This window comes from Cytobacillus mangrovibacter, assembly GCF_042865275.1.
Lineage (GTDB): Bacteria > Bacillota > Bacilli > Bacillales > Cytobacillaceae > Cytobacillus > Cytobacillus mangrovibacter.
This window is the reverse complement of sequence record NZ_JBIACJ010000001.1, coordinates 1-230686: the sequence shown is the minus strand read 5'-3', so window position 1 is coordinate 230686 and position 230686 is coordinate 1. Positions and strand designations below refer to the sequence as shown.

General features: G+C 36.9%; 230 protein-coding genes, 3 pseudogenes and 5 riboswitches (1 of these 238 cut by a window edge). Of the genes and pseudogenes, 89 read left to right on the top strand and 144 right to left on the bottom strand.

All coding sequences use genetic code 11. The features are described from left to right. The 5 genes from ACFYKT_RS01165 to plsY all read right to left on the bottom strand — a co-directional run. On the bottom strand, nucleotides 1–387 hold the 5' end (the start) of the coding sequence (locus ACFYKT_RS01165) for a CPBP family intramembrane glutamic endopeptidase (protein WP_389214241.1). It extends 426 nt beyond the left edge of the window; 387 of the gene's 813 nt are visible here — the first part of the coding sequence; it begins with the start codon at nucleotides 385–387; the stop codon falls past the left edge of the window. Nucleotides 388–537: 150 nt separating this feature from the next. Beyond that, entirely contained in the window at nucleotides 538–2637 is a 2100-nt protein-coding gene (locus tag ACFYKT_RS01160; RefSeq protein ID WP_389214238.1) for a methyl-accepting chemotaxis protein, read from the bottom strand. Between the two features lie 113 nt (nucleotides 2638–2750). Further along, nucleotides 2751–3914, bottom strand: a complete 1164-nt coding sequence (locus ACFYKT_RS01155) for a CapA family protein (protein ID WP_389214235.1) — start codon at nucleotides 3912–3914, stop codon at nucleotides 2751–2753. A gap of 133 nt (nucleotides 3915–4047) precedes the next feature. Beyond that, nucleotides 4048–4812, bottom strand: coding sequence for an ATP-binding protein (locus ACFYKT_RS01150; RefSeq protein ID WP_389214232.1), 765 nt, complete (start codon nucleotides 4810–4812; stop codon nucleotides 4048–4050). A gap of 466 nt (nucleotides 4813–5278) precedes the next feature. After that, a complete protein-coding gene (gene plsY / locus ACFYKT_RS01145) occupies nucleotides 5279–5863 on the bottom strand; it encodes a glycerol-3-phosphate 1-O-acyltransferase PlsY (protein ID WP_389214228.1) in 585 nt (194 codons plus the stop codon). A 252-nt stretch (nucleotides 5864–6115) separates the two neighbouring features. On the opposite strand from plsY, the gene ACFYKT_RS01140 reads away from it, so the two are divergent. Further along, nucleotides 6116–7834: a glycosyl hydrolase family 18 protein gene (locus ACFYKT_RS01140; protein ID WP_389214225.1), complete on the top strand. Its 1719-nt coding sequence runs from the start codon at nucleotides 6116–6118 to the stop codon at nucleotides 7832–7834. An 87-nt stretch (nucleotides 7835–7921) separates the two neighbouring features. Here the strand turns inward: ACFYKT_RS01140 and ade (ACFYKT_RS01135) are convergent, their stop codons facing one another. From ade (ACFYKT_RS01135) to ACFYKT_RS01105, 7 genes are read right to left on the bottom strand one after another with little or no spacing between them, the layout of a single operon-like run. Then, nucleotides 7922–9649: an adenine deaminase gene (gene ade / locus ACFYKT_RS01135; RefSeq protein WP_389215363.1), complete on the bottom strand. Its 1728-nt coding sequence runs from the start codon at nucleotides 9647–9649 to the stop codon at nucleotides 7922–7924. Nucleotides 9650–9675: 26 nt separating this feature from the next. Beyond that, complete coding sequence (locus tag ACFYKT_RS01130) at nucleotides 9676–9993, bottom strand: XdhC family protein (protein WP_389214222.1); 318 nt, start codon at nucleotides 9991–9993, stop codon at nucleotides 9676–9678. Continuing rightward, nucleotides 9975–10826: an XdhC family protein gene (locus tag ACFYKT_RS01125; protein WP_389214220.1), complete on the bottom strand. Its 852-nt coding sequence runs from the start codon at nucleotides 10824–10826 to the stop codon at nucleotides 9975–9977. Before ACFYKT_RS01125 ends, ACFYKT_RS01130 begins: the two co-directional genes overlap by 19 nt. After that, a complete protein-coding gene (locus tag ACFYKT_RS01120; RefSeq protein ID WP_389214217.1) occupies nucleotides 10810–13095 on the bottom strand; it encodes a xanthine dehydrogenase family protein molybdopterin-binding subunit in 2286 nt (761 codons plus the stop codon). The genes ACFYKT_RS01125 and ACFYKT_RS01120 overlap by 17 nt, the downstream gene beginning before the upstream one ends. Continuing rightward, nucleotides 13092–13967 (bottom strand): FAD binding domain-containing protein, encoded by an 876-nt coding sequence (locus tag ACFYKT_RS01115; RefSeq protein WP_389214215.1) that lies wholly within the window; start codon nucleotides 13965–13967, stop codon nucleotides 13092–13094. Before ACFYKT_RS01115 ends, ACFYKT_RS01120 begins: the two co-directional genes overlap by 4 nt. Nucleotides 13968–13983: 16 nt before the next feature. Continuing rightward, nucleotides 13984–14580, bottom strand: coding sequence for a nucleotidyltransferase family protein (locus tag ACFYKT_RS01110; protein WP_389214212.1), 597 nt, complete (start codon nucleotides 14578–14580; stop codon nucleotides 13984–13986). Beyond that, nucleotides 14580–15071 (bottom strand): (2Fe-2S)-binding protein, encoded by a 492-nt coding sequence (locus ACFYKT_RS01105; RefSeq protein ID WP_389214209.1) that lies wholly within the window; start codon nucleotides 15069–15071, stop codon nucleotides 14580–14582. The genes ACFYKT_RS01110 and ACFYKT_RS01105 overlap by 1 nt, the downstream gene beginning before the upstream one ends. A gap of 228 nt (nucleotides 15072–15299) precedes the next feature. Here ACFYKT_RS01105 and ACFYKT_RS01100 point away from each other — a divergent pair, with 228 nt between their 5' ends. From ACFYKT_RS01100 to arsC, 36 genes are all read left to right on the top strand, one after another. After that, nucleotides 15300–15671, top strand: a complete 372-nt coding sequence (locus ACFYKT_RS01100) for a Na-translocating system protein MpsC family protein (protein WP_389214206.1) — start codon at nucleotides 15300–15302, stop codon at nucleotides 15669–15671. Nucleotides 15672–16024: 353 nt separating this feature from the next. Continuing rightward, nucleotides 16025–17353, top strand: coding sequence for a nucleobase:cation symporter-2 family protein (locus ACFYKT_RS01095; protein WP_389214203.1), 1329 nt, complete (start codon nucleotides 16025–16027; stop codon nucleotides 17351–17353). Between the two features lie 43 nt (nucleotides 17354–17396). After that, nucleotides 17397–18857: a dihydroorotase gene (locus tag ACFYKT_RS01090; protein WP_389214200.1), complete on the top strand. Its 1461-nt coding sequence runs from the start codon at nucleotides 17397–17399 to the stop codon at nucleotides 18855–18857. 22 nt (nucleotides 18858–18879) lie between these two features. Next, nucleotides 18880–19470: a cysteine hydrolase family protein gene (locus tag ACFYKT_RS01085; RefSeq protein WP_389214198.1), complete on the top strand. Its 591-nt coding sequence runs from the start codon at nucleotides 18880–18882 to the stop codon at nucleotides 19468–19470. Continuing rightward, on the top strand, nucleotides 19463–20053 hold the full coding sequence (locus ACFYKT_RS01080; protein WP_389214195.1) for a UbiX family flavin prenyltransferase: 591 nt from the start codon (nucleotides 19463–19465) through the stop codon (nucleotides 20051–20053). Before ACFYKT_RS01085 ends, ACFYKT_RS01080 begins: the two co-directional genes overlap by 8 nt. Next, on the top strand, nucleotides 20050–21387 hold the full coding sequence (locus tag ACFYKT_RS01075) for a UbiD family decarboxylase (protein ID WP_389214192.1): 1338 nt from the start codon (nucleotides 20050–20052) through the stop codon (nucleotides 21385–21387). Before ACFYKT_RS01080 ends, ACFYKT_RS01075 begins: the two co-directional genes overlap by 4 nt. A 92-nt stretch (nucleotides 21388–21479) precedes the next feature. Then, entirely contained in the window at nucleotides 21480–21743 is a 264-nt protein-coding gene (locus ACFYKT_RS01070; RefSeq protein WP_389214189.1) for a BMC domain-containing protein, read from the top strand. Nucleotides 21744–21759: 16 nt separating this feature from the next. Continuing rightward, nucleotides 21760–22737, top strand: coding sequence for a hypothetical protein (locus tag ACFYKT_RS01065; RefSeq protein ID WP_389214186.1), 978 nt, complete (start codon nucleotides 21760–21762; stop codon nucleotides 22735–22737). A gap of 70 nt (nucleotides 22738–22807) precedes the next feature. Then, entirely contained in the window at nucleotides 22808–23134 is a 327-nt protein-coding gene (locus ACFYKT_RS01060; protein WP_389214183.1) for a BMC domain-containing protein, read from the top strand. A 46-nt stretch (nucleotides 23135–23180) separates the two neighbouring features. Beyond that, nucleotides 23181–23462 carry a BMC domain-containing protein gene (locus ACFYKT_RS01055; RefSeq protein WP_389214180.1) on the top strand — a complete coding sequence of 94 codons (282 nt, stop codon included), beginning with the start codon at nucleotides 23181–23183 and terminating at the stop codon, nucleotides 23460–23462. A gap of 2 nt (nucleotides 23463–23464) precedes the next feature. Beyond that, nucleotides 23465–24199 (top strand): hypothetical protein, encoded by a 735-nt coding sequence (locus ACFYKT_RS01050; protein WP_389214178.1) that lies wholly within the window; start codon nucleotides 23465–23467, stop codon nucleotides 24197–24199. A 13-nt stretch (nucleotides 24200–24212) separates the two neighbouring features. Continuing rightward, nucleotides 24213–24491, top strand: coding sequence for a EutN/CcmL family microcompartment protein (locus tag ACFYKT_RS01045; RefSeq protein ID WP_389214175.1), 279 nt, complete (start codon nucleotides 24213–24215; stop codon nucleotides 24489–24491). Between the two features lie 4 nt (nucleotides 24492–24495). Beyond that, nucleotides 24496–26304: an adenine deaminase gene (ade, locus tag ACFYKT_RS01040; RefSeq protein WP_389214173.1), complete on the top strand. Its 1809-nt coding sequence runs from the start codon at nucleotides 24496–24498 to the stop codon at nucleotides 26302–26304. A 135-nt stretch (nucleotides 26305–26439) separates the two neighbouring features. Then, nucleotides 26440–27123, top strand: a complete 684-nt coding sequence (locus ACFYKT_RS01035) for a cyclase family protein (RefSeq protein WP_389214170.1) — start codon at nucleotides 26440–26442, stop codon at nucleotides 27121–27123. Between the two features lie 139 nt (nucleotides 27124–27262). Next, the gene (locus ACFYKT_RS01030) at nucleotides 27263–27877 is read left to right on the top strand and encodes a DUF1989 domain-containing protein (RefSeq protein ID WP_389214168.1); all 615 of its coding nucleotides are present in this window, start codon (nucleotides 27263–27265) and stop codon (nucleotides 27875–27877) included. A 66-nt stretch (nucleotides 27878–27943) separates the two neighbouring features. Next, on the top strand, nucleotides 27944–29281 hold the full coding sequence (locus tag ACFYKT_RS01025; protein ID WP_389214165.1) for a 5'-deoxyadenosine deaminase: 1338 nt from the start codon (nucleotides 27944–27946) through the stop codon (nucleotides 29279–29281). A gap of 106 nt (nucleotides 29282–29387) precedes the next feature. Next, nucleotides 29388–29801 (top strand): CoA-binding protein, encoded by a 414-nt coding sequence (locus ACFYKT_RS01020; RefSeq protein WP_389214162.1) that lies wholly within the window; start codon nucleotides 29388–29390, stop codon nucleotides 29799–29801. 376 nt (nucleotides 29802–30177) lie between these two features. Further along, complete coding sequence (gene parE / locus ACFYKT_RS01015) at nucleotides 30178–32154, top strand: DNA topoisomerase IV subunit B (protein ID WP_389214160.1); 1977 nt, start codon at nucleotides 30178–30180, stop codon at nucleotides 32152–32154. Next, on the top strand, nucleotides 32154–34601 hold the full coding sequence (gene parC / locus ACFYKT_RS01010; RefSeq protein ID WP_389214157.1) for a DNA topoisomerase IV subunit A: 2448 nt from the start codon (nucleotides 32154–32156) through the stop codon (nucleotides 34599–34601). The genes parE and parC overlap by 1 nt, the downstream gene beginning before the upstream one ends. 152 nt (nucleotides 34602–34753) lie before the next feature. Next, nucleotides 34754–36181 carry an alanine/glycine:cation symporter family protein gene (locus tag ACFYKT_RS01005; RefSeq protein WP_389214154.1) on the top strand — a complete coding sequence of 476 codons (1428 nt, stop codon included), beginning with the start codon at nucleotides 34754–34756 and terminating at the stop codon, nucleotides 36179–36181. Between the two features lie 126 nt (nucleotides 36182–36307). Then, a complete protein-coding gene (locus tag ACFYKT_RS01000; protein ID WP_389214152.1) occupies nucleotides 36308–37075 on the top strand; it encodes a hypothetical protein in 768 nt (255 codons plus the stop codon). A gap of 65 nt (nucleotides 37076–37140) precedes the next feature. Then, on the top strand, nucleotides 37141–37620 hold the full coding sequence (locus tag ACFYKT_RS00995; RefSeq protein ID WP_389214149.1) for a staygreen family protein: 480 nt from the start codon (nucleotides 37141–37143) through the stop codon (nucleotides 37618–37620). A gap of 110 nt (nucleotides 37621–37730) precedes the next feature. After that, on the top strand, nucleotides 37731–37865 hold the full coding sequence (locus ACFYKT_RS00990; protein WP_389214146.1) for a hypothetical protein: 135 nt from the start codon (nucleotides 37731–37733) through the stop codon (nucleotides 37863–37865). 244 nt (nucleotides 37866–38109) lie between these two features. Next, a complete protein-coding gene (locus ACFYKT_RS00985) occupies nucleotides 38110–39312 on the top strand; it encodes a macrolide family glycosyltransferase (RefSeq protein ID WP_389214143.1) in 1203 nt (400 codons plus the stop codon). Between the two features lie 89 nt (nucleotides 39313–39401). Continuing rightward, nucleotides 39402–40151, top strand: coding sequence for an SAM-dependent methyltransferase (locus tag ACFYKT_RS00980; RefSeq protein ID WP_389214140.1), 750 nt, complete (start codon nucleotides 39402–39404; stop codon nucleotides 40149–40151). Between the two features lie 248 nt (nucleotides 40152–40399). Continuing rightward, nucleotides 40400–40894 (top strand): CBO0543 family protein, encoded by a 495-nt coding sequence (locus ACFYKT_RS00975; RefSeq protein ID WP_389214137.1) that lies wholly within the window; start codon nucleotides 40400–40402, stop codon nucleotides 40892–40894. Further along, the gene (locus ACFYKT_RS00970) at nucleotides 40891–41358 is read left to right on the top strand and encodes a CBO0543 family protein (protein WP_389214134.1); all 468 of its coding nucleotides are present in this window, start codon (nucleotides 40891–40893) and stop codon (nucleotides 41356–41358) included. The genes ACFYKT_RS00975 and ACFYKT_RS00970 overlap by 4 nt, the downstream gene beginning before the upstream one ends. A gap of 194 nt (nucleotides 41359–41552) precedes the next feature. Beyond that, nucleotides 41553–42044: an arsinothricin resistance N-acetyltransferase ArsN1 family A gene (locus tag ACFYKT_RS00965; protein WP_389214132.1), complete on the top strand. Its 492-nt coding sequence runs from the start codon at nucleotides 41553–41555 to the stop codon at nucleotides 42042–42044. 106 nt (nucleotides 42045–42150) lie between these two features. Beyond that, nucleotides 42151–42957 carry an arsenite methyltransferase gene (locus tag ACFYKT_RS00960; protein ID WP_389214129.1) on the top strand — a complete coding sequence of 269 codons (807 nt, stop codon included), beginning with the start codon at nucleotides 42151–42153 and terminating at the stop codon, nucleotides 42955–42957. A gap of 131 nt (nucleotides 42958–43088) precedes the next feature. Continuing rightward, nucleotides 43089–43538 (top strand): MarR family winged helix-turn-helix transcriptional regulator, encoded by a 450-nt coding sequence (locus ACFYKT_RS00955; protein WP_389214126.1) that lies wholly within the window; start codon nucleotides 43089–43091, stop codon nucleotides 43536–43538. A 52-nt stretch (nucleotides 43539–43590) separates the two neighbouring features. Continuing rightward, a complete protein-coding gene (locus ACFYKT_RS00950; RefSeq protein WP_389214123.1) occupies nucleotides 43591–43719 on the top strand; it encodes an FAD-dependent oxidoreductase in 129 nt (42 codons plus the stop codon). A gap of 447 nt (nucleotides 43720–44166) precedes the next feature. Continuing rightward, nucleotides 44167–45552 (top strand): NAD(P)/FAD-dependent oxidoreductase, encoded by a 1386-nt coding sequence (locus ACFYKT_RS00945; RefSeq protein ID WP_389214120.1) that lies wholly within the window; start codon nucleotides 44167–44169, stop codon nucleotides 45550–45552. Between the two features lie 72 nt (nucleotides 45553–45624). Further along, nucleotides 45625–45831, top strand: coding sequence for a hypothetical protein (locus ACFYKT_RS00940; RefSeq protein WP_389214117.1), 207 nt, complete (start codon nucleotides 45625–45627; stop codon nucleotides 45829–45831). A gap of 127 nt (nucleotides 45832–45958) precedes the next feature. After that, nucleotides 45959–46303: an ArsR/SmtB family transcription factor gene (locus tag ACFYKT_RS00935; protein ID WP_389214115.1), complete on the top strand. Its 345-nt coding sequence runs from the start codon at nucleotides 45959–45961 to the stop codon at nucleotides 46301–46303. 15 nt (nucleotides 46304–46318) lie between these two features. Then, a complete protein-coding gene (locus tag ACFYKT_RS00930) occupies nucleotides 46319–47617 on the top strand; it encodes an arsenic transporter (protein ID WP_389214112.1) in 1299 nt (432 codons plus the stop codon). 21 nt (nucleotides 47618–47638) lie between these two features. Then, complete coding sequence (arsC, locus tag ACFYKT_RS00925) at nucleotides 47639–48058, top strand: arsenate reductase (thioredoxin) (RefSeq protein WP_389214109.1); 420 nt, start codon at nucleotides 47639–47641, stop codon at nucleotides 48056–48058. Between the two features lie 301 nt (nucleotides 48059–48359). Here arsC and ACFYKT_RS00920 read toward each other — a convergent pair whose 3' ends face one another. The 12 genes and pseudogenes from ACFYKT_RS00920 to ACFYKT_RS00865 form a co-directional block, all read right to left on the bottom strand. Continuing rightward, the gene (locus ACFYKT_RS00920) at nucleotides 48360–48734 is read right to left on the bottom strand and encodes an rRNA methyltransferase (protein ID WP_389214106.1); all 375 of its coding nucleotides are present in this window, start codon (nucleotides 48732–48734) and stop codon (nucleotides 48360–48362) included. Between the two features lie 411 nt (nucleotides 48735–49145). Continuing rightward, nucleotides 49146–49549, bottom strand: a pseudogene (locus ACFYKT_RS00915) (MFS transporter); the annotation flags it as partial. 252 nt (nucleotides 49550–49801) lie between these two features. Further along, complete coding sequence (locus ACFYKT_RS00910) at nucleotides 49802–50779, bottom strand: ring-cleaving dioxygenase (protein WP_389214103.1); 978 nt, start codon at nucleotides 50777–50779, stop codon at nucleotides 49802–49804. A gap of 66 nt (nucleotides 50780–50845) precedes the next feature. Continuing rightward, nucleotides 50846–51787, bottom strand: coding sequence for a ring-cleaving dioxygenase (locus ACFYKT_RS00905; RefSeq protein ID WP_389214100.1), 942 nt, complete (start codon nucleotides 51785–51787; stop codon nucleotides 50846–50848). A 58-nt stretch (nucleotides 51788–51845) separates the two neighbouring features. After that, nucleotides 51846–52283 (bottom strand): MarR family winged helix-turn-helix transcriptional regulator, encoded by a 438-nt coding sequence (locus ACFYKT_RS00900; RefSeq protein WP_389214098.1) that lies wholly within the window; start codon nucleotides 52281–52283, stop codon nucleotides 51846–51848. Nucleotides 52284–52601: 318 nt separating this feature from the next. Continuing rightward, nucleotides 52602–53195, bottom strand: a complete 594-nt coding sequence (locus tag ACFYKT_RS00895) for an NADPH-dependent FMN reductase (protein ID WP_389214095.1) — start codon at nucleotides 53193–53195, stop codon at nucleotides 52602–52604. Between the two features lie 125 nt (nucleotides 53196–53320). Continuing rightward, entirely contained in the window at nucleotides 53321–53755 is a 435-nt protein-coding gene (locus ACFYKT_RS00890; RefSeq protein ID WP_389214092.1) for a MarR family winged helix-turn-helix transcriptional regulator, read from the bottom strand. A gap of 382 nt (nucleotides 53756–54137) precedes the next feature. Continuing rightward, the gene (locus ACFYKT_RS00885; RefSeq protein WP_389214089.1) at nucleotides 54138–55070 is read right to left on the bottom strand and encodes a D-2-hydroxyacid dehydrogenase; all 933 of its coding nucleotides are present in this window, start codon (nucleotides 55068–55070) and stop codon (nucleotides 54138–54140) included. A gap of 104 nt (nucleotides 55071–55174) precedes the next feature. Beyond that, complete coding sequence (locus tag ACFYKT_RS00880; protein WP_389214086.1) at nucleotides 55175–55525, bottom strand: hypothetical protein; 351 nt, start codon at nucleotides 55523–55525, stop codon at nucleotides 55175–55177. A 165-nt stretch (nucleotides 55526–55690) separates the two neighbouring features. After that, the gene (locus tag ACFYKT_RS00875; protein WP_389214083.1) at nucleotides 55691–56833 is read right to left on the bottom strand and encodes an acyl-CoA dehydrogenase family protein; all 1143 of its coding nucleotides are present in this window, start codon (nucleotides 56831–56833) and stop codon (nucleotides 55691–55693) included. 109 nt (nucleotides 56834–56942) lie between these two features. Then, nucleotides 56943–59222 carry an ATP-dependent DNA helicase gene (locus ACFYKT_RS00870; protein ID WP_389214080.1) on the bottom strand — a complete coding sequence of 760 codons (2280 nt, stop codon included), beginning with the start codon at nucleotides 59220–59222 and terminating at the stop codon, nucleotides 56943–56945. A gap of 180 nt (nucleotides 59223–59402) precedes the next feature. Continuing rightward, a pseudogene (locus tag ACFYKT_RS00865) lies at nucleotides 59403–60587 on the bottom strand (DHA2 family efflux MFS transporter permease subunit); the annotation flags it as partial. 56 nt (nucleotides 60588–60643) lie between these two features. Between ACFYKT_RS00865 and ACFYKT_RS00860 the strand changes: the two are divergent. Continuing rightward, a complete protein-coding gene (locus tag ACFYKT_RS00860; protein WP_389214077.1) occupies nucleotides 60644–61516 on the top strand; it encodes a TetR/AcrR family transcriptional regulator in 873 nt (290 codons plus the stop codon). Nucleotides 61517–61614: 98 nt separating this feature from the next. On the opposite strand, the gene ACFYKT_RS00855 is transcribed toward ACFYKT_RS00860, so the two are convergent. From ACFYKT_RS00855 to rbsK, 12 genes are all read right to left on the bottom strand, one after another. Then, nucleotides 61615–62757: a phosphomevalonate kinase gene (locus ACFYKT_RS00855; RefSeq protein ID WP_389214074.1), complete on the bottom strand. Its 1143-nt coding sequence runs from the start codon at nucleotides 62755–62757 to the stop codon at nucleotides 61615–61617. 30 nt (nucleotides 62758–62787) lie between these two features. Next, nucleotides 62788–63777 carry a diphosphomevalonate decarboxylase gene (gene mvaD, locus ACFYKT_RS00850; protein ID WP_389214071.1) on the bottom strand — a complete coding sequence of 330 codons (990 nt, stop codon included), beginning with the start codon at nucleotides 63775–63777 and terminating at the stop codon, nucleotides 62788–62790. Between the two features lie 13 nt (nucleotides 63778–63790). Beyond that, nucleotides 63791–64756: a mevalonate kinase gene (mvk, locus tag ACFYKT_RS00845; RefSeq protein ID WP_389214068.1), complete on the bottom strand. Its 966-nt coding sequence runs from the start codon at nucleotides 64754–64756 to the stop codon at nucleotides 63791–63793. 36 nt (nucleotides 64757–64792) lie between these two features. Then, complete coding sequence (locus ACFYKT_RS00840; protein ID WP_389214065.1) at nucleotides 64793–66148, bottom strand: tripartite tricarboxylate transporter permease; 1356 nt, start codon at nucleotides 66146–66148, stop codon at nucleotides 64793–64795. A gap of 3 nt (nucleotides 66149–66151) precedes the next feature. Continuing rightward, nucleotides 66152–66424 (bottom strand): hypothetical protein, encoded by a 273-nt coding sequence (locus tag ACFYKT_RS00835; protein WP_389214062.1) that lies wholly within the window; start codon nucleotides 66422–66424, stop codon nucleotides 66152–66154. A gap of 232 nt (nucleotides 66425–66656) precedes the next feature. Beyond that, on the bottom strand, nucleotides 66657–67256 hold the full coding sequence (locus ACFYKT_RS00830; protein WP_389214059.1) for an FHA domain-containing protein: 600 nt from the start codon (nucleotides 67254–67256) through the stop codon (nucleotides 66657–66659). Nucleotides 67257–67259: 3 nt separating this feature from the next. Next, a complete protein-coding gene (locus tag ACFYKT_RS00825) occupies nucleotides 67260–69722 on the bottom strand; it encodes a protein kinase domain-containing protein (protein WP_389214056.1) in 2463 nt (820 codons plus the stop codon). Between the two features lie 4 nt (nucleotides 69723–69726). Continuing rightward, on the bottom strand, nucleotides 69727–70473 hold the full coding sequence (locus ACFYKT_RS00820) for a PP2C family protein-serine/threonine phosphatase (protein WP_389214053.1): 747 nt from the start codon (nucleotides 70471–70473) through the stop codon (nucleotides 69727–69729). A gap of 4 nt (nucleotides 70474–70477) precedes the next feature. Further along, nucleotides 70478–71686 (bottom strand): trypsin-like peptidase domain-containing protein, encoded by a 1209-nt coding sequence (locus ACFYKT_RS00815; RefSeq protein WP_389214050.1) that lies wholly within the window; start codon nucleotides 71684–71686, stop codon nucleotides 70478–70480. An 18-nt stretch (nucleotides 71687–71704) separates the two neighbouring features. Beyond that, nucleotides 71705–72679, bottom strand: a complete 975-nt coding sequence (locus ACFYKT_RS00810) for a PP2C family protein-serine/threonine phosphatase (protein ID WP_389214048.1) — start codon at nucleotides 72677–72679, stop codon at nucleotides 71705–71707. Between the two features lie 301 nt (nucleotides 72680–72980). Next, entirely contained in the window at nucleotides 72981–73376 is a 396-nt protein-coding gene (gene rbsD, locus ACFYKT_RS00805; RefSeq protein ID WP_389214045.1) for a D-ribose pyranase, read from the bottom strand. Next, nucleotides 73373–74281 carry a ribokinase gene (rbsK, locus tag ACFYKT_RS00800; protein ID WP_389214042.1) on the bottom strand — a complete coding sequence of 303 codons (909 nt, stop codon included), beginning with the start codon at nucleotides 74279–74281 and terminating at the stop codon, nucleotides 73373–73375. The genes rbsD and rbsK overlap by 4 nt, the downstream gene beginning before the upstream one ends. A gap of 119 nt (nucleotides 74282–74400) precedes the next feature. On the opposite strand from rbsK, the gene ACFYKT_RS00795 reads away from it, so the two are divergent. Together ACFYKT_RS00795 and ACFYKT_RS00790 are read left to right on the top strand one after the other, a co-directional pair. Continuing rightward, a complete protein-coding gene (locus ACFYKT_RS00795) occupies nucleotides 74401–75021 on the top strand; it encodes a DUF3298 and DUF4163 domain-containing protein (RefSeq protein ID WP_389214040.1) in 621 nt (206 codons plus the stop codon). 578 nt (nucleotides 75022–75599) lie between these two features. Then, nucleotides 75600–76715 carry a tyrosine-type recombinase/integrase gene (locus ACFYKT_RS00790; RefSeq protein ID WP_389214037.1) on the top strand — a complete coding sequence of 372 codons (1116 nt, stop codon included), beginning with the start codon at nucleotides 75600–75602 and terminating at the stop codon, nucleotides 76713–76715. A 55-nt stretch (nucleotides 76716–76770) separates the two neighbouring features. Here ACFYKT_RS00790 and ACFYKT_RS00785 read toward each other — a convergent pair whose 3' ends face one another. Together ACFYKT_RS00785 and ACFYKT_RS00780 are read right to left on the bottom strand one after the other, a co-directional pair. Further along, complete coding sequence (locus ACFYKT_RS00785; RefSeq protein ID WP_389214035.1) at nucleotides 76771–77772, bottom strand: glycosyltransferase; 1002 nt, start codon at nucleotides 77770–77772, stop codon at nucleotides 76771–76773. A gap of 238 nt (nucleotides 77773–78010) precedes the next feature. Next, a pseudogene (locus ACFYKT_RS00780) lies at nucleotides 78011–78118 on the bottom strand (SDR family oxidoreductase); the annotation flags it as partial. A gap of 221 nt (nucleotides 78119–78339) precedes the next feature. Between ACFYKT_RS00780 and ACFYKT_RS00775 the strand changes: the two are divergent. Then, nucleotides 78340–78504, top strand: coding sequence for a hypothetical protein (locus ACFYKT_RS00775; RefSeq protein ID WP_389214031.1), 165 nt, complete (start codon nucleotides 78340–78342; stop codon nucleotides 78502–78504). 81 nt (nucleotides 78505–78585) lie between these two features. Here the strand turns inward: ACFYKT_RS00775 and ACFYKT_RS00770 are convergent, their stop codons facing one another. The 4 genes from ACFYKT_RS00770 to ACFYKT_RS00755 form a co-directional block, all read right to left on the bottom strand. After that, complete coding sequence (locus tag ACFYKT_RS00770; RefSeq protein ID WP_389214028.1) at nucleotides 78586–78840, bottom strand: spore coat protein; 255 nt, start codon at nucleotides 78838–78840, stop codon at nucleotides 78586–78588. Between the two features lie 12 nt (nucleotides 78841–78852). Next, a complete protein-coding gene (locus ACFYKT_RS00765) occupies nucleotides 78853–79041 on the bottom strand; it encodes a hypothetical protein (protein ID WP_389214025.1) in 189 nt (62 codons plus the stop codon). Between the two features lie 147 nt (nucleotides 79042–79188). Next, nucleotides 79189–80433: an aminopeptidase P family protein gene (locus tag ACFYKT_RS00760; protein WP_389214022.1), complete on the bottom strand. Its 1245-nt coding sequence runs from the start codon at nucleotides 80431–80433 to the stop codon at nucleotides 79189–79191. A gap of 144 nt (nucleotides 80434–80577) precedes the next feature. After that, complete coding sequence (locus ACFYKT_RS00755; RefSeq protein WP_389214020.1) at nucleotides 80578–81363, bottom strand: class I SAM-dependent methyltransferase; 786 nt, start codon at nucleotides 81361–81363, stop codon at nucleotides 80578–80580. 319 nt (nucleotides 81364–81682) lie between these two features. Here ACFYKT_RS00755 and ACFYKT_RS00750 point away from each other — a divergent pair, with 319 nt between their 5' ends. Continuing rightward, nucleotides 81683–82402, top strand: coding sequence for a hypothetical protein (locus tag ACFYKT_RS00750; RefSeq protein WP_389214017.1), 720 nt, complete (start codon nucleotides 81683–81685; stop codon nucleotides 82400–82402). 275 nt (nucleotides 82403–82677) lie between these two features. Continuing rightward, nucleotides 82678–83268, top strand: coding sequence for a guanylate kinase (locus ACFYKT_RS00745; RefSeq protein WP_389214015.1), 591 nt, complete (start codon nucleotides 82678–82680; stop codon nucleotides 83266–83268). Between the two features lie 88 nt (nucleotides 83269–83356). Here the strand turns inward: ACFYKT_RS00745 and ACFYKT_RS00740 are convergent, their stop codons facing one another. The 3 genes from ACFYKT_RS00740 to ACFYKT_RS00730 all read right to left on the bottom strand — a co-directional run bounded on the left by ACFYKT_RS00740 (nucleotide 83357) and on the right by ACFYKT_RS00730 (nucleotide 88144). Then, nucleotides 83357–84613, bottom strand: a complete 1257-nt coding sequence (locus ACFYKT_RS00740) for a M20 family metallo-hydrolase (protein WP_389214013.1) — start codon at nucleotides 84611–84613, stop codon at nucleotides 83357–83359. Between the two features lie 179 nt (nucleotides 84614–84792). After that, nucleotides 84793–86025, bottom strand: coding sequence for a DUF438 domain-containing protein (locus tag ACFYKT_RS00735; RefSeq protein ID WP_389214010.1), 1233 nt, complete (start codon nucleotides 86023–86025; stop codon nucleotides 84793–84795). A 166-nt stretch (nucleotides 86026–86191) separates the two neighbouring features. Further along, nucleotides 86192–88144 (bottom strand): GTP-binding protein, encoded by a 1953-nt coding sequence (locus tag ACFYKT_RS00730; RefSeq protein WP_389214008.1) that lies wholly within the window; start codon nucleotides 88142–88144, stop codon nucleotides 86192–86194. 735 nt (nucleotides 88145–88879) lie between these two features. Between ACFYKT_RS00730 and ACFYKT_RS00725 the strand changes: the two genes are divergently transcribed. From ACFYKT_RS00725 to ACFYKT_RS00700, 6 genes are all read left to right on the top strand, one after another. Then, nucleotides 88880–90406 (top strand): spore germination protein, encoded by a 1527-nt coding sequence (locus tag ACFYKT_RS00725; protein WP_389214005.1) that lies wholly within the window; start codon nucleotides 88880–88882, stop codon nucleotides 90404–90406. Between the two features lie 23 nt (nucleotides 90407–90429). Beyond that, a complete protein-coding gene (locus ACFYKT_RS00720) occupies nucleotides 90430–91518 on the top strand; it encodes a Ger(x)C family spore germination protein (RefSeq protein WP_389214003.1) in 1089 nt (362 codons plus the stop codon). An 18-nt stretch (nucleotides 91519–91536) separates the two neighbouring features. Continuing rightward, nucleotides 91537–92628 (top strand): GerAB/ArcD/ProY family transporter, encoded by a 1092-nt coding sequence (locus ACFYKT_RS00715; protein ID WP_389214000.1) that lies wholly within the window; start codon nucleotides 91537–91539, stop codon nucleotides 92626–92628. A 140-nt stretch (nucleotides 92629–92768) separates the two neighbouring features. Next, on the top strand, nucleotides 92769–93272 hold the full coding sequence (locus ACFYKT_RS00710; protein WP_389213997.1) for a DinB family protein: 504 nt from the start codon (nucleotides 92769–92771) through the stop codon (nucleotides 93270–93272). Between the two features lie 124 nt (nucleotides 93273–93396). Continuing rightward, on the top strand, nucleotides 93397–94164 hold the full coding sequence (locus tag ACFYKT_RS00705; protein ID WP_389213994.1) for a hypothetical protein: 768 nt from the start codon (nucleotides 93397–93399) through the stop codon (nucleotides 94162–94164). Nucleotides 94165–94278: 114 nt separating this feature from the next. Beyond that, nucleotides 94279–95400, top strand: coding sequence for a glycosyl hydrolase family 18 protein (locus ACFYKT_RS00700; protein ID WP_389213991.1), 1122 nt, complete (start codon nucleotides 94279–94281; stop codon nucleotides 95398–95400). Nucleotides 95401–95491: 91 nt separating this feature from the next. On the opposite strand, the gene ACFYKT_RS00695 is transcribed toward ACFYKT_RS00700, so the two are convergent. Continuing rightward, nucleotides 95492–96292, bottom strand: coding sequence for an RDD family protein (locus tag ACFYKT_RS00695; RefSeq protein WP_389213989.1), 801 nt, complete (start codon nucleotides 96290–96292; stop codon nucleotides 95492–95494). 126 nt (nucleotides 96293–96418) lie between these two features. On the opposite strand from ACFYKT_RS00695, the gene ACFYKT_RS00690 reads away from it, so the two are divergent. Then, nucleotides 96419–97399, top strand: a complete 981-nt coding sequence (locus ACFYKT_RS00690; RefSeq protein ID WP_389213986.1) for a stage II sporulation protein M — start codon at nucleotides 96419–96421, stop codon at nucleotides 97397–97399. Here ACFYKT_RS00690 and ACFYKT_RS00685 read toward each other — a convergent pair. The 6 genes from ACFYKT_RS00685 to shc form a co-directional block, all read right to left on the bottom strand. Beyond that, nucleotides 97377–98735 carry a DUF58 domain-containing protein gene (locus ACFYKT_RS00685; protein ID WP_389213983.1) on the bottom strand — a complete coding sequence of 453 codons (1359 nt, stop codon included), beginning with the start codon at nucleotides 98733–98735 and terminating at the stop codon, nucleotides 97377–97379. The two genes, ACFYKT_RS00690 and ACFYKT_RS00685, sit on opposite strands and share 23 nt — an antisense overlap. Next, the gene (locus ACFYKT_RS00680; RefSeq protein WP_389213981.1) at nucleotides 98686–99615 is read right to left on the bottom strand and encodes an AAA family ATPase; all 930 of its coding nucleotides are present in this window, start codon (nucleotides 99613–99615) and stop codon (nucleotides 98686–98688) included. The genes ACFYKT_RS00685 and ACFYKT_RS00680 overlap by 50 nt, the downstream gene beginning before the upstream one ends. Next, nucleotides 99612–100751 (bottom strand): DUF4350 domain-containing protein, encoded by a 1140-nt coding sequence (locus ACFYKT_RS00675; protein ID WP_389213978.1) that lies wholly within the window; start codon nucleotides 100749–100751, stop codon nucleotides 99612–99614. The genes ACFYKT_RS00680 and ACFYKT_RS00675 overlap by 4 nt, the downstream gene beginning before the upstream one ends. An 8-nt stretch (nucleotides 100752–100759) precedes the next feature. Next, the gene (locus ACFYKT_RS00670) at nucleotides 100760–101416 is read right to left on the bottom strand and encodes a DUF4129 domain-containing protein (RefSeq protein WP_389213975.1); all 657 of its coding nucleotides are present in this window, start codon (nucleotides 101414–101416) and stop codon (nucleotides 100760–100762) included. A 16-nt stretch (nucleotides 101417–101432) separates the two neighbouring features. Beyond that, entirely contained in the window at nucleotides 101433–102341 is a 909-nt protein-coding gene (locus ACFYKT_RS00665; RefSeq protein WP_389213972.1) for a hypothetical protein, read from the bottom strand. Nucleotides 102342–102429: 88 nt separating this feature from the next. Continuing rightward, nucleotides 102430–104370, bottom strand: a complete 1941-nt coding sequence (gene shc / locus ACFYKT_RS00660; protein WP_389215360.1) for a squalene--hopene cyclase — start codon at nucleotides 104368–104370, stop codon at nucleotides 102430–102432. A 27-nt stretch (nucleotides 104371–104397) separates the two neighbouring features. On the opposite strand from shc, the gene ACFYKT_RS00655 reads away from it, so the two are divergent. Together ACFYKT_RS00655 and ACFYKT_RS00650 are read left to right on the top strand one after the other, a co-directional pair. Beyond that, nucleotides 104398–105558, top strand: a complete 1161-nt coding sequence (locus ACFYKT_RS00655) for a DUF2515 domain-containing protein (protein ID WP_389213969.1) — start codon at nucleotides 104398–104400, stop codon at nucleotides 105556–105558. Further along, nucleotides 105470–105946 (top strand): CBO0543 family protein, encoded by a 477-nt coding sequence (locus ACFYKT_RS00650; RefSeq protein ID WP_389213966.1) that lies wholly within the window; start codon nucleotides 105470–105472, stop codon nucleotides 105944–105946. The genes ACFYKT_RS00655 and ACFYKT_RS00650 overlap by 89 nt, the downstream gene beginning before the upstream one ends. 18 nt (nucleotides 105947–105964) lie before the next feature. Here the strand turns inward: ACFYKT_RS00650 and ACFYKT_RS00645 are convergent, their stop codons facing one another. From ACFYKT_RS00645 to ACFYKT_RS00575, 15 genes are all read right to left on the bottom strand, one after another. Next, nucleotides 105965–106294 (bottom strand): rhodanese-like domain-containing protein, encoded by a 330-nt coding sequence (locus tag ACFYKT_RS00645; protein ID WP_389213963.1) that lies wholly within the window; start codon nucleotides 106292–106294, stop codon nucleotides 105965–105967. Nucleotides 106295–106372: 78 nt separating this feature from the next. Beyond that, nucleotides 106373–107623 carry an ATP-binding protein gene (locus ACFYKT_RS00640; protein WP_389213960.1) on the bottom strand — a complete coding sequence of 417 codons (1251 nt, stop codon included), beginning with the start codon at nucleotides 107621–107623 and terminating at the stop codon, nucleotides 106373–106375. A gap of 106 nt (nucleotides 107624–107729) precedes the next feature. Further along, on the bottom strand, nucleotides 107730–108605 hold the full coding sequence (locus ACFYKT_RS00635; RefSeq protein ID WP_389213957.1) for a 2OG-Fe(II) oxygenase: 876 nt from the start codon (nucleotides 108603–108605) through the stop codon (nucleotides 107730–107732). A 168-nt stretch (nucleotides 108606–108773) separates the two neighbouring features. Continuing rightward, nucleotides 108774–109397: a thiamine phosphate synthase gene (gene thiE, locus ACFYKT_RS00630; protein WP_389213954.1), complete on the bottom strand. Its 624-nt coding sequence runs from the start codon at nucleotides 109395–109397 to the stop codon at nucleotides 108774–108776. Further along, nucleotides 109394–110197: a hydroxyethylthiazole kinase gene (gene thiM, locus ACFYKT_RS00625; protein WP_389213951.1), complete on the bottom strand. Its 804-nt coding sequence runs from the start codon at nucleotides 110195–110197 to the stop codon at nucleotides 109394–109396. Before thiM ends, thiE begins: the two co-directional genes overlap by 4 nt. A 20-nt stretch (nucleotides 110198–110217) precedes the next feature. Continuing rightward, entirely contained in the window at nucleotides 110218–111024 is an 807-nt protein-coding gene (gene thiD, locus ACFYKT_RS00620) for a bifunctional hydroxymethylpyrimidine kinase/phosphomethylpyrimidine kinase (RefSeq protein WP_389213948.1), read from the bottom strand. Next, nucleotides 110993–111514 (bottom strand): energy coupling factor transporter S component ThiW, encoded by a 522-nt coding sequence (thiW, locus tag ACFYKT_RS00615; RefSeq protein WP_389213945.1) that lies wholly within the window; start codon nucleotides 111512–111514, stop codon nucleotides 110993–110995. Before thiW ends, thiD begins: the two co-directional genes overlap by 32 nt. A gap of 30 nt (nucleotides 111515–111544) precedes the next feature. Continuing rightward, nucleotides 111545–112540 (bottom strand): ABC transporter substrate-binding protein, encoded by a 996-nt coding sequence (locus ACFYKT_RS00610; protein WP_389213942.1) that lies wholly within the window; start codon nucleotides 112538–112540, stop codon nucleotides 111545–111547. Between the two features lie 24 nt (nucleotides 112541–112564). After that, nucleotides 112565–113332: an ABC transporter permease gene (locus ACFYKT_RS00605; RefSeq protein ID WP_389213939.1), complete on the bottom strand. Its 768-nt coding sequence runs from the start codon at nucleotides 113330–113332 to the stop codon at nucleotides 112565–112567. After that, nucleotides 113319–114065: an ABC transporter ATP-binding protein gene (locus tag ACFYKT_RS00600; RefSeq protein WP_389213936.1), complete on the bottom strand. Its 747-nt coding sequence runs from the start codon at nucleotides 114063–114065 to the stop codon at nucleotides 113319–113321. Before ACFYKT_RS00600 ends, ACFYKT_RS00605 begins: the two co-directional genes overlap by 14 nt. A 17-nt stretch (nucleotides 114066–114082) precedes the next feature. Continuing rightward, nucleotides 114083–114772, bottom strand: coding sequence for a thiaminase II (gene tenA / locus ACFYKT_RS00595; protein WP_389213933.1), 690 nt, complete (start codon nucleotides 114770–114772; stop codon nucleotides 114083–114085). A gap of 89 nt (nucleotides 114773–114861) precedes the next feature. Then, a riboswitch (TPP riboswitch) is annotated at nucleotides 114862–114951 on the bottom strand. 74 nt (nucleotides 114952–115025) lie between these two features. Next, nucleotides 115026–115132: riboswitch (TPP riboswitch) on the bottom strand. A 54-nt stretch (nucleotides 115133–115186) separates the two neighbouring features. Then, the gene (locus ACFYKT_RS00590; RefSeq protein WP_389213930.1) at nucleotides 115187–116278 is read right to left on the bottom strand and encodes a branched-chain amino acid aminotransferase; all 1092 of its coding nucleotides are present in this window, start codon (nucleotides 116276–116278) and stop codon (nucleotides 115187–115189) included. A gap of 407 nt (nucleotides 116279–116685) precedes the next feature. After that, entirely contained in the window at nucleotides 116686–117285 is a 600-nt protein-coding gene (locus ACFYKT_RS00585; RefSeq protein ID WP_389213927.1) for a response regulator, read from the bottom strand. Nucleotides 117286–117297: 12 nt separating this feature from the next. Beyond that, nucleotides 117298–118419: a sensor histidine kinase gene (locus ACFYKT_RS00580; RefSeq protein WP_389213924.1), complete on the bottom strand. Its 1122-nt coding sequence runs from the start codon at nucleotides 118417–118419 to the stop codon at nucleotides 117298–117300. A gap of 170 nt (nucleotides 118420–118589) precedes the next feature. Beyond that, the gene (locus ACFYKT_RS00575; protein ID WP_389213921.1) at nucleotides 118590–119624 is read right to left on the bottom strand and encodes a fatty acid desaturase; all 1035 of its coding nucleotides are present in this window, start codon (nucleotides 119622–119624) and stop codon (nucleotides 118590–118592) included. 145 nt (nucleotides 119625–119769) lie between these two features. Between ACFYKT_RS00575 and ACFYKT_RS00570 the strand changes: the two genes are divergently transcribed. Further along, nucleotides 119770–120129, top strand: a complete 360-nt coding sequence (locus ACFYKT_RS00570; RefSeq protein WP_389213918.1) for a hypothetical protein — start codon at nucleotides 119770–119772, stop codon at nucleotides 120127–120129. Between the two features lie 20 nt (nucleotides 120130–120149). Here ACFYKT_RS00570 and ACFYKT_RS00565 read toward each other — a convergent pair whose 3' ends face one another. The 3 genes from ACFYKT_RS00565 to ACFYKT_RS00555 all read right to left on the bottom strand — a co-directional run bounded on the left by ACFYKT_RS00565 (nucleotide 120150) and on the right by ACFYKT_RS00555 (nucleotide 122497). Beyond that, nucleotides 120150–121067, bottom strand: coding sequence for a DUF1002 domain-containing protein (locus ACFYKT_RS00565; protein WP_389213916.1), 918 nt, complete (start codon nucleotides 121065–121067; stop codon nucleotides 120150–120152). A gap of 43 nt (nucleotides 121068–121110) precedes the next feature. Then, on the bottom strand, nucleotides 121111–121686 hold the full coding sequence (locus tag ACFYKT_RS00560; RefSeq protein WP_389213913.1) for a branched-chain amino acid aminotransferase: 576 nt from the start codon (nucleotides 121684–121686) through the stop codon (nucleotides 121111–121113). A gap of 160 nt (nucleotides 121687–121846) precedes the next feature. Then, complete coding sequence (locus ACFYKT_RS00555) at nucleotides 121847–122497, bottom strand: spore coat protein (RefSeq protein WP_389213911.1); 651 nt, start codon at nucleotides 122495–122497, stop codon at nucleotides 121847–121849. A 157-nt stretch (nucleotides 122498–122654) separates the two neighbouring features. On the opposite strand from ACFYKT_RS00555, the gene ACFYKT_RS00550 reads away from it, so the two are divergent. Beyond that, a complete protein-coding gene (locus ACFYKT_RS00550) occupies nucleotides 122655–123788 on the top strand; it encodes a zinc-dependent alcohol dehydrogenase (protein ID WP_389213908.1) in 1134 nt (377 codons plus the stop codon). Between the two features lie 267 nt (nucleotides 123789–124055). Here the strand turns inward: ACFYKT_RS00550 and ACFYKT_RS00545 are convergent, their stop codons facing one another. Then, nucleotides 124056–126623 carry a helicase-related protein gene (locus tag ACFYKT_RS00545; protein ID WP_389213905.1) on the bottom strand — a complete coding sequence of 856 codons (2568 nt, stop codon included), beginning with the start codon at nucleotides 126621–126623 and terminating at the stop codon, nucleotides 124056–124058. Nucleotides 126624–127024: 401 nt separating this feature from the next. On the opposite strand from ACFYKT_RS00545, the gene ACFYKT_RS00540 reads away from it, so the two are divergent. Continuing rightward, nucleotides 127025–127555 (top strand): YceI family protein, encoded by a 531-nt coding sequence (locus ACFYKT_RS00540; RefSeq protein ID WP_389213902.1) that lies wholly within the window; start codon nucleotides 127025–127027, stop codon nucleotides 127553–127555. Nucleotides 127556–127802: 247 nt separating this feature from the next. Here ACFYKT_RS00540 and dacB read toward each other — a convergent pair whose 3' ends face one another. Beyond that, nucleotides 127803–129299, bottom strand: coding sequence for a D-alanyl-D-alanine carboxypeptidase/D-alanyl-D-alanine endopeptidase (gene dacB, locus ACFYKT_RS00535; RefSeq protein ID WP_389213899.1), 1497 nt, complete (start codon nucleotides 129297–129299; stop codon nucleotides 127803–127805). Between the two features lie 138 nt (nucleotides 129300–129437). Here dacB and ACFYKT_RS00530 point away from each other — a divergent pair, with 138 nt between their 5' ends. Further along, nucleotides 129438–129695, top strand: a complete 258-nt coding sequence (locus tag ACFYKT_RS00530; RefSeq protein ID WP_389213896.1) for a YpbS family protein — start codon at nucleotides 129438–129440, stop codon at nucleotides 129693–129695. Between the two features lie 58 nt (nucleotides 129696–129753). Here the strand turns inward: ACFYKT_RS00530 and ACFYKT_RS00525 are convergent, their stop codons facing one another. The 5 genes from ACFYKT_RS00525 to ACFYKT_RS00505 all read right to left on the bottom strand — a co-directional run bounded on the left by ACFYKT_RS00525 (nucleotide 129754) and on the right by ACFYKT_RS00505 (nucleotide 133947). After that, a complete protein-coding gene (locus tag ACFYKT_RS00525; RefSeq protein WP_389213893.1) occupies nucleotides 129754–130071 on the bottom strand; it encodes an MGMT family protein in 318 nt (105 codons plus the stop codon). A gap of 26 nt (nucleotides 130072–130097) precedes the next feature. Then, nucleotides 130098–130622 (bottom strand): mismatch-specific DNA-glycosylase, encoded by a 525-nt coding sequence (locus tag ACFYKT_RS00520; protein ID WP_389213891.1) that lies wholly within the window; start codon nucleotides 130620–130622, stop codon nucleotides 130098–130100. A 116-nt stretch (nucleotides 130623–130738) separates the two neighbouring features. After that, nucleotides 130739–130930, bottom strand: a complete 192-nt coding sequence (locus ACFYKT_RS00515; RefSeq protein ID WP_389213888.1) for a YbxH family protein — start codon at nucleotides 130928–130930, stop codon at nucleotides 130739–130741. Between the two features lie 92 nt (nucleotides 130931–131022). Continuing rightward, nucleotides 131023–131460, bottom strand: coding sequence for a peptidylprolyl isomerase (locus ACFYKT_RS00510; protein ID WP_389213885.1), 438 nt, complete (start codon nucleotides 131458–131460; stop codon nucleotides 131023–131025). Between the two features lie 417 nt (nucleotides 131461–131877). Further along, a complete protein-coding gene (locus ACFYKT_RS00505) occupies nucleotides 131878–133947 on the bottom strand; it encodes a transglycosylase domain-containing protein (protein ID WP_389213883.1) in 2070 nt (689 codons plus the stop codon). Nucleotides 133948–134269: 322 nt separating this feature from the next. Between ACFYKT_RS00505 and ACFYKT_RS00500 the strand changes: the two genes are divergently transcribed. After that, nucleotides 134270–134443 carry a hypothetical protein gene (locus ACFYKT_RS00500; RefSeq protein WP_389213880.1) on the top strand — a complete coding sequence of 58 codons (174 nt, stop codon included), beginning with the start codon at nucleotides 134270–134272 and terminating at the stop codon, nucleotides 134441–134443. Between the two features lie 14 nt (nucleotides 134444–134457). Here the strand turns inward: ACFYKT_RS00500 and ACFYKT_RS00495 are convergent, their stop codons facing one another. The 4 genes from ACFYKT_RS00495 to ACFYKT_RS00480 all read right to left on the bottom strand — a co-directional run bounded on the left by ACFYKT_RS00495 (nucleotide 134458) and on the right by ACFYKT_RS00480 (nucleotide 140647). Then, complete coding sequence (locus ACFYKT_RS00495; protein WP_389213878.1) at nucleotides 134458–135720, bottom strand: glycosyl hydrolase family 18 protein; 1263 nt, start codon at nucleotides 135718–135720, stop codon at nucleotides 134458–134460. A 187-nt stretch (nucleotides 135721–135907) separates the two neighbouring features. Further along, on the bottom strand, nucleotides 135908–139078 hold the full coding sequence (locus ACFYKT_RS00490; RefSeq protein WP_389213875.1) for an ATP-binding cassette domain-containing protein: 3171 nt from the start codon (nucleotides 139076–139078) through the stop codon (nucleotides 135908–135910). A 311-nt stretch (nucleotides 139079–139389) separates the two neighbouring features. Beyond that, complete coding sequence (locus tag ACFYKT_RS00485) at nucleotides 139390–139968, bottom strand: TerD family protein (RefSeq protein ID WP_389213872.1); 579 nt, start codon at nucleotides 139966–139968, stop codon at nucleotides 139390–139392. A gap of 97 nt (nucleotides 139969–140065) precedes the next feature. Continuing rightward, nucleotides 140066–140647, bottom strand: coding sequence for a TerD family protein (locus tag ACFYKT_RS00480; protein WP_389213868.1), 582 nt, complete (start codon nucleotides 140645–140647; stop codon nucleotides 140066–140068). A gap of 371 nt (nucleotides 140648–141018) precedes the next feature. Between ACFYKT_RS00480 and ACFYKT_RS00475 the strand changes: the two genes are divergently transcribed. After that, on the top strand, nucleotides 141019–141801 hold the full coding sequence (locus tag ACFYKT_RS00475; protein WP_389213865.1) for a hypothetical protein: 783 nt from the start codon (nucleotides 141019–141021) through the stop codon (nucleotides 141799–141801). A 37-nt stretch (nucleotides 141802–141838) separates the two neighbouring features. Here ACFYKT_RS00475 and ACFYKT_RS00470 read toward each other — a convergent pair whose 3' ends face one another. Then, the gene (locus ACFYKT_RS00470) at nucleotides 141839–143998 is read right to left on the bottom strand and encodes a PAS domain S-box protein (protein ID WP_389213862.1); all 2160 of its coding nucleotides are present in this window, start codon (nucleotides 143996–143998) and stop codon (nucleotides 141839–141841) included. Nucleotides 143999–144245: 247 nt separating this feature from the next. Between ACFYKT_RS00470 and yhfH the strand changes: the two genes are divergently transcribed. Then, complete coding sequence (yhfH, locus tag ACFYKT_RS00465) at nucleotides 144246–144380, top strand: protein YhfH (protein ID WP_389213859.1); 135 nt, start codon at nucleotides 144246–144248, stop codon at nucleotides 144378–144380. Between the two features lie 215 nt (nucleotides 144381–144595). Continuing rightward, nucleotides 144596–146368, top strand: coding sequence for an oligoendopeptidase F (gene pepF, locus ACFYKT_RS00460; RefSeq protein WP_389215357.1), 1773 nt, complete (start codon nucleotides 144596–144598; stop codon nucleotides 146366–146368). A gap of 132 nt (nucleotides 146369–146500) precedes the next feature. Here pepF and ACFYKT_RS00455 read toward each other — a convergent pair whose 3' ends face one another. Further along, on the bottom strand, nucleotides 146501–146689 hold the full coding sequence (locus ACFYKT_RS00455; protein ID WP_389215354.1) for a cold-inducible protein YdjO-related protein: 189 nt from the start codon (nucleotides 146687–146689) through the stop codon (nucleotides 146501–146503). A 124-nt stretch (nucleotides 146690–146813) separates the two neighbouring features. Between ACFYKT_RS00455 and ACFYKT_RS00450 the strand changes: the two genes are divergently transcribed. Continuing rightward, nucleotides 146814–146960 (top strand): hypothetical protein, encoded by a 147-nt coding sequence (locus ACFYKT_RS00450; RefSeq protein WP_389213856.1) that lies wholly within the window; start codon nucleotides 146814–146816, stop codon nucleotides 146958–146960. A gap of 51 nt (nucleotides 146961–147011) precedes the next feature. On the opposite strand, the gene ACFYKT_RS00445 is transcribed toward ACFYKT_RS00450, so the two are convergent. The 8 genes from ACFYKT_RS00445 to ACFYKT_RS00410 form a co-directional block, all read right to left on the bottom strand. After that, nucleotides 147012–148193, bottom strand: coding sequence for an MFS transporter (locus ACFYKT_RS00445; RefSeq protein ID WP_389213853.1), 1182 nt, complete (start codon nucleotides 148191–148193; stop codon nucleotides 147012–147014). 208 nt (nucleotides 148194–148401) lie between these two features. Further along, on the bottom strand, nucleotides 148402–149289 hold the full coding sequence (locus tag ACFYKT_RS00440; protein ID WP_389213849.1) for a NapH/MauN family ferredoxin-type protein: 888 nt from the start codon (nucleotides 149287–149289) through the stop codon (nucleotides 148402–148404). A gap of 51 nt (nucleotides 149290–149340) precedes the next feature. Beyond that, nucleotides 149341–149559, bottom strand: coding sequence for a twin-arginine translocase TatA/TatE family subunit (gene tatA, locus ACFYKT_RS00435; protein WP_389213846.1), 219 nt, complete (start codon nucleotides 149557–149559; stop codon nucleotides 149341–149343). 23 nt (nucleotides 149560–149582) lie between these two features. After that, complete coding sequence (locus tag ACFYKT_RS00430; protein ID WP_389213843.1) at nucleotides 149583–150137, bottom strand: 4Fe-4S dicluster domain-containing protein; 555 nt, start codon at nucleotides 150135–150137, stop codon at nucleotides 149583–149585. Further along, nucleotides 150134–150397 carry a chaperone NapD gene (locus ACFYKT_RS00425; RefSeq protein WP_389213840.1) on the bottom strand — a complete coding sequence of 88 codons (264 nt, stop codon included), beginning with the start codon at nucleotides 150395–150397 and terminating at the stop codon, nucleotides 150134–150136. The genes ACFYKT_RS00430 and ACFYKT_RS00425 overlap by 4 nt, the downstream gene beginning before the upstream one ends. 55 nt (nucleotides 150398–150452) lie before the next feature. Beyond that, on the bottom strand, nucleotides 150453–150863 hold the full coding sequence (locus ACFYKT_RS00420; RefSeq protein ID WP_389213837.1) for a nitrate reductase cytochrome c-type subunit: 411 nt from the start codon (nucleotides 150861–150863) through the stop codon (nucleotides 150453–150455). 16 nt (nucleotides 150864–150879) lie between these two features. Beyond that, nucleotides 150880–153420, bottom strand: coding sequence for a nitrate reductase catalytic subunit NapA (gene napA / locus ACFYKT_RS00415; RefSeq protein ID WP_389213834.1), 2541 nt, complete (start codon nucleotides 153418–153420; stop codon nucleotides 150880–150882). A gap of 116 nt (nucleotides 153421–153536) precedes the next feature. Beyond that, entirely contained in the window at nucleotides 153537–154133 is a 597-nt protein-coding gene (locus tag ACFYKT_RS00410; protein ID WP_389213832.1) for a 4Fe-4S dicluster domain-containing protein, read from the bottom strand. Between the two features lie 409 nt (nucleotides 154134–154542). Here ACFYKT_RS00410 and ACFYKT_RS00405 point away from each other — a divergent pair, with 409 nt between their 5' ends. Continuing rightward, a complete protein-coding gene (locus ACFYKT_RS00405; RefSeq protein ID WP_389213829.1) occupies nucleotides 154543–156027 on the top strand; it encodes an aldehyde dehydrogenase family protein in 1485 nt (494 codons plus the stop codon). A 204-nt stretch (nucleotides 156028–156231) separates the two neighbouring features. After that, nucleotides 156232–156831 carry an SCO family protein gene (locus tag ACFYKT_RS00400; protein WP_389213826.1) on the top strand — a complete coding sequence of 200 codons (600 nt, stop codon included), beginning with the start codon at nucleotides 156232–156234 and terminating at the stop codon, nucleotides 156829–156831. A 166-nt stretch (nucleotides 156832–156997) separates the two neighbouring features. Here ACFYKT_RS00400 and ACFYKT_RS00395 read toward each other — a convergent pair whose 3' ends face one another. Both ACFYKT_RS00395 and ACFYKT_RS00390 read right to left on the bottom strand, forming a co-directional pair. Next, complete coding sequence (locus ACFYKT_RS00395; protein WP_389213824.1) at nucleotides 156998–157132, bottom strand: hypothetical protein; 135 nt, start codon at nucleotides 157130–157132, stop codon at nucleotides 156998–157000. 143 nt (nucleotides 157133–157275) lie between these two features. Beyond that, entirely contained in the window at nucleotides 157276–159642 is a 2367-nt protein-coding gene (locus ACFYKT_RS00390; RefSeq protein WP_389213821.1) for a penicillin acylase family protein, read from the bottom strand. Nucleotides 159643–159875: 233 nt separating this feature from the next. On the opposite strand from ACFYKT_RS00390, the gene ACFYKT_RS00385 reads away from it, so the two are divergent. Further along, nucleotides 159876–161495 carry an ABC-F family ATP-binding cassette domain-containing protein gene (locus tag ACFYKT_RS00385; RefSeq protein ID WP_389213818.1) on the top strand — a complete coding sequence of 540 codons (1620 nt, stop codon included), beginning with the start codon at nucleotides 159876–159878 and terminating at the stop codon, nucleotides 161493–161495. A 51-nt stretch (nucleotides 161496–161546) separates the two neighbouring features. Here ACFYKT_RS00385 and ACFYKT_RS00380 read toward each other — a convergent pair whose 3' ends face one another. After that, complete coding sequence (locus ACFYKT_RS00380) at nucleotides 161547–161675, bottom strand: YuzL family protein (RefSeq protein ID WP_389213815.1); 129 nt, start codon at nucleotides 161673–161675, stop codon at nucleotides 161547–161549. A gap of 162 nt (nucleotides 161676–161837) precedes the next feature. On the opposite strand from ACFYKT_RS00380, the gene ACFYKT_RS00375 reads away from it, so the two are divergent. The 5 genes from ACFYKT_RS00375 (at nucleotide 161838) to ACFYKT_RS00355 (ending at nucleotide 167288) form a co-directional block, all read left to right on the top strand. Beyond that, nucleotides 161838–162080, top strand: a complete 243-nt coding sequence (locus ACFYKT_RS00375) for a YkuS family protein (protein ID WP_389213812.1) — start codon at nucleotides 161838–161840, stop codon at nucleotides 162078–162080. 146 nt (nucleotides 162081–162226) lie between these two features. Continuing rightward, a complete protein-coding gene (locus ACFYKT_RS00370) occupies nucleotides 162227–162679 on the top strand; it encodes a cupredoxin domain-containing protein (protein ID WP_389213809.1) in 453 nt (150 codons plus the stop codon). 247 nt (nucleotides 162680–162926) lie between these two features. Further along, nucleotides 162927–165152, top strand: coding sequence for a formate C-acetyltransferase (gene pflB / locus ACFYKT_RS00365; RefSeq protein WP_389213807.1), 2226 nt, complete (start codon nucleotides 162927–162929; stop codon nucleotides 165150–165152). A gap of 246 nt (nucleotides 165153–165398) precedes the next feature. Next, complete coding sequence (gene pflA / locus ACFYKT_RS00360) at nucleotides 165399–166130, top strand: pyruvate formate-lyase-activating protein (RefSeq protein WP_389213804.1); 732 nt, start codon at nucleotides 165399–165401, stop codon at nucleotides 166128–166130. 426 nt (nucleotides 166131–166556) lie between these two features. Continuing rightward, nucleotides 166557–167288: an urease accessory protein UreH domain-containing protein gene (locus tag ACFYKT_RS00355; RefSeq protein WP_389213801.1), complete on the top strand. Its 732-nt coding sequence runs from the start codon at nucleotides 166557–166559 to the stop codon at nucleotides 167286–167288. 270 nt (nucleotides 167289–167558) lie between these two features. On the opposite strand, the gene nadE is transcribed toward ACFYKT_RS00355, so the two are convergent. Next, entirely contained in the window at nucleotides 167559–168383 is an 825-nt protein-coding gene (nadE, locus tag ACFYKT_RS00350) for an ammonia-dependent NAD(+) synthetase (RefSeq protein ID WP_389213798.1), read from the bottom strand. 25 nt (nucleotides 168384–168408) lie between these two features. Beyond that, entirely contained in the window at nucleotides 168409–169869 is a 1461-nt protein-coding gene (locus ACFYKT_RS00345) for a nicotinate phosphoribosyltransferase (protein WP_389213795.1), read from the bottom strand. Nucleotides 169870–170059: 190 nt separating this feature from the next. On the opposite strand from ACFYKT_RS00345, the gene ACFYKT_RS00340 reads away from it, so the two are divergent. Continuing rightward, nucleotides 170060–170641 carry a biotin transporter BioY gene (locus ACFYKT_RS00340; protein WP_389213792.1) on the top strand — a complete coding sequence of 194 codons (582 nt, stop codon included), beginning with the start codon at nucleotides 170060–170062 and terminating at the stop codon, nucleotides 170639–170641. A gap of 81 nt (nucleotides 170642–170722) precedes the next feature. Here the strand turns inward: ACFYKT_RS00340 and ACFYKT_RS00335 are convergent, their stop codons facing one another. After that, nucleotides 170723–171640 (bottom strand): lysylphosphatidylglycerol synthase domain-containing protein, encoded by a 918-nt coding sequence (locus ACFYKT_RS00335; RefSeq protein ID WP_389213789.1) that lies wholly within the window; start codon nucleotides 171638–171640, stop codon nucleotides 170723–170725. 171 nt (nucleotides 171641–171811) lie between these two features. Here ACFYKT_RS00335 and ACFYKT_RS00330 point away from each other — a divergent pair, with 171 nt between their 5' ends. Next, nucleotides 171812–172099: a hypothetical protein gene (locus tag ACFYKT_RS00330; protein ID WP_389213786.1), complete on the top strand. Its 288-nt coding sequence runs from the start codon at nucleotides 171812–171814 to the stop codon at nucleotides 172097–172099. Between the two features lie 36 nt (nucleotides 172100–172135). Beyond that, the gene (gene yidC, locus ACFYKT_RS00325; RefSeq protein ID WP_389213783.1) at nucleotides 172136–172918 is read left to right on the top strand and encodes a membrane protein insertase YidC; all 783 of its coding nucleotides are present in this window, start codon (nucleotides 172136–172138) and stop codon (nucleotides 172916–172918) included. Nucleotides 172919–172969: 51 nt separating this feature from the next. Here the strand turns inward: yidC and crcB (ACFYKT_RS00320) are convergent, their stop codons facing one another. Next, nucleotides 172970–173329: a fluoride efflux transporter CrcB gene (crcB, locus tag ACFYKT_RS00320; RefSeq protein WP_389213781.1), complete on the bottom strand. Its 360-nt coding sequence runs from the start codon at nucleotides 173327–173329 to the stop codon at nucleotides 172970–172972. Further along, complete coding sequence (crcB, locus tag ACFYKT_RS00315; RefSeq protein ID WP_389213778.1) at nucleotides 173329–173715, bottom strand: fluoride efflux transporter CrcB; 387 nt, start codon at nucleotides 173713–173715, stop codon at nucleotides 173329–173331. Before crcB (ACFYKT_RS00315) ends, crcB (ACFYKT_RS00320) begins: the two co-directional genes overlap by 1 nt. Before the next feature lie 146 nt (nucleotides 173716–173861). Here crcB (ACFYKT_RS00315) and ACFYKT_RS00310 point away from each other — a divergent pair, with 146 nt between their 5' ends. Next, nucleotides 173862–174425: a YhcN/YlaJ family sporulation lipoprotein gene (locus ACFYKT_RS00310; protein WP_389213775.1), complete on the top strand. Its 564-nt coding sequence runs from the start codon at nucleotides 173862–173864 to the stop codon at nucleotides 174423–174425. Between the two features lie 52 nt (nucleotides 174426–174477). Here ACFYKT_RS00310 and ACFYKT_RS00305 read toward each other — a convergent pair whose 3' ends face one another. The 5 genes from ACFYKT_RS00305 to ACFYKT_RS00285 all read right to left on the bottom strand — a co-directional run bounded on the left by ACFYKT_RS00305 (nucleotide 174478) and on the right by ACFYKT_RS00285 (nucleotide 178332). Continuing rightward, entirely contained in the window at nucleotides 174478–175068 is a 591-nt protein-coding gene (locus ACFYKT_RS00305; RefSeq protein ID WP_389213772.1) for a GNAT family N-acetyltransferase, read from the bottom strand. Nucleotides 175069–175136: 68 nt separating this feature from the next. Next, nucleotides 175137–175340, bottom strand: coding sequence for a DUF6501 family protein (locus ACFYKT_RS00300; protein ID WP_389213769.1), 204 nt, complete (start codon nucleotides 175338–175340; stop codon nucleotides 175137–175139). Between the two features lie 26 nt (nucleotides 175341–175366). Continuing rightward, nucleotides 175367–175624 (bottom strand): hypothetical protein, encoded by a 258-nt coding sequence (locus tag ACFYKT_RS00295; RefSeq protein ID WP_389213767.1) that lies wholly within the window; start codon nucleotides 175622–175624, stop codon nucleotides 175367–175369. A gap of 90 nt (nucleotides 175625–175714) precedes the next feature. Next, the gene (locus ACFYKT_RS00290) at nucleotides 175715–177367 is read right to left on the bottom strand and encodes an AMP-binding protein (protein WP_389213764.1); all 1653 of its coding nucleotides are present in this window, start codon (nucleotides 177365–177367) and stop codon (nucleotides 175715–175717) included. A 167-nt stretch (nucleotides 177368–177534) separates the two neighbouring features. Further along, entirely contained in the window at nucleotides 177535–178332 is a 798-nt protein-coding gene (locus tag ACFYKT_RS00285; RefSeq protein WP_389213762.1) for a VOC family protein, read from the bottom strand. Between the two features lie 258 nt (nucleotides 178333–178590). Between ACFYKT_RS00285 and sda the strand changes: the two genes are divergently transcribed. Further along, a complete protein-coding gene (gene sda, locus ACFYKT_RS00280) occupies nucleotides 178591–178722 on the top strand; it encodes a sporulation histidine kinase inhibitor Sda (protein ID WP_389213760.1) in 132 nt (43 codons plus the stop codon). A gap of 95 nt (nucleotides 178723–178817) precedes the next feature. Here the strand turns inward: sda and odhB are convergent, their stop codons facing one another. Together odhB and ACFYKT_RS00270 are read right to left on the bottom strand one after the other, a co-directional pair. Next, complete coding sequence (gene odhB / locus ACFYKT_RS00275) at nucleotides 178818–180074, bottom strand: 2-oxoglutarate dehydrogenase complex dihydrolipoyllysine-residue succinyltransferase (RefSeq protein ID WP_389213757.1); 1257 nt, start codon at nucleotides 180072–180074, stop codon at nucleotides 178818–178820. Between the two features lies 1 nt (nucleotide 180075). Then, nucleotides 180076–182916, bottom strand: coding sequence for a 2-oxoglutarate dehydrogenase E1 component (locus ACFYKT_RS00270; protein ID WP_389213754.1), 2841 nt, complete (start codon nucleotides 182914–182916; stop codon nucleotides 180076–180078). 591 nt (nucleotides 182917–183507) lie between these two features. After that, nucleotides 183508–183619: riboswitch (SAM riboswitch) on the top strand. 80 nt (nucleotides 183620–183699) lie between these two features. Between ACFYKT_RS00270 and ACFYKT_RS00265 the strand changes: the two genes are divergently transcribed. Beyond that, nucleotides 183700–184821 (top strand): methionine biosynthesis PLP-dependent protein, encoded by a 1122-nt coding sequence (locus ACFYKT_RS00265; RefSeq protein WP_389213751.1) that lies wholly within the window; start codon nucleotides 183700–183702, stop codon nucleotides 184819–184821. Beyond that, nucleotides 184809–185984: a cystathionine beta-lyase gene (gene metC / locus ACFYKT_RS00260; RefSeq protein ID WP_389213748.1), complete on the top strand. Its 1176-nt coding sequence runs from the start codon at nucleotides 184809–184811 to the stop codon at nucleotides 185982–185984. Before ACFYKT_RS00265 ends, metC begins: the two co-directional genes overlap by 13 nt. Before the next feature lie 48 nt (nucleotides 185985–186032). Here metC and ACFYKT_RS00255 read toward each other — a convergent pair whose 3' ends face one another. Beyond that, the gene (locus tag ACFYKT_RS00255) at nucleotides 186033–186353 is read right to left on the bottom strand and encodes a DUF3889 domain-containing protein (protein ID WP_389213746.1); all 321 of its coding nucleotides are present in this window, start codon (nucleotides 186351–186353) and stop codon (nucleotides 186033–186035) included. Then, nucleotides 186350–186505 (bottom strand): hypothetical protein, encoded by a 156-nt coding sequence (locus ACFYKT_RS00250; RefSeq protein WP_389213743.1) that lies wholly within the window; start codon nucleotides 186503–186505, stop codon nucleotides 186350–186352. Before ACFYKT_RS00250 ends, ACFYKT_RS00255 begins: the two co-directional genes overlap by 4 nt. A 120-nt stretch (nucleotides 186506–186625) precedes the next feature. On the opposite strand from ACFYKT_RS00250, the gene ACFYKT_RS00245 reads away from it, so the two are divergent. After that, entirely contained in the window at nucleotides 186626–186793 is a 168-nt protein-coding gene (locus tag ACFYKT_RS00245; protein ID WP_389213740.1) for a hypothetical protein, read from the top strand. A gap of 37 nt (nucleotides 186794–186830) precedes the next feature. Here ACFYKT_RS00245 and ACFYKT_RS00240 read toward each other — a convergent pair whose 3' ends face one another. Further along, a complete protein-coding gene (locus ACFYKT_RS00240) occupies nucleotides 186831–187034 on the bottom strand; it encodes a zinc ribbon domain-containing protein (protein WP_389213737.1) in 204 nt (67 codons plus the stop codon). Nucleotides 187035–187219: 185 nt separating this feature from the next. On the opposite strand from ACFYKT_RS00240, the gene ACFYKT_RS00235 reads away from it, so the two are divergent. After that, nucleotides 187220–187612 carry a globin domain-containing protein gene (locus ACFYKT_RS00235; protein WP_389213734.1) on the top strand — a complete coding sequence of 131 codons (393 nt, stop codon included), beginning with the start codon at nucleotides 187220–187222 and terminating at the stop codon, nucleotides 187610–187612. Between the two features lie 30 nt (nucleotides 187613–187642). On the opposite strand, the gene ACFYKT_RS00230 is transcribed toward ACFYKT_RS00235, so the two are convergent. The 3 genes from ACFYKT_RS00230 to ACFYKT_RS00220 form a co-directional block, all read right to left on the bottom strand. Continuing rightward, nucleotides 187643–188206, bottom strand: coding sequence for a glycerol-3-phosphate acyltransferase (locus ACFYKT_RS00230; protein ID WP_389213731.1), 564 nt, complete (start codon nucleotides 188204–188206; stop codon nucleotides 187643–187645). 110 nt (nucleotides 188207–188316) lie between these two features. Beyond that, nucleotides 188317–190479: a beta-propeller domain-containing protein gene (locus ACFYKT_RS00225; protein WP_389213729.1), complete on the bottom strand. Its 2163-nt coding sequence runs from the start codon at nucleotides 190477–190479 to the stop codon at nucleotides 188317–188319. A gap of 132 nt (nucleotides 190480–190611) precedes the next feature. Further along, nucleotides 190612–190740 (bottom strand): hypothetical protein, encoded by a 129-nt coding sequence (locus ACFYKT_RS00220; protein WP_389213726.1) that lies wholly within the window; start codon nucleotides 190738–190740, stop codon nucleotides 190612–190614. A gap of 225 nt (nucleotides 190741–190965) precedes the next feature. Here ACFYKT_RS00220 and ACFYKT_RS00215 point away from each other — a divergent pair, with 225 nt between their 5' ends. Next, on the top strand, nucleotides 190966–191106 hold the full coding sequence (locus tag ACFYKT_RS00215) for a hypothetical protein (RefSeq protein ID WP_389213723.1): 141 nt from the start codon (nucleotides 190966–190968) through the stop codon (nucleotides 191104–191106). A gap of 589 nt (nucleotides 191107–191695) precedes the next feature. After that, a complete protein-coding gene (locus tag ACFYKT_RS00210) occupies nucleotides 191696–191923 on the top strand; it encodes a hypothetical protein (protein ID WP_389213720.1) in 228 nt (75 codons plus the stop codon). 22 nt (nucleotides 191924–191945) lie between these two features. Here the strand turns inward: ACFYKT_RS00210 and qoxD are convergent, their stop codons facing one another. From qoxD to thiT, 5 genes are all read right to left on the bottom strand, one after another. Next, a complete protein-coding gene (gene qoxD / locus ACFYKT_RS00205) occupies nucleotides 191946–192227 on the bottom strand; it encodes a cytochrome aa3 quinol oxidase subunit IV (RefSeq protein ID WP_389213717.1) in 282 nt (93 codons plus the stop codon). Nucleotide 192228: 1 nt separating this feature from the next. Continuing rightward, complete coding sequence (gene qoxC / locus ACFYKT_RS00200) at nucleotides 192229–192825, bottom strand: cytochrome aa3 quinol oxidase subunit III (RefSeq protein ID WP_389213714.1); 597 nt, start codon at nucleotides 192823–192825, stop codon at nucleotides 192229–192231. Further along, nucleotides 192822–194771, bottom strand: a complete 1950-nt coding sequence (gene qoxB, locus ACFYKT_RS00195) for a cytochrome aa3 quinol oxidase subunit I (RefSeq protein WP_389213711.1) — start codon at nucleotides 194769–194771, stop codon at nucleotides 192822–192824. Before qoxB ends, qoxC begins: the two co-directional genes overlap by 4 nt. Nucleotides 194772–194856: 85 nt before the next feature. After that, nucleotides 194857–195789, bottom strand: a complete 933-nt coding sequence (gene qoxA, locus ACFYKT_RS00190) for a cytochrome aa3 quinol oxidase subunit II (protein WP_389213708.1) — start codon at nucleotides 195787–195789, stop codon at nucleotides 194857–194859. Between the two features lie 358 nt (nucleotides 195790–196147). Further along, nucleotides 196148–196747: an energy-coupled thiamine transporter ThiT gene (thiT, locus tag ACFYKT_RS00185; RefSeq protein WP_389213705.1), complete on the bottom strand. Its 600-nt coding sequence runs from the start codon at nucleotides 196745–196747 to the stop codon at nucleotides 196148–196150. Nucleotides 196748–196810: 63 nt separating this feature from the next. Then, a riboswitch (TPP riboswitch) is annotated at nucleotides 196811–196913 on the bottom strand. A 177-nt stretch (nucleotides 196914–197090) separates the two neighbouring features. Here thiT and ACFYKT_RS00180 point away from each other — a divergent pair. Next, nucleotides 197091–198833 carry an AAA family ATPase gene (locus tag ACFYKT_RS00180; RefSeq protein ID WP_389213702.1) on the top strand — a complete coding sequence of 581 codons (1743 nt, stop codon included), beginning with the start codon at nucleotides 197091–197093 and terminating at the stop codon, nucleotides 198831–198833. A 165-nt stretch (nucleotides 198834–198998) separates the two neighbouring features. Beyond that, a complete protein-coding gene (locus ACFYKT_RS00175) occupies nucleotides 198999–200231 on the top strand; it encodes an ATP-binding protein (protein ID WP_389213699.1) in 1233 nt (410 codons plus the stop codon). A 173-nt stretch (nucleotides 200232–200404) separates the two neighbouring features. On the opposite strand, the gene menC is transcribed toward ACFYKT_RS00175, so the two are convergent. The 7 genes from menC to ACFYKT_RS00140 all read right to left on the bottom strand — a co-directional run bounded on the left by menC (nucleotide 200405) and on the right by ACFYKT_RS00140 (nucleotide 207478). Then, a complete protein-coding gene (gene menC / locus ACFYKT_RS00170; protein WP_389213696.1) occupies nucleotides 200405–201511 on the bottom strand; it encodes an o-succinylbenzoate synthase in 1107 nt (368 codons plus the stop codon). 468 nt (nucleotides 201512–201979) lie between these two features. After that, nucleotides 201980–202750, bottom strand: a complete 771-nt coding sequence (locus ACFYKT_RS00165) for a divergent polysaccharide deacetylase family protein (protein ID WP_389213693.1) — start codon at nucleotides 202748–202750, stop codon at nucleotides 201980–201982. Between the two features lie 102 nt (nucleotides 202751–202852). Then, nucleotides 202853–203926 carry an ABC transporter substrate-binding protein gene (locus ACFYKT_RS00160; RefSeq protein WP_389213690.1) on the bottom strand — a complete coding sequence of 358 codons (1074 nt, stop codon included), beginning with the start codon at nucleotides 203924–203926 and terminating at the stop codon, nucleotides 202853–202855. Then, nucleotides 203923–204726 (bottom strand): ABC transporter permease, encoded by an 804-nt coding sequence (locus ACFYKT_RS00155; RefSeq protein WP_389213687.1) that lies wholly within the window; start codon nucleotides 204724–204726, stop codon nucleotides 203923–203925. The genes ACFYKT_RS00160 and ACFYKT_RS00155 overlap by 4 nt, the downstream gene beginning before the upstream one ends. Next, on the bottom strand, nucleotides 204723–205526 hold the full coding sequence (locus ACFYKT_RS00150; RefSeq protein WP_389213685.1) for an ABC transporter permease: 804 nt from the start codon (nucleotides 205524–205526) through the stop codon (nucleotides 204723–204725). The genes ACFYKT_RS00155 and ACFYKT_RS00150 overlap by 4 nt, the downstream gene beginning before the upstream one ends. Continuing rightward, on the bottom strand, nucleotides 205516–206622 hold the full coding sequence (locus ACFYKT_RS00145; protein WP_389213682.1) for an ABC transporter ATP-binding protein: 1107 nt from the start codon (nucleotides 206620–206622) through the stop codon (nucleotides 205516–205518). Before ACFYKT_RS00145 ends, ACFYKT_RS00150 begins: the two co-directional genes overlap by 11 nt. A 172-nt stretch (nucleotides 206623–206794) precedes the next feature. Continuing rightward, nucleotides 206795–207478 carry a M50 family metallopeptidase gene (locus ACFYKT_RS00140; protein ID WP_389213679.1) on the bottom strand — a complete coding sequence of 228 codons (684 nt, stop codon included), beginning with the start codon at nucleotides 207476–207478 and terminating at the stop codon, nucleotides 206795–206797. Nucleotides 207479–207698: 220 nt separating this feature from the next. Here ACFYKT_RS00140 and ACFYKT_RS00135 point away from each other — a divergent pair, with 220 nt between their 5' ends. Further along, the gene (locus tag ACFYKT_RS00135) at nucleotides 207699–208709 is read left to right on the top strand and encodes an AI-2E family transporter (protein ID WP_389213676.1); all 1011 of its coding nucleotides are present in this window, start codon (nucleotides 207699–207701) and stop codon (nucleotides 208707–208709) included. 91 nt (nucleotides 208710–208800) lie between these two features. On the opposite strand, the gene ACFYKT_RS00130 is transcribed toward ACFYKT_RS00135, so the two are convergent. The 5 genes from ACFYKT_RS00130 to ACFYKT_RS00110 form a co-directional block, all read right to left on the bottom strand. Then, nucleotides 208801–209421, bottom strand: a complete 621-nt coding sequence (locus tag ACFYKT_RS00130) for a hypothetical protein (protein WP_389213673.1) — start codon at nucleotides 209419–209421, stop codon at nucleotides 208801–208803. Nucleotides 209422–209719: 298 nt separating this feature from the next. Further along, nucleotides 209720–211177, bottom strand: coding sequence for a DUF4153 domain-containing protein (locus ACFYKT_RS00125; RefSeq protein ID WP_389213670.1), 1458 nt, complete (start codon nucleotides 211175–211177; stop codon nucleotides 209720–209722). A gap of 71 nt (nucleotides 211178–211248) precedes the next feature. After that, nucleotides 211249–211887: an HAAS signaling domain-containing protein gene (locus ACFYKT_RS00120; RefSeq protein ID WP_389213668.1), complete on the bottom strand. Its 639-nt coding sequence runs from the start codon at nucleotides 211885–211887 to the stop codon at nucleotides 211249–211251. Further along, nucleotides 211868–212215: a PadR family transcriptional regulator gene (locus ACFYKT_RS00115; RefSeq protein WP_389213666.1), complete on the bottom strand. Its 348-nt coding sequence runs from the start codon at nucleotides 212213–212215 to the stop codon at nucleotides 211868–211870. Before ACFYKT_RS00115 ends, ACFYKT_RS00120 begins: the two co-directional genes overlap by 20 nt. Before the next feature lie 53 nt (nucleotides 212216–212268). Further along, nucleotides 212269–212847 carry a GNAT family N-acetyltransferase gene (locus ACFYKT_RS00110; RefSeq protein WP_389213663.1) on the bottom strand — a complete coding sequence of 193 codons (579 nt, stop codon included), beginning with the start codon at nucleotides 212845–212847 and terminating at the stop codon, nucleotides 212269–212271. A gap of 264 nt (nucleotides 212848–213111) precedes the next feature. Between ACFYKT_RS00110 and ACFYKT_RS00105 the strand changes: the two genes are divergently transcribed. After that, entirely contained in the window at nucleotides 213112–213306 is a 195-nt protein-coding gene (locus tag ACFYKT_RS00105; protein ID WP_389213660.1) for a hypothetical protein, read from the top strand. Next, nucleotides 213306–213503, top strand: a complete 198-nt coding sequence (locus tag ACFYKT_RS00100; protein ID WP_389213657.1) for a YwbE family protein — start codon at nucleotides 213306–213308, stop codon at nucleotides 213501–213503. Before ACFYKT_RS00105 ends, ACFYKT_RS00100 begins: the two co-directional genes overlap by 1 nt. Nucleotides 213504–213577: 74 nt before the next feature. On the opposite strand, the gene ACFYKT_RS00095 is transcribed toward ACFYKT_RS00100, so the two are convergent. From ACFYKT_RS00095 to ACFYKT_RS00060, 8 genes are all read right to left on the bottom strand, one after another. After that, on the bottom strand, nucleotides 213578–214153 hold the full coding sequence (locus tag ACFYKT_RS00095; protein WP_389213654.1) for a nitroreductase family protein: 576 nt from the start codon (nucleotides 214151–214153) through the stop codon (nucleotides 213578–213580). 283 nt (nucleotides 214154–214436) lie between these two features. Next, nucleotides 214437–214658 (bottom strand): hypothetical protein, encoded by a 222-nt coding sequence (locus ACFYKT_RS00090; RefSeq protein ID WP_389213651.1) that lies wholly within the window; start codon nucleotides 214656–214658, stop codon nucleotides 214437–214439. Nucleotides 214659–214759: 101 nt separating this feature from the next. After that, nucleotides 214760–215395 (bottom strand): hypothetical protein, encoded by a 636-nt coding sequence (locus ACFYKT_RS00085; protein WP_389213648.1) that lies wholly within the window; start codon nucleotides 215393–215395, stop codon nucleotides 214760–214762. After that, nucleotides 215383–215901, bottom strand: a complete 519-nt coding sequence (locus ACFYKT_RS00080) for a sigma-70 family RNA polymerase sigma factor (RefSeq protein WP_389213646.1) — start codon at nucleotides 215899–215901, stop codon at nucleotides 215383–215385. The genes ACFYKT_RS00085 and ACFYKT_RS00080 overlap by 13 nt, the downstream gene beginning before the upstream one ends. Before the next feature lie 104 nt (nucleotides 215902–216005). Then, entirely contained in the window at nucleotides 216006–217172 is a 1167-nt protein-coding gene (locus tag ACFYKT_RS00075; RefSeq protein ID WP_389215351.1) for a TraB/GumN family protein, read from the bottom strand. A 263-nt stretch (nucleotides 217173–217435) separates the two neighbouring features. Then, complete coding sequence (locus tag ACFYKT_RS00070) at nucleotides 217436–217750, bottom strand: DMT family transporter (RefSeq protein ID WP_389213643.1); 315 nt, start codon at nucleotides 217748–217750, stop codon at nucleotides 217436–217438. Then, nucleotides 217747–218085, bottom strand: a complete 339-nt coding sequence (locus ACFYKT_RS00065) for a DMT family transporter (protein ID WP_389213640.1) — start codon at nucleotides 218083–218085, stop codon at nucleotides 217747–217749. The genes ACFYKT_RS00070 and ACFYKT_RS00065 overlap by 4 nt, the downstream gene beginning before the upstream one ends. Nucleotides 218086–218147: 62 nt before the next feature. Next, a riboswitch (guanidine-I (ykkC/yxkD leader) is annotated at nucleotides 218148–218246 on the bottom strand. 101 nt (nucleotides 218247–218347) lie between these two features. Continuing rightward, a complete protein-coding gene (locus ACFYKT_RS00060; RefSeq protein WP_389213637.1) occupies nucleotides 218348–219925 on the bottom strand; it encodes a putative polysaccharide biosynthesis protein in 1578 nt (525 codons plus the stop codon). Nucleotides 219926–220355: 430 nt separating this feature from the next. On the opposite strand from ACFYKT_RS00060, the gene ACFYKT_RS00055 reads away from it, so the two are divergent. After that, nucleotides 220356–221939 carry a GNAT family N-acetyltransferase gene (locus ACFYKT_RS00055; RefSeq protein WP_389213634.1) on the top strand — a complete coding sequence of 528 codons (1584 nt, stop codon included), beginning with the start codon at nucleotides 220356–220358 and terminating at the stop codon, nucleotides 221937–221939. A gap of 42 nt (nucleotides 221940–221981) precedes the next feature. Here the strand turns inward: ACFYKT_RS00055 and ACFYKT_RS00050 are convergent, their stop codons facing one another. From ACFYKT_RS00050 to ACFYKT_RS00040, 3 genes are all read right to left on the bottom strand, one after another. After that, complete coding sequence (locus tag ACFYKT_RS00050) at nucleotides 221982–222392, bottom strand: VWA-like domain-containing protein (protein WP_389213631.1); 411 nt, start codon at nucleotides 222390–222392, stop codon at nucleotides 221982–221984. 138 nt (nucleotides 222393–222530) lie between these two features. Further along, the gene (locus ACFYKT_RS00045) at nucleotides 222531–222758 is read right to left on the bottom strand and encodes a hypothetical protein (RefSeq protein WP_389213629.1); all 228 of its coding nucleotides are present in this window, start codon (nucleotides 222756–222758) and stop codon (nucleotides 222531–222533) included. A gap of 332 nt (nucleotides 222759–223090) precedes the next feature. Then, on the bottom strand, nucleotides 223091–223168 hold the full coding sequence (locus tag ACFYKT_RS00040) for a putative holin-like toxin (protein WP_389215348.1): 78 nt from the start codon (nucleotides 223166–223168) through the stop codon (nucleotides 223091–223093). Between the two features lie 318 nt (nucleotides 223169–223486). Here ACFYKT_RS00040 and guaC point away from each other — a divergent pair, with 318 nt between their 5' ends. Then, nucleotides 223487–224470 (top strand): GMP reductase, encoded by a 984-nt coding sequence (gene guaC, locus ACFYKT_RS00035; protein ID WP_389213626.1) that lies wholly within the window; start codon nucleotides 223487–223489, stop codon nucleotides 224468–224470. A 79-nt stretch (nucleotides 224471–224549) separates the two neighbouring features. Here guaC and ACFYKT_RS00030 read toward each other — a convergent pair whose 3' ends face one another. Together ACFYKT_RS00030 and ACFYKT_RS00025 are read right to left on the bottom strand one after the other, a co-directional pair. Continuing rightward, nucleotides 224550–224867: an AzlD domain-containing protein gene (locus tag ACFYKT_RS00030; protein ID WP_389213623.1), complete on the bottom strand. Its 318-nt coding sequence runs from the start codon at nucleotides 224865–224867 to the stop codon at nucleotides 224550–224552. Next, complete coding sequence (locus tag ACFYKT_RS00025) at nucleotides 224860–225552, bottom strand: AzlC family ABC transporter permease (RefSeq protein WP_389213621.1); 693 nt, start codon at nucleotides 225550–225552, stop codon at nucleotides 224860–224862. Before ACFYKT_RS00025 ends, ACFYKT_RS00030 begins: the two co-directional genes overlap by 8 nt. A gap of 178 nt (nucleotides 225553–225730) precedes the next feature. On the opposite strand from ACFYKT_RS00025, the gene ACFYKT_RS00020 reads away from it, so the two are divergent. Beyond that, entirely contained in the window at nucleotides 225731–226303 is a 573-nt protein-coding gene (locus ACFYKT_RS00020) for a helix-turn-helix domain-containing protein (RefSeq protein ID WP_389213618.1), read from the top strand. A gap of 163 nt (nucleotides 226304–226466) precedes the next feature. Here the strand turns inward: ACFYKT_RS00020 and ACFYKT_RS00015 are convergent, their stop codons facing one another. Beyond that, nucleotides 226467–227570, bottom strand: a complete 1104-nt coding sequence (locus tag ACFYKT_RS00015) for a DUF1835 domain-containing protein (protein ID WP_389213615.1) — start codon at nucleotides 227568–227570, stop codon at nucleotides 226467–226469. Between the two features lie 103 nt (nucleotides 227571–227673). Then, a complete protein-coding gene (locus ACFYKT_RS00010; RefSeq protein WP_389213612.1) occupies nucleotides 227674–228687 on the bottom strand; it encodes a S66 family peptidase in 1014 nt (337 codons plus the stop codon). A 221-nt stretch (nucleotides 228688–228908) separates the two neighbouring features. Between ACFYKT_RS00010 and ACFYKT_RS00005 the strand changes: the two genes are divergently transcribed. Next, complete coding sequence (locus tag ACFYKT_RS00005; protein ID WP_389213609.1) at nucleotides 228909–230459, top strand: sensor domain-containing diguanylate cyclase; 1551 nt, start codon at nucleotides 228909–228911, stop codon at nucleotides 230457–230459. Nucleotides 230460–230686: the final 227 nt, after the last annotated feature.

Sequence of the window (230686 nt, the reverse complement as noted above, 5' to 3'; positions counted from 1 at the left end):
AATAAAAGGAAATGCTATTTTTGCATGCCAATGTGGAAATGCCCAATACAGCATTGGCTTCTCACTAAATTTTCTCGAAACATAAAACATGAATGTAATAGGAAATAACAATAAACAGCGGCTAAGAATCATCAATATATTTACATGGTAAGGGAGGGTGTCAATGAGACGATCCCCAATAAGGTAACATATGTAGCCGATGATATAGGCTGCTAAACTCCATTGAAACACTCGTTTTTGTTTCGCAAAGATCGCTAAATAAAGGATAAATCCAAAAAGAAGGATAAAAGCAGCAGTGAACAGTTTGTATTGAACAATGACAATAATGATAATAAATAATAAAAGCTGTAAATAGGATAGAATCTTGTTTTGCTTTACTGAAGTCACGATTATGTTCACTCCTTCAAATAGCTATCAAGTTATTTTACCACTTTTACCCTGCTTTTTCTCCCTTCAACACTTTCATTCTATTAGGAATATATGCGGAAAGAAAAATAGCCTAATTTCTCGTTAGTGAGAAATTAGGCTACTTCATTCCTATTCAGCTGTTTTAAAATGCTTAATTAATTCTCTCAGTTCAAAGGTTAGCTTATGCAGGTTCTCGGAAATGACCTTAACCTCATGAACAGAGTGCTGTTGTTCTTCGGTCATACTTGTTACTTCCTCTACACCCGCAGATGTTTGTTCGGAAATAGCAATAACACTATCTACTGAGGTAGAAATAGATTGGCTGCTAGTTGAAAGAGTGTCGCTTGCTCCTGCAATTTCTTCAATATCCTTAGCTAAGCTTTCAATAAAACCAAACATATTAGTATAACTGCTAGCTGTACCTTTCACCATCTCAGCCCCTTGTACGGCTGAGAGTCTTCCTAGGTCAATATTGTTTAAGGCCTTTGAAGAATCCTCTTGTATTTCAGAAATTAGTCTGGAGATTTTGCCGACAGAGTCACTGCTTTGTTCAGCAAGCTTTTTTACTTCCTGTGCAACAACTGCAAATCCTCGCCCTTGCTCACCAGCTCTTGCAGCTTCAATCGAAGCGTTAAGTGAGAGGAGGTTTGTTTGTTCAGCAATATCCTGAATTAAAGTTGTAATATTATTAATGGCTTGAAGCTTGTGATCAAGCTCTTTCATAATGGAAGTAGAATCAACTGATTGGGAAACGATGCTATTCATTTTATTGCTCATATTTTCCATTGCTGTTTGACCTTCAGCTGTCACTGATTTTGTTTCATGAGCCTGTTTGACAATTTTGCTGATTCTTTCTGACATTGCTTGTACAGCACGATCATTATTTTCGACATGACTTGATATATTAATCATGTCTTCAGCAAGCTGTTCAGAGCCACTAGCTACTTCATCCATTGCAGAGCTTACGGTATTGGCCACATGTGTTGTTACACTTGCTTGGTCCTTTAGAACCTCCGAATCCTTTTCCACCTCTTGTATCAATTGGTTCATTTTATTAGCCATATTTCTTAAACTGTCAACCATATGATTCACAGAAATAAATAAAGTGCTAATTTCATCTTTTGACTTTACATCCATTTTCTGTGTTAAGTTTCCATCAGCAACTTCCTTTAAGAAGTCTGATAACTTCTTAATTGGACCGATAAAATACTTAGCAAAAAAGAGGCTAATAATAACCGAGATAATAAGTAAAATAATGATAACTACAACCTGAATCGATAATAACTTTGTGAAAATAGATTGTAAATTTTCATCTGCCTCTTCAATTCGATGGCTCATATTTTGAGAGATTTGATTTGAGAAGGACTTAATTTCCTCCTGAGTAATGACAGAAAAGATCTCCCAGCCAGTTTCTTCATCTTTATCACTAACATATGTCACTTGGTCAATATCTAAATAAGTGTTCCCATTATTTTTCTCTTTAAAAATAGGCAAGGAAGAAATATTTTCATTTTTAATGACAAGTTCTTTATCCTTGTAGGCAAGAAGAGAGCCATCTTTATCAGTTAAAATAACGTAGCCCGTGCTACCGACCTTTGCACCAGCAATGTATGTGGTTAGTTTCTCAAGGGAAAGATCGATCCCAAGTACGCCATAGAATTGACCGTTTCTATACAGAGGCATGCTAACGGTTACTAAGTAATTATCCGTTCCTGCATCAAGATAAGCATCTGTAATATAGAATGGCTCCTTATCCTTTTCACCCTCTTTAGCAAGGGTGTACCATGGTCTAGTTGTGGGATCATAATCGGCCGGTAACGGGTAATCCGTAGGGTAAATGGTAAAATCCTTTTCTTCTGTTCCAAGGTATATACTCGTATTTAATTCATTTTGACCTGCAATTTTTTCAAATAATAAGGCTAGATCATCAGGTTGTTCGGAATACACCTCATTAAATCTTGAAATAGTTGCTAAATCACTTTTTGCTCGAGAAATAACTTCATTGATCGAGCTTTTTACATTTTTAGTCTCATGGTAGGTCAAAGTACCCGCATAATGATCTGCAAACCCACTTACATCCTGCATGGCATCAGCTGATAGCCCAGTTGTTAATTCCTTCCCATTTTTGGAGAAGAGTGAAACAGAAATATAGGTAAAGCCTGAGCTAACTGCCAAAATAAGCACCATTGTCGATAAAACTCCGACAATTAACTTCGTTTTTAGTGACATTGAACATCCCCCCTAAAACACCTATCAAACTTTTCTATCATACTTTTATTATAATATATAGGAAAGATAGACTATTAGGAAATTTCGAAAGTTATATAACTTTTTCTAAAATGTTACTTGTATAACTGTCCTAACATATGCTGTTGAATTTCTTCATATTTCTTTTGTGCATTTTCCAATTCAAACTTGCTAGCATCTTGTAAAGGAACGACACGATAATTACGTATTCGATTTATTTTATATACATAGGTTGGATGGAAATCTGGGTTAGCTAAACTAATTTTGATTCCGTCCTTGTCAATCGTTTTTGTAACCTGAATGGTTGCCATTCCACCGATGTCTTTGTAATTTTTATTTTGACCTGAAATGAAGTTCCCTAAAGAATAGACGACAAGAGATTGGCTCCCATCTGCCGCATTCCGCCATTCCATCGGCTGCAGTACGTGAGGGTGATGTCCGAAAATGATATCCACTCCTTCGTCAACAAGGAACTGTGCTATTTCTTTCTGTTCAGCGGTAGGGAAACGCTGATATTCATTTCCCCAATGAATGCTCATGACAATAACATCTGCTTGTTTCTTTGCACGAGAAATTTCCTCTTTCATTGCTTCCTTATCTATCAAATTAACAAGATATTCTTTCCCTTTAGGGACTGGAATTCCATTCGTTCCATATGTGTAAGATAAATAAGCAATTTTAATCCCATTTTTATTCAATACTTGCAATTGTTGCTTATCAGTTATATTTCGATAGGTCCCAACATTTGGGAGGCCAATTTTATCCATATATTTAAGGGAAGCAATCAATCCTTTTTCGCCTTTATCAAGGGAATGGTTATTTGCGGTGGAGACGATGTCGACTCCAGCATCTATTAAAGCATCACCAACCTCTTGGGGACTATTGAATGTTGGGTAACTAGAAATTCCAATCTCATTACCACCAAGAATTGTTTCCTGATTGGCAAGTAAGAGGTCGGGCTTTTGAAGAGTTGGCTTTATGTGCTGGAACATGGGGATAAAGTTATAGCCGGTTTCTGTTTTCGCATCATTATATACCCAATCATGAATGAGAATATCACCAATTGCACCAAGTGTGATTGTTTCACTGAAGGATTTTGCTTCAACAAGTGTTTGCTTTGATTTATGTGCTTGAAAAGGCAATAGGACAAACTCTTTTACTTTCATTTCTTTATACATATGAATCATAAGATAGGAAGATAGGAAGACTAATGCTGTACATAGAAATAAAGAGAATAGGAGTGATTTCTTTCGTTTCATAGCTTGCTCCTTATTAGTTGGTTTTAATTTACTATAATATAAAAATAGGAATTTATCTCTATGATTTTCAAATTCCAATATTTTCTCATAGAAAAAGCGGCCACCCTTGGGCGCCGCTAAACGTATATTCTTGTTAATCAGCAATGTGTAGGGGGAGAAGAATCTTAAATGTGGACCCTTTTCCTTGGATACTGCTGATTAATATTTGACCCGAATGTTCTTCAATGATTTTCTTGCAAATGGGTAGTCCAATACCTGTACCAGTCTTTTTGGTTGTATAAAATGGCATAAACAAGTTTTTTAATGTTTCTTCTGTCATTCCACAGCCATTATCATTCATGATTATACATACAGAATGATCTTCTTCTTTTACGAGGAGATTAATTTGACCAGAAATTGGATCGCTGTTTGCTATAATTGCATCAATAGAATTTTTCAAGATATTGATGAATACTTGTTTCAATTGCAATCCTCCTGCTAAAACGGCAGGATTGCTGTCTGCTAGTGTAATATTTAAGACAATATTATGAAGCAAGGCTTCGCTTTCATATAATCGACCAATATCTTTGATCAATTTGTTTATAGAAACGATTTCCTTTTTATTCATTTGGGGTTTCGTTGCATTTAAGAATTCGAAGATGAGATCATTTGCCCTGTTTAATTCGTCTATGGCAATATCTGCATATTGTTCTTTTCCAATTTCGTATAAATGAGGTCTTAATAGTTGAAGAAATCCCTTTACGGTTGTTAATGGGTTTCTAATCTCATGGGCAATTCCAGCAGCAAGTGTGTTGATATGTTCTAAATATTGAAGGCTGTTAGCCTCTTTCCCCATTTCGATTGACTCTTTTTCAACTTCCATTCCCTTTTCCATTAATTGTGGATTTGGCTGGCTCATAATTAATCATCCTTACTATCCTAATTTCTTAAAAAGTGAAGTGAACAAGTGACAAGAAAAATTTCTTTTCTGTCTAATCTATGACGAAAAAAATCATTTAATGTTCAGTTATGTAATATTTTCACTGTAAGGAATAGAAAAAGGAAAAAATAAGACTTTCTTACTATAAGTATACAAGATTATTAATTGGTTATCAATAACGAACAATAATAACTTTAATTCGAACGTGAGAAAAGTCATATTTTAGTGAAATGAGGAGAACCCCTAAAAGCATTCATTTGCATCTGCTCACAACCGAGTATGTAAATGTCGGTCTGCTTCATTTCACTGCGCTGGTTATTACTTCGTACATAAAGGCTTATTCAATAAATCAGACCGACCATTTATTTTTCACATAGAGAAGACAAAAAAAAGCACAGCAGTAATGTCCGCTGTGCTTATATGTAATAATCTAACTAAAATTGAATTACAGCCATTTAATTTTTGGTTCATTTTTATTAATGATCCGCTGAATATTGGCTCGATGCCGGTAAATAACAAAAAAGGCTAGGATGGCACAGACAATGATGAGTGGAATATCCCAGACAATGAGTGAATAAATAACTGAAACTACTGCTGCAAGCATAGATGCAAGGGATACATATTTCGTAATGTATAAGCAAACAAAAAAGACAAGAACCATAATGAGAAACATAGGAAAGGCATAACCCAAAAGAATGCCTCCAGATGTAGCTACAGCTTTTCCACCTTTAAATCCTGCAAAAATGGGGTACATATGACCGATAACAGCAAAAACACCTGCAATGAGCGGATGCATATCAGGGCAGAAAATGATTGGAAGTAAAACTGCAATGGTTCCCTTTAAAATATCAGCAATTGTTACAGCCATCCCTGACTTTATACCTAAAGTTCGAAATGAATTTGTTCCACCTAAATTTCCGCTTCCATGTTCACGAATATCAATTCCATGGAAAACCTTCCCGACAATTAACCCAGATGGAATAGAGCCAATTAAATATGCTAGTACAATGATTATCCCGTATGTTACCATAAAAACTCTCCTTCTAACTTTGAATACCGTTATTATATTGTACCATGATGAAAACGAAAAACACCATGTCCAATCGTAATTAGTTGCCCAGAATGTGCAAATGCCGAATGGAATTATCTTGCTTTAAATTGAAACAATGAAACTTTCTATGCCCTATTTTCGTTTGTTAAGGGGGAAGCGGAAAATAGATTGCTAAATTACTTTTCATTTATCGCTTTTTTCGCTACGATAGTTTTAAGGAGGGAATGAAGAATGGCTCGTGTTGAATATCATAAATCAAATTCCCTTGCAAAAGGTTGGATCATTGCTGGACTTTTGATTGCTTGTTTATTAATTATTTCAAGTGTTTTTCTATTATTATATCCATTTGCATCTTCTGAGAAAGAATCTTATTTTAAAGGAGATAACCCCATTTTAATCGAAGGCAAACAGGCAGGAAATGCAATGATTGAAGGGGAGAGCATTTATATGCCCTACACCTTCTTGAAGGAGTATATAGATGATGCGATTACTTTTGACGAAAAATCCAATTCCATTATCATAACCACGAAAAATAAGGTTGTGCAAATGCCGTCAGAGTCTCTCACCTATTATGTGAATGAAGAGCCTGTTCAATTACATTTTTCTGTTTTTAAGGTGAAAGAAGGGGAAAAGTATGTAGCCATCGAACCAATATTGGCTTATTATCCAATTGAATATACGATTTTACCAGAAACAAATGCGATATCTATAAAAAAAGATGCTCAGGAAATCGTTCATGGAGTAGTGACGAATAAAAAAGTACACGAGGAAAAGCTTCGCTTACGAACGGACGCTGATTTACAATCTCCTTATACAGATCAAGCTTTGCAAGAAGAGAAATTGACGATCGAAGGGGAAAAGGGAGATTACTATTTTGTTAGAAAAGAAAATGGGAATGCTGGCTATTTAAAAAAGGATTTTGTTTCTGAGAACAGGAAGGAAACAATTACTATTACTCATAAAAAAGAAGAGGTTCATGTACCAAAAATCGAAGGTCCCATTCAACTGACTTGGGAGGCTGTTTACTCTAAAAATCCAGATACGGCCAAAATTCCTCAAATGCCTGGTGTTAATGTCATATCACCAACATGGTTTGAATTAGGGGATGAGACAGGAGCGATAAAGAATCTTGGTTCCCTAGATTTTGTAACTTGGGCGCAAAAGCAGGGCTATCAGGTTTGGGGATTGTTCTCTAATGCCTTTGATCCAGGGTTAACACATGAAGCTTTCAAAAACTTTGAAACTAGGCAGAAGATGATTCGTCAGCTCCTGCATTTTAGTCAAATATATCAATTGAATGGAATTAATCTTGATATTGAAAACGTGAATCAAGACGACGGTCCACTAATTACTCAATTTGTCCGCGAAGCAGTTCCTTATTTCCATGAGGCTGGTCTAACTGTTTCCATGGACATCACATTTATTGCTGGAGGCAATTGGTCTGCCTTTTATGAAAGAGATAAGCTTGCAAGTTTGGTAGATTATCTGATTGTTATGGCTTATGACGAGCATTGGGGATCGTCTCCGAATGCTGGAAGTGTCGCAAGCTTGCCATGGGTAGAAACAAACTTACAAAAGCTATTGGAAATTGTCCCGAATGACCATCTAATTTTAGGCGTTCCTTTATATGCTAGGCTATGGGAAGTGAAGGACACTGGTGAGGTTTCATCCCAAGCGCTATCGATGAGTAAAGTCCAGGAATGGCTGCAGAAAAATGGGTTAACACCTGTTTATGATGAAACAAGTGGACAAAATTATGCAGAGCTTTATTCAGCAGAAGAACAAGCAACATATAAAATCTGGCTAGAAGATGAATTGTCTCTAAGCAAACGGGCAGATATGGCCGTGAAATATGACTTAGCGGGTGTTGCTAGCTGGTCAAGATATTTTGCTAATGAATCTGCTTGGACGGCACTTTCTTTAGGTGAAGGACAGATAACAAAGAAGTAAGCTGGAATGTGATTAAATATATGAAATGAAAAAAGTGGTTTCCTATTAATGAGGAACCACTTTTTTTCATTTCATTCGTTCACTTTCTTACAGTCCAACCTCGATATGTTTAAACTCTTTTACATCAAATAGGCCAATATCAGTTAGCTTAAGTTCTGGAATAACAGGAAGGGCTAAGAATGATAAGGTAACAAAGGGATTAAATTCCATTGAGCAGCCAATTTTAATTAACGCTTGATTTAATTCTTTTAAGCGTTCATGTATGTTAGTTGCTGACTGATCTGACATTAGACCGGCAATTGGCAGTGGAAGGGAGGCAACTAGTTCACCATTTTGAACAACGACTAAACCGCCTTTCATTTCATTCGTTAAAGTAATGGCGTACACAATGTCTTCGTCAGATGTCCCAGCAGCAACAATATTATGAGAATCATGGGCAACGGTCGAAGCGATTGCTCCATTATTAATTCCAAGCCCCTTAATAATACCAAGTCCTATATTACCAGTCATTTTGTGTCGCTCAAGCACTGCAATTTTCAATAAATCCTTCTCTAGATTATATTGGAATCGCCCATTTAATGAATCAACTTTTTCAATTAGATGCTTCGTCACGATCATATTGGGGATGATTTTGATAATATTTGCTTTGCTTTCATTTGCTATTTTTATTTGTAATTGCTCCATTGAAATCGGGCGTAATTTAACACTGTCAGTGATGGCAGGGGATGGTGTTAATTTTGAAATAGAAGTGTTTGTGACCTTGCCGTTTTCAGCGACTAGCTTTCCGGATTTAAATACTTGGTCAATCTTGATTGTATGGAGATCATCTATGATTAAGAAATCCGCTTCATAGCCAGGAGCAATCGCCCCTTTTGTTCGTAAGCCGAAGCATTCTGCTGCATTCAATGTGGCGATTTGTATTGCTAGAAGTGGATCAAGTCCATCATTAATTGCTAGTTTAATATTATAGTCAATACTACCATCCTCAATTAACTCATCCAAATGCTTGTCATCTGTAACGAATAAACATCTTCTTGCATTATTTTCATTCACAGCTTGCAATAGAGCGAGTAAATCTTTTGCGGCTGAACCCTCGCGCAGCATGACATACATCCCTTTGCGCAGGCGTTCCAAAGCCTCATCAGCAGTTACACATTCATGATCTGTTCGGATCCCGGCAGCCATATAGACATTAATCCCATCAGCATCCACCCCAGCGGCATGTCCATCAATATGTTTTTCCTTGAAAAGTGCAGTAGTAAGTTTATGCAGCATCTTGTCGTCATTACGAAGGACAGAAGGGTAATCCATCACCTCGCCAAGCCCGATAACTCTTGGATGATTATACAGTGGCTCTAGCTGTGTATGATCAAGTATAGCTCCTGCATTTTCAAATGGAGTAGCCGGGACACAGGATGGCAGCATCATTAGGACATCAAGGGGAATTCCTTCTGAAGCATTCAGCATAAATTCAATGCCTTCCACTCCATTTACATTAGCAATCTCATGAGGGTCGGCAATGACAGTTGTTACGCCATGTGGCAGGACTACATTCGCAAACTCGGAAGGAGTCACCATTGCTGATTCAATATGGACATGGCCATCAATAAAGCCTGGTACAATATATTTCCTATTCGCATCAATCGTTTCGAAACCTTCGAAATCACCGATTCCTGCGAAAAAGCCATCGACAATGGCTATATCATCTACTAAAATCTCTCTAGTAAAAACATTGACAATTTGGGCATTTTTGATAACCAGATCAGCGGGCGTTCTTTTAGCTGCCACATCAATCCTTTTCTTTAATATTTCCATGGTTTGCTCCAATGAATATCCCTCTTTCATATAATTGGTTCTATAAAGATTTCCATTATCCCGCCGCAAATTCCTCCATCTTCATAAAAAAGACCTTTAGTTAGATCGACCAATTGTTTGGCAGGCTTGTTTGTTTGAATCACTTCAAAGGCTTTTTCAATGACTTCTGCCTCGCCGCAGCCTCCACCGATTGTCCCCTCAATTTCTCCAGTTGAGAAAATAATCATTTTGCTGCCCGTTTTTCGAGGTGTTGAACCTTTTGTGCGTATAATGGTTGCTATTGCGGCTTGACTACACCCGTTTTTTATTTCCATGGTCCGTTTCATCAAGAATAGCTGTTCCATTTGTTTGTCCCTTCACGAAACCCCATTTTCGCATATTTTCGAACTCCATTACTTAACGAGGCACCGGATTTTTGATTTTTTACTTTTAAAATTTCTGCCATAATACTTACAGCAATTTCGGCAGGAGTCTGTGCACCAATATCCAGTCCGACAGGGGTATACAGGTGATCAAAGCTTTCATTAGGAAAATCCCGTTTTAACTCCTCAAAAACGCCAGATATGCGTCTTCTGCTCCCAATCATGCCAATATAAGCTGCTTTTTCTTTCCGCATTAAAAGTGCTTGTAAACTGATAACGTCATATTTATGTCCTCTTGTTAGAAGAAGAATATATGTGTGATCTGTTAGTTCAGCTGTTTTAAAAAAATGCAGATAGGATTCACAGATGACTTCATCAACTTCAGGGAATCGGCTTCTATTGGCAAATTCCTTTCGATCGTCAATAACAGTGACATGAAATCCTAGCATTTTTCCCATTGAAGCAACTGGCTCACAAACATGACCAGCACCTGCTATGATAAGATGAATAGGGGCTGGAAAATATTCAGCGAAGCATTCCAATTCGTATTCGCTCCATGAAAATGTAAAGGTACCTGATCGTTTTCTTCTTCTTAATTTTTCACTGTTATTAATCAATTCTTGCTGTAAGGAAGAAGGGATGGGAGAATCGGAATAAAAATCTCCCTTAGGTGACAGTAGTGCTTTTTGTCCGATCCATTCAAGGTTGACACAGTCTGTAATGGTAAGCAGGAAGATTTCTTTCCGCTGGTTAGTTGCTTCCGTTAGTTTCAGAAATAAGCTGTGATTGATCATTTTATCACCTTGACGGCTCATTTTTTAAGTCTTTTAAGGCATTGAAGATTCTTTCTGGTGTTGCTGGGAGTTGGAAGATTCTGGCGCTAGTTGCGTCATAAATAGCGGACATGATCGCTGGAATAATCGGGATCATTACCACTTCACCAATTCCTTTTGCACCAAAAGGTCCTGATTGCTCCTCATCCTCGACTGGAAAAGTTTCGATGAAAGGTGTTTCGCGGATAGTAGGAATAATATAGTCAGTAAAATTTCTTGTTTTATGATAACCATCTTCAATGACTACGTCTTCATAAAGGGTATAGCCAATTCCCATGACAGCCCCGCCCTCAGCTTGACCTTCGAGCCCTTGAGGATTAATGACCTTTCCGGCATCAGGGATGGAGACAACTCGAAGGACATCGGTTTCCCCAGTTAATGTATCAACCTCTACCATGACAACATGTGTTAAATAGCCGTATAAATGATGCGGGGCACCACCAGAACCTTTAATTTCGCCCTTTTCCTTTGGTAAAAGGAAATGACCTTCCACTCGAGTTTTTTTATGGTGAAGGTAAAGATGATCATATATAGCTTGATAGGTTACAATTTTTTCATTTGCAGATAAGTAGCCTTGCTGTATTTTTACTTCTGCTAAAGGAACTTTCAAAATGTCGGCAGCCGCATTAGTAAGCAATTTGATCATGTGGGGAGCAGCAGTTGCCACGGCTCGGCCCCCTGTATAGGTTGAGCGGGATGCAGTTACAGTACCACTATCAAGTGTTTTGGCGGTATCTCCCTGAACGACTCTAATATTACTAATATCACAACAAAGCATTTCCGCTGCGACCTGTGCATAAGCAGTGCTGTTGCCCCCGCCAATTTCTTCACATCCGACAGCTACGAGAAATTGACCATTCGCCAAAAGCTCAATAGAGGCTGCTCCATAATCAGGCAAACCAATTCCCATTCCAATTCCATGGAAAGAGGTTGCTAAGGCAACACCTCTTTTTTTCCAAGGTTCACTAACTTCAGCTTTGTATTGCTCACGATTTTTCCAAAGATCGCAGTTTTCTGCGGTTTCAAGTGTTTTGTAAGTGCCCACACTTGTTTTAACGACATGGCCAATACTTGATATTTCTCCTTGGTGATAAACGTTTTTCTTGCGAATCTCAATGGGATCCATTCCAAGCTTCTCAGCAATCATATCGAGATGGGTTTCGATTCCAATACAGACTTGGTTGACACCAAAGCCTCGGAAAGCACCAGAAATGCCATTGTTTGTGTACACGCAAAATCCTTCAAGGTTTACGTTGGGGATTTTGTACGGACCACAGGAATGTTCAATGGCAAGGGCAATGACCGCTCCTCCAAGGGAGGCATAGGCACCAGTATCAGCAACAGCTCTTACTTCATTCGCGAGCAAGGTGCCGTCTTTATTTGCGGCAGTTCTCATTTGTACTTTGAAAGGATGTCTTTTTATTCCAGCAATTACTGATTCTTCACGGCTAAGATGAATTTTCACTGGACGTCCGTTCGTGTGCATGGCAAGGAGAGCAAGGTATATCTGAACAGTAATTTCATCTTTGCCCCCAAATGCACCTCCAATTGGGCTGGAGATCACTCTTATTCGTTCAGGATTGTAGGCGAGGGCACGAGCAATTTGCATTCGGTCACGATGGGCATATTGACCAGGGCAGCGGATTGTAATAAATTCATCCTTATCCATTATTCCCCAACCACCTTCTGTTTCAATGAAGGCATGCATTTGTCGTGGAGAATAAAAAGTGTTTTCAACTATAATTTCTGCTTCTTTAAATGCTTTCTCGGTATCGCCATTGATAATTTTCACATGGCTGTGAATATTGCCATTAGGGTGGAGTTTTGGTGCTGACGGGTTCATTGCTTGTTCCGCATCTGTGACAACCTCAAGTGGCTCATAATCAACTTCGATTAAATGAAGTGCTTGCTCGGCCACTTCCTGTGTTTCTGCTGCAACTAATGCAACAGCATCTCCTGTGCAGCGAACGATATCAGCGGCTAAAACAGGCTGATCGGGAATTTCGATCCCAAAGCCATTAAAGCCAGGGATATCTTCATGAGTAAGAACACAAATGACACCTGGCAGCAGCTTTGCTTTTTCGGTATTAATTCTGTTGATTTTTGCATAAGGGTACTTTGCACGAAGGACCTTCCCCCAAACCATATTATCAAAATGGTAGTCAGTCATGTATTTTAACTCACCGGTTACTTTCTCTGGTCCGTCAATTCGTTTGACTCTTTTGCCAACCCAGTTAAAGGCTTGTTTCATTTGCTTTCCCACCTCCTCATTAGTCGATAAAGACCACGCTCCAGTAGAGCACTAGACATATCGCGGCGATATCTCGCTGTTGCTCTCACATCGGTGATCGGCATGACTTCCTTCCATGCGACTTTAGCAATATTTTCGATGATGTCATCTGTTAATGGCTGTATTGTTAAGAGTGCTTCACATTTCTTGGCACGGATAATGGTAGGAGCAACAGATCCAAAGGCAATTTTCCCTTCTAGGCATTGGCGGTCCTTACCCATCTTCAATGAAATAGCTACATTAACAATTGAAATAGATTGGGCTTTTCGCGGACCAAGCTTTTGGAAGATTCCGATTTCATTATCAGCTTGTGGCTGAATAATAATATTTGTAATCATCTCATTCTGTTTAAGGATGGTTCTGCCTGGTCCAGTGAAGAACTGATTAATAGGGATAATTCTTGTTCCATTAACTGACTGGAGTTCAACAGCTGCATTAAGAACATATAAGGCTGGAATCGTGTCTCCAGCAGGGGAGGCCGTTCCAATATTTCCGCCAATGGTGCCCATATTTTGCATTTGAACTGCTCCAACCTCACGGGCTGCTTCAACGAGTACATCCGCTTTTTTTTGCAGTAGGGTAGAGCGACAAATATCAGAATGGGTGGTTAGTGGCCCAATATGGATTGCACCATCCTTTTCTGTTATATGGCGCAATTCTTTTATCCGATTAATATTAATCCAAGCCTCTGGAAGCCATTTTCCTTCCTTCATGCGAACAACTGCATCGGTTCCGCCTGCGATTAACCGAAGTTCGGTTCCTTCTGTTGAAAGAATTAAAAGGCACTCTTCTAAAGTGGAGGGGGAGATCATTTCAATCTCTGAAATTAGCATAATTAAACTCCTTTTATCATTTATATTGGTAGTGTTTCAATGCTTTTTGATAGTCTTCTGGTGTATTGATATTTAGATGGATGAGGGAATTGCTGATAGGAACCTCGATCACTTGGTTATCGTATTTTTGAAACAAATGACGTAGCCCTTTTGTCTCTTCTTTAATAGCAAGTAAATCATCCATTATTGTTGTAGATAATAGAAGGGGATGTCCTCTTTTTCCATCATATAAAGGAACAGCAATGACAGCAGTTCCCTTCTGAAGAGCTTCAATTAGTTGGAGAATGATTCTTGCATCAGTTGGCTGATCAACAGCAACAATTAGGACCATTTCTGTTTGTTTATCAACCGATAGAAGTCCTGCAACAATTGAAGAACATTTTCCTTCAAGATAATTATGATTATAAATGGATATAATTGGAAAGTGTTTAGCCATTCTAGAATAGATAATGGCGTCATGTCCAGTTACTACAATGATTTCCGATAGATTCGCATTTTTTAATTCTTGTATTTGGTGCTCGAATAATGTTTTTCCATGCCATGGGAGAAGTCCCTTTTGGCATCCCATTCGGGAGGATCTTCCGGCTGCAAGGAGAATAGCAGATACTCTCATTAAACTGAAAAAGTCTCCTTTTCACTTTGTTCTTTTTTTGCAGCGGTTTGAATCGCTTGAATAATTTTTGTATAGCCAGTGCAACGGCAGAGGTTTCCGCCGAGAGCTGTTTTTATCTCATTTACAGATGGGACATCATCCACTTCATTTAGAAATGCTTTAGCTGCTACGATAATTCCTGGTGTACAATAGCCGCATTGTGCCGCACCTTCAGCAACAAAAGATTCCTGAATAGCATCCATGCTAGCTGTCAGGCCGACACCTTCGCACGTAGTAATTTGCTGATTTTCTACCTGTCCAATGAGAATAAGACATGAGCATACGGCCTTTCCGTTTAGCAGAATTGTGCATGAACCACACTCACCTTTCCCACAGCACTCTTTACTGCCAGTCAATTTCAAGTCTTCTCTTAATACTTGAAGTAAAGTTTTCGTAGGGGGGCATGAAACAGAATATTGAGTGCCATTTACCTTAAGTTGAAGTTCTTTCATTTTTATTCCTCCTAAATCTGGAATGATGGATTCGGAAATTGTAAGAACGAGTCGAATAGAATAAAGATGCCATTGACATCTTTTGACGTTTTTCACGTAAATCATTGTTTAAAATAGATTTAAGATCGTTAGGAACAAAGGAGTTGATTTTTGAAGACATTCATTTTTTCTCTATTTAGTAGGTTTGATACTTGTTTTATTTAATATAGTGATAAGCAGGAGGCAAATATGTCTACTATTTCAACTCAATCCCATCATTCATTAAAAAAAGATCTAGCCAACTTATATAATCGTGTGAATCAAGATATTTATGGTGTCGGTGTGAAGAAGCAGCGGATTGAAACGTTGGATGATCGAGTCATTATCTTTGCACAGCATAAACGTGTACAGGCATTGAGAATGCTTAGTAAGAATTTTCAACACTTGACCATTTCAGTAGATTCGGCTTTAATAACGGAATTTAAATCATTATTTAAAGGTCAAATTGAAAGTACATTACAATTAAAAGTAAAAACGATTTTAAAAGATTATGATCCTTTTACAGAAGAAGCGTGTACTATTATTTATTTTGGTGAATATCTTAATAAAAAACATTCATGATCTCATAACTAAGTATGTAAATGTCGGTCTGCTTCATTTCAACTGCACGGGTTTTACTTCGTACATAAAGGCTTGTTCAATAAATCAGACCGACCATTTATTTTTTCACAAAAGAGTAATTTAGAGACGGATGTGCAGTGCGCATTTATCTTTAATCCAATATTGAAAGCGGTTGCGCTAGCTTTTGTTCATCGAAAGTTACTTGAAACTGCAGTAATAGACCATTCTAATGACTGGATGTTCTATTACTGCGGTTTTTTTATATATAAATTTATACAACGATTGGGGGTGAGTGGAAATTATAGCTGTATTCTTTGAAGAGCATAACCAAGAAAAAACCAGGGGGGTTGTCTTTGGAAAAGCTAAATTCTTGGAAAATAGGCACATTGGGGTTTCAGCATGTATTAGCGATGTATGCAGGTGCTGTAATCGTACCGTTAATTGTTGGACCTGCAATCGGGTTAAACGCACAGCAGCTTGCCTATTTAATATCTATTGACTTATTTACTTGTGGGATTGCAACCTTATTGCAAGTTATTGGTGGAAAGCACTTCGGTATTAAGTTGCCAGTCATACTAGGCTGCACCTTTACCGCAGTTGGCCCAATGATTGCGATTGGAAACATGCAAGGGATCACGGCTATTTACGGGGCAATTATTGCTTCTGGAATCATCGTTATGATTTTATCACAGTTTATGAGTAAGATAATGCGGTTCTTTCCTCCTATTGTAACAGGTTCGGTTGTAGCGATTATCGGAGTATCCTTAATCCCTGTTGCCATGAATAATGCGGCCGGTGGTCAAGGAGACCCTAGCTTTGGAAGTTTGGAAAATCTCTTTTTGGCCGTATTTACACTTGTATTAATTATTCTCATGAACCGCTTTTTCAAGGGATATATGAGGGCGATTTCTGTATTGCTCTCATTAATAATAGGGACGATCGTTGCCTATTTTATGGGCCTCGTCAGTTTTGCGGATGTATTCGATGCTTCGTGGTTCCATATGATTCAGCCTTTCTACTTCGGGTTTCCAACTTTTAATCTTTCTGCCATTTTAACAATGACCCTTGTAGCAATCGTTAGCATGATTGAATCAACGGGAGTGTTTCTAGCATTGGGAGATGTATGTGAGAGAAAGATAGATTCTAAGGATATTAAAAAGGGATTAAGAGCAGAGGGATTAGCAGTCGTGATTGGAGGAATATTCAATTCATTTCCATACACTTCTTTCTCACAGAATGTAGGGCTTGTTGCTCTAACAAAGGTGAAAACTAGAAATGTGGTCATTGCTGCTGGAGTGATTCTAATTATCCTAGGCTTATTGCCTAAAGTAGCGGCATTAACAACTATTATACCGATGGCTGTATTGGGTGGAGCGATGATTCCGATGTTCGGAATGGTTATCTCTTCAGGAATAAGAATGCTGTCAGCCGTAGATTTCTCTAAAAATGAAAATCTACTAATTGTTGCTTGCTCGATTGGAATTGGGCTTGGATCAGCAGTGGTGCCAGCTATTTTTGGAAGTCTACCAGATAGTATTCGTTTACTTGTTGAAAATGGGATTGTTATAGGAAGTTTAACAGCAATTTTATTAAATTTGGTATTTAATTATAAAGAAATTAATAGTAGTAATAGTGAGCAGCTTGAACAACTAAAAAGTGATCACTCTGTTGATGTGATCTGATAAATGTAGAAGCAAAACTAAATTAGTAGATGGAGGTTTTTATATGGATTTAATTTTGAAAAATGCAAATATCCCACAAGGGGATCGTCAGGTGTTAACAAACATTCTTGTCAATGATGGGAAGATCGTGGGCTATTCCAATGACATTAGCTTTTTAAACCCGGCAAAGGTGATTGATATAGGAGGAAAACTGGTTGTCCCAGGTTGTATTGATCCTCATACTCATTTCATGGATCCAGGATTTACTCATCGGGAAACATTTGCTACTGGAAGCCGTTCAGCCATTGCTGGTGGTTTAACAACAATTATTGATATGCCTTGCTGCAGTAAGCCTTCTGTTCGGGATGGCGATAGTTTTCAGAAGAAAATTGGTCCTATCCGCGACCAGGCTTATGTTGATTATTGCTTCTGGGGTGGGATGACTGGAGAAGATGCCAGAGAAGGCTGGCTTGACAACATTTATCCGCAGATTGATGAGGGTGTTGTCGCATTTAAAGTATATATGACACCTTCAGTTCCTACATTCCCACGTGTTTCTGATGCAGAAATGCTGGAAATTTTCAAAAATGTGGCAAAAACTGGCTTGCCAATTGGGGTTCATGCTGAAAACTATGATATTTGTACGTTTAACTCTAAGAAGCTAGAAAAAGAGGGACGCTTTGATGGACCTGCGTGGGCAGAAGCACGTTCTACTCTAGCAGAAAAAGTCGCCATTGAACTCATCATTAGTTTTGCCGAAGCAACAGATGCTCGTGTGCATGTTGTGCATATGACGACTAAGGAAGGTGCCGAACTTGTTAAGGCAGCGAAAAAACGCGGGGTTAAAGTAACTGCTGAGACTTGCCCGCACTATCTAGTACTTAATGCGAAGGATTCTATGTCTGAAAGAGGCTCTTTTGCCAAAATTGCACCGCCTTTACGTGGAAAAGAAGATAATGAGGCGCATTGGCAAGCTTTAGCAGATGGAACGATTGACTTTGTAGGCACTGATCACGCTCCATACGAAATTGCAACAGAAAAGGATTTTCCAGGGGCAACGATTTGGAATACGTTCCCAGGTATTCCTGGTGTAGAAACAATGGTACCGATTCTTGTTAGTGAAGGGCTGAATAAAGGACGTTTATCTCTTTCCCGTTTTGTAGAGGTGACAAGTCGAAATGCAGCAATCCATTATGGAATCTATCCGAAAAAAGGTTCGATGGAAATTGGCAGTGATGCTGACTTTACTGTAATTGACCTTCATAAGGAATATGTTGTTGACGAGCAGAAGACCGAGTCCATGGCCAAATATAATCCACTCCATGGAATGAAGTTAAAAGGAAAGCCAGTTCAAACAATTATTCGTGGAAATGTTGTTTATGAAGATGAAAAAGGGGTTGTCGGAACAGCGGGTTATGGACAATATGTACCTCGCCAAAGCATTCAGCGACTTGATAGGTCGTTTAAATATGAAAAATATGAAGCTGTAAAGGTAGAAACGAAAGAGACTGTTAAGCAAAATTAATTCCAGAAAGGATGATTCATTAGTGGAACTAAGAGGAAATAAGCATTGTATTGTGATTATTGATATGCTGAATGATTTTATCGATGAAAAAGGGGCGTTATGCTGTAAAAATGGGGTGAAAATTGTCCCGAAAATTAAAGAGCTAATTGATTTTGCACATGACAATCAAATTCAAGTCGTTCATGTCCAAGAGGCTCATCGGAAAAATGACCGTGATTTCCGGGTAAGACCAGTACATGCAATCAAGGGTACTTGGGGCTCTGAATTTATCCCGGAATTACAGCCTAATGAGGAAAAAGGAGATTATGTCGTTCAAAAAAGAAGACATAGTGCATTCAGCTTTACGGATTTTGATTTGTTTTTACGAGAAGAAGAGATTGATACAGTTGTATTAACTGGGGTTTGGACAAATGTTTGTGTGCGAAGCACGGCATCAGATGCCCTCTATCATGGCTATAATGTCATCTGTATTTCTGATGGAACAGCTTCTCAGGATGAGGATATGCATGTGTCTGGTCTTAGGGATATTAATATCTTCGGAGACATTTTCTCTACAGAAGAATATAAAGAAGCGGTCAAAAATAAATTCTCCCAAGATGAGAAGGTTGGCTGATTTCACGCAAGCAAGTGAAAGAAGGAAACGGATATTAGTGGGAATTACTGGAGCAAGCGGATCATTGTATGGGTATACATTGATCCGCGCTCTTCATCAATTAGGTGTTGAGACGCATGTAATTGCAACTGAGATGGGAGAAAAGGTGATGCAATTTGAATGCGGCGTAAAGATGGAGGAGCTTAAGGAGTTTGCCACGATTCACAGCAACGAAAACTTGTTTGCTTCAGTCGCAAGTGGTTCCTATTTAACAGACGGAATGGTGATTGTTCCTTGTTCAATGAATACGCTTGGAGCGATTGCGAATGGGGTTGGAGACACCCTATTAAGCAGGTCAGCAAGCGTTATTTTAAAAGAAAAGCGAAATTTCATCATTGTACCGAGAGAGGCACCCTTCAACTTAATCCATTTACGGAATATGACGAGTCTAGCAGAAACAGGTGCATGTATTATGCCAGCTTCCCCAGGCTTCTATCACAAACCAACAGAGATTTGGGAGCTTGCGAATTTCATGGTGGCTCGTATTCTCGATATGCTCGGTATCGATCACCGGCTGCTTGAAAGATGGGGTGAAAAAGCTTGAATCCAGTAACAATGAGAGCTTTATTAGATGATTGGGAAAATCGAGGATTATTATATCGCATTAAGAAGGAAGTAGACCCTTGCTTTGAGCTCGGAGCGGTTATTAACACGAAAAATGGGCAACAGCCCTTTCTATTTGAAAAAATAAAAGGGTATCAATCATCATTGGCCGCAGGGCTTGGTGGAGATAGGGAGCTGCTTGCAGACAGTATCGGTATTCCTTCTTCAGAACTGATTCCAAAAATTATCGAATCGATCGTTAATCCGATTCCGACTACTTTACGAGAAACGGGTCCTGTACAAGAAAATCTAGTAACTGGAGATTTTGATTTAGCTGATCTTTTTCCGATCCCAACTTATCATACTGAGGATTCTGGTGCCTATTATGTATCAGGAATTCTCGTTGTTAAGGATTTAACGGGAACGAAACGGTATACATCGATTAGAAGAATGCAATATTTAGGCGGGAATCGGACAAATATATTAATTACTTCACCAGAATTAATGGAGCAATATGCTCATTTTGAAAAAAAGGGAGAGTCAATGGAAATCGCTGTTATGTTTGGTGTTGTTCCAGCTGTAGTGCTAAGTTCACAAATAAGCACACATCTCTACCATACTGACAAACTGAATGTAGCAGGTGCTTTACTCGGACAATCCCTAGATGTTGTTCGTTGTAAAACGGTTGATCTAGATGTCCTTGCTGAAGCTGAAATTGTGTTCGAGGGTCATATGCTTCCTTTTGAAAGAGAAATGGAAGGTCCATTCGGTGAATTAGCAGGCTACTATGGTACACGTACTCCTCAGCCAATCGTAGAAATTTCAGCCGTTACTTACCGGAATCAAGCGATTAACCAGACGATTTTCCCCTCAAGCTATGAGGAGAGGCTTCCGATGGCACTCGTTCGTGAGGCAACGCTATTAAGTACTGTTCGGCAGGTTGTTCCGAATATTACTGGTGTACATATCCCTATGGGAGGTGTTGCCCGTTATCATGCAGTCATCCAAATAAACAAGAAAACAGAGGGGGATGGCAAGCAAGCTGCCCTTGCTGCCTTCGCCAGTGACAAAGACCTGAAGCATGTTGTTGTAGTAAATGATGATGTTGATATTTTCAATTCGGATGATGTTGAATGGGCAATTGCAACGAGAGTACAAGCATCAGAAGACATCTTCATTGTCCCCGGTGCAAAAGGATCACCACTTGAATCCTCGCATCATCTAAGAGGTGTCACCGATAAAATGGGGATTGACGCTACTTACCCGCTAGGCAAGGAAGAATTATTCAAAAGAACTTCCATCCCGATAGATATCAATCTAGAAGACTACTTATAGTGTCCACAAATAGTGTCAGGCACCGTTCGTGGACAAAATGCTTGATTTTGCACGTTCTTGGCGGACACTAATGGAGGGAGTTGGCAAAAAAAGTGAAAGCAATCGGTATGATTGAAACACGAGGATTGATTGCAGCGATTGAAGCACTGGATTCAATGGCAAAGGCTGCAAATGTTAATTTAGTAGATTTAAAAAGAGTTGGATCCGGACTAGTAACTGTCATTGTAGAAGGGGATGTAGCTGCAGTAACTTCAGCAGTTGAAGTTGGAAAAACTGCTCATATTAAAACGGGTGGGGAGCTTGTATCATCCAATGTTATTCCTCGGCCACATTCCGAATTGAGTAAGATTCTATAAAGGAGGTGAATAGCCAATGTCTGATTTTATGAAAAGTATTGTCCAGGAAGTAATGAAGCCTAGCCAGAAATCGAAAGTGAATCCTCTTTTTGGTAGGGAAACTAATTCTATTTATTCGAGATCAACAGTTCATACAACGAATGATAGTAAAGATATACAGACTATTCCAGGTGTTGACCGGCCCAATTATCAGCAGAAAAACAGGAAGAAGAGACTTGCAGTCATCGAAGAACAATCTCCTGCTCCAAAGCAAATAGAAAAAGCAATTCACCCAGCAAAAAATGTGTATTCACCGCCATCAAAAGGCTTCGACAAAAGCCCGCTAGCAAAGCTTCAAACCATGTCACTTGTTCAGGGGAATCATTCTAATAGCAATCAACAAGTCCATTCAGCAATTGGACAGGGTAAATTCAATCAAGAGAGTCAATGTATTGGCCAAACAAAGGATGGGGTCAAGGCATGGTTGTTTTCATACCTCCATCCTCATCTTCAATCCGCCTTTTCACGTTCACTAAAATCAAATGCGATCGGTGTGATTACTGCAGAAAAATGTACGGCTGGACAACTCTTTTTATTAAATGAAATGTTAAGAGAGTTTTCCACATTGAAATATTTCCTGACATGGGATAAGGAAAATACCCAAGGCTTCGTTCTAGAATTATATGAAGATAATCCAGACAGACTCACGAAATCGTTGAAAGCACTCTTCCAAAAATTATCCCAGAATGTATATAAACAAATACAAGTATTTAAGACTCAAGCGCCAAGTCCATGGCTGACTAAACAATTAGATTTAAAGACACATGTTGATGGTGTTGCAGTAATTGAGGGTATTGACTACTACTCAGCTATCTTATATTTAGATCGTTTCTTAAAAAAGTCCAATGAAGCAAACTTTAGCTATGTCTTGGAAAAAAACTATTTGCTTCTACATGGAAATTACGACATCGTTTCAAAAGTCTCTGAAGAATTACAGAGACAAGTGAAGAAGTAAATTTTCCGTTCGTAAAAGCCTAACTGTCGATAAAATTTGTGAAAAGTTTTAGTGAAAGGTGGGAAACGGATTGTATGCACTAGGATTAATTGAAACGGTTGGCTATTTAACAGCTGTTTCAGCTGCAGATGCCGCAGTAAAAGCGGCAGATGTGGAAATTGTCGGGATTGAAAAGGTGATCGGTGTGAATGGCTCACTCGGTGTAACCATCCATTTCAGCGGGGATGTTGCTGCTGTTAAATCAGCTGTCGACTCCGGAAAAGAAGCGGCTGAACGAGTGGGAAAAGTCATTTCCGCTCATGTTATTCCAAGAGCGCATAGTGAGGTAGCTGGAAAACTTCTGCCTATTTTTAAGCTAGAAAAGAAGCCTGCTGCACAAGAAGAAATAAATGAATAATTGACTAAGAATCATATATAGATGACCACTACAAGGAGGAAGAAAAATGGGTGAAGCATTAGGATTGATTGAAACAAAAGGGTTAGTCGGTGCTGTTGAGGCGGCAGATGCAATGGTTAAAGCAGCTAACGTGGAAATTTGCGGATATGAGAAGGTAGGCTTCGGTCTTGTGACAGTAATGGTACGGGGAGATGTCGGTGCGGTAAAGGCCGCAACAGATGCAGGAGCAGAAGCGGCAAGCCGAGTAGGTGAGCTTATTTCTGTACACGTTATTCCTAGACCCCATAGTGAAGTGGAAAGAGCTTTATTATCGAAAAAAGGTGAATAATAATGGCTATAGGAAAGCAGAGTGCAATGATGGATCACACTCTGCTGGAGCTTAGTCGCCGCAATGGCCACAGGAGCCAGCAAAAGCCTACTGTTCTCGCTCTAATTACTACTCATTTACTTGGATTGGAGTCAGGACTTTCTTATTTAAGAAGACTGAATGATGAAGAGGTAATCATTCGATTCTCTGCAGAGGAAGAGGTCCTAACCCAGTTCCCAATTTCAAACCTGATAAAGACCATTGGAAATGATGATTGGATTCCCCATCATTCGTTATCTGAGAGAATCCTTAATCAAGTGGATATTATTTTTATTCCTATTTTATCTTTTTCAATCGTATCAGATATTCTCTCATTTAATGAACAGAGGCCATTTGTACGGCTTATATTAAAGGCCTTATTAACAGGAAAGAAAGTGCTTGCTTTAAAAGCTGGAGCTGACCCTTATCATCCGCTTTGGCGGATAAATGGGTTAGATAAAAGCACAACTGAACTGAAAAGAAGTTTAAATAAACAAATGCTCCAGCTTAAATCCTTTGGGATCATTTTAATCGAAGAATCAGAACAGGTTCCTGTTCATCTAGATAATAAGAGAAAGAACACCATTATTACCGAAGCTACTATTCAATCAATCTATCAACTCAATCAATCCCAATTTATAATTTCGAATGAAACGATTATTACACCTCTTGCCAGGGATAAAGCGAAGGAACTGAATATCGAATTGATTTTTGAATAAGGGGACGATTTTTATGCAAATGGGTGTAGTCATTGGCCGGGTGACAGCAACGAAAAAAGATGAGAATCTAGTAGGATCCAAATTATTAATCACCCAACCAATCGGAATAGATGGAAATGTAATATCGAACCCGATCATTACCGTTGATACAGTAGGTGCTGGAATGGGAGAGAAAGTAATATTTGTTTCAGGGAGTATGGCTTCTAGAGCGATCAGAAACAAAGAGGCGCCCATAGATGCAGCAATTATTGGAATTATCGATAGTTTAGAAGGAACGACGTTAGGAGGGTAAACTTGTGGACGCACTGAAAGTAAAAGAAGCATTGCAGCATCGAAAATTAATTGATGTTTTATTGAATCCCAATCTACATGCAGACCTCGTACTAAAAGGAGGCTACTTCATCAATGTTGTGACTCGTGAAATTTATGAAGCGGATGTGGCCATTAAAGGAGAATATATTCTAATGGTCGGGGATGTCAAAGATTTGATTGGACCGCGAACAACGGTTGAGGATATACGCGGGAAATTCATCAGTCCTGGGTTTATTGATTCACATATGCATTTTGAAAGCGCGATGCTCACATGCACGGAGTTTTCGAAATTATCGATTCCAACTGGAACAACTACACTAATTGGGGATCCGCATGAAATTGGAAATGTGCTAGGTGTAGCTGGTATGAAGGCAATGATTGAGGAAGCAAAAACACTGCCGAACCGGATTCTTTTTACCGTTCCTTGTGCTGTGCCAGATGCACCTGGTCTTGAAACATCAGGGTTTGATGTGACTGCTAAAGATATGAAGGATTTACTCGCTGATCCTTATGTTCAAGGAATTGGAGAAATTCAGAGTTTTAGTAATATCAAACCTGTTTATGAACATGCACCTGAGCTCATCGATGATCTTGTTGCTGCAGTTTCTTATGCTAAAGCAATCGGAAAAACAGTCGAAGGAAATGCACCTGGCCTGTTTGGCAGTGAGCTGGCAGCACATATCATTAGTGGAGGAACACATGTATCTTGCCATGAAACGACTACGAAAGAAGAAACAGTGGAAAAACTCCGCTATGGTGTGAGTGTATTTATGAGAGAAGGGTCTTCACAGCGTAATATGGCGGAATGTATTCGCGCGATTACAGAAGAGGGATTGGATTCAAGACGGGCCATTGTTGTATCAGATGATATGGTGCCAGCGGATCTTCTGAAATACGGCCATATGAATGACATTATTCGTCGGACAATTGCAGAAGGCATTGATCCCGTTGAAGCGATCCAGATGGCAACGATAAATCCTGCCACTCACTTTGGATTTAAAGATGTCGGTTTGCTCGCCCCTGGAAAAAGAGCGGATATTGCTGTAATCAGTGATCTAATGAAGATGACGATTGACCAAGTATATCTAGCAGGAAAAAAGGCGGCAGATAAAGGTGAATTAACACTGGAAATTGCCTCTTATATTTATCCGGAAAGTGTAAAAAAATCGGTGAAGCGAAAGCCAGTAACGAAGGATGATCTTACGCTAAAAGCAGTAGGAAGCCGTGCAAGAGTTCGTGCGATAGAAGCTATCCCATTTCAAAACCTTACTGGAGGCAGCGAATTCACTTTGAATGTAAAGGATGGCTTCATCCAACCTTGCCTGAAGCAGGATGTATTGCCGTTACTTGTTATTGAACGTCATGGCAGAACAGGGAAAATCGGCAAGACATTTCTCCATGGATTTGACTTAAAGAGCGGAGCGATTGCCGAAAGTGTGGCCCATGATACACATAATATTATTGTCACAGGGACGAATTACGAGGATATGGTGACTGCTGTCAATCGTGTCATTGCTATGGACGGCGGCATCGCAATGATTAAAGATAGCAAGGTTGTAGGCGACTTGCCACTACGTATTGGCGGATTAATGACAGATGAATTAACAGGTAAAGAAATGAGCGAGAAAGTGGAAGAATTATCAAGGCTTGCGAAAGTGGAGCTTGGCTGTGGAATGGAAGTACCCTTCATGCATCTTTCGTTCTGGTCGCTTGTCACTAGTCCGAAGTGGAAAATTACTGATATGGGATTGATTGATGTCGATAAATTTGAGGTCATTTCAACAATTGTGTAAACGGAACGATGACTATTTGCCGTTATCAAGCAATATCATTGAGTGATCGAGCACTCTTTACTACTTATCGAGCAACTTTCTGTTTATATCGAGCACTTTTTGTCTTTCAAAAAAAGTGAATGAGAGGAGAATTTCATGGGATTCAAACTAGTAGACTTAACACAGGAAATCTATCATGGGATGCCTGTATTTCCCCTTCATCCAACAACAATGATTTTCCCCAACATTACCCATGAGGAAACAGAGAAAAAAATTGGTTTTCCCTTTGCAACAAATAATCTAATCATCAATGAACATGGTCCAACCCATAGTGATGCTACATATGAATATGACCCAAATGGGAAATACATCGATGAAATGCCGCTTGAGTATTTTTATGGGCCAGCTGTTTGCTTGGATCTTTCACATGTCTCTCCAGATCGGTCAATCACGATCCAAGATCTTGAAGCAGCTTTAGATCACTCGAGACAATTTTTAGAAAAGGGAGATATTGTTCTTCTTTATACAGGACACTATAACCGCTCATATGGCACGGATGAATGGCTAACAACCTACACTGGCCTAGATTATTTAGCCGCAAAATGGCTAGCAAATAAAGGGGTAGTTAATATCGGGATTGACGCACCGGCGATTGATCACCCGGATGACCCAAATTATTCAGGACATCTTGTGTGCAGAGAATACGGGATCACTAACACAGAGAATCTATGTAATCTTGATCAGGTTGCAGGCATGCGTTTTCTTTATTTTGGTCTGCCCCTACGGATCCGTAAAGGAACAGGCTCACCTATTAGAGCTGTTGCTGTATTTATTGAATAGGTTTAACGATATGTATAGAATATGGCGATTTGCAAATAAAATGGGATTTTTGCAAAAAAACAGAACTTATTGCAAATATAACGTTATTTTCGCATAAATATTTAGTTTTTCACAAATTAAATAAAAATCAGGTGATTAAATGTTCAATAGAGATCTAATTCGAGAAGAAATCATTATTCCGCCATATGAAGGTAGAAGTACTTTTTTACGAAAAGGCGAAGAACTTCTTATCATTGATATGGAAGGAAAACAGGTGGGTGACTTTGTCTGCTTTAATCATTCTGATCCTAGTGAATATGTCTCTCCTGTGCATATGAGGGCATCGTTAAGCAGCATCCGGCTAAAAATTGGTGATTTTCTTTATAGCAACAGAAGGCGGCCGCTTATGAAGCTTGTTGAAGATACAGTAGGAAAGCATGATTTCTTCTTTCCAGCCTGTGATTATTATCGCTATAAAATAGATTTTGATCAAGAGGATCATCCGAATTGCCATGATAATCTGCAAGCTGCTTTGAAGAAATACCATATTAATCCCCCTGTCATGCCGGATCCTATTAACCTATTTATGAATAATGTTGTAGATGATCTTGGTGATTATGTAATAACAGAACCCCTCTCAAAACCTGGTGATTATGTCAGACTGAAGGCGTTGGACGATGTTGTGATTGCGTGTTCAACCTGTTCACAAGATCTTGCTCCTGTAAATGGATGGAAGGTCACTTCATTAAAAATGCAAATTGTCGAGTCAACATAAATCAATAGTATGCTTATCTGTTAAATAATCTGTAATCAAAAGCGGTCCAATGCTAGGAGGGGGCTAATGAACAGCATCTTAATTAAAAATGCAGAGATCATTACGATGAATGATCAGGAAGAGATTCTTAATGGGGATATTTATATTGTTGATGACCGGATCGTCGAAATTGGAAAAAATCTTCCCCATACCGCATCAAAAATAATTGATGCAACTGGCCGTACAGTGATCCCAGGTTTCATCCAGACACATATCCATCTTTGTCAAACGTTATTCCGCGGACAAGCAGATGATCTTGAACTCATGGATTGGCTGAAGAAAAAAATATGGCCCCTTGAAGCCTCACATGACGAAGAGTCGATTTATTATTCAGCTATGCTTGGAATTGGCGAGCTATTGCAAAGCGGAACGACAACAGTTGTAGATATGGAAACGGTCCATCACACAGATTTTGCATTTAAAGCTCTTTCAGAAAGTGGAATTCGTGCACTAGCTGGGAAGGTGATGATGGATAAAGGTGATGAGGTTCCTTTCCTTTTAAGAGAAAAAACAAAAGATTCACTTCAAGAAAGTGTTGATTTGCTAGAGAAATGGCATAATCATGATAGTGGCCGTATCCATTATGCCTTTTGTCCCCGATTTGTCGTTTCGTGTACGGAGGAGCTATTAACAAATGTAAGGGATCTTTCTGCTAAATATCATGTAAGAGTCCATACGCATGCATCAGAAAATGCTAGTGAGATTTTGCTTGTTGAAAAAGAACATGGTATGCGCAATGTTGTCTATTTAGATAGCATAGGTTTAGCAAACGAACGCTTGATTCTTGCCCATTGTGTATGGCTTGATGAAGAAGAGAAGAGAATTATTAAGGAGCGGGGTGTGAAGGTGAGCCACTGCCCTGGCTCCAATCTAAAGCTTGCTTCAGGTGTTGCTGAAGTTCCATCTCTTTTAGATCAGCATGCACATGTAAGTCTTGGGGCGGATGGTGCCCCATGCAATAATAATTTGGATATGTTTAATGAGATGAGGCTTGCTGCTATTATCCAGAAGCCAGTCCATGGACCGACAGCGATGAATGCGCGAACCATCTTCCGAATGGCAACGATTGGCGGAGCTAAGGCGGTTGGACTGGAGAGTGAGATTGGCAGTATTGAACCAGGCAAAAAAGCAGATCTCGCCATTTTAAATTTAAATGATTTCCATGTATACCCTTCGTATGACATCGATCCGATTTCCCGAATTGTTTATTCTGCCACCCGAGCCGATGTGGAAACAACGATCGTAAATGGCAAGATTTTGATGGAAAATAGAAGCATGAAGACGATGGATAAATCCATCATTCTAAAAGAATCCAATCATGCCATTAAACGTCTAGTGAAAAGACTTGAAAAGTTGGTTTATTAATCATTTCAAAACCTCTTCTTAAATTTTTTGCCTAAAGATTAGAAAGTATGCCATTCTTTCGGTAAAATATAGTTAGGGTTGAAAAATATGAGGAGGTTTTGTATAAATGACTATTGAAATTCCAAGCCGTGAAGAGCTCGGTGTCATCTTAAAAAAGGCAAAACGTATCGCAGTCGTTGGACTTAGCGGCAATCCTGAAAGAACATCGTATATGGTTTCAAAAGCAATGCAGGATGCGGGCTATGAGATTATCCCTGTGAATCCAACCATTGATGAAGTGCTGGGTGTTAAAGCTGTGAAGTCTTTAAAAGACATTGAGGGGAAAATTGACATTGTCAATGTATTCCGCCGTTCAGAACATCTGTACGCAGTGGCTGAAGAGTTTGCAGAAATAGACGCTGAGATCTTTTGGGCACAATTAGGATGCATTGATGAAGAAGCGTATCATTTCTTAAAAGAAAAAGGTTATACAGTCGTCATGGATCGCTGCATAAAGGTAGAACACGCATTAACAAAATAATAAAAAAGTGCATGAGATCCGCAGGCGATCTCATGTTTTTTTATTATCTTTCAAAAACGTTGTGGGCAAAGGCCTTGGCAGCTCCATTCATTTTGCCAAATGATCAATAAAAAGGGGAACTCATTTGCCAAAAACGAATAAATAGATACAATAAAGCATAGACGACTTTATGAAGTATGATAAAATAATCGAAGGAACATCTGTTCTAGTGTTTGTTTTTCCTTCTAAAAATAAAGGATATTATTCTTTTTTAGACGAATAGATTAATCAAATGGTTAATTATAAACATGGAATGAAATTTGTGTTTCTTACAAAACTATTTTCAAATACTAAATAGGTGTTATATGCTTGTGCAATAGTTGAAAGGGGTATGTTTGTGGCAAGAAATCAAGAAGTTTTTGATTATAATGATGATGCCATACAGGTACTTGAAGGGCTTGAGGCAGTTAGAAAACGTCCGGGAATGTACATTGGAAGCACAGATGCAAGAGGTCTTCACCATCTTGTTTATGAAATTGTCGACAATGCGGTTGATGAAGCATTGGCGGGTTTCGGGGATCATATCATTGTCAAAATACATAAAGATAATTCAATAAGTGTAGTAGATAAGGGCAGAGGAATGCCAACTGGAATGCATCGAATGGGTAAACCAACTCCCGAAGTTATCTTAACCGTGCTTCATGCTGGTGGAAAATTCGGTCAAGGCGGGTATAAAACAAGTGGAGGTCTTCATGGAGTAGGTGCCTCTGTTGTAAATGCCCTTTCAGAATGGCTAGTCGTTAAGATTAAGCGGGATGGATATATATATGAGCAGCGGTTTGAAAATGGAGGAAAGCCGGTTACAACACTTGAGAAGATCGGAAAGACCAATCAATCAGGAACAACAGTCCATTTCAAACCAGACTCTTCTATTTTTTCCACAACTATATATAACTATGAAACATTATGTGAACGTTTGCGTGAATCAGCGTTTCTCTTAAAAGGAATGAAAATTGAAATCTTGGATGACCGAAATGGGAGCCAAGAGATTTTTCATTATGAAAATGGAATTGAAGCATTTGTTGAATATTTAAATGAAGAAAAAGATGTCCTTCACCCTGTAGTTAGTTTCGAAGGTCAGCATAATGAAATTGAAGTGGACTTTGCTTTCCAATTCAATGATGGCTATTCAGAAAATGTCCTATCCTTTGTGAATAATGTCCGAACAAAAGATGGCGGTACTCATGAAGCAGGCTCGAAAACGGCAATGACACGTATTTTTAATGAGTATGCCAGAAAGATTAATCTTTTGAAGGAAAAAGATAAAAACCTTGATGGATCCGATATTCGTGAAGGATTTACTGCTATTGTTTCAGTAAGGGTTCCGGAAGATCAGCTTCAATTTGAAGGGCAGACAAAAGGAAAGCTTGGAACGAGTGAAGCCCGCTCAGCAGTGGATTCGGTTGTTTCTGAGCACTTATCCTATTTCCTTGAAGAAAACCCTAATACGGGTGCCTTATTGATCAAAAAGGCTATCAAAGCATATCAAGCAAGGGAAGCAGCTCGTAAAGCACGCGAGGATGCTAGAAGTGGGAAAAAGAGAAAGCGTTCAGATGCGGTCCTTTCTGGTAAATTAACACCTGCTCAGTCTCGTAATCCTCAGAAAAATGAACTGTATTTAGTAGAGGGAGACTCTGCTGGCGGGTCAGCCAAACAAGGTAGAGATCGCCGATTCCAAGCTGTTCTTCCACTGCGAGGAAAAGTAATTAATACGGAGAAGGCAAAGCTTGCTGATATTTTCAAGAATGAAGAGATCAATACGATTATCCATGCTGTCGGGGGTGGAGTCGGAACAGATTTTAATCTTGAAGATATTAATTATGATAAGGTCATCATCATGACAGATGCTGATACAGACGGAGCACATATACAAGTTCTCCTTCTGACCTTCTTCTATCGTTATATGAAGCCTCTGCTTGATGCGGGAAAAGTTTTCATTGCACTTCCTCCTCTATATAAAGTAAGCAGAGGAACTGGAAAAAAAGAAGTGATCGAATATGCCTGGAGTGATGATGATCTTCAGGATACAATCAAAAAAGTCGGCAAAGGCTATATTTTGCAGCGTTATAAAGGTCTTGGTGAAATGAATGCAGACCAACTCTGGGATACAACGATGGATCCGGATACAAGAACCCTAATTAGAGTGCGCATTGATGATGCTGCAAGAGCAGAACGCCGTGTGACAACCCTTATGGGTGATAAGGTAGAGCCGCGTCGAAAGTGGATTGAAAGCAATGTAGCATTTGGACTTGAAGAAGCTGGAAGCATTCTTGAAAATGAAAATATTTCCGTGTTAGAGGAGGAGATTGAATAATGAGTGCAACAGAAAAATTTCGTGATCTCCCTCTTGAAGACGTACTAGGCGATAGATTTGGCCGATATAGCAAATACATTATACAAGAACGAGCATTACCAGATGCTCGTGATGGATTAAAACCCGTGCAGCGCCGAATTCTTTATGCGATGCATGTTGAAGGAAATACGCATGATAAAGGATTTAGGAAATCAGCAAAAACAGTCGGAAATGTAATAGGTAACTATCATCCACATGGAGATACTTCTGTCTACGATGCGATGGTGCGTATGAGCCAGGACTGGAAGGTTCGGAACCTCCTTGTTCAAATGCATGGTAATAACGGAAGCATCGACGGGGATCCGCCCGCTGCGATGCGTTATACAGAAGCAAGACTTTCTGCCATTTCTTCTGAATTGCTGAAGGATATCGAGAAAAGAACAGTTGATTTGGTTCCTAACTTTGATGATACTTCTGAAGAGCCAACTGTCCTGCCAGCCATGTATCCGAACCTTTTAGTTAACGGTTCAACGGGTATATCTGCGGGATATGCTACGGAAATCCCTCCCCATCATTTGACTGAAGTAATAGATGGGGCTATTTATCGAATGGACAATCCGAATTGTTCGGTAGATGATCTGATGCAGTATGTGAAAGGACCTGACTTTCCAACTGGTGGGATTATTCAAGGTGTAGAGGGGATAAAGAAGGCATATGAAACGGGCAAAGGAAAGATTATTGTCCGCGGAAAAGCAGAGTTCGAAGATATTCGTGGTGGAAAAAAGCAAATTGCTATTACAGAAATTCCATATGAAGTGAATAAAGCTAATCTTGTGAAGAAAATAGATGAATTCCGCTTTGACCGGAAAGTGGAAGGGATTGCTGAAGTTCGTGATGAAACAGATCGCACGGGCTTACGCATTGTTATTGAATTGAAAAAAGATGCAGATCCAGAAGGCATTCTACATTATCTTTATAAAAATAGTGATTTACAAGTTACTTATAATTTTAATATGGTTGCTATTTATAATAGACATCCGAAACTAATGGGGCTAAGGGAACTGCTGGATGCTTATATTGGGCATCGGAAAGAAGTTGTGACAAGAAGATCTGAATTTGAACTTGAAAAGGCAAAGGCAAGGCAGCATATCGTTGAAGGCTTAATGAAGGCCCTCTCTATTCTTGATGAAGTAATTGCTACCATTCGAGCATCCAAGGATAAGCGGGATGCTAAGGACAATTTAATTGCCAAATTTGCTTTCACAGAACCACAGGCAGAGGCTATTGTGTCATTGCAGCTTTACCGTTTAACGAATACGGATATTACCGCTTTACGTGCGGAAGCAGAAGAATTAGCTAAAAAAATTGCCGAACTGATGGCAATTCTAGAAAGTGAAAAGAAGCTTCATTCTGTTATCCAAAAAGAACTGAAAGATGTGAAGAAGCGGTATGTGGATGAGCGTAGAACAAGGATTGAAGAAGAGATTGAAGAAATAAAAATCAATCTAGAAGTGCTTGTTGCTAGTGAGGACGTAATTGTAACTGTGACAAAGGAAGGCTATGTGAAACGGACAAGTCCCCGCTCATATGCTGCTTCAAATGGTCAGGATTTCGGTATGAAGGATTCAGATCGTTTGCTTGCACAGTTAGAAATGAATACGACAGATGTTCTACTCGTATTCACGAACAAAGGAAATTATTTATATTGTCCTGTTCACACTCTTCCAGATATTCGCTGGAAGGATCTTGGCCAGCACATTGCCAATATTATTCCTATCGATCAGGAAGAGACAATCATCAAGGCAATTCCAATTAAAGAATTTAATTCAGAGTCATTTCTCGTATTTATCACAAAGTACGGAATGGTTAAGAAAACAGAGCTGCAATTTTATCAAGCTCAACGATATTCTAAACCGTTAGTTGCCATCAATGTAAAAGGCGATGACGAAGTAGTCGATGTTCATGTGACAGACGGATCTAAGGAACTGTTTTTATCGACATATAATGGTTATGCCCTTTGGTTCCATGAAGAAGAGGTAAATATCGTTGGTACAAGAGCGGCTGGGGTTAAGGGAATTAATTTAAAAGATGGCGACTTTGTTGTAGGGGGTCAACTGATCGATCAATCACAACAGCAATCTGTTGTTATCATTACCCAACGTGGTTCAATTAAAAAAATGAAATTGACTGAGTTTGAACGAACCTCAAGAGCAAAGCGCGGTGTTGTGATGCTGAGGGAATTGAAATCCAATCCTCATCGTGTCATTGGATCAGTTATTGTATCGGGTAAGGATAATGTTTTTATTGAAACGGATAAAGGCCATATTGAATCAACGAAAGCAGCTGCTATTAGATTTAACGATCGGTATTCAAATGGTTCATTCATTATTGATGAATCAGAATATGGTCAAGTGGCAGATGTTTGGAAAGTTAATGTATTAGACGAAGAGAATTCTTCAGATGAATAAATGTAATCCCCTACTTCATGGTGGGGGATTTTATTTTTTATATAAAAAAAATTCAACTTGTCTATTAATTATTATTTTGATAGATTAGACAAAGTAATATTATTTTGAAATAGAAAAATACCTATCTAGATTAACACCAAGGGAGGAAAAGCATGGAATTGTTAGAAACAGTTATTGGCTTTTTGAATGACATGATCTGGACTTATATTTTAATTGCTGGATTAATTATTTTTGGTCTTTACTTTAGTTTTAGAAGTAAGTTTGTTCAATTGCGCTATTTTGGGGAAATGTTCCGTATATTGGGTGACAAGTCAATGGTCTCCGCTGATGGAAAAAGAGGAATATCCTCTTTCCAGGCTTTTTGTATAAGTGCAGCCTCAAGAGTAGGAACAGGAAATATTGCTGGGGTTGCAACAGCGATCGCAACGGGTGGCCCAGGGGCTGTATTTTGGATGTGGCTAATTGCCTTTTTAGGCGCTGCATCAAGCTTTGTTGAAAGCACCCTTGCACAAATTTATAAAGTAAAGGATAAGGATGGTTTCCGCGGCGGTCCTGCTTATTATATGGAAAAAGGGCTAAAAAAGCGTTGGATGGGGATTGTTTTTGCAATTATTATTACATTCTGTTTTGGTCTTGTGTTTAACTCGGTCCAATCAAATACAATTTCTTTAGCCTTTAATGAAGCATTTGGGACAAGTCGTTTAACGATGGGAATCATTCTTGCTGTATTAACGGCAATTATCATTTTTGGCGGCGTTAAACGTATTGCCAATGTCTCACAAGTGGTTGTGCCAATCATGGCTGTTATTTACTTATTTGTAGCTATCGCAGTAGTTATCATGAATATCTCTGAAATTCCAGATCTAATTGTTATGATTGTTAAAGGTGCATTTGGATTGGACGAGGTTTTAGGCGGTACGATTGGTGCTGCAATTATGATGGGTGTTAAACGTGGCCTGTTCTCGAATGAAGCCGGAATGGGGAGTGCACCGAATGCAGCTGCAACTGCTGCTGTTAGTCACCCGGTCAAACAAGGTTTAATTCAAACACTTGGTGTATTCGTTGATACGATTCTTATTTGTTCAGCAACAGCCTTTATTATTCTTCTATATGGAGACTTTTCAACGTCAGATTTAACAGGAATTCAATTAACACAAGCTGCGTTGAGTTCTCATATTGGTTCATGGGCACCAATTTTTGTTGCTGTAGCTATTTTCTTATTCGCATTTACGTCAGTAATAGGGAACTATTATTATGGGGAAACGAATATTGAATTTATAAAAAACAGCCCTACAGCACTATTTTTATATCGTATTGCTGTAGTTGGAATGGTAATTTTCGGTGCGGTTGTTGATTTAGCAATTGTTTGGAATCTTGCCGATTTATTTATGGGAATTATGGCATTAATCAATCTAGTTGCCATTGTTATGCTGGGAAAAGTCGCCTTTGCTGCATTAAAAGATTACAAAGCTCAGCGTAAAGAAGGAAAGGATCCTGTTTTCTATGCTGACTCCATACCTGGATTAGATGGAATTGAATGCTGGAAAAAAAAGGAAGAAGCCTTGAAAGATAAAGCATAATAGTTAATGAAAAGCCTCCTGGTTCTTGAGAAGCAGGGGGCTTTTTCCGTTTAATGCCCTTATATTCCTACATTATTTTTCCAAAAGTGGACATAATAAAATAAGAATGCAAGGGAGGTATATTGATTGAAAAAAGAAATGATTTTTGCATTAGCAGCGCTGTTCTTTATGTCACTTTCAATTACTGGTGTTTATGCAGGAGAAGATAAAACGAAATGGATAACCGTTTCTAAGGAAAATTGGGATATAACCGGGGATGGGAAAGACGATGTTATCGAAATTAAAGGTATTCCATACGAGGAAGGACAGCAATTTTTAAAAGAAATTAAACTTCATATTGCTGCCTCTAATGGAAAAGCATATGAAACTGAATTTGAAGGCGGTTTAAATCCACATGTTCAATTTGTAGATTTAAACCATGATGGTGTGAAGGACGTGTATGTAAGCGTAGAAACAGGCGGCAGTGGTGGAATTACGAATCATTATTTGTATACTTTAAAGGGTTTTCAGTTTACAGATTTAACCGTTCCTGATCCGCTTGTTATTAATGGGCAATTTCATAATGGTTATAAAGCTTCGATCACGATACAGGAAACAGGGAGATCAGTTACCTTTGATTTAAGGAATAGAGGCGAGGACTATGAAAAAAGTGGGCTTTTTATAAATGGGAAACTAAGCGAACCTACAGAGCTAATGGTAGATGCCTATTCCGTTTTAAAGCCTGTAATTCTAGATGGAAAAAAGAATGGATTAGTGGGGATTCAAGCAATTAGTGGTGCTTTTCATGCTGATTGGATTGCAAATGTGGAATCAACATGGATCTATGAAAACGGGAAATGGATCTTAAAGGATACAAAAATTATGGATGGAAAAAGAAAGAAAAATAGGCATTAATCACGTTTTTGATGTGATCTTCATAAACTATTGAAAATGAAGTTAGAAAAAGGGGGTCACATTGAATGAGTAATTGGGATCCGATGAGAATCACTGTCCTGTATTTGCCTCCAGCAACTGAATTTCGACCAGTAGATCGAAGAAAATATACTTGGACTCAATCGAAAACAACAGGCGAATCATTTTTATCCATTGGTTATGATTATGACTTCAATGCCATACAAGTGGAATACCGTGATGAGGTACTTGCTGAATGGATACCGCAAATGGGCCAATACGTACTTAGTGGAAAAATCTTTATTAGTGATGAATCATTTGACGAGAAATATGCTAAAATTCGCTTCATGATATTCCAACGTGAGGCAAGACAGGCTTTAGCAGCAATGATCTATGGCGATCGAACATTTTTCTCTAATTATCCTTGGCTTTTAGACTCACCGATTTATATTCATTTTCAATCGAATTATCATGAATTTAATAAAATTATTTATTATGAAACCCCTCGGCAATACTTGAATGAGGCCATTCAGCCCATTGTATTATAAGTCCTTAAGTTAAACACAGGAATAAACACCTGTGTTTTTTTGAAGGAGAAAAATAATAGTATAAAGTAAGTAATTAAAAACAAGCTAATAACAAAGGGAGTGATTAACTATTGCATAAGAAAAATAATAAAACATTTAAACTGAGCTATGAGTCTGATGGGAAAATGGGTAAGAGTAAGAAAGAAACAAATTTGAAAAAGGCTTCTGAAGAAATCTTTTTCAATAACACACAAAATAGCGAATGAAGCAGGCACAATCTGTGTCTGTTTTTTTGTAAGGAAATATTTTAATGTTGAGTTGGCTTTACTTATTTACGATAATAATATTATGTAAACAAAATGCATACTGTTTCTTGCAACTAATTGATGTATGTTTATTAATTTGTATATAATTGCACTATGAATTAAGTAGTTGAAATTACTATTGAATATATTACCTTATATATATTTGGAGTTAAGGTGATTATTATAGCTTGGGAGTGTAATGAAAATGGCGCGTGTTTTATTTATTAATCCTGGATCAGAAGGACATATCAATCCAACGATTGGAGTTGTGCAAGAGCTTATATCACGTGGTGAAGAGGTAGTGTACTTTACGATTGAAGCTTTTCGAGAGCGAATAGAGGAGACCGGAGCTACTGTACGAACAGTGGACAGCCAAAAGTTTATAAAAGCCTTTATCTCAGGTGGAAGAAATTATTTACTTGAAAGAATTAACGGTCTTTTACTTACAACAGATATTGTCATACCTAGCGTGCTTGAACAGATTGAAGGAGAAGATTTCGATTACATCATCCATGATTCTATGTTTGGTTGCGGACATTTACTTGCTCAAATCCTTAAGCTTCCGGCAATCAATTCTTGTACTACCTTTGCAGAGACAAAGGAATCATTTGATAATATGCTAGAACAGCTTTCTAAAAACATTCCTACAGAAGTAGTTAAAGAATTAAATGATGAATATCAAAGGCTGACTGCAATGGTGAAGGAAAAGTATAATGTTGAGATCTATTCCCCTTACGAAATTTTTTGCAACCCTGCACCACTGACAATCATTTATACGACTAGGGAATTTCAGCCGCATGGAGAAGAATTTGACGCAGCTTATAAATTTGTAGGTCCATCTATCACTTCACGATTTACGGATGAAAGCTTCGATCTTACAGCAATCAAGGGAAAAAGTCTAATTTACATTTCACTAGGAACAGTCGTGAATCAAGCACTTGATTTTTATAAGCTTTGTATTAAGGCATTTGGGAACACTGATCATACTGTTGTCATGTCGATTGGGGGAAAAACGCAAATATCTGATTTGGGGGAGATTCCTAAAAACTTTATAGTGAAAAATTATGTTCCACAAACCGAAGTGCTGAAGTACACGAAATTATTTATTACACATGGAGGAATGAACAGTACGAATGAAGGTCTCTATTACGGGGTCCCACTCATTGTAATCCCACAAAGCGCGGATCAGCCGGTCATAGCTGAACAAGTTGCTAACATTGGGGCAGGTATTAAATTACATATGCAAAACTTAACAGCCGATCAACTACTTGAAACTGCTGAACAAGTGTTAAATCGCCCAGTTTTCCATACCGCTGTTAATAATATTAAGGAATCCTTTCGGGAATCGGGAGGATATCACAAAGCTGTTGATGAGATATTTAACTTTAAAAGTAAACGTGATTTTTAAATAAAAAATTTTTCAGCTGCTGTTTTTTGGGGAAAACCAAGAGGGTTCATAGATTAATAGCTGAAAAAAACGATTGAGGAGATGTTTAATTGGATAGAAATAAATTTTCGGCGATTGCCCATCGTAATCATGCTTTTAGTAACCCGATTAGTGAGTCAAAAATGATGAAAATGATTGAAATGGTGTCATTGAATTCACAAGATAAGGTTATTGATATTGGTTCTGGAACATGTGAATTAATCATTCGTCTTATAGAAAAATATCATGTATCTGCAACAGGAATAGAGTTGTATGAAGGAGCAATTAAAGAAGCAAAGAGAAATGCTGACTGCCGAATTCCTAATGACAATATAGAATTTATCGTAGATGATGCTAGTACCGCAGTCGGTAAATGTAAAAAAGAAGAATATGAACTTGGTATGTGTATTGGTTCAACACATGCATTAGGTGGGTTGGAATCAACATTACAGACTCTGAAACGGTTAGTTAAGAAAAATGGATATATTCTCATTGGTGAAGGTTATTGGAAACAGCCACCTAGTAAGGAGTATTTAATGGCTCTTGGAGGAGCCAATGAGTCGGATTTAAAAACCCATGCTGAGAATGTAAAGATTGGCGAGGACTTGGGGTTAATTCCTCTGTGGTCGTATGTTTCCAGTGATGATGACTGGGATGATTATGAATGGCTTTATTCCTCTTCAATTGAAAATTATTGTCATGACAATCCTAATGATCCAGATCGGGAGGCAATGCTTAAACGAATTCGGTCATGGAGAACAACTTACTTGAAGTGGGGGAGAGATACATTAGGGTTTGGATTGTATTTGTTTAGGGCTTAAAATACATATTCAGATAGTCCAATTAAGTAATAAGAATAGTACAAAAAAGCGCTATAGGTTTTTTAATCCTATTGCGTTTTTTTTGTGTGAATTAATGTTCAAAATGGACATCAATTATTAAAATAAAAATGTTCTAAACAACTGTTAAGTTTATTTAGTGTGGGGGAATATTAATTATGAAAACGGAAAATACTTTTATTGCTAATAAATAGTAATAACAGATTATATTGGAGGGGGAAATCTAAAATATGCGGGAGCATTTGATCCTAATTGCCATGTGGCTATTCGGTTTTATTGGCTTAATTCTGTTTATTCCACGTAAAGATCGCCGCAAGGGGCTCTTAGCATTTTTGATGTTTCAAGCAATCGTTTGGCTATGCGATATGCCTTCTTTTCGATATGGTTTGTTAAGCGCACCAGTACGGCTAATGCCTAATGCTACAGAGCTTCCCCTTACAATTAATTATTTTTTCTATCCAGTATTATTTTCCATATTTTACGTCAACAAGAGAGTAAAGGACAGTCTATGGTCTAAAATTATATACTTTTTTGTTTGGGTCTCTGTCATCACATTGTATGATATTGTTATCGAGAGATATACAGATTTATTAGAATATGGATCCCTGACGTGGTGGGGGATGTGGGTTTACATTGTTTTTCTCTTTTACGTAAGTCAAGTCTGCTGTAATTGGTTTTTTAAGGACAAAGCCGTGTTTCAAGCAGAGCTATGGAGGACAAAATGAGAATTGAATGGTGGATCTTGTTATGGGTGTATGCAGTAGCAACAGGAATTCTTTTCTTCATACCAAAAAATAAACTTCGACTTGCTGTATTCGCATTTTTGTGCCAACAGATGATTACTTTTCTGATAGGTTTGGTAGTTGTAGAGTTAGGGCTGCTTGAATATCCAATTCGTTTATTTGCATCTATCAATCGGACTAGCTTCACGTTTGAGTATTATGCTTTCCCAGTCATATGTGCGGCATTTAATGTATGGTATCCCAATGGCAGAAGTACACTTATTCAATTGGGGTATTATGCTGGATTTAGTACTGTGTTGACTATAGTGGAAGTCATTATCGAAAAATATACCGATCTCATCGAATATATACACTGGGAGTGGTATATTTCTTGGATTACAATATGTCTTGCGTTAGTAATTGCACGTTTCTTTTGTGTCTGGTTTTTTGCGAAGGGGAAAGTTTAAAACTGTGAAATTGGATGGAAATACTAACTTAACATTAGGAAATAGTTTTTTTCATATACATTTAACATTTAAACTATAAAAATTTCCACATTTACAGATTTTTCAAAAAAGCGTAAACTAATAGTTGCATATTGCAAATTTCAATTGTATATTTTATGTAAGCAATAGAAATTGATATTAGTTAGGGGGATTGGATGGCTATAATCAGGGAGGCTCTTGCAAAGGATATAGGTTCTATTCTAAGCATTTATAACGAAGGTATTGAAGACAGAGTAGCTACTTTAGAAACGGAAACAAAAGGATTACCCTACATGCAAGAATGGTTTGACAACCATAAAGGTCGATTTAAAGTAATTGTAGCAGAGCACGAGGGGAATATTGTCGGTTGGTCATCGCTAAACCCATATAATAACAGATGTGCCTATGCAGGAGTGGCAGATTTATCCGTCTATATTTCTAGAAAGTACAGAGGAAAAGGCATTGGAAATTTACTACTTACAGCAATTGAGGACTATGCTAAAGAAAATGATTTTCATAAAATAGTACTCTTTACATTCCCATTTAACCATCTGGGGCAAAGTTTGTATCGTAAAAAAGGGTATCGTGAAGTAGGTATATTTAAAAACCAAGGAATACTTGATGGGGACTATGTAGATGTAATGGCCATGGAAAAGTTAGTGCTTTAATCAATAGTTGCAATTTACAATTATTGAATATAAAAAGTAGAAGTCCTTACTTAAATAAAAGCGATTAATATAATTTAGATAAAATTTATTAAAGGGTGGGTTTATTATGAGTGAAGTGCAAAACGATCAGATTCGTAATAATGTTCGTCAAAATTATAAAGAGATAGCGTTAAGAGTAGTTAGTAGTGATAACTGTTGTGCACCCCCGAGTTGCTGCACAACAATAGACAATCAGAACATTTCTATTGAAGAAATTTCTAAAAAAATGGGCTACACAGCAGAAGAATTAAAAAATATTCCAGATGGTGCTAACATGGGATTAGGTTGTGGTAACCCTCAAGCGATTGCAGATTTAAAAGAAGGAGAAACTGTTTTAGACCTTGGTAGTGGTGGAGGATTTGACTGCTTCCTGGCTTCACCAAAAGTTGGGAGTAAAGGGAAGGTTATTGGTGTCGATATGACTCCAGAAATGATTACTAAGGCTAGAAACAATGCGGAGAAAAATCAATTTAGTAATGTGGAATTTCGTTTAGGTGAAATAGAAAACTTACCAGTTGCTGACTCCTCCGTTGATGTGATTATTTCTAACTGTGTTATAAATTTATCACCGAACAAAAGAAGAGTTTTTACTGAAGCATATCGTGTATTAAAGGAAGGCGGCCGATTAGCAATTTCTGATGTTGTTATGACCACTGACTTACCTGAAGAATTACAAGATGATATTCAATTGTATTCAGGGTGCATCTCAGGAGCATCTACCATTGATAATCTGACTGAATTAATGAAACTTGCTGGCTTCAAAAATATATCAATTACACCAAAAGATGAATCAAAAGAGCTCATTAAAGTATGGGCACCAGAACATAATGTGGAAGAGTATGTTGTGTCTGCAATAATAACCGCAGTTAAATAAGAATAGATGATTAGTATTAGTTTACCCTGACACGAGTGGAGATGGGGTAACTTACCTGAATTTACTCGTGTTTTTCTTTTCAGTAGAAATTGAAATCCTAAATGGTTAAAAACAGTAGAGGTGAAGCAATAGTGGAAAATCTCCGAGAAATGTTTCAAATCATGACACGACGGTTTGGATTGTTAGATAAAAATTGTTGCAGCGTTGGGGGCTTTGATATTTCGATCATTCATAGCCATATTCTTTATGAGATCGATAATCAGCATAATCCGTCAATGCAGCAAATTGCAGAAGTCTTAGGGACTGATATTACGACGTTCAGTCGCCAAGTCCAATCGTTAGTTAAAATGAATTTGGTAAAAAAGACACCACTCCCAGAAGATAAAAGAGTATATATCTTATCACTTACAACTGAAGGGAAATTTGTCGTGACAACGATAGACCAGCAAATGAAGACGTACTTGAATGATGTTTTTTCTCAAATGAATGAGTTTGAGAAAGAGACAGTCATTCGTTCCATTAAGTTATTAAATGATGCAATGGCAAAAACAAGCAATTGTTGCACCATTCCTTTGAGGTGAAAACCTCAAAATGAATACTTGCAATTTGCAAATAAATTAAAAGGAGAACCAAATGAATAAAATTTGGGATGCTATAGTAATTGGTGGAGGTCAGGCTGGTCTTGCTACGGGGTATCATTTACAAAAAAGTGGATTAAAATTTTTGATTTTAGAATCAGGGGAAAGGGCTGCTGGTTCATGACCAAAGTATTATGACAGTCTCCAATTGTTTTCTCCAGCACGTTTTTCATCTTTACCTGGTATGAAAATTCCCGGAAATCCCGATCGTTACCCGACTAAGTTAGAAGTTATTAGTTATCTTGAAGATTATCAAAAATATTTTAATTTACCAATAGTAATGAATTCGAAAGTTATATCTGTAGTAAAAGATAATCAGGTATTTACGATTTAGTAATTTTCCATATTTATTTGAAGTGGATGCTTTTGATGCTGAAGGAAACCTAAGGCATGCAGGAGGTGTAAGTACCTCTACTCCTGGCCTTTATTTTGTGGGTATAGAAGGTCAACGATCGTTTGCTTCTGCAACATTAAGAGGAGTCGATTCCGATTCACGCTATGTTGTTAGAAAACTTTTAGCCTATATAGAAACTCATAAATAAAAATCACTTTGGAAAAGAGGAGAAGGAAAATGACAAATACAAATAATCTATTAGTAAATGCAAAAGGATGTTGTGCTCCGCAAGAAAGAACCCTTAACACTAAGTCAGTAAGTAATAACTTGCAAGGTCAACTACCAGTAGCTATTATTGGTGCCGGTCCAATTGGTTTGGCTGCTGCTGCTCATTTAGCAAGCCGGGGACAGAAGTTTATTTTAATAGATTGTGGTAGTGGGGTAGGTGCAAACGTATTAACTTGGGGCCATATCCGTTTATTTTCACCATGGCGTTATAACGTTGATAAAGTTGCAAGGAGTCTACTGGAACAGAGTAACTGGACACATCCTGATTTTGAAAGATTACCAACAGGAAAAGAACTTGTAGAACAATACTTAGAACCACTTTCAAATCTTAGTAAAATTCGGCCTTATATTCAATTAAATACTAAGGTAGTATCTATTGGTAAAAAAGATACGGATAAAATGAAAACGCTGAATCGAGAGAGTCTCCCTTTTATTATTCATACAGAATCTAATGGATCATATAAAACCCTTGAGGCAAGATCTGTCATTGATGCAACAGGTACCTGGGGGAATCCTAACCCAGCTACTTCAAGTGGAATATGGCTTAAAGAGGAGAAATCACTCCATGAACAAGTATTTTACGGAATTCCTAATATATTAGAAAAGGAAAAGGAACGTTATGCTAATAATCGCGTTGCAGTTGTTGGAGGAGGACATTCAGCAATTAATACGTTGTTAGATTTAGCAAAACTTAAGGAGACGTATAATAAGACAGAAATTATATGGATAATGAGAAGGCAACGCGTTGAAGATGCGTATGGTGGAGAAGAAAAGGATGCACTAGTAGCACGAGGTAAGTTAGGAAGTCGTATCCACAGCTTAATAGATGAACAGAAGATAAAGGTAGTTACTCCTTTTAGAATCCTAGAGGTGAGAAAAACTCAAGAAGGAATAATGATTAAAGGCAATAAGAACAATGAGGAAAGCACTCTTAATGGGATTGATGAAGTAATTGTCAATACAGGAAGCCGGCCAGATTTAACCATTTTAAGTGAAGTTAGAATAGAAATTGACTCAACAACAGAAAGTGTTAAAGCATTAGCTCCACTTATCGACCCGAATATCCACAGTTGCGGAACGGTTCGTCCACATGGAGAAAGGGAGTTGCGTCAGCCCGAAAAAGATCTTTATATAGTTGGAGCGAAAAGCTATGGACGTGCTCCAACATTTTTAATGGCGACAGGATACGAACAGGTAAGATCAATTGTAGCTTATCTTAGTGGGGATGTTGAATCCTCGGAAAAAGTGGAATTGGATTTACCTGAAACTGGTGTGTGTAGCGTCAACTATAATACGAAAAAATCTGGTTGTGACGATTCAACTTCGTGTAACTAAATAACAGTAGGGAAACTCTATGTTTCCCTATTAAAATAAAGTGGAAAATTATCGAGTGATGGGGGAAATAAAATGACTATTAATCATGCTGGTACTCTTGGTAAAGAATATTTTATTTCATATATAAAATTAATTATGAATGCTTGTGGTTGTTCTGTGGATGAAGCGAAAGAGCAAAAATTTAAGCGATTGTTTAATAATCAAGAAGAAAGTATGGGACGAGAAACGTACAAACAATTTTTGATTGCCTATAGGGAATTACATGGGTGGCAGTCATAAAAATCCCAATGTCGCTTCCAAGGAACATTGCATTATGAAATAAATAATTGCAAGATATATATATAAGTGGTTTATTATATAAGCAAATTATTATGTGTTTATAAAATAAGAATAGGAGGTGCCTTTTATGCATCAAACACTTATCGATATTACTAATGCTTCGACAATCCTAAAACTTTTGGGCGATAAAACTCGGCTAACAATGGTAAAAATTTTAGACTCTCATGATTGTTGTGTTTGTGAATTTGTTGAAATATTTAAAACGAGTCAGCCGGCAATTAGCCAACATTTACGAAAGTTAAAAGACTTAGGAATCGTGAAAGAAACGAGAAGAGGACAATGGATTATATATTCTTTAAATAAAGAAAGTGAGTATTATCCATTGGTGCAAAATATTCTTCAACATCTTCCTAATCAAGATTTTAAATTAATAGAACTAGAGGAACAGGGTTTACGTATCTCGTGTGAGTAATAGGGGGTTTACACAATGACATCAGTCATTTTAGCATCAGTGATTTTTTTGATAACACTTATTTTAGTGATATGGCAACCAAGAGGTTTATCCATTGGTTGGTCCGCTTGTGGGGGAGCGATCCTCGCTTTAATTATCGGGGTTGTTGACTTAAAAGATGTAATAGATGTGACATCCATTGTATGGAATGCAACTTTAGCATTTATAGCTATCATCATTATTTCATTAATTCTTGATGAAATTGGTTTCTTTGAGTGGGCAGCTCTTCACATGGCAAGGGCAGCTAAAGGTAATGGAAAACGAATGTTTGTTTATGTTTCCATTCTAGGAGCATTGGTGGCAGCATTATTTGCAAATGATGGGGCAGCACTAATTTTGACTCCTATAGTTTTAGCAATGGTAAGAAATCTAAAGTTTAATGAAAAAATGGTTTTTCCATTTATTATAGCGAGTGGATTTATTGCTGATACAACATCTTTGCCATTAGTAGTAAGTAACTTAGTTAATATTGTGTCAGCTGACTTCTTTGGCATTGGATTTGCAGAGTTTGCTTCAAGGATGATAATCCCGAACTTCTTTTCATTAGCAGCAAGTATCTTGGTCTTATATCTATTTTTCCGAAAAAGTATTCCGAGGAATTATGATCTTTCTGAATTAAAGAAGCCAGTTGAAGCGATTCGAGACGAAAAAATGTTTCGATTATCTTGGATTGTGTTAGGAATCTTGCTAATCGGTTATTTCGCTAGTGAATTTACAGGTATTCCAGTATCGATTATTGCAAGCATCATCGCAATCTTTTTCCTTATAATGGCAAGAAAGAGCTCTGCGGTTAATACGCGTTCAGTTATAAAAGGTGCACCTTGGGCGATCGTCTTTTTCTCAATAGGTATGTATGTTGTTGTGTATGGCTTAAGAAACGTAGGGTTAACTAACATCTTAGCCGACCTGATTCAAGTAACTGCTGACCAAGGCTTATTTGCTGCAACAGTAGGAATGGGATTTATTGCGGCAATTCTTTCTTCGATTATGAACAATATGCCAACTGTAATGATTGATGCGTTGGCTATTGCTGATACAAGTACAACCGGAGTCATTCGTGAAGCACTTATTTATGCGAATGTGATTGGTTCTGATTTAGGTCCTAAAATTACACCGATTGGCTCACTAGCAACCTTATTATGGCTACATGTTTTATCCCAAAAAGGGGTTAAGATATCCTGGGGAACGTACTTTAAAACAGGTATTATTCTAACTATTCCAACACTGTTTATTACTTTAGTTGGCCTATATATATGGCTGTTAATTATTCACTAAATAACAAAGGAGAAATACTATATGTCTAATAAAACAATCTACTTTTTGTGTACAGGAAACTCCTGCAGAAGCCAAATGGCAGAAGGCTGGGCGAAGAAATATTTAGGTGAGGATTGGAATGTATACAGTGCAGGTATTGAAGCACACGGTTTAAATCCGAATGCAGTTAAAGCAATGAAAGAAGCAGGTATTGATATTTCCAACCAAACGTCTGATATCATTGATCCTGAAATTCTTAATAGTGCAGATCTAGTGGTTACCTTATGTGGAGATGCAGCTGATAAATGTCCTGTTACACCATCTCATGTTAAACGTGAACACTGGGGCTTTGATGACCCAGCAAAAGCAGAAGGCACAGAAGAGGGTAAATGGGCATTTTTCCAACGTGTCCGTGATGAAGTTGGCGAAAGAATTAAGCATTTTGCTGAAACAGGAAAATGAGGCTGGGACAAAAGGTTTTTAGCAACTAAAAAAGCCGAACTATTATTAGAAATGCTAACACAGCATTTTGCGATAGTTCGGTTTTCTGTATTAAAAATACAAGAATTTATTAAAAAATGACTAATGTATACACTTTGGATTCCCATATGAATAAAACTTTGGTTCAATATACAAAAGTTTTATTCCGTCTCATTATCTTAAGTATACTTATTGAATGAGACGGAATTCTCACTTCAAAAATTAACTTCCTATAATATATATTATGTTCGGGGCGTTCTTATAATAATAGAAAATTTAAGTGCTACTGCTCTATTCTGTTTTTATGGCTGCTATTTTTAATAATATCGAAATTTATATATTGGACACTATACTCAATGACATCGTTGATAAATAATTGATGATTTTTTGCAAACTCTTTGACTTGCTCTAATAATTCTTTGTCATATGTAGTTTTGTATTGAATTCTATCTTTCGGTCTAGTTTCTTTGTTAAAATGAATAACGCCTTGAAATAATACTGTTTGTAAGCCGCTTTCAATAAGATAATTTACATGAGTATCGTATTCTAAGGCCAAATTATTTAAATTCTCTAATGTAGCTTTACTTATATTTGTTCTAAATTTTACTCTAGACATATCAGTAGTTTGAATTAAATGTCCATTTACTAATTTCCACATTATCACAAACACTCCATTTCAATAAAAACAATTATTCAATATTTAAATGTTTTTCCATACGGTCTTTTTTATTTGATAAATATACATTATTTAAAATATCAGCAAACTATTGCTATCCATTATTAAATTATACGAACAATCGTTCTTAATTTCAAGGATTGATTTTCTTATATGTGTTTAATATTATGTAAACTAGATAAAAAAGCAAAAAGTCAGACTAATTTACTCCACTTCCTCTTAATAACGAGTGACACAAAAGTACTAATAAGTTTAAGTGCTTTTGTGTCATTAATTTAAGAAACGAAAATAGATCCTTTTTACTTTACTAATTGTATAACTTATTCCAGATTTATAGGTCGATTAACTTTTCATTTACTTTATAGCTCCCAAATAAAATCACCCTTAAATACTCTATTCCCTTTTATCTCTACGAGACCAAATTACAACAGGTATGAGAGCTAAGGATAATAGCCCCCCCCCAAAGATAATGTAGCATAACTTGAATTAGCTACTATCATTCCTGAAAGAGCACCGCCAGAAGCTCCTGCTAATGCAATAAAGACATCAAGTGTTCCTTGAGTTTTTGCTCGTGTTGAAGGCTCTGTAGAATCAACTATTTGAGCCGTCCCACTAATTAAGCCAAAGTTCCATCCTAATCCCAGTAAAGTAAGAGCAAAGACTAATAGAATCATTGAATCACTAGGTGCGAATGCTGCTAATAAACCAGCAAATAATAATGTAATGCCCGACGCTATGCTCATAGTTGTCCTCCCAACTTTATCTACAAGTATGCCTGTGATAAGTGAGGGAAGATACCCTAATATTGCCCTAGTTGTGACATCGTCAATTGAAAATTACTCTTAAACGAAACCAACTTAGAGTATGAATATTATTTACTCACCAGCAAACAACAAAATTGGCAACACGAACATCTACCCTTGCCCATGTTGCCGAATATATTGGATTCAAGAATGTTTATTAGCAAATTGTTTTTAAAGCTATTGTCCAGTTAATGACTTAAGAATACATTTGGTTTACTGATTCAGATTGTAATAATAAAATTGATTCTATTCTTTGATGAATTCCTCTGTGCTTCTCACTGTATCAATTGGGCGTACTAACTTTTCTATTTGTGCACGTTTAGGCTCTAGGAATGGTGGTAAAGATAATTTTTCCCCTAGGGTTTCGTAAGGTTCATCTCCCATAAAGCCAGGACCATCTGTAGCAAACTCAAATAAAATTTGTGGAGCAACTCTTGCGTATAAAGACTCAAAAAAGTGACGGTTGACATAACCGGATGTCGAGAATCCAAAACTACTCAATCTCTCAGTCCATTCATCTAACACTGAGCGATCCTCTACACGGAATGCTGCATGGTGTACCGTGCCAAAACCTTGTCGAGCTTGAGGAAGAGTCGTATTGTATTCTACAATAACTGAAGCACCATTTCCGCCTTCCCCTACTTCAAATAAATGGAATGCTCCATCAGCTGCCGTTTCTTTAAATAATAGCACCTTTTCCAGTACTTCTTTAAAGTAATCAAAGTTCGCCATACGGACAAAAACAGGACCTAGACCAGTAATGGCATATTCCAATGGGATAGGACCCTTTTGCCATGGTGTACCTGATTTCACGCCTTTATTGAATTCATCTGAAATTAGTTGATAGTGTTGATCATCAAAATCAACGAAAGAGAGAGTTTTCTTGCCAAATTGTTCTTTAATTCCAGTATGCTTGACTTCTAAACGATCAAAACGTTTTACCCAATACGCTAATGCTGCATCACTTGGTACACGGAAAGAAGTCTTAGATATCTCGTTTGTACCATGTATACCTTTCGTAATGCCTGGGAAGTCGAAGAATGTCATATCTGTGCCTGCGCTCCCTTTATCATCAGCAAAGAATAAATGATAGGTTTGAATATCATCTTGATTGACTGTTTTTTTAACTAAACGCATCCCTAAAACAAAGGTGAAAAATTCATAATTCTTTTCTGCACTGCTTGTAATAGCTGTTACGTGGTGAATTCCTTTTAGTTGGTTCATTTTATTTTCCTCCTGGAAAGTTCAGATTTAATAGTAAGTTTAGTTTGATTGATATGATTCGTTTTGTTATTCTTCAATCGGTTTTAGATTTTCTTCAATTTCAATTCTACGGTCTTCTAAAAATGGTGGTAAATCTAATTTTTCACCCAATGTTTCGATGTCTCCATCGATGGTAAAGCCTGGCCCGTCGGTTGCAATTTCAAATAAAATTCCGTTTGATTCACGGAAATATAGACTCTTAAAGTAGAAGCGATCAACGACCCCAGATGATTGAAAGCCACGTGTTCGTACTTTTTCTTCCCAAAAGGCTAGCTCTGCATCGTTTTTTACACGAATGGCTAAATGATGAATACTGCCACGGCCTGGTTTTTCAGACGGACCGTCCAAATATTTCACGACGATTTCTCCAAAGACCTCTTCTTTAATCGATTGAAAAATCGCTTCGTCTTCTGTACGGCTTATTTCTGTATAGCCAAACATGTCTGTAAGTGTACTTGCTAGTTTATCAAGTCTTCTCACCGTCATTTCTACAGAGCCCATTCCTTGAATTTGATGTTCAACAGGCACCTCGGATTTCTCCCATGTTTCCCAGTGCTTAACCTTTTCTCCGTCTGAAACAAGCAGTACCAAACGAAGGCCTTCAGGGTCTTCAAATTTTAAGGCAGGGTGATTAGCATATGAGGTGATCTCACCATGATGTACACCATACTCCCCAAATCGTGATTTCCAATAATGCAGACTTTCCACTGAGGGAACCAGTAATCCGATTCTAGTAATAGCGTTTGTACCACGATAAGTCTTTCCTGCTGGTGGAATTTCAAAAAAGGATAGTTCAGTTCCTGGGCTTCCTGTTTTATCTCCGTAAAATAAGTGATACATCGATGGATCATCTTGGTTCACAGTTACCTTCACACGACGTAAACCGAGCACATTTCGGTAGAAGTGATTATTTTGACTTGCATTTTTTGTAATCATTGAAATATGATGATGTCCTGGAATTTTATACATAAATGAATCCTCCATTTTCAATTTACTAGTCAAGTGATAGTTAAAAAAATAATAAAACTTAATTTCCTAATTTATTTTCAGTGTTTTTCTGTAATTTAGACATAAGTATATATAGTGTTTTTTGCTCTTCCTCTGTCAAGCAATCATTAACTATGGACGTTTGAAAAGTAAGTTGGTGTTCAAAAACTTCAAGCATTTTATCTTTACCTTTTGAAGTTAGGCTAATCCATTTTGTTTTCCAGTCCTGCTTACGCTGTATATATCCCTCTTGCTCCAGTCGGGTGAGCATGCGTGAAATTCCACCCTCCGACACCGTTACCTTTACAGCAAGCTGACTTTGCGTGATTGGCTGATAAGTCGCAACCTGATTTAATACATCAAACTGTGCAGCCGTAATACCAAACTGACTTAAGAATTCATTCGATAGCAAATTACTTTGATGTGTAAAGCGAGCAATACGCAACCAAATTAGTGAAGCAAGAGTATTTTTTCTCAATATGACCTACTTCCCTTCGTGACTAGCACTTTATACCACAAGGCGATATTTAATAAATTTCTCTAAACGATCGTAACAAATTCACTTAAGGGTTTGCGATATCCTCTTGGTTTTCTGCTTTCAACTTTTTCTTTTGCTGAAAGCAGGAACAACATGGATGATTATGACCTATTTAGCATAAGTACTGAGCACATCTATCAATTTTGCTTAATCATGATCTGCTCAACCTTCATACACCTTTAAATTGTTGTAAATATGTACATGGGCATAAAAAATACTCATGTACATATTTAAACTTAAGTTTGGTTTCGCAGTAAATTATCGGATTGTGAATAATGCTTTTGACCAAGGAATTAATTGATCTAACATTTGATTAACAGAATCCTCTTGAACTGCCTTTGGTTTAAAGTCAGTTCCATTTTCAAAATCAGTGAATAATGACAGTGCTGGATGTACTCGAACGTCAGCCACTAATAATTCACCTAAAATGCCTCGTAAATGTTCAGCTGCACGAGCCCCACCTACTGAACCATAAGATACGATACCCGCTGCCTTGTTGTTCCATTCATCACGTAAATAATCTAAGGCATTTTTAAGTGCTCCTGTAATTGAATGGTTATATTCTTGAACAATAAATACAAATCCATCTTGAGCAGCTACAATTTCTGACCAAGCAGCAGCTCCTGAAGCGTCAGTACCTGCTTCACCAAGTAATGGTAATTTATAATCTGCAATATCAATGATTGTATAGTTAGCATCACCACGTTTGTCAGCTATTTCTTTTACCCATGCAGCTACTTGTGGACTTACGCGTCCTTCACGTGTAGAACCTAAAATAATCCCAATGTTTAATTTTGTCATTGTTTCTTCCTCCTCTTGTTTGATTCCAAATAATTTATTGAAAAATCCCATTTTCTACTCTCACCTCCTTACAAGTTCTGAAATAATTGCAGTAATTTGATGTTGTCCTTGTAATGAGTATATGAATTATCTCTCTATTTCAGTTATCTCGAATTCGAGGTTTATGTGTAAAAAAATCAACTGCTTTTTGCTCTATAACCGACTCGTTTTAATAATGCGATTGTTTGATTTAGCTCATCAGCATTTAAATCTTCAAATACTTGTCTTATTTGCATGACATGCTGCGGGAAAATGTCATCCATTAATGCTTTGCCTTCACTTGTTAAAACTGCATATACAACTCGTCGATCTTCTGGACATCCTTGACGTCTTACATACTTTTTTTGCTCTAGTTTATCAATTACATAGGTGATACTGCCGCTTGAAATAAGAACCTTCTTACCAATCATTTGAATAGGTTGGTCACCTTTATGATATAGCAGTTCTAGACATGCCAATTCTGTAGGATTTAACCCATAGTTGGCTGCATCTTTCCGAATGACTTCTTGTACGGCTTGGGAGGCACGAAGTATGACAATTACCGCTTTTAATTCATCACTAGCTTGTTTCATTCGTATCACTCCTTAAAACGGGTAGATAGTGATGGACTTTTATTATATAAATTCAGCAACATCCCTCAAGCTTTGTCATTTTATTTCCTCCAATTTTTTTGTTTTTATCTTGAATTCGAGACATATAATCAAAAAAATAAAAGTTATTATTTTCGTTTGAATTAAAGTATCTTTAACTCGAGATAAATTTATCACATAATCTTATTTCCTGTCAACTATTTATTAGTAATTATTTTTTTATATCCAAATTAAACATGATATTTTAGCTTTACTAAGCAGATTCGTGCGAATCTGCTTAAAAATTCCCTTTTCTAATGATTCATAAATAGATCATACCATTTCAGAAATATTGCACTCACTTAACATATCAGCTTCGTTATTTTTAATACCCCTTAACAAAATCAACTTTATTAGACAATTCCTCGTTATTCTCAATTTTCTTTAATGTGTCAATAAAACATGATATAGCTTCATTCAGATCTGTCACTGCTGAAATATGAGGTGTGATAACAATATCATCTCTTTCCCAAAGTGGTGAATTCTTTGGGAGCGGTTCAGTTGAAACCACATCTAACACTGCGTATCTTATTTTTTCTGTATTTAATCCTTCGATGAGAGCTGTTTCATCTACTGTCGATCCTCTGCCAACATTAATAAAAGCAGTACTCTTAAAATGGCTAAATAATTCGTAGTTAAAAAGTTGATCTGTTTCTTTTGTTAATGGCAATGTGCTTATTACCCAATCTGCACGTTCGATTAAAGGACTAGCAGCAGTCGTTTTTGTGACTTCTTTGAAATATGCTTTTTGCTTTCCACTCTGAGATACACCATAAACAGTTGCTCCCAATTGATCAAATGCTTCTGCAACTGCTTGTCCAATTTCACCCGTCCCAAATATAACAATTGTTTGGTTCTTCACCATTTTAGGTGTTATTTGTGCCCATTTTTTTTCTCTTTGATTGGCTTCAAAGTATGTATGATATTGAAGATCTTTTAAAACATAGCTTAAGCAATACTCACTTATTCTTTCACCAAAAGAACAAATCGTACGAGTGAGAAGGACATCATTTTCCTCCCAGCCATCTAATTCAAGATAGTTGTTTACGCCCGCATTGAAGGAGTGTACCCATTTAATATCGGTCAGATTAAAGCCAGGACAAGGCTTAGATCCAACGTATACATCTGCCCATGTTAAATCCTCAGCAGAGATTTCATCAATAGGTATAAAGCGGAAATTATGAAAATCATCTATTGGTAAATGTTTTTGAAAAAGTTCTTCATTAATTCCTGCTACAAGTATATTTTTTAAGTTCATTAGAATGCCTCCAGATTAATCGATTCCGCAATGGACGATCTCTTCTACTATGTTAATACAATAACATTTAACACGAATCAAAATGAAGGATTTCGCCTTTATTTTCAAATGTTTGTAAATGAACGACTCAACTGCTGTAAAGTATAAAGTCTTGGGGTGAAGATAAATAAATCATTATAGTTATTTTCTACATATTCACCAATAATGTGGAGTGCCTTCCTGATCCGCTCAACTAATATAGAGGTGGTCTTCTCGTCATAAAAGAACCGGTTAATTCTAAGTAATTCTTCTGCAAGGATTTGAAATTGAAATTCCTCAACAAGAAGTTTTAATCGATATAGTTTTTCCTGGTTTGATAGATAAATATTATAAGCTTCATGACTTTTTTGAACATAGTTTTTAAATCCCTTTAAGTTTTCTGCCAGCATATTTGCTTTTTCTCTCTCAAAATTCAATTTTTACTCACCTCTTTAAGATATAATTATGCATCATTAAAGAAGTGTATGATGTAACTCCCCGCTATCTTTTCTGAAAAAAATAGAATGCTAACCTCAGAGAAATAATGGAAATAAAAAAGAAGCCAGATTCAAATATTGAATCAAGCTCCTTATCTTTGCAAGTTATACCCCTAAAACGACTGAACTCAAAACCGAACGCATCACGTCATTATTTCCAAAATGGATAGTTAACGCGCGAGCATCTCGGTAAAGTCTTTCCAATGTAAATTCTTTTGAATACCCATACATCCCATGTAATTGCATGGCTGTATCAATAATTTTCAATGCTTTTTCTGTTGTATTAATCTTCGCTTGGAAAACGGCAGGAATTGGACCTGGTTTGCTATTTTCCCGATCGTAGGCAGCTTTATAAAGAAGGCTGCGTGCTGCTTCTAGCTCAATTAGCATATCAGCAAATCGAAGCTGAACAGCTCCAATTTCGCTTAACTTTTTGTCAGCTACCGTTCTTTCTCTCAGGTAACTACGAGTTTCATCTAAAGCAGATTGTGCTAGTCCGAGGGCGATTGCTCCAGCTCCAAGTGCAGCCAATCCACCAACGGCTCCCATCACCAGTTGGCCGCCGCCAATTGGTCCAAGTAGAGCATCAGCAGGAATTTGGCAATTATCAAATATCAAATCTCCTGTCGGAAGTGCACGCAACCCCAACTTATCCTCGAGTTTTCCAAAAGTAAATCCTGGCGTATCTTTTTCCACTAAAAACATACTTAAACCAGCTTGCCCTGATTCATTTTCTGTTTTAGCCAATACCAAGTATAGATTGGCAAACCCTGCCCCGCTGATAAATGTTTTTGTTCCATTTAGTAAGTATGAATCTCCATTAAGTTTTGCAGTCGTTTGAATTGCTAAAGGATTACTGCCCCCTCCGGACTCTGTTCCTGCCAAGCCAATAATTGACTCGCCTTTTGCCAACGTCTTCAAGTATTTTTCTTTTTGTGAAGGGCTGCCGAAAGCTAGAATGGCTAGAGAAGCAGCCAGATGGGTATTGTATAGAAAAGATGTGGACGGACATGCTCTTCCAACTGACTCCATTGTGATTAGGAAGCTATATGTATCAGCTCCAGCACCTTCAAATACAGGGGGAAGCATCAAACCCATTAAACCTTGTTGAGATAATAAGTTGAAAACCTCTTTTTGAATAGCGCCATCTTGATCTAGGCTCGAAGAAATTGGCGCAATTTTTTCTACAGAAAGATCTTGCACCATTTTCCGCAGTTGTTCGTGTTCATCGGAAAAAAATAAAGTCATATAATAAGCCTCCCATCATTTTAAAAACAAAGAAAATTCAGTATAACATTATCAAACATTAATCATTTGTTCCGTGATATTTGTCATCTCATCCGTTTTTCTCTATTTTTTAAATAATCTTAAAATCTCGCCATTCAACAGGGAAAAGTCCTTGATATTTCTGTGTTAGAAACCGATCATCTACCAGTACAATTGTCCCAGAATCTGTTTCCGTTCTTATTAATCTTCCTCCTGCTTGAATGACCTTGTTAATTCCAGGGAAGGTATAGGCGTAATCATATCCATTATTTTTTGTTGTTTGAAAATAATCTTTTATTATATTGCGTTCTAAACAAAGCTGAGGCAAGCCGACTCCAACCACAATGACCCCATTAAGCCTATTTCCTTTTAAATCGACACCTTCAGAAAAAATCCCTCCTAATACAGCAAAGCCAATTAGTGGTTCTGAGCTCTCTACTTTAAACTCTTCTAAGAAAAGGTCCCGTTCCTCTTCTGTCATCCTTTTCATTTGGATGATTGTACGAATGTTGGGATACGTCGTTGAGAATTCTTCATATCCATTTTTCATATATTGATAGGAAGGAAAGAATATCAAGTAGTTTCCACTTCGCACTTCAACTAGTTTTGAAAGCATTTCTGTTATTTGTTTTTTCGTATGGTCTCTATCATGATATCGAGTAGATAATGGTTGAATGAATACGTCAGATTGTTCCTTTGCAAATGGTGAAGGGATTTTTATAAAATAATCCTCTGGTAAGCCACCAAGCATATCCATAAAATATGGAAGTGGCAATAGTGTGGCAGAAAAATAGATTGTCGATCGAAATTTTTTGCGAATCTGTTGCAACAAATGAGAAGGATCCAAACAGAACATTTTTAAATGGACGTCATTTTTCTCCGCTTGTACATAGGTCACATATCGTTCATCATATAGTTTTGAAATTCGTACAAATCCTATTGCTTCAAAATATGTATCCATCAGCAATGGCCCGTCTGATTTTGCTTGTTGAAACAATTCAATCTCCGCGTGATGAACAAATTCTTCAAGCAATTCAATCAGGTCCACTTGTAAATCCTTTAACACAAGATGGCCTTTCTCTGAACATTTTTTCTTTATTTCAATAAAATATTTGTTCAGTTTTGTGACAGAATTGTACAAGTCGGTATCTTTATATTCACGTTTCAGTGTAAGGAAGTTTGACTTCAATACTTCTGCTGAAAACATCTCACGAGCACGATCCACTAGATTATGTGCTTCGTCTATTAACAAGGCAGATTGTCGTTTATGCTTATCAAAAAAACGCTTTAATGATACTTTCGGGTCAAAAATATAGTTATAATCGCAAATAATCGCATCCGCCACAAATGCTAGGTCCAAAGAAAACTCAAATGGACAAAGCGTATGTTTTCTCGCATATTTCTCAATGGTCTCTCGATTAATAAATGTTTCATGAGAAAATATATCTAAAATGGCTTCATTAACTCGATCATAATATCCATTCGCAAATTCACAGTATTCCTTTTGACAAATGGTTTCTTCTTTAAAACAGACTTTATCTTTTGCCGTAATCGTTACAGCACTAAAAACGAGCCCTTTATTTTTCAAATGGGAAAAAGCATCCTCTGCGCTCTGTCTTGTGATCGTTTTGGCAGTTAAATAAAACAGTCGATCAAGTTTACCTTCTCCAATCGTCTTCACGGTTGGAAAAATGGTAGAAATCGTTTTACCGATTCCTGTTGGTGCATTTGCAAAAATATTTTTTTCCTCAGATATTGTTTTATAAACAGCACCTGCCAGCTTCCGTTGCCCCTCTCTGTATTTTTCAAAGGGAAAAGGTAATTCCGTTATGCTTTGATTTCTACGTAATCGATGCTCGTTCATAAGTGAGGCATAAGGCGAATAGTGCTGTACGAGTTCATTTGCGAATTTTTCCAGTTCCTGAAGGGTAAATCGTTTTTGGAATTTCTTCTGCTCGTCTGTCACGATATGTATGTAAGTTAATTGAACATTCATTTCTTGGAGTTCATGATCTTTTGCATAAATATAGGCATACACCTTCGCTTGAGCCCAGTGTACTGGATAAGATTCCTCTTCTATCGTGCTCAAGTCTTTTGACGTTGATTTAATTTCGTCAATCATGATTTCATTATTGCGGAAAATCAGCCCGTCACAGCGGCCCTCAATCAAAAAAATCATTGTTTCATGTTCAATCTCAGTCTTAAGATAAACTTCTTTTTGATCCGTTTCAAGATACGTATTTTGAATTGCCTTATGCGCTTTTGTCCCATCTGACATGGTGTTTGCGGTTCGAAATCTATTGTCAATACTTCCACTAAGATAAACATATTCAACTAATGTGCGTACAGAGAGATTTATTTTGGGTTGCATCCGATCACCTAATTAGTCCTTTACATACTCATATTTGAGTTCATCTTCTTTTTTATCATACATGATTGATAATTTTAAGTAAAAACGTATTGGAGGGGGTGCAATGAGAACCAACAAAAAAAGGTTCGATCACATCCATGACTGAAATTCACGAATGTGATCAAACCGTTGAAAAAAATTTTAGTTTGTTAATGGTTTTGTCGAAGCATTGTTTTGTTTTTCTAATGTGCTAACTGCTTCCGTACTTGTATCAACACGCTTTACAAAGAAAGATAATACGAGAACAGCAATATTAATTGCTAGAGCTACATAGAATGAATATTGAATTCCAGCTAGTAATGCTTGTTGTGTTAATGAGGCTGTTGAAGCTTCAGTTAATGTTGTTGGATCAACGCCAGTCATTAAGCTTTCCGCTTCTGATTTCGTAACTGAGTTCATAATCGTTACGAGAATAGCTGTACCAATTGAACCAGATACTTGCTGGGCTGTATTGTTAATTGCAGTACCATGCGGATTTAAACGAGTTGGTAACTGGTTTAAGCCATTTGTCATAATCGGCATCATAACCATGGACATCCCGAACATACGCAATGTGTAAATGATGATAATGTAGGTGACACTAGAATCTATTTGCAAGTTTGCTAGCATGTAAGTAGAAATAGCAGTGATGACAAGCCCGACTACTCCTAATAAACGTGGACCGAATTTATCGAATAGCTTTCCTGTAATTGGTGACATTATTCCCATAATAATCGCACCAGGTAATATCATTAATCCTGAATCAAGTGGTGAAATCCCGCGTACATCCTGCACATATGCTGGAGTTAAAATCATTCCAGAGAACATTGCTACTGCATTTACAACTGCAATCACTAATGCAAGTGTAAACATAGGATACTTGAAAACTCGTAAATCTAATAACGGTTCATCCATTTTTAATTGGCGGACAATGAAAGTAACTAATGCAATCACACCAACAATTATTGTAGTTAATACGATTGAATCAGACCACCCTCTTGAGCTTGCGGAACTGACTCCATATAATACCCCACCAAAACCGATACAAGATACGACAACTGAGATATAATCTAGCTTTGCCTTTTTGTTTTGATCCATTACATTTTCAAGCTTCCAAATAGCAAGTAATAAACTAATGATAGCTAATGGCAGGATCATTTTGAAAAGAACGCTCCAATCGTAGTACTCTACGATATAACCTGATAATGTAGGACCAATTGCAGGAGCAGTAATCATAACTAAACCCAACACACCCATTGCTGCACCACGTTTTTCACGAGGAAAGCTTACTAACATAACATTCATTAATAAAGGTCCCATTACCGAAGAACCCGCTGCTTGAACCATTGTGTTTCTAGAGTAAGAAAATTATACTATTTGTATAGAGAAGACTGGAGGATGGCATGAACAATCGAAAAAGGAAAGTTGCAGATATTGCATTTCAGTTGTTTGTTGAAAAAGGCATTCAGCAAACTTCTATTCAGGAAATTATTGAAAAAGCGAATATATCTAAAGGCACCTTCTACAATTATTTCTCCTCAAAAAATGATTGTATTGCAGAAATATTAGAATCACTCCGTTATGATGCAACCCAACAGCGTGCGGCGATGCAAATCGGTAAAGACCCACAAGATCGCAAAGTTTTTATTGAACAAATTACAATATTAATTCGGTTGAATGAGGAAAAAAATTTACATGCACTTTTTGAGGCGATTTTGCATTCTAATGAAACAGAACTGAAGAAATTAGTGCTGCAGCATCGAGTTTTCGAAATGGAATGGCTCTCCAATCGGTTTATCGAGGTCATGGGAGAAGAAATTCGAGAATTTGCTTTTGAGGGAACTATATTGTTTTATGGGATGCTGCAGCATATGTTATTTACAATACGAATCACGAATAGCCCGTATTCATTAAATCATTTAGTAGAGGTAATTTTGTCGTATATCGAAATCATTATGCCAACCATGATGAAGAATGGTAGCTTTATGCAAAATTATTCCGCCATTGATTTATTACGCACAAATGTTGATAAAAATGTAGTAACGAAAAAAGAATTAATGGAATTAGCCGATCGACTTTTGGAGCAATATGACTTTAATGAGGAACAACAAGATTTATATGATGTGATAATAAGCGAATTACAACGTGAACGCATAAGAAAGATCGTACTTCAAAAATTATTAAAACCGTTTAAACAATTATTTGATGAAACAACAATTGAACCGCAAGTAAATAGATTTACAAATATGGTTTGGTATTATTTGAAGGCCATATAAGGTTTTATTTGCATATTTAAAAAGTTTCGGGAGCCATGATCCATTCATGGCTCCCGTTTTAATATCGATTTTTCTCCTTACAGTTTTCAATTTTAGTATTAAAAAATAGCTAGATATTCTTCTAAAGACGGTTCACAGTTATATTCAGTAACTGACACACCCTTTTCTGAAGTTTTTAATTTTAATGGTTCTATATCTGCATTTCTCCAAGCCTTATAGAGTGCTTCTCTATGTTTATCTCCTTTCATGAAGACAATTCCGCAATCTCCGCCTCCAGCACCTGATGATTTACAACTGCCATATTTTTCAGCAGCAGACAATAAATCTTTAAGCTTTATGGTTTCAATTTTGATGCCTGCCTGTTCACCTAATGCCTTAAGGGCAAGGTGGTTTTCTGAGAGACTTGAGAGAGCTCCTATACAATCATTTTCTATAAAACTCTTCCGCAGCTTTTCAACAGCGTGTGAGCTTTCTATTAGAAATCGCTCATAATCCTCCGGGCGCTTACTTTGAAAGCTGATAATCTTCTTAAGAAGTGATCCGGTAGATGCTTCTTCTTTCGTCCAGCCGACACATAATGTAAGACATGAGGGTGCAATCAATGGGGAAATAGTTAAATTTGGCCAAGGCTTTTCAATTAGGTCGGTAAGTTTTGTCCTCTTCTTCAATTCATTTAATACCCATTTCGGTTGAAAAGAAGAATACATCAGCCATCCGCCATATGTGGAGGCTGCAATATCAATCCCCGATCCGCTCTTTTGTCCTTTTAAATGGGCAATCGCTGAGAGTTTAAAGACTTGTTCAAGAGGAGGGTTCTTATGACAATGCAGTTTTAATATGGCTGATACAACGGCTACAACAACTGCTGCACTTGAGCCAAGCCCATACTTCCTCCCGCTTATAGGATCATTAAGTTCACTAGTAATCGTTAAATGAAAAGGCTGCAGGTCAATAGAACGTTCCTGCAAAAATTGCTTTGTGACTTCAATCGAATGTTGAATAAACTTTAATCGCGGATCCGATAGGTTAAATTGAATCGTATTTCCTCTATTTTCCCATGTTAAACGATCGTAACCTAACATTGGAAGTAAAAGCATGTTTTCACTTCTTGGCTCGATCGTAGCTGTAATATAACGGTTAACTGCAATAACTACTGCTTTCTGCTTTGGTTCGAGAACAGCGTATTCACCGGCAATAAGAAGTTTCCCCGGGACTTTTACACGATAACCTGAATAGGTCATAAATGATCCCTCCACAAGTTGGTTGTTGTGTTAGTATTTAGAATTTGAAAGATAGGTGACACCAGGCCCTGGATGGCAAAGATGCACATCCTGAACAAATGGCAAATCCAACATTTCCTTACGTATATACTGCTCATCCTCTGGCTGACAGAGAATCTTTACATTCGGGCCAGCATCAATTGTAAAATAGGCTTGAATACCCGATTGCCGCAGTTCTTGAACTTTTTGCATGACATGATAAGTTGTACCCTGCCAATACATAAACGGCGGATCAGCTCCAAGTGTAGTAGCATGCATTTTTAATGCATTAGCTTCCACAACCTTTCCAAGCATCTCGAAGTCACGCTTACTAATAGCATTTTTTGCTGTTTGAAGGTCTTTTTCCGCCTCAGCAACCCAGTTCGAGTAAAATGGTGAAGACTCTACAGTCCGTTTCATACCATCTCTGCTTGATACTTTTTTAGGTTCAGAAGATAAAATTACTGAAAGAATGCTAAGATTCCAGTCTTGTCCGTCCATAATCGGTGAAGCATATGAATCCGTTCCGTCCTCCATTTCCCCTCTTTGCCACTCAACATATCCACCATAAATAGATCGGCAGGCTGATCCAGAACCTTGACGTGCAAGCTGTGATAATCCTTTTTTATCTAAATTAAGATTCATTGCTTTTGCAGCAGCGGCAGCTAACGCGGCAAAGCCAGAGGCAGATGAAGCAAGTCCAGCTGAGATTGGCACTTTATTCATTGTATTAACAATGGCATTTACTCTTTTTCCTGAGATTTCTCTCAATCGATCAAGAAAGCTAGTAATCTTTCTTGTCTCTTTTTCATCCATAAGTGAATGGTTAAGAAAAACTACATCTTTCGTAAGACATTCGCAAAACTGAACACTTGTTGTGGTGTAAAACTTATCTAGAGTTATAGATAAACTACTGTTCATTGGCAAAAAAAGCGATTCATTCCGTTTTCCCCAATACTTAATCAATGCGATATTTGTAAATGCTCTTGCGGTTGCTTTCATCACGATCCCTCTTTCATCTTGTAAAAAAATTCTTATCTCTTTTCAATTTAAAATACCAAGCATTTCGTGCCCCTTCTTTCATTAGGGCATTCGCCATCTCCTTGGCCTGAGAGAGATTTTGAGCTAGTGCGATCATGCAGCCCCCCTTGCCTCCACCAGTCAATTTGGCACCAAGTGCTCCTTCTTTTCGTGCTACATCCACAAGTTTATCAATCCCCTTGTCACTAACACCGAGCTGTGACAATTCGGTATGAGCTAAATCTATTAAACTTCCAAGTACATCCACATTACCTGTTATTAAAGCCTTTTTGGCTTCAAGAGAAATGGAGCCAAGCTGTCTTATCGATTTTTTTGTCATTACAGGTTTCAATTGATAATTTTCTTTTACAATGGATACTGCCCGACGGGTATCTCCTATCCTGCCAGTATCTGCGACAACTATAAAAAGCGTTCTGCCAATTTGTAATGGTTTAACTCTTTCCCCTTTTTGAAACCATATTGGAAAATGGCTTGAAGCTGCCTCCATATCAATTCCACTAGGGTTGCCGTGAGCAAAGGTTTCTGCTATATGAACAAGTGACATTAATACTTTATGACTCAGTGTTTGTCTATAAAAAGAAAACAAGCTTTTTACTACAGCTATTGCAATTGCGGCACTTGAGCCCAATCCTCTTCCGATTGGAATAGATGTATTCAGTCGAATCCATAAACCCTTTTGGGGCTTGTTTAAGACTTTTAAAGTTTCATATATACAAGCTCTGATTCCTTTTAATTTATCTGGAACCTGATCAAGAGATCCATCATAATACTCACAGGAAATCATCAATTCATCAGGGATTTTCTCAACGGTTGATACAGCCTTGACCAATGGAAAAGGAATGGCAATTGCAGGCATACCGTACACAGCCGCATGCTCTCCTGTTAAAATTAATTTCCCATGTGCACTGCCAATGGCTATCTTTTGCGGAAGTTGAATCATCTTACACTCACCTGCCTTTACTTGTTTGAAAATTGTTTAACCAACGATTTTTGATAGAATCCAAGGGGCTGAATAGAGCACCATAAACTGAACACCATAATTAATCCCCCAGCGGTGAAGAATCCCAGCAACTAATCCTATTAATAAAACACCACCAACATTAATCCAGCCAGCGTCCATAAATGATAGCAATATCACTAGGCTGAAAAACAATCCTAGCATCGCTTCATGTGGAATTCTTCTAAAGACAAAAGCACAAATTTGCTGGGAAAATCTTATTGTAATAAAGAATGTGATTCCGATAGCGATAGCCGCTCCAATGATTGTTGCCCAGACAAAATCCCCTTTAGATAAAATATGGTGCATATTATGTTCTAAGGAAAAAACAGGAGGTGCATTAAATAATGCACTAGCTGGTCCGAGCGCCATAGGTGATAATGGTACCCCTAATGCGATTAATGGAATTAATGTTCCAGCGATATAAGTTGCATTTGTTAGTGCTTCCATACATGCAATTGCAAGAGCTGCTTTTTTCTTCGGATCTTTTGTACGACTAGAAAATATTTCTCCTAAAAAAATCGTAATTCCAACAGGACTCATAATAAAAGTAATGGATCCTATCAATGAGGCTAATGCTCCCATACCAAGCTCTTTTTTCGTTAAAATTTTGAATGGGTTCGGAAATCCTTTTGATTGCTTTGTTTTATTTATAAAGATAGTCTTTTTATCAAATCGTTCGAGACTGTCCCTTTTTTCTTTATTTAACAGCTCAAATAAAGTTAGAATTACTGGACCAATTGTTATTCCTAAGAAGAATGAGACAAAAACATTTGTCCCCTCCGGAACGGCACCCACTCCCCAATATAAATAGCGCAGACCTTGAATCAATAATGCAAATGGAATGATCGAAGCAAGGGCAAGCCATCTATTTTTACACATGAGTGCTAAAAAGACCGCACCAATAAAAAATAATGGGTTGGCATATTCCTTAATCACATCTGCAATAGGGATTAATGCGTTAGCCAGCAGTAAACTGACAGGAACGGCTACAAGTGTACCAATCACTGAGCCTGAAGCCATTTTTCGAATGCTGACATCAGACAAGCCAAACTTTTTAAGAATGACAGCGTGTTCGACCATTGGGGTTGCCATCACACCTCCGGGAATTCCTGCGACGGCAACCGGAATCGAATCTGTTAATTTACAAGCAACAATGGCAGAAATAAAGAAGGTTAGTACAATGATAGGCTCTAAGCCAGAAAGCACTAATACTAAAATGACAGGTGCTATGGTTGCTGTTTCATCGGTACCTGGTGCAACACCTACAACGGTGTAAATAGCTGCAGCCAAAACTGCTGCTGCGATCATTTGAAAAATTAAAACATAATCCAATCCTTACTCCCCACTTTCCGACTCATGGAAAATCCTTTTTGGTTTAATTAAAATACTGCAAATAATAAAACCTATCACTGCCCCTAGTAATCCAAAAAATAATGGCTTGGGAGGTTCATTGGGTGCAATAAAATATCCTCCTAGTGTCATAAAGCTGCATATTATTAATGAAAGAACCAAGCTTTTTATGTTTACAAGATCCTCCCATACTTCAACATTCTCTTTTAGAGGTTCCTCATTTATAGGCGTGGTTCCATTGAGTTCGAATTTTTCCATCAAATAGACTCCTTTCATTAGCGCGGAATAGCCCAATGATAAATAGATTTTCTCATTATTCCGCTCAAGGCAATTATACTGAAAATGATTATCATTAATAATTGATCCAGGTCAAATTTTTGAAGTTTTTTCTAACAGCTGAATAAATTCAATCCCAGCAAAACTATTCAGCAACTAAAATAAAAAAGGCCAAGGAATAAACATCCCTTGACCAATATTACTTATACGCTTATTAAGCATCCCAATCAAACTGTTCGCTGCAAAATGGAACAAACATTAATTTGGTTTTCCCTAGTTCAATTACGTCATATAGCTTTAACTCGTCTACTGTGATGACTTCTTCATCATTTAAGTAGACTAAACCTCTTGAATCGCCTGGATAAATGCGGAAGAGTCTTTTCTTCGGACTGTAGCTAACAATGGCATGGTTCTCCCTAGATATAGCTTCATCCCCTGAAATGCAGATGTCCATTTTATCAGATCGCCCAATGAAATTTCGTTCATTCCGGATTCTGAAGTCTTTTCCTTTATCAGGACCTTCAATACAAACGAACCAACCAACAACGGGATCGATTCCCATTTGCTTACGGATCATTGCGACCGTTTTTCCATCACTTTGATGGCTTCTTTTCTCTTCTGGTCTTTTTGCAATAGTTTTCCCTAGTTCTGAATTGGGATTGGGATATATCCCTTGTGTTTTGACAGGGTCATCCCCTTGAGTTGATCGTTTTGGCATTGTCACATCAAGGTTTAAATCTATATTCACACCACAATGTGGGCAAAGGCTATGTTTTGTTTCGTCATAGTAGTGTCCGTTTGTACAGCGCTTCATAGCCTAACTCCCTTCTGTTTCAGTTGTAGAAATTAACCATTTGTAAGTTCCTTCACCTTGAACAAGATTGTGGATCATTATTGATTTAGCCTGATAACTTTGTGAACCATCTGAATAGGTTAGCACTTGAGAAACCTTTGCTCTTGCTGTATTTGCATTTACCTCAAGAATCTCAATACTCTCAATGACTAATTTAAAATTGTTGTATGCATAAAATAAATCTTTGATTGCTTTTTCTGTGACTGGATAACTACCTGATTTAGGATCAATTGTACTCATATAACCAGCAACATCCTCTTGCTCAATCGCAATTCCGTTGTCATAGATTGTCTTTTGAATCTCTTCTTCATCAGAGTATACTTCATCCGTATTTGCATAAATGGTTTCAATTTTCTCCATATCTGGGTGAGTAATGTTGAACTTTCTAAAATAATTGAAGTCTCCCAGCACAAATTCTTTAAATGATTGTTGTTCATTCACTTTTTCATCAATATTCTTTGTATATACATCAACAGCTGCATCGAATTGATCTGAGAATAAATAGGCATGGGCAAGATTTACTTTATAAATAAGGGTGTTTGGATTCAGCTCAATTGCCTTTTCAGCTGATGTAACGGCTTCCTCTGGCATTTGATTTAAAAATTGAATAAAAGATAAATCTGCGTATGAATTGGCTAATTCAACATGATCCTTTTGAAAAAGTGGGTCCTTGGTAAGCAGATCCTCGAGAATATCCACGCTACTCTCAATATCGATTAAAGCAAATTCAAAATAGCCTAAAGATCGCTTGGCAAGTGTGATATTCCTATCAAGCACACCCATGGAATATTGAGCATCAAAGTTTCCGTCTGCTTTATATATGATCTCTGCCATATCTCTAGCTTGTAGATAGTACTTTAATGCATTGAAATAATCCTTTTGCTTGTTTAATTCATACCCTTTATCCCAATATTCATAAACGAGTTTAAGATGCTGTGACTTTATTGCTTCTTCATCAAGCGGGAGTTCGATTCCTTTACTTACCTCCAGATTAATGACATCATTTTCAGTGGCTTGTTGATCTGCCGCCATTGATTGGGTTGTCACAATACCTTTTTTTACATATAGACTTTCCACATATGTGATCTCGCCAAGCTTTAATCCTTCATTTTGTAATAATGTTTTTGCATGATCTTCATAATGATTGACTAAATTGGGGACCGTGAGTTGTTTAATTGTCTCCTCAGCAATCTCTTCTTTTTCTTCACTATTCTGTTCGGTTTCGACTCGTGTTGTATTTTCTACAGGTTTTTCAGATTTATTTTCTGTGAGTGACTTAAACAGAAATAAAGAGCCAACGATGCCGAAAATTAATAGAAGGACGATTGTAGCACCTCCACCAATCCAAACCCATTTGGAAACTGTCTTTTTCTTTTGGGGGGTGGCTTGATCCTTTTTCTGAATCTCTTTTTTTCTCTCATGATTCATTACATTTGAGATTGGCTGGTCACTTAAATTCTGATCATCGAATAAATCTTGTTGGAAATCTGCAATGGATTGATATCTGTCGGTGGCTTTAACAGATAACGCCTTCATTAGAGCGGCCTCGGCCTTTTCTGGAATGTCAATACCTAATGAAGAGGGGGATTTAATTGTATCTTCCTCTAATCGATCAAGGGATTCAGGCGGCACATGCCCGACAATTGCTCGATAAAAAGTGGCAGCTGTTGAATATACATCAGTCCATGGCCCTTGTTTTCCTTTGCTTCGATATTGTTCTTCCGGTGCAAACCCAGGCTTTAAGATTACTGAAATACTTTTGCTAAACGCTGTCATTGCGTAGCGAGCTGCGCCGAAATCCAATATCTTTACTTGCCCTTCAGCTGTTATATAAATGTTATCTGGACTAATGTCGCGATGTAGTGTTCCCGTTCGGTGAACCTCCCTTAAGGCATCCATTACAGGAATCATGATCATGAGGGTGGTTTGAAATGGAATTTTCCCACCTTGGGATTCTAAATATTGTTTAAAATCAATCCCTTTAAGATAATACATCACTAAATATGCGGTTTCATTTTCTCTAAAAAAGTCTCGAACGCCAACAATACCCGGATGATTATTAAATTGTGCCAATGTTTTTGCTTCATCTAAAAAGTTGATTAATCCATTTTCAAAATGGGTTGTTAATTCTCCTGAAAAGACAGAAACCATTGTTTGTTCGGGGGCTCTTGTTGCAAAGTCACGTGGCATATATTCCTTTATAGCAAGCTTTGTATCTAAATTCACATCATAGGCCAAATACGTAATTCCGAAACCGCCATGACCAAGCACCCTACCAAGAAGGTACTTTTCTTGTAATATTGTGCCAGGCGGCAAATGCTGTGGTGATTCGATGGGGGAATTGACTTCCCAGCCGCAGTGGGGACAAACAGGTTCTGATCCTTTATCTTCCATACAACCAAAACAAAGATGGTCATAATCCGCCATTATTTCACCTCATTGCTATATGTTTATTCTTGTTGATTAGTATGGTAATCGCACTATAATTGTCATGTTTTTTTGTCATACGCTTAATTACTACCGCTTCCATCATTTGCAGCCATTCCTGAGCAGAAGAGGCTAGTAATCTTGTACTCTGCATTTCTTCTTCCGAGACTACTTCCCAAAAACCATCCGAGCATAACAAGAAAGCATCTCCATGTTGAAGTGGCAATCCTTCTTTGTTAACAGTTGGCTTTGCCGCTCCCTCAGCACCTAATACACGATAAAGCCGATTCCGGTCTTCATGACTGCGAATTTGATCTGCGGTGATTTCGCCTGCGTTCACAAGTGCCTGGCATACACTATGATCCTTTGTTTGTACAAGCAGTTGTCCATCTCTAAAGTGATACAAGCGTGAATCTCCGACATGAGCCCAATACGCACAATCATTCAAACAAGTTAATACAACAATCGTTGTTCTCATCGACTTTCTTGCAGCAGAGAGTCTTTGCTGCTCATGAATAGCCTTTTGTGCATTTTCAATACCTTGTTCTATTGATGGATGATCGTCATGATGGTTATATACTTTTATAATGCTTTCTGCAGCTATCTTTGCAGCAATCTCTCCAGCATTGTGTCCGCCTAATCCATCGGCAACAACCCAGCAGCCGCTATTGTTTAATTCAGAATATGCAGCGTAATCTTGATTGACTGCCCTTCCCGCTTTTTTAGATAGAATTGCTGTTTGAAATTGCATATACTCAACGCTCCCAACAGACTTCAAACATATTTTCCCTTGAGCTTAAATAGAAACGATCACCTGGACGTAATTGCGTCACCTTTCCTTCTGGGATTCTTTCGCCAGATTGCAAGTACGTTCCATTTGTAGAATGATCTTCAATAACAAAGGACTGGCTATGCTTGTCGAAGTAAATCGTACAATGCTGTCTGCTGATTTCTTCCATTGAGAGTGGATAAACAAGCTGACACTGCTTTGCGTCACGGCCAATTTTTAAATCACTCTGATTTAATTCAATCACCTGTCCTGCGAAATATCCTGACAGGCCCTTTATGATTGGTTTTTGTGAAAGCGCAGCTGAATGATCTGGTTTCTTTCTTTTATTTCTGAGTAATAAAACAAAAAGCATAACAGCTGCTGCTAAAATAAGAATGCCAAAACAAGCAATACCTAGAATTAACCAAAGTAAATTTGAATTCGTTTTTTTCTCTCCTTCATTTGCTTTCAAGTATTCAATTCCACGTGATTCCAATATCGGAATTAACTCCTCAATCTTAACTGCTCCATTAATTCCGGAAGCAGTAGTGACGACGAATGTATTAATTCCGATTACTTGGCCATGCTCATTCAATAAAGGGCCACCGGAGTTTCCAGAATTTATGCTAACATCTACCTGAAAAATCCCTCTTCCACCTTGCGTAGAAATTTTGCTGATGATTCCCCTCGTGATTGTGACGTCATCAGGATCACCCGAAGGAGTATCATCAATTAAATCAGCATCTCCAGGGAATCCAAGTGCATACACATCTTGACTCGCTATTGTCTCTTCGCTGTTCCCAAGCTCCATTGGCGGTCTTTTATATAAATCCTGTGCTAATTCAAGTACAGCAATATCCTTGACTTTGTCATATGCAATGACAACGGCATTTATTTGGTCTTCCTTTGAGAGAAGGATGGTAACGCCCTTGAGATTTGGCTCGACAACATGGTAATTCGTTACAATATGACGGACGGGCTCATTTGATCCAACGGCAAATCCGCTACCGGTATACATCCCGCCATCTAATCCGTAGCAAATAATTCGAACAACACTATGACGAAGCTCATCTATTGATCTTGTTTCTGCCATTGCTGGTTTTGTAAAGAAGAAAACAAGGATAACTGAAAATAATATAAGTGTCGATTTTAAGAAAGGGCTGCCTTTTTTCTTAACTGAATGAACGATTCCCATCACCCTCTTCCATCTCGTTTATTTAATTGACAAAAGTGCTATGGTTGCATTATCCTGATTAGAAATTTCTTTTGAAATAACCAAGTTAATCAAGTTTTCAGCTATATCCTGGGGAGAATTGGTACAGAAACCTTCAATCATTTCCATTTGAGTTAATGAACCATAAAGACCGTCACTGCAGAGGATAATAGCATCTCCTTTACCGAGAGGAACGGACTCTTTAGCTATGTCTATTTGCTCCAACCTTTCCAATCCTAGAAAACTAGTTAAACTCGCCCTTTGAGGATCATTCGCTGCTTCCTCAAAAGTAATTTCCTGATTTGCTGCCTTTTCATCCAATTCTTTAGCATAGATATGATCCGAGGTTAATTGTGTTAACTTTTCCCCTTGTTTTAAATAAATTCGACTATCTCCAACAGATAACCAGTACAATTGATCTTTTAATACAACTGTGGCAATAAGCGTGGTTCCAACATTCCCCATCATGCCATTTTGACGTGCAAACTGTACAACAGAATCATTGGCCTCCTTTAAAGCAGATAGAAGCTTATCAGAAATATGATGTGTTTCAGAAGAACTCAAGTAGTGATGCAAAAAAGTCTGGACTGCTAATTGACTTGCTTCTTTCCCACCAAGCATGCCACCCATCCCATCCGCCAAAATGGCTAATACCCCATATTCACTTGTAAATGATTCATCATTTAAATCGGAAAAAGCGAAGGAATCTTGTTGTTCTGCACGTTTGCCAATTGCTTGTGCATTTCCAGGAATAACGTTAAAGGGAGGGTTTTGAATAGTGATTGGATCTTGTGGATGATTTCCATTGTTAGAACTTCGCAGTTTTCCTTTCTTATTGTTTATATTTTTGCGCAGCAGATAAACAAAAATAAATAATAAGAATGCAATGATTAGATATCCCCACCAAGGAATAAGAAACGCCATTCCGAAATTAGAATCCTGGAGAGATGGGCTTGCAATGAACCGTAATTGCACCTCAGTCGTACCCCTTCCATTAACAAAATTCAAAATGCTTGGAAGTATAGATATTCCTCCATGGCTGAAAAGTGGCGGACAATTGAGATTATTTTACAAAAAAACGTTAATTACATATGTATGTTGTTTTTTATCATAAATTGCTTATCCATATACAAAGTAATCAGACTAAAATGTTTTCATGGTAAAATAGCCAATTCTTATATACCGAATGATTTCAATGTATAAGCTTAGAATTATGTTTAAAATGAAAACTGCCGCTCAGATGAACGGCAGTTTTCATAATAGTTGATTTACATTATCAGAAAATAACTCCTGCATGTAAGATAATGTTTGCATATGGAGTTACTTCACCAGTTCGAATGACTGCTTTTGCTTTTTTCGTTTGTGCTTTAAATTCTTCATGAGAGATGTAATCGATTGGGATGTCATTAAGAATTGTAGAGACTTCCTCATTGATCCGTTTGTTCTGATCCTTTATTTCAGTTGCTAGCGTTACTTTTTCAACTTCCATATCTTCCAGCAACGTTTCTAACGTTTCAATAAAGCTTGGGTCCCCTTGTTTTAGAGCCAAATCAATTCGAATCGTTTCATCTGGAATTGGAAGTCCGCAATCTGCAATAACAATCGTATCGGTATGACCAAGTCGGGAAAGCACCTCAGATATATGACTATTTAATATCCCTAATTTTTTCATCGTATTTCTTCCCCTTTTTGCTTTAGGAAATCCTCAACCTCGAGGAGGGTTGGCATACCGCCTTGGGCACCAAATTTTGTTACTGATAGAGCAGCGGTTGCGTTAGCGAATCGGCAGGCTTCTTCAAGCTCATAACCGATACTTAGGCAATAGGCAAGAGCGCCATTAAAAGTATCTCCAGCCCCTGTCGTGTCTACAACATCGACGTTAAAACTAGGAATTTGCAGTGCATCCCCGTGTAAAATAGAAACCCCTTTTGAACCTTGAGTGACGATGCATTTTTTTGTGATTTCGTTTCTTTCTTCATCTGTCCAATCAAAAGAAGTTAATAGCATTTCTTGTTCATGCTCATTTGGTGTTATATAGTCAATTTTTGAAAGAAGCTCTTTTGATAATGGCTGAATGGGCGCAGGATTTAAAATGATTGTTGCTTTATGCTTGCTAGCAACTTCGACTGCCTTCTCAACAGCTTCAATAGGAATTTCAAGTTGAAGTAATACAACATCGCTCTCAGCAATCATATCTTCAAATTTTTCGATATACTCGGGTGTGATATGATAGTTTGCACCTGGAACGACAATGATACTATTATCACCATCAAAAAGTGTAATTGAAGCGGTGCCGGTTGACGTTTCGGTAACCGGTTCCACATTTTCTATATTTATACCTTGTTTTGCCAAATGCTGTTTTAACTCCTGACCAAATGTGTCAGCTCCAACACATCCGATTAAGTTGACATCTGCTCCTAATCTTGCAGCAGCAACAGCTTGGTTTGCCCCTTTTCCGCCAGGGATGGTGTGAAACGCTTTTCCTAAAACCGTTTCTCCTATTTTTGGAAGGATATTTGTATTTGTCACAATATCCATATTAATACTGCCGATGACCGTGATTTTCTTTTTTGTCATCCTTTTCACCTCAAAACCTTAGTAGATTGACCTATTTTTAAAGACACTTTCCCTTCAATCATATCACCTCTTCCTTCCTTTAGGAATAAGATGGGTAAAAAAGAAAAAGGATGGGGAAAATGCCTGTTTCATTGCCAGTAAGTATTAAAACACAGAAGATTAGTAGTGGGAAGGATAAAAATGTATTTTATCCTCAAGTTTTTGATATGAAAAATAAAAGTTTAGAACAATATATCAATCATAAGATTGTTCATCAAACCCAGCAGCTTATTAACGAGCTAGTTGGTGGGGTACCATCATCAGTTGTTGAAATGATCGGATCTTATAAAATCAAAAACAACCAACGTGAAGTTCTTAGCCTGTCACTCTCAAATTATACGTACCATTATCATGCTGCACATGGGATGACTATTATCAAATCATTGACATTTGATTTAAAAAAAGGAAAGCTTTGTGAGCTAAAGGATTTATTTAAACCAGGAAGTAATTATGTGAAAAAGCTCTCTGCCTTGATACAAAAGCAAATTAAACAGAGAGATATTCAGCTTCTTGCTCCATTTACTGAAATTAAGCCAGATCAAGATTTTTATATTGCAGATAAAGCACTTGTCATCTACTTTCAACTTTACGAAATAACACCTTATGTAGTTGGTTTTCCGATGTTCCCGATTTCAGTCTATGATCTGCAGGATATTATTGATGAAAATGGTCCCCTTGGTAGAATGGCAGAAAATAATTAAATTGTATAGATGATCGTTATTGTCCCCTTTCTTTGCTTCAATTTCATTGATCTTACTGCGATCAATGTGAATATTAATATCTCAATATAGCTAAATAAATGTAAAATGCCAAAAAATACGGGTTTAGACTAAAAATATATTATTTTAATATAATGTAAATGGTTATTTGTATGAGGTTTATGAAATGTTAAATTGCTTAAGTATCAATAGAGTATCTATACCTTTCTGCAGTATTCTTAAAGCTAATGCTATCTTCAAACTTCCTAACAAATATGCTAATAAAACTAATAACCTCTATTACTCTTACTTACAAATTTATAGAAAAACTTCTAGCTAACCCCAGTTTTTTGTGGTGTTTAAGAAAAGCCCTGTGTCGAAACGAATGTCCAACGGTATTAGAAACAAAAACTAATTTCGTCTGAGGGTAAATCTCCGACATTGAATAGATTGCAAGTTTTTGTGAAAAAATCTCATAGGTAGAATGAATATTCTATGATAAACTATAAGTAAAGATAATTAAGTATTATCTTTACTATACATAATAAAGTTATAGTAAATTAAATATAGGAGAATTCATCATGAAAGATTTGCCTATTCTTAATCAATTGACAAGTGAGCAATATTTAGTGCAATTACGAAATAATTTAGAACATCGACAGCTGCTTGATGAAAATCGAAATCTTTCCCTTTCTGACAGTTCTGAGCAAGACTTTTTAGAAATGTTCTTTTTAGAGAAAATATTTATACCAGATAAGCAACGCTCTCCTCACACAATAAAAGCATACCGTTCGGATGCCAAAACATTGCTTATCTTTTTAACTGAGTATTCTTTGAGTTTTCGGGACATAGGCTTTCCAGAAGTAAAAGCCTATAATAAATATATTAAAGAAAAGTATGCTCCTAAGTCGGCTATAAGGAAATTGGAGTTTTTTCGAAGATTATTAGACTTTGGGTATGAAACGCAATTTTACCAGGCCCACCTTTCCACTTGGATAACAAAACCATCATCAAAAAAAGGACACTATATAATAGAAGAAACTCAACCAGAAATGCAAACCCGTGTCCAAGTTAGAGAATTAAATCAGAAGGATGCAGAGTATTTGCTTTCCTTCTTTCCAAGAATTGTGAAGACAAATCAGAATCGTGAGCAACTAGAAAAACGTAATTTATTAATTGGTTATCTTCTCTATACAACAGGCCTTCGTGCAGGTGAATTATTAAGTTTAAATTGGGGAAGTTTTCGTTATAATCGCCAAGGTTATCTATATGCAGATGTGATCGGTAAAGGGAATAAGCCGAGAACCATTCCTATTAAGGAAGAGTCTGAAAAACTACTATTTGAGTATAGAAAAAGTCTTGGGGAGTCAGTTGAAATAAATCCAGAAGATACGAGTCCGCTTTTCTTTGCTTTATATAATAAGAAAGAACCATGTGAACATAAAAAACGGCTAACCTATCCGAGTCTATATAAAATCGTAAAAGAGGCCGTTCATTTGGCCGGTAAACACCAGAAAGTTTCTCCACACTGGTTTCGACATACCTTTGTAACTATGCTGCTTGAAAATGATGTTCCGCTTGCTGTTGTAAAGGACTGGGCTGGCCATTCAGATATCTCGACAACAAACATCTACTTGGAACGTGTGAATCAAGATAACGCTCATGTTCATATGCAAAAAGTAAATCTATTTAGATAAAATGTGAAAAAGTCCAATTAGTGTCGTTCCACTAATTGGACTTTTTTCGGCTATATTAATTTGTGATCCATTCATTAAAGAAGTTGCGGTACCCCTCTTTCATAACTGTATTGGAAAAGGCATCAAATGCATAATCACGATTTTCTTTCGATGCTTTTATTGGAACGGAGGCAGCCATATTGACCAGCTCAAACCAATTTTTTTCATTGCCAGAAAATGAATGTTTGGCACTTATATGATCGTAACAAGGATGTTCAGGTTTAACAACAATTTTTCCCATTGCCAATGCTTCTGTAAGAGGCATGGCAAAAGTGTCGAATTTTGAACAGCTCCAGTACACTTTGGAAGAATTCATTAAAGTGAAAATTTCATCCTGAGAGAGAGCGAATTGTAGTTTTACATTGCTTGGAATTTGATATTTTTTCATGCTTTCTCTGTAACGCTCACCACCAAATACCATGAACACTTCTTTATCGGGATTTCTTCGAGCATATTCAATAACTAAATCCGGCCGGCGATTTTCCTCATCCCTTCCGATCCAAAGAATCCGATTATCTATCACTTCAGCTGGATTATAATACTTTTTTGCAAGAGTTTCGTTAAAACCGATGGGGATCACTGTTACATCATTAACACCAAAATGACGAGCCATTTCCTTTTTCAGAAATTCTGTCTGAACGATGGCCTTGTCTACAATTTGGTAAAACGGCTTCATCATATCATACCCTGTTAAGGCAGGATCAGGAAAGCTGTGTGGAAACAGTACACTATTTTTTAGAAACATTTTTAAATAAGTAAAACCAGAAACGGTGTAGATTACATGCTCTATTTTTTTGGAATAGATCTGATCTAAGACAATGTCATAATTGACAAGATCTCCTTTTTCATGCTCATATCCTGGAATCCAATCATAACCGCTTACATGCCGTTCTGGAGAGATAAATACGATATCAATCCCTAATTCTTTCCCAATTGCTTGTAGGCGTTCTGCAAAAATACGCGGGCCTTGGGCTTCTGCAAATTGAATTTTCCTCATTACTAATCCTACTTTGGTCATTTATATTCTCCCTATCATTATTCATTACTTTCAACTAGCATATAAATCTTACCATATATACTTCAATCAAAAAAACACTTCAAATTTAGTCTGAAGTGTTTTCAATCGTGACAAAGTACAAATTTGCTTCACCAACTAATATGATTAAGTCTTCTGTATAATGGATATTCATACGTGCAGTTCATTTTCACTCCCCTATGTAAAATATAGGTGTGCTAAAAATTTCGAAAGGAAGCACTTATGAATTGGTTGATTCACCACCATCGACATGCAATACCTGTCCTGTTACTAAGCGGGAATCATCTGAAGCTAAGTAGACAAATGTTGGTGCAACTTCAAATGGCTGCCCTATTTGATTGATACCTTTTAATTTCTAGTAACTCTTCTTCTGTTGGCATTTGTTTATTAGGATTGTTTTCTCTAGGCAAATGATAAACCTCCCCATGGTTATATCTCCTAGGTACTTTATGACTGATAGGCTGGTTATGTGCGTGTCTAAAAGATGAAAGAAAGACTTGCTCCATTTGAAGAGGCAGAACGTAGTATAGTAAAAAAGAGGTGATATCATTGCAAGTTGAATTCAGCCCAATGGTGAAGTGGCTTTTAATGAATCAATCAGAGGATAAAGTAAGAATCAAATATATGAAACATAGTTGGCTTTTGCCAGTTATCAGTGAAAGGCCTCCTTATTACACAAATCCCCGTTATGAACCGTATTATCCCCTATTATAATACTAGGAATTTCAGGCCGTTGAGAAATCTCATCGGCCTGATTTAATAGGCATATCTAAGTTCGAAAGGCTTGCCTTAATTTTATTGACCAGAGGTTAATTCGGATTGTATCTGTTGAATTTCTTCCTGTGATGCAGGTTGTGCGGGCTTATAATGGCCATTTTGGAGCGCGTAACTATACACAGTCCGTTGGCGAGATTCATCCCCGTTTCTTAATTGGATTAATGTCTGTCTAAGCTCCACATTATTAGCATCACTGATATAGCCAGCATAACTTTTCAAACTAGCGTTTAATCCATTTAAGTAATCATTGACAATATCCTTATCCTGAAGCATATGGATCCCTCCTTAATGTAAAAACGATAATAGCTGCTGCTGGGATTGTTTTGCTGCCTGCGCATCTCTTAGAAGAATTGTTTTTAATTCAGGATCCATTGCAGAACCGGCATACGTTTCTAATTTGTTCGCGATCATCCCGTGTTCACCAATGATTCTGCGTAGATTTTCCACTTCTGTTTGAGTTAAAGATTGATTCATGACAAATCTCCTTTCCAAAGAATTCAAGGTTAGTATTTCCCGCTAACTCGGATTGAATTCTGGAAATTACTTGATAAAGTAAAGGAAATCATCTTCATTTTTATTTGGAAATTAGACCATAAATCTTGTAATGGACAGCTTTATTCATTATTTCTTCATAAAAGCTTCAATATCCTCTACAGAACGAATGATATCACTAGTAAGAACTTCATGGCCCTCTTCAGTCACTAACACATCATCTTCAATTCGAATACCAATTTCTTCTTCGGCAATATAAAGTCCCGGCTCTACCGTAATCACCATACCTGGCTGTAAAATTAAATCTTTATAATCTCCGACATCATGTGTATCTAGTCCAAGAAAATGACTAACACTATGATAATAGTAATTACTGATTTCAAACTCTTCCTTGATCAAACCCACTCGGATACACTCATCCGCAAGTATTTTCTTCGTATGTTCATTCAATTGAGCAAAAGGAATACCCGGTTTTATAAGTGCAGTTGTTTCCCTCAATGCTTTTAAGACGATATTATAATAAGTTTTTTGTTTTTCTGTAAATTTTCCGTTTACGGGAAAGGTATAACTAATATCTGCATTATAGTATTCAAATTGAGCCCCTAAATCTAGTAGGACAAGGCTTCCATTCTCCGCAGTTGCATTATTCTTTTCATAATGAAGAACTGTCCCATTTTTGCCGCTGGCTACAATGGTTGGAAAGGCATGCTCCCTGACGCCTTCAAAATTTAAGATAAAGTCAAAATGAGCTTCTAATTGATACTCTTTCATACCTGGTGTTGCATTTTTCATTAGATTTCGAATTCCATTTTGAGTAATTTCAATAGCTTTTTTGATTTTTTCAATTTCCTCTGGTTTTTTATATACTCGAAGCTCGCTAATTGCCGGATAAATATTATTAATGCTGGCAAATGGATAATTGGCTTGGATTTGACTAGCAAATTGTTGTGCTTTTGTTGTTGTTGAATCAAGTTCTCTTCTCTCAAGATCTAAATAGATATGTAAGGACTGTGCTTTAAATAGAGTCTGGGACACGATGGATTCAAATTGATCAAGATACAAAAGATCCTTAATTCCTGAAACTTCAATTGCCTCAGTCATTGTTATTGATTTTCCAATCCATTTTTCTAATACTGGATCAGACTTTTCGATAAAAAGAAATTCTTCTATTTCACTTCCATTTTTTCGAGCTACAAAAATAACATTTGGCACATCAATCCCTGTTAAATAATAAAAGTTTCGATTCGGAACAAAATGGTAAGCTTCATCTGCGGATTTATGTGGAGCTTTTCCAGCAAACATTATAAGAAGAGATTGATCTTCTAAATTCTCATATAAATTTTTCCGATTATTAATAAAGAAATCCTTTTGCATACTATTCCCTCTTTTCAAAAGATATAATCTAAACCATATAATAGATCATAACATAGGATTGAATATTTGTTCTTTCCCAATTTCATTCATACAAAAATTAAAGCACTACTAATAATAAGCAGTGCTTGTGGTAAATTTAAATAACTACTTTTTCTCCATAACTATGCTAATAGCTCCGAGGTACTTTTCGTATTTCTTAAAAGTTTCTTGCATTGCTTCAATCCGTTTTCTTGCTTCAGGATTAACTGCAATATTTTTTACAATATTTGCAAAGCCTTTAACTCCTTCATCTTGAATCATTCGTTTTTTTTCTAATAAATGCATTGGACGCATTTCGATGATTACAACATCGAATCCATTATTTTCAAAAAGTGATTTCCATTCAAAGACGGTTAATGGTTTTGTATTCACTCGAATGACTTGAGCCAAATCTTTGCGAATAGTATTTTTTAATTCTTCATCTATATCATTTGGGTTTAAACAAAGCTCATGAATTCCATACCGGCCGCCTTTTCTTAAGATTCTGTGAGCCTCTTCGATAATCGTTTCTTTTTGCTTAGGAGACTGCATTGTCAACATAGCTTCCCCATATAAGACATCAACAGACTCACTTGGTAATTGTGTATCTTCGGCATTGCCAATTACACATCTTGCATTGTTTGAAGGTAAATATTTATATACTTGTTTTGCGGCCTCTTCATTTTGCTCAATGGCAATATAGGATTTCGGTTTCTTATCAAGTACAATTTTAGCTGTAACACCTAGGCCAGGTGCAAATTCAGCTACATCATCATCTTCTGAAATATCTAAGTGATCAAGCATTTTTTGAGTTAATTCAATTCCTCCTGGACGCAGAACTCGCTTCCCCATTTTAGCTAGAACCCAATGTCCAGGCATTTTTGCAAAATCAGTTTGTACAACTGTAGACAAAAAAAACACTCCCCTCATTTGTTGATAATGATAATTGTTATCAATTACTATTATATAAGTGATACAAAATGAGTGTCAAGTTTATCTTGCTATTCCAAGATTTACAAATATAAAAAATATTAGTGAATGAGAAACCTATAGTAGAACGATATTTCTCCCCTACTTCCTAGATCTGACCAAAAATGCCTAAATAAATCCATCCAAAGCTTGGTTACAGGACATTTAAATCATGTATAATGGAGTTGTCCTTCTTGAGTTAAAGCATGACTAAAAAGTTATTTTGAAAGAAGGAACAAATAATTAGAAAGGATGAATTCTATTGAAAAGCGAATTAAAAACTATGCTAGAGACTGTAATTCAAGATGCTTTACTGCCAATTAAACAAGATATCCATTTTTTAAAAACAGAATTTCAAGGTTTAACTGCTGAAGTCCAAAATGTAAAATCAGACGTACAAGGCTTAACATCAGAACTCCAAAGTGTAAAATCAGACGTACAAAGCTTAACATCAGAACTCCAAAGTGTAAAATCAGACGTACAAGGCTTAACATCAGAACTCCGAAGTGTAAAATCAGACATACAAGGCTTAACATCAGAACTCCAAAGTGTAAAATCAGACGTACAAGGCTTAACATCAGAACTCCAAAGTGTAAAATCAGACGTACAAGGCTTAACATCAGAACTCCGAAGTGTAAAATCAGACATACAAGGCTTAACTTTAGAACTCCAAAGCGTAAAATCAGATATTCATGGTTTAACATCGGAGCTCCAAAGTGTAAAGTCAGAAGTCCAAGATTTAAAATCGCAAATGAATCATCGTTTTGACTCTTTAGAGACAAGAATGGGAAATGTAGAAATTAAGATGGACAATATGGAGAGCAAAATGACTGGAATAGAGATAGAGCAGCAACAAATTAAACAAAGTGTTTCTGAGACTAACAACATGGTCAAGCATATACATGAAGACCATAAATCAATCGTCGAAATCATCGGTGAACATGAGGTTTCAATTCGAACATTGAGAAGAATCCCTGTATAATATCTTCTAAAATTGAAGCCTCCTCTTTTTTTAAATCCCAATTTTTTGATAAGTCAATTTCAATTTATATATAACTATTTTTTGTTTAGAAAAGTAAAAAAACTCAAAATTTTCCTGGAAGTCTGTTATAATTAAACTATTCAAACTCTCTTCTATGAAGCTAGAAGTCTTTTGAAGTTCATTTTACCCCAATACTCCACTGATGCTTTTCACTTTCATTTTCAGCAATTGATTCTCGATCATCTGTTGTATTCAAAACCAAAGGAGGCCAACCTATGTACGAAATTAAAGAAAAGGAAAAAATATTTATTTATACGGGGCCAGATGGATCCGGAAGAAAAACGATTGCCAAAATGGTTGCAACAATGTTTGATATGGAAACAATCCTCTCTTATACAACACGATCCCCCCGGCATTACGAACAAGATGGTGAGGACTACCATTTTGTTGATGAAGAGCTATTCCAAAAGATGGTGAATAATCAGGAATTTATTGAAAGCGTCGAAATTGATGGTTTTCATTATGGCATTCGTGAAGATGATATTGTAAAAGGATTTGCATCCACCCCTCTTATTTATCTGACTTTGAATCCAGAAGGTACTGAAAAATTGAAGAATATGTATGGTGATCGCGTCAAACGTTTTTTCATTTATGCTGATCGTGATACAGTAGTCAGCAGGCAAAAGGCCAGAAAAGATAATGAAGAAGACATCAAACGGCATATGGCACATTACGATGAAATTATGAGATATAAGTCTAGCTGTGAATATTCGTTTGAAAATTATGATTCTCCACAGGTCTCTTTTCAAGTAAGTGAAGTAATTGAAGCATTTCTTGACAGGGATATCATTATTACAGATTATTAAGTTACCATAAAAGGACTATCTGATGGCTGTTTTAATAAGCATCAGGATAGTCCTTTTTTGTTGATAGAAACTTGTTTCAAGTCTCTATTTATTTTTCAACACAAGCCAACTTAGTCGCAGTACGGTACAAAAGTTCTGTACCTAATGAGATGTCCTCAAAAGTAGAGAATTCTTTTGGGTTATGGCTTATCCCATCTTTTGAGCGGACGAAGACCATTCCATATTCACACACGTAAGACATGTATAAGGAATCATAGAATGGACCACTCATTAATTTAATTGGGTTTAATCCAATTTGTTCACTTTCCCTACTCATAATATTCATAATTCTATCTGAACAGTAACGAGGTTCACTATTTGTATCTTCTGTAATTTTGTATGTTAACCGGTTCTCTTCAGAAATTTCTTTTATTTTGGCTCTTAACTGCTTCTCGATTCCATTGCGGCGTTCGATATTTATATCCCGTAGATCAATACTAAAGCTAACCTTTTCAGGAATGATGTTTCGAGAATCTGGGAAGATTTTTAAACTGCCAACTGTTCCGACAGTAGGTGCATCTGTATCCTGACTTGCTAATTCATTAAGGGCAATAATAACTTTTGCCGCACCAACAAGTGCATCCTTCCTCATTGGCATAGGTACGGAACCAGCATGACCTGCAAAGCCCTCTAATTCAACAGTAAGCCATAAGGGGCCAGATATTCCCGTAACAATTCCAACGGGTGTATTGTTCGCCTCAAGAAGAGGTCCCTGTTCAATATGCATCTCAAGGAATGCAGCAATGCTGCCAGCTGGATATTCTGATTCTTTTAATTTTGTTGGGTCACATCCAAACTGTATTAATGCATCCCTTCTCGTGATTCCATTTCTATCAGTGCGTTCTAGCTCTCCATCGTCTAGTTTTCCGAGAATCCCTCTAACTCCGAATAATCCTTTATTAAAGCGGCAGCCTTCTTCGTCAGAAAAAGAAATTACTTCAATCGGCATATATGGAATTATATTTTTCTCCTTCATTGTCTCAACAACTTCTAATGCTCCGAGAACTCCAATGACACCATCAAATCTTCCACCATATGGCTGTGAGTCAATATGAGAACCAAGCATCAAAACGGGTGCCGTTGGATTCTTCCCTTCAAGCCTGCCAATTAAATTTCCAAAATCGTCAATTCTTGCTGATAATCCAGCCTCTTCCATCCACTTCTTTACGGTCTCAACTGCTTGCCTGTCTTCTTTTGAAAGGGTGAGCCGACAAACTCCAGTCTCCCCAATTTTTCCTATTTGTGATAGTTCATTAATTCTTTTCTCTAATCGGCTTTTGTTTATTGTTAATAGTTGCACAACCATTCGTACTCCCCCTTTGAATTTCTCCTATGCTTCTTTATATGCATTTACACCCACTTGTACGACAAGCTATGGAAGATTTCATGGTTGGCATTCTATATATTTTGAAGCAGGTATAATTGAAATCGAAAATAGGAGTACGAAAAAACCTAGTACACCAATATGTACTAGGTTCATTTCAATTATGATAAGATTCGTTTTTCTCCGTTAATAGCCTGAATTGGATCAATATTCTGGGTGAATTCTAGTGTACCAACATATTCTCCATTTTGATCACGAACAGCAAAGTAACGGATATAAACATATTTATCTCGGAACTTAATATAGAAGTCTTCATCATCTTTCTTTCCTGATTTAAAGTCTGCCAATAGCTCTTCTACCACATGGACGCTTCTTGGTGGATGGCAGTTTTGAACTGTACGGCCAATGACAGCTTTCGTACGTGCAAAGATTCTTTCTTTTCCATGTGAGAAATAACGAACAACATCATCTTGATCAATAAAAGTGATATCGACTGGTAAATGGTTTAAAAGCAGCTCTAGCTGTTTCAAGGATAATAAGCCTGTTTCCATTTTGATATAGCCTTCAGAAATGGCATTTTCATCGATTTTATTTCTTTCTGGCTTCCAAACATCAGCTGGTTCTGTTAAACAGAAGCCAATCTCATCACTTTCATGAGCAATTTTCACCCACTCATCCTCAGTTAGATTCTGCAAGGCCATTGGAAAGAGAATATTTTCTTCGCGGTAAATCATATTGAGAACTTCTTGAATGATAAAGTTTGCAACACCAACAACAGCTTGTTTTTCTCCATTATATTGGGTTAATTTTTGTTTTGCATCTTTAATGGAATCCCTGATGAAATCATCTATTCTCCACATATTATTGGTCGGACCGTATATTCCGTATTTTTCCAAATAAGGGAAAATGAGATTTTCCTTACGGCTGTAATGCTTATCAATATCCAGTAATAGATTGCAGTCTTCTAAAAGCTTGAATACATTTTCTGGTGAATCGTCGGCAATAAACATGTCTAAGTGGACTTGAACTTTATTTTTAATATGCATTTCTATTTCTTTATTTTCCAGAACAAAAGTATGTACTGGATGTCCAGGTTCATTCTCTGGATGCTTTGCACGTTCAGTTTCTTCAATCGAGCCTCTAAAAATATCGGTATGCATAGAATATAATCGCTGAATTTCAGCTACCGGTAAATCGTTGTCCATCATTTCTTCATGTCTTAGCTTAGAAATTTCTTCAACAGTCACTTTTCCAATAAAGGCATCAAAGTGGGCCTTTACTTCCTTCACGTTTTTTCCATTGTAAAGATCTTTAAAGATTTGCTTTAATATTTCTAATCGTTCTGTATTATCAGCAATAGGTTGTCGTTCACGATTATTAATGAATTCACTCATTAGATATTCTCCTCGCTTGAATGGCTATTTTAAATACAAGTGATAACTTTTCTCATAAATAAAATACCATTAAACGAAAAGAAGGTTTGTGATTCATATCATTGGTGGATATAAAAATAGTAATAAAAAACAAGGTCTGTCGATAAGAAATGGTTTCGATAAACTTTCACAAACCATGCATTTCCTCTTCAGCCTTATCCCAAGCTACTGAATATCCCTGACCTTTTGAACAGAAGATTGAAAAAGATGAGTAATCGGGATCGGCATTTTTATTGTATCCAATTTGATTGATCACGGCATTTTTATTATGACATCGATCATAGCCAGCAAAGATTAAGCTAATGATTCCCTTTCCATGTGTGAAAGCAGCCAGTTGTGTACTGTATTTCATAAAGGTGGCTACTGGTGCAGTGCCAGTGATAACAGCTTTTTCCCCTTCTGTGATTGGCGGATCAAACTTTCCATATGCTGTCTGAATATCTGATAATACACGGCCCATAAAGTCAATATCAACTTTAATTTTAAACTGGTAATAGGGTTCAAGCACAATGTTTGAAGCTTTTTCAAGTCCCTGCCGTAATGCTCTATAAGTCGCCTCACGAAAGTCACCACCAGATGTGTGCTTATTATGCGCTCTTCCAGTAAGCAATGTTACCTTCATATCTGTAAGTGGTGAGCCTGTTAAGAGACCATGATGCTCCCGTTCAAAAAGATGCTGTTGAATTAAATTTTGAATTCCAATGGTTAAATCATCAGCATGACAAGTATTGTTGAAAGTAATTCCGCTATTTCGATCCCCAGGCTCTAATTTAAGATGAACTTCAGCATAGTGACCTAACGGCTCAAAATGACCGTAACCAATAACATTCGTTTCAATTGTTTCCTTATACAAAATCTCCGGTTCATCAAAGGAAACTTTTAACTGAAATCGCTCCTTGACAACTTGTTCCATTACTTCTAATTGAATCGCTCCCATAACGTGAATATGAATTTGCTGTAAGCTTTCTTCCCAAATGACATTTAGTGAAGGATCCTCTGCATCTAATATTTTAAAATATTTCAATGCCTCTTTTATATTTACCGAAGGTTTGAATCGTACTTTCGATTTTAACGTCGGAACTAGTTCAAAATTAGCTGATTCAGAAAGAGAGCCAATACCATCGCCAATTGAAGCCATCGATAAGCCTGTGACAGCGAAAAGTTCGCCAGCTTCTACATAATCAACTGTTTTGAATTTATTTCCATTGTATACACGTATTTGTGTTATTTTTTCGGAGACCTGAATTTCTCCATTATAATATTTTATTTCATCTCGTACTTTAATGGTTCCGCTCAAAGCTTTAATAAAAGTAATTCTCGTTCCATTCTCATCATGACGAACTTTGTATACGCGGCCAGAAAAGGCTTCATTGCTTGAATAATTGGTTATTGTTAATTGGTCCAATTTGGCTAAGAAATTTTCTATGCCGATGTCCTGCAGTGCTGATCCGCTTGAACAGAGAAAGATTTGATTTTGCTTAATCATTGTTTGTGCTGCTTTTAACCATAAATCCTTTTCATAGCCGATTGCCATATAGTGTTCTAAAAATGATTCATCACGTTCAGCAATAAATTCAATTAGTTCTTCATCCATTTCCCCATTTTGAAAGGAGTTTGTCACCTCAAAAACTTCTTTAGTTAAGTTAAGCTTAATTTCTTCAAGCACTGCCTGAACATCTGCCCCTACCCTGTCTATTTTGTTAATAAAGAAAAATGTAGGTATTTGATATCTTCTTAAAAGCTCCCACACAGTTTCAGTATGACTTTCAATTCCTTCAACTGCACTAATAATTATAATGGCATAGTCCATCACTTGAATCGCTCGCTCCATCTCTGGGGAAAAATCAACATGTCCAGGAGTATCAATTAAGAAATAATTGGAATCTAGGTAGTTAAAAATCCCTTGATCAGAAAACACCGTGATTCCCCGCTGCCGCTCAATTTCATGGCTATCAAGAAAGGCATCTTGATGATCGACCCGTCCTCTTTGTCTTATACTCTTTGTATGATAAAGCAGCTGTTCAGAAAATGTAGTTTTTCCTGCATCAACATGTGCTAATATTCCAATGGTTTTGTTCATCTTATATCCTTTCTTTTTCAATGAATGATAATAATATTAAGGCTAGTCCCAACATCTTGACATAATACACATGTTAAACCAAAGACTTCACCCGTATAACCAGCTGTATTTGTTAATGTTCTTCTGGATAATTTTGATTACTGATAAAGAAGTCCGGGGATAACTTGCACAGCATCCCTAGCATTTGTGTTAAGTGTCTTTGGATAAAAATGAAGAAAATTGATCACTAGAGAATCGATAAATAGAAATTCGGTTAAATGTATAAACCACAACAGAATCCCCCCCACACTTATCGCCTTTAAGAGTTTTTCTATTTCTGGACGTTCCTTTTTAGTTCCATAAACTTTTTCTATAATGCACTAGCTTTCGTTAATGCATCAATTTGAATGACTAAATTTTGATATTGAGTTGAAACTAGAGCAAATCCAATATTTTCCCCATTATATCTCTCCCATCGAATTAATTATTCCTACATTCTTATTTTCAGTCAATTTTAGGGAGCGAAGATTCACTAAATTTATAGAAAAAAGTTCACGCGGAAAAAACACCTAAAGCGAACGTTATGTCTATATAATAGAACAAAATATATCTAATAAATTGTAAAGTCCTTCATTTAAGGTGAATAATAAAGTTCTTGTCACTTAATTATATCTTAGATTATTTGAACATAATTCCAATTCTGTTGATAAATACTACTCATATCTATTTGAGGTGATGAACAGGATTGGGTGAGTTATGTTTAGAAAAAAAAGAGCAGAGCAGCAGCAACCTACAAGGAATGATGAAACTGTAGAAAAAACATCAAGTGATATATTTGCAAAGGCAAACAAGTCAAGCGATTTTACAACGATCATACCAATAGAACAAAATGATTCGTTGGTGATCAGTTATTATAAATCCTTGATTGATTCAAGTATCCTGCAAAATTCAGTTTTGCCATTTTTGAAGGAAAAAGCTACGGAAGTAAAAGAACTAACTGATTTAAAAAATATTATTCCAATAGAAGACATCCAAATATTAAATGATCCGATTGCTGTGGAAAAAGCCCTTCACGCTGGATCGATAGTGATTTATTTAATAAACAAAGCGGAAGAATATGCTCTCATCAATATTAGTTATTCCAGACTTGGTCAACGTGAAACAAACGATACTCAAAATGAATTTAGCGTAATTGGACCAAAAGTGGGGTTCATTGAGGATCTAACTACAAATCTTCATTTATTAAGAGATCATTTAAAAACGGCGGATCTCATTTTTAAGGAGTACACACTCGGTTCAAGAGGAAGTACAAAGGCAGTAATAGCCTTTATGGATGGGGTTACAAATCCGGAATACGTTAACACGTTACAGCAAAGGATAACGGATTTAGATTTTGATATTAACTATGATAACACACAACTAGAACAAATGATTTCAGACAATAGCTCAACACCTTTCCCTTTATTTATCACAACAGAGCGTGTTGATAGGGTTGTTGCGGCATTACTGAATGGCCAGGTTGTTTTAATAAGTGATAAATCGTCCTATGCAATTATTGGTCCCGTTTCATTAATGGACTTCTTTTCTAATTCAGAAGACTATTATCTTCCAACAATCGTTGCTTCTTTTTTTAAATTGATTCGTATTTTCGGGATGCTGTTTTCAATATTTGCTACGGCATTTTACGTTGCGATTTTAACTTTTCATTATGAAGTAATTCCGAAGGATTTACTAGGTCCGATTATCTTTTCAAGGGCAAATGTGCCTTTTCCACCGGTTATGGAGGTTTTATTTTTAGAGATCACCATAGACTTACTTAGAGAAGCGGGGGCGAGATTACCGACAAAAATTGGGCAGACACTTGGGATTGTCGGGGGAATTGTTATTGGCCAGGCAACGGTAGAAGCGGCCCTCACAAGTAATATATTATTAATTTTTGTAGCTCTTGCCGCATTATCTTCTTTTACTACTCCCATTTATAAAATGTCAAATGCAGTACGATTATTAAGGTACCCTTTTATCATAGTTGCAGCAATATGGGGAGGATTAGGTATATATGCAGGATTAGTTTTTTTAATTGTTCATTTGGCCAGGCTGAAATCATTAGGTGTGCCGTATTTACTTCCTATTTATCCTTATCGGAAAGGTGGAGTTTCTACATCTTTTGTAAGACCCAATTATATTAAAAATGACAAGCGACCTTGGTATTTAAGACCTTTAAGTGTAAAGAGGTATACACCGGTCTCGGGTAAGGATCCGGAAGATGATTTAAATAACGAATAATCATTTCTAAAAGGCGGCCAAATATGAAAAAATGGAGACAAAAATATATTCTCATACTAATGGTTTGTATCACTTTACTCGCAGGATGCACTAGAACGAGAATCATTGACAAAATTAGTATTGTCCATGTGTTTGGGTTCGATCAGGCAGAAAATGGCCAATTAATTGGAACGGCACTATTCCCTGAATATACAAAGAGCAAATCAAGTGATGAAATTCAACTTTTAGATGAACAGGCACAAAATGCTAATTTAATTGTTTCAAAAATGACAACACAAACGAGTACACCAGTGGAAATTGCAAAAATTAGAGTGCTATTATTCGGAAATGGCTATGCAGAATCAGGTGTACAAGATATGGTTGAACGATTTATTATAACTCCCCAGCTTGGAACGAATATCCAAATTGCAGTTTCCACAAATTCTGCTAATGAAACGTTGGAGACCTTTAAAAAAGGGAAAACTCTTACATTAATGGATCAGATCCAACATAATATGCTAAGCGGATCTCTTCCTGAAATAAACCTCCATGTATTTTTAAATCACTTTTATGGGGAAGGTATGGATGCATATGTACCTATGATAACAATAGATGAAAAAAAAATGATAAAGGTGGATGGCATTGGCGTTTTTAAAGGTGACCAATTCAAACTCCATTTAAATCGGGAACAAACGGTTTTATTTTCATATATAAAGGATAGAAAAACAGAAGCAATCTTCAAAATCGTATTGGATGCAAAAGATCCTGGGGAATTAATCACGGTGAAGGGTTTTCGCAGTAAAAGTAAGTGGGATTGGGATAAAAATAAAGGAGAACTAAATCTTCAATTAAAACTTGATATGACGTTAACACAGTATCCAAATAGATATCAGTTAGAAAAAGATAAAGATGTTTTGAAGATCAAGCAACTAATTGAAGAAAAGTTAGTTAAAGATATAAACGACTTAGTGGCAACGTTAAAAGAAAATGAAGTAGATCCAATTGGTATTGGAAATATTGTACGGTCAAAGGATGATTCGTGGGAGGAAAAATCCTTTTATGAGCAATATCCTACCTTACCAATCAATGTAAACGTAAAGTTACAAATCATACATTCTGGTCTAGAGGGCTAGTCAATAGGATGGATAATAATGGATAAGATAGTCAAAGAAAATAAAATGCTATCGCCTTACTTTATGTTTTTTCTCATGCATTCCACTCAAACGGGGGTTGGTGTTTTAAAATTTCAATCCCATATCATTAAGGGAGCAGGACATGATGCATGGCTATCTGTTTTAATATTTGGTCTAACGCTGCATATTGTCTTTTTTATGATGCTGTATATATTGAAGAACTCTAATTCTCGAGATATCATTTCCTTTCATCAAGAGGTTTTTGGAAAAGTACTGGGGGGTACATTGAATATAATTATGTCCTGCTATTTTTTAATGGCTAGTCTATACGCTTTACATATTTATATTGATATTTTACAGATATGGGTGTTTGATGGAATCGCAAGCTGGGAATTTTCTTTGCTTTTTTCATTACTCATTTATTATATTGTTTCAGGAGGTTTTAGAGTTGTTACAGCTATCGCATTCTGGGGTGTAGTCATTCCTAGTCTATTACTACTTTCTCTAATATATTTAACCTATTTTGTTGATACTTCTTATATATTCCCACTCTTTCAGCATAGTGTGAAGGACTATATCTTATCTGCAAAAGAAGCAGCGCCAATCTTCCTTGGATTTGAGACGCTTCTTGTTTTTTTTCCGTTTATTAAAAATAGTGAAAAAGCTTCTAAATGGGGGCATTTGTCTATTTTCTATACAACAGTATTATATACTATCATTTCGGTCTTTACATTAATGTTCTTCACTCAAGGGAAGCTTGAATACCTAACATGGCCAACATTGACGATGATTAAAATTATTCAGTTTCCATTTTTAGAGCGGTTTGAGTTTATATTTATATTTACATGGCTATTAGTTGTATTACCTGTCATTTGTATCTATTTATGGTCGGCTATAAGATCGATAAAAATGACATTTCCGATAGCTAAACCTACATATCTCCTCATTGGTTTACTTGCCGTATTTCATGTTGTAAACAGTGAATTAATTGGTATGCAATTTTCGGAGCTTTTTTCAAAAATGATAGGTGTCAGTGGGCTAATTTTTCTTTTTTGTTATATACCTCTACTCTTTTTGCTTGCTGTTCTTCGGAGAAGGTTCAAAAAATAGGCTTTTTGATTAAGGCAATTGCTTTTTATTTATTCAACAAAGAATTTTCTTGTGAAAAATGTGAAAATATGAAAAATAAGAAGGATTTATTATGTAAAAGAAGAATAAGGTATTGTATTTACTTAAGGAGGCATTAACATATGTATCATACAATTGATGAGTTTATGAATGAATGGATTCGAGAAGCTAAGTCTACCGAAAAAGTTTTAGATAATCTAACTGATGAATCTTTATCTTTAAAAGCTACTCCCGAGTACCGCACATTAGGCAGTCTTGCATGGCATGTTGTTACATCTCTTCATGAGATGCTTTCTCGGACAGGACTTACATTTACAGGGGCCGAACACGATAGCTCAGTACCTGTAAATGCTAAGGAAATTGCTGACAGCTATCGTACATCAAGTGAAAATATGATTGCTGCTATTAAAGAACAGTGGACGGATAAATCACTGAGTGAAATGGATGATATGTATGGTGACCAGTGGCCCAAAAGTCTGACATTATCGATTGTAAACTCACATCAAATTCACCACAGAGGCCAATTAACTGTTTTAATGCGTCTTGCTGGGCTCAGAGTACCTGGCATGTATGGTCCTTCTCGTGAAGAATGGGAAGAGTTTGGTATGGAAACTCCTTCGAATTAAATTCTTTTTGAAGTAATCTGCCCTTGATGTTGGATAAGGGCAGTTTTTTTCATTACTAAAACGAATGAAACATTCTTATAATATTAGCTATAATGGTACAATACCCATGAAAGGATGTGTAAGAATGGCGATCACTTTACCGCATATTGAAGATGCAAACCGTACTACCTATCTTCCGCCTATTGGTGAATTTGAACAATTCACTGATGAATCCCACTATGCTGAAAAAGTTCGGGAATGGGGATTATCAACAACAAAAGAGGTGAAGAAGGAATTCTGGTATAAAGAAAGAGATCATCAGCGCATTGTCACGATCAAAGGGTATGAGATATATGGGCAAGCTGGTGAATTTAATACAGTTATTGTTGAATTCCAAGATGGAAACTTATGCTGCATCCATCCTGCTTATCTCAAGGAAATGCAGGCAGCAAGTTTTGGAAAGGCGTCAATTACTGCAGCTGCTGAACCAGCACTAGCAAATAAAATTGAGGAACCTAGTACAAATAAACAAAAGTCTATTAAAAAAGAAGATACAGCTCCAAAGAAAGAAAAACCAGCGAAAATTGAATTACCTGAAGAAAAGGTACATTTTACAGCGAGAGTGAAGCAATTTGCTTTAAGCTGGAATCATTTCAATGAAGAAAATGATGAAGTTGTTGTTCTAGAAAATGTTGTGATTGAGCAGGAAAATTCAATTGAAGTTGGACTTGCTTGGTGTGCACATTCAAAAACCTTGAAGAAGTTTGAACTTGCACCCGGTGAAATGCTTGAATTTGATGGAAAAGTTGTGAAAAAGAAATTACCGAACGGAAAAGATGTGGAGGAAGAATTCATCGTTTCCCAACCGGTTTTGTATAAGATCAATAATCCTTCAAAGATTAAAAAAAGCTAAAAGAACGTGATTTTCGTTCTTTTGGCTTTTTTTTTTGCATGATATTACCACCTCCCTGCTCTTCTTTTTTTTGTTACACTTTTAGGGTTAAAGAATTTTGGGAGGGGTGTATGTATGAAGAAATTTTATCTGCTGCTTTCCATATTATTAATTTTTTCAGGAGGATTTATTGCAGGATCCTTTTTTACTAAAGAAAACAACAAAAAAGAAGTAAGTTTCGAACAAAACCCTCAATCTTCGAAAGAATTAGAACCAAAGGAAAAGCCTGAGTTAGATCAATCTCCTTCCAAAAAGTTAATTGGCTATGTTCAAGATTTTCGGGATCCAAATGTGGTTGATTATAAAAGATTGACTCATGTGATTTTTTCTTTTGCTCATCCAATGAAAGATGGCAGTATTCAATTTAATGGTGAAAATGCCATAAATAATTTACGGGCAATGGTTTCAAAAGCCCACCAAAATAATACAAAAGCAATGCTAGCTGTCGGCGGTTGGTTTCATATTAATGGCGGTGAGTCTTATGATTATTTTAAAGCGGCGATTGCTGACTCTGGTTCTAGAGGAAAGCTTGTCCAAGAACTAGCTAGTTTAACAGAACAAGAGAAATTAGATGGAATTGATATTGACTTTGAACATCCTCGATCACAAGAAGATGCAGCATATCTCCATGCCTTTACACAAGAATTAAGTAATAAGCTTCATTCACAAGGAAAAGAGCTCTCGATTGCGGTTCATTCAAAGATTCATAGTGTAACAGGCACTGAGCTAGGTTTTGTTGTTTATGAGCCTTCTATGTTTCAGGATGTAGATTATGTAAATATCATGGCTTACGACGGTCAATGGGATGGTGGGTATAATGCTGCCAATCTCTCTCCTTATCCGTTTACTGAAGATATTGTGAATTATTGGGCCACTCTTTTCGATACACATAATCTTTCGAAAGAAAAGCTTGTCCTGGGAGTTCCTTTTTACGCACAGCCAGAGGATCCAAATACAAAACAGGTTTCTTATGATGCACTCATTCAAAGTAATCCTAATAATGCGAATCAAGATATTGTGAAGTTGAATGGAACAATCTATCATTATAACGGAGATAAAACGATTCAAAGGAAAACAGAACTAGCCCTCCATCACGGCTTTGGCGGAATGATGATGTGGGAGGTTGGACTTGATGCAAAAGGTGAATATAGTTTAACTGCAACGATATCAGAGGTACTGAAGCAAACCAAGTTTTAATGAAGGGAATAATCACAAATCAACCTCTACTCATAATATTAGAAAAGGCAGTACACTTATAAAGTGGATACTGCCTTTTCTAGATATTCGCTTAAAGCTCAAATGCCCATTCATCTTTCAAAATCAAATAAAGAATAAGAATGGAATCTTCTAACTCACGTTCGTTCTTCCCTTCTACAGCAATGCCAAGCTTTAAGAAAAGGATATCAGCCAACTGTGCTGTTAGTTGACTTCTTTCTTCTAAAGGCAATTGTAAAAATCGGTTGCAGTACGCTCTTATTATATCCCACTCTTTTGAGCCTAATGATTTCTTCGCCCATTCTTCAATGATCAGATCATCTTTAGTAAGGCCCCTTTTCTCAATTTCCTTTTCAATGGCACTAAGTTTCTTCTTCCGCTTCGCTTTCCGTTCATGAACAACGATGGTGCCAGCAACAAGATCACCAATTCTCTTATGCTTTGAATGAAAAAAGATCATAAGGAGTCCAAGAAAATAATTGGCCGGCAAGGAGTCAATGATCCGAAGCAGATTTCGGATAAAGCTAGACAGTAATGTTAAACTATGCCCATTTTCCTGAATGACGCGAATCCCAATTATTTTTTTCCCAATTGTTCTTCCTCCTGAAAAAAATTCAAAGGCAAAAAAATAGCCCCAATTAATAAGGAAGATGAGAATAATTGTAATGGCTAATGGAAGTGAATTTATCTCCATGAGCATAAAATCGGGCGATCCATTCATAAATAAGAAAAAGGCAATAACGATTAAAATATTTACAATCATTAAGATGAGCTGGTCGATAATGAATGCTGCCGTACGGCTGCCGAGTCCTGCGAGTTGGAATTGCAGGGAGACAAATTCAGGTGTTTTTATCCCAACATTTTCTTGACTCATATAAATTCCCTCTCTTCCAAGTTGAAATTCTCTAAAGCTGTTTCTATTTTTCTACAAAATTACTATAATAAGGAGATAGATATTTTCCCCTGCCAAAATGATGTCATACTTAAGAAGGTGTAGAAAATGAATGTAAAGCAGTTTATCAAGCAGCACCGTGAGGACTGGAAACAGCTTGAACAGTTTGTAGTCATCCTTCATAAAAGACGCAATCAGATTACTGGTGCTGATATCGATCAGTTTCATCGGCTCTATCAAAAAGCAACTCAGAATCTTTCATACAGCCAAACATACTTTCCAACAGAAGATGTTACGCATTACTTGAATGGGCTTGTTTCAAAATCTCATAATTTATTATATAAAGATCAAGTTTCAAGCATGAAACAGATTCGCTATTTTTTTAGTACGAAGTTTATTGGTCTATTAGTAGAACAATGGAAATTTGTTGTTGCAGCAATGATTTTATTTGTGGTTGGTGCGTTAGGCAGCTTTTTTTCAATTGTTAATGATCCTCTGCATATTTACTCAATTCTGCCGCCAGAAATTGCCCAAGGAGTGAACCCTGATCAATTAGGCAGCAGTGATGGGGAAGTAGATTCTTCTCTCATGTCTGCGAGCATTATGACAAACAATATTCAAGTAGCCATATTAGCTTTTGCTGGTGGTGTTACCTTTGGAATATTAACCGTTTACTTATTAATTTATAATGGCATCCTTGTTGGTGCACTTGCTGCCCTTTTTTGGCATCATGGAAAATCGTATGATTTTTGGGCCTACATCGTTCCTCATGGGATGATTGAGCTTACAGCCATTTTTATTGCTGGTGGGGCAGGGTTGTTAATGGGCTATAAGCTCTTTGTCCCTGGCAAGTTCTCAAGAGGCTATCAATTAAAGCAGCAAGCAAAACGTTCGGTCCAGCTTTTGCTTGGTACAATTCCACTATTTGTCATTGCTGGGATCATTGAAGGCTTCATTACCCCAGCAGCCATTTCACTTGAAGCAAAGTACATTGTTGCTTTTATAACTGTGATCGGTTTAGTTCTCTATGTGATGATTGGGAAACTGTTACTATTGAAAAAACACCCTATAACAGATTTCGATTCATAATATCAATATAAGAAGATACTGCTGCGGTTGCTAATCTTTCCTCACGGGCCTCTATCATTTGGAGGCCTTGTTTTTCCCATTTGACTTTTTCCTTTTTCTTAATAAGCATTTGTTGCTGTGCAATGCTTTTTACCATGGCCATTTGTACATTTTCTGGTTCCATTTGTATTCTTCTTTGGAGCGTTACATCTTCAATTCCAATCATGAGGAATAAATGGCGCTGTCTAATTCTTTTTAAATAGATAAGAGCATTTTCCTCATGAAGAAAGGTGCGGACATCACTGAATAATAGAATAAAACTGCGTTTCTTCTGCATTGTTTCTAAATAATGCAATACAGCTGCGTAATTCGACTCCACTGCATCCACGTCAATGTTATATATGGCTTGCAAAATGGTCTGCAAATGTGCCATCCCTTTTGCTGCGGGGATAAAAACTTTTACATCTTTAGAAAAGGCTAAAACCGATACATAATCTCCTTTTTGGAGAGCTGCGGCTGCAACTGTAATTGCAGCTTCTAATGATTTTTCAAGACGGTTTCCCTTTTTAAGTTCAGCCCCCATCATTCGGCCACAATCAATTAAGAGTGTAACATGCTTTCCATGCTCAGGCTCGTATTCATTTGTCATGACTTCACGCAGCTTTGCTGTTTGCCGCCAGTTGATATTGCGCGGGTCATCCCCTACGACATACGTTCGAATCTTTGCAAACTCACCGACACCGCTTTGCTGTTTACGTATTTTTACTCCTTCATACAATAAAAATTTTTGCGCATTCTCCAAGTATTGCTTCGTTTCTGTTAAGTCTGGTATCACCTTAACAGCTTGAGATTGCTCAATTGTTATCTGTTTTTCCCATAATCCTAAAGGACTTGAATAGCGAAAATAGATTTTATCAATTTCATACTCTCCTCTTACCGGTGCAATCACTTCATATCCTGTATGAGTCGTTGTATGCTTAGAAATATTTCCTTTTAGCGGGAATTGCTGAATAAAAGATTGTGGCACTCCATCTATCAATTGAAAAGATAAGGAATATGGCGAAGCATTATTAATTTCAAACTGTACTTGATAAGCAATGCCTCTTTCCATTTCTGCAGGGGCGATCCTTTTAAATGAAAGCTCCTTTTTTTTCGGTGAAAAAAGCAAATCAAAAAGACTCGCTATGATTACGAGTATATTTATTGCAATTAAGAACTCCCAAGAGGTTTCCCAAATGGATATAAGGATTAAAGCAATAGATAGAAGGGTAAAACACACTAACAACCGTTTGGTCGGCAATACCCCTCTACCTTGGAACAGGAATCGAGCCCACAAGCTCTTCAATGATTTGGTCAACAGTCAATCCCTCCAATTCCATATGTGGGGAAAGTTGAATACGATGCCTTAATGCTGGTTTAGCAACCATTTTTACATCATCTGGTGTAACATAATCACGACCAGCGAGGTAAGCCCATGCTTGAGCTGCTTTCCCGATGGAAATGCCTGCCCTTGTACTCGCTCCGAACCGTATCGATTCAGTCTCCCTAGTCCTTCTGACCAATTGCATTATATAATCGATCACAGGCTCTCCCATTGTCACTCTTTCAATCTCTTTTCTGATTATTAAAAACGTATCCATATCAAGTAAGGATGCAAGCACTTGTTTGTCAAATTTCTTTTCAATTACTTGTTTTAATACGTTTTTCTCCTCATCAAAAGATGGGAAATCAATATGAAGCTTAAAAAGAAAACGATCCTGCTGCGCTTCTGGCAGCGGATAGGTTCCTTCAAATTCAATTGGATTCTGTGTGGCCACAACAAAAAATACATCGGGTAATGGATGGGTTTCGCCTTGTATTGTAACTTGTTTTTCTTCCATAGCTTCAAGAAGTGCTGCTTGGGTTTTCGCTGGTGTACGGTTGATTTCATCAGCTAAAAGGATATTTGTGAATACGGGTCCTTTGATTGTTTGAAACGTACTATCCTTCATGTTGTAGATCGTGCTTCCTGTAATATCACTAGGAAGTAAGTCAGGAGTAAACTGAATTCTGCTAAAATCCCCGCCGAGGAGGCTTGCGAGCGTTCTTACCATTTGCGTTTTGCCCGTCCCAGGAACGCCTTCTAAAAGGACATGCCCCCCTGCCAAAATAGCGGATAATAGGAGTCTAAGATTCGTATGTTGACCTAAAATTCGTTCTTCATATGTTTCTAGTAAAGATGTTATTTCTGTTTTCAAGATTCCTCCACCTCTTTCCTTAAACGGTCAAGTTTCTTTGACCATAGCAAGTATTCCTGCTTGCTTATTTTCTCTTTTTGTAAGATTGAAATTAGCCCGGCTAAAAATGCGTTAATTTCTTTTGAAGATATGTTTGTCCACTTTCGTTCTAGTGGTGCAGAAAGGTCCTTCCATTCCATACTCACTGGTATTCCCCATCTTTCCTGCAGCAATAGCTTAATATAATCCGCTTGAAATAATAATGAATCATGGTAACGTCGGCCTCTTAAATACCAAGCAGACAGAGCACGAATGCCTTCATCACTAAATCGAACGCTTTCCTCCCGCGGAATAAAGATCGGTCCAAATCGCTTTCCTTGAGTCATTAGCAATAGAATGGCAAGGAGTACACCTTGCAGCAGCAAAAGTAAGAACCATTTTGGATACAATGTGATAAATGTGGAGCTATTTTGTGCTCCATGAATATATTCGTCAAATGAGAGACTAGCACTCTCTTCTTCATTTATTAAAGATAGAATAAGAGGAAGATGATCAGCATTTAGGATTTCTCCGTTTGTTATCCAGTCAGATGAGTTTGAGACAATCAATTGTCCATCTCCATATGATCGCTTGAGAGCAAGGACTCCTGCTTTATCTTCTAATAAAATTTCATCATGCTTTATTGTCTGTAGACGGATTTGCGAATTTATCCCGGCTTGATAAGTCGTTCCATTTTTGTCTTTTATCGTTAAATCTTCACCTAAAAAGCGATAAGAGCCTATATGCTCGATTTCTATATCAAACATCCCTTTTGGATTATTTTGAAACAAAAGAATGGTATTCCCTTTTTCCATAAAGTCCAAATACGCTTCCATCTCTTCGCTTTCAGGGATAAAAAAAGGCTCAATCATTAGGAGTAAATGCTCACTTCCCCCTTTTGGCAAGTTCTCTGGTGAATAAGTCCATTTATTTACTTCTTTTTTATCCTTTACATATGTATAAAATGCTTTGACTCCAGTTGGTGATGGAGAATTAGACACATAATTTGGATACTGCTTTGGCTTACCGGAAAAAGCGAAATAACTTAGGAGAATAAATAGAATGAGAAGAACGCTTAACCAAATCCATGTTCGTCTCTTTTCAATTGTCTTTTGCAAATTAGCAGCTACCTCCTTTCTGCACCCATTTCACGAATTTCCTCTGAATCTGAGAGCCATTTCATTGCAGTGGATTGATATGGAAGAAATTCCTCTTTGTGAACAATATGTTCTCCATACGTTACTTTATCAAATAAAAGAGCGAGATGATGAAATTGCTCTGCCCATTGATGATTTACTTTTCTAAGCTCCTCATAATACTCCCAATTGGTCTTCCAAATTCTTGCTACTAGCCACTCTTTTTCATGAAAATACAGAAGTAATGCCAAAAATAAGTGGCGAGTGGATAATGTGTATTCACCTTTAGCTTCTAGTTCTTGGGATTCTAATAAATGCCTTTGAAATGACCATTTTTTCTCATCCATGGATTGCAGTGGTTTATGATCACGATACATTCGATTCCTTCTCCTATTTCGGAAGATGTAGAAGGCAGTAATGCCTAGTATTATCATAATTAAGACGAGAATCCCAATAAGAATGGGTCCGGCCGCATGATTGGTTGGTTCAAAGGAAGGAAATAGTTTGGAAAGAAGCTCCCCAAACCATTCCTTCACACGATCCCACCATGCTGCAATTATCCCCTTTGAATCTTCGGCATAAGCCCTATATTCTCTTCCATTCAAAATATCCTTAAGCTCATCTCTTGCCAAGCCATCATTTAACATTATTTGTCACCTTTTATTAAGACTTGTAATCTTCAATCATATCTTTTATATCATCAGCATCATATCTTAATTTTAAGTCAAGATACATGACAGCATATCCAACATAGAAAAACATTGTCGTCAGTATGGTTGCAAGATTGACAATGATTGATAATAGCACACTATTTCCTAAGAAGACTCCAAATGTAAGCTCGATCGCACTGCTAATCGTCGCTATGATGATATAAAAGATGATGTATAGACCCATGAGCAGCCAGGTGCGTTTTCTTGTAAGCCTCCAGCTCCTTGTAAAGCCAGGAGATTCCCGGTCAAGAACGACTGAGCCGAAATAAAAGCTCCAGCGTGTTAATAAGTAGCCAATGCCAACTGCAAAGCCCAAAAATAATAGAATAGCAAAAATGATTCCAATTGCCGGATGGATAAATGATCCGAAAAGTCCTGATAAACTAATCATGATAATGGGAACAATAATTATTCCAAATGCAATCAGACCGAATAAGATCGAGCTTCCCAAAATGGGCCAAAATCGAGAAAATGCATGTTTTATGACAGATCCCACTGTGTATTCTTCGTTGTTACGAATATGGTTAACCGCTAATAGGACAGCCGCTTCCGCAACTGGAAATAATAAGATTCCTATTAAACCTGTCAATATTACCGCAATATCAGCACCTATTGAACTATCCAACGGGAGCGCTGTTTCATCAAAACTAGAAAGAATTTGCTCAAACCATAACTCTCCACCGCCAAGTTCCCTAAAGAAACTAGTCCCAGATAAAAGCTGAATGACAGCTTGCAGCAAGTAAACAGGTCCCATTAAAATAAGTAGAATCATGAAAAAATCTGTAAAGCGATTTTTGCTTAAGCTGAACGTATGATCTAGTATTTCGCCAAAAGTCTTTGGCTTATTAAATTTTGTATTCAATAGTTGTAATCCTCCTAATATGGTAAATTGTCATTTTGCCTATTTTAACATTTTTTTGGCATATATTGTGTAAAAACTTGTAAATGGATTAGAAATGCGGGCCGTATTTGTTTCGATAATGTGCTAATGCAAGTAAAGGGAAAATATAACGGTAGCTATGATAATGAATATAAAAGTCCCCGGCCATGCCTTGACCTTTGGGATAATCAGTTTTCCAATCCTTCAGATAGAGGTGATCCAATAAATAATGAATTCCGGTATTAATGGTCACGGTTGGCTTATCTGATACGGCTATCAATGCATCAATAGCCCAAGCTGTATGAGTTAGCGTACTTGCTTCTAACGCAATATACGTTTGATTACTGTCACTTCTGCATGATTCCCCCCAGCCCCCATCAGGGTTTTGAATTGATAATAGCCATTTGCTAGCCGCTTTGATCGACGGATGTGATTCTTGAACTCCTGCTGAGCGGAGTCCGGTTAAAGCTGCCCATGTTCCATAGATATAACAAATGCCCCAGCGTCCATACCAGGAACCATTCTTTTCTTGGTTTTTGAGGAGCCAGCCAATCCCTTTTCTAATTGCCGCATGATTTTTTGATAGATTCGTATATGCGCAAAGAAACTCCAGTGTTCTCCCGGTTAAATCTGCAGATGATGGATCAGTGAGCAGAAAATCTGCTTTTTCAATTGGCAGTAAGTGTATGAGTTTACTGTTTGTATTTTTTTCAAAGGCTGGCCAGCCTCCATCATCATTCTGCATGGATAAAGCCCATTGAACTCCCCTTTCCCATGACTGACGGGCGGTTTGGCTATTTTGTACGTTTCTTGCAATCGCTCGTAAGGAGGCTGTTGTATCATCCACATCAGGGTGGAGTGTATTCTTGTCTGCAAATCCCCAGCCTCCAGGAGAACTAGTTGGATTATGAATGATCCAATCCCCGTATTTGTACTGCTGCTGACTAAGTAAATAGTCGTTAGCTTTATTCACCACTTGTTCAGTTGGAGAAAGCCCTGCCTCCTGTAAGGCATAGCTAATTAATGAAGTATTCCATACGTTAGCAGTCGTATATTGAATATGAGTGAGTCCTTTTATTTCACATTTCATTGACTTTAATCCATTTACTGCTTTTATTATAATTGGATCCTTTTTCGAATAACCCAATGACAACAAGGCAAAGATCATTAAAAAGGTAGAGCTAAAGTAGCCAAGGAGTGTTCCATTCGGTTCGATGCGTGCAAGCATATATTGTTTTGCCTGTTCTGTCGCTAGTTTATGAATATAGCTTGGCAGTCCGATTAAGCTTTTGATTCCTTTCTCAATAGTTGTATACAAAGAACGCCATTCTTCGGTGTGTTTAGAGTAAATAGGTTCGTTGTCAGATTGTTCATCCCCACGAGTGTATAAACCGGATAAATCCGGACTTTTATCTGTAAGGAGGGAGAATTTTCGGTCGGCAAGAACCATGATCGGTGCCATGTTTGCTCTGCCAAAAACTGAGAAGCTATAAAAATTGATAGGAAATGATGGCGGCAGCAATATCAGTTCAATTGGTACTGGGAATCTTGAAGCCCATTTAAGTTGTCCAGTCATTGCAAGCATGAGTTTAGTGAGCATATGAACGTTGTCTAATCCGTCATTTGTTAAAATATACTTCCTCGCTTTTCTTAATTGCAAATCCTTCTTACTATAATATCCGGAATATAGGAGTGCATAATAAGCCTCTACAGTAGCTGTAATATTCCCCTCCCCTTCATCATAAAAAAGCTTCCATGCTCCGTTCTTCTCTTGTTTACTCATTATTCGCTCTGTCAGCTGTTTAATTAAGATTTCATCATGAATTTCTAAAGTTCTTAATAAAATGATCATATAACAATCAGTCGATATTCCTGTTTCAAATGGATAGGGCCATGAACCATTTGATGATTGCTCTTGCTTTAACTGTTCAATTAACTGAGTTATTCCGGCACTGATGCGACTTTCCAATATTCCCCTCCACTCCTTTCTCTTTGATATATACAAATACATATTCATCAATGATAAGAACCATTCATTATGGGGGTGATTGATATCTTTTGTAAGCTAAAGAAAAAGGAAAAACCCCAACTTTCAGAACGATTAATAAAAATAAAGAAGGAGTTGAAGAAAAGAGCTAAAAAGATCAATCAATCAGCCATTCTCTCAGAAGGCGAGAAAGCTCTTATTCAGAAAATCAAAGAAGAGACCCTTTTTTTGAATAAAAATAATGTAACAAGAACGAAAGCATATCTTGACTTTTATAATAGGCATCCAGAAATGCATTGGGCCTTTTTAGGTCATATGGTGTCTCGTAACGGCGGCTGGAATATGACAGACTTGAAAGGCGGGTTTCTATCAAAGCTGTTAACTAGGAAAGAAGCGGAGTCATTTTTTTCATTTTTAGAACGTGGAAATTGGCTAATTTTTCAAGATGCTTTTCCACAGTTTATGCTTTATGAAGCAAGTATTGAGAACGGATTGAGCTTATTTCATTTGCTGCCAGCTTTCAATGTTTCTATATTTATGGAAGTCATATGGGAATCCTTTTGGAGGGATCAAGATTTATATATGTTGACGATGGCTCTTATTATCAATGAGCAGAGTTATTTGGAAGATAGAGTTCTGCATAACTCATCCTTTAAAAAGAAAGTTTTTAACACATTAGAATTCAAGCTGCAAGAGTTCTTATCTATGAATCATATATTGCTGCCCTATTCACAGAATGGAAAGCAGAGGCTTGCTGGACAAACATTGCGGCATTTTGAAAGTTTACATGAGCGAATTTTACTTGGAAAGCGATTATACAATGTTTTGTTTAAGAATAACAAACGTTTCCTAATGACTGTACAATGGGCTAATGCTCATCCTCACACTGGATCTAGAAAGGATTATTGGCCGCATTTTTTTCATGATGTGGATGAGGGCATACCGGGGAGAATTTTGAAGTCGCGGATAAAAGCATGTCAAATTGCTCCAGGCTCATCTCGAATTTATAGTCCACGGTTAGAATATGCATGGAAAAACATAACTCATACTTGTGCGGAGATAGGAGATTGGTATAAAGATTGGAGTGTAATTAATTATTTAATACCTTTAGAAGAAATAATAGATGGAGAGATTGAAAATGACTATTGCAAAACACTTGAAAGACTCGAGCTTGCAGTCCTCACGAAAAAAGCTATTTCCTTTAGGGATTAAAAAAGTGCTGGATTTCCTTCCGGTCATTTTACTTTCATCATTGTATGGAACGTACCTTGATCTTTATTTTGTTGGAAAAGGAATGTATTCTTTTCCAGTAAGACCCTTACCTGAAATTTTTACAATTAATCTTGCTTTCACCCTGATAGGTCTTCCGCTAATGACCCTATTATTCTTATCTATCTGCAACAAAATGAAGAACTGGAAAATAGTTGTCTTTATATTAGTATTAAGCTTAATCATGGCCGTCTTTGAAAAACAAGCTGAGGTATTGGGATTCTTTGTTCATCACCATTCATGGAAACATCTTTACTCATTATTCGGTTACAGTCTTTACTTAACAATAATCCTTCTTTTCGATAGGTTCATCAGGCGTATAAAAAAATAAGCGATCAATCTTGACCGCTTATTTCGTATCTTTATATTCTTTCCATGCCGTAATTCCGCCTTCAAGCAAGGTAACATTAAACTCTTTTTCGGCCAAAATTTCTGCACATTTCCTTGCTGAGTTTCCTGTCGTACAAGTGATGATTATTTCTTTCTCTTTTGGCAATCCTGAGATAGCCTCCACATCATTTTCATTAAAAATATGAGTTTTTTCGATGTTTATACTATGTATATGTTCTTCATTAATATGATAGTGATTGTATTTATCTGCTGCTCTTACGTCGAGAATCAATACATCTTCATTCTTTTTTATTCGATTATTTAATTCAGCTGGTGTCATTGTTTTCATTAGAAAAGTCTGCTCCTTTAAACGAGTATATTTATCCATATTATACAATAAAAACAGTTAACACAAAATAAATGACTTTTACGAGAAGCTTGGGAACGAAAGCGTAATGGAAGTACCAATATCAACTTCGCTTGTTACGGTTACAGTGCCCTTCATGCTTTCAACAATCCGGTAGACGACCATCATACCTAAACCTGTCCCCTTTTGCCCCTTTAATGAGAAATAGGGCTCCCCAAGTCTAGCAATATGTTCAGGCTTCATGCCATACCCGGTATCTGTTATTTTAATTTGAATCTGTGCATGGTTTTCAAATGTTTGAATCGTTAATATGCCGCCATCTGGCATTGCTTCAATGCTATTTTTGAAAATATTCAATAATACTTGATGGAACTTATGCGGGTCACCTTTTATAGACCCTTCATGTTGAAAGAAAGTATCAATATCTACATTTTGTTTTAAAGTAAGCGGGCGAAGTATATCCTGGCACTTTTTTATTTCGCTATCAATATTCATCAGACATTCTACATTTATATGTGGCTTTGCAAAGGTTAAGTAGTCATTAATGATATCAGAGGCTCTGCTTGCTTCCTCAATGGCATACATGGCATATGCTTTACTCTTTTCATTTGTGCGTTCATTTTCCCCAATTAATTGAAGAAAACCAATGACTGCCGTTAACGGATTTCGCACTTCATGACTGATACTAGCAGCTAAATGACTGACAATTTCCATTTTCTCGAATTTCACTGCCTCCAGCTGCAATACAAATGCCGTTCTAAGTATTTCAGCAAGATACGTTACAAAAAAGGTAGAAATGACTAAAATAGTGCCGTAAATAGAGAATTCGGTTAGGTCATGAAAACCATATAAGAATGAAGGGAGCAAATAGCCAATCACTGCATACCCGATGGAAAATATAGAAACAATGCTTAGTTTAGTCCAAAGAGACTTTTTTACATATATCGGTGATATAACAAAAATACCAATTGTTGAAATAATTATTAAAAATAAAGATAACCAAAACCCATCTCCACCAAGAATAAATCGAATCGTTAGGAGGAAAAAACCTAATCCGATGGTTACACGCTTCCCGCCATATAAACCACCTAGAAGGAACGGGACAAACCGTAAATCATAAATAAATCCATGTCCCACTGAAACAGATAAAAGCAGGCTGATGATAATTAGCGTGCAAATGATAAAAACAAAATAGGAACTCCATACTGAAGATTGAATAAATTTATATTTATGGAGTATAAGCATATTTGTCAGTAAAACAAAAATAAGAATAAAAAGTAGATTGATTAACAAGCCGTTCATCATTTCCATCGGGCACACTCCAAATGTCACACAACTTTTCTCTTATTTTACGTCTATATTCTATATTTTGGCAAGATTTTGATTTATTGGAATTACTATATACATAATAATTTTTTTACTTGGACAAAACCTCTTCAGTTTTCTTCTTCTGACTAATAGTTGTTTGACGAATCCATTTAGTCGCCACCCATTTCTCCCCTGTGAGAACGGGAATACTGCTATGTAATGACATGCGATCAACCTGACCATAACTATTGCCATAATGAAAATAAACAGCTGTTCCCTTTTTGGGAACAATGGATAAGCCGATTTTCGGAAAAATGGTTTCTCCTCCTGCTGCTACATCATTTAAATAGAGTAAGAACGTTGCCACACGTTGTCCCCCTTTTTCAGTGTCAACTTGATTAGCAGGAAAATAATCAAAATGAGCTTTATACTCCTCACCAACATCATAGTTCAATACTTGAAGGCCTTCACCATGTTCAATGGGGTGACTAGTTATTTCTGCTAATCTTCTTTCTATAGTAGAAATGAGACTTGTCTCGTTTAAATGATAATAGGCACCTTTACTTGTTCTGCCAGGTACAGATTTTTTTTCACCAGTAATTGGATCAATGATTTCAGATGGCTGAAGCCGATTTCTTGATAAGTGAATTAATTGGTCGCATTCTTCTGTGCTTAGTACATTATCAAGATAAGTGATGAATGGTTTATCCATTTTCAAAAGCACCTTTATTTCACGATCAGTAGTTGCGATAATATTTCCCCTTTTTGCTAGGTCAATTGGTTCATACATATATGGACTTTGGCTGGCATCAACGGTTTCAAGAGATTGTTTATTTAAGATTCGTAACATAGTTGAATAGGCAAAAGATTGATCAAATCCTTTCTTGACCATAGCAGCTACAATTGATTCAGGATTTACACCGCTTCTTAATGTTTGTTGAATCCAGTCTTTCAGTTCATTTGAAATGCGGGTAATCTTTTCCATAGTAGACTCTCCTTATTATTTAACTAGTTTTTTGATAGAGATCATTTTCTCTTATTATAAAACTTTTTCAAGCTTTCTGAAACTAGTAGTCAAGCCACTCACTTTGAACAATCAATTTCTAATAGAAAAAAGGCCAACTAGAAAAACTAGTTGACCTTACGATTCGATTCATTTAATAGATTCCATTTCCTTTCGGTAAGACTTGGCAGTGCTATATGGGTCATCTGCCTTCATGATCCCAGAAACAATTGCGACACCAGCAATATTCATTTCCCGAAGCTTAGGCAAATGAATAAGTTTAATTCCACCAATGGCAACAGCAGGAAGGGCAACTGCATTTGTAATCTCTGCAAGCATTCCTTCAGGTAAAACTTTCGCATCGTCTTTAGAATGTGTCGGAAATACGGCGCCAACTCCAATATAATCCGCTCCGTTTTCTTCTGCCTCTATTGCTTCAGCAATTGTCGAAACGGATATTCCAACGAGCATAGTTGCAGGGACAATATTTCTAATGGCTGTCAATGGAAGATCGCTTTGTCCGACATGAACACCATCTGCTTCAATTGCTAAAGCCACATCTACACGATCATTAATAATTAACGGAACATCATACTGCTTCAATAAAGCTTTTATACTCTTTGCCTTTTCAAAAAAACTTTTCCCGGACGTATTTTTTTCCCGAAGCTGGACGATAGTCACCCCGCCTTTAACTGCTGCTTCAATCGTTTGAAGGAGTTGTTCTAACGGCATGCTCTCTTCGGTAACTAAATACAAAGTGTAGTTTGGCTTCATGATAAACGCACTTCCTCTGTCCAAATTTGTTCATTCATAAGAAAGATTTCATCCATCAGTTTCATTCGGTACATTCCAATGCCGTCCTTTTCTTGAAGTGCCTTTTTTGCACGTTCCCCTGCCAAGCTCATGACTGACATCCCAGCAATGGCAGCTGAGAACCAATCATCGGTCACCCCAGCAAAGCTTGCAATTAATGAAGCAGTCATACATCCGGTTCCAGTGATGCGTGTTAGCCAAATATCCCCATTATCAATTTGCACTATTTCTTTTCCGTTTGAAATGGTGTCTAGTTTTCCGCTAATCACCGTAATTGCTTGTAGCTGGATGGCTGCATTCTGCGCTAATTCTCCTGCGGGAATGGCTAAAGTCCCTGAGTCAACTCCTCTTGTCTTTGCTTCCCCGCCGATTAATGCAAATACTTCTGAAGCATTTCCTCTTACAATTGATACGCTAACATGCTTAAGAAAATCCATTGCCCGAGCAGTTCGAAACGGCGTAGCTCCTACACCAACTGGATCGAATATAACAGGAATCCCTTTTGTATTTGCCGCCTGGCCAGCTCGAACCATGGCAGCGTATGTTTCGTCGTCAATCATACCAAAATTGATGACAAGTGCATTTGCCAGTTTCACCATATCTTCGACTTCTTCAATGCTTGTGGCCATGACCGGAGAGCCTCCAATTGCTAGAGTTGCATTTGCACAATCATTAATCGTGACCTGATTTGTTATATGGTGTACTAATGGGTTTTGTTCTTTAACTTTTATGAATAGGTCCTTGATCAGTTGTTTCTGCATTCGTATATCCTCCTGTCATTTTACTTTTTTACTAGATTTGCTTTGTTATAAAGCTCATAGAAATGATTGGTTGGCCCATGCCCCTTGCCTAAATTCAAACTATGTGTAATGGCTAAAGTTATATATCTTTTTGCTTCGTGAACGGCTTCAATTAATGAAGCACCCTTTGCTAAATTTGCAGCTATAGCTGATGACAGAGTGCAGCCTGTTCCATGTGTGTTTTTTGTCTGAATCCGGGTTCCTTTTAACCAAGTGAAATTTTCCCCATCAAACAATAAATCATTTGGATCCCCATTCAAATGCCCTCCCTTTAGAAGGACAGCATTAGCCCCAAGCGCATGAATGGCAAGACAGGCTTCCATCATCTCTTCGGCTGAATGAATGGTGTCTTTTACCAGCACTTCGGCCTCAGGGATATTCGGTGTGATCAAAGTTGCCAATGGTATAATTTTTTCTTTTAATGCAGAGACAGCATCTAACTGTAGTAAATGATGTCCGCCTTTAGAGACCATAACAGGATCAACAACAATAAACTTTGGTTGATATTTTTGTAATGATTGTGCAACTGCTTCAATCGTTTCAGCAGAAGAAAGCATGCCAATTTTTACTGTATCCACATGGATGTCGTCAAAAATGGCTTCTATTTGATCTTTTATGATAGAAATTTCAATATCTTGCACGGAGCGAACCTCTTGAGTATTTTGTGCAGTAACTGCAGTAATTACGGACATTCCGTACACACCGAGAGCAGAGAAGGTTTTCAAGTCAGCCTGTATTCCTGCACCGCCTCCAGAATCAGAGCCCGCGATTGTAAGTGCTGTTTTCATCTAACATCCCTCCTATTGCTTTGTTTCGAACTAATATCTTGAGCAAGCCATAACCCATGAGTGCTCCGGTAAAGGAACTAATCATAAATGCTGGGATAAAACCAAACAGTGTTGCTTCCTGTCCTAAAAGCAGGATCGAAATCGGGTAGGTGGCCATTGCTCCAAGAATCCCTGTTCCAATGACTTCCCCGATCGCAGCAAAGGTAAGTTTCTTTGTTTTCGTATAAAGAATGGCTGCCAAGAACGCCCCGATCATACTCCCAGGATAAGCAAATATACTTCCAGTCCCAAGCATGTTTCTTAATGTAGAAGAAATAACCGCTTGAAACACTGCATACCATGGACCAAGAAGCACAGCCGATAAAACGTTTGCAAAATGCTGAATCGGGAAAATCTTTGCAAACCCGACTGGAATATAAATGAGACTGCTCGATACTGTTGTAATAGCAGCAATGAGCGCAGTTAATGTTAGTTTTTTTGTTTTGTCCATTTTAATAACTCCTCCTTTTTTCACATTCATTTATTTTGAAATAATATTTACGAATGCATCTTTTGGATTTACCTTTTCTTTCATTACATTCGATTCATAAAGCCAATTAGCCACTTCATTCCACGCTTCTTCCTTTTGGTATCCGAACGGAATATTAGCCTCCTCCATTAGAGGCAACAGCACTTGTAGACTTTCTGTTTCCACATCTTTATCCAAAGGAAAGCTATCATTTTCATGATCCAATAATATTTTAAGGCCTGCGTCTGGATCCTTAGTAACGTCCTCCTGTGCTTTTGTTAATGCTCTCCAAAATTTTTCAAATGAAGTTCTTTTCTTCGCTAATGTTTTTTCTCCTGTAACGACGACAAGCTCATAGTTATCAGGTACACCAAAATCAGTTAATTTAATTACATCCATGTCATACCCTTCTTTATTTAACAGGACTAGTTCATGATTAATATAAGCACCAGTGAGCGCATCCACATGATCGGTTGCAAGCGATGACATTAAATCCCATCCGACATCCGTCATTTTCACTTTATTCATGTCCCCGCCATCTTCTTTTACCATTGTAGAAACAACTGCTTCATTAACAGAAGCTGACGGATAACCGATATTTTTCCCCTCTAAATCCTTTGGAGAATTTATTCCGCTCTCCTTTTTAAACATAATTGCATCAAGTGAATGTCTAACAAGTGCTGCAATTGAGACAACAGGTATTCCTTCCGCTCTTGATACTAGAAGCTGTGTTTGATAGCTGATTGCCAAGTCAACCTTTCCTGTTGCAGCAAGCTTAAGCGGATCATTTGTATCGGCAGGCATTTCAATATGGACATTCAACCCTTCATCAGTAAAATACCCTTTTTCCTTTGCGACATAGATTGCTGAATGTACAGCATTTGGATACCAATCCAACATAATGCTAATATCCTCTAACTCCTTTTCACTCTCCTTTTTTGTTGTGTTTTCTGTACAAGCTGTAAGCAATATCGCCATTATCAAAACGATAAACCAAAATTTTTTCATTCAATATCCAACTCCAGTTGTTTGTTATTCAGTATTTTTCCAGTGTAATGCTTTCCTTTCAATTGCTGATGTGAGTGCAAATAGAAGGATGCCAACGATTGTCAATAGGGTGATAGCAGCAAAAACACCTTCAGCATTCAAATTTCCAGACATTCGGCGACTATAATACCCCAGTCCTTCACTAGCACCGAGCCATTCTCCAATCGTTGCTCCCACCAATGCATAGACGGTCGCAAGCTTTAATCCAGAGAAAAAAGAAGGTAAAGCCATTGGAATGTTCAGCTTAATAAATGTATGCCATCGTGTTGCACCCATCGAGCGAAGCAGCTCAATATAATCTTTATCACTAGACCTCAGTCCATCATATGTACCAACAACAATGGGGAAAAATGAGATTAATACAGTCACAGCAACCTTACTCCAGATTGTATAACCGAACCAAAGGACAAAAATGGGTGACAGCGCAATAATCGGCATCATTTGTGAAATCAGGACCGCAGGATATAACATTTTCTCCATTGTTTTTGAAAAAAACATCCAAACGGCAAGGAGTACACCGCCAATTACTGAAATCAAAAATCCGATGAAAAATTCCAGGATGGTTGCACTTAAATGTTCCAATATTAATGGCTTCCAGTTTTCCAAGATCATCATAATGACACTGGTTGGTGCAGGCAAAATAAATGAAGGAACCATCTCTTTTTTGACTAGCCATTCCAATATGATTAATAGGAATCCTGCAAAAATGATAAATAGACTATAAGTTTTAATCCATCTCTTAAACTGTTTCATTTGTAATCTTTTTCTCCAATTCATATCGCATTCCAGCCAATTCTATTGAGTGAAGCAACTCAGGAAATCTTGGACGCGGCAGCTCGACCTTGATTTCTTCCATTTTTTTATTCGGATGCAATAGGATAATTCGGTCACTTAGAAAACACGCTTCTTCTAGGTCATGGGTAATAAACAGAATCGTTTTGTTTAGCTCTTGCCAAATGGATAATAGCCAGGCCTGCATTTCTTTCTTAGTTAAAGCATCAAGGGCGCCGAAGGGCTCATCGAGCAATAGCAGATCTTTATTTGTCAAGAGAGCCCGAAGAAAAGCTGCACGCTGCCTCATGCCCCCAGACAATTGGTTTGGAAGTGCGTTCTCATATTCTGCTAAACCAACTCGTGCGAGCCAATTTACGGCTTCTGCTCTAGTTATCTCTAAATCCTTTTGAAGCTCGGCTGCAATCATAATATTGTCAATGATTGAACGCCATGGGAGCAGTAAATCCCTTTGAGGCATATAGCCAACATCCCCAAGTGAAACGAACTTGCCATTTACCAATATCTCCCCCTCATCTTGTTTAAGAAGGCCAGTTATTAATTTTAAAATTGTGCTTTTCCCGGTTCCGCTTTTGCCAATTAGAGAGACGAACTCTCCTTGATTTATTTGCATATTTAATTGTGAGATTACTTTGTTTTGCTGCTTTCTATCATTTGTGAAAGTGTAGGAAACATTTTTTAATACAAGTGTCATCTTTTCACCCGCTTACTTTAAATAGGCCAATCTTGTTTAAAATAGTTCATATCCCAGAATAAGTATTCGTATTTAGAAGTCATTTGGAAGTGCTCTTCAAGCATTGCAAGCTCACGTTCTGGCTTCCCTTCTGCTAAGTCATCCATTAGCTGTATCAGCCATTTTGCCCCTTCAGCAAATGTATCGGAGTCGTATGTATCAATCCATTTTGCATAGCGATTTGTCTCGATTTGATCACCATATTGTTTTCTCAGAAGTTTTCCAATCTCCCAATAATCCCATGCACAAGGCAGCAGACAAGCGACTACTTCGGCTAAACTGCCATTTTGAGCAACATTTAACATGTAACGCGTATAGGCTAGATTAACAGGAGTTGGCTTTGTCGCCTCCAATTCCTCACGTGAAATCCCGAATTCAGCTGCAAACTGGCGATGAAGTTCCATTTCAAAATTTAATGTTTCATGAAGAATGTGAGCAAATTTCCCCATCGTTTGCAGGTCGTGTGCTTTCAGTGCGCCTATGGCAAATAGCTTTGCATAATCGATTAAATATACATAGTCCTGTTTCATGTAGTGAATGAATTTTTCTTCGTCCAATATCCCTTTTCCTAGCTCTTGAACAAATGGATGATTATGATTTCTCTCCCAAATTGGCTGTACATTTATAAACAGCCTTTCAGTGAATTTCTTTGTTTTTACAGTCTCCATAATGTTTCCTCCTTTAAGTATTTTTTTTTCAACAAAAAAAACCGCTTTCCGAATGTGGAAAGCGGTTAAATCATTACGCAAAAAAGTCGTAATCATCTTACCTACTTCCCTACGCTAGTATGATCTAGATCAGGTTCAAAGGGTTACTTCTCAGCCATAAGGCGCCCCTAGTAGAATGCTATTTTGTTATTTTTATTTCATTGTATTAAAAAACCCACTCTTAGACGGAAGAGTGGGGTGATTGGCATACTTGTTCAACCATTTACCACTTTCCTACGCCAGCGTGAACTAGATCAGGTTCAAAGGGTTTAGAACGGCCGTTCAATCTCAGTCTTTTACAAGACACCCCTAGTGTTAATTATTTGAATTCAATTCATAGCATACCATTAAAATTTAATATTGCAAGTAAAAAATTTATTTTGTTAATACTTCATCCAGTACTTCCACACGCCAGCCAAATGGGTCTTCATGTGTGCCGTATTGAATTCCCGTTAATGTGTCATATAATTTTTTTGCAAGTTCTCCAGTTTCTCCGTTATTTATTACTAGATGCTCATTTTGCCAAAAGAATTCTCCTATTGGAGAAATGACGGCGGCTGTTCCCGTTCCAAATGCCTCTTCTAAAATTCCATCTTTATGTGCCTGATAGATTTCTTCCATAGAAATTTTTCGTTCAGAAAAAGGAATATTCCAATGTTTGATGAGCTGGATGATGGAATCACGTGTGACCCCATCCAAGATGCTTCCATTTAGAATAGGTGTGAAAACTTCTCCATTTATTTTGAAGAAAACATTCATGCTTCCTACTTCTTCAATATATTTTTTTTCTTTTCCATCTAGCCATAGGACCTGCGAGTATCCTGCATTCCCAGCCACTTCTTGTGCTTTTAAACTGCCGGCATAGTTCCCAGCTGTTTTTGCATTACCTGTTCCTCCCTGTACAGCTCGAACAAATTCTTGTTCAACAGAAATTTTTACAGGATTAATTCCTTCTTTATAATAAGCCCCAACTGGGGACAAAATGATCATAAATCGATAGCTGTGTGAAGGCGCTACGCCTAAAAACGGTTCTGTTGAGATAATAAACGGCCGTATATAAAGAGAGGTGCCTTCATATGGAGGAATCCACTCTTTTTCTATCGTAAGCAATTGTTTTAAGGCATATAAGGCAAACTCCTCATCAATTGGGGGCATGCAAAGCCTTGAATTCGAGCGATTCATTCTTTCCATATTTTTCTTCGGTCTAAATAATAAAACTTGCCCGTCCTTTGAGAGATAAGCCTTTAACCCTTCAAATACAGTTTGCCCATAATGAAAAATCATCGCAGATGGTTCTAATGTGACAGGTTGATAGGGAATAATTCGCGGATCATACCAGCCTTTTTCTGTAGAATAATCCATTACAAACATATGATCTGTAAAATGTCTTCCAAACTGAAGTTGGTCAAATGCCGGTTTTTGTTTTCCAGCTGTGGTTAAGTTGATTTCCATTTGATAGTCTCTCATCCTACTTCTTCTCCCTGTCTTTTTATTATGTAGTTCTCATGATACTATTTGCTAAAAACTATCACTCTTTTAAGCGGTGCTTGATAAAAGTGATTGATTTATTTTTACAATTATCCTCCAATTCATATACTTTGTCGAGTAGTTTTTTAAAAAATTCGGAAAAATAAAATATCGTGAATAATCTTTAATATGATTAGGTAGAAGTTGATTTCCGCTCCAGGTACGCAGCGACCCGCGGGGTGGGCGCTGAGCCTCCTCGGCGCTAAAGCACCTGTGGGGTCTCAGCTGTCCCACTACTCCCGCAGGAGTCTCGCACCTTCCGCTCCAATCAACTAGTCTTTTTTGTAAATTGATAACTAATTCAAAAACAAAAATCTTTTGGAAAAGAGCCTAAAAAAAAGAATGGTTTACTTAAACCATCCTTTCTCCTTCGATTGTGTGATTGCTTCAATTCGATTCTTGACCTCGAGCTTATCAAGTATCTGTGAAATATAGTTTCGAACAGTTCCCGTTTTGATTCGAAGTTCATCAGCAATTTCTTTCGTATTTTTCCCATCGGCAACGAGTTCAAGGACTTCTTTCTCTCGTTCAGTAAGCGGATTTTCCTCACTATACACGTCATCCATCAATTCAGGAGCATAAATGCGTCTTCCATCCATTACTGTTCGAATGGAGCTAGCTAATTCATCACTAGGGCTATCCTTTAATAAATATCCGCTCACTCCGGCTTGTAAGGCTCTTTGAAAATAACCAGACCTAGCAAAAGTTGTTAGAATAATAACTTTGCATCCAGATTCTTTCAATTCCTCTGCTGCTTCAAGCCCACTTTTTTCAGGCATTTCAATATCCATGATACAAATATCTGGTTCAAGCTTTTTAACAAGAATAACAGCTTCTTTCCCATTTTGGGCTTTTCCAACCACTTCCATATCTTCCTCTAAATTGAGTAGGGAACCTAATGCGCCCAACACCATTCGCTGATCTTCAGCAATGACTATTCGAATCATTACAGCTCCTCCTTATCTGTTTTGTTTGATGACATTAGGTATGATCATTTTAATTGTCGTTCCATTATTTGAAATAATTTCTAAGCTTCCATTTACAAATTCGAGGCGCTCTTTAATCCCTAATAAACCACTGCCCTTTGAAAAATAATATTCGTCGGACATACCTATTCCATTATCCTTAATTATAATGCAAACCTCTTTTTCTGATTGCTCAATGATGATTTCGCACTCCGTAGCTCGGCTATGCTTGACAATATTCGTGACGGCTTCTTTCAAACACATACTAAGAATATTTTCTAGAAAAATTGATACATTTGTAAGTTTGATCCCCTCTTCACAAATAAGAGATATTTCGGCCGCTTGAAGGAATTGTTTAATGCGAGCAATTTCCTCTTCCAGTCGGATTCCTCGCATTTGCGAGACCATTTTTCGTACTTCATTTAAAGCTGTTCGAGCCGTTTGTTGAACATCTTTCATTTCGCTTCGCGATTGCTCGGGGTCTTTATACACGAGTTTCCTTGCCAAGTCACTTTTCAGCCCAATTAGTGAAAGCTTCTGCCCCAATGTATCATGTAAATCTCTTGCAATCCGTTGACGTTCCTCTTGTTTCACCAGCTCAGCAATTCGCTGATTGGCTACCTCTAACTGTTCTTCTAATTTCTCTTGCTTCTTTTTATTATAGAGGTTGAAAGGCAGCAAGATCACACTAATGCCAATGATAATGACAAATGGCAACTGTTTTAGAAATAATTCTCCTCCAAGAACTAAATTATAATTGATAGAGGCAATTGTAAATACGAGATGGATGATATAAAGGGTTAAAAATGCAATCCGATTTTTTATATTTCCATTATAATAGGCTATATAAAAAGCAAAGTAGACAAATTGAAACAGAATCGTCATCGCTGTTGAAATGGCAATAAGGATACCTGTCCATAAGTAAACAGGCCATTTTTTGGAAAGAAATGCAAATCGATAGGAGATAAAAAATATAATTGTCAGTATAATACCGACAATGACTTCAACAGTTGAGGAAGATTGAAAGATAAAATAAAATGGCAAAATCGCAAAAACACTCCAAATGTATGGAGATATACCTGAGCTTTTTAGAAATGTTAAATATTTTTTATTCATATGAAATCCCTCTTTAGCTTGAATACAAATGGTGGGTCCAATTGTGTGGCCCACCATCATAGTTTATCTGTTCATGGCCTACCATAATTTAGTAAATTAGTTTGTAGCCATTTTATCATATGAATAATCATGATGTATATGAGGAGTTTCTTCTTCCATCATTATTACTATTATTTTAGCTTGGAAGCGAGCTCTCTTTTTTTTGTGCTTTGTAAATACTCTGCAATCTCTTTATATGCGACAAATTTCTTGTTTTTCTCATCCCAAAGATGAAATTTAAGGGATTGGATGCTGGTGCCTAATGTGATCGTAGGGACATTTTGTAATGGCTGTGTTTTATTATGTGCTTCTTCAAGCATGTAGTTTGGTACTCTAGGACTTAAATGATGTACATGATGGTAGCCGATATTACCTGTAAACCATTGCAGTACTTTAGGAAGCTTATAGAAGGAGCTCCCCTCTACCGCTGCCTTTACATATTCCCAGTTACTATCTTCCTCGAAATATGAATCTTCAAATGTATGCTGTACGTAAAATAGCCAAATTCCCGCAGCACCTGAAATTAAAAAAATAGGAAGTTGAACCAAAAGAAAGGCTTCCCAACCAATTAACCAACAAAGCAGACTGTATAAAGCAACGATAGAAACATTCGTTAAGTAAGTGTTCAATCGCTCCTTCAATCTTGCACCTTTTCTATTGAATCTGTTTTTAATCAGAAAAACATAGATTGGACCAAGCCCAAACATAATAATTGGATTCCGATATAATCGATAGGCTACTTTTTGCCAGAATGAGGATGCGACATATTCATCGACAGTTAACATCCAGATATCTCCGGTTCCTCGCTTGTCTAAATTACTGCTAGTTGCGTGATGGACAGAATGATCGTGCTGCCATTGACTATAGGGGAAAATCGTTAGAACCCCTGTAATTGTGCCAATAATTTTATTTGCACGGCGACTTTTGAAGAACGAATGGTGGCAGCAATCATGAAAGATAATGAATATCCGTACTAAAAATCCTGCTGCAAATACGGCAATGATTAATGTTAGAATATAGGAAACGGATAAACTCTGATAGGCCAAAAACCATAACGCAATAAAAGGCAAAATGGTGTTGATCAGCTGCCAAACACTGTCTTTAGTATTTGATTTTTCATATGGAGCCATTTGCTTTTTTAAATGAAGTTGTTTTTGTTTGGTCATAATAATTTTATCCTTCCACACTTTTATTTTTAATATTAATGAAATGTGGAAAGAATTTGAAGACATACGTGTCATGTCTTAACCATGATAAGTGTCATGTTAATAGTGCAAAATGAAAAAAAAAGAATGGAAATGAGGAGATTTGTTGAAGAACTTAATGGATAAAATGAAGCACAAAGCAAAGGTAACATTAAATCAAACGAGAGCGCGAGTGAAGGAAAGAATTTATTCATTTACGGGTACCTCTTCTGCAACTGTAAAGGAAATAGCCGACTTTATCAAAAATCATCCTGACAAAAAGGTGACTAAAAAGGATCTATTAGGCTTTACTTTTACTTTTTATGAAATGGATTTGGAGGGGGTCCATTATTATTTAGAAATGAAGAATACCAAAGTTTTGCAAGTCGATGTGCACACACCATTGGAACAAATGGTATCTTATCGTTCCTATCGGGATCATTATTCTTTGAATACACCAATAAAGTTTCCTGAGTTAGTAAACTAAAAAGCAGGGTTACCCCTGCTTTAAGAAAAAAGTCCTTTTATACTTTCAATTAAATTCTTGAAGAAATCGGATATGGCTTGCAGAAATCCTTTATCGCCAACGGCTTCCTCAATGCGGTTTTGAATTTCTTTCGAGATATCTTCTAGCTGTGTTTTGACATTGTCAAAATTAATATTTAAACTACGCATTTTTTCAAATAGATCGATTAATAATTGTCGATCTTCCGGGCTTAATTTTATCTCAAGTGTCTTTAATTGATCATTGATGATTTGTTTAATTTCCTCTTTTGTAGCTGGATTTTGGTCTGCTATTTCTTTCTTGATTTCTGTTAGAAGCTCAGTGACTTTATCTTTGTCCAGCCCTTCTTGCTGTGCTAATCTACTGGCAAGACTTAATTCTTCATTAGCAACTTCTGTATGATCTTTATTTAATTCAGTTCCTTCGCCCTCATCATAGGCTTTGTAAATACCAACTAAAGCAGAATGTCCACTTACTGGCACTGGGGAAGCAACATCGACGACTGCATCTTGAATTCCCGCAGTTAAAAGGGCATTCGCATACATTTCATCTGAAACCTCTGTAATATTATCCGGCGTGACTTGGTTAATGTAAAGCCCTGCTCCTGCTTCTTTACGAGTAATTTTCGCAGAGGAATACATGTTGGAGTGCTTATTACCTTTAATATAAAGTTCAAGATCGTCACCTGTGACGGTTATTTCTGTTACCATATTCGGGTCTTTCACACCAAGTAATTTGCGAACCTCTTCTTTCTGTGCAGGAGACAATGCTGAACCATAAACAACGACAGGTAAGCCAAACTTCTCGTTAATGCTTTCTACATTGTTATCCCCGTTTGAAGCCAATGCATTTGATGTCAAACCCATGGCTAGGAAAAAGAAGGCTGCAATAATGATCCACTTCATGCTATTTTTTAACATTCACGTCCAGCTCCAATCCTCTAAATGTATAAATCCAACTAACTTACTGCTCCTCCACACTTTCAATCAGTTTAAATAGGAAGCTGTAGACAAGGTTTAATGCTTCATTGATTGTCAGATTTTCTTTAAAGCCATTGATATGATTTAAGGCCAAATTGAAATCCCATAAACCATCGCCCTGATTAAATAGTATACTTACTTTCTTGTCGCCCATTAATTCTTGTTCTACATACGCTTTTATTGCCTTTTCAAACTTCTTTTGAAGCTTTAAGCCAAGCATTACTTCATATGTTCCAAAAACATCATCCACTTCTAAACAAATAGATTCTGTATGGATCATTTGAAACCAGTCAGATTCTATATAAATAAATTCATTAATATTCCTTTTCAGATAATCAATAGGCTGATTTAAAAAATTGGCGGCTTCTTCTCCAATAGATTCTTCCGTTTCTTTATCACCGCGTTCAATATAAGCATTACTAAATCGCAACTCAGGACTTTTCTCTGTAACGATACGGCTTTCATCTAGAAGCTGGTGTTTCTTTGCATATTCAATTTCTTCTTTAAATGACTCTGCTATTTCATCGGCAAAATATGCCTTTACTTTCGTTTTTAACATTCTTACACTCCCTTTAAAAATCGATGCTTTTATCATAAATGATTGCTTTTCCTATATATTTTGCTTGTTTTCCTCAAAAATAGCAACTTTTAACACAGATTAGTCCTATAAAAAAAGCGATTCCTTAGTGTGTAAGGAATCACTTTTTTTGTATCCATAGTTAGTGTGAAGTATTGTTTAGATTTTGCATTTGTCCATTTATTGGGGCTGCTGGTGCATAAGCATTAAGAATCTGCTGCATGTCTTGACCCGCAAGCTGAGGAACCTGGTAGTAATGATGCTTGTTTTGATATACAGATAATTCATAGGCCATTTCAATACAATTTGGAATGGAATCAGCAATAACTCTTCTAACGACTGGGTTCGTTACTTCAAGTGCCGCCATTGCTTTTGATCCAGCTCCAGCCTTCACTGAACCTAGCATATAGCCAGAGATATTCGCATCTGTAAGCTCTGAAGCAGACTGAATTGGTTTTTTCGGCTGGGATGGCTTTAACCCATAAACAAAATCATTTCCTTGTGTCATATTATAGTCTTGCATTCGAACGGCTGGATTCTGTCCTGTTTTAAAACAGTCGACTAAGGTATTGTATTCCATTCGCATATATTGAGATTGGCGGTCAAGAATGGCTAATAGCTCGGGATCCTTTACATGGGGACGCAAGATTGTATATAAGTCCATTGTTCCAATGGCACCCGATAAGACTTCGTGAACATCAAATAATTCATGTCCCCCATGATTTTGCTGTTGATTGACTAAGCCTGTATGCATATTTTCATGCATTGGTCCTTGCTGGTTTTGGAATTGCATTAAGATTCCTCCTCATGATCAAAAAATCTATGTTATTTTGTGACGGAAACAATTAATTATTCATCCCTTCCAACTTTTTAGACATTGGGTAATGCACTCTTTTTGGAGAATACTAATAGGAGGTAAATCTATTTGATACTTGAATGGAGAGATGGAAATGAGGGCTGTAGCCTATCATGGTCCCAAAAAGGTTATTATTGATAAAGTTGAACATCCAAGGATTGAAAAGAATGACGATATTATTGTGAAGATCACATCTACTGCAATTTGCGGCTCAGATCTGCATTTATATCAGGGGAATATCCCCTTGCCTCATGGCTACATCATTGGTCATGAACCGATGGGAATTGTTGAAGAGGTTGGACCTGAAGTAACGAAGGTGAAAAAAGGAGATCGTGTTGTTATTCCATTTAATGTATCATGCGGTCATTGTCAATATTGTGAGCAGGATTTAACGAGTCAATGTGATAACTCCAATCCACACTATGATTCAGGGGGCTATTTCGGATATTCGGAGAAATTCGGTAATTATCCTGGTGGACAGGCTGAATATTTAAGAGTCCCTTTTGGGAACTTCACTCCCTTTCTCGTTCCTGAATCATGTGAATTAGAAGATGAGTCATTACTCTTCTTATCAGATGTTCTTCCAACCGCTTACTGGAGTGTGCTCCATGCGGGCGTGAAGAAGGGAGATACGGTCATCATTCTTGGTTGCGGACCTGTTGGCTTGATGGCGCAAAAGTTTGCATGGATGCAGGGAGCCAAACGTGTAATTGCCATTGATTACTTAGATTATCGTCTCCAGCATGCGAAAAGAACGAATCAAGTAGAGGTCTATGAATTTACGAAATATCCTGATATGGGTGAACATTTAAAGGAGATTACTCATGGAGGTGCAGACATTGTCATTGATTGTGTTGGGATGGACGGCAAGAAATCACCAATTGAATTTCTCGAACAAAAATTGAAACTTCAAGGCGGTACACTTGGACCAATTCAAATTGCAACCAAAGCCGTAAAAAAAGCAGGTACTGTTCAAATATCTGGCGTGTATGGAGGAAATTATAACCTATTTCCATTGGGAGCCTTTTTCGTCAGAAATATAACGTTAAAAATGGGGCAAGCACCAGTTATTCCCTTTATGCCAAAGCTATATGGGCTGATAGAGAAAAAGGCATTCGATCCAACAGATATTATTACACACAAACTCTCCCTAGATGAGGCAAGTCATGGCTATCACATCTTCAATGAACATGAAGATGAATGTATTAAAGTAGTATTAAAACCATAAGCTAAGTGATTTCAAATTAATCTTAGCAGCAATAGCTTATTGGGTATAATTCTAGTGGAAATTCGTTAACTAGGGTAGCCAATCGGGTTGATTGAGTACAGTTCCAGAGAAAGCTTATCAAGTTGGGTAGCCAATAGCCCTGGTTGAGTACTGGTTCAAAGAAAACTTATTAAGTTGGGTAGCCAATAACCCTAATTGTGTACTGGTTCAAAGGAAATTCATCAACTATGGTAGCCAATAAGATTTAAATTGGCTACCATTTTAGTTTTATTCCCAGTATCTTCTTCTGGATTGGTTCGTATGGCAGTCATCACATATTTGGAATTCATGCTCCCATGGGAGTTTTTTTCCACAACGACGGCACTTCTTTGCCATATTCTTTACATCCGTCTTCAAACGTTCATGCACATGGTCGCTAATCTCCTCCCTCAGCCGCTCCCAGTAAAGCGCTTCAATCCGTTGATCAAGTCGGTATAAAAATAAGAGATGGAGTCCAATTGCTTTATAGGAAAGCTCCAATTCCTCAAGATTTCGTTTTTTAATCCTTGGCTCAGGAAGTTCGGAATGATTTAAGATCGCATACATTGTTTGTTCCCATTGCCAGACTAAATCCGGTTCTTTTTTGGAAAAAGGAAGGTGCAAAAATCCATAAAGATCTGTAATAGAAAGCCTAGCTTCAATTTCTGTTCCTCTTATTCGCTCATAAAGGTCTTTTTCCTCAAAAAGAGAAGCTTTCTTTGTCCCATTCGGACTTTCAAATTTCTCCCATAGCTCGAAAAAAGTTCCGAGATCACGGTAGTATTTTTGAAAACGCTCAAAGATTGCATTTGTTGGAGCAACAGCAAATGTTTGAACGGGCTGATCCTCTGAAAATAATAGTCTTTTCATTGTAGGAATATCTGAAATAAAAGCAACTTTCCCAACATCGTAGATTCCCTTCCGTCCTGCTCGCCCGGCAATTTGCTTAACCTCTTGTGAAGTGAGCAGCCTCCTTCTCGTACCATCAAATTTCTCATTTTCTAGAAAAACAATTCGGCGAATCGGAAGGTTTAGGCCCATACCAATTGCATCGGTAGATACGATCACAGATGTTTCTCCATTTATGAAGCGCTGCACTTGTTTTTTTCGCGTTTCTGGCGGCATGCTTCCGTAAATCATACTGACCGAATACTTAGCATTTTCTAGTCTGGATGCGGTTTCAAGTACACGTCTTCTCGAAAAGCAAATGAGTGCATCTCCTTTTTTCACTTGATTGATTTTGAATTCTTTCCTTTCAATCTCGAGCGGAATATCACGATTGTATTCATAAACTTCAATTTCAGCATCACCAAGCAGTTGAAGGATCATTTCTTTCGCATTCCAGCTTGCGATAATATGTACTTCATTTGCATTTGCTTTTGTAATGGCCTTATACCAAGAAAATCCACGATCCTTATCATTTAACATTTGTGCTTCATCAATAACAATACATTCATAGACATCCTTTTCATGAAACATCTCTACAGTACAGGAAATATGGGCTGCCTCATGTACAAGCTTTTCTTCTTCTCCTGTTTTTAATGAACAAGGGGTTCCTTCTGCATTCAGTTTATCGAACACTTCAAGGGCAAGTAGTCTTAACGGTGCTAAATACAACCCGCTATTTGCTGCTTTCATTCTTTCTAAGGCATGATGCGTTTTCCCTGTATTCGTTTCTCCAATATGTAAAGTGTAACGTATGTTGCGTTCAACAGCAGGTCGATATTCTTGTCCAAAAATATCGTCAAGCATCCGCTTTTCTTCTTCTTTTTGGCGTTCAATTTCCGCCAGTTCTTCTTCTCTTTTTCGTTCCCGATCAGCGATCGCTTCCTCGTACAGCTCTAAATGCTTTTTTTGTTCAAAAGGAATATGTTCAAGCTTGAGTAAGTCAGCAATATATTCATCCTGAATGATTTCAATTAATTCATTCGCAAGTGGTTCGAAGGAATATTCAAGAATACTTGCAGTCATGGGTGTTGTAATTGAATCGGAAAAAATTCTATTATATTTATTTAAGAACTCTTTAGGCAGTTGTTCTACTACCATTTTGGGTAGAAAATCAGCTAAATATTCAGCATAAAGCCTTTCGTATCGATCAAAATAGGACTCATATTCAAAATAGGCTCGCCCTTTATGCTTTGTTTTATGGATATCACCAGTAAGTTCGTAAAAGAAACTTGAAACAGTTGAATAAGCATCTGCATCAAACGCTCCTACCACAATAAGCTTTTCTTCAAGCGCAAATGGGTCTACTGGTGCAAACTTTTGCTTATTTTTAAAATCAGAAGCTAACTGCTTAGCAGTAAAATGTCTGATAGATAAATATAAAAGCTCATCATTTTTTTCAATGATCTCCTCAGTGTGTTCTTCTATTTCCTCTTGCATTCTATACATTTCTATTCTGAGACGAGTCTGTTCCTCTCTTTGCAGGTGATCTGCACGAGCTTTCTCATATTGATTAGACCAGCTCTCATTTTCATTTTGAAATTTTTCGATAATCCAACTGTATGCATCGAAAGGTTTAAATGCACGTACTTCAGTGCGAAATAAAGAATTTAACTCTTTTCGACTAATTGCTTCTGTTTCGAACCCTTTTTCTTTTAAATAATCTATTTTCTCTTGCTTTGAAATATTGTTCGTTGCTTTATTTAGCCACACATTGACCCAAATTTGTTCAATATATTGGTATCTGTCAGTTAAGTATTCCTTGAACGAAGGCATAGTTGCTCTACTGCCGAGATAATGGTTCATATCCTCGATCATTTTTGTCTTCGTATTCTCTTTCGCATTTCGATAGGCCATTTCCATTTGCTTCATAATCATTGTAGCTCCTTCGGCATCTAGTTGTTACCCCTTATTGTATCATTTGATTGATTGAAACATGAGTCATGATAAAAAACAAATTTTACTTAGTTTGTAGAGGTTGATTTGCGCTCCAGGTTGCTCGCTTTCCGCGGGGTGGGCGCTGAGCCTCCTCGGAGCATAGCTCCTGTGGGGTCTCAGCTGTCCCACTACTCCCGCTGGAGTCTCGCACCTTCCGCTCCAATCAACCAACCTTTTTTGTAAACAGTTTTCATGCTACGACTTATTTAAAAATAGCTGACTTTTAAAAAAAGAGTATTGACAAATGAGCTTACCATTTCTTATAATTTATCTAGAATTAAATTATCTTGAATTCAAATTAAATGAATTCGAACAAAATGGAGGAGAAATTTAAAATGACAAATACAAAATGGACAATTGATCCAGTACACAGCAGCGTGGATTTTTCAATCAAACATATGATGATCGCAAACGTGAAAGGGACTTTCAATAATTTCAATGCGGTAATTGAAGCAGATCCAGCAGACTTAACTACTGCAAATATTGAATTTACAGTTGATTTAGCAAGTATTGATACACGTAATGCAGATCGTGACAACCATCTTCGTTCTGGTGATTTCTTTGATGTGGAAAATCACCCATCCATGACTTTCAAGGCAACGAAAATTGTGAGCAACGGCGATAATGAGTATGATTTAACTGGAGATATGACTCTTCATGGAGTGACAAAGTCAGAAACTTTTGCGGTTACTTATGAAGGTTCAGGCAAAGATCCATGGGGAAATGAAAAAGTAGGCTTTACGGTTGAAGGTTCTCTTAAACGCAGTGATTATGGCTTAACATGGAACTCTGCGCTTGAAACTGGCGGCGTTTTAGTTGGGGATAAAGTGAAAATCAGTTTGGATGTTCAAGCGGCAAAGGCTTAATTGATGAGTCAATCAGAAGGCTTCAAGGTATCGATATCCTTGGAGCCTTCTGTATCCTTATGAATCCGAAAATGGATAATTTAGTAAAATCCAGTCACTAAAGTGAAGATTAGTGACCGTTTTTTCCAATATAAGTAATTGTTGGTCGCTAAAAATATTTTTAGTGACCTTAATTTCCATATTTAGTATTTTTAAATCACCAAAGATATAATTAGTGCTCGATATTACCATATTTTGTACTATCAGGTTACCAATCTAATTCATTTTTATGCTCTGCTAAGATGACAGCTATTTTATCCTCAATCAATTTCCCTTTCGAATGATCTAATAAATTGTTTAAGATGATTGAAAAGATAAGCCTCTCCCCGCTACGTGTATCTACATAACCAGATAGTGAACTAACCGAAGCAATCGTCCCCGTTTTTGCTTTCACCTGCCACTGTGCTGGAGAGTTTAACATTCGATTTCTAAGAGTTCCCCCTATCATTCGTTCAGGTGCCCCACTAACTGGCAATGAGTGTAAAAAGTGATCAAACCATGCTTCCTTTTGAATAGAAAATAGAAGACTAGTTAGCTCATTTGGTGGAACTAGGTTTATATGGGAGATGCCAGAACCATCTCTCAATTCGATTGTATCCGTCTGGACACCAAATTTAGCTAATTCAGATTCTAACACTTCCAGTCCCTTTTCCCAGCTTCCTTCCCCTTTAACGATCCTACCCATTTCTTTAACTAATATTTCTCCATGTACATTATTACTTAATTTCATAAAAGGAATGAGCAATTCGGATAAAGGCTGTGACTGATAGCTTTTCAAAATTTGCGCATTTATTGGTGTTGCGGCAGATTTCAAACTTCCATTTATTTGAATCCCATTCTCTTCTAATGATTGTTTGAATAACTCTAGTGTATAGAGAGTAGGCTCCCAGACAGCTATCCATTCTCTCGTACTTCTAACATTTTTGGGGATCGTGCCTTCAACAAAAATTGTATTTGTACCATGCATTCGTTCAATAGTTATTTCTTTTTTTCCATTTGATTCGACAGTAGTCGCATGATTAATCAGTTCAACATACTTAGTGGCAGGCTGAAGAATTATGGATGGCTCCTCCCCTACAACAGCACTGGGGCTCACTTTAACAATTACTGTCCCTGCATCATAATCCTCGTCTGGTGAGGCAGTTAATGCAGAAATTTGTGCTCCATAATAATAAGTTTCGTCACTCCAATTCTTATCTCTTGAATAACGTACCTCATCATACCAAGTGTCATCCCCTATGAGATCACCTTTAATTTCACTGATACCGATACTTTTAAGATCTTTTGCCATTTGGTCAAAATCTGATTTTAAAAGAGTAGGGTCTCCCTTTCCTTTTATAAACAGATTGCCGTTTAGTATTTTCTTTTTTACCTTTCCATCGGTAAGTAAATCAGTTGAAAAGGTGTAATCTGGCCCTAAAACAGATAGGGCTGCCGCAGCTGTAAATAGCTTTAGATTGGAAGCAGGCTTTAAACGAATGTCCCCCATTCGTGAGTATAGTATTTCCCCTGTTGCTGCTTTTCGAATGCTTATGCCAGCTAGGGCTCCTTTTAAATCTGGTTCGCTACCGAGTAGCTGATTCAATTGTTGCTCTAGCCCGATCTTTTCCTCTGTTGCTTGTACAGATGGCCGCTCTGCATGAATAAGAGAGCAAATGGCAATCATGAACAGTATAGCAATGGATAGAATAAAGGATTTCCTCATACAAACCAGCCTTTCTAATTAATATGAAGCTTTCTAATATATATAGCCATTTTCCAAGGTGAAAATAACATTTTCCATCTTAACGATAATGAAAATAATTGGTATGATAGATTGTAAATTAAGTTAAGGAGTGAAAATATGAGTGTCCATAAAGCAATTTCCGCACATGTGAACAAACAAAATCAGATGATTACATCTTTTTTAGAGCTAGATCAAAAGCGGGAGGATTATATTGAAGAAGCGATTTCTAAATGTAAACAGGGCCAGCCATTTTCAACGGATAAAATAAATGAAGTAACGACTAGAATGAATGAGATTTCCAAGCAAGGAGTTGTTCCAGCAAGGAAATATGTGACTGCAGAAATGGTAGAGGAGTATGTACATAATATATTGTAAAGTTAGATATAAAATAACCTGAAGGTACTGAATATAAAGTACTCTTCAGGTTATTTTTTTACTGATCCACATCAATAGAAACTTGAAATCTTGAAAGATCAATCCTTCCATTACTCAAAAATTCGACTCCTTCACTTTCTAGAGAAAGTTTTTGGATAGAGTAATGTTCATCTTCCTTTAAACCAATTTCCCCTTTGATGTTGACAACCCGATGCCAAGGCAGATGATGTTTTTTACTCATAGAGTGCAGAATTCTGACTACCTGTCTGGCCCCTCTTGGACTTCCTGCAAGTTTGGCAATCTGTCCATAGGTCATAACTTTCCCTGCTGGAATCCTTTTAATAACGGCTATTGCATTTTCTGTAAATGTCTCCAATTGTCTGGCTCCTCTTCCCAGTTGGTTTATTTCTCCCCATTTTTTACTTCTCTTAATAGTAGGGGAATTTCTCTATAAATCGCAAGTACCTCTTCTAATTTCATTCTTACTAACCCACTTGAAGAAGGGGCAACAAAATCAATTATACCTGGAATTACTGATTCCATCTGTTTTCCCCATGGCAGTGATTTTTTGCAGCTGAATTCTTGGTATACACCTTTTCCTACATAACAAACCATTGTTGGTTTGTAAAAGCTGATTTTCTTTTTCAGCTCTTCTCTGCCTTTTTGGTATTCCTCTTTTGTGATTTCGTCTGCTGCCTTTGTAGGTCTAGAAACAATATTTGTTAATCCATAGCCAAGCTCTAGTAATCTATAGTCTTCTTTCGCATCAAATTTCTCTGGTGTTAATCCTGATTCATAGAGAATCTTCCAAAAGCGATTATGCGGATTGGCAAAATGATGGCCGGTTTCTGCAGATCGAATACTTGGATTAAAGCCAACAAATATAAGGTCAAGGTTTTCACTTAAATGGTCACTAATGGGGTTCAAAAAAGACACCCTTTCTTTTCCTATTCTTATTATGGAGGATACAAAAAAAGCAGGACCATGTCCAGTCATTTAATGAAAAAGAGCCTAAGATAATAGGCTCCAAAAGACGACAGAATTTATATCCCATGTTGAAAACAATAATGGTTAACGAGCTCTTCAATTTGATTATGCTCAGGAAACTCACCAGAAAAATCAAAATGAACCTCTTCAATAAATTCACCATTTTTAGTTACATGTATTGCTCCATTCTTACTTACAACACTGAATTCTGGCTCAAACCGGTAGCCGTTTCTTTCAATTGCTCCCATAATAGACTCCTTTTTTCATTAGTATGGGATCTTTTTGCTAAAAAACTCATGAAAATAGAAAAAGAGCCAAAATAGGCTCTTTCTTTCAAGAATTATGCTTCTGTAACTTCAACCTTTTCCATTACATCTCCATTTGTCATGGATTTCACGGTATCGATTCCTGAAGTTACTTTACCAAATACTGTATGAACTCCATTTAAATGTGGCTGTGGCTCATGTACGATAAAGAATTGGCTTCCGCCCGTATTTCTTCCAGCATGTGCCATTGATAATGAACCTACTTCATGCTTATGAGGATTACCTTCTGTTTCACAATTAATTGTATAGCCAGGTCCGCCTGTTCCTGTTCCGTTAGGGCAGCCACCTTGGCTAACAAACCCTGGAATTACACGGTGAAAAGTAAGTCCATTATAAAATCCTTCATTCACTAACTTTTCAAAGTTAGCTACTGTTCCTGGAGCAACCTCAGGATATAATTCAAATTCGATTTTCTCTCCGCCTTGCATTAATATGTATCCTTTTTTTGCCATGGATAATCATCTCCTACTATTAAGAATCAGCCTTAATAATAACATTAATTACCCTTCAATTAAAAGTAATAGCATACAAAATTGTCTTAACTAAATAGTTCCATGAAAAATATTAGTATAAATATGATTAAACTATAAAATGATACATGCAAAAATATTGTTGTTAATCCAAATTTAAAAGCATCTAGATTCCTTGTTTGTTTACTTGTTCTTGTTCGCATTATATCACCGTCCTTATTAGAATAGTAACGAATTCTAACTATTTTGACAATATTCTATTAAAAAAAGACAGGATATAATGTAAACTTAGTTCACTTTTTAAGTGTGAAGTAGGGATATCATATCAATTTTCCAGTTTTTCAATCGTAAATTCACAAGAAAATTCTAACACGGATTTTCTTGTGAACCGATTCTCTGTTAATTATTTATTATATTTTTCCATTGATCTTTTAGAAAGTCGCCAAATTGGTCAAGCTCATCAACTACATCTAAGAGCTTTTCTTTCCATTTTGGCAGTTCTTCTTTAATTTTTTCAGCCGATTCTTTTATCGTCTGCTCTACTTCTTTTTTCTCTTTTTGCTGAACTAGTTTCTCATTTACCGATTTTGTCGAGAACTCTTCTGTTTCAATATATGGAAGTGATCCCTCGATGATTTCCTTAAACAAAGGGACGACTGTTTTGGAACTGCTGCTTGATAAGTAATGTTCACGATCTGTTTTATCATAGCCTAACCAGACAGCTCCAACGATATTTGGTGTATATCCAACAAACCATTGGTCTTTCGTACCATTTATATCATTGTATGGCAACTGAGTTGTCCCTGTTTTTCCAGCAATTTGGACACCGTTCATTTTCGTTGCTTCTCCAGTACCAGATTCCACAACATTTAAAAGCATGGAGGTCATTTGCTTGGCCACTGTTTTTGATATAACTTTAACCGTTTTTTTCTTTCTTTCAGCTATGATATTGCCAGTCGGTCCGACAATCTTTGTTATGAGGTGGGCATCATGCCGTTTCCCCTTATTTGGGAAAGTGGCATAGGCTTCCGCAAGCTTCATTGGGGAAATCCCTTTATGCATTCCTCCTAAGGCAATCCCTAAATATTCATCCTCTTTTTCAAGTGGGATACCAAAACGGTTTAACGCATCAATGCCTTTATCAATACCAATCTGATCAAGCAGCCAGACAGCTGGAATATTTAAAGAATCTTCAACAGCTTTATACATTTGAACGTCCCCATTATATTGCTTTGATGCATTTTCAGGTTTGTAGTCACCGAAATTCATCGGCTCATCCTTTAAAATGGAAGTTGCTGTGTAGCCTTCTTCTAAAGCAGGTGTGTAGACGGCAAGAGGCTTCAATGTTGATCCCGGTTGTACCTTAATATGGGTAGCCCGGTTAAAACCCCGGAAGACATAATCTCCTCGGCCACCAACAAGCCCTCTTACCCCGCCGGATTGGGGATCCAACAATACAGCTCCACTTTGAACAAGAATACCTCCCTTTCCTTTCGGGAAAAGGGAATCTCTTTCATATACTTTTTCAAGATTAGATTGAAGGTTCTGATCCAATTCGGTATAGATTCGATACCCTCTAGTGAAAATTTCCTCTTGTGTTAAACCATATTGATTAATGGCTTCATCCAGGACGGCATCAACATAATAAGGATATTTTCTTTCAATGAAACTGCCATGCCCTTCATCCAACACAATCTTTTCAGCGATTGCTGCCTCATATTCGCTATCATTAATCATATTATGTTCCTTCATTTTTCCCAAAACGACATCTCTTCGCTCGATCGCACGGTCATAATGCTTAAATGGATCCCTTCCAGAAGGCGATTGTAATAAGCCTGCAAGTAATGCAGATTCACTTATTGTTAAGTCTTTAGCACTTTTATCAAAATATTTATTCGAAGCTTGATCAATGCCCCAAGCTCCACTCCCAAAATATACTTGATTCATATACATTTGCAATATTTCATCTTTTTTATAATTCTTTTCGATTTCAACAGCTAAGAAAAGTTCCTCGATTTTACGTTTATATGTTTTTTCTGATGAGAGCAAAGCATTCTTTGTTAGCTGCTGAGTGATTGTACTTCCGCCACCGGTAATTCTTCCAGCAAACAGGTTTTTGAAAAAGGCGCGTGCAATTCCCTTTACATCAAAGCCATTATGTTCGTAAAAACGTTCATCTTCAATTGCAACGATCGAATTTTTTACATAATCAGGCAATTCTTCAATAGAAACACCTTCAGAGCGGTTGGTCGCAAGATTACTAGCTATTTCCTCGCTCTTATCATAGATAACAGTTGACTGCTTTAATCCTTCCTTTAATGTTTGAACATTTGCCGTTGCTGCCATAAAGGCAAAAAAGAGGATTGTAAGTAAAATAAGCGTTAGTAAAATAAGCAGGAAAATTTTTGTTATATGTTTGTTTCTCCAGAACCTCTTAATGGATTTCCATATTAATTGAATTCTTTCCATATATTCTCCTTAATTCATGTCAATATCATAATTATACCTCTATATTAAACGATATTTCTCATAAAAAGTTTCATTTTTATTCAAAACCAATAGTTAATGTAACTACATAGCTACGTAATGTTATTCTAAAGGTGAGATTGCTTTATTTATTTACTTATGTTATATTAAATATGCGATGAGCTAATTGCGTAAGACGATTGACAACCATAATTGGAAATGCACGATGTGGCGTGCAGTCATTTCGCCGCAATGCGTAAAAAGACGCCTTTCATGGCGTCTTTTTTTATACCCTTATTTAACAATTGGAAAGCAGGGGATTGTATTGAAACGTAAAAATAAATTTGAGGCAAATGAAGTAGTTATTTTGATTTCTACTGGTGAAAAAGTCACAATAAATAAATCTAGTTATATTGCGAATATGAAAAGGTACTCTTATACCATTAAAGAGAATCCGAATATGTTTTACTTTGAAGATGAGATGAAGACTCTTCTTTAAATTCATTTTTATTATTACAGGATAATAAAGTTTTTGTCCATGTAAGCCCAATTTTGTGGGAATGGCAGGCTTAACTGCCAGTATGTTGTGCCAAGTAGACCATATTGATCAATGAGCTGATACTTTTCATGAAAACTTCGAATATCATCAAACCAGACAATATGTTCTTCTGTTCCATTCCAATACGTAAACCATGGAGTAGCAGCATGGAAATCGTAATAAATAATAGAGCCTGAAGAAAGAGCTAAATTTTGTGCACCGAGTAGTGAATAGGCTCTAGTACTGTTGTCTATTCTGCGCCAATCATATCCGTATAATGGCAATGCAATTTGTAACTTTTGAGGGTTAATTAAACCGATTGAATACCGGATTACTTCCTCCATCCACCAGATTGGGGCTACAGGATTTGGCGGTCCAGTAGGATATCCGTAATCAATTGTCATGACAGCTACAATATCAGCAACCTCTCCAATTGCTTCATAATCATATGCCCCAATGATTCGGTTAGTTGGGATATCCTCCGTTTTTGCGTGAACATTTACATGAAGAATAAGGGAGCCTAATGCCCTTTTCAATTCATAAAGAAATAGATTGAAATCCGTTCTTCTTGGCGGTGGAATAAACTCAAAATCAATGCTTACCCCCCCATATCCCTTTTGTGTAATAAATTCCATAAGGCTATTGATTAAATTTTGCCTATAAAGGGGATTCTCTAGTACTTTCCCAATGAGTTCTGGACTGAATTCCTCATTAGTGAAATTTCTGATCATCAGAAGTGGTGTCACATTTAATCTTTTGCTTTCAGCGATGATTTCAGTATCATTCAAAAGTAAATAAGCATTCCCTTCTTCTGTTAAAGAATAAGAGACTATTGCCAAATAAGTGAGATTATTAGCTATCTGATTGAGAACAGCAATAAAGGATTCTGGTGCATATGGTACAATAAAACCTAGCGTTTCCATAGATAGCTTAATAGGAGAAGGAATATTAATTTTTTGACCAATTCTTAGTTGATAAGGGTTAATGCCTGGGTTCATTGAGAAAATAAGATTGGGAGTTGTTTGGTATCTTACAGCTAGTTTCCATATTGTATCCTGACTCGAAACCAAGTAGGACCTGACAGGTAAGCTATTATCAGGAAAATAAAGGGCCAATCCAGGAATAATCATGTTCGCTTGGTCTAATCCGTTTATATTTGCAATAGATGCGATGGTCACATGATAACTTTGTGCAATCGACCACAAGGACTCCCCATTTTTGACAATATGAATCGCCATTTTTCTACACCTCTTTTTAAGGAGCTTTTTATAGTTTATGGTTGATCTTCGGACCATTAGTACAAAATAAACACGAAAAAAGCCAATTTCTCAGATAATTGAAATTGGCTTATAAAAAATAGAACAATATAAAAAACTCATTTGCCATATATAGCTGCAAATGAATTTTTTATTACTAACTGACATACTAATTATTTTGCTCAAGACATTGATAAACTGCCATCATATCTCGTTTGTTTAACTCTCGAATCCGATTGAAGATTGGAATATCTTCAACTTCCTCCGTTCGCAAGCTTACATCCACAACATCCCTTACTTTACCTGTAAGCCATGTTTGAACGTCGATGCCTTCGACAATTTCCTTAAGCCCTTCATCATTGATGCCACTTGCATGACAACTAACACAAGGAATGGTTAATTTAAACACACCATCATGCAAATTATCTTCGGATATCACTTTCTTTCCTTTACAGAATGGACATGGATGGCTTTTTTTAATTTTATTAATTTGTGTAACTAATTTTTTGTAGCCAAATGCTTCATATACATATGTTAGCTTTTTGTATTTTCCATTTGTGAAATATTTATCTATGATCGTTTCCCTTGTTTCATAGACATTTGGGAAATCGCAGATAGTCACTTGGTTATTGTTGCTTATGGGTTCGATATTCTCTTTAACTGTGTCCCAGAATGGTAAGGCATTTTGTAAAACAATTTCATAACCTGTAAAGCTTGCTTGTTCTATTTCAAACATTTTCAATGCGACTTGTGTTTTTCTTGGCAGTAAAGAGACATCTTCAGTCAATATCATCCCACCGCCTACAATCTCTTTCAGTTTGACGAGTGCAGGTATATCACCTGCAATTTCCAATACTTTGTCAATCGGCTGATTGATAATTTCACGAATGTCTGTATCTCCAAATTTAAGCGGTTTATCGTGTTTTAAAACCGTGCCCTCACAAATTGGACATAGAATCATTTCTTTTGAAGCTTTCATATGCTCTTTAATAATTGATTTTGAAATGACAATATAGCCGCCAATGATAGTATTAAATCCTACCCATGTTCTACGTGCCTTGCCTTTCTTATCATAAAATGACTTTTCAAAATACCCATACCAAAATGTGTGCTTTTCTTCATCTGACATCTCATTATAGCTTTTCATTAGATCAAACCTGAGCTCATTTTTAATTTCTTCAAATAGAAATTCTATTTTGGGTATTTGATAAAACTTCAATACTTCCATTATTTCTGGATAGAATAAACCGTTCGAGAATGAAAGGTTTTTGTCTTGCATCACCAAATCTTTATCAAATATTTCAATCTTAAGACGTCCAGAGCATGATGGGCAATGATTGGCCTGTGAATAGAAATCAAAGCTTCTCGTATCTTTATTTGTCGGATGTGAAGCAATAATATGGTTAATCACGCCACCTAATTCATAAAGAAAACTATATTGGCTATACAAATGTCTTTCAAGATCAATGGCGATGACAGGTGCAATTTTATTAGAATCGTATTCACCATAAATCAACCGGGCCATGGATGATAAACTTTTTAAAATACCGCCTTTATAGACATTTTCTGCGTTTTTAAAATAGGCAATATGATTTTCTTTTAAATACGTAATGCCCTTTTGTGAATTGAGTTTAGACGAAATTGGCGATGGCGGGATAATAACTTCCTTATTTTTCGTCTCATAATATTCATCATGACTAACAACATCAAGATGTGTGACAGGTTCATTCTTTCTTTGACCGAAGTCAACGATAAAATCAGAACTTTCCATCATATAGGCATTATGTTCAATCATAATAATCGAAACCGATTCATCTTTCAGAATATCTCTAATACTATCGATAAATTGATTTAAAATATTTTGTGATAAACCTTTTGAAGGCTCGTCAAAAATGAAAAGTGTATGAGGATTTCTAGTTTTTGCAAACAGTTCCGAGACTAAATGTACACATTGAAATTCACCAGTCGATAATGTTTGTGTTTTTCTTTCTAAAGTCAAATAACCTAGTCCAAGTTTGATTAAAAGGCTCAAACGTTTATAGGCGATGTCTTCATTTGGGAGTTCATCAAGAATATCTTCAATCGAGCGCTCGAAAATATCATCAATGTCATCACTATATTTTGTGAGTCTCTTTTTAATATCAAGGAAAGTCGCAACGGTTGATAGACTGGTAATCGATTGGTTACGATCTTGCCCTACCATAACTAATTTATCTTTAGGATATCGCTTCAGAAAATCTTTGGCCAAACATTCATTGACAAGTGTAGATTTACCGCATCCTGATTCTCCAGTAACAGTAACAAGTCTGTTTTTTGGAATCTGAAATTCAGCCATTTGAACATTACGGCAATATAGATCTTGAAATTGATAGTATTCTGTTGGTGCTGCCTCATTTCGTTCCCAATGGATTGGTTGTGGACGCGGTGATTCTTCAACAATTTTCCCGCCATATTTTCCGCTGCCAGGACCAAAAAACAACTGCTCATCTGTTAAATCGAGTACTGTATCAGAATGATCAATGAGCCAAATTTGATTTTTATAGCCTAATTGTTTAATCTCTTCTAAAATTTTCAATAATGTTTGGTGATCAAGACCGACTGAGATTTCATCAATAATAATTACGGTATTCTCACTTACTGCCATGAATTCTGCCAGGAACAGCCGTGTTAATTCTCCGCCTGACAATGTCCCCATGATCCGATTCAAGGTTAAGTAACCAATATTCATATTGATAATATTTTGGAGAACTTTTTGTTTCTCTTCACTAATATGTAATTCCTCTGAAAGGGAGTAAATCGTTTCAATGCTTAAATTATTGATATCAGAAATACTATGTGGTTGATTCCATATTTCTATCTTATACTCTTCTACTTCCGGATTAAAACGCTTGCCCTCACACTTTTTACATTCCACATTTTTGGTCGTACCGCGTCCTTTGCAGCCTGGACACCAGCCTAATTCATTATTAAATGAAAAGACTTCAGGCGAAAGATTAAATGCTTCAGCAAGATGCTCGCGAATCTCTGTAAATACGCCAGTATGTGTGCCAATGGTTGAGCGTGGATTAGAAGAAATGGATGATCTTCCGAGAAAAAGCACTAGAGGCATCTCTTCCATCTTGATGGCACTGAAATTTGTTTCCATAATCTCAGGAAATAAATATTGGTAATCAGCCTTTGGCAATAAGGAAACGAGACGTTTCTTGGATTCTTCACCAATTGTTTGACTAAAAGTTGTTTTACCAGATCCTGACAAACCAGCAATTCCTAACGATTGATCTTCCGGCAAAACGGTATCTAAACGTTTAATATTGTTCGCAATTAATTGATTTATTTTCATAGGAATCTCCTCTCCATTCTCTAAATTTAGTATTGCCAAGTTAGTAGAAATTCAAATGAATATGATGTGTTTTTTTCGAATGGATTAAACCCAGTAGTAAGTCTGACAAAATTCTATCCTTTCTTCCATTAAAAATGACGCTTTCCGTATTTCGAAAAAGCGCCCTATTGTTGAAGATTGGTTTATTCGTATATAACAATTAATATTAATAATATTGCACCATTTACTGTCTGTAGGCTGGGAATATATTAATTGACTAAGAGAATGCTATTTTAACACAGAGAAAATGGTTTATTCTCCAAAATGAACGATTAAACTTGCAAGCCATAATTGCGGCATAAAGAGGCTAATCCTCCTGAAAATCCACTGCCAATTGCATTGAATTTCCAATCAGCTCCATGACGATACAATTCACATACAACTACTGCTGTTTCGATAGAAAAGTCTTCGCCCAAATCAAAGCGTAGTAACTCCTGATTATTTGAATCATCTACTAAACGAACGAAGGCATTTGATACTTGTCCGAAGTTTTGCAAGCGCTGTTCTGCATCGTGGATTGTAACAGTGATGCCAATTCTATGAACACTAGCAGGGATTTTCGTGAAATCTACGACAAGCTGCTCGTCATCTCCATCCCCTTCCCCTGTCCGGTTATCACCAGTATGTACCACTGCTCCAGATGGATGCTGAAGATTATTATAAAAAATAAAGTCATGGTCGTTAAGACATTTATTATTGGCATCGACTAGAAACGCGGAAGCATCCAAGTCAAAATCATGTCCACCCTGATACTTATTCGTGTCCCAGCCAAGACCAATGATTGCCTTTGTCAGTCCAGGATTTGTCTTTGTTAAATCAATTCTTTGTCCTTTTGATAATTGAATACCCATCGTAAATCCCCCTTAACAAAAAATGAGTTTTTCAAATAAAAAGCCAGGAAGAAAAGCATCTTACCTGGCTGATATCCCATTGTCCAGCAACATTGGCTTAGCCAACATTTAGTCCGAAGTCTGTAGCGATACGTGCTAATCCACCTTGGTAGCCAGAGCCGACTGCAGAGAATTTCCATTCGCCGCTATGACGGTATAATTCTCCGACGATGACCGCCGTCTCAATAGAGAAATCTTCCCCTAAGTCATAACGGATCACTTCTTCATTCGTCTCTTCATTTACAATTCGAACAAAAGCATTTGAAACTTGTCCAAAGTTTTGTCCACGGCTTTCTGCATCATGAATCGTAATAACGAAAGAGATCTTTTCAATATTGGCCGGAACTGCGCTTAAGTTAACTTTAACTTGCTCATCATCGCCGTCTCCTTCACCAGTACGATTATCTCCAGTATGTACAACAGAGCCATTTCCACCTTCTAATTGGTTATAGAAGATAAAATCCTTTTCAGATGCACATTTGCCAGCAGAATCAAGAAGGAAAATGCTAGCATCTAAGTCGAAATCTTGTCCTCCGTCATATTTATTTGTGTCCCATCCAAGTCCAACAATTACCTTTGATAAGCCAGGATTTGTTTTTGTTAAATCAACTTTTTGTCCTTTTGATAATGAAATAGCCATAATCGTGTCATCCTCTCAAATTATTATTATTAAGCAAGGAATAAGCTTGAATTAAGATATTCCTTTCACTACTAGTGTAACCGTTTTAATATAAGGACGTAAACCATTTGCATCCATATCTATTATAATTATACAAAGAATAAGATATAAATGACTGACTCCTTTATTATAAAGAAAGTTACCTATTGCTGTAAAATATTTGGATGATTAAAGTTGAGCCTTTCTCCATCTATTAATTAGATGTAAAACTTAAAATAATTATCGAGTAAATCAGTATTCAGGGTGATTGCCCAATTATGCAACCAATTAAGGTCTTGAGACATAGCATATAAAAAACAGGCTATAATCAAATTCCTTAAAGGAGTGCTTTTATGCTAATGTTCTCAAATCATGAAATTGAGCCGAAGCTTTATCAACGAAAGCCTCAAAGAAATGAGACCCCGAACCAAGAAGATTTTCGTTATAACTACCTCCAAGGAGTATTAAATCAGCAGCAAACCATTAATCAGCAGTTGACAGTTGCTTACGATGCGATGGAGGATCAATTATCCGATTCCTTCGAACAAATTCAGAACCAAATGAAGTCTTCCTCAACAGCATATAATAATCATCTGGAACAACTCCTTACAAGATTAGAAAAGCAGGAAGAACTTTTTAGCCAATTGTCAGCACATACACAGAAGCAAGAATTAGGAAATCAAATGATAGTTGAAAGATTAGAACAGTTAGAAAAAAGAAATGAACAGATCCTGGAAAGCATTAACAATGAAAATTTAATTAATCAAGCGATTCTTGACCAAGTATCAGTCCAGCATTCATCTACAGAAATTCTTACAGGAAAAATCCAAAACTTTGAAAAAATATCGGATGATTTATCAACACAATTAGTGAAACAAGCAGAGAGAGAAGAGGAAATTGTTAAGCAGCTGGATTTGCAAGAAGTATTTCACTCGACAGTCATGGAGCGATTGGATGAGCAAGAAGCAATGACACAAAAAATCTCCCGGCAGCTTGAAAATCTTCGATCAGCCGTTTTTGAGCGTGCTTCATTTCTAAGCCAAAGAATAGACGATAATGTCAAAAAACTAATAAAACCAGTACAAAGCTATTTTGTTCGACAAGATGAAAAAGAGAATAGAAAAACGCATAAATAATTAGAAAAGGAAGGAGCTAATCTCCTTCCTTTTCTAATTAAGCAGACTTTGCCGGTAATTGAATGGTGAAAGTAGTCCCTTTATTGATTTCACTAACTACATCCACTTTGCCGTCATGGCTTTCAATAATATGGAAACTCACCATCAATCCGAGGCCGTTTCCTTTCTTTTTTGTTGTATAGAAAGGTTCACCAATTCGCTTTAGCATATCAGGAGGAATGCCTACTCCAGTATCTTGAATAGATATATGAACCACCTGATTGATAACCCTTGTTTTCACTTTAATTTCTCCACCATTTGGCATGGCATCAATTCCATTTTTTACAAAATTAATTAATACTTGCTTTAGTCGATTTTCATCACATTCGATCATCACATTCTCTGAAGTGTATTCTAAGCCAATATGAATATTTTTCTTCCTTGCTTCAAATTCGAATAATGAAAGGACATTTTTAAGGATTGGAATAATATTCTTTTCTTCTAGGACAACTGATTTCGGTTTAGCCAGCATCATAAAGTCTTCAACAATATTATTTACACGATTAATCTCATCAAGGATAATCGCTAGAAATTCTTGGCGTTCTTTATTTGTTTCATCTAATTGAAGAAATTCCGTATATCCCCTCATTGAAGTAAGTGGGTTTCGGATTTCATGTGCAACCCCTGCGGCAAGCTGGCCAACAGTTGCTAATTTATCCTGCCTGTGCATGATCTCCTCGTTCTTTTTCCGTTCTGTAATATCATTGCGAATGGCAAGGTATTGGTATGGTTTCCCATTTTCATTCAGGAATGGCACAATGGTTGTATCAACCCAATAAAGAGTGCCGTCTTTTGCTTTATTTTTGATTTCGCCCTTCCAAACCTCTCCATACCCAATTGTTTTCCAAAGATCTTGGAAAAATTCCTTTGAATGATACCCTGAATTGAGTAATGAATGTGTCTGGCCAATAATCTCATTTCTACTATACTTAGAAATTTCACAGAATCGATCGTTTACATTCGTAATGATCCCCTTTTCATCTGTAAAAGCAACGATAGAAGATTGATAAAGGGCGAATTTAATATCACTAACTTCCTTTAATGTTTCCTTCAGGTGCTCTTCTGTCGTTTTTAAAGCAGTAATATCAGAGCGAATGGAAATAAACTGATACGGAATCCCTTCTTTATTCAAAAACGGGACAATCGTTGTTTCAACCCAGTAAAGTTTCCCTTCCTTCGAGCGATTACAAAGCTCACCTCTCCAAATTTCCCCATTTTTCAAGGTATCCCATAACTCCTTAAAAAACTCTTTCGAATGATACCCTGAATTTAATAGATTATGGGTTTTTCCAATTATTTCATGTTTTTCGTATTTGGAAATCTCAACAAATTTATCATTTACATAAGTTATTTTTCCATTCGAATCAGAGATAGTAACAATAGAGGATTCATCAAGTGCAGATTTAATATCACTTAAATTAGTATTGCTCACCGCAAGCATTTTCCCTGTTATCGTTCTTGAACCAATCAACCCACTTAAAATAAGAATGGATACAAAAAAGACAAGATAAATAAGATAAGACCCTGGACTCGATGCTGAATGTGCATTTCCTTGAGAACTGAGAGGAAAAGAGGCGCGTAGTAATAGTAAATATCCTTCAATGATCGCACCAGTTATTAGTAATGCACTAATAGGCATTAACCAAATTTCATTTAACCATGACAGACTCCTAGAATAGAACAGCATCCAATAGGTAAAAACAAAAGAACCAAATATAAGAAAAGTTGAAACGGTAAAAAGGATCGGATTAAAAGCAATATTCATTTTCATTGCATACATGCCAGTTACATGAATAGATAGAACAGCAATCGTCATAAAAAAACTGCCGAACAATAATTGCCGAAATTTAAGTTTCTTATCAACAACACAGTAAAAGGCCATTCCGGTAAAAGTAATCCCAAAAACAAGAGACAATACAGTTAAGGGAATATTATAAGTAACAGATGCATTAATATTAATTGCCACCATGCCAATAAAATTCATAATCCATATGCCTACGCCAAGTGAAAAGGTTCCACCTAAAAAAAGGAATCCTTTATTACGTTCAGATGAACGAGTCAGGGAAAATAAATCTAAACCTGTATAGGATGCGATAAATGTAAGAACCATCGCAACAAAAATAAGCATTGGATTGAATAAATGTAAGATTTCAAGCATAGAAGTCAGCAGCCTCCCTCTTTTTCTAAGGCTTTTCGTTTAGAAAAAAATAATCACAAGTATGATTGTAATCCAAATGACTATTCGTTGGAAGTGATAATCAGAAATATCTTTATTTTCCTCTACACATGGTATCGGTTTTTTTATAAAAAACCCAAAATTGTATACACATTTCAGTTAATATCGTATATACTGTACTATAACAAACGGAAATATAATAAACTGTATTATAAAAAGGAGGATTTATATGTTAAATAACTCAGTTGAAAGCTACAAAGCAATGCAAGGAAAAGTTTGTCCAGAATGCGGTAAGAAGGTACATGAACAGACCGAATCCTATTTAATGGAATGTGATCGTTGTCTTTCTAAAAGGGCTGAATAATTAAGTATATCAATCAGACAATTTTAAATGATGTAGAAATGCGATGGATAATCGGCAATCCATCGCATTTTATTTGTTTTAATTTTCTAAAAAGTGTATTTCTTTCAGTGAGTCTTGCTGTATAATAATTAGGTACACGAAATAATTGCTGCTCAATAAAGGAGGAAGCTTCATTGGTTAAAACTGCTGTTAAAAGACTAAAGCGTTCTGAAGTAATGGTTAATTCAACATGGGATTTAAATGATTTATTTGCGTGTGAGACTGATTGGAAAAAGGAAATGGATACCATTGAAAATGATTTAAAGCAATTTGAGCAGTATAAAGGCAAGCTTCAAACGAATGCCGATACTTTATTGGAATGTCTTCTTGCACAAGAAAAGATTATGATCCGTTTAGTTCAAGTTGGAACATATGCGAATTTACGTCAATCAGAGGACGGAACCAATCCGGTTAATCAGGCCAATTCAGCACTTATGGCCTCGTTAAGAGCACAATCAAACGCCTCCCTGTCCTTTATTGATTCAGAAATTCTTTCTTTACCAAATGGAACAATTGAAAGATACATAACTGAAAATGATCAATTGGAGCCTTTCTCAAATCAGTTACATGACTTGCTAGCAACTAAAAAGCATCAGCTCTCCCCTGAAACGGAGGAAGTACTTGCATCCTTAGGTGAAGTACATGCAGCACCATATGCAATTTATCAAGCAGGGAAGCTTGCAGATATGAGATTTGCTGATTTTGATGATCATGAAGGAAATCAATTGCCTAATTCATTTGCTCTTTATGAAGACCGCTATGAATTTTCTTCAAATGCAACGATTAGAAGAAATTCCTATCATGGCTTTTCGGAATCTTTAGCTCAATATAAAAATACTTTTGCTGCTGTCTATTCTGCCGAGGTGAAAAAACAGGTTTCCATTTCAAAGCTTCGAAAGTATGATTCTGTTACAAAAATGCTGTTAGATTCACAACATGTAACTGAAGAAATGTACCATAATCAATTGGATATTATCCAAAAAGAATTAGCCCCGCATATGCGAAGGTTTGCCAAGCTTAAGAAACGCGAATTAGGATTGGAGCAGATGTTGTATTGCGACTTAAAAGCGCCATTAGATCCTGATTTCAATCCAGAGACGACTTATGAAGAGGCAAGCAAAGTAATTTTAGAAGCCTTGCAAGTGATGGGTCCAGAGTATACTGCGATTATGGAAAAGGGTTTGACGGAAAGATGGGTAGACCTTGCAGATAATGTAGGAAAATCCACAGGAGCATTCTGTGCAAGTCCCTATGGTTCTCATCCGTTTATATTGATTACATGGACAAATACAATGCGTGGAGCCTTTGTACTTGCTCATGAGCTTGGCCATGCTGGACATTTCTATTTAGCTAATAAAAATCAGCGGATAATGAATACTCGCCCTTCTACCTATTTTGTTGAAGCTCCTTCAACAATGAATGAACTGCTTCTTGGCGAGCATTTAATGGCAAGCACAGAAGATGAAAGAATGAAACGCTGGGTCATTTTACAGCTATTAGGAACATATTATCATAATTTTGTTACTCATTTATTAGAGGGGGAATTCCAACGTAGAGTCTATTCTCTCGCGGAAAAAGGCACCCCACTTACTGCGAAACTCTTATGTGATCAAAAAGCAGATGTCCTATCAACCTTCTGGGGAGATGCAGTTGTGATTGATGACTATGCTGGCCTTACTTGGATGCGTCAACCACATTATTATATGGGGCTATACCCATATACTTATTCTGCAGGGCTTGCTGCTTCAACTGCAATGACCCAATATATTAAGGAAGAAGGACAACCAGCTGTAGATCGCTGGCTAAACGTTTTAAAGAGTGGCGGAACGAAAAAACCGTTAGACCTTTTAAAACAAGCTGGGATTGATATGTCTAAACCAGATGCCATCCGACATGCTGTTGCTTATGTAGGCTCACTAGTGGATGAATTAGAAAATAGCTATAAATGAGGAAACAAGTCTCTCCATTTTTGGAGGGGCTTTTCTAATTAATCATGAATAAGCAGGCGGTTTATATGTCATGTTATTAATAAGGAGAAAGACTGCTGCCATGATTCAAGCAACAGCCTTTTGACGAACGATCTATTCAATTTGGGGCAGTTCACGAATTTCAGCATTAGTGTCATTTCCGCATAATGGACATTTTAAGTCAGCTGATACAAATTCTTTTCTCATCCAGCCGTTACAGTCATCCTGATTGCATGCGTATACTTCAGTGTCCAACATTACAACTTCAGGCTTATCATCTTGATTTCTTCGATTGAAAAAAATAACAAACGCCCCCTTTTATTATCTAGCGCAAGTGCCAGCGCTTTTCTTACTTAGTATGGTCAATTAAGGAATAATTAACCTTTAAAAGTGGATAAGGGAATCACAAGGATAAGGAGCTATTATTATGAATAAAACTAACCAATCGAAAAAGTACACCATTGTAGGAACAGATATCAATGAGGTAAAACGGCTGAATCAAGATTCTGGCTTATCTTATAATCAAGTAAAGGAGCTATTAGCAAATAGAATGAACCGTAATAAAGATAAATGAGAAAAGGAAGTTGCCCTATGCAACTTCCTTTTCCTACCACCTCAAGATTCCTTACTTCTCCGCGATTGCACGGATTTTGGCAGTGGCCTTTTCTTCTTTTATTAACCATATACACAGGAATATACCGATTATAGATAGAAAACTAAAAAATATGTAGACCGAAAAAATATTGTACTGTTCCAGTATGATCCCGCCGATAAAGGTTGAGAACCAATTTCCAAGACCATTTCCAATAGCAGAATATAATGTGATTCCAGTCGCTGTTATATGAACGGGAGTGATATTACGAATATATTGTAAACCAGCAGGAATAAATAGCCCGATTGAAAAGCCTTGTAAGATAGCTGTGCTATATATTAGCCATAGATCTGGTTCAGTAAAATAGATTAGCCATCTTCCTAATGACACGGCGCCCGCAATAATGGCAACCTGCAAGAGACCAATCCGATTGATCCAATTGGCTGCTACTTTCATGAAGGGAATTTCTGATAGCACGGCAATTAAAAAGGCAATACCTATACCTGTATATGTCCCCCCGCTATCATCAATAAAAAGTCCAAAATAAGTGTTGTTAGCGAGATTAGGACCAAATATCAGAAATGTAATTCCTAGGAATATCAGAAATTTTCTTTGAAAAAGAATTTCTTTAACTCCTCCAAGGAGATTTTGATTTCTTTTACTTTTTTCAGAAGGCATTTTAACAGCTAGAAAGCTTGCTATTAATAAGGAAAAGAAAAATGAATAAAATATGATCTGTGGAGATAATTCTGATAGTCTTCCCATAACAAACACAGCAATACCAAATCCAAGTGATCCAAACAATCGGATATTTCCATAATTCACTTTGACTTTACTCGTATATTTTATCGATAAACTATCAGATACTGGGATAATGGCACTTTGAAAAATAGCCACACATGTTGCGGTAATAAAGATCCAAGTGTATCCGCTAAATGAGATGTACCCAAGTCCGAAAAAACCAGCTGTCAATGTCGTAATCGTTAGAATTTTGATTGGTGCATTTAGCTTATCAGAAGTCATTCCCCAAATAGGCTGAAAGAATATCATTATTATCGGGCTAATCGACATTATCGTCCCAATTTGGTATCCATTTAGCTTCTCCACTTCACTTAAGTAAACGCTTAATAAAGGATATAGACTTCCTGTTGCGAAAAAAGTAAATAAATAAAAACCTTGCATCGTCCATATATTTCTTTTTATCTGCTTTGTCATTACTTGTCCTCACAAATTTTCTTTATCAAAATTAGTACAAAAAATTATATTTGGCAGGTTGCAAAGTATATTGTACCATTTTTAGTTAGGGATATCCTAAAAATTATTTAATGCCATTTTCAATTATTTGTGATTAACAAGCAGAATAATTAATCCGTAATAAAATAAAAGGCAAAACCGAAATGGTTCTGCCTCAAAAAGTAGTAAATTACTTGATAGAATACCACTTAGCTATTCGTTCCTTCTCCGCATGTTCCCGCAACAGATCATCTTCTTTATTTCTAGAGATTGGCAACTGGGCAGTGATTTTTAGTGCGCCAAATGGACAATGATCTACACAAGCTCCGCATAGACTGCAATCACCAGCTGTCACATATTTACTTTCTCTAAAAATACCTGGTTCAAGTATGATTGGATCTGCGAAGCAGACTGAACGGCATTTATCACAGCCGACACATGCATCATGATCAAATTGAACGTTAAATATACCAGCTTTTCCAATGGATTGATAGAATCCTCCTAGGGGGCAAAAATAACGGCACCACCCCCGCTTTGAAATGAGTAATTCAAATAATACAATGGCTAGAATAATCCATATGCCAATACCAAATGTAAATAGTGCATTTCTCATTGTAAAACCAATTGGCGAGAATAATTCAAACACTGGAACACCAACTAGAAATGATAAGAGCAGGACAACAAGTGCTAAATATTTCTTAGTATGTCGATTGTATATTTTGTCAGGTACCTTCACATATTTTCGTAATTTCTCAGTAAATTCTAATAAGGTATTAACTGGACAAACCCAGCTGCAAAACACCCTGCCTCTTACGATGAAATAAAATAGAAAGATGATAAGAGCACCTGACAGATAAACTAAATTCAATTTTTTAGATGCTAGGATAACCTGTAATGCAGCAAATGGATCTGATAGTACAATCCCTACAAAGGTAGATGATCCTAATGAACCGAAGAAAAAATTATCACCCTCTACTGTAACAAACAATAATGGTGAGAGAAAAAGAGCGATGATTGAGAATTGAACGATTCTTCGAGTCAAGGTCCACTTTCGTATCGATTTAACTTTTTTCATCATCATGCTCATTCCTAACCTAATGAGTTGATCTTTATGAACTTGGGACTCGTATTAATCCTTCGTAATAGACTCTTTGGATTGCAAGCTTTCTTCTTTAACAGATTTGATCTCTTGATCTGCATCAGCTACTAATTCCCTAGTAGCTGATTTAAATTCTTTCAGTGTATTCCCTACAGCCCTTCCTAATTCAGGAAGCTTACTTGGTCCAAAAATAATTAAAGCTAATATTAGGATTAAGATTAAACCTGGAATGCCGATATTTGACATCATACCGATTACCCTCTTATTTAGATTTAAATAGTTTGTATGTGAACTCCTTTATAATCTGAAATACAGCTTGCCACACAAAGTCCGCATCCTGTACAGCTATCTTCATTTATCATTGGTTTTCCATTAATTAATTCTATTGCCCCTTTTTCAGGACAGGATCGTACACAATAATCACACATCACATCTTGGAATGTTAAACAGTTATGTTTTTGAATGGCTGCTTTTCCAATAGATGGACTTTTCAATAGGCTAGCTATACTTAATGCGTCAGTTGGGCAAACGTCTATACATACCTTACAAAATGTACATGGGTTCTCATTCGGATTCAAATACGGGGTATTTATTAGTTTGGCACCTTCAGTAAGAGTAAACAAACTGATTATGCCTTCAGGACAGCTATCTTTACATTTGCCGCATCTATTACATGATATTAGAAATTCAAGTTCATTGCGGGCTCCAGGTGGCCTAAAAAAATCTCTTTCTTGTTCAATCTGAGTTCCAATGAAATTACCTAAGAAGCCCACAGTCGCTTCCCAATTAATGGAGAGAAATCGCCTTCTATTTACCCTTTCATTCATTGAGCAACTACTGCTTCTTGATAAGCAGGTTCCTCTTCAAAATTACTATAGGCTAAACAGATGGTAAGAACACCATCAATAGGTTTGAAAGTCTCAGCAATCTTATAGCTTTCATTAATTGTCTTAGCTTCAATTGTGAGAATGATTTTAAAGTTATCCTCAATATGATGAACTTCAACACCATCAATTTTTTGTAAAGCACTTGCTGCAATCGTTGCTTGCCCTGGAATTGTTTCAATGTAAATGCCTGATATCACCATATTAGTTCCCCGTCTTTCTTCTATTTTTTGTGAGTTCCCTTAAGCTGCAAACTTGTTATTCTTCATCATTAAAAGCTGTTTTACTATCGTTTTGTGTCGCATGGCACTGCTGGCAGTTATCTCTAAATATTGTTCCTTTTGTATCTTCATCATAATAATGATTGGCTGGAGGTGTTGGAGCACCTGTTTCTGGTACAGCATGACAAGTCATACAGCTTTCATGATGGATTTCTGGATTCCAGCGATCAATATGATCTGCCGGCTGCATTGGTGGTGCACCGAGGAGCACCATTGTTGCAGATTCCTCCCTGCCATCTTCTGTCAGCTGTGGAATCGCCACTTTCTCATCGGCTTGAATCACTTCTTCATCGGTGCTAGCCGTTTGAGTTGAAAGTAATTTAGTTGATCCAATTGCAACTGAGACTACAAGCATAAATACGACAACATATAATATCTCTCTTCTCATAATTCCACCTCAATCCTTATGCTTTTACAATTTTAACCGCACATTTTTTATAATCAGGTTGTTTAGAAATTGGACAATAGCAATCCAGTGTAACAAGATTAATTAATGTTTCCTCTGCGAAGAAAGGTACATATACTAGACCCTTAGGGGGATTTCCTCTCCCTTTTGTTGTTGCTTTCACTTCTACTTCCCCGCGCCTTGAAATGACTTTAACCATATCTCCATTTTGAATACCCATTGCCTCAGCATCTTCTGGATGAATTTCACAGAAGGCTTCTGGCACTGCTCGATGAAGCTCTGGAACACGTCTTGTCATTGATCCACTATGCCAATGCTCTAATACACGGCCAGTACATAGCCAGAACGGATATTCCGCATCAGGTATCTCTGCCGCATCTTCAAATGGACGGAAGATAACACTTGGCCGGTGATCATCTGATTTATAGAAGTCAATATCTTTATACTTTCCAACGGTTCCAAATTCCTCGACACCATACTGGTCGTAGCCTTCTTCTTGTTTTCCATGAACATAACGCCAGTTTGTTTCTACCCATTCTCCATCCACTTCACGAACAGGCCAGCAAATGCCATGCTGCTTGAAATATTCTTCATATGGAGCCATTTGCTTTGCTTTCAATTTCAGCTTTTTGCCGAGTTCTTGGATTTCTTTATTCGTGTTTTCATGCGGGTTTGTGAATGAACGATATTCTGCCCATAGACGACTATTGACTTCATGACCATCTTCTAGTAAGTCATTTTTATCATAATCCCAAATATTTCCGAATAAGACATCGAAGGCAGGTTTATCACCAATTTTCTTACCATCAAGTGCTCTTTTGGCTACTTGAACGAGTGTCCAAATATCCCATTTCGCTTCACCAGGAGGCTCTGTGCACTTCTCGAATACACTCGTACGTCTTTCCGCATTTCCAAACTGGCCTTCTCGCTCTACCCACATGGCAGCTGGGAAAACAACATCTGCCATTTCTGTAGATTTAGTTGGATATACTTCTGAAACAACGATAAAGCCATCTAGAACGCCTTTTCCGTCTGCATCATTTCCTCTGTATCGGTTCAGTTTTGGCATTGTTTGTCCCCAGTTATTGGACATGCTCCATAGAAACTTTACATTTCCCTTTCCTAATTCCCTGAACATTTTGACTGTATGGAATCCAGGTTTCTCGATTGGATCTAAATATCCTTTTGGCAGATTCCAGATCATTTCCGTGTATCTTCGGTGATCTGGGTTACTTACAACCATATCTGAAGGGAGCCTATGAGAGAACACTCCTACTTCTCTAGCTGTTCCACAAGCACTAGGCTGACCAGTTAGTGAAAATGGACCGTTTCCTGGCTTGCTGATTTTCCCTGTTAACAGATGAATATTATAAACAAGATTATTAATCCAAGTTCCCCGTGTATGCTGATTCATTCCCATTGTCCATAGAGACATAATCTTTTTATTTGGATCGCCAAATTCTTTGGCTAATGCTTCTATGTCTGCAGCAGGAACACCAGAAAGTTTAGCGGCATGTTCAAATGTGTAGGTGCTTACGCTTTGTTTAAATACCTCAAATGTTATGTTCCATACTTTATCAGCATCTTTCCCATCAGTGACATCATAATCATCTTTGAAGGAGTGTCCTAGATTTTCAGTTCCAGCTTTGAACTGGATATGCTCATCTACAAACTTTTGGTCATATAAATTATTTTGAATAAGATAATTGGCAATTGCATTTGCGATTGCTAAATCTGATTGAGGTCTAAAAACTAATACAGTATCGGCTACCTCAGAAGTCCGAGAATGTCTAGTGGTTAGGTCAAAAAGTTTAACGCTTGGATTTGCTAGCTTTCTAGCTGTTAAACGCGAAAATAGAACGGGATGCATCTCAGCCATATTGGCACCCCAGGTGACAAAGACATCTGCTTCATCTAAATCCTTATAAGATCCCATCGGTTCATCAGATTGAAAAGTTGACATAAACCCAGTAACTGCACTTGCCATACATAGTCTAGCATTTGGATCAATATTATTATTTAATAGACCTGCCTTCCAAAGTTTAACAGATACATAACCATCCATAATCGTTTGTTGTCCTGAACCCCAAAATGCGATTGATTTAGGATCCTTTTCATGATTTTCCTTTAATTTCTTTGCTACAAGGTCTAATGCTTCTTCCCATGATGCTTCTCTAAACCCATCCATTGTTCCCTTTTTCGATCGGTCTTCACGAATGAGCGGCTTCGTTAATCGATCTTTGCCGAATAATATTTTGCCAACGTAAAATCCTTTAATACAATTAAGTCCCCTGCTTGAACGATTATCTGGGTCGCCTTTTGTTGCAACAACTTTTCCGTCTTTTATTCCTACTAAAACGCCACAGCCAGTACCACAGAATCGGCAAACGGTCGATTTCCATTCATCCGGTTCTGTCGTTTCTACTGCTGTTGCTACATCAGTTCCAGCTGTTTTTGTATCTTTCTTTTTACAACCAGCGACTGCCATTGTCATGGAAATAGCGGTAGCTTTAAGTAAGGTTCTTCTAGTTAATTCCATTGTTTACTTTCCTCCCTTTTAAGTGAAGAATCTCTATCTCTATTTATATATTTAAAGTGGCTTGTATCTTCAGGCGAGGATATAATCAATCCTCTGCTTGCCACTAAAAACCAAAATTAAAATAAGCCCTTTATTTCTCTTGGTTTGACTCTTATGGCAATGGGATTGTCGACGACACATCTTTCTTCACAAATTCCACAGCCGACACACTTTTCCGGATCAATAATCGGTGCGAAAACGGCATGTGTAGGATCATCAGGCTTCACATAAATATTAAGCTTAATTGCCTCATCGATCAGCGGACATTCTCGGTAGCAAACCTCACATCTCATTCCTTGATAAGCAATGCAGCTATCCGTATCAATAACAGCTGTTCCCATTTCCACATCATAAACATTATTGATGCCTGTCAATGCATCTGTCGGGCATACATTTACACAAGGATAGTCATCACATAGTCTGCAAGGATTATCCCTTGCATCTATATAAGGTGTTCCGATTCCAAAACCTAAGTTTTCTTTGCCCATTTTGATAGAATCATAAGGACATGCCTGATTACACTTTCCGCATCTGACACAAAGGGCAAGAAATTCATCCTCATCTGCTGCACCAGGAGGGCGGAGTACAGTTTTGTTTCCTGCTTTCATCATGCCTAACAGTTCATAGGCAGCAATCCCACCAATTAATAATTTGAAAAATCCTGCACCCTTCATTTAACTAGCCTCCCTTGTTTTGCAGGTCTACATGTTATGTACTTGAAAAATCTTATCTATATCGTAAGCCTTCCCATTTCCTAGTTCTGTGACTTATTCCTCATAACACAGAATGTTCAAAAGTGCCTAAAATAGCGCCAATACTGACATCTTGAATCTGTTGTAATTAATGTTCACATGCAGTTCAAACTCTTGCCATTTTTCTGACATAAGTTAATTTCCTCTTAAAAAAGTAAAATGGATACGAGCTAAAGCAGATGTTGTCGATAATTGTTAGAATATTTGTTTAATTATTCATTGATTATCAATTTTTCATAGTGTTAACATAGTATTGTAAGCGTTCACACTAGCATTCTTCTCATTTTTGCATCAAGAAATACATAGATTACTATTTTGAAGGAGGAGTAATATGAGTCAATTAACCGTTAGTTTAAAAGAAAAGGTAGAAAAATTCCTCAGCGGGAAAAAACATCTGTATATTAATGGAGAATTTGTTGAAAGCAAGTCTCAAAAAACATTTGAAACATATAACCCAGCCACTGGCGAAGTACTTGCCCATGTATATGAAGCAGACAAAGAAGATATTGATCTTGCCGTAAGAGCTGCTAGAAAGGCATTTGATGAGGGACCTTGGTCAAAGATGAGTGCAGCGAAAAGAAGCAGACTCATGTACAAGCTCGCAGACTTAATGGAAGAAAATAGTGCGGAATTGGCTCAGTTAGAAACATTAGATAACGGAAAGCCAATTAGAGAAACAACAAATGCTGATATTCCTCTAGCTGTTGAACATATGCGCTATTATGCTGGATGGTCAACGAAAATCGTTGGACAAACCATTCCAGTAAGTGGTCCATTCTTTAACTACACACGTCATGAAGCTGTTGGGGTTGTTGGACAAATTATTCCTTGGAACTTCCCTCTCCTTATGGCGATGTGGAAATTAGGTGCTGCACTAGCTACAGGTTGTACAGTGGTGTTAAAACCTGCTGAGCAAACACCACTATCTGCTTTGTATTTAGCTGAATTAATTGAAGAAGCTGGATTCCCAGCAGGTGTTGTCAATATTGTCCCTGGCTTTGGTGAAACAGCTGGCCAATCGCTTGTTGATCATCCGCTAGTTGACAAAATTGCTTTCACTGGCTCAACAGAAGTCGGAAAAATGATTATGGGAAATGCAGCGAAAACATTGAAACGCGTAACACTTGAATTAGGTGGAAAATCACCAAATATTATCCTACCAGACGCTGATCTATCGAAGGCAATTCCTGGTGCTCTTAATGGGGTTATGTTTAATCAAGGACAAGTATGCTGCGCAGGCTCACGCGTATTTATCCAAAAGAAGCAATTCGATAATGTTGTTGCTGATATGGTTAGTCATGCGAAAAATATTAAACAAGGTGCCGGTATTCATGCGGATACAGAGATTGGACCGCTTGTTTCAACAGAACAGCAAAATCGGGTGCTTGGGTATATCGAAAAGGGTGTTAGTGAAGGCGCACAACTTCTTGTTGGCGGTGAAAAGCCACAAGAACAAGGCTACTTTGTTTCCCCTACTATTTTTGCCGATGTTCGAGATGAAATGACCATTGCAAAAGAAGAAATCTTTGGTCCAGTTATTTCTGCATTGCCTTATGAGGATTTAGATGAATTGATCAATCGTGCGAATAACAGTGAGTATGGATTGGCTGCTGGGGTTTGGACACGTGATGTTGCAAATGCCCATTATGTTGCAAGCAAGCTTCGTGCAGGTACCGTATGGGTGAACTGCTATAATGCATTTGATGCTGCTTCTCCATTTGGCGGATATAAACAATCCGGTATGGGCCGCGAAATGGGATCATATGCACTAAATAACTACACAGAAGTGAAGAGTGTTTGGATTTCAATGAAATAGAATTATTAAGTAGGAGAAGGAACAGTATCGTTCCTTCTTTTTTTTATTCCGATAAAGTAGAATAACTCCCTTCCCTTATTTATGGTAAAATGATCTGCATAATTGAATTCTTGATTGAAAACCTATGATTGAAATCACATGTTCACATATTGTCCATAGGATTTTCAGTGAATATTCATTATCCTTATAAAGGGAGGGTTAATAATGAAAAAAATATATATTATTTGTGCAAGTATTGTTGCTCTTGGTATTGTAGCAGGCATTTCTTTTTTCTTGATTCGTGATATGACGTCTAAAATTCCAGATGATATTTCACTTGTCACCATGCATAATGAAGAGTATGATTTTTCAAAATCAAATAAGAAGCTTAAGTTAGTTGAATTTATGTACACACATTGCCCTGATATTTGTCCTACGACAACGCAAAGAATGAACTTATTGAAGAATGATTTAGTTGCAGCAGGTGTTTTTGGAAAAAATGTTGAATTTCTATCCGTAAGTATTGATCCATACCGTGATACTCCTGAAGAAATGGTCAATTATATGAAAACATTTGATATCGAGGATGATGGCAACTGGACACTGCTGACAGGAGATCCAGAGAATATGAAACAAGATCAAAAGGAAACGCTTGAGCTTGCTGAAACATTCCAGTTTCAGTACCGCGATCCTGGAGATGGTTTCTATGTCCACAGTACATTTGTTTTCTTAGTAGATGAGAATAATAAATTCATCAAGAAATTCCCGATGGGTGAAGAGTTTGATAAGGATGAAATTTTCAAAAAAATCATGAAAGAAATTTAAAAAAACGTTGAACGATTAAATCGTTCAACGTTTTTTTCTACATGGCTATGTTAAATAATTTTGTTGGTGCACACAATTGCCAGTGGTGTACCCGCTCATAAAGGTATTCATTCGCGTGCACACCACTGACTCTTTATCAACTTCATACATTACAAAGCTTTCTACATTAATTAGTTGTAGTTGACAGTCTTTTGTTCTGTGGAAGTGCAAGTAACATTTTTGATCTTGGCTTTGTAAAGCTAACGTTAATTCCTGCTTTTTTTAGACGATTTACTAATTCGACGAGCTGTTTTTTGGCCACAATAAAAACTCCTTTTTTATCCTGCCTGTATGGGTTAATTGTACATGATAAATATGAAAAAACTATGAACAATAGGTAGCTTTTTTATATTAATTTTGTAAGAATTTTGACTCATTGGTCCCTACATTTACTTCCCTTTACTCTTATGGGTGAAGAATTAATGTTTCCCCTTTTACTCGGTTCAGGTTTGTTTGATGATAGTGCCCCTCAACCCAATCCTTCATCTGGTTGTGATATGTTGGGCTTAACGGATGTCCTGATTGACCTGGACCCACTAGATGATTACCGGTACTCATATCCGCTGTATCAATAACAAATCTCCAAGAACCTCCATGGTTGACAGTCCCGTCATCCTTATTGGCAGCTGCTTGAACGGTCACAGAGCTACCTCCTACTGGAAGGCTCCCTTCTTTATTAAATAAATAATTTAATGGTTTAATACTAGAAAGAGAATGCGGGAAGTAAATTTGATGATATTCCCCCCACTTCCATTTATTCAAATGATCCCCCTGAAGTTCTGTTGCTTCTTCTAAAGCAAGCTGTAATGATTTGTGCAATACTTCTTGAAGTCCACCCTTTTCTGTGATCCACGGACCTTCAATGCCAGTTGCAGCCCTTCTTATTAGTTCATCGACTGCTTGTTTTTGTCCTTTGAAAAGCCCCCTCATTTCAGATGAAATTTCATCTTGAAAGAGAACATCAGAAATTTTCTTCATCCACAGACTAAAGATCAGTGGTGCTGCTTCATCTTTGTTATCAAGGTAATCCCAATCTTTCAAAATAGCTACTGCTTCTTTTTCCTTCTTACTTAATGAAGATTCTGGCATGTTAGTCAGAATCGGAACAAACTCTATTGCCTGTAAGTTTTTCTGATCCATTTGCAATGCCATCATGTCGTCTGCAGTTAGTTTTTTATCCGTTTGCAGAAATTCCTGAATCCTCATTTGTCTGTATGGCTGTGCCCAATCATTACTTATATGGTATGGATAGCTATTATCTATTACTTTATTGTTTGCAGTTGAAATAAAACCCTCTTCTGGGTTAATGGTTTTTGGCAGTTCATCATAAGGAATATATCCTTCCCATCCATATTCATCTGTCCATCCTGGTACTGGGATAATACCTTGGCCCTTTTTACGGATGGGGATCATCCCGTTTGCTTTATAAGCAATGGTTCCATCCTTTGAAGCAAACACAAAATTTTGGGCTGGTGTATGAAACAGCTCAAGAGCCTTTTCGAACTCTTCCCAGTTAGTCGCTTGATTCATTTGAATGATTGCCTCCAGTTCACTCGAAGGCTCAAGGGCAGTCCACTGAAGTGATAATACTTCTTCTTTTCCACTTTCTTCAGCAAACTCTGAAATGATCGGTCCATGACGAGTAATTGTCACTTCGTAATCAATTGTTTCTTTGTCTTTCACTTTAATTGGTTCCTTTACAATTATTGCTTCTTCCCATTGATCATTATAGAGAAATTCTGTCTGATTATCAGGGTTTCTTTTTTCAATATATAAGTCTTGAACATCAGGACCGGTATTTGTTACTCCCCAAGCAACATGCTCGTTATGTCCTAAGATAATCCCTGGAATACCGGCAAAAATCACTCCACTCACATTCATTGCTGGTGTTTGCAGATGCATTTGATACCAGATGGATGGAGTGCTCAGCGATAAATGAGGGTCATCCGCTAACAGAGGCTTGCCTGATGCAGATTTCTTTCCGCTGACAACCCAATTGTTGCTCCCATTGAATTCTGGCGGGCTGATGGCTGATGCCAAAGTCTTTTCAATATCGAGATTCTCAGCACTAATAATGTATGGTGCATCTGTTGGGTAGGATGGAAAAAGATCATAAGCCTTTTCTTCTGGGAAATTTTGCAGCAAATAATACCTGAATGCTTGGCTTTCCCAATGTCCCCCTAGATCATATGCCATATACTTACCGATTGTTAAAGAATCGATTGCATTCCACTCTTCTGGCTCATAGCCTAAAATATTAAATTCAATTGGCCACTTCCCATTTGCCTTCAGTTCCTTTATATAAATATTTACACCTTCCGCAAACCAGTCTAACACTTCTTTTGCCTCATCTGAATAATGATCATAAGAAATTTCTGCTGCACGTCTTAACCCAAGTGTACGAAAATACTTATCATTATGTACGGTTGCTTCACCAATTACTTCACTCAGTTCTCCTGAGGCCTGCCTCCTGCTTAAATCCATTTGAAATAGTCGATCCTGTGCTTGTACATACCCTTGTGCAATGTATAGATCACGTTCATTCTCAGCTGAAATATGTGGCACCCCTACCTCATCTCGCGTCACTGTAACAGGGGAACTAATGGAACCGATGGTCACTTCTCCTTTAGTCACTGGAATGGATCGTGAAATATATAAATATATGAATATGGCAGCAACTAGGATAATTGTTGCTAAAATAGCCAATGACCAAAGAGAGCGTTTTTTCCAGTTGGCTTTTGGCTTGGGATGATGATTTGGGATCATTTCCATTTCTAGCATGGCCTCCTTCTTTTAAGATCAGTGAAATTTTCTTTTCTACTTCTATTCGATTAATTTCTGAAACTTCCTGCCATTTGTCAAAAATTTCTGACACCTATTTAAATTAGTGAATAGGCAAAAAGTCTCTGCCCGGCATTTTTTAAATACATTTCAATAATATTCGCGATTCACTCATTAAAATGTTATAATTTACGGGATTATGTAATTTGGAGGAATATAAATAAATGATAACTGTTAGTAATGTAGGTCTTCGTTATGGTGATCGTAAACTATTTGAAGACGTTAATATTAAATTTACACCTGGTAACTGTTACGGACTAATTGGTGCGAACGGCGCTGGGAAATCAACGTTTCTAAAAATCTTGTCAGGAGAAATTGAATCTCAATCTGGTACTGTCCATCTAGGTCCTGGAGAACGGATGGCAGTATTAAAACAAAACCACTATGAGTATGAAGAAGTGGAAGTCTTAAAAGTTGTTATCATGGGTCATGCCCGTTTGTATGAAGTAATGCTGGAAAAAGATGCGATCTATATGAAAGCAGACTTCACTGATGAGGATGGAATGAAAGCAGCTGAACTTGAAGGTGAGTTTGCTGAGTTAAACGGTTGGGAAGCTGAACCTGAGGCGGCTATTCTCTTAAAAGGACTTGGTATTGGTGAAGATCTTCATACAAAGAAGATGGCTGATTTATCTGGTGGCGAAAAGGTAAAGGTATTATTGGCACAAGCCTTATTTGGCAAGCCAGATGTTCTTTTGCTGGATGAACCGACTAACCACCTGGATATTAAAGCAATCGGGTGGCTTGAAGACTTCTTAATTAACTTTGAAAACACAGTCATCGTCGTATCCCATGACCGTTACTTCTTAAATAAAGTATGTACACATATTGCGGATCTTGACTTTGGCAAAATTCAGCTTTATGTAGGAAACTACGATTTCTGGTATGAATCCAGTCAACTTGCTTCAAGAATGGCTTCAGATACTAATAAGAAAAAAGAAGAAAAAATTAAAGAGCTTCAGGCATTTATTGCTCGATTTAGTGCAAATGCATCTAAATCTAAACAGGCGACATCACGTAAAAAACTGCTTGATAAAATCTCTTTAGATGATATTAAACCTTCTTCTCGCCGTTATCCATTTGTTGGCTTCACTCCAGAGCGAGAAATTGGGAATGACCTTCTTCGTGTTGAAGGAATTAGCAAGACCATCGATGGAGTGAAAGTATTAGATAATGTAAACTTTATTATGAATAAAGATGATAAATTGGCTCTTGTTGGTACAAATGAACTAGCAAAGACAACTTTATTTAAAATATTAACAGGTGAAATGGAAGCAGACAGCGGTACTTTCAAATGGGGCATCACGACTTCTCAAGCTTATTTCCCTAAAGATAACTCTGAGTTCTTCGAGAATAGTGACTTGACACTTGTAGACTGGCTACGCCAATTCTCTCCGAGTGATGAAAGTGAGAGCTTCCTGCGCGGATTCCTCGGAAGAATGCTTTTCTCTGGAGAAGAAGTATTGAAGAAAGCAAGTGTTCTTTCCGGAGGAGAAAAAGTCCGTTGTATGCTATCAAAAATGATGTTAAGCGGCGCAAATGTTCTCCTGCTTGATGAGCCAACGAACCATTTAGACTTAGAATCAATCACGGCACTTAATAATGGATTAATCAATTTCAAGGGCTCGATGATTTTTGCTTCCCATGACCAACAATTTATTCAAACGATTGCTAACCGTATTATTGAATTGACACCAAATGGTTTAGTTGATAAACAAATGACTTATGATGAATATTTAGAGGATACGAAGCTGCAAAAGCAAGTGGCTGAAATGTATAAGTAAGAATAGTAATAAGCAGGAGGATTCCCCTCCTGCTTGTTTTATTCAATTTGCTTATTTCTTCTTTTTGTGACGAGCTGATGATGCAGTCATTCCACCAGTTTCCATATTTGTTGTTCCTTGCCCCTTCACTTCTGGAGAGCTTAATCCAGCTTTTGATGGATCTTTTTTTCGCTTTCCCATTATGTATCACCTCCACCCTTACTTTCTCAATTCAATTCCTATTTTATACTTTAAAAAAATATTCATGAGCATCTGTTCACGACCAAGTATTTTTCACATAGAAAAGGAGAATAAAAATAGATAAGAACTGGCATTATATCAACGGAGGAGGTGTGATAGAAAATGAAAAAAGTTGCAGTGGAACAATCGTTAACAAATATTTCGGAAGCACTTCGTGAAAAAGGCTATGATGTGGTCGATTTAAATTCAGCTGCTGATGTAGAGAACTGCTCTGCATGTGTTGTAAGCGGGCAAGATTCAAATGTAATGGGCATGCAAGATGCTTTAACTAAAGCATCTGTTATTGAGGCAAGTGGTTTATCTGCAGATGAAGTTTGCCAGCAGGTGGAGCAAAGATTGCAATAAATAAGTAACTAGAAAGACTAGAGAACAATTTCTTTAGTCTTTTTTTTACGAAATAAAAAAGAATAAGTAAGATAAAATAGACAAGTTCTCCTACCCTAACTGCATATCTATAATAATGGACAAACATTATTAGGGGGAGAATTGAGATGCCATTTTTTGTATTGAAAAAAAGATCTATTATTATGTTCCTTGTTTTAATTACAGTTATTGCTTCTGCGTCTATTTGGCTACTATCAAACACAAAAGCTGAATCTGTCTTTGTCCAAGATAATTCGGGAGAAATTCGAGAGATTCATATGGTTACAGGAGAATTTAAAGCAACTCTGTCAGATGGAAAAGAAATTGAATCGTATCGATGGGATCCTGGCACTATTTTTGTTGCGAAAGGCGAAAAAGTGAAACTGATGATTTCAGGTGTCAATGGTACCGAGCATCCTTTTTCGATAGAGGGAACAGACATTAATGGTGTAGTTAAAAAGGGAGAAGAAACCATTGTGCCTCTTCAATTTAAAAAAGAAGGTGTCTACCGATTAATTTGCCACACCCATCATGATAAGAATGAAAATGGACCGATGATTGCATATATTGTTGTAGATTAGTGCTAAATATAAAAAGCACCGGATTTTTCCGGTGTTTTTTTGTATATAACAGATCGTAAAATTATTCCAATCGTTATAGTACAGTTTATCAAATATGTACTCGAAAATAATAATTCTAATCCTAATTTATCAATGTTCACAATTCATTCGAAAAGTTTGTGAATCTAATCACAAATATTCTGTTATACTTAATTCATAGCAACATTGTCTCACCTGTACTATAAAATATTTAATGAGGTGGATCAGCATGGAACAATGGAATGGCTTTAAAACGGGGAATTGGGAAAAAGAAATAAATGTCCGCGATTTTATTATGAAGAATTTTACGCCGTATGAAGGAAATGATAATTTTCTTGAAGGGCCTACTGATACAACTATCTCCCTCTGGTCTCAAGTAATGGAGCTAACAAAACAAGAACGGGAAAATGGCGGAGTCCTTGATATGGATACTGAAATCGTCTCAACGATTACTTCTCATGGACCTGGTTATTTAAATAAACAAAAAGAGAAAATTGTCGGCTTTCAGACTGAAAAACCATTTAAACGCTCTCTTCAGCCCTTTGGTGGTGTAAAAATGGCGGTTGCTGCTTGTGAGTCCTATGGATATGAAGCCAGCAAGGAAATGGAGAAAATTTTTACCGATTTTAGAAAAACGCATAATCAAGGTGTATTTGATGCTTATACAGATGAAATGAGACTAGCTCGTAAAGCTGGAATCATTACAGGGCTTCCAGACGCGTATGGACGTGGAAGAATTATTGGTGATTACCGTAGAGTTGCTCTATATGGTGTCGATGCACTAATTGAAGCGAAACAGAAAGACTTGAAAGAAACTAGCAAGGTTATGAATGAAGCAAATATTCGCCTTCGTGAAGAAATCTCTGAGCAGATTCGTGCACTCAATGAGTTAAAACAGCTAGCAAACATTTATGGCTTTGATATTTCTAAACCAGCTAACAATACAGTTGAAGCATTCCAGTGGCTGTACTTTGCCTATTTAGCAGCAATTAAGGAGCAAAACGGGGCAGCGATGAGTCTTGGACGTGTGTCCACTTTTCTTGATATTTATATTGAAAGAGATCTCACAGACGGTGTATTAACTGAGCAAGAAGTACAGGAACTTGTCGACCATTTTGTCATGAAGCTTCGCCTTGTAAAGTTTGCAAGAACACCTGACTACAATGAATTATTCAGTGGGGATCCGACATGGGTGACAGAATCTATTGGCGGGATGGCTCTAGATGGACGTCCGCTTGTAACGAAAAACTCTTTCCGATTCCTTCATACATTAAATAATTTAGGACCAGCTCCTGAGCCAAACCTGACTGTACTCTGGTCATCAAAGCTGCCTGAAAATTTTAAGAAGTACTGTGCAAAAATGTCTATTGAAACAAGCTCTATTCAATATGAAAATGACGATATCATGCTTCCTGAATATGGAGATGATTATGGAATTGCCTGTTGCGTATCAGCAATGGAAATCGGCAAGCAAATGCAATTCTTTGGTGCCCGTGCTAATTTAGCAAAAGCTCTTCTCTATGCAATTAATGGCGGTAAGGATGAAAAGTTAAACATCCAGGTTGGTCCTGAATATGCACCAATTGCAGGCGAAGTGCTTAATTACGAAGAAGTAATGAGCAAATTTGACCATATGATGGAGTGGCTTGCAGATTTATATATTAATACGTTAAATATTATTCACTTTATGCATGACAAATACAGCTATGAACGAATTGAAATGGCCCTTCATGATTCAGAAATCATTCGGACCATGGCGACAGGAATTGCAGGGTTAAGTGTTGTCGCTGATTCATTGAGTGCGATCAAGTATGGACAAGTGAAAATACTCCGTGATGAAAATGGCTTAGCTGTCGATTTTGTTACAGAAGGAGATTACCCGAAATACGGTAATAATGATGATCGAGTAGACGAAATTGCAGTGGATATTCTTAAACGCTTTATGAAAAAGCTGAAAAAGCATGAAACCTATCGTAATTCTGTGCATACATTATCCATTCTAACTATTACATCTAATGTTGTGTACGGAAAGAAAACAGGAAATACACCTGATGGACGTCGTGCGGGTGAACCATTTGCACCAGGGGCAAATCCAATGCATGGACGTGATACAAAAGGTACCCTAGCTTCCCTTTCTTCCGTGGCGAAGCTTCCTTATCAATACGCTATGGACGGTGTATCAAATACATTTTCAATCGTTCCTAAAGCGCTAGGAAAAGATGATGAGAGTCGTATTCGTAATCTTGTATCCATTCTTGATGGCTATACAATTAAATCTGGTCATCACCTAAATGTAAACGTCTTTAATCGAGAAACATTAATCGATGCAATGGAGCATCCGGAATTATACCCGCAATTAACAATCAGGGTGTCTGGATATGCGGTAAACTTTATTAAACTGACGAAAGAACAGCAGCTAGATGTAATCAATCGTACATTCCATGAAACGATGTAATAAGAAAAGCTGAATCGCCTTGGTCATCGCCATACAAACTGGTAGGGCCCTGACTAAGATATAGGAAACACGGTTTTTAGTGAGCAAACCGATGTTGACGCAATCGTTGCGGAGGAGACCTGAAGTTTGATAGGCGATAGGACGCTTGCGCTAGACAATAATAAAGCGAGAGTGTAAAAGAAATCGGCTTACTTTTCAATTTCTTGCACTCTCCTCTCTAACCTCTAGAACGAAAGGAAGATCATCATGAACGGAAACATACATTCAATTGAAACATTTGGAACGGTTGATGGACCTGGTATTCGATATGTTATATTCACACAAGGCTGTCTGCTTCGCTGCCAATTTTGCCATAATGCCGATACTTGGGAGATTGGCACAGGCAAGCAAATGTCTGTTTCTGAAATCATGACCGATATTTCCTCCTATCTCCCTTTCATTGAAGCATCTGGAGGTGGAATCACCGTTAGCGGAGGCGAGCCGTTACTGCAAATCCCCTTCTTAATTGAGTTGTTTAAAGAATGTAAGAAATTAGGTATTCATACTGCCATCGATTCTTCAGGTGGCTGTTATTCGAATGCACCTTTATTTCAAGCACAATTAAAAGAATTATTGCTTTATACAGACCTTGTGTTGCTTGACCTAAAACACATTGACAAGGAAAAACACAAAAAGCTGACTGGCTTAACAAATGAACATATTCTAACTTTTGCTCGTTATTTATCAGATCATGAAGTACCTGTTTGGATTCGCCATGTTCTAGTCCCAACAATATCAGACGATGAACAGGATTTACGAAAACTTGGTGAGTTTATTCGTTCTTTGACTAATGTGGAAAAAGTTGAAGTCCTCCCCTACCATAAGCTTGGCGTATATAAATGGGAAGCGCTCGGACTGGAGTACCCTTTAAAAGATATCGATCCACCTAGTGATGAAAAAGCGGAATGGGCTCTTCAATTGCTTTCAAATGATGAATAATGAATAAAAAATGCAGTTTGACCCTTTGTCTACGCTGCATTTTTTATTTTTCTTCCCTTTCAAATACAGTATAATGATAGACCTGAGAAATTAAGTAAAAGCGAGCTGAAAACTACTTTTGATGCAAGAGTGTTAGATTTTTTTCAGGAAAAGCCACAATTTGAAATAACGCTTAAACAGCCACAGGATGCACATTTGATGTATGGTATTGTACGAAAAGCCAATCGTATTCTTTTAAATGTGGATGATGCAGCTGAGTTTTATCAAGAAGTTCATAAGAAAATAGAGAATATCGAAACTGTTTCTGAATAGGAGCAGTTTTTTTCTGATGGAAAAGTTTATGAATCTGTTAAAAATGCCAATCGTTTATAAGCAGTTATTTGTTATTCTTAATATAAGAACTTGCATCTAATCGGAGGAATGATCATGTATCAACTACTGAATGAACTTTCTCAATTATTAAGCAGTCCCTTTTTATCAATGGTTAATGAAAGCAAAGAGATTCCGCTACTTGGTGCTTTTATCCTCGGTATAATCGGTGCCCTTGCTCCTTGTCAGCTCACCGGAAATATTGGCGCAATCACCTTTTACGGAAATAAAAGTCTTCAGTCTAAAAGTCAATGGGCAGAGGCGATTTTTTTTATTCTAGGGAAAATAACCGTATTTACAGTACTCGGGTTTTTCGTATGGCTACTTGGGAAAGAACTTCAGATGATGCTGCCCAGCTACTTTTCGATTTTCCGAAAGCTCATGGGACCTTTGTTTGTTGTAATGGGTCTTGTACTAATTGGGTTAATTAAATTAAAGTGGGTGACGAAGTTGAGTGCGAAGCTGCCCTCATTTAAAGGAAAAGGAAAAGCGGGTTCCTTTTTAATGGGAGTTGCATTTTCAATTGCATTTTGCCCAACCATGTTTTCCTTATTCTTTTTTGGACTTATGCCGCTAGTTTTGAACGCTTCCTATGGAGCAATTCTCCCTCCTATCTTTGCTATCGGCACATCTATTCCACTAATCATTTTTTTGATGGTTGTTTATATATTGGGAGTAGATGGGACTCTGATAAGAAAGAGCAGGAAACTCGGCCAATATATTCAGACGGCTGCGGGAGTGATTCTGCTGCTAATTGGAATAATGGACACGATAACGTACTGGATATAAAAACTGAGAAAATGCATTTGATGAACTTGCAGAGTTTCATTATGTGATTTGAAAGTTGGAGTATGTTTTGGTCTATGGGACAAACTTAGGTGCAGGAAAAGAAAACGGTCTTATTGAATCATTCTACGAGACAACTTTAGGTAGATAGGCAAGAAAATTGTCCCATAGAATCAGTCTATGGGACAAACTTAGGTGGATAGGCAAGAAAACTGTCTCATTGAATCATTCCACGAGACAAAATCAAGTGGCAAGGTAGTGAAACTGTCCTTTTTATTTCCACCATGAATCAAACATTGAAGCTGGAATTTGTCTTTTATGTTCGGTCAGCAGGTAGCGTTTTTCGATTTTCTCTGCCACTTCCTTTTTCACTTCTTTGCCTTCGAGATAATCATCAAGTTCATCATAGGTAATGCCGAGTTCTGTTTCGTCCGCTTGTCCAGGCTTCTCGTCTAGAAGGTCGGCCGTAGGTACTTTTAAATATAATCTTTCATCCGCGCTTAATTCTTGAAGCAATGCTTTCCCTTGTCTTTTCGTTAATCCTGTTAATGGGGTGATATCTGCTCCCCCATCGCCATATTTCGTATAAAAGCCAGTTATTGCTTCTGCCGCATGATCAGTGCCGATAACTAGAAGCCCCTTTTCCCCGCCAAAAGCGTATTGAGCAATCATTCTCATTCTAGCTTTTACATTCCCCTTTTGATAATCACTTAAAGGTTTAGTTTGAACAATTGCGTTATATTCTTTTTCTACTTCATCAACAGCTGCTTTAATATTAAATACATACTCATGGTCTGCCTTAATAAAGGATAACGCAAGCTTTGCATCTTCTTCGTCTGCTTGCGTTCCGTATGGGAGACGAACGGTTACAAATAATGCCTCTTCATGGCCTTCATTTCTTAGCTCTTCAACTGCGAGCTGTGCTAACCGGCCGGCAAGAGTAGAGTCTTGTCCCCCACTTATCCCAAGTACATATCCTTTTGCTTTTGTTTGAATCAAGTATTCTTTTAAAAAGTTAATTCGTTGTCTAATTTCAGTTTTTGGTTCAATAACTGCTTTGACATTCAGCTTTTTCATTATTTCATTCTGCAAAGACATCCCTCTGCCTCCCCGTGTTTCTCTTTTAAGTTTTTTTTAATTTTTCTTTAATACTGTTAATAAGCTCCATTTTATTATCCCAGCATTTTTGACTTAAGTCGACAGGATACTCTTCTGGATGCAAGGATCGTCGATACTCATCCCAAAGTAATGACAAATTCTCTTTAGCAAAAAGTTGAATATCAGGAAGGCTTGGCAGTGAATAGACTCGTTTTCCATCCAGAAAAATATCTTTATGCAGCTCCCTAGCTTCAAAATCTGAGATGTATTTCTTTATGTACGTATGAATAGGATGAAACATTTTCAGACGTTCTTCCTCTTGGGGATTCTCAAATTCCAAAGCAATATAATCCCCTTCAGATTTGTTGAATTTTTTATTAATAATACGATAAACCCTTTTTAAGCCGGGTGTTGTTACTTTTTCAGGGTTCCCGCTAATTTTTATCGTGTCTGCCATTTTACCTGCTTCATCTTCAATGGATACGAGCTTGTAAACTGCTCCTAGTGCAGCTTGTTCATAAGCAGTAATTAACTTTGTCCCTACTCCCCAGACATCAATTTTGGCACCCTGCCCCTTTAAGTGCAAAATTGTATATTCATCTAAATCGTTTGATGCAATTATTTTTACATCATGGAACCCTGCTTCATCAAGCATTTTTCTTGCCTCTTTTGAAAGATAAGCGAGATCCCCGCTATCCAGTCGAATGCCAATAAAGTTAATTTGGTCACCAAGTTCCTTTGCTACTCTGATTGCATTTGGTATCCCTGACTTTAATGTATCATAAGTATCAACTAGAAAAACACAATTTCGATGTCTTCGTGCATATTTATGAAATGCAGTGTACTCATCTTTATATGCTTGTACGAGTGCATGGGCATGTGTTCCGGAGACAGGCATGCCAAACTTTTTCCCTGCCCTTGTATTTGAAGTCGATTGAAAACCGCCAATATAGGCTGCTCTTGCCCCCCATATAGCTGCGTCCATTTCGTGCGCTCTTCTTGTGCCAAACTCCATCGCTGTTTCTTCACCAACAACTTCTTTAATTCGAGCCGCTTTCGTTGCGATCAATGTCTGGTAATTAATGATATTTAATAATGCCGTCTCAATTAATTGTGCTTGTGCAAGTGGTGCTTCTATCCTCATAATTGGCTCGTTCCCGAAAACTAGCTCGCCTTCTTCTAATGAACGGATGGAACCTGTAAAAGTCAGTGTCGATAAATAATCAAGAAAGTCCTCCTTATAGTTCAATTCATCTCTCAAATAGGCAATATCACTTGCTGAGAAACGAAATTGTTCGATAAATTGAATGACTCTTTCTAACCCAGCAAATATACCATATCCATTTCCAAACGGGATTTTTCGGAAATATAATTCAAAAATAGCTTTTCTATTATGAATACGATCCTCCCAATAGGTTTCTGCCATATTTATTTGATATAAATCAGTATGTAATGTAAGACTATCATCAGCAAAATGCGAACTCATTCATTAACCTCCTAAAACGTTTGAGCAATCAAACACTTATGCTATTTTACCCTGAATTGTATTTGATTACCCAATCAGCAGTAACATCAATTTTTTAATATATTCTTGACAAAGAATTCAGTAAATATTAAATTTATATTGTTAACTAAAATATAAATAAGTTAACATATAAACGAGAAGGAGAAATGAAATGACTACTGAACAATTAAAATTAAGATCCATGATTGTAACGGCTCTATTTGCCGCGATTATTTGTGTCTTAGCACAATTAATCATTCCGCTCCCGCTTGTGCCTATAACTGGGCAAACACTGGCAATTGGATTAGCAGCAACTATTCTTGGTGCACGATATGGGACAATTTCTGTTCTATTATATTTAGTCATCGGTGCTTCAGGTGTCCCTGTATTTGCAGAATTCTCTGGTGGAATTTCTAAACTTATTGGACCTACTGGCGGATTTCTAGTCGGATTTATACCAGGCACCTTTATCATGGGCTATTATATGGAGAAAACAAGTTTTACTTTTAAGAATGCAATGATAGCGAATACGATAGGGATGTTTATTATATTAGCTTTTGGAACCACTTGGTTAAAAATATCAGCAGATCTTTCCTGGACAGCTGCTTTTGCTGGCGGGTTCACACCTTTTATCATCGTTGGTTTGATCAAAGCAGCTCTTGCTTCGTGGATTGGTGTCCTCGTTAGAAGCAGGCTTGTAACAGCCAAGCTTCTGCTTCCTATAAAGCCCATTGTAAAAGAAGAATCTATATAAAGTGAATTTAACAGTGAGGGATTTTTTAACACGTTAATCTGTGATAAAAGAAAAGGACTGCTTAATTACAGTCCCCATCCCTCACTGTTTTCTTTTGAAATATAGATGCTGGATAACGAAGGGCGTACCCAGTAAAGCAGGAAGAATATAATAGCTTAAACGATACAGCATCAGTATTAAGAGGCTAATTTCTGCTGGGACCCCTTTCGTTTCCATTCCAATGAGGAAAACAAGATCAAAAGACCCGATACCACCTGGAATCATGCTAATAATTCCTGCACAAGCTGAGATTATTACAATTGGAAAGATAATCAATAATGATACGGAAACACCTAATATATTCGCAATTCCCCATATACATATAACAACAAAAATCCACTCAAATAAAGAAACTGCCATTAATTCGCTAATATAGCCCCTTTTTAAATCACCCAAATTCCAAAAGGATTTCTTGAGAAAGAATATTATCAATAGGATTGGTGAATAGGCAGCCACACCCCAAACCGCAAACTTAATGAGCTTTACTTCAGAATAAATATGCATATCAGAAAATGCGATAAGCCATGATAATATAGATAGTCCGGTTAAATAAAATAACGACATTTTTGCGATAATTTGGATATACGGTACATTAGTTTGTATATATTTTCTATAAAAATAGGATCTTAAGGTTGCTCCTGCAACCCCTCCAAATCCAACAAGATTAGAGAAGGCATTTGCAGATAAAGAATAAAAAAAACTTTTTCTTTTGGGAATGCGAATATGAAATATTTGCATTAAGATCACATCATAAAAAAACATTGGTATTAGAGACACCAATCCAAGGATAAAAATAAAAATGAGTTTACTTAAAGAAAGTCTGTCCCAAAAATGTGAAAGTATTTCCCAATCAAAATCTTTTAATATTTCCCTTGCTTCATAACTGAGTAATACCAATATGCTAATTGGAACGATTATTTTTGCAATTGAAAAGAGCGTTTTACGTTTAGGTAATAACAAAATACCCCACCGTTCAAAAATTATTCAGTCCTCATCATTATTCTATCTCTCTCCCATGGAGTGTTCAACAAAAAACTTCTGTCTAAAACTCATTGGATATTATTCATAATTGCCCAAAATCAAATTTTAAATTATAATTTAATCATTGGCCTTAAAATTGGGGTGAAGTAGTTGATTGAATTTTTCATTGATATTTCAAATATTCCTGCAGAATATTCGATATACGTTAGCTTTCTGCTTGGAATGATGGTTAAGTATATTTGGGTTTGGAATATTGAATATCATTTTATTGATTCAATAAATAATGAGCGCGATTTGGATACGTCTATAAATCATCCACATCTGCAGTTAATCTATTTTAAATATAGAAATCCATTATTGATTTGGATTACAAAATGTATAAAGAATAAAGAAGGTACTACGGGTGACGACCCAGAAGACTTAACTCCTGTCTATTGACATATAAAGACATGAACAATAGGAGGAGTTACGAAAATGAAAAATAAGAAAAATTTTTACTTAATCCTGATGCTCTCACTAGCTTCTTTACTTCTAGCAGCTTGCCAGGGACAAAATGGGCAAGCGAACGATGGATTTTTTCACACTTATCTAGTTGAGCCTTTTGCTAATTTAATTCACGGGGTTGCCACTATTTTCAATGATAATTATGGTATTGCGATCATTATCATCACACTTGCTATTAGACTATTATTGATGCCGTTGATGCTGAAACAATATAAAAAGCAGCAAATAATGAAAGAGAAAATGGATATTCTTAAACCAGAAATGGATATCATCCAGAAGAAATTAAAAGCAACAAAGAATCAAAAGGAACAGCAAATCCTTCAGCAAGAAATGTTTGCACTTTATAAGACACATAATGTCAACCCGCTAAATATGGGATGCTTACCTGTTCTTATTCAAATGCCAATATTAATGGGCTTCTACTATGCAATTAGAGGATCAGAGGAAATTGCTTCCCATTCATTCTTATGGTTTAATCTTGGCCATTCAGATATGTGGATCACTGCTATTGCAGGAATTGTCTACTATCTTCAATTCAAGGTTTCACAGTCGAATATGCCTGCTCAAACACAGAAGCAAATGAAGTTTATGGGTTTGCTTTCACCCATTATGATTGTCATGATTTCATTAAATGCACCAGCCGCCTTGCCACTTTATTGGACAATCGGCGGTATCTTCTTAACATTACAAACGATGCTTGGTAGAAAACTTTATCAAACTGAAAAGCCAGTCAGCGAAGTAAAGCCAAGTTAATCAATTGAAGCAAATGTCTTAAAAAGAGTATAGCCACTGGCTATACTCTTTTTATATCTTCCCTATAAGCAGACCAAGGAATGCAAGCATAATTCCGCCGAAGTAAGTCAAAATTAAATAGACAATGGCTGAGCCTTTTTCTTTGGTTTGAAAAAGTTGGATCGTCTCTAGATTAAAGGTGGAATAAGTTGTAAAAGCACCCATAAATCCTGTTCCCAGCAATAAAGTTATTCTTTCCTCACCGTTTACCCCAATTAAAAATCCTAATAAAAATGAGCCTAATAAATTCACTACCAAGGTTCTTAATGCCCATTTACTAGGAATTCTCTTTTTAAAAAATTGAGACATTATGTAACGGCAATTGGCACCAAAAAATCCGCCAATCGCAACAAATAGCATATTTAACCACATTATTTCACGCCCATCCCTTTCAAGCCTCTCTGCCGATAACCTATCCAGGCTGCTCCCAGACCACCAATTAAACTTAAGATAATGTAAATGAATGCTAACAGCCATTCGCTTTTTTCCATTAGCAAAACAGTCTCAGTGCTTAAAGTAGATAATGTTGTAAAAGATCCAATCGCCCCCGTGCCAATGGCTAGTACATAGTTAGGGTTAGCTCTATTTGATTCGGCTACTTTTCTGGTGAAAATTCCAAGTAGAAACGCTCCAGCAATATTGGCAATTAGTGTTCCAAAAGGAAAGGAATTTCCTAAAAGGTTACCCGACCATAAAGAAACGAAATACCTAAGTAGGCTTCCAATTATTCCACCAATTCCAATAGAAAAATACGCCATATTCTTCCCCGCTTTCCGATATTTATCCTATTGTTATATTATCATTCATAAGGAAAAAATCGCATCCTTTAGAAAAATAAATCAGGCATATCTCAAATGGAAGGTGGAAAAATAATTAAGAATACGAATAAAGGAGTGAATTTCTTTTGAAGGCAAAAATGATATTAGCTGTTGCTTTATCAGCTGTAGTGCTATCTGCATGTGGGGCTAATAATAAAGGGATGGATGACACGGCTCTGAGAAACCGTGATGTAACAGATCCTCTTCGTGTCAATTATACGGATCGCCTAAATGAAACAAATAATTTAAACGATCGCGAGCCATTGCTTCGTGTTAGAAATAACGTGGATAATAATAGAAATGACGCACAAGGAATGAGAGTAGCTGATCGGGTTGCAGAGAAGATTGTTGCCATACCTGAAGTCGATGATGTTAATGTCATTGTGACAAATGATAATGCCTATGTAGCAGCACAACTCAATGATGGGGTTGAATTAACCAAGGTAGTGGAAAAGAAGATTGCAGACCAGGTAAAAGCGGTTGATCAAAATATAGATGATGTCTATATATCAGCAAATCCAGATTTTTACGACCGCATGACGTCTTATTCAAATGATATTCGTAATGGCGAACCTATTGAAGGATTCTTTGAGGAGTTTTCCGAAACAGTACGCCGAATTTTCCCAAATAATACACATACTAATCGTTAATTACTCTTATTAAAAGGGGTCTAACTAAATGTTAGATCCCTTTTCTGTTATCTTAATTGATCATTTTTTGAAGTAGATGTTTTTTCACATTTGGCCATTCTTCTTTCAATATGCTGAAATAGACAGTGTCACGAATATGGCCATCAGAGATCATCCTGTCCTGTCGCAGTACCCCTTCTTTCACAGCACCTAGACGTGCAATTGCTTCTTGAGAGCGTATATTTCGCAAATCTGTTTTGAAAAATACCCGATTTAGTTTCCAATTTTCAAAGGCATGGGTAAGCATTAAATATTTACATTGCGTATTCACATTCGTTCGCCATACGGAAGGATGATACCAGGTAAATCCAATTTCTGCACTTTTGTTAGCTGTAGAAATGTCTAGAAACCGGGTACTGCCAACGATTTCGTTTTTTCCTTTATGTAACACAGCAAACGGATATTGACTGCCAAGTTCCCTTCCCTCAATCGCCTTATTAATTTCAGACTGCAGCATTTCCTTTGAATCGATTTTTGTTGCCATATAAGTCCAAATCTCTTGATGATCAGAGGCATTCCATAATAAATCGATGTGATTCTCCAATAAAGGCAATAGCTCTACAGTATCCCCAGAAAGCAGAAATAATTCCTCCCATAAGTGCATATCTACTTCTCCTCTTCTCCTAAGATAGAAAAACTGCCAGCATACTAGCTGACAGTTCTCCTCTTTATTTACGCATCCTGAAAATAGTCTTTGTAAAAACCGCTGACTTTTCCTGAGTTATCAATGATAAAATAAAATTCCTCTGTTTCATTTTTCACATCATATACTTTCCCAGCTGTTAAAGCTCTATTTACAATATATTTTGCTGCGTCTGTATGAATACATTTGACTTGCTTCATTGTCTCTTTTTCATGCCAATTTTGATGAATCATCTAAGCAACTCCTTCTTTCTTTATATTCAATAGTATAAAGAATAGGTGCCCTTAGCCGCAAGATTATTATTGTTTTTTGCCGTATTTTGTGGAAGTCGATGAAATTTCTTGCGAATGACTTGAATTTCACCCTCGTCAAAGGTAAATATCTCTCTTGTAATGACATTCTTTAATGTTATATAAGTAACCTCACAAATATAATCGATACGAATAAATTCAAGGAATTCAAATGTCTCTTCCCCATAAACTATTTCAAAAAAACGATTATTTGCGAAATAATCCATTGAATGACCCTCTTTTCTAAGAAGATGGCAATCATTCTTTACCACCTGCTTAGCCCGTTTCAAACATGGGGAGGGAAATTATATCTAACCCTATTGTACAAATTTTTCTTTTTCAATGATTTCTATTGTTTGTTCACGCAATCGGAATTTTTGGATCTTTCCAGAAGCTGTCATTGGGTAGGCATCTGTAAATTCAAAGTAGCGGGGGATTTTATACCTTGAGATTTTCCCATTACAAAATGCACGAATTTCTTCATTTGAGACAGATTCGCCCTCTTTTAAAATAATCCATGCGACAACTTCTTCTCCAAATACGGGATCTGGAACTCCAACGACCTGGACATCAAGAATACTTGGATGAGAATATAGAAATTCCTCAATTTCACGCGGGTATATATTTTCCCCACCACGAATAATCATATCCTTCAAACGCCCTGTAATTCTGCAATAGCCATTCTCATCCATGACAGCTAAATCCCCAGTATGGAGCCAGCCCTCTTCATCAATTGCTTCTCTCGAGGCTTCTGGGTTTTTATAATAGCCCTTCATGACTTGATAGCCTCTTGTACACAGTTCTCCTTGAACACCATATGGAACTTCACGGCTTGTCCCAGGTTCAACTATTTTTACTTCAACGTTTGGCAAGGCTTTACCGACCGATTCGACGCGTAGTTCAATCGGGTCATCCGTTCTTGTCTGTGTAATTACTGGCGATGCCTCTGTTTGGCCATAGCAAATTGTAATTTCATTCATACCCATTTTTTCAATAACTGCTTTCATGACTTCAATAGGACAGTTTGAACCTGCCATCACACCTGTACGGAGTGTTGAAAGATCATATTGGCTGAAATCAGGTTCATTTAATTCAGCAATAAACATCGTTGGAACCCCGTGGAGAGCTGTACATTTCTCATCCTGTACTGTCTTCAGCACGCCTTTTGTACTAAATTCCTGTACTGGCACCATTGTTGCACCAACGGAAACACATGCAAGTGTACCAATCACACAGCCGAAGCAATGAAAGAACGGCACAGGGATACATAATCTATCTCTTCTTGTCAATTGCATACAGCTGGCAATATTAAATGCATTGTTAACAACATTAGTATGTGTCAGCATGACCCCTTTTGGAAAGCCGGTTGTTCCTGATGTGTATTGCATATTAATAACATCATCAGGATCAAGCTCATTCATCCTCTGATTAAGCTGATCATCTTCCAAGGTCTCGCCTAATGTTAATAGATCATCCCAGCTAAAAGTACCAGGAAATCGCTTCTCTCCAAGTACAATGACATTTTTCAAGAACGGAAGCCGATCACTCTGAAGACATCCCGGCTCACTAGTCTTTAATTCAGGTGCGATTTCATAAAGCATATCTATGTATGAGGCGTCGCGATATTGCTCCATTAGTATAATAGTCGTTGCATCCGACTGCTTAAGTAAATATTCTAGTTCAGTTGTACGGTAATTTGTGTTAACTGTAACAAGAACAGCACCCATTTTCCCTGTTGCAAACTGAGTGGTAAGCCATTCTGGTGTATTAGTTGACCATGCAGCAATATGCTCCCCTTTTTCAAGGCCGAGCTTCATTAACCCTTTTGCTGCTTTTCGGCAATAATCATCGAATTGCCTGTAGTTCATCCGCAGCCCTAATTCGGTATAAACAACTGCTTCGTGGTCTGGGTGAAGATTTGCTTTCTCCTCCAAAAGCCTTCCAACCGTTAAATTTAATAGCTCTGTCATTGAATACCGCCCCCATAAATGATGATTTCACTTTAAATAATCGCTATTACTTACAAAGTGCTTACAATTTATGTTAACATATATCGCTGAATATTCAATATTTTCTAATATTACATTTTCAAATAAAAAATTGCATCACAATTATGTAATGCAATCTCTTTACTTGATTATTTATAATCTGACCCAAATATGGTTATTGGACCACAATCAAGTGTTGGCTTGAATTGGATTTCAAAAGGCCTTTCTCCTCTTTGATTAAGTTTATTATGTAGAGGGTTTTCCTCATTTAATGGCTGACAGAAAAGGATTTCAACTCCTGCGCCTTGAATTTTTGCCTTCTTTGTAGCTGTTTGTGCTTCTGTAGAAATGCCGATAATAGAAAAGTTAAATAACTCAGCCCACTTATTTGCAGTTTCTTCACAATTATTTATAACAATTTGTATCGTTTGAATCTTATGCTCGACAAGTCTTCTATCTAAGAAATTAAGTGCCTCTAACTCTTTCATTCGGCTTTCATTTGTTTGCGCCCATTCGATGAAAAATGGATTGGGTAAACTTGTGTTATCCTTAATAAATAACATCTTCCACTTAATAATCTGTCCATCCTGTCTTTTTCTGCTGCCATTGAAAATGGAATAGGTTTGACATCCTCTTTCCTCTAGTTGTTTCTTCACATTATTTATATCACTAGTTCTGAAACAAATCTGACTGATTCCCTCTCCATTCGGTAGATCCTGCATTAATTGTGAAATTAAAGGGTTATCAGAAATAGAAGCGATAGGTGTGTTTTCGATAGCTAGGTATTCAATATACGCATCTCCAACATAAAGCAGACTATTAAATGTACCCCAATTTTCATGGCTTCCACCCATAACGGCATGATAACCAAGCTCTTTCCATACATTTACGGCTTCATTAGGGTGCAGATGAATAAAGTGAACAATATGATCAAGTTGTAATTCCATTGGATCTTTCTCCTTTTTATACAAACTTTCCCTTATTATTAGTGTAATATAAAATTGAAAAAATAGTACTCCAAATTACTATTTGCCTATTTCCCCCTTTTTTTAAATTCGTATCGAGTAAACCACTTTTGGATAGTGTTTTTAAGGTTCGAAAGTCCCCTTTTTGTATTTTTTGAAAATTGGGGTTTTCAAAAGGGAGAGAAACGATTAAAATAAATGAAAGCTTGAATATTCAATCCATTTCAGGAGGTATGCAGAATGAAGATTATGAGTAATGAACAATTGGTCGTCTCGTATCGTGATGCATTAAAGTCTGGATCAGAGAAAGAATGGGTTAGGATATTAAAAATGGAGATTACAAAACGCGGTTTAAAACCATTTAAGAAGTAAATAGTAATAATTCAGTTGAATGCACGAAAAAAAGCGATTGGTTTTCATACCAATCGCTCTTTTTTATTCCTTTTATTTCTGCCATTCTCTTTCTATTAAGCCTCGAATAATAGTGATTCTGGATCTTCAATTAATTCTTTCACCCTTGATAAGAAAGTAACTGCTTCTTTTCCATCAACAATGCGGTGGTCATAGCTCAATGCAATATACATCATAGGACGATTCTCCATACGCTCTGCATCAATTGCTACTGGGCGAAGCTTAATGGAATGCATTCCTAAAATACCGACTTGTGGTCCATTTAAGATTGGTGTAGATAATAAGGAACCAAAAACGCCGCCATTTGTAATCGTAAATGTTCCACCCTGAAGATCTTGCAAGGCTAATTTATTATGTCTTGCCTTTTCAGCAAGGTCTAAAATATCCTTTTCAATTTCAGCAAAGTTTTTGCGATCTGCATCGCGTACGACTGGTACAACTAGTCCTTCATTAGCAGATACGGCAATCCCAATATCATAGAATTTTTTAAGCACAAGTTCATCGCCTTGAATCTCTGCATTTAATAATGGACTTCTTTTCAATGCAGCTACAACTGCTTTAGTGAAGAAGGACATGAATCCTAGTTTCACATCATTTTCTTCCAAAAACTTATCTTTACGGCGTTTACGCAAGTTCATCACATTTGTCATATCTACTTCATTGAATGTTGTCAGCATAGCTGCTGTTTGTTGTACTTCTACTAGTCGATTAGCAATTGTTTGACGACGGCGGGTCATACGAATACGTTCAACTTCTTTGCCAGCAGGCTGAACAACAGGTGATGCCGATGGCTTTGGAGCTGAATTTACTTGCTTCTGAACTTCTTCACGAGGGTTAAAAGATGATACATCCTGTGCACGAACACGTCCAAGTGGATCTGCTGTAGGCACTTGTGTAAGATCAATCCCTTTCTCACGAGCCATTTTTCTTGCAGCTGGTGAAGCGATCGGACGCTGCCCTTTTTGCTCATTGCTTACTTGAGCCGTTTCTTCCATTTGGACAGCCTGTTTTGGTTCCTCTGGAACTGGAGATTTTTCAACTTCAGCTTGCGGTTGAACTGACTCAGTAGCTGCTTCCCCACTCTCGTCAACTACGGCAATTGTTTCACCGACATTAACTGTATCGCCTTCCCCTGCTCTTACTTCTTTTAAGATTCCACTATGCTCTGAAATGATCTCAACATTCACTTTATCCGTTTCAAGCTCAACTACATAGTCCCCTTTATTAACAAAATCACCTGGTTTCTTTAACCATTGGGCAATCGTTCCTTCTGTAATCGATTCGGCTAGTTCTGGTACTTTTATCTCTGCCACCTTAATTTCCTCCCCTTGCTTCCTGCGTTAATGCTTCTTCAATGATACGTGCTTGCTCTTTTTTATGAACGTTAGGATCTCCCTCAGAAGGACTTGAGCGACGACGCCTTCCTGAATACGTCACTTCAACAGAACCTTGTGCAAGCTGTTGCAGTCTTGGTTCAACGAAATTCCATGAACCCATATTTTTAGGCTCTTCCTGAACCCAAACCATTTCCTTTAGGTTTGGATAGCGTGAGCTAATATTTTTTAACTCCTTCATTGGGAATGGATAGATTTCTTCCACACGCAAAAGGTGGAACCATTCTTGATCATCTATATTTTTCAGATGATCAACTAGGTCAATAGCCATTTTCCCTGTTGAGAGAACAAGACGAGTCACTTTTTCTGCATTTTGCCCCAAGCCAGGTTGTTCAATAACGGATTGAAACTTGCCTTCACTTAATTCAAGTCCAGTTGAAGCAACTAGCGGATTACGTAAAAGACTTTTTGGCGCCATAATGACAAGTGGACGTACTTCTTCTCGTTTTAAAATAGCTGCCTGTCGCCTTAAAATATGGAAATACTGTGCAGCAGAAGTTAAATTGGCCACAGTCCAGTTGTTTTCAGCTGCTAGTGTTAAAAACCTTTCTAAACGGGCACTTGAATGTTCAGGACCTTGCCCTTCATAGCCATGTGGGAGCAGCATAACAAGTCCAGATTTTTGTCCCCATTTTGCTCGTCCAGCTGCAATGAACTGGTCAAAAATCACCTGAGCAGAATTGGCGAAATCACCAAATTGGGCTTCCCATAATACGAGTGTTTCTGGTGCAAACACATTATATCCATACTCAAATCCCAGAACAGCTGCCTCTGATAATGGACTATTATGAATGGCAAATGAAGCCTTCGCCGATGAGAATAAATGAAGTGGCGAATAAGACTTTCCTGTATTGCTATCATGCAAAACAATATTCCGATGAGCGAATGTCCCTCTTTCTGAGTCTTGGCCTGTCAGTCGAATGGGTGTACCGTCATGTAAAATAGATGCATACGCAAGCGTTTCAGCATGACCCCAATCAATTTTCCCTTCCCCTTCAAGTGCATTCATTCGTCGTTTCAGAATTTTGTCTAGCTTATTAAAAATCATAAATTTCTCAGGCCAAGTTAATAGCTCTTGATTAATTTTCTTTAAAATATCAATTGGAACAGCTGTGTTGATATCTGGTAAGCCCTTTTCTACTGTTTCGGGCGGATTCAATAGCTCACTTGCCTTTTTATCAGCTGGTACCTTTTCATAAGCTGCTTTCAGTTTATTTAGTACATCTTCTTCTATTTTATCTGAAGCCTCTTTAGTAATTGTTGACTGGTTTAGAAGCTTCTTTCCATAAAGTTCTTTAACTGTCTTCTGGTCATTAATGATTTTATACATCAATGGATTCGTTGTCATTGGTTCATCCATCTCATTATGCCCAAAGCGGCGATAACCAATGAGATCAATTAAGAAGTCCTTTTGGAACTTTTCTCGGTATTCACTAGCAAATCTTGCAGCTGCGATACAGCTTTCCGGATCATCTGCATTCACATGCAAGATTGGGATTTCATACCCTTTTGCTAGATCACTTGCATATCTAGTTGAACGTGAATCACGAGATTCAGTTGTAAAGCCAATTGTATTATTGGCAATAATATGGAGGGAACCCCCAGTATTATACCCTTTTAGCTGTCCTAAGTTTAATGTTTCTGCGACAATACCCTGTCCAGGGAATGCGGCATCCCCATGAATAATAATAGACAAAGCTGAGCGAAGGTTTTCTTTCGGATACCCTTTTGATGATCGATCATCCTGAGCCGCACGTGTAAAGCCTTCGACAACTGATCCGACAAATTCCAGATGACTTGGATTATTTGCTAATGTTAGACGTGTGACCGTCGTATTCTCATCTTTAATCTGCTTATCAAGTCCAAGATGGTATTTAACATCTCCTGTCCATCCATAGCTGATTCCGATCGAACCCTCTGAAGGAACGAGTTCTTTATTTGGCGCATGCTGGAATTCAGCAAAAATCATTTCGTAAGGCTTCCCAAGTACATGGGCAAGAACATTTAGACGTCCACGATGGGCCATGCCAATATTAATTGTTCTGGCACCATTTGAAACCGATTCTGCAACAATTTCGTCAAGCAGCGGAACCATTGAATCGAGACCTTCGATTGAAAAACGCTTCTGTCCAACAAATGTTCGATGAAGGAATTTCTCAAATTCCTCCACTTCAGTGAGTCTTTTAAGAAGTTTTGTTTTTTCTTCCTTTTGAAGAGAAATTTTAAAGCTGCCTGATTCGACTTTTCGACGCAGCCAATTTTTTTCATTTGCATCATATACATGATGAAATTCGAATGCAATCGTATCCATGTACATGCTTTTTAAATAGTTTATAGCTTCATGGCCGTTTCTTAGTGGTATCGGCGCATCCGTACAAATGACACCTGCAGGTACGGCATATAAGTCTTCTTCAACTAACCCGTAATTCGAGAGTTCAAATAGTTTCTTTTCAGGTTCATGATCATTTAATGGATAAATATCTGCAGCCATATGTCCGTAGGTTCGGATGTTGTCTGCCAATCGAATGGCAGCTAATGTTTTTTCTAATGGACCCGAAGAGGGTGTAACTCCACCAATCTCCGTTCTATTTTCTACTTCTTCCACAATGGGAGAACCAGCAGATTCAAAATAGGCTCTCATTTCTGGATCAACAGATTCGGGATTTTCTAAATAAGCTTCGTATAATTCAATGACATAGCCAAGGTTCGGGCCATGAAAACCTTCCGCAAAAGGCTTTTCGCCATTCAATGGCTTTTTCATGGAAAATGACCTCCATAATTGATTTTGTTGTGAAATCTTTATTCAACTTTTCATCCTCATCTATCAGTATAGTTGATAATTATTAGAATAATAATATTTTTCAGAGGATAAATCGTTTTCAAAGCCATTCTACCATGTAAAACACTGTTATTCAAAGGTTTTTAATACGAATATAGTGAAAAAAGTTTTCAGATAGATGATCCGTAAAAAACTTATATTAAAAAAGTGTTATTCCCCTTTATTTATAGGGATTTATATTTATTGGCTGTTTTCGCAAACATTATGGCATATTAATCTTTTGTGGGTAGAGGTTGATTTCCGCTCCAGGATGCTCGCTTTCCGCGGGGTGGGCGCTGAGCCTCCTCGGAGCATAGCTCCTGTGGGGTCTCACCTGTCCCACTCCTCCCGCAGGAGTCTCGCACCTTCCGCTCCAATCAACAAGTATTTTTGGCAAATGGAAATTTTCTCCAAAAAAAAAAAAAAAAAAAAACAATCTTTTAGAAAACCGCCTTAAGAAAAGAGCCTTATATTAAATAATTGTTGACTTTATTGGTTTGAATATTGTAAAGTTTGAAATAATTAAATAATGATTTCTTATCAAGAGAGGTCGAGGGTAAGGCCCGAAGACACCTCAGCAACCATTAATCTAAGAGATTAATAAGGTGCTAATTCCTACAAGTTTTAATAACTTGAAAGATAAGAAGAACGGCTAGTTTGCTTATGAAAAGTCTTCTTCTTAAAGAAGGCTTTTTTTTATTTTTAAACTAAAAAGGAGTGCAAATAATGCATAAGCTTGATACGATCCTTGCCCAAATTGGCAATCGAAGTGAATCAGTAACGGGAGCAGTCAATCCACCCGTTTATTTTTCTACTGCATATCGGCATGAAGGAATTGGTCAGTCAACTGGATATGATTATATCCGTACTGGGAATCCAACTAGGCAAATACTTGAAAATGCAATTGCGGCGCTTGAAGATGGTGACCAAGGATTTGCATGCAGTTCGGGGATGGCTGCCATTCTCACCGTCCTTTCTCACTTTCAGTCTGGTGATGAATTTATCATTTCAAAGGATTTATACGGCGGCACCTATCGACTTTTTGAACAAGGCTGTAAGAAATGGGGATTGAGCTGCAAATATGTTCAAACACTTTCAGCTGAAGTTCTAAAGAAGGAAATTACTTCTCGGACAAAAGCCATATTTATTGAGACACCAACAAACCCATTAATGGAGCAAACTAATATTGAAGAGGTTGCTTCTATTGCGAAAAGCCATCAACTATTGCTCATTGTTGATAATACCTTTTTCACTCCCCTTTTACAGCAGCCGTTAAAGCTTGGAGCAGATATTGTTATCCATAGCGCAACGAAATATTTAGGCGGCCATAATGATGTTTTGGCAGGACTAATTGTTGCGAAGGGCAAGGAAATCTGTGAATCATTAGCTACTAATCATAATGCTTCAGGTGCGGTATTAAGTCCGTTCGACTCTTGGCTTCTCATTCGAGGGATGAAAACACTCTCTTTAAGAATGGAACGCCATGAGAGAAATGCAAAGGAAATTTTCCAATATTTATTTGAGCATGAAGCTGTTACCGATGTCCTTTATCCAGGCCGTGGCGGAATGATTTCATTCCGGATTAAAGCTGAAAGGTGGGTGAATCCGTTCCTTCAAAATCTTAGCCTCATTACTTTTGCCGAGAGCCTCGGCGGAGTTGAAAGTTTTATCACATATCCTGCAACCCAGACACATGCAGATATTTCTGAACATATCCGAATGGAAACAGGTGTCTGCAACCGCTTATTGCGCTTCTCAGTAGGAATAGAGAATGTAGATGATTTAATAAATGATTTAGAGAATGCGTTCACTAAAGCTCAGATGGAGGGATTGCAATGTGTGAAATAGAATCATGGAGTTTTCAGACGAAGCTTCTCCATAATAGTCAAAAAATAGATCAGGCAACAGGTGCAGTAAGTGTTCCAATACAACATGCGTCTACCTTTCATCAATACAGTGTCGATTCATTTGGGAAATATGATTATAGCCGAAGCTTAAATCCAACAAGAGAAGCATTGGAAACCATTATTGCTGAAATGGAGGAAGGAACAAGAGGATTTGCGTTTTCGTCAGGCATGGCAGCCATATCAACTGCTTTCCTGCTATTATCAAAAGGAGATCATGTAGTGATCACAGAGGATGTGTACGGGGGAACCTTTCGTTTCGTTACTGAAGTGCTCTCAAGATACGGCATTGAACATACCTTTGTTGATATGACTGATTTGGATGATGTTAAGCAAGCCATTCGTCCGAATACAAAGGTCTTTTACGTTGAGACACCATCCAATCCGCTTTTGAAAGTAACGGATATTGAAGCAATCAGCTCGATTGCCAAGTCTCATGGGGCTTTAACTTTCGTTGATAACACATTCCTAACGCCAGCATTACAAAAGCCGTTAACTTTAGGAGCAGATGTTGTCCTGCATAGTGCAACGAAGTTTCTATCCGGTCATAGTGATGTTATTGCTGGTATTACTGTGGTGAAGGATCCGGTACTCGCAGATAAAATTGGATTTTTGCAAAATTCATTTGGAGCCGTACTTGGGGTGCAGGATGCATGGCTTGTTCTTCGGGGAATCAAAACGCTGCACGTTAGACTTTCACAATCAATCCGATCAGCCAATCAAATTGCAGAAGCTTTAAAGAAGAATCCGGCAATCAAAAAGGTATACTATCCGGGACTCGAAGACCATCCACATTATATTTTACAAAGCAGGCAAGCAAAAGGTGCAGGAGCTGTCCTTTCTTTTGAGCTTGAGAATGAAAGGATATTAAGAGAATTTGTTTCAAAAGTAAAAATCCCTGTGTTTGCCGTTAGTCTTGGTGCTGTGGAGTCCATTCTTTCTTATCCTGTAAAAATGTCCCATGCAGCGATGCCGATTCATGAACGTGAAAAACGAGGAATTAGCAACAGTCTTCTTCGTCTTTCTGTTGGTTTGGAGGCATCTGAAGATTTATTAAAGGATTTTAACACTGCGCTATCAGCTGCCAGTTTCAAAGTAAATGTCTAAATTGCCCCAATAAGCATCCGCTTCTTTAAGCGGATGCTTATTGGATTTTTAGTTGTTCGTTTTTTGAGTATTTACTTGTATAACCCGATCATTTTTTGGATCAAACTCAATTTGTATAAGCAGTCCAAACTCCTTCCCTTGATCGTCTACCCAAAGTTTAAATTTTTCTATCGCTGAATGAGGCTTGTCCTCCCTGCCAATATGCAAGTAGTCAACAATATTCGCACGTGGATATTTTTCCTTGGCCGTCTTAACAGCTAATTGCCCCCATTTAGCATAGGATGGCGGCGATGCTTGAGCTGCATTTGCTGAAACTAGGATGCTTACAAGAAGAATAAGATGAACCATTAAAAGGTACTTTTTTCTCATGTTGCTTGTCCTTTCGTTTGATTCTCTTCAGCACGCATTCGTTCTTCCTCCTCCTCTACACATATATAGGCAATTTGTTCTGACATAAAATGATGCATGATATCCTTATCATCTAAACATTCAACTTCTTTTTCTTTTTTCATCTTAAACATACCTCCAATCCTATATGCACTTAGGATTTGTTAGTGGAAGAGTGCTTATTCAGTTTAGATATAGCATCTTTATATGTATAATTTCCAAATATAGACAAAACCTACTACTGGGAGGTGCAGATGATGAATGTTGAAAATAGTATACCTGATATGGCTTTATTATTAGAGAGTATGAACGGTTCGTATACGACTGAGTCAATCGTAATAAACTCAATACCTGAATGGAGTTTGTCTGAAGAACAAAGCACCCTTGATATCAAAAACCTAACGGATATTGATGAGGATTAGAAAAGCATTGCCGATTTTGGCAATGCTTCGTACATTCTTAACCGCCGAAAAAGAAATCTAATACATTTCCAGCTGTTGAAGATTTCTTGTTATAGAATTCTGAGTAGCCACAGTTTTTGCAATAGACAACAAGAAATTTATTATGCTGGAGATCAAGCATTTTAGATAATCCATTCCCTGTCATTGCCACCTCTTTTTGGCCTGCATCAGAACTCCCGCATTTTATACATCCTTTGTTCATCGTAAACACCCTCCCATGCTCTTTATGTTCCTACAAAAAATAGTATGGTATAGATAAAATAATCATACCAATGATTACAAAAGACTTCCAATTAGAGTGACAAAACGTGATATATATCACTATTTTTTCTAAGGTTATTCATTATAATTATTATTAAATAATATAGACAATAGTAGGTGATGAAAATGGATTATAAAATGAATACTCTTTTTTCTGGAATTGGTGGAGCAGAGACAATCGAAAAGCTAGTGAATGCTTTTTATCCTCGCGTATATGCAGATAAGGATTTAAGTCCCTTATTTGAGGGTGATATTGAAGATATTAAAAGGAAGCAGCGTATGTTTCTATCACAATTTACAGGAGGACCGGCACTTTATAGCGAAGAATTTGGACCTCCTGCAATGCAGCAGCGTCATCTTCCTTTCGAGGTAACGCCGAAACGAGCAACTTGTTGGCTTCGATGTATGAAAGAAGCATTTCATGAAATTGGTTTAGATGAAAATCCTGCTGGACAAGCTTTTTATGATCGATTGACTCAAGTTGCAGGTATTATGGTCAATAGTCCGGACAGCGAATAAAAGTTAAAAGCCTAACCCGATCATTTTGGGTTAGGCTTTCCATTTCTCCATTAGGCTTTTGGAATGGGCCAATAGGAGAATAATCGTGAGAATAATATATACACTCATTGTTGAAATTGAATCATGAAGAAAGTAGATAGCGACTGGAAGAATCAAAAAAGAACCAAGTCCGGAAATGGTAAAACTTTTTGTAAATGGATACGTTATTAAGAAGCCAAGAATAATTACAATGGCTAAGAGTGGCTCGAACACAAGCGCTCCACCAATATAAGTGGAAACTCCTTTCCCACCTTTAAATCGGAAAAGAACGGGTTTGATGTGGCCGACCAAGGCAAATGCCAACCCGATCAGCTGTTCTAGCTCAGAGAATTCGAGCATCTTACCGATGAAAATGACAAGCGCTCCTTTTAGGGCATCACCAAGAAAAGTAAGCACAAATGCCTTTTTTCCATATAGACGACCTGCATTCCTCGCACCCGGATTGCCTGAACCCTCTCCAAGAATTTCTCCCTTATGAAGAATTTTTATTAGAAAGTGTGCAGTTAAAATATTCCCGATGAAATAAGAGCCCAATAAATATAGAATTAGATTCATAGATTACTCCAGTCTGTTAATAATGAGGTTGTTTAGGATAATTATGGAACAATCTTCTGATTTCTTCAATAAAAATAATATCCTATAAAATTGGTGTTAAAAATTCAAACTTATTTTTTTAAGCTTAATTCTCCTTTTAACTTATAAGAGCTTATTTCATAGGAACTAATTTTATTCGGAGATAATGCATAGAACGTATCACCGATATAAAGTATCCGATTAATGCTGTACTCCCACTCCTCATAAATGGCCTTTGAGTCGTGATGGGATACTTTAGATTGAAGTGAAAAGCCCTTTTTAAGGTCAATATTATAAACATAAGCGCCTTGGAAGGCAAAGGTTGAATCCCATTCCATTTCATTAGTTGATTTTCCATTTTCATATACAGTTATCGGGAAAGCAAATAGGTTTTTCTTTTTATCAAAGAGCAGTGCCTTATGGTCATAGTTTAATTGGGAGTACGTTCCCCTGCCGCCGATCACTTCTGTAAATTTTTCCTTTGGATTTGATAAATCTGTAATGTCAAAGAGTGAAAGCTTCACACCGTCTGTGAAAATAAGCGGCTGACTGTTTGAGCCTTTATTAGGTATTACCTTAGTGTCATGACCAAACCCGATTAAATGATTTTCATCATATGGATGAAGATAGTTGCTAAATCCAGGAATCTTCAACTCTCCTAATACCTTTGGCTGTTTTGGATTTGAGCCATCAATGACAAAGAGCGGGTCAGTTTCCTTGAAAGTAACAATGAAGATTCTATCATTCATGAAGCGTGCTGAGTAAATTCGTTCCCCTCTTGCTAAATCCTCTAACTGTCCAACCTGCTTTAAATTCTCATCCAGGATATAGAGGTTATTGGCTGAAGGCCTTGAATCATCCCAAACTTGGCCCTTTGTTGTAGCAATGCGGAAATTCCCATTATATTCGTCCATTGAAAATTGGTTTAATACCGTTCCAGAAATTTCACTTGAGGTATGAAAATCAACTTCCATTCCGTTCACCGTAAATTTATATATTGTTGTGTCTGGACTGACCGATTGATCTCCCTCAATTGCTAGTGGCATATAATTCGTAACAGCCAGATAAAGATTGTTTTTTGACATATATAACTGATCTCCACTGCCTAAATACGTTGACAGAGCTATTTTAGAAGTCGACTTTTCTAAATCAATCACAGCAATATTGGTGAAATTGGTTTCTTTAGATTCCGGAAAGTATTGAATTTCATCGTAATTAACAGCCTGCATTTTTGAATTTCCAGCTGAGTCTGAATATCTTGGGCGAATATCAATTTCTGGATTCTCTCGAAGCAGCCAGTAATCAGGATATTTATTAGCGATCAAATATACTTTACCATCCATTAACCTTGATGTGAGGAGTGTTCCTTCCATTTCAATTTGCCTAATTTCTACAGGGTTCTTCTTGTCCTTCACATTATAAATAATCGCTTTCGTTGTTTCATGAATGGGTGCAATTTTCATGTCTGCAGGCTTTATTTCATTCGGTTGTCCCTTGTAACTCGTACCCATCACAATTAACTGATCGTTTTGTAAATACATTTGAAACGGGTAAAATTCCTGCTCATAAGTAATGACCTTTTCTAATGCCATTTTTTCAGCAGGGACTGCTCTAATAAATTGCAGTGTATTATCTTTCAGTTGAAAAATATACTCTCCATCCGTTTTAACGATATCCGCCTCATCAATTCCATTTACTTGGACATTTGTTTCTGAATGCTCCTGTGATTTATTAGATTCCCCTGCTGTTGAAGAATCCATTGCTGCTTCTTCTTTAACAAAGTGATTATTATTTCCCCATATTTCGGTCATACGTTTTAGTAAATGCTTATTTAATTTGCTCTTCGATTCAGCAACAGGCAATGTTTCTTTCACAGTGAAACTTTGAGTCATGTTAGCTGCCATTTTTCTGCCAATACGGGATTTGATTTCATTTGATAGTTGCAATGTATAGGAATTGATTGTGTAACCGTCTTCTAATGGTTCGATAAGTATCGTTTTCTGGTCTTCACTTAACGAGACCGCTACCTCTTGTTTCTCCCCTTGTTTATTCATTACATAAACGGTATTTTTGTTAATGGTCGCTGGATCAAGTTTTTCCGAAAAGTGGATTCTCCATAGTTTATTTTTCAAAACAATCAAATCTTCCTTAACGTCTATGCCACCTACAACCTTTAATTGAGTAACATAGAATCCTGTAAGGATAACCATCATTATCATGAAAGTTCCACCTATTAATAGCCATTTTTTCGCCATCCTCTTTCACTCCTTTATAGCTATTGACGCACCTTGATTGAATACTGTTACATAAATGTAATAAAAATGAAAAATAAAAATCCACTCCCAGATGAAGAGTGGATTGACCATTCATGTATGTAGCTGTTATTTCTACCAGTTCTCTGTCTTCTCAAGCAATGAATCGATTTCGATGAGTCTGATCATATAGTGAAAGTCATCGTCAGCAATTTCCTTTGTTGCATCCAAAAGCTTATCGATATCTGTTTTCATCTTTTGCATAATCAGACCTCCTTTTCAATTAGCAATTCTTTTATTAATCGTTGAGCCCTTCCGTTCTAGTGGGTTCAATATCCTATTCCCCATTCTTCCATTTATAAACTGCTTTATCACTTTTTAAACTGATGCAATCCATTCACGGGCAACGCTAAAAGAGAATATACTATAAAAAATTAAACCTTAATGTATGTTTGTCGCATGAAAACTGAAATTAGAAGGTGTTTTCCTATGAAACCAAAGGTGAATTCGAATGAATTTGCAAAGGTTATGCAATCTGCATTAACAAAAGGACAAAATGAAAATAAATTAACGGTTAAGGAATTACTTCTGGATATAAAAAAGCAGTTGGAGCGTCATTATAAAAAATAATATCTAATTTGCTGATTCATTATTTAATGAAATTTAATATCATCATTAACTCATTTTCAATGATGCTATTCGATAAATAAATATTAGAATTTTTGTTGGTCACCAAGTATTGGTGACCATTGTTGTATAATTTCTTGGGTTTCGGTCGTCAATCAGGTTGATTGGCTACCAATCTTGCTTTTTTTCAAGTGTTTCAGGCGCCAATCAGGCTCATTCGCTACCAATCTTGCTTTTTTTCAAGTGTTTCAGGCGCCAATCAAGCTCATTCGCTACCAATCTTGTTTTTCTTCAAGTGTTTCGGGCGCCAATCAAGCTCATTGGCTACCATTATTACTATTTATCTGGAGCTTTAGTCGCCAATACAGTTGACTGTCAGCCTTATTCGAGCCTTTTCAAGTGAAGAATAATATCTTTTTTAAATAAAGATTAAATGGGTAAAATATATAAAAAGCTTGCAGACTTTGTTGAAATGAACAATGTCTTCAAGCTTTTTTGTCTTGTCAATATTTATATTTTCAGATAATTCCTGAAAAAAGTTTGACAATTTTGTGAACAAAATGAATAATCTATATAAAGGGAGATGATTAGCTTGAATTTAAATTCGAACATACTCAAGATTGTTAATTATGTTGGGGTAACATTACTGACAATAGGCATGATCATTTTTTTATTCGGTTTCTTTACAAATGGCAGCAGTATTTTAACACCAATTGGACTTGGAACGGTAATGGGTGCGGTTTTTATCTTCGTAATGGGGATATTTTTTGTAGCAACAGAAGAAATGCTGAACAAAACAAAAAAAGGAGCATCCATTTAGGAGCTCCTTTCTTTGTCATTTGTTACATATCCCAAGTGAAGAGGAATAAAGTACCGAATATAGTCACTAACGCAATGAATATCATGAAGTAAATGCTACTATAAATGGACCATTTATCCTTTGTTTCACCAGCATGCATGAAGACGATAAGTTGAAGCAATGCCTGAACAAATGCTGTCACAATCAGGATGGTTAACCCTGCTGTGAATGATAAATCAAAGAAATATACAGCAAGCGCGATCGCCGTCAGAATTAAAGAAAATACAAAGCCCATTACTTGTTTAGCTGGGAATAATTCTTTCATCTTACATCATTCCTTTCAAGTAGATGAAGCTAAAGATAAAGATCCAAACTACATCTAAGAAATGCCAGTAAAGGGAGAAAATAAATGATTTATTCGCAGTTTCAGGAGTAAGTCCTCTCTTCTTTACTTGAAGAATGATCGATAATCCCCAGAATAAACCGAATGTTACGTGCGCTCCATGGGTTCCTAATGTTGTTAGGAGACTGGCTGTAAATGCGCTCGTTTGTAAACCTGCTCCAATGTGAACATAATGAACAAACTCAAATATTTCAAAACCTAGAAATCCTAAACCTAATACTAGTGTGATGGAGAAAAAGCTAATCATAGCTTTTTTCTTACCTAAACGCATAGCATGAATTCCTAGCCCAATGACAAAGCTACTTGTTAAAAGCAAAATCGTTTCGATTAATACAGGCGTGATTTCAAAAATCTCTGCTCCAGTAGGGCCATTACCTGTTCGATGCTCTAACGTGAAGTAGGTTGTAAAAAGTGTTGCGAAAAGCATAATTTCGGCCCCAAGGAAAATCCAAAAACCGAATATATTTAAGCTATTTTGCCCAGTGCTATATTCAAGAGGTTGCGAGTGATCTAGTTTCATAATTTAGCTCCCCCTGTTTTTTCTTCTGTTTCTTTTATTTCTTCTATAGAAATATATCTTCCATGATCTTTTTCAAATGAGCGTAGTGCCAAGCAAGCAAAAATACCCAGTGTTGAGATTATTACAAGCGGCCAGATGGCAAATACAAATGAAAAGCCCCATACGAAAAAGATTGAACATAGGATAAACGGCATGCCACTATTATTTGGCATATGAATTTTGTCTAACTTAGCTGGGAATAAGGTATGTCCCTTTTTCTTAGCATCCCAGAATGGCTGAATTGAATTAACTTCTGGTGCAATCGCAAAGTTATATTCTGGAACTGGTGTATTTGTAGCCCATTCTAATGTACGTGCATCCCATGGATCTGATCCAATATTTCTTGGTGAATAACGAATACTGTAATAAACATTGTAGACGATTAAAGCAAATGCAATCGCCATAATTCCTGCTCCAGCAAATGAAAGCATATTCAATGCTCCATATCCAGTTGCTTCTGAATATGTGTACATTCGGCGTGCTTGCCCGTCTAATCCAGTAATATACATTGGGAAGAATGCAAGAACAAATCCAATTGAAAGAAGCCAGAATGTCCATTTCCCAATTCGCTCGTTTAACATAAATCCAAACATTTTTGGCCAATAATACGTTAAGCCTGCAAGCATCGCAAATACAACACCAGGAATAATTGTATTGTGGAAATGAGCGACTAAGAACATTGTATTATGGTATTGGTAATCTGCTGCTGACATCGCAAGCATAACCCCTGTCATACCACCAATGGTGAATAGTGGAATAAACCCAATTGAATAAAGCATTGGGACGGTAAAGCGAATCTTCCCTTTCCACATTGTAAACAACCAGTTGAAAATCTTAACCCCTGTTGGTACAGCAATCGCCATCGTTGTGATCGAGAAGAAGCTATTCGATGCAGCCCCTTGACCCATTGTAAAGAAATGGTGAGCCCATACTAAACATGAGAGTACAGAGATAATAACCATCGAAGCGACCATTGATTTATAGCCATACAAGTTCTTGCTTGAGAAAGTTGAGATAATTTCACTGTAAATCCCGAAAGCTGGCAATATTAAGATGTATACTTCAGGATGTCCCCAAACCCAAAATAGGTTCGCCCATAGCATATCCATCCCACCGTTTGCACTTGTAAAGAAATTGGTTGCAAACAGACGATCCATAGTTCCCATCGCTAGTGCTACTGTTAATACTGGGAATACAGTAACAATGATTAGGTTAGCTACTAAAGTAGACCATGTGAACATTGGCATTTTCATTAATGTCATGCCAGGTGCTCTCATTTTCATAATTGTCGTGATCATATTGATACCTGTCATTAATGAACCAAGCCCAGATATCTGAATGGCAATCATGTAATAATTTGTTCCTACTGATTCACTAAATTCCGTTCCTGCAAGCGGGAAATAAGATGTCCAGCCGGCATCAGGTGAACCACCAATGACGAATGAGATGTTAAATAACATGGCTCCCATAAAAAACAACCAAAAACTGATCGCATTTAAACGTGGGAACGCTACATCACGTGCGCCAATTTGTAATGGAACGATGTAATTCATAAAAGCAAAGATAAACGGCATCGCCATAAAGATGATCATTACGACTCCGTGAGTTGTAAATATTTCATTATAGTGTTGTGCATCAAGTAATTTACTATCAGGTGTAGCAAGCTGTGCACGCATCATGATGGCATCTACTCCACCACGGAAAAGCATCAGCAATGCAGAGATTAAATACATTAAACCAATTCGTTTATGGTCAACCGTTGTTAACCATTCACGCCATAGATATCCCCATTTTTTAAAATAAGTTAATCCAGCAATTATTGCGATTACCGTAAGTCCAATAACAACCATAGACGCATAAATTGCCGGACTTGGATGTGGTATAGCAAAACGTTCAAAGAATTCCATCCGTATATTTCTCCTTTCGAATGGAACAGATCCCATGTCCAAACAAAATTAGCTCGGATAATGAACCTGTTCCTGTGTCCCATTCTTAATGATGGTTATGGCTTGAATGACCTTCTTCAGGATCGTTTGATTTTGAATGTTCTTCATGTTCTTTATGTGTGTCTTCATTCGATTCAGAGTGTGATGAACCATGATCATGCTCTGGTGGTGGTGCAAATTCTAAATGAGTTCCAGTGAATGTCATTTGCCCAAGATGGCCTGGCTCTAATAATTCATCATATTTCTCTTCTGTCAGTGGATCAGCCGTTTCATTTACTTCTTCAACCCACTCATCAAAATTCTTTTGAGACATGGCAGTGACATTAAATGCATTTTCAGCAAATCCTTTTCCGCTGAAGTTAGCATTACGTCCCATGTATTCGCCTGGTTCGTCAGCCGCTAAGTGCAATGTAGTGATCATGTCAGCCATCGCATACTTTTGACCGCCTAACTGTGGAATCCAGAAGCTTGTAATCGGTCCGTTTGAATATAATTTAAATTCAAGTGCTCTGTCTGTCGGTATATATAAATAGTTGACAGTTTCAATGTTTTCTTCAGGATAACTAAAATGCCATTTCCAATTTGATGATGAAGCATAAACAACTAATGGTGCTTTTTCTTCATACCCTTTCGGAGCAGACTCAACAATGTAGTTACTTTGAACAGAAACAAATGATAGATAGGCAACAATGATTATAGGAATTCCAACACAAATCGCTTCGACCCATGGGTTTCCTTCCATATGAGGTGGTTCATAGTCTTCACTTTGTTTGGAAGCACGGAATTTCACCAACACATATATTAAAATAGCAAAAACAACAATAACAACTACCGACATAATTCCAATTGATAATAGAATGTCATTTGCTTGCCTTTCAGCTTGAGGCCCTTTAGGATCGAAAATCATTAACGGTTCACATCCCGTTAACACAGTGACAATAGTGAAAAATACTGCTAGTACAGCCCATTTCAATTTCATAAGGGGGCTCCTTTCTTTCATTCATATAAATGTGTACATAGTTTTTTTATCTTCAACTTCACAACATCTAAAAGATATTCTTGTTGATGCATTTACAATATTAACATGTTGTTAATGTGTAGAATGTGACAAATAACCGAAGGAATATTTTTACTATATGAAGACCATTCATCTATAATAATGGATATAAAACACGCATGAAACGTGCATTAGAGCAGCATTTGAGTCAAAAAAAACAAGTTACTATTTCAAATTTCGATTTCAATATTTGTTCACATATTTGTAAGAATTTCTAATGGTATAGCTATTTTTGGCAAAAAAAATCCTCTCTATCATATGAAGAGAGGATCAAATATATTTAGGAAGCTTTGTTTTGAGTGATAGCTAAAGAATCATTTTTTCTAATAATTAATTGTGGTGCAGTTGATATAATCAATACGACAACGATTGAACATAGCACCCAGGAGCCGAGCATGGTCGCCCCATTAACTGCAAAAGAGAATAGAAACGGTGACATTCCATCAGGTGCATAACTACCAAAAAACAATACTCCAGCAATGAAATGCCAGAAATAACGCGCAAGACTTCCTACAAATACTGCTGCTACAATCCAAGCAAGGGCAATTTTCTTTTCCCCATATCTAAGATGTTTTTGAATAGGGTTGTAAAATAAACCAGCAAAACCGATGAATGCAAATGCTAAAACATACTCAATAATTGCCTGTACAGGGGTGACAATCCAAGCATCCCCCATAACTATTTGAAGAATACCCCACATAAATCCAGAAATCACACTTACACGAAATCCCCATCTAAAGGCTAGAATAAAGATGGGCAGCATTGCTATTGAGATTGATATGTTTGGAGTTGGCTTAATTGAGGGCAATAAATCCAAAATAATAGCAAATGCAGCAAAAAACGAAGCCTCAATTAATGCGATTAAACTTAATTTCTTCATAAAAAAAACTCCCCTTTTCAAATGTTACGACACCTCAAGGGGAGAATAGTAAACAAAACAAAACACCTATTCAATCCACATTCCTGCGCTAGAATTATCTAACAGGTTCGAAGGGTCAGAACAATGAATTGTTCACTCTCAGCTTTACGCTCCCCTTGTGGTTACGTTATTTAATTATCCTATGTAATTATAGCTTGATTTCCAACATTTGTGAAGGAGAAATTAAACTTATTAGGATACCTTTGCTATTTGCCCATTATTTTCTATCTTTTACATTAATCATCCACTATTCACATGAATTATTCGTATTTATAATGAAAAGGTACAATGAGGAGGGAAAAAGTTGAAATTAAATTTTAAAAAAGCTTCAACAATTGTTCCGATTATTGTAGGCCTATTAGTCATAGCAACAGCCATTTTTTTAGGTGTTCAGAATGGAAATAAATCCGCAGTAATCCCCTTTTCTTCTGTTGAAGAATTAATTGACTCACAAAATGGGGAAATGGTTACGATTAATGAACAGATAAATGGAAAACTTACCATTATAACAGGTGAAGGTGAATTTATTTCACATGTGCCGCCAAATAGTCAAATGATTGATAAACTAGTAGAAAACTATCATGTGGAATATACATTTTCATCAAACAGCCCATACACACCATGGATTTTAGGTGGGCTTGTCATATTAATTATTGCGATAGGTATTTATTTATATAAATCTGGTAAAGGCGGACTAGGTGCTGCTAATACAATGAAGCAAAGTGTTTCTAAGGCTAAGCCGCTTCCTTCTATTTCTCTTGCTGATGTTGGAGGAATTCAAGGTGAAATGAAAGATGAGATTATGCAAACTCTTTCTATTTTAAAAGAACCTGAGCGTGCTCTTCAAATGGGTCTGAAGCCGCCAAAGGGGATCTTATTATATGGTCCTCCTGGAACAGGGAAAACATTGCTCGCACAAGCAATAGCTAAGGAGCTTGGCGCAACTTTCTTCTCAACTAGCGGTTCATCATTCAATGAAATGTTTGTTGGTGTTGGTGCATCCCGTGTACGCTCACTATTCCAAAATGCAAGAAAGCAAAAACCTGCTGTCGTGTTTATAGATGAAGTCGATGCTTTAGCTGGTAAAAGAAAGCAGCATGGCGGTGAAGAAAGTGAAAAAACGTTAACAGAGCTTCTTGTTCAGCTTGATGGCGGACATTCAAACGATGGCATCCTCTTCATTGCTGCTACAAATCGTAAAGATATGCTTGATGATGCCTTTCTTCGTCCAGGCCGGATTGACTTTTCTTTCCACGTTCCTCTTCCAGATATGAAGGGAAGAAAAGAAATTATCGAGATTCATACGAGAAATAGAAAACTAGCTGAGAATGTCATGTGTTCTCTTGAGAATCTTGCCGAAAGCACTTCTGGTTTTTCCGGTGCAGATCTTCAATCATTGTTTGAAACTGCTAGCCGAAGAGCTGTACAAAATGGACAGAAATGTATTATGAAAGAAGATATTGATTTTGCCTTAGATAGAACGGTACTGGGAAGCTCAACCCGCGCACTTCAGGATGCAGAAACAAAAAGACGAGTGGCCATTCATGAATCAGGGCATGCTCTTGTTGCGGCAATTACAAAGCCTGGTTCAGTACGTAAAGCAACTATTATTCCACGTGGACAAGCACTTGGTTATGTTGCACCGGTTCCAAAAGAAATGCATTTATCAACCACAACTGATATGCTCGATCAAGTAGCAATGATCTTAGCTGGTGGTGTTGCCGAAAGACTAATTCTCGGTGAGCATAGCATCGGTGTGGGTGGAGATGTTCAGCAAGCGAAACAGGTAATTGAACAAATGGTTGATACAGGCTTACTTGATGATGGATTCACTTTAACCTTTAACAAGTCAGATAAAGAAGTAAAAATGCAAGAGCTTTTCCAAAAAGCTCTTGAGAAGTCAGAAATGCTGATTCGTTCAAATCGCAGCCAATTTGACAAATTAGTAGAAGCCCTTTTGAAGAAAGAAACTTTGGAGGGTACTGAGGTACAGGAAATTGCCGATAATACTTTAGCTGTTGATGAGAAAGAACTCATTCTTGCATAGGATTTATACCAGCTCTTAATAAGGGCTGGTTTTTTGTCGATTATTGCAAGAAAATAGGAGATTATTTTTCTTAATTTTTCAACAATTATCTACATAATTAAAAGGATTCCTCTTCCCTTTTGTGTAATTAAATAAGAAACAACTAGGCATGGAGGAATGGTGTGATTGAAGGATTTTGTAGCAGATTTATTTTTTCACTTCTTTATTATGATGATGATACCGTTAGTAAATATTATCCTTAGCAGATACAGAATAGGAGCAAAAACAAATACTGTTTTTCTTCTGACGATTATATTTTCACTAATACTATCAATGGCCTTTCCTGTACGGGTCTCAGATGGAATGGCCTTTGATTTAAAGTTCGTTCCCATTTTTATCTCATTTTTCTATATTGGCCCTTTAGCGGGCGGAATTGCAATTGGTGCACTAATAGGAATTAATATATTTGGGGAGTTTAATCGTTTAGTAGGCTTAACTATCAATTATTTAGTTGTGATTCCTTTATTCGGTTTCGTTTATCAATGTTATTTACGGGGAGATATAAAGAAGAAATTGTTTATTGGTATATCTTTTTATATGTTGATTACATGCACACGTACAATTGCCTTCATACAATCAGGTCATGTGCATGATTTTTTCTATCTTTTCTCGTTCTCAATCGTGTCATTCTTAACACTGGCGATCATTATTTATTTAATCGAAATGAATAAGCTTCAGCTGACTATGCTGGAGCAATTACAGAATGCAGATAAATTGAATGCGGTAAGTCAGCTAGCAGCTTCAGTTGCACATGAAATTCGAAATCCAATGACAACAATACGCGGTTTTTTGCAAATCATGAAGGATGAAAATAACTTAACCTCCAAACAAGGAATGTTCATTTCTGTTTCACTTGATGAATTGGATCGTACACAGAAAATTATTGGAGACTTTCTATCACTCGCACGTCCAACTACCCCATTATGTGAGTCTATTCAACTTTCAGATACATTAATTGATGTTGCTGAATTCATGCAGCCATATGCAGTCATGTCTAAAGTTAAACTGCAAACAAATATTGAAAATAACCTTTTTATGAATGGAAATACGAATGAGTGTAAACAATTATTTATTAATCTACTTAAGAACGGAATTGAGGCAATGCCCTCAGGCGGTAATTTAGAACTGCACGCATACAGAAAAAAAGATCATGCTATTATTCATATTAAAGATAATGGAATTGGCATCGATTCCATTCAGCTTAAACAGCTTGGCCAGCCATACTATTCGACAAAAACAAAAGGTACTGGTCTTGGTTTAATGATTAGCTTTGATATCATTAAGCGTATGAATGGAGAGTACAAAATTGAAAGTAAAGAAAATGAGGGAACCACATTTAAGATTATGTTCCCTCTGTAACATCCTATTTTCCTCAAGAAACGACAACATCTTGTCCTTGCGACAATTTCAGACTGATAGAATGACGATTCTAAGCAGGAAATGTCTGAAACTGCGCTTTCCCGAGAAATATTAATTGAATATTTCGCAATTTCCCTTTAACCTCCCGGAATCATCTATACCTGGGAGGTTTTTTATGAAAATATCATTTCTTTCGATGTAAATCGCTTAATTGCCTCCGTATCTGGAGCAAAGCCAATACCAGACCCAGTTGGTACCTTAATAAATCCACCTTCTACCACTACCTCAGGATGAATGATATCCTTTTCCCAGTAATGTGATGAACCTGCTGTATCCCCTGGCATAGTAAAATTAGATAACGATGTTAATGCTATATTATGTGCTCTTCCAATTCCTGCTTCAAGCATGCCACCACACCATACTGGAATTTTGTTTTCCTCACATAGGTTATGAATTCTCTTTGCCTCTGTTAATCCACCAACACGACCGCTTTTTATATTAATAATTTCACATGCTTGTAGTTCAATGGCGATTCGTGCATCCTCATACGAATGAATACTTTCATCCAAACAAATAGACGTAGAAATTTGTTTTTGAAGCTGTGCATGATCAATAAAGTCATTAGCAGCGAATGGCTGCTCAATCATCATTAAATCGAATTCATCCAATGATTTAAAAAGATCTATGTCTTTTAAACTGTATGCTGAATTTGCATCGACCATCAGCGGTACATTAGGGAAATGTCTACGAATTTCACGAATCACATCAATATCCCACCCTGGTTTTATTTTTACCTTCATTCGTTTGTATCCCTCTTCTATGTATCCGTCAATTAACCGTATAAGCTCATCTATTGTATTTTGGATACCAATACTGATCCCAACTTCTATCTTCTTTTTGCTGCCTCCAAGTGCAGCTGCAAGGCTTATGTCTTTTTCTTTTGCATATAAATCCCATACAGCCCCCTCAATCGTTGATTTTGCCATATTATTTTTCCGAATAGCTGCGAGTATAGTTGAAACCTGATCGGGGTGATCGAGCTCCTTATTGATCACCGCTGGGATGATAAAATCCTCGAGCATATGCCAATTTGTCTTTACCGTTTCTTCTGTATACCAGGGAGTATCAAAGGCGACTGACTCTCCCCAGCCAATCATCCCACTGTCTGACTTTGCTTCGAGAAGGAGAAAATCTTTATTCTGCATCGTCCCAAAGCTTGTTGAAAAAGGCGATTTCATTCTCATCTTTAAATGACGTAATGTAATTTCACGAATTTTCATTTGTGCACCTCAATTACTAATAATTGCTTTTCATCTTTAATAATAGTAGATAACTTCGTTTCTTTCACGAAATGTGTGTCAACTTGCATCTTTTTTTTGATAAAACATATACTATTATCACGGCCGTCCACCTCTTCCACCTTCGCAGCGACTGCGGGACTAACCAGACCGGAATGTGGACGGCTCTTTTATCTACCAATAATAAGAACAACCCAGTATATAAATACCAGGTTGTTTTTTTGTTGTCTAGGAATTTATAGATTTTGATGTTGTGGATAACTTTGCGACAAGTTTGTCTGCATCCAGCTCCAGCGCCTATCGCCTATCAAACTTCAGGTCCCCTCCCTACGATAAGTCAACATCGGTTCGCTCTCGCTCACCGTGTTTCCTTTATCTCAGTCGCGGCCCTTCCAGTTTGTACGGCGATGACCAAGGCGCTTGCGCATTTGTTCTTTATGATAATGTTTTTTATATTCCTTCATCAAGTAACTCATACCCTGGGATTAGCTTGGATAGTGGTACGAGTTCTGCTTTATTTTTATAAACTGGAATGTATGCATGCAATACACTCACCATAATTGGGCCAGAAACACCCACATGTCCGATTGCTATCAATTGATCACTTTTGTTCAGCTTTCCAGCTAATAGATTTGCTTGTTTCGTTACATGACGTGTTGTATAAACATCATCAAAAAATAAATTATTTTCTAAATAAGGGAGATTTAATTGATTAGCAATTTTCCCTACAACACTTTTTCCTGTTGTTTTGCTATCTAAATAAAAAAATCCATATTCTTTGCACACTTCTAAGACAATCCTCATCACTCTTTCATCCTCTGTAGCTTTTGAGCCCATATGATGATTCATACCGATCGCATGTGGGACATCTTTGATAGCAGCGACAACTCGTTTTCGTATTTCTTCATCACTTAAATCAGTTGTAATTGCTCCTGGTCCGAGCCAGCTCTTCTTTCCTTTCTTCGGCTCCATTGGCAAATGAACAATCACATCATGCCCATTTCGGTTTGCCAGTTCCGCATCTGCTTTCGTACTTGGCATAAAGGGCATAATCGCTGCAGTTAAGGTAATAGGCAGCTCTAATATTTCTTCTGTTCCTTCCATATGGTTCCCAAGATCGTCTATGACTATGGCCAGCTCCCTTTTCATAATCGGTGCCTCTGCAAATACTGGCTGGTTGAAAGAGATAAATAGAACAAATAAGCCAAGCAATTGTTTCATTTCACCACTCCTTTTTTCATTAATTTCTCCACAGTCCTAGAGGAATATGATAAACTTGGCACAAAAAAACTGACTAGCTTTTTCGCCAGTCAGTTTTTTTGATTACTTGGTATGCATTTTAAATTCAAGGAAAAGATCATTATAATGAGCGAGCATTCTTTTTCCTAAGTTTTCATAAACTTCAAGCTTTGAAGTCATTTCTTCATCCGGATAAAAACGTTCGTCATTGACTACTTCTTCATCCATGTAGTTAAGTGCTTCTTTATTTGGTGTTGAGTAGCCGACATAATCCGTATTTTGTGCAGCTACTTCTGGATCGAGCATAAAATTAATGAAAAGATGTGCCGCTTCGACATTTTTCGCTGTTTTTGGAATGACCATATTATCAAACCATAAATTCGATCCTTCTTCTGGAATTACGTATTCCACATTTTCATTTTCCCACATTATTTCCTGTGCAGTTCCAGACCAGACAAGCCCTATTGCCGCTTCTTCATTTTGCAATAATAAGCGATTTTCATCCCCAACAATTGCCTTAATATTTGGCGTTAACGCATCGATCTTTTTCTTGGCTTCTTGCAGGTGGTCTTTGTTCTGATCATTCAACGAATAGCCTAAGCTATTTAGTGACATTCCCAAAACTTCGCGTGCACTATCAACAAGTAAAATTTGATTTTTGAACTCAGGGTCCCAAAGATCATTCCAGCTTGTTAATTCTCGATCTCCAAGTAATTTCGTGTTGTACAATATTCCTACCGTTCCCCAGAAATAAGGAATTGAATATTTGTTTTCATGATCAAACGGCAAATCTAAAAATCGGGAATCAAGATATTGAATATTAGGCAGCTTCGAATGATCAATTGGAAGAAGCAAGTCTTCTTGGATCATTTTATCTATAATATATTCGGAAGGAACGGCAATATCGTAGGCAGTACCGCCTTGCTCTATTTTCGTCAGCATGGCCTCATTTGAATCAAAGGTCTCGTAAATAACCTTTATTCCCGTTTCTTCCTCGAATTGTTTAATCAGGTCCTCATCGATATAATCGCCCCAGTTAAAAATGGTCAGTGTATTCCCACTTGTATATCCCTGTGCAGAATTTAATCGATAGACAATAAATATTAATATGAATGATACGATTAATACAGCCGCTAATGCACGAATGAGCTGTTTCATTGTCTAGCCCCCATTCCATTCGGTTTGCTATTACGTTTAGTAATGAAGTAATACCCGACTACTAAGAGCATCGTAAAAACAAATAACAATGTGGAAAGAGCATTTATATTTAATGAAACACCTCTTCTAGCAAGTGAATAAATTTCTACAGATAAGGTAGTAAATCCATTCCCTGTTACAAAGAAGGTAACAGCAAAATCATCTAATGAATACGTTAATGCCATGAAGAATCCCGCAAAAATGCCAGGTGTTATATATGGAAGTACGACCTTTGTCAAAACATCCCATCTGCTTGCACCTAAATCCAAAGCGGCATAAATCATGGACGTACTCATTTCTTCAATTTTAGGCAGAACCATAATTACAACAATTGGTACACTAAAAGCGATATGTGCAAGTAATACAGAAATAAAGCCTAACTTAATGCCAACCATCGTAAACAAAATTAGAAAGGATGCACCAATAATAACGTCTGGGCTGACAATAAGAACATTATTTAAAGAAAGTAATGTATTCTTCACTCGTCGTCTTCTTGCATAATAGATAGCTAAAGCACCTGCAACGCCAAGAATAGTTGAAATAGCTGCTGACAGCAGTGCGATAATAATTGTATTTAATACGATTATTAGAAGTCTTGAATCCCCGAATAGTTCCTTATACCAATCAAGTGTAAAGCCCTCGAAACGGTACATCGTTCCCCCACTATTAAAGGAATAAAACATTAAATATAGGATCGGGGCATACAAGATGAAAAACATTATTACTAAATAAACGATAGAAAGCTTAGATAATTTCTTCATAAGATCCCCCGCTTTCTTCTTCCAGTGAGAACCATAATTAATACCATAGCGATAATCAAAAAGACAGCGATGGTTGCCCCCATTCCCCAGTCTTGCGTGACTAAGAAATGCTGTTCAATGGCAGTGCCAAGCGTGATCACTCGATTTCCAGCAATTAATCTTGTAAGCATGAATAGCGATAAGGCAGGGATGAAAACAATTTGACACCCTGATTTAACCCCATCAATTGTCAGTGGAAAAATCACACGTTTAAATGTTGTCCATTTTGAGGCGCCAAGATCGTTGGATGCATCAACAAGTGAAGGATTCATTTCATCTAAAGCGTTAAAAATAGGCAAAATCATAAATGGTAAGAAAATATACACAGAAACAAAGATAAAGCTGAAATCTGTGAATAAGATCTGCTTTGTTCCAATTCCAATGACTTCAAGAAAGCTATTTGCAGCTCCATATGTACCAAAAATACCAATGAAAGCATATGCCTTTAACAGCAAATTAATCCAAGATGGCAGGATGATTAATAATAGCAAAAGCTGCTTATGCTTTGTTTTCGTAAGCAAAAACGCTGTTGGGTAAGCCACTAATAATGTGAATAATGTAATTAAAAAAGCATACCAAAAAGAACTAAATGTCATTTTCAAATAAACAGGTGTAAAAAACTTCTTATAGTTCTCAATTGTAAATTGTCCATCAATATCAAAAAATGAATAATATAGTACGAGCAGAATAGGCGTGACAACAAAAAGTGCGATCCAAATGACATATGGAATGAGATAGAGATTCCGTGACTTACTTTTCATAGCTTCCCTCTTCATATGCTTCTAATCGTTTGTCGAATTCTTCTTCTGTCTCACCATGCCTCATAACATGAATCGCTTCAGGATCAAAAGTCAATCCAATTTCCTCACCAACGATTGCCTTCCTTGTGGAATGTACAAGCCATTCATTTCCATCCTGGTCGTTACAACTAATCTCATAGTGAACCCCGCGGAATAATTGGGAATCCACATGCACTCGCAGTTTTCCATTTTCCGGCTTCGTGATTTCTAAATCCTCAGGTCGAATGACAATTTCAACTGCTTCATTTGGATCGAACCCACCATCCACACATTCAAATGTTTTGCCAGCAAATTGCACGGAGAAATCCTTCAGCATAACGCCTGGGACAATATTCGATTCACCGATAAAGTCGGCAACAAAACGGTTAATTGGCTCATCATAAATATCTGTTGGCGTCCCACTTTGTTCGATATTCCCGTTATTGAGGACAAAGATTTCATCCGACATCGCAAGCGCCTCTTCTTGATCATGGGTAACAAAAATAAATGTAATCCCTAATCTGCGCTGCAGCTCCCGTAACTCATACTGCATTTCAGTACGCAGCTTCAAATCTAGAGCGGATAAAGGTTCATCTAATAATATAACCTCTGGTTCATTAACAATAGCGCGTGCAATCGCTACACGTTGACGCTGTCCACCTGACATTTCTTTTATTTCTCTTTTTTCATATCCTTCAAGATTGACAAATCGTAAGGCTTCCTTCACTTTTTGATCAATCTCATTGTTTTTAAGTTTTTTGATTCTCAAGCCAAATGCAACATTTTCATATACATTTAAATGAGGAAACAAAGCATAATCCTGAAATACTGTATTTACTTGACGCTTATTCGCAGGAACATTATTAACTACTTTTCCATTAATAAAGATCTTTCCTTTGGACGGCTCAATAAATCCAGCAATTAATCTAAGAACCGTTGTTTTTCCACAGCCAGAGGGGCCTAAAAGTGTGTAGAATTTCCCTCTTTCAATTTCAAAGCTAACTTCATTCAAAACTGCAGGGTCATTATCATATTGCTTAGTCACTTGTTCAAAACGAATTATTGTATGATCTGTCATTTTTATCTCCTTCAATCATTTTATGTATGTTTGAATTCATCGAAAAAAATCGAAAAAACATAGAACAAACATTCAAACGTAATAATACCATATTCCAATTAGAACAGTCAGGTTTTTATTAAAAAAAGACAAGAATGTAAGTCCCATTACATTCTTGTCTAAATCAAAATTTTTACTTGCTAATTCGATAGCTCCCAATTTTAAATCCAGCTGCTGCAAATGCAATCGCTTGACTTAAAAAGAAAATTCCCCAAAATTGTGCTGGGATAATATGTGTAGCCTGAGCAAGTCCTGTTGCATCCCCTGCTGCATAAGGCTGTGTAAAGCTTAGAAGAAAGATTGTAAATGATGACGTAATAGATTCCACCAATAGAATACTTGCAATCATAAGTAAGAAATGCTCAACTATTGAAGCTGTACCTTTATATAAGAGAAAAATAAAAGCAGCCCCAAACGTAATAAGCCAAAAAATTCCGTAGAAATTTCTAACCCAAAAGACGAGATTAAAACCAATAAATAATAAAAGGATGATAATTAACCATTTGTATTTCTTCCTGCTTATAAAATAAAAGGACAAGAAAGCAATAAGAGAAGAAAATATATAGCCTGCTGCCCCTGTGAAGAAGCCGCCAAACCAGGATGAATGACTGGTGTAAGTGACGCCTTCAGTATTCATAAAAAGGGAAATTTCATGCACCTTTCCCCCAAAAAGAGCAACGATTGCATGGCCAGATTCATGAATGACTGTATTAATCACGCGGAAGTAATTCCCTATAATCGGGGTATTTGTAAGAATAATAGAGATCGCAATAAATAATAAGAATTTCCAACTAATTAATTCCTTTATTTTACTCATTCCATGTCTCCCTTTAAAAAATTCTCTAAATCATATACTTTTACGTTCCAAATTTAGGAAAGTTTCATCATTTAAATTAAATCATGGAATATACTTGAAGTGAATGTGAAAAAGTATCTGTTTTTAAATGAAATCATTATGATTATCTTAACAAATAGACTAAAATAGAAGATAAGAAGAGTAGCCATCCGCTACTGTATATTGGAGGAATTAGACATTAATGGAGACGGTTCAATCTTTATTTCAAAAAAGTGCGATTAAAAGGTTTATTATTTTTGGAATTTTATTATTCGTTCTATACTTACTTAGAAGTATGATTAATTTAATTCTCATTACATTTATTTTTTCATTTCTACTCAATCGTTTAGTAAACCTCATTACTAGGAAGATTAAGTTAAATCGAAAATTAACCGTTCTCATTGTATATTTGGCCATTATCGGGCTGTTAACGATTGGAATTAGCAAATATTTGCCAATTATCATTTCCGAGATCTCCCAATTAATAACACAGATTACGGTATTCTATACACAGCAGCATGAAAATATCATTATTAATTATGTCATGAGTTTTATTGAAACAAACCAAATCTCAAAATACTTAGAGCAAGGATTTACATTTTTACTTAAGTACTTTAGTGGAGTAAGTAATATTGCTATTCAAGTGATGCTTTCCCTCATACTAAGTTTGTTTTTCTTGTTAGAGAAACCAAGGTTAATTGAATTTACTTCGAAATTTAAAAATAGTAAAATTGCTCCTTTTTACAATGAAATTGAATTCTTTGCGAAAAAGTTTGTTCTCACATTCGGTAAAGTAATTGAAGCTCAGTTCATTATTGCACTAGTCAATTGTGGGTTGACAACATTAGCGTTATGGATCATGGATTTCCCTCAATTAATGGGATTATCCATCCTAATCTTTTTATTAGGATTAATACCTGTTGCGGGTGTGATCATTTCACTCATTCCACTTTGTACAATTGCCTATACTCTTGGCGGCTTCATCCAAGTCATCTATATCCTTATAGTAGTCATGATTATCCATGCAATTGAAGCATACATCCTTAATCCAAAATTAATGTCTGCCAAAACAGATTTACCTGTTTTTTACACATTTATTGTATTAATCTTTGGTGAACACTTCTTTGGTGTTTGGGGGTTAATCGTTGGAATTCCAGTGTTTGTATTCCTGTTAGATGTATTAGAGGTAAGGGACAAGAAGATAAAAGAGTAAGCAAAAAGGCAGGAGAAATCCTGCCTTTTTTATGGTTGGGGTTCATACCTGCTCAGTTAACAAAGATAATGACTAAGACAAATCTATTTTTTTATAGGTCAAATTCACGTTCATACGTTTTATGTAGCAAATATCTTTGTACTCCTTTTGAATGTTGCTTTGCCTTTTTCGCATACTTTTTAGCATTTGATAAATTGTTAAGCTTCTTTTCACGTTCAGCTAATAAGGCATTTTCCATCCATTTTGTTGTGATTTTTTCAATTACTTCATCTGCTCCCTCCATATCCCCATCTTCTATTAATATAATTGCTTGATAATATAAACGATGGGAAAGCGGCTTAATATGATCGACCTCAGATTTTGCAGCTGTGATATTTTTAAAATATAGTGCTTCTCCAGTCTTAAGCAGAGCTTGACGTGACTTTTGCGGATATTTTTGTAATAGCTTTTCCGTTAAATTTTTAACATCCTCATCATTTTCATTCGCCATTGCATAGACAATATAAAAATTAGGATTCTTTTTATTTTTTAAAAGAAACCTTTCAATCTTTTCAATATTTGTCTCCCAAAAAAGAGCCTTTAGCATCGGAAACATAACAGCTGCTAAGATTAAGATAATGACTAACCCGATTATAAAAATATTGTCGATCTGAAAAAAATAAAGCGTTAAAAAACATAGTAAACTGATAAAAAAAGTAATAACATACCTCATGTAAACACCTCTTTATAATTTATTATCATAGTATTTTAAAAGAGTCCAACCATTCACTAATGATAATTCCTATTTATTCAATATTTAGATTGGATTTTCCTCCTTTTTCATTTTTTTCTAGTATAATCCTCCCTTACTGGAGTATCAAGATTACGTAGTACAATGGATTAGCTACACTCATGCAGGTTCCTTTATTACTTATTTAATAGAGATGTACGGGCTAGATAATTGGGCGACAATAAAAAGAATCCATTTTGATATAAATAGTCAAAATGGATTCAGTTGAACTGAAAATCTATTATAATTCTAACTTCCCCAACTTTTTATAAGCTTTATCTCTGACAAGATTTTGCGACTGCCATGTATCGAATTTTAGATTTTGCCGTTCTGCTTTTCGCTGTTTTAATAATGCTTCAAGCCCTGGTACATCCGGATTTTTTTCATAAAGCTCGATTAATCCAAGAACTCCTGTAGATGATAAGCTGTTTAAATAGTGGATATCAATTTTCCCTGTTGCCTCATAACGCACAATATTACGATCAACGACAACCTGATCGAAATTGACGATATTCATTCCAACATAATAAATAAGAGAGGAAATGAAGTAAAAATGAAACAAAGAAAGCTTATCAAGCCAGATTTTCACAAGTGTATAGGCAAAGATGATCATTAGAAAAATCATAAACGAATGGACGAGAACTCTTGTAATCGTAAATCCATAAGCATCCTCATACATCGACATTCGCATATATGCGGAGATTAGCAGAACCCCACTGGATAAAACGAGAACAGTTAGCGCCAAACGAATCGTTTTATTCATTACGCCTTGAACACTATTTGTCATCTGAATAACACCCATTGTTACGGACAAGTTAATTAGTGTAACAAAAAGCAGTTCAAAAAATCCTCTACGTGCATATTCTGCATATGTAAAACCATCATCAAGAGTACCACTAAAGAAATACCTAAACTGGACTACAACAAATAAGATATAGACTAAATCCAGAAGCAGCAGCACAGTTAAAGTAATGATGCCATCCATTTGAAATGACTTTAGGCTGCCCTCTTTTTGTACAATTTGAATATTCTTCTCCAAAAGAACCTGCATAAATCCAAAGAATCCAAATGTATAAAGAAGAATAATGAAAACACGAATGATATTTTCCGCCCGTAAACTAAACAAATGTGGGATGTTGTTTAATAACTTTTCAAATTGTGCATCAGCTGAAATTAGCAGATTAAGTACTACAAATAAGAATGGAATAGAAATTACAACACCTATTAGAACCTTTTTCCAAACATCGAAATGCTTAGGATTGCTTGATCCCTTTAACTTATTTGCAATATAGCTTATGAAATTGCCAACATAGCGAATTCCTTGTCCAAGTCTTAAAATCGTGTACAAAATAAACAATAGATTATTCCATCCCATTTTTTTCGGTGAAGTGATTAATGCTAGATGAAAAATAACGAGTGACGGAATAACAAGAAGATTTAATGCATAAAAAAGCTCTGTATCATTTAAATAATAGCCTGCTGCAAGTAGCCATATAGAAATTAATACAAGATAACCGACCCGCTGATGTGAGAACGAATAAGAACGAAACCTCCAGAAAAAGATTGTATAAAATACTGCGATGAAAACAAAGTAAGAGACACCTATTTGCTCCCGAAAAAATGCCTCTTCAGCAAGAATCCCTGCTAATAAACACAATAAGAAAAAGAGCCCGTCTTTCTTTTCTATTTTCAATTCCATTATAAATACCTCCTCATTCATATTGTTATTCTATGTATATAGAAATTCTATGTATGTAATTAAAAAAAAGCTTATACTGAAGCTTTTTTTCCCCATCTATAACTAATTAGACAAATAGGGTACAAAAGAGCAGTGAATAGGATGCAGATTACAATGAAGGTTTCTGTTAATAATGGACTAAACCATTCATGTGGAATGACTCGGAATACTGTTAGTATCATCAGTACCATATTTGGCATTAACGCTAAAAAGAAGGTCCCCTTCATTATCTTTCTACCCTTATGTCCAAATCCCCTGCCAATTTCATAACCAAGCAATGCCCAAAAGAATAAGTAAATCAGTGCGATAATAATCGGAAATGAAGTCAATTGAATCCATAAATTTGTGAGCCAGCGCCAATCAAGAAGATTATGTGCTAAGGTGAGAATCGCTCCCCCAGCAAATAAACATAGATTGACTGCTATGAACAGCCATTTCATCTTGCTTGGTGTAACAGAAAGCTCTTCTCTCCACATATCAGCAATTTCTTTTGGTGTTCCGAATTTTAAATAGACTTGTTCTCGAACCTCTGATTCATTTTGCAGTTTATATAGTCCAACAAGAAGTTCATCCAGATGAGCATCATATTCATTCAATATTGATTCTTTATCAGGATGATTACAAAGACCTTGCGCTAACTCAGCTAAAAACTCATTCTTCAGCCGTTCCATGCTTTTTTCTCCCTATTAACTTGTTCATTACTGAAACAAAGTCGTTCCATTCTCGGGTTTTTTCAAGTAGCATTTCTTTCCCGGCGTCAGTTATTCGATAATACTTCCTAGCTGGTCCCTTCTCCTGCTCCTGCCAGTAGCACTCGATGTATTCCTGCTTCTCAAGTTTATGAAGAGCTGGATACAGTGTGCCTTCCTTAACAGAAAATTCATTGCCGCTTCGTTTTTCCAGTTCCTTTACTAGCTCATATCCGTACATATCCCGTTCTTCCAGCAACTGAAGTAGTAAAAGCGATGTGCTTCCTTTGACCAATTCACGATTAAACATCCTTTTCACCTACCTAGATTTATTAGGTATATAGAAATTCTACACCTCTATATTCAAAATGTAAAGTCTATGTAGTCCTCTTTTAGGATGCTATAAATTTCTAAATCTATCACTCCTTTCCCCGACCATGAATGAGCTTGTCTTAATAACCCTTCTTTCATAAAACCATTTTTTAAGAGGACTTTCTTTGAGACCTCATTAGCTGGCATGACCTCTGCTTGAATCCTATTAACATTCACTTCTTCAAATAAAAATTTAACTAGCATACGAACAGATTCAGTTGCAATACCCTTCCCCCAATAGTCTTCCGCCAAAAAGTATCCGATAGATACCATGTTCACCTTCTGGCTAAAGTCCATAGATTCGATAATCCCCACCAATTGATTCCTTTGGATCTTCTGAAAGATGCCCCACTTTACCCTACTTTTTTTATGAAAGTCCCTTTCAAAATGACCAATCATCTTCCTTACTGTTTGTACATTATGTTTGGGAATAATCCCACAGTATTCAAATACTTTCTCGTTGTCATAGATCGTAAATAGTTCTTGTAAATGTGTTTCTTCAATTTTGTCTAATACTAGTTTTGAAGATTCCAATACTGGGAAATTTCCAAAAATCATTTCTAAATTCATGCTTCTCTCTCCTTAACTTAATTCTCAATATATACAATACAATTCAAAAATTAGGCTGGTTGGTTTAAAGAAGATTACTGCTTGTGTTATTCAAAGAGAAAAGGTATCCTATATTTTAACATATTATTGGTTTCAAATTTGTTCTATCTTAATAAAAGTGATTAAATAGGGGAATGGAAGAAAGCTTAATCTTTTTTATTCTTTCACAAATAATTAAAATAGATTATACTACTAACTATCTTATTCCAATTGGAGGAATTACTTATGACTGAAAATAATCAATCTGAATCACCAAAAAAGAAAATCAGCTTGCAAGAAGCAATGAAAATGCAACTTGAAAACAAAAAGAACCAGGCTTCTGCTGGTAAAGGTAAATCAAATGTCGACCTTTCTGGTAAAAAAATGAAAAGTCAGCAAACTAAAAAACCAAGCAATACCCGCAGAAAAATGGGCAGCTAATGAACGGAAAAAATCGCAAAGATGTATTACCTGGGTTAACAGTTGAAATTATTTTGAAGGCAGATCAAAGAACTGGAAAGCTTACAAAAGGAATCGTTAAAGATATCCTAACAAACTCAGGAACACATCCACACGGAATCAAAGTTAGGCTAATAGATGGGCAGATTGGACGAGTCCAACATATCCTCTCAAAATAAGTAGACAAAAAGCATTCATGGGTATATCCTTGAATGCCTTTTATTTCTTATGTTTACGAACCCTTAGCCAAATCCTATTTATCTATAATCGTTAGAAGCTCTCGAATATCAGTACGTGCCCGAGCAGCAGGTATGTGTTCAGGATAGCCAATCATCAATGTTGCCACTACCTTCTCTCCAGGAGCTACACCAATCTCCTCCCTGAATATTGGATCGTAAATCCAATCATTTGTACGCCAAATCATGCCAATTTCTCTTTCCCATGCTGCAAGTTGAAAATTTTGAATAAGTGTTGAAACAGCTCCATAATCTTCATCCCACCTTCTTTGACGGGGATCTTCGGGCATAATGACTACAAGATGCACGGGAATATCCCGAAAATATTGTGCTTTTTTCTTTACTCTTTCCGAAATGCCGCCATCAACTTGGGGCTGTGAACGAATGAAGGCATTGATAAACTTTTCTTTTCCTTCACCCACATATAATTGAAATTTCCATGGCTCTGTTAACTTGTGATTGGGAGCCCATTTTGCCACATTTAGCAACTCGATAATCAATTCAGGACTAATCGACTCTTTTTTAAAGGATTTAATCGTTCTACGATTGATAATATTTTCTTCGACAGCATTTATCCCCACTTGATGACTCATTCTGAAAATCCTCCTTACATTGCTTCTTGAATTTGTATGTAATTAATAGTTGATTTGAAAACTATTCTCATTTACATCATGTTTTAAGTATAGCATGCCTGTAAGTAATAGCCTAGTCATACCTCAATTGGAATGAATTTGGACATCATTTATTATTGACTTTCATTGCTTAACAAGATAAAAAGCATACCTAATAAGGGTACGCTCTTTGTAATCCTTTTTTCACAATCCAAAACGAATAATAATAATAGTCTCATGAAAATTAATTCCCAATCTCCAAATTTCACAAAACCTTCGTATCCCTTCGTTCTTCAAGCTGCATTTGCTCTAATTCAATCCTCATTTTCTGTGTTTCAATCATGTAGTTTTCATGCTTTAGTTTTTCCAGTTCTAATTCATCCTGGATCATTTTATGCTTTGTTTTTGTCTGTTTTTGAAAATGGTCGGTTACGATTGCAATAATGGGAATGGAAAAAATCATAACAACAGCAATAGTTCCAGTCATATTATCCCTCCTGACTAATATCTGCAGTACTAATATATTACACAAGAGGTTGCCGGAATCCTATCAAAGGGCTTGAATTTGTTTAATTTTCTAAAAAATATTCACTTGAATAATTCCCTTTGTATTAACTTTTGGTTTTCCCAATCACGGGTAATCTTTAATCCATTTTCATTTGAAATCGTTAATTGGCCCTTGATTTCAATTTCTTTAGAGGATTCGTTATCATAAATCTTAATTTTGGAAGTGTATTTGTAATCGATTGTTCCTTTATCATTTTCTCTTTCCTTTTCGAGTTTTACTTCTAATAGTGCGATGCTTTTATTTGTTTGTTGTGCGATGGATGGAGCAGTGTCATAGAAACGATTGGCCATTTGTTTTTTGTAAGCATCTTCAGATAGGTATCCTTTCACCTTCTCACTTATTTCTAACCCGGACGGTGAATGAATGTGGTCTTCGATTGTGTACTGAATGCTTTTGTACTCAGTAACAAACTGATGAATCTTATCTTCATCTATTGAACTGGGTTGGAGCTGTGGAAAAAACAATAAAAATGCCAATAATAATGCACCTGTCCCCGCTAAAAGTGATGGGATAAAAGGAAAGTATTTTCTTTTCGATGGTTTATGATTCAGAGTTATTTGAGTTATTAATCTCCTTTTTGCTTGTTGATCCACTTCAATTTTCTTGTAAGCATACTCATCGAGTGACTGTTTCACACTATTTTTTAGTGAGTCCATTCTATATCGAACCTCCTTTTTATGAGATCTCTGCCACGAGTCAGCCTCGTGCGGACAGTACTTACATTCATATTCAATAAATTGCTAATTTCATTGCTATCAAGATCATAATAATAATAGAGAATAATGATTTCTCGATATTTAACTGGCAGGGACATGATTGCTTCAGCGAGCTCTTGATTTCGTTGTTTGTCTATTAATTCAGCTTCAACACTTTTTACGGTGCCTCTTTCTTGAAAAAACTGATTCATACTCATGTACCGATAATGCCAGCTTTTTAAGTAATCTTTGCTTTTATTTATAGCAATTTGAAAAAGCCAAGTTTTGATAGAACTATCCCCTCTAAATTGATCGAGCTTTTGATAGGCAGTTAGAAAAACTTCCTGTGTAATTTCTTCCATAGTGTGATGATTTTTCACATAAGAATAGACAAGTTTCCTAATCTCGTTCAAATAATCATTCACAATTGTTTCGAATAAATCATTTTGCTGTTGCAGTTTCCTCACCTCATTTCTCTCCTACTAATTAGACGATGCTATTTGTACATATGGCTCATTTATTAAATAAAAAATGGATATCATCCGACATACAAGGATGATATCCATTTTGATTATAAATGTTTGATGAATAGACGGATCACATCTGCCCCGCCAATAAAGGTTCCGAGTGAGCTGCCGATATTAGCTAGTACAACAACTAGTAGTACACGAGTTACCTTATTATGCCAAAATCCTTTAAAACTAAAAACATCTTCAGATAAATTTTCGAAATCTCTTACACTAGGTCTGCGGAAATAAGCCTGTACAATTCCCGCAAACCAACCAGCAGCGGTTATCGGATCTAATGCAGTAATCGGTGCAGCCACAAAAGCAGTAAGAATTGTCAAAGGGTGTCCGAAAGCAATCGCAGCCCCTAGTGCTGAGAACGAACCATGCCATAGCACCCAACTTAGTGTCTGCTGAAGTCCTGCAGCTGGGTTTGAATAAAATGTATAAGCAATAATTGAAATAATAAATATCGGAATTAACCAACCGATAATCTTTGGTGCTTTCGATTTAGCAGGAAGTTCATTCAAGCTTGCTAAATTATGTTCTTTCTTTATCTCTTCCTTAATACCAGGGACATGTGCTGCTCCTAATACGGCAACAATCTTTTCTCCAGGAGCATCTTTAATTTTCTGCGCTAAGTACTGATCACGCTCATCAATTAAAGGAGTCTTTAATTTCGGAAATGTTTCAGTAAATTCATTCAAAATCGTATTTATCATATCTTGATTCTTAATCTTTTCCAGTTCCTCTTCAGAAATGCTCTCCTTGCTGAAAATACTAGCAATGACCTGTGTGAGAAGTATCGCTTTTCCTTTTAAGCCGATACCACCCCAAATACGCGAAAAGGTAGTTTGAATATTTCGGTCTGCTAGAACGAGCTCAGCACCCGCTTCTTTCGCTGATTCAATCCCCTGGATCATCTCTTGCCCTGCATTAATCCCAAATTGTTTGGCCATTCGATTTTGGAAAGAAGAAATAGCTAGGTTCATCAGTAGCAATGAAGCTTTCTTTTCTTTAATGACTTGAAATATGTCCATTTCTTTCCACTTATTTCCGTCGGTAATCGATTTATACCTTTGCTCATCCAATTCAATACAAACAGAGTCTGGCTTTTCTGCTTCAATTACTTCTTTAACGAGCTCCGCACTATGCTTGGAGACATGGGCGGTGCCTATAAGGATAAATTCCTTCCCATCTTGATTTATTCTTGTAATGTTTTCATTTTCCAGGGACATAAGATACCTTCCTTTTATGAATTGTATGTATAGCTAATACTAGTGAAAAATACATGATAATTATGTAAGTTTTATTTTTCTCGAATGCCTTCAAAATCTCTTTTCTAATTTAGTATAACAGGAAACAGTGGATACTGATATTATTTACTTTTTTTAGGTCACAAAAAGCAGCTACTTTTGCAGCTGCTTCCTTAAGTTTATTTTCGATAAATCATAGCAGGCTCTTGTTCTCTTCCTTAACCAATATTATTCTCACTCTAAGATACTAGCTTCAACCCAATTGCAGCACTCAATACCATAGCAATAAATATAAGTCGTTTCCAATCTTTTGGCTCACCGTACAAAACCATTCCAAGTATGGCTCCGCCTGATGCACCTATTCCCGTCCATATAGCATATGCTGTTCCCATCGGCAGCTTTTCCATAGCTAGTGCTAGAAATAAAAAGCTTAAACCAAATCCACCAAGTAACATAAGAAGGGATTGCCAGTTTCGATTCTTGTGTAGACTGTTAATCATCGTTACTCCGATCATTTCAAAGATCCCAGCAAGGATTAAATAAATCCAGCTCACTGTACTTCCCCTCCCTCTGATTGTTCATCTTTCGTTACCAGCTTTAGTCCAACAACACCAATTAATAGAATAGCAACAAGAATGATTTTGGAAATTTTTAATGGCTCATGAAAGAAAATAATTTCTGATAAAACCGTTCCAGCGGTACCCATCCCAACGAAAACAGCGTACACCGTTCCAACAGGCAGCTTTTTCCCAGCCATGATCATTAAATAAAAACTAACAATGATCGAAATAATCGTTCCTATCCATGTCCACACATCATCTGCATGCTTCAAACCCACTACCCAAAACACCTCAAAAAAAGCCGCAATAAATACTTTTATCCAGTTCATTCCTTCCACTCCTATTCCTTTTCTAATCAAAAAAAAGCCAAAGAGAGCTGTAAAATACAGTCATCTCCCAGGCTTTTGTCCTTCCGTGGCACAGCAACACGCTGTGAGTTTTCTCTCGGACCAGTCCAAAACAAGCTTGCGGAACCCTAGAAAACATTCATATTTATTTATATTATTTTTAACATAAGTTAGTCATAGCCGCAATCATCAAAATCTGTATTGAACATTAGAAATGCTTAATTATTCGTTCCTATTCTCTTATTTACTTGCCCTTTAGAAACTTTTTATATCGAAAAAAGTTCAATCCATATAAAGAAATAATGTAAATAAGAATACCAGATAAACTGCAAATAATAACAGTTAAAAAGGTTCCTGCAGTTTGTGTTAAAGCCTTTTCTAGCATATTTACTAAAGTAGCCATAAGTAATGTTGAAATGAAAATGCTAACTAATCGATATTTGATTTTTCCAAGATGTATTCCAATTTTATTTCGAATAATGATCATGTTTATTGTAAGTGAAGCAAAATACCCGCAATAAGTAGCAAGGATAAAACCTTTTTCTAAAAAGATCCCCGGTAACGCAAAGTTTAAGATTACTTTAATGAATATCCCTATAAACAGCCCTATTATCAATTTCTTCTGCTGATTAATAGCCTGAAGAATAGAAGAAGTCACACCATAGAGTGCAATTAATATTGCTGCTGGAGCGTAAACCACCAGCAATTGCCCACCAAGAATCGGGAAATTCCTTTCTGTAAATAACAAAAGGTATAAGGGTTCAGCAAGAACAAAGATACCTGTAGCTGCAGGCATAATAATAAACATGAGGATTAACAGAGATTGTCCAACTTGTTCTTTTAATAATCCGAAGTTATTTAGCACATATGATTTGGTTATGTTCGGAATGATTGATATGCTAAGGCCGGTAGTAATTGACACCGGAATAAGCACTAGGATTTGTGCAAGACCGATCACAGAATTAACATTCTCTGCGGCTACTTCTTGATATCCAAGGCTCTTTAATACAGTGTTTATCGAGTATGTATCAATATTTTGATAAAGTGGAAGACTTAACCCCATGATCACGAAAGGAATCGAGTATGTGATCATTTCTTTAAAAATAGCCATAACTGAAATATCATGATGAATAGATATCTGATTTCTTGGCTTTAGGAGAAGATTCCTTCTCTTCCAAAAATAGAACAAAAGCACGCCAAGTCCAGTGATTCCACCAATAAATGCACCAAATGTTGCTACTCCAACAGCGTTATCGATTGGATTATTTAAGAGCTTTATAGAGACAAAAACACCTACTAAAATAAATAAAACTCTCGATAATTGTTCAGCAACCGTACTAATAGCTGAAGGCCCCATCGAATCATTCCCTTGAAAAAATCCGCGCAATAGGCTCATAGGCGGAATAATGATCAAGGCAAAGCTAACAACACGAATAACATGAGTGACACTCTCTAACGAATTCCCTTCACTATTTTCATCAACAACTATTCCAGCAAGAAGTGGTGCTAACATATACAATAGTAAAAATGAGGTCATACCCGTGATGAGCATGAAGACCATACCAGACTTTACTATTTTCCTAATAACGTCTTCTCTTTCTAGTTGTTTGTACTTTGCAGTCAACTTAGAAATAGCTAAAGGAATGCCCATTGTTGAAAGACTCAGCATAATTGTATATGGACCATAAGCATATTTGTATAAATTATAGCCTAAGCTGCCTACTAATAAAGTAAAAGGAATGATATAAATAAATCCGAGAATTTTTGAGATTAAGGATGCTGAAGAAAGTAATAATGTTCCCCTTAGCAATTTGTTACCCATGTTATTTATCTACTTCTATCGATTCATAGAATTTTTTTGCTTTGATTAGCTGCATTGGATCCTCCATTAATTTGTGAAGAAAATGAACATTCATAAAATAGCACATTGTTATTATAATTTATTATGAAATAGTTTACAAAATTTTCATAGATTGAAGTAAAATGTCCACAATATAGAAGTACTTGAATGTGCTTTATTAGATAAATAACGTAGCAAAAAAATAAACAAAGATAATATTAGAGCCAATATGAGAATAAAATAGAATAATCACTTATTCATTAAAAACTCCTTTCATTTATTTCTATATTTAACGACAGTTTTCCATTTTTAGGTGAAAGGTATTTCCATCTAACTCTACTTATGCGAAAATAGACTTTAGTCATGATACATATAATTAGAATGTAGCTTTGTAAAAGTGAGGTTTTTTCAAATGTATTGGTGTAAAATCGCTCGTACTGAAAAAGAGTTTGCGGAAATTGCAAAATTAAACTACGAAACCTTTGTTGAAGAGATTCCACAACACGAGCCAGATTCAAATGGAGTACGTGTGGATCCATTTCATAGTGAAAATCAATATATTATTGTTTTAAAAGATCACGAGCTTGCTGGGATGATTGCTATTCGTGATCAGCGTCCCTTTTCACTAGATAAGAAGCTTGGTCCTGTAGAAAACCTACTGCCCCAGGATGCATTAACTGGAAAACTTTGCGAAATCCGACTTCTTGCTGTTAGAAAAGAGCATAGAAATGGGCGTGTATTTTTTATGCTTACAGGAGCATTGTCGGATTATGCCTATAAAAAAGGATATAGTGCAGCAGTTATTTCTGGAACTGTACGAGAACAAAAACTATATGATCAAATGGGATTTGAAGCATTTGCGGAGCCCGTTGGTTCTGACGATGCTCAATTTATCCCAATGGTTCTAACGAGAGCTCGATATGAACAATCTATTGCTGCAAGATTAAAGCAGAAGACATATTCATTTTTCCCTGGACCTGTTCAATTAACAGACGACATTCGCTCTGCTTTGGTGAAAGAGCCAATCTCTCACCGCTCATATGATTTCTCTGTATCGCTAAAAAGAGTACAGAATCGCCTTTTGAATATGAGCAAGGCTAAATATGTTCACCTATTGACAGGCAGTGGGACCCTTGCAAATGAGGCGATGGTCGGACAAATTAGCCGTTTACCAGGAAAAGGTCTGATTCTTACAAATGGAGCATTTGGAGAACGTTTAAAAGCTCAAGCAGATCGATGGCATCTAGAGTACGATTTACTTTCATTCGAATGGGGAAAACCATTTTTAGAGGCCCAAGTGAATGAAAAATTGGAAAGTGAAAAATATGAATGGCTTCTCTTGGCACATGGCGAAACATCAACCGGAATGCTTAATAACTTACAAATGATTCAGCAGCTTTGCCAAACGTATCAAGTCAAACTATGTGTGGATTGTGTAAGTTCCTTTGGTGCACTGCCATTCTCCTTAGCTGATGTATACTTAGCAACAGGGGTTAGCGGAAAAGCTGTTGGTACAATGAGTGGGATTGCCATTGTTTTTTCCAATCATTTAATTGAAGTGGATACGAATTTGCCATCCTATCTTGACTTAGGTCTATACGCAAATGGAAATATCCCTTTCACCTATTCCTCTCAGCTGTTTAAAAGCTTTGAACAAGCGTTACATTCGTATGAAAACGATGAGCGCTATCGACTGTTGCAAAGTCGTTATGAACAACTGCTTGCAGCCGAGAAAGATGAGGAAATGACATTTTTGACTGCTGAGGGCTATCCAATGATAGTTACATTAAAAGGAATTGAAAATGATCAATATATGGCAGAGGATGCTGCCCTATCCGGGTTTGAGTTGCATTATCAAAGTGCCTATTTAGCTGAAAGAGGCTGGGTACAGCTTTCGATTATACAGCCTGACTTTGAAAAAGCTTGGGCCAAATTCAGAAAATGGCATCTAAATTATCAAGAATATCAAAAAAAACAGCAGCATATTCATAATTAATAAGAAAGGATCCCTCCGAATATAGTGAGGGGTCCTTTCTTATTATGCTATCTTTATTACTTTTCCGAATGGGACTTGCGGGATAAAATTATTAGGAACGAGCCAAAACAATTCATAATCAACCCCATCCATTTCGTCTGAAATAAAACCTGTGACATCAGTAATATAGAATACCGTATCCAGTTTTTCTTCTTGTGCCCACTCCAGCACGAGCGTGTACGAAGATTTGCCATGCGTGTAATATTTAATTGTATCACTTTTGATCGGGGCAATACTCCTTATCTTGAAATCTGCTTGAACCAAAAGTGTATCTGGTTTAAGTTGTTCAAAAAGCTTAACAATATTATTAATTAGGTCTGTTGGAACTTCATTCGTAGATGTATCTACACAAAGTGCAATCTTTTTGTCTTGTTGCTGCTGTAACAAAGACAATATTCTTTTATGCCATCTCAACCGTAATCATCCCCCTTGCTAGAATGAACAAGCCATCTTATTTTGGTTGAAAAAGTAAGGGTTTATGATTGGATAATTACGGTAAATATATATGTAAATATTGAACATTCAGTCAATAGGTAATTTAAATACTCATTATTAATGGTACTTTTTATACTTATTTTCATAGTTTTTCCTATGCAAATATACTGCACTTTTATCGCGGGACCATTCAGCAAGTAAAGAAGCTAAAAACATAAAAATTCCGCCTAGCGCAAAGCCAAGTTTGTAAAAGCCTAAGATAATAAATACAATCGAGCCAATAAGAGTGACAATTAAAACAACCAATAACCAAGTTTTTATTTTTTCCTTTATATTATCATCCAACTCATTCACCTTCCCCATTACATTATTTAACTATTTAGTACGATTATCCCAGGAGAGAGGTTTCATTTTATATAAAAAATTCTTAAAAATTCCTGCTAAAAATCTCAATAGACCTTTGCCGTCATTTTGTGCCTCCTACTTATAATTGAATCTAATCTCCTTGAAAAGCATCATCCAAACACGGTATAATAACAGTAGAAATAGAATACATTAAAAAAGGCCATTCGGTGTGCAACCACCAAACAGCCTTGTAATAAAACAGTATCGCTTCAATGGCGATCAGCAAACTTTAAACGGTAAACCGCTCTCTTGCTTGCAGGCTCAAGGGCGGTTTACTTTTTTATTGTCAATGTGATGATGGCGACGATTAACGTTGCAAAACTAATCATAATAACCAAAGCCTCAAACACACTCACATGCAGCACCCCCTTCCATCTTTGGATACCATAACAAAGATAAGAATAATCGGGAATACTGACCGCCAATGAGTTTCCTATTCTATTACTTTTCCCATTATACCACACATATGTTCTGTTTTTTAAGAGTATAATTTACCTAAACTCTAGTAGTTTTTTTATAAAATTGATATTTTGACTATGAATTTCTTTCCTTTAATTAGACTCAAAATAAAAAAGTTAGACATACTGGTAATAATGTTGTACATTATTACATGGGCGAACATTTCTTGTTAATCCTAAATAAAATATTCGTGTTTAGAGGTGTATATAATGGAAAATGTGTTTGATTATGAAGATATTCAATTGATTCCTGCTAAATGTGTGGTAAACAGCCGTTCTGAATGTGATACAACAATTAAATTTGGCGGACGTACATTTAAATTGCCTGTCGTGCCTGCAAATATGCAGACAATTATCGACGAGAAAATCGCTTTGTCTTTAGCGGAAAATGGCTATTTCTATATTATGCATCGTTTTGAACCTGAAAAGCGCATAGATTTTATTAGAGATATGAAGTCCCGTGAATTATTTGCATCCATTAGTGTAGGTGTAAAAGCGGATGAATATGAATTTATTGAAAGTTTATCAACAATGAAGCTTGTACCGGAATACATTACGATTGACATTGCCCATGGACATTCTAATGCAGTCATTGAAATGATTAAGCATATTAAGAAGCATTTGCCTGAAAGCTTTGTCATTGCTGGGAATGTTGGAACACCTGAAGCTGTTAGAGAATTGGAACATGCAGGTGCAGATGCAACAAAGGTTGGCATTGGACCAGGAAAAGTATGCATCACGAAGATTAAAACAGGATTTGGTACGGGCGGTTGGCAATTAGCAGCACTTCGCTGGTGTGCAAAAGCGGCAAGCAAGCCGATTATTGCTGACGGCGGGATTCGTACACACGGTGATATTGCTAAATCTGTTCGATTCGGAGCATCTATGGTTATGATTGGCTCATTATTCGCTGGGCATGAAGAATCTCCAGGTGAAACATTTGAAAAGGATGGAAAAAGCTATAAAGAATACTTCGGTTCTGCTTCTGAATTTCAAAAAGGCGAAAAGAAGAATGTTGAAGGAAAAAAAATGTATGTTGAACATAAAGGTGCACTAAAAGATACTCTAATCGAAATGGAGCAAGACCTTCAATCTTCAATCTCTTATGCGGGCGGCAACAAGTTAGAAGCCATTCGAAATGTAGATTATGTTGTCGTTAAAAATTCAATTTTTAACGGGGATAAGGTTTATTAATAAATTCCCACGAACTTGGTGGGCAAGTCCCTTTTGAGGCTTGCTCACCATTTTGTTCGTTTAAGGAACCCAAACAGTACTAACCGAAAAAGTATCTAGAAACCATTCCAATAACAGCACCAATAAAAACTGATGGAAGAAAAACCTTGATTAGTCGAATGGCAATGGCTGTAGCTAAACAGCCTATCAGAATAGGCAGTGAAATGACTAGCTCCCCATTAATGGGAACAAAAATTTGTTTGATAATAAGTGCGGATATAATAGCAACCGGAACATATTGGAAATACAAACTGACAGTCGGGCTCATCTTTCGTTTAGCCATTAATTCGATTCCTGCCATTCGTGATAGATATGTAATGATAGAAAGTAATCCAATGAGGATCCAATGATTAAACATGTTCGGCCCTCCTGTTTATGTACAGGCCAACTAATGGTGCAAGAACACCTGTAACAATAATTGTTAGTTCATTTCCAGGCACAATTGACTCCATTCCAATTGCGATTATAACAGCTGCCAGTGCTGTTGCAATGATAGGTTTTCCTTTTAAACTTGGAATCAACAGAGCAACAAATGTTAGAGGAAAAGCAAGATCTAACCCCCATTTTAGCGGGTCTACTTTGTTGCTAATCAACGCCCCTAGAAACGACGAAAGCAGCCAGGCACAATAGAAAACTGCTGTAACAACGCCAAAATAAAGGGGATCTGGTCCATACTTTTTAAATCTAGAAGTCCCCAATACAAATGGTTCATCTGACACACCAAATGCTAGAAGCTTTCTCCATTTCTTTGAGTTTCCTAAACCTCCTGAAAGAGCTGCTCCATATAATAAATTCCGTAGATTTAGCAAAATGGCCGCCAAAACGATACTAGTTAGACTAGCCCCTGTCGATACCATTGCTACTGTTACCATTTGCAGAGATCCAGAAAATACGAACATAGACATGACGATGCAAGCAATTAGGCTAAAATTTGCTTGTGTTGCAAGTACACCATATGATAAACCATAAGCTGCGATCGCAATCGCTAAAGGCATTGCTTCGGCAAGACCTGTTTGAATGGTTTCTTTCTTTTTATTATCCACTTTCGGGACTCCCCCTTTTTCAATTAGTCATTTCATATGAAATCCTAATATACCTTTTTATTAAATAGGTATATTAAAATATACGTATGATTCATTATAATATATCGTTTCTTATTTGTATATTATAATTAACATATAGTATATTATAAATATACCGCATTCTATAAGGGAGGAAAAAATGGATACCGATAAACCTTTAGAAGATAAAAATGTTGGAAAACGACTTGGCAGTAATCTTCGGCAAATTAGAAAAAATAAGGGATTAAGTGTAGAAGCATTCGCCAAACAAATTGGCGTTAGTAAATTAACAGTCATTAAAATTGAACTCGGGGAAGGCAACCCCACCTTGTCAGTCATTTGGAAAATCGCCAATGGTCTGAATATCCCCATTAGCGTACTGCTATCAATCGAATCCGATGTCTCTATTGCTCGAAAAAAGGATGGGCTGCAGCTTATCAGCTCCAATGAAGTATTAGTTGCAGAGCCACTGTTTCAATCCAATGGTTCAGTAGAACTTTACCGGGGATATTTAAAGGCGCAGAGTGAATATCTCTCTGAGGCGCATAGACAAGGAGTGGTAGAAGTTGTTACCGTAATGTCAGGTCAATTGGCGGTAGAGGTTGACGGAAATACTTATCACTTAGAGGAATATGATTCTATTCGATTTAAAGGGGATCGTCCCCATAAATACATCAACCCCTCTTCAGACTTAACTATTTTACACTTTGCCATTTCTTACAATCATTCATAACAAAAAAAGGCTGTCCACTGGTCAAAAGGTGACTTAGTGGACAGTCTTTTTTTGTAACTTCTATAATGAGGAATTTATTACTGCGCTTCATGTGGAATAACATTGAACTCAATAACCCCAATTGAACATCCATCTTATCAACTAACTACATTAAGAACCAGCATCACCGCAGCTTTACAGAATAGTGTCTCATTGATTTAGGTACACCTTTTAATTCAAGCCTTCCATTATATATTAAATATCTAATTCGATACTCTAAGAAGGAATCGCCAATCCAATCATCTATCTGACCTAGCATTTCACCAATTACTTTAGCAGCTCTAATAAAATCCTTTTCACCCTGTTCCCTATGCATCCTTTCAATGGTTTGGATGATTTCAGAGTCATAATAGTTATCCTCGACGCTAATAATTTCATTATTCCTCCAAAGTCGCAAAACAGCCTTTGTTTGTGCCAATGCTTCCCATTCTCTTTCGTATTGAATGCGATCAGCTGGAGATAATGAGTTGCTGTTCTTACCATGTTCAAAAATAAGCTTTATGTGATCTGGTGTAAGTTGACTAGTATAATAATTTGGCTGTGTCTGATCGATAAATTTCTCATAGAAGTCAGTAGAATTTATAAGAAAGATTGTATTTGTTTTTTCACTAAGTAGCTTCAGGATAAGACGGACACCCGTTTGTTCAAGCGCATTATTTGCATACCACACATAAATGGGAGATTCCTTTGGAATATCTTCTATTTCAAGTAACGTATTTGTCCATCTCAATTCGTTCTCATTATCATCTTGAAACTCCATGTTAATATGGTCAAACAGCCATTCATTTCGAAAAGCCTGTCCTTCTTCTTTATCAAGTTTCCATACTGGTCCGTATGAAAAAAGATCTGAAAAACCAAGCACTTTCTTTGGATGTTTCAAACTATATCTGATAGTTCCTGCAGCTGATTCTGCTGAAACAATGTGAACAGGTGAATCATCGCCTACTCGATGCTTTTGAATTTGTTTATTAATAAATTTGGTCATCTTGTAAATATCCTCTAGTTGGAGAAAATACCCCCGTCCAACAAGTTGCTCCCTATCTTCATGAATAAATGTATCAAATTCATCTGAATGATTTAATACATACGTTTCCCAGTTTCCCGCGTCGCTTCTCAATCCCGAAACGGTTAAATAATCATTTCTTTTAATTGTATAAACAAATACAACATTAGGCTCCAGAAAAAAATAGACATACGGGTAATTGACTTTAATTCGAATGAAGATCATTCCTTTCCAATAAAGGCTATCTCTATTTCTTAACCATTGTTATAACAATCTATATGTGTTCTTTCTTATTACTTCCCTTGAGTAGTACCAAAAAATTGGCATGTTATATAAAATATTGGCATACTGAACCTTTCCCATCAGCTACTGTTACTTCAGCGTATGATCCATTGATAAATGTCATTTGTGGTGGAACATGACCACAATCAATATCATAAATAACTGGAATATTGAGCTCTTCAAAAAAGTCATGATAGACATCCTCGATAGTATAATTCTCTACTGGCCTATTCGCTGCACTTCTACCAAACAGTATTCCAGCACAATTTTCAAACCACCCAGCTAATTTCATCTGCACTAAAGACCTTCTTAAATCTGTTGTAGTCAACTCGCAATTTTCAAAATACCATAGAATTGGGTCATCCTTGATATGCTTCTGTCTAAAGCTTTGTACATCCCCAAACGGTGTGCCGATTAAATGACGGATTACATCAATACAGCCGCCTAGTAATCGCCCTTTCAACTCCAATTCTTTATTTGGTACAGACTTCCAAATAGTAGGTTCTGTTAAATGAAAAACATAGGGAGAGGGCTTATCGTGCTGCCATTTTTTTTGATATTTACTTGAAGAATGCTGCAAGATCGATTCACAAGCACTTGTTGACAGAATCTTTTCCCACATAGCTGTTGTTTCGTCAGTATACTCCCCTCTTAAATCAATTAAATTGGTTCCATGCGCAGTTGCCATTCCAGTTTTCAAAGTGATAGCAAGCAGCAAAACACTCGTATCTGAGTAGCCTAATACCCATTTGTTTTGAAGACTGCCAAAATCAATCTCTTCCAGAATCTCAATAAGAAGTTCTCCTCCCCATGGTGGGAAAATCAACCCAATATCTTCGTTAGCCATCATTTGATTAAATTCTTTTGCACGTTGCTTTGCAGGGGCTGATTTAGCCTTGTCTTGTGTCCAGACCGTTTCCCCACAAATGATTTGAAATCCTTTTAATTTCATCCGTTCACAAGATTGTTTAATAAGTTCATGCAATTCAGCTTCCACTCCGGAAGATGGAGCAGTTACACCAATTGCTGCTCCCTTTTCTAAAAATGGATAAGTTATCATCTTCTACACATCCTTAATAATGAATTTAAATAGTTACTACATCATTCGACATTTGTTAATAATTCCCTCCCTTAATTGATACAACAATCTAAATATCCATGATTTCACAACAAGCAATCCTAGTTAAAAGCAGAATCCATATTGTTATCCTATAAAAAATAATAGTATAATCGTTATACATTTATGTTTTTTAGAATGAGTACTTAAACTAGGGAATTGATATGAAACCAATGAAATTAAGTATAAAACTTTTAATTTTGGGCTTGTTAACATTTGCCATGATTGGCACATTTGTTGGAAGTTTGTTATCAAGCCATATAGTAAGCAAAAAGACACTTGAACGTAATTATTTAATTGAGAATGAATTTTACGCCAAAAAATTGGCCGATACGACAAATATGCATTTTCGTGATATGTTCTCAAATTTAAGTGTGGAGGCAAGGGACAAAGATTATCTAACATTAGATACGAAGATTGTCTATCATGACTTATATGATTTACTGCATGCTACAACGTATTTCAATAGCACTTGGTTTGTCGATCCAAATGGAATTGTCATTGCATCAGCACCCGATATTAATGTTGAAGGAACAAAAGTTAATTCAATTGGTGCTCGAGAAGCGCTAGCAAAAAGAAGACACACTGTGTCTGATCCTTATATTGGGATTAACGGAAAACTAGTTATTCTAATCTCAGTTCCTGTTTTTGATAATAATGGTACGTATATTGGCTTCCTTGCGGGTACAATCCATTTACATGAAGATAACAGCCTAAAGGCGATACTTGGACAACATCCAAAGCATGAAAACTATTCCTATGTCTATGTTGTAGATTCTAAAGGAAATATCATTTTTCATCCTGATAATGGAAGGATTAATGATAATGTAAAAGAAAATAAAGTGGTCCAAGAAGTAATGAAGAGAAACAGTGGAAGTCAAGAGTTAATTAATACAAAAGGCCAAACTATGCTAGCTGGCTACGCCACTGCAGAATCTGCCAATGGTTGGGGAATCATCTCTCAAACCTCAAAAAAGGCAGTAATGAAGCCAACTTGGGAGCTTGCCAGACAAATAAGCCTATTTATGATTCCCTTTATGGTATTTGTATTTGGTCTGACTATTTTTTTGCTTATAAAAATTGTCAATCCTATAAGAGACCTTGCTACCTATGCTCAACAAATTACAAAAAACAAACCAGTTCCAACAGATAAAATCCCAGAATGGTATTTTGAGATAAAAGAATTAAAACGCACACTTTTAATTGCAATCGATTTTTATCAGAAAAAGCTCCACTTTGCTGAAAGTGAATCAAACCGGGATCACCTGACCGGTCTATATAATCGCCGTGCATTGGAAAAATTGACAATCCACACGGATTCTTACTCCATTATCCTTTTTGATATTGACCGTTTCAAAAACATAAATGATCAATATGGCCATCTTAAAGGAGATGAAGTCATTCAATATATTGCAAAATTAATCACAGAGGCAACGATCGAAACCGATCTTTGCTTCCGTTGGGGTGGAGAAGAGTTTCTAATCATTCTTCCAGATGTTGATTTAACAAAAGCTTTATTAATCGCAGAACGTCTAAGAAAAACGTTTGAAACAACGACAAGCCCGACTGGCAAACCTGTAACTGTTTCAATGGGTGTGGGACACCTTCCAGACACAGCAGATAATTTCTCTGAACTTCTAGACTTGACAGACCAAGCACTATATAAAGCAAAGCAAGAAGGAAGAAATAAAGTAATTGCCGCGAATAATACTTAATTGTGCCCCTGTCTTATTTTTTACTATAGACAGGGTTTTTGCTTGTAATTTCGCAAATTTGGAAAAGAAAGAGCTTTTATTCCTCTTTATGATATCAATAAGGAGCATTCCTGTTAGAAGGATTTTCGGGGACTTGAACAAAAAAGAGCCCTCTTGGTATGATATGGGGTGTCAAATCGTGGCGAAATGACCCCTAATTTGTTAACCAAGGAGGACTCCATAATGGA

Coding starts and splice junctions, on each gene's coding strand:
- ACFYKT_RS00155 (WP_389213687.1), bottom strand. CDS start 204,726: ATGAAGAAATTATCTAAGCTTTCTATCGTTTATTTAGTAATAATGTTT.
- rbsK (WP_389214042.1), bottom strand. CDS start 74,281: ATGACAAAAAAGAAAATCACGGTCATCGGCAGTATTAATATGGATATT.
- ACFYKT_RS00215 (WP_389213723.1), top strand. CDS start 190,966: ATGAAACCAAAGGTGAATTCGAATGAATTTGCAAAGGTTATGCAATCT.
- tenA (WP_389213933.1), bottom strand. CDS start 114,772: ATGGAGACTGTAAAAACAAAGAAATTCACTGAAAGGCTGTTTATAAAT.
- ACFYKT_RS00115 (WP_389213666.1), bottom strand. CDS start 212,215: ATGTTTAATCGTGAATTGGTCAAAGGAAGCACATCGCTTTTACTACTT.
- ACFYKT_RS01150 (WP_389214232.1), bottom strand. CDS start 4,812: ATGAGCCAGCCAAATCCACAATTAATGGAAAAGGGAATGGAAGTTGAA.
- ACFYKT_RS00860 (WP_389214077.1), top strand. CDS start 60,644: ATGAACAATCGAAAAAGGAAAGTTGCAGATATTGCATTTCAGTTGTTT.
- ACFYKT_RS00715 (WP_389214000.1), top strand. CDS start 91,537: ATGGATAAGATAGTCAAAGAAAATAAAATGCTATCGCCTTACTTTATG.
- ACFYKT_RS00485 (WP_389213872.1), bottom strand. CDS start 139,968: ATGGGTATTCAATTATCAAAAGGACAAAGAATTGATTTAACAAAGACA.
- ACFYKT_RS00875 (WP_389214083.1), bottom strand. CDS start 56,833: ATGACTTTATTTTTTTCCGATGAACACGAACAACTGCGGAAAATGGTG.
- ACFYKT_RS00245 (WP_389213740.1), top strand. CDS start 186,626: ATGATGAATGTTGAAAATAGTATACCTGATATGGCTTTATTATTAGAG.
- ACFYKT_RS00340 (WP_389213792.1), top strand. CDS start 170,060: ATGACTACTGAACAATTAAAATTAAGATCCATGATTGTAACGGCTCTA.
- qoxB (WP_389213711.1), bottom strand. CDS start 194,771: ATGGAATTCTTTGAACGTTTTGCTATACCACATCCAAGTCCGGCAATT.
- tatA (WP_389213846.1), bottom strand. CDS start 149,559: ATGATGTCAAATATCGGCATTCCAGGTTTAATCTTAATCCTAATATTA.
- ACFYKT_RS01005 (WP_389214154.1), top strand. CDS start 34,754: ATGGAATTGTTAGAAACAGTTATTGGCTTTTTGAATGACATGATCTGG.
- ACFYKT_RS00305 (WP_389213772.1), bottom strand. CDS start 175,068: ATGCACTTATGGGAGGAATTATTTCTGCTTTCTGGGGATACTGTAGAG.
- ACFYKT_RS00015 (WP_389213615.1), bottom strand. CDS start 227,570: ATGATCTTCATTCGAATTAAAGTCAATTACCCGTATGTCTATTTTTTT.
- qoxD (WP_389213717.1), bottom strand. CDS start 192,227: ATGAAAGAATTATTCCCAGCTAAACAAGTAATGGGCTTTGTATTTTCT.
- ACFYKT_RS00385 (WP_389213818.1), top strand. CDS start 159,876: ATGATAACTGTTAGTAATGTAGGTCTTCGTTATGGTGATCGTAAACTA.
- ACFYKT_RS00950 (WP_389214123.1), top strand. CDS start 43,591: ATGAATAAAATTTGGGATGCTATAGTAATTGGTGGAGGTCAGGCTGGT.
- ACFYKT_RS00405 (WP_389213829.1), top strand. CDS start 154,543: ATGAGTCAATTAACCGTTAGTTTAAAAGAAAAGGTAGAAAAATTCCTC.
- ACFYKT_RS00795 (WP_389214040.1), top strand. CDS start 74,401: ATGCCTGTTTCATTGCCAGTAAGTATTAAAACACAGAAGATTAGTAGT.
- ACFYKT_RS01030 (WP_389214168.1), top strand. CDS start 27,263: ATGTTCAATAGAGATCTAATTCGAGAAGAAATCATTATTCCGCCATAT.
- ACFYKT_RS00010 (WP_389213612.1), bottom strand. CDS start 228,687: ATGATAACTTATCCATTTTTAGAAAAGGGAGCAGCAATTGGTGTAACT.
- ACFYKT_RS00125 (WP_389213670.1), bottom strand. CDS start 211,177: ATGGAATTGAAAATAGAAAAGAAAGACGGGCTCTTTTTCTTATTGTGT.
- thiD (WP_389213948.1), bottom strand. CDS start 111,024: ATGAAAACAGCACTTACAATCGCGGGCTCTGATTCTGGAGGCGGTGCA.
- ACFYKT_RS00585 (WP_389213927.1), bottom strand. CDS start 117,285: ATGATTCGAATAGTCATTGCTGAAGATCAGCGAATGGTGTTGGGCGCA.
- ACFYKT_RS00445 (WP_389213853.1), bottom strand. CDS start 148,193: ATGACAAAGCAGATAAAAAGAAATATATGGACGATGCAAGGTTTTTAT.
- ACFYKT_RS00130 (WP_389213673.1), bottom strand. CDS start 209,421: ATGAGGTATGTTATTACTTTTTTTATCAGTTTACTATGTTTTTTAACG.
- ACFYKT_RS00540 (WP_389213902.1), top strand. CDS start 127,025: ATGACAAATACAAAATGGACAATTGATCCAGTACACAGCAGCGTGGAT.
- ACFYKT_RS00240 (WP_389213737.1), bottom strand. CDS start 187,034: ATGAACAAAGGATGTATAAAATGCGGGAGTTCTGATGCAGGCCAAAAA.
- ACFYKT_RS00230 (WP_389213731.1), bottom strand. CDS start 188,206: ATGAATCTAATTCTATATTTATTGGGCTCTTATTTCATCGGGAATATT.
- pepF (WP_389215357.1), top strand. CDS start 144,596: ATGGTTAATTCAACATGGGATTTAAATGATTTATTTGCGTGTGAGACT.
- ACFYKT_RS00090 (WP_389213651.1), bottom strand. CDS start 214,658: ATGACTGGAACTATTGCTGTTGTTATGATTTTTTCCATTCCCATTATT.
- ACFYKT_RS00580 (WP_389213924.1), bottom strand. CDS start 118,419: ATGAATAAAAAATATTTAACATTTCTAAAAAGCTCAGGTATATCTCCA.
- ACFYKT_RS00530 (WP_389213896.1), top strand. CDS start 129,438: ATGAGTGTCCATAAAGCAATTTCCGCACATGTGAACAAACAAAATCAG.
- ACFYKT_RS01105 (WP_389214209.1), bottom strand. CDS start 15,071: ATGAAAGAACTTCAACTTAAGGTAAATGGCACTCAATATTCTGTTTCA.
- ACFYKT_RS00120 (WP_389213668.1), bottom strand. CDS start 211,887: ATGGAACGGCTGAAGAATGAGTTTTTAGCTGAGTTAGCGCAAGGTCTT.
- parC (WP_389214157.1), top strand. CDS start 32,154: ATGAGTGCAACAGAAAAATTTCGTGATCTCCCTCTTGAAGACGTACTA.
- ACFYKT_RS01155 (WP_389214235.1), bottom strand. CDS start 3,914: ATGAAACGAAAGAAATCACTCCTATTCTCTTTATTTCTATGTACAGCA.
- ACFYKT_RS00060 (WP_389213637.1), bottom strand. CDS start 219,925: ATGGGTAACAAATTGCTAAGGGGAACATTATTACTTTCTTCAGCATCC.
- thiT (WP_389213705.1), bottom strand. CDS start 196,747: ATGAAGAAATTAAGTTTAATCGCATTAATTGAGGCTTCGTTTTTTGCT.
- ACFYKT_RS00565 (WP_389213916.1), bottom strand. CDS start 121,067: ATGTTAAAAAATAGCATGAAGTGGATCATTATTGCAGCCTTCTTTTTC.
- ACFYKT_RS00495 (WP_389213878.1), bottom strand. CDS start 135,720: ATGGCGATTCATATTGTCAAAAATGGGGAGTCCTTGTGGTCGATTGCA.
- yhfH (WP_389213859.1), top strand. CDS start 144,246: ATGTTAAATAACTCAGTTGAAAGCTACAAAGCAATGCAAGGAAAAGTT.
- ACFYKT_RS00055 (WP_389213634.1), top strand. CDS start 220,356: ATGTATTGGTGTAAAATCGCTCGTACTGAAAAAGAGTTTGCGGAAATT.
- pflB (WP_389213807.1), top strand. CDS start 162,927: ATGGAACAATGGAATGGCTTTAAAACGGGGAATTGGGAAAAAGAAATA.
- ACFYKT_RS00145 (WP_389213682.1), bottom strand. CDS start 206,622: ATGACAGATCATACAATAATTCGTTTTGAACAAGTGACTAAGCAATAT.
- ACFYKT_RS00095 (WP_389213654.1), bottom strand. CDS start 214,153: ATGAGTCATCAAGTGGGGATAAATGCTGTCGAAGAAAATATTATCAAT.
- ACFYKT_RS00970 (WP_389214134.1), top strand. CDS start 40,891: ATGAGAATTGAATGGTGGATCTTGTTATGGGTGTATGCAGTAGCAACA.
- ACFYKT_RS01090 (WP_389214200.1), top strand. CDS start 17,397: ATGGATTTAATTTTGAAAAATGCAAATATCCCACAAGGGGATCGTCAG.
- ACFYKT_RS00100 (WP_389213657.1), top strand. CDS start 213,306: ATGAACGGAAAAAATCGCAAAGATGTATTACCTGGGTTAACAGTTGAA.
- ACFYKT_RS00975 (WP_389214137.1), top strand. CDS start 40,400: ATGCGGGAGCATTTGATCCTAATTGCCATGTGGCTATTCGGTTTTATT.
- ACFYKT_RS00030 (WP_389213623.1), bottom strand. CDS start 224,867: ATGTTTAATCATTGGATCCTCATTGGATTACTTTCTATCATTACATAT.
- ACFYKT_RS00505 (WP_389213883.1), bottom strand. CDS start 133,947: ATGGAAAGAATTCAATTAATATGGAAATCCATTAAGAGGTTCTGGAGA.
- ACFYKT_RS00005 (WP_389213609.1), top strand. CDS start 228,909: ATGAAACCAATGAAATTAAGTATAAAACTTTTAATTTTGGGCTTGTTA.
- ACFYKT_RS00105 (WP_389213660.1), top strand. CDS start 213,112: ATGACTGAAAATAATCAATCTGAATCACCAAAAAAGAAAATCAGCTTG.
- ACFYKT_RS00945 (WP_389214120.1), top strand. CDS start 44,167: ATGACAAATACAAATAATCTATTAGTAAATGCAAAAGGATGTTGTGCT.
- ACFYKT_RS00575 (WP_389213921.1), bottom strand. CDS start 119,624: ATGACCAAACAAAAACAACTTCATTTAAAAAAGCAAATGGCTCCATAT.
- ACFYKT_RS00885 (WP_389214089.1), bottom strand. CDS start 55,070: ATGAACTTAAAAAATATACTTGTAGCAGGAATTAATGAAGAACTTTTT.
- ACFYKT_RS00300 (WP_389213769.1), bottom strand. CDS start 175,340: ATGATTCATCAAAATTGGCATGAAAAAGAGACAATGAAGCAAGTCAAA.
- ACFYKT_RS00470 (WP_389213862.1), bottom strand. CDS start 143,998: ATGCTTGAAATCTTACATTTATTCAATCCAATGCTTATTTTTGTTGCG.
- ACFYKT_RS00160 (WP_389213690.1), bottom strand. CDS start 203,926: ATGAAACAGCTCATTCGTGCATTAGCGGCTGTATTAATCGTATCATTC.
- ACFYKT_RS00740 (WP_389214013.1), bottom strand. CDS start 84,613: ATGGTTGTGCAACTATTAACAATAAACAAAAGCCGATTAGAGAAAAGA.
- ACFYKT_RS00410 (WP_389213832.1), bottom strand. CDS start 154,133: ATGAAGGGTGCAGGATTTTTCAAATTATTAATTGGTGGGATTGCTGCC.
- ACFYKT_RS00965 (WP_389214132.1), top strand. CDS start 41,553: ATGGCTATAATCAGGGAGGCTCTTGCAAAGGATATAGGTTCTATTCTA.
- ACFYKT_RS00830 (WP_389214059.1), bottom strand. CDS start 67,256: ATGAAGCGCTGTACAAACGGACACTACTATGACGAAACAAAACATAGC.
- ACFYKT_RS00560 (WP_389213913.1), bottom strand. CDS start 121,686: ATGTTAAAAACGAAAGTAAAGGCATATTTTGCCGATGAAATAGCAGAG.
- qoxC (WP_389213714.1), bottom strand. CDS start 192,825: ATGAAACTAGATCACTCGCAACCTCTTGAATATAGCACTGGGCAAAAT.
- ACFYKT_RS00295 (WP_389213767.1), bottom strand. CDS start 175,624: ATGGATTATTTCGCAAATAATCGTTTTTTTGAAATAGTTTATGGGGAA.
- ACFYKT_RS00420 (WP_389213837.1), bottom strand. CDS start 150,863: ATGAGAAGAGAGATATTATATGTTGTCGTATTTATGCTTGTAGTCTCA.
- ACFYKT_RS00940 (WP_389214117.1), top strand. CDS start 45,625: ATGACTATTAATCATGCTGGTACTCTTGGTAAAGAATATTTTATTTCA.
- ACFYKT_RS00475 (WP_389213865.1), top strand. CDS start 141,019: ATGCTAATGTTCTCAAATCATGAAATTGAGCCGAAGCTTTATCAACGA.
- metC (WP_389213748.1), top strand. CDS start 184,809: ATGTGTGAAATAGAATCATGGAGTTTTCAGACGAAGCTTCTCCATAAT.
- yidC (WP_389213783.1), top strand. CDS start 172,136: ATGAAAAATAAGAAAAATTTTTACTTAATCCTGATGCTCTCACTAGCT.
- ACFYKT_RS00960 (WP_389214129.1), top strand. CDS start 42,151: ATGAGTGAAGTGCAAAACGATCAGATTCGTAATAATGTTCGTCAAAAT.
- shc (WP_389215360.1), bottom strand. CDS start 104,370: ATGTATTTGTATATATCAAAGAGAAAGGAGTGGAGGGGAATATTGGAA.
- ACFYKT_RS00610 (WP_389213942.1), bottom strand. CDS start 112,540: ATGAAAAAATTTTGGTTTATCGTTTTGATAATGGCGATATTGCTTACA.
- ACFYKT_RS00605 (WP_389213939.1), bottom strand. CDS start 113,332: ATGAAACAGTTTAAGAGATGGATTAAAACTTATAGTCTATTTATCATT.
- ACFYKT_RS00825 (WP_389214056.1), bottom strand. CDS start 69,722: ATGGCGGATTATGACCATCTTTGTTTTGGTTGTATGGAAGATAAAGGA.
- ACFYKT_RS00650 (WP_389213966.1), top strand. CDS start 105,470: ATGGAGAGATTGAAAATGACTATTGCAAAACACTTGAAAGACTCGAGC.
- ACFYKT_RS00745 (WP_389214015.1), top strand. CDS start 82,678: ATGTACGAAATTAAAGAAAAGGAAAAAATATTTATTTATACGGGGCCA.
- ACFYKT_RS00480 (WP_389213868.1), bottom strand. CDS start 140,647: ATGGCTATTTCATTATCAAAAGGACAAAAAGTTGATTTAACAAAAACA.
- ACFYKT_RS00640 (WP_389213960.1), bottom strand. CDS start 107,623: ATGGAAATGATGAACGGCTTGTTAATCAATCTACTTTTTATTCTTATT.
- ACFYKT_RS00870 (WP_389214080.1), bottom strand. CDS start 59,222: ATGCAACCCAAAATAAATCTCTCTGTACGCACATTAGTTGAATATGTT.
- ACFYKT_RS01025 (WP_389214165.1), top strand. CDS start 27,944: ATGAACAGCATCTTAATTAAAAATGCAGAGATCATTACGATGAATGAT.
- mvk (WP_389214068.1), bottom strand. CDS start 64,756: ATGATTCAACTTCCGCAAAAGATAGCCATTGGCAGTGCACATGGGAAA.
- ACFYKT_RS01130 (WP_389214222.1), bottom strand. CDS start 9,993: ATGGAACAGCTATTCTTGATGAAACGGACCATGGAAATAAAAAACGGG.
- ACFYKT_RS00110 (WP_389213663.1), bottom strand. CDS start 212,847: ATGAATTTAGAAATGATTTTTGGAAATTTCCCAGTATTGGAATCTTCA.
- ACFYKT_RS00370 (WP_389213809.1), top strand. CDS start 162,227: ATGCCATTTTTTGTATTGAAAAAAAGATCTATTATTATGTTCCTTGTT.
- ACFYKT_RS00770 (WP_389214028.1), bottom strand. CDS start 78,840: ATGCTTCAGGATAAGGATATTGTCAATGATTACTTAAATGGATTAAAC.
- ACFYKT_RS00355 (WP_389213801.1), top strand. CDS start 166,557: ATGTATCAACTACTGAATGAACTTTCTCAATTATTAAGCAGTCCCTTT.
- dacB (WP_389213899.1), bottom strand. CDS start 129,299: ATGAGGAAATCCTTTATTCTATCCATTGCTATACTGTTCATGATTGCC.
- ACFYKT_RS01120 (WP_389214217.1), bottom strand. CDS start 13,095: ATGAAACAAGCCTTTAACTGGGTTGGCAAAAGAGTCAAACGAATTGAC.
- ACFYKT_RS00710 (WP_389213997.1), top strand. CDS start 92,769: ATGTATCATACAATTGATGAGTTTATGAATGAATGGATTCGAGAAGCT.
- guaC (WP_389213626.1), top strand. CDS start 223,487: ATGGAAAATGTGTTTGATTATGAAGATATTCAATTGATTCCTGCTAAA.
- ACFYKT_RS01050 (WP_389214178.1), top strand. CDS start 23,465: ATGGCTATAGGAAAGCAGAGTGCAATGATGGATCACACTCTGCTGGAG.
- ACFYKT_RS00450 (WP_389213856.1), top strand. CDS start 146,814: ATGAATAAAACTAACCAATCGAAAAAGTACACCATTGTAGGAACAGAT.
- ACFYKT_RS00760 (WP_389214022.1), bottom strand. CDS start 80,433: ATGCAAAAGGATTTCTTTATTAATAATCGGAAAAATTTATATGAGAAT.
- ACFYKT_RS00790 (WP_389214037.1), top strand. CDS start 75,600: ATGAAAGATTTGCCTATTCTTAATCAATTGACAAGTGAGCAATATTTA.
- ACFYKT_RS01020 (WP_389214162.1), top strand. CDS start 29,388: ATGACTATTGAAATTCCAAGCCGTGAAGAGCTCGGTGTCATCTTAAAA.
- ACFYKT_RS01125 (WP_389214220.1), bottom strand. CDS start 10,826: ATGAGCCGTCAAGGTGATAAAATGATCAATCACAGCTTATTTCTGAAA.
- ACFYKT_RS01115 (WP_389214215.1), bottom strand. CDS start 13,967: ATGCTAATTTCAGAGATTGAAATGATCTCCCCCTCCACTTTAGAAGAG.
- ACFYKT_RS00935 (WP_389214115.1), top strand. CDS start 45,959: ATGCATCAAACACTTATCGATATTACTAATGCTTCGACAATCCTAAAA.
- ACFYKT_RS01045 (WP_389214175.1), top strand. CDS start 24,213: ATGCAAATGGGTGTAGTCATTGGCCGGGTGACAGCAACGAAAAAAGAT.
- ACFYKT_RS00815 (WP_389214050.1), bottom strand. CDS start 71,686: ATGGGAATCGTTCATTCAGTTAAGAAAAAAGGCAGCCCTTTCTTAAAA.
- ACFYKT_RS00270 (WP_389213754.1), bottom strand. CDS start 182,916: ATGAAAAAGCCATTGAATGGCGAAAAGCCTTTTGCGGAAGGTTTTCAT.
- ACFYKT_RS00820 (WP_389214053.1), bottom strand. CDS start 70,473: ATGCAATTTCAAACAGCAATTCTATCTAAAAAAGCGGGAAGGGCAGTC.
- ACFYKT_RS00375 (WP_389213812.1), top strand. CDS start 161,838: ATGAAAAAAGTTGCAGTGGAACAATCGTTAACAAATATTTCGGAAGCA.
- ACFYKT_RS00720 (WP_389214003.1), top strand. CDS start 90,430: ATGAAAAAATGGAGACAAAAATATATTCTCATACTAATGGTTTGTATC.
- ACFYKT_RS01035 (WP_389214170.1), top strand. CDS start 26,440: ATGGGATTCAAACTAGTAGACTTAACACAGGAAATCTATCATGGGATG.
- ACFYKT_RS00910 (WP_389214103.1), bottom strand. CDS start 50,779: ATGAACCAACTAAAAGGAATTCACCACGTAACAGCTATTACAAGCAGT.
- ACFYKT_RS00985 (WP_389214143.1), top strand. CDS start 38,110: ATGGCGCGTGTTTTATTTATTAATCCTGGATCAGAAGGACATATCAAT.
- mvaD (WP_389214071.1), bottom strand. CDS start 63,777: ATGAAAGCAACCGCAAGAGCATTTACAAATATCGCATTGATTAAGTAT.
- ACFYKT_RS00550 (WP_389213908.1), top strand. CDS start 122,655: ATGAGGGCTGTAGCCTATCATGGTCCCAAAAAGGTTATTATTGATAAA.
- napA (WP_389213834.1), bottom strand. CDS start 153,420: ATGGAATTAACTAGAAGAACCTTACTTAAAGCTACCGCTATTTCCATG.
- ade (WP_389215363.1), bottom strand. CDS start 9,649: ATGGAAATATTAAAGAAAAGGATTGATGTGGCAGCTAAAAGAACGCCC.
- ACFYKT_RS01160 (WP_389214238.1), bottom strand. CDS start 2,637: ATGTCACTAAAAACGAAGTTAATTGTCGGAGTTTTATCGACAATGGTG.
- ACFYKT_RS00490 (WP_389213875.1), bottom strand. CDS start 139,078: ATGAAAATAAATCAATTAATTGCGAACAATATTAAACGTTTAGATACC.
- ACFYKT_RS00690 (WP_389213986.1), top strand. CDS start 96,419: ATGAATGTAAAGCAGTTTATCAAGCAGCACCGTGAGGACTGGAAACAG.
- ACFYKT_RS00085 (WP_389213648.1), bottom strand. CDS start 215,395: ATGGACTCACTAAAAAATAGTGTGAAACAGTCACTCGATGAGTATGCT.
- ACFYKT_RS00285 (WP_389213762.1), bottom strand. CDS start 178,332: ATGGAATTACAACTTGATCATATTGTTCACTTTATTCATCTGCACCCT.
- ACFYKT_RS00165 (WP_389213693.1), bottom strand. CDS start 202,750: ATGAAACAATTGCTTGGCTTATTTGTTCTATTTATCTCTTTCAACCAG.
- ACFYKT_RS00895 (WP_389214095.1), bottom strand. CDS start 53,195: ATGGGATTTTTCAATAAATTATTTGGAATCAAACAAGAGGAGGAAGAA.
- rbsD (WP_389214045.1), bottom strand. CDS start 73,376: ATGAAAAAATTAGGGATATTAAATAGTCATATATCTGAGGTGCTTTCC.
- ACFYKT_RS01110 (WP_389214212.1), bottom strand. CDS start 14,580: ATGAGAGTATCTGCTATTCTCCTTGCAGCCGGAAGATCCTCCCGAATG.
- ACFYKT_RS00290 (WP_389213764.1), bottom strand. CDS start 177,367: ATGACAGAGCTATTAAATTTAACGGTTGGAAGGCTTTTGGAGGAGAAA.
- ACFYKT_RS00555 (WP_389213911.1), bottom strand. CDS start 122,497: ATGCAATTCCAAAACCAGCAAGGACCAATGCATGAAAATATGCATACA.
- thiE (WP_389213954.1), bottom strand. CDS start 109,397: ATGAAGCCAAACTACACTTTGTATTTAGTTACCGAAGAGAGCATGCCG.
- ACFYKT_RS00065 (WP_389213640.1), bottom strand. CDS start 218,085: ATGAACTGGATAAAAGTATTTATTGCGGCTTTTTTTGAGGTGTTTTGG.
- ACFYKT_RS00855 (WP_389214074.1), bottom strand. CDS start 62,757: ATGACCTATTCAGGTTATCGTGTAAAAGTCCCGGGGAAACTTCTTATT.
- ACFYKT_RS00905 (WP_389214100.1), bottom strand. CDS start 51,787: ATGTATAAAATTCCAGGACATCATCATATTTCAATGATTACAAAAAAT.
- ACFYKT_RS01100 (WP_389214206.1), top strand. CDS start 15,300: ATGTCTACTATTTCAACTCAATCCCATCATTCATTAAAAAAAGATCTA.
- ACFYKT_RS00510 (WP_389213885.1), bottom strand. CDS start 131,460: ATGGCAAAAAAAGGATACATATTAATGCAAGGCGGAGAGAAAATCGAA.
- ACFYKT_RS00590 (WP_389213930.1), bottom strand. CDS start 116,278: ATGAGAGACTATCAAATGGAAATCAACTTAACCACAGCTGGAAAACAA.
- ACFYKT_RS00515 (WP_389213888.1), bottom strand. CDS start 130,930: ATGGGAGCAATTGAAAGAAACGGCTACCGGTTTGAGCCAGAATTCAGT.
- ACFYKT_RS00730 (WP_389214008.1), bottom strand. CDS start 88,144: ATGAACAAAACCATTGGAATATTAGCACATGTTGATGCAGGAAAAACT.
- ACFYKT_RS00400 (WP_389213826.1), top strand. CDS start 156,232: ATGAAAAAAATATATATTATTTGTGCAAGTATTGTTGCTCTTGGTATT.
- pflA (WP_389213804.1), top strand. CDS start 165,399: ATGAACGGAAACATACATTCAATTGAAACATTTGGAACGGTTGATGGA.
- sda (WP_389213760.1), top strand. CDS start 178,591: ATGAAGATTATGAGTAATGAACAATTGGTCGTCTCGTATCGTGATGCA.
- ACFYKT_RS00645 (WP_389213963.1), bottom strand. CDS start 106,294: ATGAAAACAATGACACCAGCTGAATTAAATAATCGAATAAAAAAGAAT.
- ACFYKT_RS00890 (WP_389214092.1), bottom strand. CDS start 53,755: ATGAAACAAGCTAGTGATGAATTAAAAGCGGTAATTGTCATACTTCGT.
- ACFYKT_RS00265 (WP_389213751.1), top strand. CDS start 183,700: ATGCATAAGCTTGATACGATCCTTGCCCAAATTGGCAATCGAAGTGAA.
- plsY (WP_389214228.1), bottom strand. CDS start 5,863: ATGGTAACATACGGGATAATCATTGTACTAGCATATTTAATTGGCTCT.
- ACFYKT_RS00425 (WP_389213840.1), bottom strand. CDS start 150,397: ATGGTGATATCAGGCATTTACATTGAAACAATTCCAGGGCAAGCAACG.
- ACFYKT_RS00725 (WP_389214005.1), top strand. CDS start 88,880: ATGTTTAGAAAAAAAAGAGCAGAGCAGCAGCAACCTACAAGGAATGAT.
- ACFYKT_RS00380 (WP_389213815.1), bottom strand. CDS start 161,675: ATGGGAAAGCGAAAAAAAGATCCATCAAAAGCTGGATTAAGCTCTCCA.
- ACFYKT_RS00250 (WP_389213743.1), bottom strand. CDS start 186,505: ATGTTTAAGATGAAAAAAGAAAAAGAAGTTGAATGTTTAGATGATAAG.
- ACFYKT_RS00600 (WP_389213936.1), bottom strand. CDS start 114,065: ATGACACTTGTATTAAAAAATGTTTCCTACACTTTCACAAATGATAGA.
- menC (WP_389213696.1), bottom strand. CDS start 201,511: ATGAAAATTCGTGAAATTACATTACGTCATTTAAAGATGAGAATGAAA.
- ACFYKT_RS00390 (WP_389213821.1), bottom strand. CDS start 159,642: ATGGAAATGATCCCAAATCATCATCCCAAGCCAAAAGCCAACTGGAAA.
- ACFYKT_RS00700 (WP_389213991.1), top strand. CDS start 94,279: ATGAAGAAATTTTATCTGCTGCTTTCCATATTATTAATTTTTTCAGGA.
- ACFYKT_RS00920 (WP_389214106.1), bottom strand. CDS start 48,734: ATGTGGAAATTAGTAAATGGACATTTAATTCAAACTACTGATATGTCT.
- ACFYKT_RS00765 (WP_389214025.1), bottom strand. CDS start 79,041: ATGAATCAATCTTTAACTCAAACAGAAGTGGAAAATCTACGCAGAATC.
- ACFYKT_RS00695 (WP_389213989.1), bottom strand. CDS start 96,292: ATGAGTCAAGAAAATGTTGGGATAAAAACACCTGAATTTGTCTCCCTG.
- ACFYKT_RS00220 (WP_389213726.1), bottom strand. CDS start 190,740: ATGCAAAAGATGAAAACAGATATCGATAAGCTTTTGGATGCAACAAAG.
- ACFYKT_RS00135 (WP_389213676.1), top strand. CDS start 207,699: ATGGAGACGGTTCAATCTTTATTTCAAAAAAGTGCGATTAAAAGGTTT.
- nadE (WP_389213798.1), bottom strand. CDS start 168,383: ATGTCTTTGCAGAATGAAATAATGAAAAAGCTGAATGTCAAAGCAGTT.
- ACFYKT_RS00150 (WP_389213685.1), bottom strand. CDS start 205,526: ATGAAAAGTAAGTCACGGAATCTCTATCTCATTCCATATGTCATTTGG.
- ACFYKT_RS00835 (WP_389214062.1), bottom strand. CDS start 66,424: ATGGAAAAATTCGAACTCAATGGAACCACGCCTATAAATGAGGAACCT.
- crcB (WP_389213781.1), bottom strand. CDS start 173,329: ATGTGGTTAAATATGCTATTTGTTGCGATTGGCGGATTTTTTGGTGCC.
- ACFYKT_RS00655 (WP_389213969.1), top strand. CDS start 104,398: ATGGGGGTGATTGATATCTTTTGTAAGCTAAAGAAAAAGGAAAAACCC.
- ACFYKT_RS00735 (WP_389214010.1), bottom strand. CDS start 86,025: ATGAGTGAATTCATTAATAATCGTGAACGACAACCTATTGCTGATAAT.
- thiW (WP_389213945.1), bottom strand. CDS start 111,514: ATGGACAAAACAAAAAAACTAACATTAACTGCGCTCATTGCTGCTATT.
- crcB (WP_389213778.1), bottom strand. CDS start 173,715: ATGGCGTATTTTTCTATTGGAATTGGTGGAATAATTGGAAGCCTACTT.
- ACFYKT_RS00635 (WP_389213957.1), bottom strand. CDS start 108,605: ATGGAAAAGATTACCCGCATTTCAAATGAACTGAAAGACTGGATTCAA.
- ACFYKT_RS00255 (WP_389213746.1), bottom strand. CDS start 186,353: ATGAGAAAAAAGTACCTTTTAATGGTTCATCTTATTCTTCTTGTAAGC.
- ACFYKT_RS00670 (WP_389213975.1), bottom strand. CDS start 101,416: ATGTTAAATGATGGCTTGGCAAGAGATGAGCTTAAGGATATTTTGAAT.
- ACFYKT_RS01140 (WP_389214225.1), top strand. CDS start 6,116: ATGGCTCGTGTTGAATATCATAAATCAAATTCCCTTGCAAAAGGTTGG.
- ACFYKT_RS01055 (WP_389214180.1), top strand. CDS start 23,181: ATGGGTGAAGCATTAGGATTGATTGAAACAAAAGGGTTAGTCGGTGCT.
- thiM (WP_389213951.1), bottom strand. CDS start 110,197: ATGCAGAAACAACTGATCAAGGACCTATTCATAAAAGTTAAAGAACAA.
- ACFYKT_RS00140 (WP_389213679.1), bottom strand. CDS start 207,478: ATGAGTAAAATAAAGGAATTAATTAGTTGGAAATTCTTATTATTTATT.
- ACFYKT_RS00995 (WP_389214149.1), top strand. CDS start 37,141: ATGAGTAATTGGGATCCGATGAGAATCACTGTCCTGTATTTGCCTCCA.
- ACFYKT_RS00440 (WP_389213849.1), bottom strand. CDS start 149,289: ATGATGAAAAAAGTTAAATCGATACGAAAGTGGACCTTGACTCGAAGA.
- ACFYKT_RS00430 (WP_389213843.1), bottom strand. CDS start 150,137: ATGAATGAAAGGGTAAATAGAAGGCGATTTCTCTCCATTAATTGGGAA.
- ACFYKT_RS00225 (WP_389213729.1), bottom strand. CDS start 190,479: ATGGCGAAAAAATGGCTATTAATAGGTGGAACTTTCATGATAATGATG.
- ACFYKT_RS00785 (WP_389214035.1), bottom strand. CDS start 77,772: ATGACCAAAGTAGGATTAGTAATGAGGAAAATTCAATTTGCAGAAGCC.
- ACFYKT_RS00545 (WP_389213905.1), bottom strand. CDS start 126,623: ATGAAGCAAATGGAAATGGCCTATCGAAATGCGAAAGAGAATACGAAG.
- ACFYKT_RS00345 (WP_389213795.1), bottom strand. CDS start 169,869: ATGAGTTCGCATTTTGCTGATGATAGTCTTACATTACATACTGATTTA.
- ACFYKT_RS01065 (WP_389214186.1), top strand. CDS start 21,760: ATGTCTGATTTTATGAAAAGTATTGTCCAGGAAGTAATGAAGCCTAGC.
- ACFYKT_RS00020 (WP_389213618.1), top strand. CDS start 225,731: ATGGATACCGATAAACCTTTAGAAGATAAAAATGTTGGAAAACGACTT.
- qoxA (WP_389213708.1), bottom strand. CDS start 195,789: ATGAAATTGAAATGGGCTGTACTAGCAGTATTTTTCACTATTGTCACT.
- ACFYKT_RS00705 (WP_389213994.1), top strand. CDS start 93,397: ATGGCGATCACTTTACCGCATATTGAAGATGCAAACCGTACTACCTAT.
- ACFYKT_RS00235 (WP_389213734.1), top strand. CDS start 187,220: ATGGATTATAAAATGAATACTCTTTTTTCTGGAATTGGTGGAGCAGAG.
- ACFYKT_RS00930 (WP_389214112.1), top strand. CDS start 46,319: ATGACATCAGTCATTTTAGCATCAGTGATTTTTTTGATAACACTTATT.
- arsC (WP_389214109.1), top strand. CDS start 47,639: ATGTCTAATAAAACAATCTACTTTTTGTGTACAGGAAACTCCTGCAGA.